The sequence below is a fragment of the Roseateles sp. GW821-FHT09G09 genome, assembly GCF_059415965.1.
Genome location: NZ_JBWKOG010000011.1, coordinates 1 through 163,472, shown reverse-complemented (window position 1 = coordinate 163,472; position 163,472 = coordinate 1). Strand labels below are relative to the sequence as shown.

The window sequence follows — 163,472 nt, the reverse complement described above, 5'->3', positions numbered from 1 at the left end:
TCTTCAAAACCGGCCAACCCTGGAGAAGTGCCGAGGGCGCTTGACACGGTTGCTCTCCCGCAAGCGGGAGAGGGAGTCAGAGGTGCAGTACTTGCGCTGCCGTCCCTCATGCCAGTCTCCGGCAAGCGGGAGAAGAATCAACAAAAGGGTTCAGCACTTCCACCGCCGCTGGCCCTCACCCCCCGCCCTCTCCCGCAAGCGGGAGAGGGAGTCCACCTCCACCGCCGAAGGCGCTGACGAGGCGTTCCCGCAAGAGGAAAAGGGAGCAAGAGGCGCCGGCGCTGCGAGTAGAGCCGGTCGGACTCTCCCGCAAGCGGGAGAGGGAGTTCACTTCCACCGCCGAAGGCGCTGACGAGGCGTTCCTGCAAGAGGAAAAGGGAGCAAGAGGCGCCAGCGCTGCGAGTAGAGCCGGTCGGACTCTCCCGCAAGCGGGAGAGGGAGTTCACTTCCACCGCCGAAGGCGCTGACGAGGCGTTCCTGCAAGAGGAAAAGGGAGCAAGAGGCGCCAGCGCTGCGAGTAGAGCCGGTCGGACTCCCTCTCCCGCTTGCGGGAGAGGGCGGGGGTGAGGGCCAGCGGCCTCGGCAGTCAACCAGATCCCCCATCCTGGCGAGATTCAACAAAGCCCAGCACACGCACACTCGTCCGCCATGGACGACGCCGAGCATCCACATCCAGGCCGCAAGGATGCTGCCCGCTCCCTCAGGCGATCCGGCACCAAAGCCGAGCGCGCGCTATGGCACCGCTTGCGCGATCGACGACTCCTGGGCCACAAGTTCAGGCGACAACATCCGATTGGCGTGTACTTCGCAGACTTCGCATGCGTTGAAGCGGGGCTCGTGATCGAGCTCGATGGCGGGCAACACGGCAGTCCTGTCAATGCGATCTACGACGTTCGACGCACAGCCACCCTGCATGCCCAAGGATTCCATGTCCTGCGCTTCACGAACCGCGAGGCGCTGTTGCAGCTCGAGGAGGTCCTGACGCTCATCCTGCAATGGCTGTCTGTTCGTGCGTGAGGCTGCTGGCCCTCACCCCGACCCTCTCCCGAAAGCGGGAGAGGGGTAAGAGGCTGCAGTACTTGCGCCGCCGTCCCTCACGCCAGTCTCCCGCAAGCGGGAGAAGAATCAACAAGGGGGTTCAGGACTGCCACCGCCGCTGGCCCTCACCCCCCGCCCTCTCCCGCAAGCGGGAGAGGGAGTCCACTTCCACCGCCGAAGGCGCTCTCCCGCAAGCGGGAGAAGGAGTTCACTTCCACCGCCGAAGGCGCTGACGAGGCGTTCCCGCACGAGGAAAAGGGAGCAAGAAGCGCCGGCGCTGCGAGTAGAGCCGGTCGGACTCTCCCGCAAGGGGGAAAGGGAGTTCACTTCCACCGCCGAAGGCGCTGACGAGGCGTTCCTGCGAGAGGAAAAGGGAGCAAGAGGCGCCAGCGCTGCGAGTAGAGCCGGTCGGACCCCCTCTCCCGCTTGCGGGAGAGGGCGGGGGTGAGGGCCAGCGGCCTCGGCAGTCCATAGGAGGGGCATCCGAGCCCAAGAGGCCACCCCAAGTCGAGGACCGCGGGAGCGGTTCCGGAAATCGGACCTGAAAGCTCAGCCTTCCTCCGATGCCCTGACCACTGCGGCGCCTCGACCATGAGGCTTCCATACCCATTGCAGGAGACCCCATGCCACACCGTCCGTCCCAGCCCCCGGGTTTCTCCTGAGTTCCCCTCCAAGCGCCTGTTTCCGGGGTTTCCCGGCTCGCCAGAAGGCTCCGGAAGGTTTCCGGAAGGTCGCGCGAGGCGGCCACGCCTACCGTCTGCGGCACCGATCCCCCCGGGTCGGCCCCCACACGACGACGCCATCCAGGCGCACAGGGAGCTCGCATGAACCTCACCCCACACCGTCCTCAATCCCCGCCCGCGGCCCGGCCGCGCATCGCCGGACCGACCTCCCGGCTCACCCGCGAGCACCGGCTCGAGCGGCTGACCCGCCTGCAGATGACGCTCGCCGAAGCGCACGCCGACGCCGAGCAGCGCGAGCGCGAGCGCGTCGCGCAGCTGCTCCATGACCAGGTGGGCGGCGTGATCGTGCGGCTGCGGCTGGCCTTCGGCGAATGGAGTCACGCCCAGGCCGAGCCGGCCGGCACCGACCCGGCGCTGGCGCAGATGACCGCCCTGCTGGGCGAGCTGTCCCGGACGATCCGGACGCTGACCTTCGCGCTCGCGCCGCCGGACTGGCACGGCGACCTGCAGGCGGCGCTGGAGGCGCTGGCGGCGGAGCTGGGGCTGCTCGGGCCGCTGGCGGTCCATGTGGACGGCAGCGCGATGGCGGCGCCGGGCACGCCCGAAATTCCCGCCGTGCAACGGACGGTGGCCTGCCGCGTGGTGCGGGAGCTCTGCCTGAACGTGCAGAAGCACGCCTCGGCCTCGCGCGTCGAGATCGTGACGAAGGTCGAGACCGGCTGGCTGAGCGTGCGGGTGCGCGACGACGGCCGCGGTTTCGAGACCCGCGGGATCGACGCCGACGCGCGCGGGCTGGGCCTGGGCGGCGCGCGGGCGCAGCTGCAGTCGCTGGGGGGCGCGCTGGTCCTGCGCTCGGAGCCCGGCCGCGGCACCTGCGCCACCTTGCTGATCCCGCTGGATCCCGACGCCCTCCCCAGAGAGTGCGCGTGATCCGGCGTTCCGACTTGCATCCACTTTCAGGGAGATTCCAATGACCCTTCGCATCGTCCTGGCGGACGACCACCAACTCGTGCGCGAAGGCCTGCGCGCGCTCCTGTCCCGCGACGCGGGGCTGGACGTCGTCGGGCTGGCCGAGGACGGGGCCGCCGCCGTCAAGCTCGTCCGCCAACTGCAGCCCGACCTGCTGATCACCGACATCGCCATGCCCGGCCTGAACGGCATCGAGGCGACGCGGCGCGTGCGCGCGCAGCATCCGTCGGTGCAGGCGATCTGCCTGTCGATGCACGGCGACCAGCGCAGCGTGGTCACAGCCTTGCAGGCGGGCGCGTCGGGCTATGTGCTCAAGGATGCGTCGAGCGAGGAGCTGCTGCGCGCCGTGCGCGACGTGGCGGGCGGACGCATCTACCTGAGTCCGGGGCTGATGGGCGGCCTGGTGGATGAGATCCGCACGCGGCACCGGCTGCCGGAGACGGGGACGCCGATCCCGGCCGGTCCGGCGCTGACGGCGCGGGAGCGGGAGATCGTCCAGCTCTTCGCCGAAGACCTGAGCACGCAGGAGATCGCGGACCGGCTCAAGCTGAGCGCGAAGACGGTCGCGACGCATCGCGAGAACGTGACGCGCAAGCTGGGGGTGCGGGGCGTGGCGGGGATGACGCGTTATGCGCTGAGCGAAGGCCTGAGCGAGGGAGCCGTGTCATGCCGCTGATCGTCTATGACTGGCCCAACTGGGTGCTGGGACTCTCGCTGGTGCTGACGTGGGTGGCGCTCGGGCTGGGCGCGCAGGCGCTGTTCCCGCGGCGATGGCGCGAGCGTGCGACGGAGTCGGACAGGAACGTCGCGCTCGCGTCGCTGGGCGTGATCGCGACGATCAACTCGCTGCTGCTGGCGTTCTCGGCGGTGTCGGTGTGGGACTCGTTCAGCGCGGCGGAGCAGGCGGTGAGCCGCGAGGCGACGGCGATGGCGCAACTGGGGCGATCTCTGGCCGTGTATGGGACGCCGGAGTCGAGGCTCTCGCGAGAGCGGCTGCGCGGCTACGGACGCAGCGTCATCGGCAAGGAATGGGCCGCGATGCAGCACGAACAGCCGAGCCAGACAACGCTGGATGCGTTCGACGACTTCTACCGGTCGCTGGGAGATCTGCGTCCGACGACCGGGGCGGAGACGGTGCTGGTCGAGCACATGTGGACCGAGGCGAACGACCTGCTGACGCAAAGGCGCGCCAGGCTGGAGGCGAGCGACGGGAAGGTGCCGGCCACGCTGTGGGTGGTGGTGCTGGTGAGCTCGCTGCTGACGCTGGCGCCGGTGGCGGTGCTGCCGGTGACGGCCTGCAGTCGCAGCGCGATCGTGGTGCTCGCCCTCGCCCTCGGCCTGGTCTTCCACTTCGTCGCCGCGATGGACCGGCCCTTCCTCGGAGCGGAACGCGTGACCTCGGAACCCATCGAGAGCGCGCTCGCCAATATGCAGCGGTGGGATGCGAGGCGCGTGGCGGTGGTGGGGAGGTAGCGGTCGGCTGGATCGGGGCCACCGGTTGGAGAGCTCCCACGCCATGGGTCGCTGCTAGGATCACCTCGCCGTTCAACCGCGACTCTGAGGAGACCACAGTGGCACGTACTTGCACCCACCGGGACAGCATTCGAACGGTGATTCCCAGCGCGCGAGGCTGCGAGGAGTGCCTCAAAACCGGCAGCGAATGGGTGCATCTCCGCATCTGCCGCACCTGTGGGCACGTCGGATGCTGCGATGACTCGCCCCATCGGCATGCGCGAGCCCACTACACCGCGACCCAGCACCCCATCATCGAAGGCTACGATCCGCCAGAGGGATGGGGATGGTGCTTCGTCGACAAGACGATCGTGGACCTGGGCACGGACACGACCCCACAGGATGGCCCGATTCCGAAGTACCTGTAGCTGAAAGGACCCGCCGACTTCAGCACGGGAACGAGGCATTCAACGTCGTCCTTTGGGGTCAGGACTTGCTAGTGGCGGTGGGCGTCGCCATGGACGCCCTTCCGTCAGGCGAGCCGATGGGGCGTGACGGAGCAACGCGTAGGATGCGCGATCCCCTGCTCTCCTGCCACCGCCAAGGCCCGCGCCAACCGTGACCGCCCACCTCGACTTCGACCTGCTGCGCAGCCTCGTCGCCGTCGCCGAGACCGGCGCGCTCAGCAAGGCCGCCGAACGCGTCGGCCGCACGCAGTCGGCGCTGAGCATGCAGATGCAGCGCCTGGAGGACGTCGCCGGGCAGCCGTTGCTGCATCGCACCGCGCGCGGCGTCACGCTGACCGCCGCTGGCGAACGGCTGCTGGCCCACGCCCGCGAGCTGACGCGCCACCACGACGAAGCGCTCGCCGAACTGCGGGGCGGGGACGTCTCCGGCGTGCTGCGCTTCGGTTGCCCCGAGGATTACGCGGTCGTCTTCCTGCCGCATCTGCTGCAGGGTTTCGCCAGCCTGCATCCGCGCGTCCAGCTCGAAGTCGTCTGCGCGCCGACGCCCCGATTGCTTGAGCTGCTGACGCGTCATGCGGTGGACCTCGCCCTCGTGTCGGTGGAGAACGCCGACGACGACAGCGTCATCCGCCGCGAGCCGCTGGTCTGGGTCGCGAAGCGCGGCTCGGGCGTCGCGGGCATGACGCCCTTGCCGTTGGCATTGGGCGCGCAGGACGCGCTGGACCACGTGCTGGCGCGACGGGCGCTCGAGGCCACGGGCCGGGAGTTCCGGCTCGCCTACGCGAGCAGCAGCCTGGCGGGATTGATCGGCATGGCGCGCTCCGGACAGGCCGTGACCGTGCTCACGCGGACGGCGGTGCCCGACGACCTCGAGATCCTCGGCGAGGACGGCGGCCTGCCGCCGTTGCCGGCCATCGGCGTGACGCTCGCCATCGACCGCGAGCGGCCCTCGCCGCTCACTGCCGCCTTCGCGGCGCACGTGCGCAAGGTCCTGCCGGCCGCCTGAACGCCGCCTGAACGCCGCACGAGCGCCGAATGAGCGCCGAATGAGCGCCGAATGAGCGCCGATGGAGCGCCGACTGAGCTCCGAATGGGCGCCGACTGAGCTTGCCAGCGATGCACGCCGCTGATGCCAGCCATCAGCACTACGCGCTACCCGAGCGGCCCGGATCTTCGTAGGCTCATGCCCGTCACGAGTCGAAGGAAGCCGCCATGTCACGCAACGCCGATCCCACGTTCTGGGCCCGTTCCCGCCAGCATCTGATCCGCTACGGCGGCAGCTTCGAGCCGCTCATCATCGAGCGCGCCCGGGGCAACTTCGTCCACGACGCCGATGGACGCGCGATCCTGGACTTCACCTCGGGCCAGATGAGCTCGCTGCTGGGGCATGGGCATCCGGAGATCGCCGCGGTGATCGCCGAGCATGCGGCCAACCTCGACCACCTCTTCAGCGGCATGCTCAGCCGGCCGGTGGTGGACCTGGCGACGAAGCTGGCCGAAGTTGCGCCGGCGGGCCTCGAGCGCAGCCTGCTGCTGAGCACCGGCGCCGAGGCCAACGAGGCCGCGCTGAAGCTGGCCAAGCTCTACACCGGCAAGTACGAAGTGGTCGGCTTCGCGCAGTCGTGGCACGGCATGACCGGCGCGGCGGCGTCGGCCACCTACTGCGCGGGCCGCAAGGGCTACGGCCCCGCGGCGGTCGGGTCCTTCGCGATCCCGGCGCCCAATCCCTACCGGCCGCGCTTCGGCGGCGCCGAGGACTGGCAGGCCGAGCTGGACTACGCCTTCGACCTGATCGATCGCCAGTCCAGCGGCAACCTCGCCGCGTTCATCGCCGAGCCCATCCTGAGCTCCGGCGGCCTGATCGACCTGCCCGTGGGCTACCTGCGCGCGCTGCAGGCGAAGTGCCGCGAGCGCGGCATGCTGCTGATCGTCGACGAGGCGCAGACGGGCGTCGGACGCACCGGGATGATGTTCGCGTGCGACCGCGACGGCGTCGCGCCGGACATCCTGACCCTGTCCAAGACGCTGGGCGCGGGCATTCCGCTGTCCGCGGTGCTGACCACCGCGGAGATCGAGGAGGGCTGCCATGAGCGCGGCTTCCTGTTCTACACGACGCACGTCTCCGACCCGCTGCCCGCCGCGGTGGGCCTCAAGGTGCTTGAGATCGTCGAGCGCGACGGCCTGGTCGAGCGCGCGCGCGTCGCTGGCGCGCTGCTGGAGACCGGGCTGCGCGCGCTGCAACGGGAGTTCGACTGCATCGGCGACGTCCGCGGTCGCGGCCTGCTGCTGGGCGTGGAGATCGTGCGCAGCCAGGCCGGCAAGGAAGCCGCGCCCGAGCTCGGCGCGGCCATCACCCGCGCCTGCATGGCCCACGGCCTGAGCATGAACATCGTGCAGCTGCCGCTGATGGGCGGCGTGTTCCGGATCGCCCCGCCGCTGACGGTCAGCGACGAGGAGATCGACCTGGGGCTGTCGCTGCTGAAGCGGGCGATCGAGGACGTCGTCTGAGGCATCGACGTACTCGGCGCGCCCGGCGTATTCCGCGATGTCGGCGCTCTCGGCGCTCTCAGCGCATCCGGCGTCGCAGTGCCGGCCTCACTGCGCCGTGAGCTTCGCCTTCCAGTGCCGGGCGGCCAACACGTCCTCCATGCCGGCCGGGACGGTCTTGGGCGGCGTGTTGCGGGCGCGACCCTCCATCGTCTTGCCGTCCATGGACACGCGCAAGGTGTAGAACAGGCCGGAGTCGAACCGGACGTAGACCACGCCGTCGCGCGCTTCCCAGGTGCCGTTGGACGTGCTGCGCGAGGTGCTGAGCAGCGACACGCCGTTCGGCTGCAGGAACAGCGTCGAGCCCTTGTCCATCGACCACTTCGTGTTCTCGACGACGAAGCCCGTGTTGGCCGGTCCCGCCGGCGCCTTCACGAATTCGCCGTCCATCGGCCAGAAGGCGCGCGCCACGGGAATCGCCAACTGCCCCTGGAAGTCCGGACGCGCGGCGTCGACCGAGTTGTTGATGCGCATGCCGCGCATCCCCGGGTCGCGCAACACCGCGTGGTAGCCGGCCTCGTCCACGACGTCGGCCTTCAGGAACTTGCTGGTGTAGCGCAGGTAGTTCCCGGTGTTCGCCGATGCCTTGAACTCGAAGGACATCGCGTTGCCGTTGGTATAGACGATCATGCCGCGCGCCTCGCCGCGTTCGGCCAGCACCTGCAGCAGGTTGCGCTGCCAATCCGCCATCGCCGTCTTCGACACGCCGTTCGCGACGATGGTGCCCGTCAGCACTTCGAGCGGATAGATCGGCAGGCGCGACGGGCTGAGCGCCAGGCAGGTCCACCACCCCTTCGCGGAGATCACCATGGACTTGCCGTCGGCCGGGGCGTACTCGCGCGTCTCGTTCCAGTCCTGGCTGATGGGCGTGGCATCGAGCCACGCCTTCACCGCGCCAGGCTGCGATTGCCCCACGCATTTGGCCATGCGCTCGGCGGTATCGGGCGCATCGACGGGCAGGACCTGCTCGAAGCTGTCGGGGATCACGACCTGCGCCTGTGCAGCCGAGGCGCCCAAACCGGCAAGGACGAAGGCCAGCGCCGCGGCGCCGGAACGGTGGAGCGTCAGAAGGCGTGTCATGCGAGCAGTCCGGCTTCCTTGAAGGTGGTCATCAAGGCGTCAGTGAAGTTGTCGACGAAGCTGTTGTCGGGATCGGGAATGTAGATGCCGGCCATGTGCCAGCCGCTGCGGCTGTCGATGTCGCAGACGTAGAGGTTCTTGCGCTGGGCGTCCTGCACCATCACGCGGATCACGATGCCGCAGTTGGCGCCGGTGGCGTCGAAGTCGCCGGACAGCGGGAGCAGCACCAGCGTGTGCGTGGATCCGAAGGTGACGCCGCGCTGCAGCAGGCGGTCGGTGGTCCTGGGCACGCACTGGGCGCTGAACAGCTGGATCAGCTTGCCCATGTAGGTCTTGGCGCGCTCGCTGTCGTAGTTGGACGGGCGCTTCTCGACCGCGTACTGGTTGGCCAGGAAGCGGACCTGGTAGCCGAAGCCCGGGTTGTCCTGCCAGCGCAGCTGGACGTCGGCGAGCTTGAAGTTGGCGGGCTTGACGGGCGCGCGCGAGAGCAGCGTGGAGCCGGCGGGTCGGGCGGTGCTGCAGCCCGCGAGCACGGCGCCCAGCAGGCTGGTCACCGCCAGCGCGCCGCGGCGCGAAATGGAGAAGGACATCTTTTGGTGAGGCAATGAAAAACGCTGCGGCACTGTAGGTGTCGCGCGAGCGCCCTCTCCCGCCAGATCCCCCCTGCGCGGGGGGATCGCCGTGTGAAGACCATCACGGCCGGGGGAGTTTCGCGTCGGGGAGCGCATCCAGTGCGCGCTCCACCACCCCGAGCATCCCCAGTCCTTCGCGCAGCGACTCCTTCACCGCGTTGGCCACGTGCCTGGCCGGATCGCTCTCCGCGCTGTTGTCGGCGAGCATCGCCAGCATCGACGCGCCGCTCACCAGCAGTGCGCGCAGGTTGGCCAGCGCCGAGCCGGTCGTCAGATCCGCGCGCAGGCAAATCGCATCGGAGCCGAGGCGCGGTCCAAAGATCTGCGGCTGGGTCATGCCCCAGCCGTGCTGCAGGTGAATCAGCGTCTGCTGATCGCAGCCCGCCAGCGGATGCCGCGAGCGCAGCGGCTTGTCGGACTCGTCGATGCGTGCTTGTTGGAAACTTGCCATGTCGTACTACCCCGTTCAACGTTGGAAGCCACCGGCTCCGACGTTGAAGGCGACAGGCCTTCGGATCGACCGGAGAGGTGGGCGAGATGTTCAACCACGACAGTCACGTGAGGCCGTCCTCGCGGATAGGCCCATCTCGCCCATGACCGAGTGATCAAGGGCTCGAACGTCGGTCTGAGGACCGGCGCCGAAACTGTGGTGGGTTGAATCACCGAAGCCAATGCTCCGTCCGATCGCGACTTCGATCTCTGATCTATATCAAAGACATCCTGCGATTCGTTCCTCGGAGGGAACGTTGGGGGGAGTGATCCCCCATCGGGGTCAGGCCTTGTCAGCGCGTGCCCGACAGCGACTCCATCGACTCCAACAAGTCCACGCATCCGAGCGGATCGCCCCTCGTCGCGAGCGCGATCGCAAGGTTCGCTTTCGCGACCAGCTCCAGCGGTCGAAGTTTCTGCACGTAGTGCCCATGTGTGATCCGGTCCATGCCCGCGCCGGCGAGTTTGGACACGGTGCGCAGACTCGCCGCAAGCACCACGCTATCCAAGCGCGCACCGTGCAAGATCAGATTGCGCTGGCGATATAGGCGATGGAATGCATCGCCTATCGACTCCCGGATGCCTTGCAGTTCTGGACCCGGATTGGAGAGAAGCTGCTTGAGCCGGGCTGCGGCAGCCTGATCGGCGACAGCAGGGAGCGGTGGCAGACAATCATCCAGGATCAGTTGCGCCATCGCACGCGATCGCTCCCGGTTGACGGTCAGGCCTTGTAGCGCCAAGGTCGATCCCGGATGCTTCCGCTGCGCCTTGTAGGACAGCGCAGTGAGCTCAGCCCGGGGAAAAGAGCAAGTCACGAGCGTGGCCAAGTTGTCCGCCGCGAGCGAACGGTCGCTGGGATCGGCGAGCAATCCCTCGATCGCCGCCCACCCTCCGGCGATCGCCGCCGGCGCCGAACTTCCTTCCATGTGCGCGAGCAACTCCAGCGCGGCGTCCACGCTCTGGTTGGAATCCGTCGAGAACACCCGGTCCTCGCGGAACAACTCCTTGACACCGACACCCCGAGAAGCTTGCGCCATCGCGACCGGCCCGGAACCACCCTTGACCCAGAGCGATGGCACGCGGTGCAGGATCCGGCCGGTAGCGATCAGCGAACGGGCGGCGTACCGATCGGACTCTTCGCGTGCCGCCCTGGCGGCGCCCACGATGTCACGCGCGTTGACCTTCAGAATCTTCGCCACCGGCGCGCGCACGTCAACGACGTCGAAACCGTGGGCGTGCAGCCACGCCGGGACTTGAGGCCCTTGCAACCAGTCGAGCGGCACGCCGTTCGGAAACTCCGGAACACTCGTGAAGGCCAGCAGGACCTCGAAGGTCCGTGGCGGACTGGCGATCATCTGCGCCGACAGCTCCTCACACAAGTCGGCCAAAGAGATGGACTGTGCTCCGCCAAGACGGGTTCGAATCAAGTCGTTGAGATACTGCGGCGCGAAGCCGGCATCCAGGAGGTGCGCGGACACGCTTCGTGCAAAGTGTTCGACCGAATATCGTCCGTCCTCGACTGCCTGACGCCAACGCACCAGATAGTCCCTGGCCACACGGGATGAAAGTTCGCGGATACCGAAATGCGCGGCGCCATCGGCGCGTGGCACCTGCTTGACCTGCTCTCGCAGGAAAGCCTTCTCCGCCTCAGAAAACGCCGGATGCACACCTACCCGTCGTTGAAGCGAGGACGCAATGCGCTTGATCGAAGCTTCGCTGAGATGCCCCTGCCTCATGGCCTCACACGCCTCGAACAGTTCCTCCATCGCGAGCACGACACCGATGTCCCAGAGTGACCGATTCCATGGCATGGTGTCCGAGAGGAGCTCGAGTAGACGCCCCACCGCAACGCGCTCCAGCGGATTGACAGACCTCAGCATGGCGCTTACGATTTTTCGATCGGCCAACACGCTGTTGGTCCACCGTCTAGCGGGGCACGACCCTTGCGGAAGCGGCAGTCTGACTGCTCAATCCAATTGGCTTTAGCCCCCAACTCTGGAAGACCTCGCATTGCGAGGTCTTTTTTTGTTTTCTTCATCGCTCGCTGCCTTGAATCACCGGTGGTCATGCTCCGCCCGATGACGACTTCGATCTCTGATCTATATCAAAGACATCCTGCGATTCGTTCCTCGGAGGGAACGTTGGGGGAGTGATCCCTCGAACGGGCGGACACGCTCAACGATCAACAAGGCAATGCGTTTTCGCATCGATTACGCTCACCCCACTCAGACACCCAAAGGATGAACTCGCCATGTCGATGATCGGCAACTACCTCAAGCTCTCGACCGAGCAGTTGAACGAGTTGATCCAGGATCCGGACTCCGCCGAAGTGTTGGCCTACCCGGAGGACGAGGAAGACGTCACCGACGCGCTCGACATCGACAAGTCCTGGCACCTCATTCATTTCCTCCTGACCGGCAAGGCGTGGGGAGGCGATGGTCCACTCGCGGACGCGGTGCTGGGCGGCGAGGAGCTGCCGGATACCGACGCGGGCTACGGACCGTTCAGGGTGCTCGCGCCTGCAAAAGTCGCAGCCACCGCGACGGCGCTCGCCGGCGTTTCCTCGGAATCCCTTTGGGGCCGCTTCAACGCGAAGAAGGCAGAAGCCGCGGAGATCTACCCCGTGCCGTGGCATGGCGGCGCCGACGACCGCGATTACGTCCTGCACAACTACGAGGCGCTCAAGACCTACTTCCAGGAGGCCGCAGAGTCCGGAAGCGGCATGCTCCTGTGGATCGCCTGAGCGCCCGCGATCGCTCGCAGATTCGGACGCTTCAGGCATGACGCAAGGGATCCCCGTTTCCATCCACATCCACGGCGAAGACCGAACCCGGCAGATCGCCGACTGGACACTCCGGTGGGACGATCGCCAGGCGGCCCTGAAGCTGACCTGCTATTTCCCCTCCGGGAAATACTTCTCCAGTCTGCTCAGCGATTGCCGCGTCAGCCCCACCCGTGAACTGGGCAGGAGCTTGCTCTCGAGAAAGGGCAGTGCCGTCGTCACTGCCATCGACAGGGCCGTGATCCACGGCGAGAAGTACGCCGTTGTCCACTACCCTGACAACGACAGACCCTATGTCTGGAAGCTGGACGGCAACCTCGAGTTCGTCCCGCAGACCGACATGAAGAACGGCGACGTCTTCCGCTACTTCGCCGATGTGGCGGAGGCGCGGGAGGCGCAAGCCGCCTCGGCGCTGCAAGGCCAGATCGCCGCCAACGTCGTGCGTCAACTGTGGAGTCTGCCGCCGCGGCCGGACACCGCCTTGCAGGCCTACTGCACGAGGCAGCCTGCGCCGCGGATGCCGGCGGAGCCCTTGATCTATCCGTTCGGCGTGAACGCCAGCCAGCTCGGCGCGGTTGAACAGGCCTTCACGTCGCAGGTCAGCCTGATCGAGGGCCCGCCGGGCACGGGCAAGACGCAGACGATCCTGAACATCATCGCCAACGTCCTCCTGCGCGGGAAGACGGTCGCCGTGCTGTCCAACAACAACGCGGCCGTCGAGAACGTCTACGAGAAGCTGGGCAAGTCGGGGTTGGACTACCTGATCGCCCGCCTGGGAAGCAAGGAGCATCGGGAGAAGTTCTTCGACCAGTTGCCCGACGTGCCGACGGGCGAGCCGGAGCCCGCGCCCGAGATGGCGCGCATCCAGGACGTCCTGGCGCAGTTGAAAGGTCTCTTGCAGGCGCAGAACACGGCCGCCCAGTTGCAGGCCGACGTGGACGAACTCGTCATCGAACGGCGTCACCTGGCGCAGTGGCAGCAGGAGAACGGGGGCCAGTCCTTGCCCCCGCTCGAGAAGTACGGGCTGTCTCCGGCCAAGGCGACGGACCTGCTGGCCTACCTCTCCCATCTCGCGCAAAGGCGGATCCGGCTTCAGGACCGGATCGCGCTGCTGCTCGATTTCAGAATCTTTCGCACCCGGCCCTTCGGCGACAAGGACAGACGCCGCGCCTTCATCCACGCCCTGCAGCTGCACTACTACGACCAGGCCTTGCGGGAGAAGCAAGCCGCCCTCGCCGCCTGCCGCGCGTCGTTGGAGAACAGCGATTTCCAGGCACTGCTGGATGAGTTGAGGGCCGGGTCGATGCGATACCTGAAATGGCAGCTCCATGCCCGCGTTCAGGACGCGCAAGCCTTCGAGGCAAGGACCTATCGGCAGCACTTCGATGCGTTCGTGCAGCGCTTTCCGATCCTCGGCAGCAGCACGCATTCGATCGTCAATTCCATCGGCCCGGGCGCGATGCTGGATTACGTCATCATCGACGAAGCCTCGCAGCAGGACATCGTCCCTGGCGTCCTGGCGCTGGGCTGCGCGCGGAACCTGGTCATCGTCGGCGATCGCAGACAGCTGCCGCATATTCCCGCGGCGTCGGGCGTTCCCGCTCCCGACGACGACTGGGATTGCGAGACGCACAGCCTGCTCGACTCCTGCCTCGCGGTCTTCAAGGACGCGATGCCCACGACGCTCCTGAAGGAGCACTACCGCTGCCACCCCAGGATCATCCAGTTCTGCAACCAGCAGTTCTACGACAACGCCTTGATCCCGATGACGCGGAACGACGGCGAACACGCCCTGCGCCTGGTGGTCACGGCCAAGGGCAATCACACGCGCCGCAACACCAACCTGCGGGAGCTGGATTCCCTGCTGAAGACACTCGACGATGCGGGCGAAGGTCTCTGGGAAGGCGAAGACGGCCGAGGTTTCATCGCCCCCTACCGCGACCAGGTCGCGCTCTCGGGCACGCGCCTGCCGGCGGATTTCATCAGGGACACCGTCCATAAGTTCCAGGGACGGGAGTGCGACGAGATCGTCTTCTCCACCGTGCTGGACAAGAAGCGCAGCAGTCAGGATCGACTGGATTTCGTCGATGACCCGCGCATGGTCAACGTGGCGGTGTCCCGGGCGAAGCACCGCTTCACCCTGGTGACGGGCGATGAGGTCTTCGCCGCCAACAACGGCCCGATCGCCGCGCTGATCCGCTACGTCTCCTACTACGCGGAGGACACGCAGATCCATCGCGCGCCGGTGGTCTCGGCATTCGACCTGCTGTACCGCGAGTTCGACCAATCGCTGGCGCGACTCGATGCCCGGCTGCGTCCCACCGATTCACGCTTCAAGTCCGAGCAGATCGTGGCGCAACTGCTGCGCGAGGCCATGTGCCAGGCATCCCGTCAGGCCTTGACCTTCCACACCCAGATCGCGCTGGATCAGGTGGCGTCGACGAGCAACCCCGCCCTGACGGATCCGGAGCGCGCATTCATGGCAAATGGCGCCAGCTGCGACTTCGTCCTGTATTTCAAGGTGGGGAAGACGCCATTCGGCGTCATCGAGGTGGACGGCGATTCCCATCGCACGGCCAAGCAGTTCAAGCGGGACGCCCTGAAGGACAGCATCCTCGAGAAGTGCGGCATTCCCCTGCTGCGACTGCGAACCGTCGAAAGTGATATCGAGCAACGCGTCGAGGGCTTTCTGGCGCAGTGGACCCAGCCCCCCGACGCTTGACTCCCTACAGCTCCCGCGCCATCCGCTTGGCCAGCGCGGCGATGGCCTTCTCATCCCGCCGGTAGTACGTCCACCTGCCCGCTCGCTTGACGATGACCAGCCCGACGCTCGCGAGGTCGGCGAGGTACTTCGACGTCGTCGAGAACGCCAGCCCCTGCCCCGCCTGGATCGATGACACGCAGACCCCGTCCACCAGCGGATCGCCCTCATCCTGCGGCGGGAAGCTCCCGGGCGTCTTGAGCTTGCACAGGATCTCCAGGCGCTGCGCGTTGGCCAGCACCTCGAGCACGCGGATCAACGGGACTTCTTCGGACATGGGCTGAATCGAGCAATCGATCGATGAGTGTAAGAGCGCCCGCGCCGCGAATAGCAGCAGGCGCCCCGCCACGCAAGACCTCCTCCATCACCATCGCCGGCAGCAGGGTCGCCGCGCACGGCTCAACATTTCGACGATTTGCGATATGAGAATGGCGTCGTTCCCCAAGCCTTGGTGGAACGGAGCCCCTCTCAACTTTGCGAGTCCCCATGAAAGCCATCATCCTGACCGCCTTTGGCGGTGTCGAGAACCTGCAGCTGCAGGAGGTCCCCGTGCCGGCGGTCGACGCCGGTGAACTGCTCGTGCGCGTGGTCGCCACGTCCATCAATCCGCTGGACTATCAGATCCGCCGCGGCGACTACCCGGACGCCGTGCCCTTGCCCGCCATCATCGGACACGACGTGTCCGGCGTGGTCGAGCGCGTGGGCGCGGGCGTGCGCGACTTCAAGCCTGGCGACGAGGTCTTCTACACGCCGAAGATCTTCGGCCCCAAGGGCGGCAGCTACGCCGAGTTCAACGTCGTCCCGCAGGACCTGGTGACGCACAAGCCGCGCAACCTGACGCACGCGGAGGCGGCGTCCATCACGCTGGTCGGCGGCACCGCCTGGGAAGCGCTGGTCTCACGGGCGCGCCTGCAGCCGGCTGAAACAGTCCTGATCCACGGCGGCGCTGGCGGCGTCGGCTCCATCGCGATCCAGCTGGCCAAGGCGATGGGCGCCCGGGTGCTCACGACGTGCAGCGCCGGACAGGCCGAGTTCGTCCGCTCCCTTGGCGCGGATGAAACGATCGACTACGAGGCCGGCGACTACGGCGACCAGGTGCGCGAGCTGACAGGCAGCCGCGGCGTGAACGTCGTCCTGGACACCATCGGCGGCAAGACGCTCGAACGCTCGCCGCACGTCCTGGCGGACGCGGGACGGGTGGTGTCGATCGTCGACATCGCAACCCCTCAGAACCTGGTGGCGGCCTGGGGCGTGAACGCGGAGTACCACTTCGTCTTCACGAGGCAGAACCGCGGCAAGCTGCTCGCGCTGAAGGAGCTGCTAGAGCGCGGCCGCATCCGGCCGGTCATCGGCGCCAGCTTCCCGCTGTCCGAGATCGGCGCTGCGCACACCGCGCTCGAACAGCGTCGGAATGGCGATCAGCCGCTGCGCGGCAAGGTGGTGATCGAGGTGGGTTGATGCGAGATGCCCGGGCGGTGCGATGTCTTCGCAGTGGACGCCCTCATCGCCCTGCTGCGCTGCTGACTCAGCGCTGCGCGTTCACCGCCGCGATCACGATGCTGGAGATGTCGACGCTGTCCTTGGCGAAGGCCACATGCTCGACGAAGATGACGTCGATCTTGCGCTCCTGCGCCACGGCCTTGATCGCGCGCTCCGCGCGCTCCTTCAAGGCGTCGTGTTCCTGGGCCTTCCGGTACTCGAGGTCGCCCTCGAACTCCCGCTTCGCGCGATCCAGGGCGCGGCCCTGATCCGCGAGTTCCCTGCCCCGACGTGCGCGCTCCACATCGGAGAGCTGAGGGGCGTCCTTGTCCAGCGACGCCGCTGCGGCGCTCAGGCTGACTTCCATGTCCTGGAGGTTCTTCTGGCGCTTGCTGAACTCCTCCTGCAAGCGGCTCTGGGCCGCTTTCCCGGGCGCGCTCTCGTTGATGACCCTCTGCACGTCCACGTACCCGACCTTGAGCTGCTGGGCCTGGGCAGTGGTGACGCCGGCCCACAGCAGTGCTGCGCAGGCCAGGGTCCGTCCGAAACTGTTCTTCATGATCGCCCTCGATGGTGGACGCATTATGCGCACCGGCGCGTGAAGGGGCGATGATGCGCCCTGTCGAAAACCGCCCGCGCGATTCGTCGTCAGTGTGACGACCGTTGCCAAGCCTCCTCAAGGATTTCCGATGAAACCGCTGCTGCTCGCTTCCGCCCTGCTCTCCCTCGCCGTCGCCGCGCAGGCCGCGCCCGCGACCTACGAGATCGACCCGTCGCACACCTACCCGAGCTTCGAGGCCGACCACATGGGCATGTCCCACTGGCGCGGCAAGCTCAACAAGAGCGCCGGCACCATCGTGTACGACAAGGCCACCGGCGCGGGCAGCGTCGACGTGAAGATGGACCTGGCCAGCATCGACTTCGGCCTGGACGCGATGAACGCCTGGGCGACGGGCGACAAGTTCTTCAACGTCGAGAAGAACCCGAGCGCGACCTTCAAGGGCCGTTTCGACGGCGTCAAGGCGGGCGTGCCGACGCAGGTGGTGGGCGAGCTCACGCTGAACGGCAAGACCCGGCCCTTGACCCTGACCGTCCACCAGATCAAGTGCGTGCCGCACCCGATGTTCAAGCGCGACTTCTGCGGCGCCGACGCCTCGGGCAGCTTCAACCGCGAGGAGTTCGGACTGGCTGCGGGGAAGGACTACGGATTCAAGATGGATGTGGATCTCCGCATCCAGGTGGAAGCGATCGCCAAGGAATGACGCGTCCGGCACCCATGTCTGCCTGGCAGCTCGAGGACGCCACCGCCCGCGCGATGGCCAACCGCTACACCTTCTACCAGCCGTCCTTGGAGATCATCTCGAAGGTGGCTGTCGGTGAGGTGGTGAAGCTGATCTTCAGGGGCGAAGGCCATGAGCCCGGAAGCTTCTTCGTCGAGCGCATGTGGGTGCTGCTCGACGAGATCGAGCCGGACGGACACTTCGTCGGACGTCTGGACAACGATCCGCGAGGGATCGCGAACCTGAAGGCGGGTGATCCGGTGCGGTTCGAAGCGCGCCACATCATCAACACGGAACATGACGATCCCGACAACCTCGTCGCGCGATACGCCAAGCGCGCCTTCGTCACCCAGCGCATCCTCGCGGATGGCGTCCCCATCGGTCGTCTCTACCGCGAAGCGCCCGATGAGGAGCAGGACAGCGGGTGGCGCTTCACAGCCGGCGATGAGACGGACGAGTACATGGACGATGCGGACAACAGCCGCTACGTCTCCTTGGGCGCGGTCCTGGCAAAAGACGACTCCGTCATCCATCTGCTGGACGCCCCCGAGGGTGCTTCCTTCTTCCGTGATCCGGAAACGGGTCAGTTCGGACCGGTCTAATGCCGCGACCGCGGACGTCGGGGCAGGCGCGACAACGCCGAATCAACCGGCGCCTTCGGCGGAGCAGCCGACGGCGCCGGACTCATTCGTTGCTGGCGACATCTTCCATGACTGCGACCTGGAGGAACTGGCCTCGATCGAATCCGATCATTTTCGGAGGCCTGGTCGTCTCATCCTCCGAGCTGATCGAACTCGCCAGGAAAGGTCGGCCGGAAGCGCTGTCGGCGCAACGACTTCCCAAATCCGAATAGATCGGCAAAGGCATAGGCCTGGCTCATCCGCGACCGCGGTCCAGCAGGGATCTCAATCGCAAGGCGTCATCGGCGGCCGCGCCGGACGCGGTGTTGTCGAACACGCACCATACGTCGGTGCCCGCCGGCCACCGCGACACCTCCTGCGCGCGAGCCTCGAGCCAGTCGTCCTCATACCGCGACCAGTACATGCGCGGCGAGCCGTGCCAGCGGTAGTACACCGTCGCGCCGCGGCCATCCCCCGCCTCGCCCAGCCAACCGCCCGGTGCGCCAGCGCCAGCGGGTTTCGCGGGATCCGCGGCGACGCGCCCGACGCGTTCCTCGATCAGCAGCCGCTCGGCGGCCGCGGTGAACCAGCTCGGATGCCGTGGCTCGCACAGCACGGCGCCGTCGAATCCGGCATGGATCGAACGGAAGAAGGCCCGCGCCGTCCTCGTGTCCAGGTCGAGCGACGGTGGCAACTGCACCAGCAGCGCGGCCAGCCGATCGCCGAGACCGCCGAGCGACGCGGTGAAGGCCTTGACCTCCGCGCGGGGCACCTTCAACCGTGCGCCGTGCGTCATCGCCTGCGGCAGCTTCACTGAGAAGCGGAAGTCGGCCGGGGTTTCGTTCGCCCAGCGTTCGAATGTGGCCGGCCGGTGCGTGCGCGTGAACGTCGTGTTGATCTCCGCGCAGGCGAGGACGCGCGAGTAACGCGTGAGCTGACTGCCGTCGGCGGGGAAGGACGCGGCGACAGCCTTGGGGATGCTCCAGCCGGCAGTGCCGATGCGAACAGTGGCGGACATGCGAACGGATCCTGGCGAGGTTTGCCGCACCGAGGCAAGCGGCGCACCGCCCCCCGGCCTGCCGACCCGCCGGCTCCCTGGCGGCATGCGCATTGCCAGTCTCCTGTCGTCGGTGTCTTTGCCGACGCGCACAACGTGGAGACCACCATGGCTCAGCAACCCAACGCGCAGAACCCGCAGCAGTCCCAGAGCGGACAAGGCCAGCAGAAGCAGCAGCAACAGCAGCAGCATCAGCAAGGCCAGCAAGGACAGAACCAGCCCGGCGGCCAGCAGCAAGGCTCGGGATCACAAGGCCAGCAGCAATCGCCGCAGCAGGGTCAACCCGGCAGCGGCCGGCAAGGCCAGCTGAACCAGGGCTCGCCGCAGCAGAACCCGCAGACCTCGCAGACCTCGCGCGACACGTCCAACCGCGCGTCCCGCGACGACCAGGATCAGGGCAGCGATTCGTCCCGCGACGATCGCTGACGGCCCGGCCACGCCGACGTCGCAACGCCGACGTCGGCCTTTGCTCAGCCGTTGGCAAGCCGCTTGCCTCGGCTGGGCATGGACGAACTGCTCAACGCGCTTCAATGGCCCGCGATGCTGATCACGCTCATCGCGGCCTGGCTGGTCGGCGGGCGCAGCGCGCGCCGCCGCTCTTGGGGCTTCTGGGTGTTCGTCCTCAGCAATGTGCTCTGGTGCGTCTGGGGCGCCTTCACCCAGTCCTACGCCTTGATCGTCCTGCAGGTCGGCTTGTTCGTGATGAATCTGCGCGGCGTGCGCAAGAACGACAAGGAGGCGGACGACGCCAGCTAGCACCCGCCGCCCGCAGGACTCCAGCTTGCTCTGTCCGTCGCAATTCAAGACCCGCAGGAGCGCACGATGACATCGACACAGCTGACCGCCCTCCCCGATCGGAGCCTTTCGGCTTCGATCATCGGCCTCATCGACCCGGCGGCACCCTGACCCATGCCGATGCCAGCCATCGTCACCGCCACCTCCGCCACCGCCACCGCCAACGCCACCGCCACCGCCACCGAAGAATCGAACGCGGAGCCAGGCCATCGGTTGCGCGCCCTGATCGACGCCGGCCGCGCCGATCTGCCGCTGCCAGCGCGCGGACGCACGCTCGAGCGCTGGTCCGCCCTGGCGGCCATCGCCGCTCAGGACCTCTCGCTTGTGAAGCTTTTCGAGGGCCACACCGACGCGATGGCCATCCTCGCGGAAGCCGGCGATGCCGCCGCGCACGCGCCTCGTTCCGGCGCGCCGTCCTACGGCATGTGGGCGGCGGAACCGCCCGGCGCGCGCGTGGTCTTCCGACCGACGGCGGACGGACGCGTTGCGTTGACCGGCACCAAGGCCTGGTGCTCGGGCGCCGCCACGCTGGATCGCGCGCTGTTGACCGTCTGGCCCGAAGCCGCCGCGAACGGCGGTTCTGACGGAAGCAGCAGCGAAGGCCCCTGGCTCGCCGATGTCGATCTCCGTCAACCCGGCGTGACCATCGACGGCGCGCGCTGGAAGGCCGTCGGCATGGCGGACTCCGCCAGCGCCTCCGTGAGCTTCGAGGCGACGCCCGCGCGCCTGGTCGGCCCGGCAGGGTTCTATCTGTCCCGGCCGGGCTTCTGGCACGGCGGAATCGGCATCGCCTCCTGCTGGCATGGCGCCGCGTGCGCGGTCGCGGAGGCCCTTCATGCACAGGCCCGCGCCGCGGTCGCCGGGGCGGGCACTGGCGTCGCCGCCGGCGCGGCGGGTACTGCCGATCCCGGCTGGCATCGGGCCCTGGCGCTGGGCGAGGTCGATCGGCTGCTGAGCGCCAACGCCGCGCTGCTGCGCGAAGCGGCCGCGTGGGTCGATCGCCATCCCGATCGGGACGCACGCGCGTGGGCGCTGCGCACGCGAGCCGCCAGCGACGAATGTGCCCAGCAGGTGCTGCGCGCCGCCACGCGCGCGATGGGCGCCGGTCCGCTGTGCCATGACGACCGCTTCGCGCGCCTGGCAGCAGATTTGCCAGTGTTCATCCGCCAAAGCCACGGCGACCGGGATCTGGTCGCCCTGGGTCACGAACTCCTTCAACAGGCGGGCACGACATGGACGCTCTGACAGTCGATCGCACCACCGTCGATCTCATCACCCCGGATGTGCGGCAGAAGCTGCCGTCGGGCGGGCCCCTCGCCCGCCGCCGGATCGAAGGCACGGGAACCCCGGAACGGGCCTGGCGGCAATGGATGCCGTTGTGGGACACGCCGCGCGCATCGCTCGACGAACTCGTGCCTCCCGGCGCGCGCGTCGTCGTGGTCGCGCCGCATCCGGACGATGAGGTGGTGGGTTGCGGCGGGCTCCTGTCCTTGCTCGCCGCGCGCCTGCGCGCGGACGCGCCCGATGCGTCGACGCTTGCGCCTTTCGTCACCGTGATCGGCGTCACCGATGGCGACGCCAGCCACCCCGGTTCGACCACCTGGACGCCCCTGTACCTCGCCGCGCAACGGCGGCTGGAACGCCTGAGAGGTCTGCGGCATCTCGGCCTGCGCGTGCCGGTCCACGGGCTCGCCCTGCCCGACGGCCGCGTGCATTGCCACGAGCGGCGGATGATCGACACGCTGTCCCGCCAACTGCAGCCCGGCGACGTGGTGATCACCACGTGGCGCCACGACGGTCATCCGGACCACGAAGCGGTCGGGCGCGCTTGCGCGGAAGCCACGCGCGCCGTCGGCGCCACGCTGCTGGAGATGCCGGTCTGGACCTGGCACTGGGCGCGACCGGGCGATCCGGCCGTGCCCTGGCATCGGCTGCGGCAACTGCCCTTGTCCGGGCGCGCGCTGGAGGACAAGTGGCTCGCGCTGTCGGAGCATCACAGCCAGCTGACCTCGGACGGAGAGCGTCCCCCGGTGCTGTTCCCCGAGGCGGTGGATCGCCTGCTCCGCTCGGTGGAGTTCTTCTTCACGCCCGAGCGTCCGGCATGACCGCGCCCAGCCAACCGCAAGCCGGCACGCTGGCCGATCACTTCGAATCGCTGTTCAGCGACGACGCCGATCCCTGGGGCTATCGCACGCGCTGGTACGAACGGCGCAAGCGCGCGCAGATCCTCGCCAGCCTGCCCGCCGAGCGCTACGCGAGCGCCTTCGAACCCGCATGCGCCAACGGCGAATTGAGCGCCGAACTGGCGACCCGCTGCGACCGCCTGCTCTGCAGCGACGGCAGCACGACGGCTGTCGCGCATGCCCGTCGCCGGTTGGCGGACCTGCCGCATGTCGACGTGGCCTGCGCGCAGATCCCCGCGCAGTGGCCGGAGGGCCGCTTCGACCTGGTCGTCCTGAGCGAGATCGGCTACTACCTCGACGACCACGCGCTCCGCCAGACGATCGATCGCGCGGTGGCAAGCCTCGCGGCCGGCGGGACGCTGCTCGCCAGCCATTGGCGGCATCCCGAAGGCGACTACTTCCGCAGCGGAGACGACGTGCATTGGCTCATGGGCGCCGTCTTCCAGGAGCACTACGGCTGGACCCGGCTGTTGCGGCACGAGGAGGAAGACTTCCTCGTCGAGGTCTGGAGCCTGGACGGCCGGTCGGTGGCCAGGCGCGAAGGACTGCGGCCATGATCGGCGCGGTCGTTCCCGCCCATGACGAGGAAGCCCTGATCGGACGGGCGCTCCAGGCGCTGCGCGTCGCCGCGGCGCATCCGGACCTGCACGGCGAGGAGGTCCGCATCCTGGTCGTCCTCGACGCCTGTCGCGACCGGACGGCCGAGATTGCGCGAGACCTCGGCGCGCAATGCCTGGCCGTCGAGGCCCGCAACGTCGGCTTCGCGCGCGCGGCCGGCGCGCAGGCCCTGATCGAGCAGGGCGCGCGGTGGCTGGCCTTCACGGATGCGGATTCGGTCGTGTCGCCGAGTTGGTTCTCGCGCCAGCTGGCACTGCGGACCGAGGCCGTGTGCGGCGTGGTCGAGGTGGACGACTGGACCGGCTTCACCGCCGAGGAGCGGATCGCCTACGAGCGCGGCTACACCGATGCCGAAGACCACCGCCACATCCACGGCGCCAACCTCGGCGTGAGCGTGAGCGCCTATCAGCAGGCCGGCGGATTCCCGCCGCTGCGCAGTCGCGAGGATGTGGGACTGGTGGAGCGTCTCTGCGCGCTCGGTCTTCGCATCGCCTGGACCAACACGGTGCGCGTGGTCACCAGCGCCCGCCAGGACGCCCGGGCACCGCACGGGTTCGCCGCGCACCTGGGGGCGCTCCGATGCGCCTCGTGCGCCGCTGACGGCACGGGCATGCGTGTTGCCGCGTGAGGATCAGCGGGCGGCAGCGCCCTCTTCGAGCAGTCAGGAGTCCTCCCATGTCCTCATCCGACAAGATCGCCTTTCCGAAGCAGTCGCAGCCATGGCCCGGCCTGGCGCGCGACATGATTCCGCCGCCGGATCACGGCGAGAAGACCTACGTGGGCCACGGCCGCCTGACCGGCCGGCGCGCGCTGATCACCGGGGGTGACAGCGGCATCGGTCGCGCGGCCGCGATCGCCTTCGCCCGCGAAGGCGCAGACGTTGCGATCAACTACCTGCCCGACGAGGAGCCCGACGCGCGCGAGGTGATCGAGCTGATCCGCGAGACGGGCCGCAAGGGGATCGCGCTGCCCGGCGATCTGCGCGAGGAGGCGTTCTGCCAGAAGCTGGTCGCGGACGCCGTGCGCGAGCTCGGCGGTCTGGACATCCTCGTGAACAACGCGGCCCGGCAGCAGAGCCACGAATCGATCCTGGACATCAGCACCGAGCAGTTCGACTGGACCTTCAAGACCAACATCTACGCGCCGTTCTGGTTGTGCAAGGCCGCGATCCCGCATCTGTCGGAGGGCAGCTCGATCATCAACACCGCGTCGGTCAACTCGTACGACCCGGGCGAGAACCTGCTGGACTACGCGACGACCAAGGGCGCGATCCTGATCTTCACGAAGGGCCTGGCGAAGCAGCTCGCCAAGCAGGGCATCCGCGTCAACGCCGTGACTCCTGGCCCGTTCTGGACGCCGCTGCAGGTCTGCGGCGGGCAGACGCAGGAGAAGTTGCAGAAATTCGGCACCGACACGCCGATGGGTCGCGCGGGTCAGCCCGCGGAGCTTGCGGGGGTCTACGTGCTGCTCGCGTCGAACGAGTCGAGCTACGCCACCGGGCAGGTCTACGGCGCCTCGGGCGGACGCGGAGATCCATGAGGGACCGCCGGTCATGGCGGCCCCGGTGACGCGCGTCCATTCATCTTGACGATGCCGACGCGCCCGTCCAGATACAGTCCGGCGTTTGATTGCGGGTGGAACCCCCATGACGCTGACCGGGCGAGTCCTCGTGCTCCTGCTGACCTTCGCTGGCTGTCTGCATGCGCCGACGGCGTCGGCATCGATGCCCTGCCCCGGACCGCCTTGCGATCCGTCTGCGCAGGACAGGCTGGATGCGCTGCAGAAGTGTGAGGTCGCCGCCGACTGGGTCGTCGAGGGCGAGGTGGCGTCGGTGGTCCATGGAACCAAGCAAATCGGCGCCCTCGGGCCCCGCAGGATCGTCCCCAACGCGGACGGTACGTTCTCCGTGCGCCAGGACGTCGAGCAGGTGACGCTGTGGGACGGGGGCCAGGTGGTGCTGACAAGGATCCAGGTCCTCAAGGGCATGGCGCCCGCGACGAAACGCGAGATGACCGTACAGGCGGCGACGCATTGCTGGCTTCAGCAGGCCCGCATCCCCGAAGGTCAGGTCGGACGGCGCATCCGCGTCTACGGGACCGACAATGAATGGACGACCAGCACGGTGAGCAGCAATCAGATCACGCCGGGCATCTTCGCCGCGACCGCGCTCGACGCGCGAGGCGATCCCGTCGCGTTCTACTGAGCGCCGAGGCCAGTCGGCGCGCGGACCTTCAATCGCTCGTCCTTCGCAAGCGAATCACGCGCGACACCTGGTTCAGCGTCAGTCCGCTCCCTGCGATGAACGGCGCGCAGTCCGCCGGCGTGGTCAGCGAATCCGCGACTTCGTAGCGGCCGACGTAACGCCATCGGTTGCTGTCCGCGCGCATGAAGACCGGCACCGCGCCGCCCTGCCGCGCGAAGGTGCGCCCCGCCGCGCGCGAGGCGGCACGCGTGCTGCACAGGACGATGTCGGGCCCTTGGGGATTGCGCTCCGGCTTCAGGCAGGCCGCGACGACCTTGCCGTGATGCGTGGGAAGAAAGGCCTGCTTGTTGCCGCCGCAGGTGGCGTGGATGTCTTCGCGGCTGTAGTCCTTGCCGATGACGAACATGATGAGGTGAACTCCAAGATCTCGCGGCGCAATTGGCCGCATGAGGGAGCCTCACGATAGGCGGCACGGCCTCAAGACGGCATCTCTTCTCGGGCAGCGCACATCAAGACGACATCAGCGCAGATGCGCCGGTCCGATCATCTTCCCGACCGGTTCTCCCCAGCGACGCGGACCGCCCCGTTCGAGATGGCCTCGCCCCGCTACAGTTCGACATCTCATTGAGCCGAAGCTTGCAGCGCGAATGAAAACCGTCGAACTTCTCTTTCTCCGGACGCGCGAACAGTTCCCGCTGATCTCGGCGGCAGCTGACCGCATCCAGAGCAAGCGATGGGACTTCCGGCCCGACGTCGTCGACAACCATGCCTGGTTCGAGGCGCTCGCTGGAGCGCTCAACGCAAACATGTGCGAGCACGTCCCCTACGCTGTTCACGAGCCGCTGTTCCACTTCATGGCGTCGGCCTACGCGCAAGGCTCCGACGCGGTTCGAAGCTGCATCGACACTGCCTTCCTCGAAAATCTCTTCTGGCAGATCGCCTCGGTCATCTGCATCCCCTACTGGGACCCTCTGCCCGTTCAATTGCAGCAGCGTTATCTGGCGTTCCACGGGATCGAACCCGGCGCATGCGCAAGATCGTCAGGTGCGGGACAGGCTTGAAATCATGGCGATGACGAAGCGCGGCCGATTTGCATAAGCAGCAATGCATCTGTAACATAAGCGCTTATACAAACCGCGCGCCGCAGGCGGCGTCGCCGCTACCGGGAGGTCCCCATGTCAGTCGAAGGCATTTCGTACGCGCCACACACGCCCTGGTACCAGTCGTCGCTGCGCTCGCCGATCGTGCGCATCGTCGTCGGCGCCTTCGCCACGGTGGCGCCTGTGGCTCTGACGATGGCGGGCATCCACGCCCTCCTGCCCAAGCCCTACCGCCAACTGTGGCCGCAACTGCTGGCCGCGGTGCTCTGCGTGCTCGCCTATCGCTGGTTCGTCCACGTCCTGGAGAAGCGCCGGATGCATGAGCTGGCCCGGCGCCCCGCCGTGCGGGAGGTCCTGACGGGCGCGCTGATCGGCCTGACGCTAATCAGCGGCATCGTCGGCCTGCTGTGGTCCACCGGCATCCTGAGGATCACTGGCATGACCTGGCACGGCCTGCTGGCGCCGATGGCCGAGATGACGCTTGCTGCCGTGCTGGAGGAACTGCTCTTCCGCGGCGTGCTGCTGCGCATCCTGGTCGGCTGGCTGGGCCTGTGGCCCGCCTTCGCGATCTCGTCGCTGCTGTTCGGCCTGGCGCATCTCCCCACCGAAGGCTTCTCGGCGGTGGCGTTCCTGGCCATCATGGTCGCCGGCGCCCTGCTCTCCGCCGCTTACCTCGTGCATGGCCGGCTCTGGCTGCCGATCGGCCTGCACTTCGGATGGAACTTCGCAACCACGGCGATCTTCGGCCTCTCGTCCTCCGGCAACAAGACGATGGGAGTGCTTCAGACTGCGCTCGACGGGCCGGCATGGCTCACGGGCGGCCGCTTCGGCGTGGAAGCGTCAGCAGTGACCCTGGTCGTGACGGCCATGGCCACGGCGGCGCTGCTGGCGTTGCGCCGCGGCCGGCAGGCCGGGACCGCACCCGGCAGCCCCCGATGGAGGCAGGCATGACGAGAACCCTGGGCACGCAGTTGCGCCACCTGATCGAGCTGCTGGACAGCGCCGTCGAACGCTCCTACGAGAACCTGGACCCCAGCTACCGTCCGCGCTATACGCCGGTGATGCGCGTGCTGATGCAGGACGGCGTCGCCACGATCAGCGAGATCGCCCAGGCCGCGGGCATCAGCCAACCCGCGGTGACGCAGACGGTCGCCCGGATGACGGAGGCCGACCTCGTGTCCGTGACCCCTTCGGAGACGGATGCGCGACAGCGCATCGTGCAACTGACGAAGAAGGGCAAGCGCCTCGCGCCCCGGCTGACGCAGTGCTGGGAAGCGACCGCGCTGGCGGCCAGGAGCCTGGAGGCGGACATGCCGGTGCCCCTCGGACGCGTACTGGAAGACGCCATCCAGGCGCTGGAGAAACAGTCCTACGACGAGCGGATCGCGACGGCCCGGGTGGCGCTCGGGATCCAGAAGTGACGACGGCTGAGATCAAGACGACGGAGGTGAAGGTGGCTTCCCTGTAGGGAAATGGCAGACACGCCCTTCCTGGCCCGCCCTCTCCCGCGGCCTCCCCATCCCTCCGATGATGCGGGAATGAAAACTGCCTGCGCAGCGTCTCGATGAGCTCCACCTTCGAAGGAATGGCGTCCTGCGCGCTCGCCACGGCATTCCAGCCTGTCTTCAGCCTCACCCATGGCCGCTTGGTCGGCCATGAAGCGCTGCTCCGGGCCACCGATGCCGACGGCCGCCCCATCGCGCCTAACCTGCTCTTCGACGGGCTGCCCGACCATCGCGCCCGCGCGGACCTCGACGTCCGCGCCGTCCGGCAGCACCTGCAGGCCTACGCGGCCATGGGCAAGCGCGACGCGCCCGAGTGGCTGCTGCTGAACCTCCATCCGGCCACCCTGCTTGAAACGACCGGCGCGCTCCAGGAGATCGAACGCGCACTGGACGCGAGCGGCATCCGGCCGTCGCGCGTCGTGATCGAGGTGCTCGAGTCCCCGCTGTTCGAGGACGAGCGCGTCTATCCGGCGCTGCAGCAGCTGCGCGCCAAGGGCTGCCTGATCGCGCTCGACGACTTCGGCGCCGGGCATTCGAACTTCGAGCGCGTCTTCGACCTCGCCCCGCACCTCGTCAAGCTGGACCGCCGCGTGCTCCTGCGCGCCAAGCAGGATCCCAAGCCGCTGCGCATCCTCCAGCGCATGGTCTCGCTGCTGCAGGAATGCGGCGCGCTCGTCCTGGTCGAAGGCATCGAGACGCTGGAGGGCGCCCACATCGCCCTGACCTGCGACGCCGATTTCGTCCAGGGCTACTTCTTCGGCCGACCGCAGGCGACGACGCTGTCGGTCCAGGACGGCAGCGAGGCGCTGGACGCCGCGTGGCACAGCTTCGACGAGGCGCAATCCCGCAAGGACGATCGCTGGCGGGAGTCCATGGCCGTTCACTGCGACCGGCTCCGCCAGGCCAGCGTGGCCCTGGCGGCGGGCCGATCGATGAACGAGGCCTGCGCGGACTTCCTGTCCGCGCCCAACGCGTCGATGTGCTACCTGCTCGACGACCAGGGTCGGCAGCTCGCCGACATCGCCTTCCGGGACGACGCGGCCCGGGAGAAGCTGCAGCGCGCCGAGCAGTTCGAGCCCCTGCACAACTGCTCCGGCGCCCGCTGGTCACGGCGCCAGTACTTCCGCCGAGCGGTGAGCTTCCCCGGCACCGTCCAGCTCACGCGCCCCTATCTGACGCTGCAGGGCGGCTGGATGTGCCTGACCGGATCGATCGCGTTTGAACTCGAAGGCCGGACGGCCATCCTCTGCGGCGACCTGCGGGTGCATCTGCCGGCGGAGAATGTGGCATCACGGCAGTGATCGTCGCCGCCCGGAGGACATCGGGGTCAGGCCGTGCCGGCTCCAGGAGCGAGACGCGGCCTCGCTTCGATCAGCTGCTGCTGCCGTTGCGGATCTCCGGATCCGTCGTGGCGATGAGCGTCTCGGCGCCGCCGGACTCGGGGCGACGGAACACGAGCACGACACCGCGCGAGGACTGCGAGTCCACCGGGATGGTCAGCCAGGTCGCGCCGTCCGCGCCGTTGGCGACGAAGGTGTTGGGCAGCCCGCAGGACTTGCGCAGCGTCTTGGCCACCGCGGCGAACAAGGTCACCGTCGGATCAGGCAGGCGGCCGTCCAGCTGTTCGATCGCCTTCGGCGGGACGTCGCGGCAGCGCTCGGTGAACCTGATCTTCTGGGTGCCGCCGGCGGTGTCCAGCGTCGAGCCGACGCGCTTCCAGTCCTGGTCGAAATAGGCGCAGTCCACGATCCTTTCGGGGGACTCGATGATCTGTTCCAGCTGGTCCTTGGGCTTGAGCGGCACGACGTAGTACAGCGTCGCTTCATCGCGTTGGGCTTCGTCGGCGTCGGAGAGGATGTCGGTGGTCATGAGGGTCGCCTGCCTTTCGGGGCTGTGGTTGAGGAACTCGTGAAGATCGCGGCCCGGGTCGGCACGTAGCCGTCCGCCGTGAGCCGCCGCTGCCAGCCGTCGTCCGCGGCGCCCGGCGTCGCGCAGCTGCGCGCGGCCATCCAGCCTTCCAGCAACAGGCCGGCCTGACCGGCATCCACCGCCGGCTGCAATTGATCGCGCCACCGCGCGCAGCGCGCGCGATCAGGCGCCGCGCCGGCGGCCGCGGTCGCGCGCAGCGACAGCAAGGCGCGTCGCGCCTGCAGCTCCAGGCTCTGCCAGTGGCGCGGCCGCAGTCGCAGCAACTCCGCCATCTCGACGTCCGACGCGTCCAGCCGACCCGCGGCCCGCGACCAGTCCCCCGCGCGCGCGGCCAGCTCGGCCTCGGCCATCGCGATGCGCATCACGGTCTCGCGGCGCAGGAAGTCGCGCGCCGGATCGCTGCCCGTCGACGTCTGTTCCGCGACCAGTTGATCGCGCAGCACCGGCAGCTCGCGCTCGATGTTCAGGCCGGCGTCCAGCCGCGTCAGCAGCAGGTTGCCCTCGGCATGCTGGCGGTCCGCGCGCCAGTAGCGGTTGGAGGGATCGTGGCGCTCCGCCTCGCGCAGCCGCGCGACACCCACGGCCATGGTCGCGGCGGCCTCCGCCAGGCGGCCGGACGCCCGCAGCGCGTCGGCGCGCCGCAGGTCCAGCGTGCCCAGGTCGCGCAGGCGCAGCTGTTCATCGGGATGTCCCGCCGCCAGCGCGACGCGCGCCTCGCGCGCGGCGTCGTAGTGCGAGAGCGCTTCCATCGGCCGCCCGCGGACATGCGCCACCAGCCCCAGCCACGTGCGCGAGGTCGCCACCGCGTCGCGCGTCTCGGCGTCCGTCGGCGCATGGGCCAGCGCATCGAGCTTGAGCGCCAGCGATTCGCGGAACCAGCGGTCCGCGTCCTGCCAGGCACCGCGGCGGAAGGCGATCGATCCCAGGCTGTTGAGCGCGTACCCGAGTTCCACCTTCGCCGTCGCGTCGTCCGGCGCGAGCTGCCGCCAACGCTCGCAGGCCTCGCGGTACCGGCCCATCGCGTCGGCGGCGGTGTCGAAGTCGCCGCCGTCGAAAGCGATCTGACCCAGCCAGAACGACGCGGCACCCAGCGTCCGGTAGTAGTCACCCGGGCTCACGTCGGGCACCCGGTCCAGCGGCTCCAGCGCTTCCAGCAGGCGCCGCGCCGCGGTCAGAGCGTCCTCGGCGATGTCGGTACGGCCCTGGCCCCGGCTGCTGTTGACCTCGCCGATCACGACCAGCGCCTTGGCCCGCCGCAGCGTGTCGGCCCCGTCGGCTCGCGCCTCGGCGACGTCACCGGCTCCCAGCAGCTTGAGGCCCTGTTCGCCGATGCGGCTCAGCAGCTCCAGCTTGCCGATCGGCCGCAAGCCGTCGGCCAGTTCGCCGAGCATGAAGGACGCCAGCTGCCGGCTCTGTCGCTCACGGTCCGCGGCCACGCCGGCCTGGCGCGCATAGGCGAAGGCCGCCACCCCCGCGACCACCGCCAGCAGGAAGGCACCCACGGACGCCGCGCCCAGGCCCCATCGCTGGCGGCGCAGCCGCCGCTGCGAACGCTCGATGAAATCGCGCTCCTGATCGCTGAACAGCTGCGGCGCCTCCGCCAGTGCGCGCGCCGCCGTCCACAGCGTCGAGCCGCGCGGCATCAGCAAGGGGCCCGCTTGATCCGCCTCCCGCCATCGCGCGACCCACGGCCGCAGCTCGTCGCGCGCCGCGAGCCCCGCCCGATGCTGCGCCACCCAGGCCGTCACGCGCGGCCAGCGCCGCAGCAGCGCTTCGTGCGCGACGCGGTAGCCGCTCACGCCGCCGCCGGCCAGGTCCGCCACCAGCAGCCGGGCCTCGACGAAGGCGCGCACCAGCGCCTGCTCCTGCGGATCGGTCAGCTCCGAGGCCGCGATCCAGCGGCTGGTCGGCGACGCCTCCTCGCCGCCCAGCGTGACGAGCCGGGGCAGCAGCCGCGGCAGCGCCTCCTGCTGCGCCGGCGGCAGTTCACCGAGCAGCGCCTCGGCGCGGCGCCCGATCGCGCCTTCCAGCCCGCCGAGATCCTCGTAGGCCGACCACGCGAGCACATCGCCCGGCGCGCGGTGCAGGTAGAGCTGCTGCAGCGCGTACTGCAGCAGCGGCAACGCGTCCGGCGCCTGCATCGCGTCGATGCACAGGCGGTCGTCGAGGCGGTTGAGGCCGCTCTCGTCGGCGCCGTAGCTCAGCCCCGCGGCACGCGCGGGCAGGCGGATCATCTGCGCGATCGCGCGCGCGTCCGGCGGCGCCAGGTCCAGATGCGCGCCGCCTTCCTTGCCACGCATCAGCGACGGCCAGCGCGCCAGCGCCGCATAGAAATCGTTGCGGCAGACCGCCAGCACCACCAGGCGCCCGCTGCTCACCAGCTGGTCGAGCATCCCGAGCCAGGCGCCGATGCGCGCGTCGTCATCCTGGAAGATCGCCTCCAGCCGGTCCAGCACCAGCAGCGGCGGGGCCTGCGCGCCGCCGCGCAACGCGCGTGTGGCGTCCAGCCCGATCTCGAGCTGCCGCAGCACCTCGCCCGGCGCGATGCGCAGGTCCGCCGCCAGCGTGTCGATGCTGTAGCCGGACAGCAGGGGCACGCCCAGGCACTCCCAGTCCAGCATCGCGCCGGCCACGCCGGCCCAGGCGTCCAGTCCGCCCAGCGCGCCGAGGTCGACCAGCGCCGCCGCACTGGCACGCAGCAATTCGCCGCCGGCGCCACTGCCGCCGTTGCCGTTGGTGTTTTCGTCGCTGATTTCCGTGCCGCCGCCGACCGACGCGGTGGGCGATCGCGCCAGCACGGGCATGAGCCCGGCCTGCACCAGCGAGGTCTTGCCCGACCCGCTCGGCCCGAGCAGCACCACCAGGGGATGGCCCAGCCGCCATTGCCGCGTCAGGCGCGCGTGCAGCGCAGCCACGGCGTCGTCGCGGCCGAAGAACACGCTGGCATGCGCCGCGTCGAACGGCTCCAGGCCGCGGAACGGCGACAGCCCGCGCCAACCGCCGGCGTGGCTGCGCGGTCCTTCCGCCGACAGCACGCCGATGGGCGCCACCAGCCGGTAGCCCTGCTTGCGGATCGTCTCCAGATAACGCGGCGCGGAGGCGCTGTCGCCCAGCGCGCGCCGCAGCCCGGCCACGACCTTGTGCACCGGGTTGTCGCCGAGCGTCGTGGCCTCCGGCCAGCAGTCCTGCAGCAGCGCCTCGGCCGACACCACCTGGCCCGGATGACGGCACAGCGCGGCCAGCACCGCCATCGGGCGCGGCTCCAGCGTCACGGTCTCGTCATCCCGTCGCAGCCGGCGCGTGGGCACGTCGACGATCCAGTCGCCGAGCAGGAAGCTCAGCGGCTCGCCCGTCCTCATCCCGCGCGCCGTCGGCGATGTCGGCGATGTCGGCGGTGTCGTCGCGGAAGGCGGGCCCTCCTCGATCCTCGGATCCATGTCATCACTCCCTGGCCCGGCCTCTTCGGGCCGTGATGGCGCGCAGTCTAGGAGCGGCAGCCCGCCGCGTCTGTATCTCCACCCCGCAAGTGTTGACAGCTTGACAGGGGACAGCCCGCGCTTGCGCCCGACGCGCCGGCCCCCCACCCCGCCGCGCTGAGCCGAATCTCCGAAAAGCCGGCCCCCAACATCGGCATCCGACGGATGGGCCCCGGGGTGCCGCGCTCCTATCGTTCAACCCATGATTGACGCCGCCCTCCTCCACATCGCCGGCCACCTGAACGCCGTGCTGCGCCGCTCGCACCAGTCGGCGGAGGACCTCGTCGCCGTGACCGCGCTGCATGAGGCGGACGGCGCCCCGGCCGCCGGCGCGGCGCACCGGCTCTGCGCCTTCCTGGTCAACCTGGAGCGCGACGCCGTGCCCGGCATGCCGGCGCACACGCTGGGCAGCGGCGAGCGGATGGCGCGCTACGCACCGCCGGTGCAGCTCAACCTGCTGGTGATGATCGCGGCCAACTACGGCGGCACCACCTATCCGGAAGCGCTCAAGCTGATCGGCAGCACCATCGCCTGCTTCCAGGCCACGCCAGTGCTCGATCCGCAGAACACGCCCGGGCTGGACCCGCGCATCGACAAGCTCACGCTGAACATCGAGCCGCTGGGCCTGCACGACCTGGCCACGCTGTGGGGCGTGCTCGGCGGCCGCTACGTGCCGTCGGTGCTGTACCGCGTGCGCCTCCTGTCCATCGACGCCCGCAAGCCCGACGCGCAACTGCCGTCGGTGCGCACGCCGGCGGTCGGCGTCCACGGCTGAAGGGCGGGCATACATCATGGGTCCCTACTTCCCCTTGCTGCAGGTGGACGTCGCCCACGGCTACTACGCCGACGGCCGCTGCCGCGGCCTGCGCTTCGTCCCCGCCGGCACCACCGCCGAGCGGCTGCGCCGCGCCGACGCGCTGGTGCGGGCCGACGGGGGATCGTTGCGGATCCACGGTCCGGCCGAGGCGATCGACCGCCTGCACGCCGATGCCGAGGACAGCTCCGGCGCCTTCGATGACGGCGGCGCGCTGAGCTGGTGCGTCTTCGCCACCGACGACGATTTCGCCTGCGGTACCGAAGACGCGGCCGACCGACCGCATGAACTGCTGTGGGTCGAGCCGGGTAGCGCCGACAACGCGCTCGAAGCCCGACCCAAGGCACTGGCTGCGCCTGAGCTCACGCCGCTGCTGACGCCGCACGACCGCCGCGTGATCCCATTCGCGCTGCTGCACCTGCCGCTATCGCGTCTGCCACTGTCGCGTCCGCCGGACCCGGGACCGCCGCACGATCCCGCCGCCTGGCCGGTGCGCTATCGCTGGCCGCTGGCGCCGCGCGCCACCGTCTGGAAGTACTGCCTGCTGGGCGACTGGACCGAGCCCGCGCTCGCCGTCGTCGACCTGGCCGGCGAGACCGACTTCAGCCCGCCCGCGCTCGAGCGCCTGGACGACGGCACGCCGATGCTGGCGATCCGGTCCCTGCAGCGCGTGCCGCTGGCGCAGCGCTCGCCGCGCCGCTTCCAGCTGCGCAGCCGCCTCGAAGGCGGCGCCGGCAACCACGACAAGGTGCTGATCCGCCGCCTGCCCACGGCGGCGGCGCAACTGCTCGCCCGCGAAACGATAGCCGGCCGACCGGCGATCGTCTCCGAGATCCACGTGCATCGCTAACCCGCAGAGGAGGCCGCCATGGCTATGAAGACACCCGGTGTCTATATCGTCGAGAAGAATGCGTTTCCGAACTCGGTCGTCGAGGTGGCCACCGCGGTGCCCGCCTTCGTCGGCTACACCCGCCGGGCCGAGAACGGCGGCAAGTCGCTGCTGAACAAGCCCTGGCGCATCAGTTCGATGGCGGAGTACCACACCTACTTCGGCCACGGTCCCGACCCCCACCTGACCATCGCCGAGGCGCCGCCCAACACGCGTTCGGACTTCCGCGGCGACGACAAGGACTACGCCCTGACCCAGGCCGACGGCGCCGACGGCGGCCGCTTCCTGCTGTACCACGGCATGGTGCACTTCTTCCAGAACGGCGGCGGACCCTGCTACGTCGTCTCCGTGGGCAACTACGGCGGCCTGGTCGAGGCGCAGGCGCTCACCGACGGCATCGACACGCTGGTCAAGGAGCAGGAACCGACCATGCTGGTCATCCCCGACGCGGTCCTGCTCAAGCGCGCCGACTGCGTCGCCGTCCAGCAGGCCATGCTGCAGCACTGCGGCGGCCGCATGCGCAACCGCATCGCCATCCTCGACGTCTGGAACGGCTACCTGGACCGCAAGGATCCGGGCGGCGATCCGATCGAGGGCTTCCGCAACGACCTGGGCGTCAATTTCCTGGACTTCGCCGCGGCCTACTACCCGTGGGTCAACACCACCGTCGTGCAGGACAAGGACCTGGACTACACCCGCATCGCCAACCCCGCGCTGCTGGCCCAGCTGCTGCGCAAGGAGCTGTCGCTGCCCGAGGCCGTCGACCCCGCGATGCCGCCGCGCACCGCGCAGCAGACCCAGGCCGTGGCGGACATCGTCAAGACCGACGACGACTGGACCACCTACGTCACCGGCCTGGTCAACGCGTCCACCAAGTCCGACCTCGAGAAGCAGAAGGCGCTGACGCCCGCCGCGCTCGCCGTCGCGGTGGAGACGCACAAGTCGCTGCTGCACAAGAGCCTGGTCTCGATGAGCCCGCTCTACAACACCGTCATGACCGAGGCGCGCAACCGGCTCAACCTGCTGCCCCCCTCGGCCGCGATGGCCGGCGTGTACACGATGGTCGACAACAGCCGCGGCGTCTGGAAGGCGCCCGCCAACGTCAGCCTCAACGGCGTGGTCTCGCCCGAGGTCACCATCTCGCACGAGGACCAGGAAGACCTCAACGTCACCACGCAGGGCAAGTCGATCAACGCGATCCGGTCCTTCATCGGCGAGGGCGTGCTCGTCTGGGGCGCCCGCACGCTGGACGGCAACAGCCTGGACTGGCGCTACATCAACGTGCGCCGCACGATGATCATGCTGGAGGAGTCCTGCCGGCTCGCGTCCAAGGCGATGGTGTTCGAGCCCAACGTGGCCAATACCTGGGTGACCATCAAGAGCATGATCTCCAGCTTCCTCACCGGGATCTGGAAGCGCGGCGGCCTGGCCGGCGCGGTCCCCGACGACGCCTTCAGCGTCCACGTCGGCCTGGGCGAGACGATGACCGCCGAGGACATCCTCGAAGGCATCCTGCGCGTGACCGTCCTGGTCGCCATCAGCCGCCCGGCCGAATTCATCGAGATCACCTTCCAGCAGCAGATGCAGAAGTCGTGACGGCCGCATCACGCACCCTCAATTTTCCGACCTCATAACCCTCGTGGAGGCAGGCAATGGCAGACGACGGATCAGCGCAATCGGCCACGGTGTGGCCCCTCCCCAAGTTCCGCTTCGAAGTGAAGTGGGACTCGGCGGTGATGTCCTTCCAGGAAGTGTCCGGACTGGACGTGGAAGCGCAGCCCATCGAGTACCGGCACGGGGACAGCCCCGCGTTCTCGGTGCTCAAGATGCCGGGCATGAAGAAGTACAGCGACGTCACGATGAAGAAAGGCGTCTTCAAGGGCGACAACAAGTTCTGGGACTGGTTCAACGACATCAAGATGAACACCATCAAGCGCAAGCCGGTGACCATCAGTCTCCTGGACGAGGCCGGCAAGCCGACCATGGTCTGGACCCTGGCCAACGCGTGGCCGACCAAGATCACCAGCACCGACCTGAAGTCCACCGGCAACGAGGTGGCGATCGAGACCATCGTGATCGCGCACGAAGGCCTCGTCATCGCCAACGCCTGATGGCGATCCCGCCCGCTCCCCCGCTGCCGCCCGCGGCGCGACCGTCGGCGCGGGTGACCCGCGCGCCGACGCCGCGACCGGCCGGCGCGACGGGCGCGCCGCCCTCGCAAGGTCCGCAGGGCAAGGCGGCGCAGGCGCTCTACCCGCCCCCGGCCTTCCACTTCGCGGTGACCTTCGGGGCCAACGCCAAGGATGCGGACGGCGCCTTCCGCGAGGTCAACGGCCTGGGGCCGGAGATGGAGACGGAGAGCGTCGCCGAGGGCGGCCAGAACGCCTTCGTGCACCAGCTGCCCAAGGCGGTGAAGCATCCGAAGCTGGTGCTCTCGCGCGGCATCGCGACGATGGAGTCGCGGCTGCTGCTGTGGTGCCAGTCGGTGCTGGAAGGCGGGCTGGCGCAGCCGATCTTCCCCAAGCAGCTGCATGTGTTCCTGCTCGATGAACAGGGCGGCCCGCTGCGGGTGTGGTCGGTGCAGAACGCCTATCCGGTGAAGTGGTCGGTCGAGGCCTTCCAGGCCACCCGCAACGAGGTCGCCATCGAACGCATCGAGCTGGCCTACGCGGGCTCCAACCGGTTGATGTGACACCAGGGGCCACCCTCAGGATCAAGCACCATGAGCATCGAAGTGAGACAACTGCTGATCCGCTCGCAGGTCACGCCCGCGCCGGCGCCGCCCGCGCCCGCGATGACGCAGCGCGACCTGCAGCGGCTGCGCGAGCAGCTGCTCGCCGAATGCCGCGCCTGGCTGGCCGACCGGCTGCGCGCGCAGCGGGAGCGCTGAGATGGCGACGTCCTCTTCCGCTGCTTCCGCTGCCTCGGCATCGTCGGGCTCATCGGGCTCGTCGAGCTCGTCGAGCTCGTCGAGCTCATCGGACACGTCCGCCTCGCCCCAGCTCACCCGGCTGCTGCTGACGCGCTACAACCTCAGCAAGACCGGCACGGTCGAGCTGGACAAGGACGTCACCTTCCAGGCGCAGATCAACCCGTCGGAGTTCAGCCACAGCTTCGGCATCCGCTACGACAAGACCAAGTCGCAGGGCTCGCCCGGCGTGGAGCCGAAGTTCAGCGCCATCGACGACGAGCGCGTCAACTTCTCCATCGTGCTGGACAGCACCGGCGTGGTCCCGGCCGTGCCGGGCCAGCCCACCGACGTGAAGGGCCAGCTCGCCCAGCTCAACAAGGTCGTGTACGAATACATCGACCTGCGCACCGAGCCGCCCTACGTGCGGGTGCTGTGGGGCACGCTCATCTTCTTCGGCCGGCTGGAGTCGCTCAAGACGCAGTACACGCTGTTCAAGCCGGGCGGCGATCCGCTGCGCGCCAAGGTGGACATGAGCTTCGTCGGCGCGATGAGCAAGGAGGAGGAGCGCCGCGTCACCAACCGCGCCAGCACCTCCGACCTGACGCGCACGGTGACGATGAAGAAGAACGACTCGCTGGGCGCGCTGTGCGAGCAGATCTACGGGGACTCCTCATCCTTCATGAAGGTCGCCCGCTACAACGGTCTGACCGACTTCCGCAACATCCCACCCGGGACGGTGCTGAAGTTTCCACCGGTGGGGAAGTGACATGCCCGGCGTCTCACCGCTCCAGGACAGCGTCGGCGTCGTGTCGCTCAGCGTGCTGATCGACGGCGAGCGCCTGCCCGAAAGCGCCGACCTCATGTCGGTGACCGTGCGCCGCGCCGCCAACACCGTGCCCAGCGCGCGGCTGGTGTTCAACGACGGCGACATGCCGGACCGCGAGTTCCCGCTCAGCGACGCGGCCCACTTCAAGCCCGGCGCCGCGCTGACGGTGCAGGCGGGCTACGGGCTGCAGGAAGAGACCATCTTCGAAGGCCTGGTCGTGCGCCACGGCCTGCGGGTCGAGGGCGACAACGACGCGCGCCTGATCGTCGAGTGCCGCGACAAGGCGGTGAAGATGACGGTCGGCCGGCGGAACGTGAACTACATCGACCAGCTCGACAGCGACATCATGAGCACGCTGGCCGGCGCCCACGGCCTGGCCGCCGACGTCGAGGCGACCACGATCACCCATCCCGAGCTGGTGCAGCACTTCTGCAGCGACTGGGACTTCCTGCTGACGCGGGCCGATGCCAACGGCATGCTGGTGTCGGTCAACGACGGCGCGTTGACCGTGGCCACGCCCAAGGCGGCCGGCGAGGCGGCGCTGTCGGTGAGCTACGGCATCGACCTGATCTCGTTCGAGGGCGACGTCGACGCCCGCCACCAGTACGGCAGCGCGATGGCGGTGTCCTGGGATCCGAAGGCGCAGGCCGCGCTGGAAGGCACCGCCGCCGACCCGGCCGCGCTGCCGGTGCAGGGCGACCTGGACACCGGCACCCTGTCCGAGGTCATCGGCCTGGCGAGCTTCCGGCTGCAGGCCGGCGCGCCGCAGTCGCGCGACATGCTGACGCAGTGGGCCAAGGCCCAGCAGCTCAAGTCCGGCCTGGCGCGGCTGCGCGGCCGCCTGAGCTTCCAGGGCAGCGCCAAGGCCAAGGTCGGCGGGCTCATCGAGCTGCAGGGCGTGGGCAAGCGCTTCAGCGGCGCGGTCTACATCACCGGGCTGCGCCACCACATCGAGGACGGCGCCTGGACGACCGAGGCCGACTTCGGGCTCGATCCCGACTGGTTCAGCGCGCGCCCCGACGTGCCCGCGCAACCGGCCGCCGGCCTGCTGCCGCCGGTGCCGGGCCTGCAGGTCGGCGTGGTGATGAAGCTCGACGCCGATCCGGCCGGCGAGCAGCGCATTCAGGTCAAGGTGCCGGTGCTGCAGGCCGAGACCGAAGGCGTCTGGGCGCGGCTGCTGCAGTCGCACGCCAGCAGCGGCTTCGGCGCCTTCTTCCTGCCCGAGGTCGGCGACGAGGTCGTGCTGGGCTACTTCGCCGGCGACCCCTCGCACCCGGTCATCCTGGGCAGCCTCTACAGCAGCAGCCGCACGCCGCCCTACGCGCTGGCGGCGCCCAACGACACCAAGGCCTTCGTCACGCGCTGCAAGCACAAGCTCGAGTTCGACGAGAAGGACAAGGTCATCACCGTCACCACGCCGGGCAACAACCGCATCGTGCTGAGCGACAAGGACAAGTCCATCCTGCTCGAGGACCAGAACGGCAACAAGGTCGAGCTCAGCCCCTCGGGCATCGCGCTGGACAGCCCCAAGGACATCACCGTCACCGCCAAGGGGCAGATCCAGCTGGACGCCGTGGGCGCGGTGTCGATCACGTCCAAGGCCGACGTCAAGACGACCGGCATGAACGTCAGCTGCGAGGCGCAGATGGCCTTCTCCGCCAAGGGCAACGCCGCCGCGGAACTCTCGGCCTCGGGTCAGACCGTGGTCAAGGGCGCGATGGTCATGATCAATTGAGAAAGGACACGCCGTGCCGCCCGCCGCCCGCCTCACCGACCTGCATGTCTGTCCCATGGTCACGCCCGGCCTGCCGCCGATCCCGCACGTGGGCGGTCCGGTCATCGGACCGGGCGTGCCGACGGTGCTGATCGGTTCGCTGCCCGCGGCCGTGCTGGGCGACAACGCGACCTGCGTCGGCCCGCCGGACGCCATCGTCATGGGCTCCGCGACGGTGATGATCGGCGGCCGGCCGGCCGCGCGCGTCGGCGACACCACCGCGCACGGCGGGAACATCGCGATCGGGCTGCCGACCGTGATGATCGGAGGCTGACATGGACGCCGACCACGACTTCCTCGGCACCGGCTGGGCCTTCCCGCCCGCCTTCGACCGGCGCACCCGCGGCGGCGTGATGGTGTCGGGCGTGACCGACGTCGAGGAAAGCCTGCGCATCCTGCTCACCACCGCGCCCGGCGAACGCATCATGCACCCGACCTACGGCTGCGGCCTGCGGCGCATGGTCTTCGAGACGATGAACGACAGCACGCTGACGGAGATCCGCAGCCTGATCCAGCAGGCCATCCTGTTCTTCGAGGCGCGCATCGCGTTGAACGCGATCGACATCGACACCTCCGGGCTGTACGACGGCGTGCTGCGCATCCAGCTCGACTACACGCTGCGCAGCAGCAACAGCCGCCACAACTTCGTGTTCCCGCTCTATGTGCGGGAGGGCGACGTGCTGGGGAGCGAACCCGCATGAGCACCGGCACCGAACAGCGCGAGCGCTTCCCGCAAGCCCTGGCCCCCGGCTACTTCCGCCCGGACGACCTGGACTTCGAGCAGCGCGTCGAGATGACGGCCCAGTTGGCGCGGCATCTGCGCTTCATCGACCTCGACGATCACGACGCGGGCGACTGGAGCACGCTCTTCGCCACCGATCCGACGCTGGTGATGGCGCGCATCGCGGCGGTGGATCCGTGGCCGATGCAGCAGCACTTCGGCCGCGAGGTGGACGCCGCCCCGCTGCCGCACCTGGCGCGCCAGGTGCTCACGCTGGCCGGCTGGCTGGACCTGTGGTGGCGCGCGCTGGCGGGCATCCACGACACCGCGCCCCGCGTGCTGCGCGAGCGCATCCACCTGCTGGTGGACCAGCAGCTGGCGGCGGACCTGCGCTGGGTGGAGCGCCGCTTCCTGTTGGGGGCCGAGGCGGCGGCCGGATCGAATGGTCCCAACAGCAGCAACGGATCCAACGGACCCAACGGCCCCGACGGCCAGCACGGCGCGTCCGCGCCGCGCCCGCCCAGCCCCGTGGAACGCGAGCTCTCGCGCATGTGGCACCGCACGATCGGCGAGGAGCCGACCGTCGACCCCCAGGCCGAGCGCGAGGACCGCGAGCGCCTGCGCGAGCGCTTCTTCGCCTTCCTCAGCGCGGTGGAGGAAGTGCGCCGGCTGGCGCGCGAGCTGCTGCCCGACAGCATCGCCACGGCCAACCACGAGCCTGCGGCGGCGCTGCTGATCGCCTTCCTGAAGGTGTGCGAGACGGCGCAGCGCGAGGTCAACCGCTTCCCCGCCCGCCACACCGCGTTCTACTACCGCGACTGCCTCGGTTTCGACCTCGCGCCGTCGCGCGCGGACAGCGTGCACCTCGCCTGCCAGCGCGACCTGCGCGCCCCCGGCGACGTCTTCCTGCCGCCGGGCACCGCCTTCGACGCGGGCAAGGACGCGGCGGGCCGGCCGGTGCGTTTCGTCAGCGACGGGCCGTTGACGGTCACCGACGCGCGGGTGGAGACGCTGCGCACGCTGCGGCTGGAACGGGACCGGCTGATCGCGCCCGAGCGCGACCTGAACTACGTCACCCGCGCCAAGGTCGCGCAGCCTGTGGCCGACGGCCGCACGGTCTGGCCGCTGTTCGGCGCGGCCGGCGGCGCGGGGGCCGAGGACGCGCGCATCGGGCTGGCGATCGCGTCGCCGCTGCTGTGGCTGCGCGAGGGCGAGCGCGAGATCCGCGTGATCCTGCGCCAGACCTCGTCCGGCGCCGCGCCGGACCTGCGCGGCCTGCGCGACGCGGTGCTGCGCGCCAAGACCGCCGAGACCTTCCGGGAGGCCTTCGGCAATCTGGTGCCGCAGTGGCTGCTGGCCGGGGGCGATGCGGCCGCGCCCGCCCCCGACGACCTCCGCGACACCGACTGGATCTCGATGCGCAACGCCGCGCACCGCCTGCTCGGCGACGGCCTGCCGGCACTGTTCGACGGCTCGGGCTCGCCCAACCGGGCGCTCATCTTCGACCGGCTGCTGCAGGGCGCCTTCCGCCTGAGCCTGAGCACGGCGACCGGCTGGTGGACCGTGGAGAGCCGCCTCGATCGCGCCGCCGGCGCGGGCCTGTCGCTGCTGATCCGGCTGCGCGCCGACGCGCCCGCCATCACCGGCTGCGATCCCGCCGTGCACGGCGCGGAGTGGCCAACGCGCCTGCCGGTGCTGCGCCTGGAGGTCGCGACGCAGGGGCGGCTCTATCCCTACTCGCTGCTGGCGCGGCTGCCGCTGGCGGAGGTCGACCTGCGCGTGGGTGTGCGCAGCGTGCGCGACGTGCGCCTGGCCAACGGCCTGGGCCGGCTCGACCCGTCGAAGGCCTTCGCGCCCTTCGGTCCGCTGCCGGGCCTGTCGTCCTACCTGGTCGTCGGCTCGCCCGAGGCGGCGCGCAAGACGCTGGACCGGATGTCGCTGGACATCGAATGGGGCGGCCTGCCGCTGGAGCCCGGCGGCTTCGACACGCATTACGCCGGCTACGGCGGCCCCGCCGGCAAGGAGCTGCGCCAGGGCCGTTTCACCACTGAGATCGCCTGGCTGCGCGACGGCCAATGGCAGGCCTGCGCGAACCGCTCCGCCCAGCAGCCGCTGTTCGCCGACCCCACCCCGGCCGGCGAGCTGGTCGCGGCGCAGCACATCGAGATCGACCCCGGCTCGGTGCGCAAGCTCAGCCGCGCCACCGAGGAGGACTGGTCGACGATGGCCATCCCGCGCAACGGCCTGTGCCGGCTGCAGCTCAGCGGCCCGCGCGCGGCCTTCGGCCACGCGGCCTATCCGATCGAGCTGGCCGCCACCGTGGCCGCCAACGCCCGCACCAGGCGCCCGAGCCCGCTGCCGAATCCGCCGTACACGCCGATGATCGAGCGCCTCTCGCTGAACTACGAGGCCGCCAGCGTCATCGCGCTGGACCGCGACGACGATCCGCCCGAAGGCGTGGACGGCGAGCGGCTGTTCCACCTCCATCCCTTCGGCCTGCAGACGCTGTATTCGGCGGTCTCGGGCGGCGGGCACGACCTGCTGCCGCGGCTGGGCGCCGACGGCAACCTCTACATCGGCCTGGCCTCCTCCGATCCCGGCGGCGTGCTGACGCTGCTGTTCCAGCTGCGCGAGTCCTCCGCGCGCAGCCTGCTCAACGGCCACCGCCCGCGCGGCGTGTCCTGGGCCACGCTGGCCAACGACGAGTGGCGACCGCTGGCGCCCTCGCGGGTGCTGGGCGACACGACGCACGGCTGCCTGACCTCCGGCATCGTGACGCTGGACCTGCCGCGCGACATGAGCACCGACCACACGGTGATGCCGGCCGGGCTCTACTGGCTGCGGCTGTCGGCGCGCGAGGCCTTCGACACCTTCGCGGGCCTGGTGTCGGTGCGCACGCAAGGGCTGCGGCTGCGGCGGCAGATGCCGGGAGCGGTGAACGGCGGCAAGCCGCCCGCGCCGCCGGAGCCGCTGGCCGACGGCGTCATCGTGCGTCCCTCGGCGACGCTGCCGGGCCTGGCCGCGGTGACGCAGGTCGGGCGGTCCTTCAGCCTGCAGCGCGAGGAGGGCGAGCACGCCATGATCACCCGCGCCGGCGAGCGGCTCCAGCACAAGGGCCGCGCCTCGGTGGGCTGGGACGTGGAGCGGCTGCTGCTCTCGCGCTTCCCCGACGTGATGAAGGTGCGTTGCATCCCGGCGCAGGACGGCAGCGGCGGCGTGACGGCGGTGGTGATCCCGACGCTGCCGCGCAATCTGCCCGCGCTGGCCTGCGCGGCGCCGCGCTTCAACGCGGTCGAATTGGCACGTATGACCGCCGCGCTGGCGGAGATCGGCTCGCCCTTCGCGCGCTTCCAGGTCCGCAATCCCGCCTACGACCGGCTGCAGCTGCGCGCGACGCTCGGCCTGACGCGCGGCGCGCATGAAGGCGCGACGCTGCGCCGCGTCAACGAGGCCATCGTCCATTGCCTGTCGCCGTGGTTCGACGACGGCTACGGGGCGCGCTTCGACTGGCTGGTGCGCAGCGAGGACCTCGAGGCCCGGCTGCGCGCGCTCGACGGCGTGAGCTTCGTGACGCAGCTGTCGCTGATCACCGTGGCCTGCGACGACCGCGACGTCTACACGCTGTCCGACACGGCCCGCGCGCCGGTGGGCGCCCCGCAATCGGGTCGGCCCGGCCAGGACGGCACGCGACCAGCGACCGGCGCGGCCCATGCGCGCGCGCGGCTGCCGTGGAGCATCGCGCTGCCGATGCCGCAGCACATCCTCACCGCGGTCGACCGCTTCCCGGAGACGGTGTCGCCGCGCGCCACCGGCGTCGACCGGCTCGCGGTCGGCAGCACCTTCGTCATTGGAGGTCCGGACCGGCAGGACGCCGGACCCGCCTTCGTCATCGGCAGGAGCGCGCCATGACGACCCGCAATCGCGACACGCTCAAGCAGTTCTTCCAGGAAGGTCGGCTGCCCACGAGCGACCACTTCGGCGACCTGATCGACTCGATGCTCAACATGAGCGACGAGGGCTTCCGCAAGACGCCGGAGAACGGCTTCGAGGTGTCGACGCCGGTCAGCCACGACGCGCTGATCAGCTTCTACCGGGAGCAGAGCGGCCGCGAGGCGATCTGGTCGATGGCCTACGGCGGCGACCGCGACCAGCTGCTGTTCCACCACGGCGACGCGCGCGCCGCCGGCACGCGGGATCCGGTGCTGGCGCTGGACACCGAGGGCCGCGTCGGCATCGGCACGGCCCGGCCGCGCCAGGCGCTGGAGGTGGCGGGCGTGGTCGCGTCGTCGGGGCGGCTCGGCGACCTGCGCCGCGAGGACGACGCCGGCCAGCCGCTCAAGGCCGACGGCGAGTGGCACGACCTGACCGGCCCCTTGAGCGGCTGCCAGGCCTTCGAGGTGATGGCCGGCGTCGGCCAGAAGGACGGCGGACGCTTCGCGATGCTGCATGCGATCGCGATGAACACCTACAACCCGCTGCCGGGTTGGCTGGAGTTCCTCTCGCCGCGCAAGCGCATCCGCAGCCAGCACGCCTGGTACGGCCGCCGCTGCGACCGCATCCAGCTGCGCTGGGCCGGCGGCCACGGGCGGCGCGCCAGCTACCGGCTGCAGATCCGCACGCAATGCGACTACGGCGAGGGCAAGGTCATCCAGGCCTCCGTCTCGCAGCTGTGGTTCGACCCGGAGATGACGGGAGGCACGTTGTGACGGCCAAGCTGTCGCCCACGACCGACGAGGAACGCGACGTCGGCTTCGACGGGCTGCGCGCGCGCGGCATCGGCCTGCTGCAGCAGCTCAGCGGCGGCGTGTGGACCGACCACAACCTGCACGACCCCGGCATCACGATGCTGGAGCAGCTGTGCTTCGGTCTCACCGACGTCGTCTATCGCGCCGGCTTCCCGGTCGCGGACCATCTCACCGGTCCGGACGGCAGCATCGACTACGAGGCCCTGTCGCTGCATCCGCCGGCCGAGGTCTTCCCCTGCCGGCCGACCACGCCGGCGGACTACCGGCGGCACCTGCTCGACGCGACGCCCGGCCTGGATGACGCCACGCTGGTGCCGGAGCCCGGCACGGGGTTGTACCGGCTGCAGCTGCAGCTGTCGCGCGATGCCACGGTGTCGGGCGACGACGCGTCGGAACGCATCGCCGCGGCGCGCGCGGCCTACTTCGAGCGCCGCAACCTCGGCGAGGACCTGCATCCCGACATCGTCCGCATGCGCGACGTGCCCTGCGACCTGCACGCCGACATCGACATCGCCGGCCCGCGCGACGGCGTCGAGATCCTGGCCGAGGTCTACGACCGCTGCGCGCGCCACATCGCGCGCGCAGCGGTCTCGCGCACGCTGGACGAGCTGCTGCGCGAGGGCCATTCGCTGGAACGCATCTACACCGGTCCGGCGCTGCGCAACGGTTTCATCGAGGATGCACCCGCGCCGGAGGCGGGCTACGCCGCCGAGCGGCTGTTCCTGTCGGACCTGACGACGGTGGTGCTGTCGGTGCCCGGCGTGGTCGATGCGCGCGTGGTCGCGCTGCGGGCCGAGGGCCGTGAGGCGACGGCGGGCTCGGTCGAATGGCGCGGCGCGGACTGGGCGCTGTCGCTGCGCCTGCCCGACCGGGACGTGCCGTCGACGATCAGTGTGCGGCGGCGCGGCAACGTCGTGCCGGTGGCCTGGAACGACCTGCGCCGGCGGCTGGAGGACCTGCGCTCGGCCGGGCGCTCCCATCGCGCGCGCGGGCGCACCGAGCAGGCCGCGCGCGCCGCCGAGCTGCTGCCGCGCGGCGTGCACCGGCGCCTGGACGCCTATGTCTCGGTGCAGGACCACCTGCCCGCGATCTACGGCCTCGGCCGCTATGGCGTGCCCTCGTCCGCGCCGCCGCAGCGGCAGGCCCGCGCCAAGCAGCTCAAGGCCTACCTGGTGATGCAGGAGCAGGCCATCGCGCAAGGCCTGGCACAGCTGCAGCATCTGCGCGAGCTGTTCTCGGTCACGCCCGGCGCGCGCCAGGGCCTGTGGACGCAGCTGATCGGCGCCGAGGCCGTGCCGGGGCTCGACCGGCTCTACCTGCATCCGCCGCAGGTCGTGGCGGAGGCGGTGTACCGGCCTTTCGACCGCTCGGCGCGGCGCAAGAACCGGGCGCTGGACCACCTGCTGGCGCTGCACGGCGAGACCTACACGCAGAACTCGATGCGGCAGTTCCTCGGCCACCTCAGCCCCGAGGAGGCCGAGACCCTGCTGCTGGAGAACAAGGCCACCTGGCTGCGCGACATCGTGCAGCTGACGCGCGATCGCGCCGGCGGGTTCGACCCGGGCCGGCCATCGTGGGACGTGGCGGAGAACTGCGGCGGATTGCAGCGCCGGGCCAGCCTGCTGCTGGGTTTCAAGCAATGGCACGACCGGCCGCTGACGCGCGCGCTGCGCGAGCAGCGCTTCACCATCGTCGCGACGCCGGGCGCCGGGCATCAACCGTGGCTGCTCGACGGCCACGACGACGCGGTGCGGCTGGCGCCGTCCGCCGGCCACGCGGTGCAGCCGGCCGACCGCGCGCAGGTGCGCGAGGACCTGCAGCGCATGCCCTGGCTGCGCTTGCCGATCCCGGCCGGGCTGCTGCGCGCCGGGCAGCGCAGTTCGCGCTACCGGTTGATGCCGAGCCCGGGGAATTCCTGGAGCGCAGGTGCGAGCAAGGGCAGCCGCGGCAGCGGTGGCAGCGGCCATGGCGGCGGCGCTTGCCGACTGATCCTCGGCCCCGACGAGGATCAGCGCTGGTGGCTGCTGGGCGAGTTCCCCGACGCCGCCGACGCGCGACGCGGCGCCGCCAGCCTGCGGCTCTTCCTGCGCCATCTGGATCAGGAGAGCGAAGGCATGCACGTCGTCGAGCACGTGCTGCTGCGCCCGCTGCGGCAGGACGCGCTCGCGCATGCGCGACTGGGCTTGTCGAAGGACTTCCACCAACTGCGCGTGACCGTGGTGCTGCCGGGATGGACGCAGCGCACCTCCCAGCCGGCCTTCCGCAACTTCGCGGAGGAGACGCTGCGCATCAGCTGCCCGGCTCACCTGACGCTGCGATGCGTGTGGCTGGACGCCGAGCCGATGCAACGCTTCGAGGACACCTATTCGGCCTGGCTGGAGGCGCGCCTCGCGTGGGCCGGCGCGCCCGACAGCGACCGCGCCAGGACGCTGGCGGACGAGACCGCCTGCCGCGTGATCGAGCGCCTGGGGATAGACGATCCGACGAGGGACAGCAGTCTCGGGGGCAACGGCAACGGCGGCGGTTCCGGCCGCGGACCGCGCGGAGAGGACGACGGCCAGGCGCCGGTCGTGCAAGGCCATGCGTGAGTCCGACCGCCCGTCGCCGCACCTCGTCGAACGCATGACGGTCGACGCGGACTTCGGCGCCTGTCTGGGGTTCGGCCAGGGCGCGAGCCACGGCATGGGCCAGCACGTGGGCCAGGGCATGGGCGCCTCCCCGGGCGAGACCGAGGCGCGCCTGGTCGCCTGCGTCCAGGGCCCGCTGCTGCGCGTGATCGACGAGGTCTTCGACGCCTGCTGCCCGCGCGAGGAACACTGGCGCCTGGACGAGCTGGAGATCGACCTGGGCGAGCTGCCCGCCGCGGAGTGGGAGACCGAGGCGCCGCGCGTGCTGCGCGAACGCCTGCGCCGCGTGCTGGAGGAACTGCGCGGCCCCGGCGCGATCAGCGCGTCCGGCCGCGCGACCGGCCTGCGCGTGCGCACCCGGCCGCAGGCGCGGCGCGACGCCTTGCTGCATTTCCTTCGACATGGTCGGCTGCCGTGGCAGGGTCGCGGCGACGATCCGGTCAGCCTCGCCCGCGATGCCTTGCGCGAGGATGCGGGGGCGCTCGTCGCCGCGTTGCGCGCCGCGCCCGATCGCGCGGCCTTGCTGCAGCGGCTGGCCGCGCAGTTCGACGAGGACCTGCTGGGCACGCTCGTCCATGCCTTCATGCCGGGGGAACCGGCCGCGGCGGCGAAGCTGCTCGACATCGTCGCGCAGGCGCGGCGCGACGGCCGGTCGCCGCGCACGCGCGCTGCCCTGTGGGAATCGGTGCTGGGACAGGCGATGGACCATGCGGTGGCCCCGCGACCGGCCGCGCTGATGCTGCTGCGGGCGCAGGTGCTCGCGGCGCTGGATGCGGGCGCGGCGTTCTCGGGCGGCGGCGATCCGCTGCGCGGCATCGCGCATGCGTGGGCGCCGCTGCTGCGCGAGGACCGCGACTGGCTGCGCGCCACGCTGCAACGTGTCGGCGAGGCGGCCACGGTGCGCGAGCGGCTGGTGCAGGCGCTGCCCGAGCCGCTGCTGCCGCGCCTGCTCAGCCTGTGGATGGCCGAGCCCGCGGCCGAGGCTGTCACCGCGTGGATCGCCGCCGTGGCGGCGGGCGAGACGCCTCGTGCGGCGCCGACCCGCACGGTCTCATCGCCTCCCGATCATGCGACCCAGGAGGCGCGAAGGCGCCAGCTCTGGCAGGCCACGCTCGGCCACGCGGTGCGTCATCCGACGACGAGCTTCGACCCGGCGCGCTACGAGACGGAGGTCCGCGCAGACCTGGAGCGCCACGCGCCGCCCGGTTCTGAACCGCCCGCGCGATGGTTCGACCGCGCCGTGCGCGCGGCCACGTCGGTCCTGGCGGCCGCGCTGAACGTGTTGCGGCTGCCATGGCGCAAGGCCCCTCCCGCGCCGCGCGCTCCCGAGCAGGCGATCGCCGCAGAGGCGCCCGACACGGATCCGCTGACCGAGCAGATCGCCGTCGGCAACGCCGGCCTGGTGCTGGTGTCGCCCTACCTGCCGCGGCTGTTCTCGATGCTCGGCCTCGCCGACGAGCGCGCGTTCATCGGCCCGGAGGCGGCGTCGCGCGCCGCGCTGCTGCTGCAGGCGCTCGCGACCGGCCACGCGGCCGCGCCGGAGTCGGAACTCGTGCTCAACAAGCTGCTCTGCGGCCTGCCGCTGGACGCGCCGCTGCCGCGCGTGATCGATCTCTCCGACGCCGAGCGCGACGCGATCGACGGCCTGATCGGCGCGGTGATCCAGCACTGGCGGATCCTGGGCACGACCTCGATCGACGGCCTGCGCGGCACCTTCCTGCGCCGCGCCGGCCATCTGGCGCGGCGCGACGACGCGTGGCAGCTCGCGGTCGAGCCGGGGCCCTTCGACATGCTGATCGATCAACTGCCGTGGGGCTACGCGACCTTGCGACATCCGTGGATGGAAAGGGTGATTCATGTGGACTGGCGCTGACCCGTCGCCGCGCGCGACGTCCAACGCGCGGGCCTTGGAAGCCGAGTTGCAGTGGCTGGACCACGTGCTGCAGCTGCGGCTGGCCGGACACTTCGGGCAGGACGGCGCGCCGGCGTCGCCGCACGCGGCGGCGGATCGCGGCGAGCTGCCGCTTCCGCCGCCCTTGCCGGCCACACCCGACGACGACCTCACCCGCCTGATCCGGGAAGGCGGGCTCGGTCCGGCCGAGCGGCTGGTGCTCGCGCTCGCGCTGGCGCCGCACCTGCGGCCGCAGCTGATGGACCTGCTCTTCGTCAGCAACCGCAACCTGGACCGCGGCTTCTGCGAGTTCGGCGGCTGGAAGGGCCGGCACCACGGCGGTTTCCTGCCGACGGTGGAGACGGCGGCCTTCCTGCTCGCGGGCGAGGACCTGTCGCGCCGCTTCGCGCTGCGGCAGATGCTGGACGAGACGGCGCCGCTGCGCCGGCTCGGGCTGGTGCGGCTCGCGCATGAGGCGCCCGGCGAGCCCTGGTACGGCTCCGCGCTGCTGGCCGGCGCCGACACGCTGGACCTGCTGTGCACGGGCGAATCGCGCAAGCCCGACTACAGCACGCAGTTCCCCGCCAAGCTCATCGAGACCCAGCTCGGCTGGGACGACCTGGTGCTGGATCCCGACGTGATGGAGGAAGTCGAGGCCATCATCACCTGGGCCCGCCACGGCGACACGCTGATGCGGGACTGGCAGCTCGACAAGGCGCTCAAGCCCGGTTACCGCTGCCTGTTCTTCGGCCCGCCCGGCACCGGCAAGACGCTCACCGCCACGCTGATCGGCGACAAGGTCGGCGCGGACGTCTACCGCATCGACCTGTCGATGGTCGTGTCCAAGTACATCGGCGAGACGGAGAAGAACCTCGCCCAGGTCTTCGACCAGGCGCAGCACCGGCGCTGGATCCTGTTCTTCGACGAGGCGGACGCGCTCTTCGGCAAGCGGACCGCGACATCCAGCAGCAACGACCGCCACGCCAACCAGGAGGTGTCCTACCTGCTGCAACGGGTGGAGGACTTCCCCGGCACGGTCATCCTGGCGAGCAACCTCAAGGGCAACATCGACGACGCCTTCGCGCGGCGTTTCCAGTCGGCGGTGTATTTCCCGATGCCGGACGCCGAGCAGCGCCTGCGGCTGTGGGAAGGCATGGTGCGGCACACCGGGCGGCTGGACGTGGACGTCGACCTGGCCGACTTCGCCGAGCGGCATGAACTGGCCGGCGGCGCCATCGCCAACGTGGTGCGCTTCGGCGCGATCAACGCGATGCAGGCGGGACGCGACCGCATCCTGGCTGCCGACCTGCGCCGCGGCATCGCCAAGGAACTGCGCAAGGAAGGACGCACGGTGTAGCCGCCATGGGAACTCGCGCCTTCCTCCAATCGCTGCGTCGGCGGTGGTCCGTCGACGAATGGGCCGATGACGTCGACGATGCCGACGATCCGCAGCCTGGCACTCCGGCCAACGGGCCGCGCGCCTCGCCGCCCTGCCGCCACTGCGCGCGCGTGCGCTGGTTCGTCGGCGGCACGCTGCTCGCAGCGGCGCTGCTGGTGCTGCACGCGGGCGCGCAGGCGCCGGCGAGATTGCCTGCCTCCGCGCCGGCCGCGGCGCCTTCAGCGAAGGCGTCGGTGCCCCTCGAAGCCGCGGCAGCTTCAGCCGCCTCCGACGCGACGATCTACGTGGCGACGCCGCACCCGCTGCCTCCTCGCCCTGAACAGCCGATCGCGTCGAGCGCCCTGCCCGCGCCGACGCCGTCCGTCCCGCCGGCCTCGAGCGCCGCCTCGGCGGCTGGTCGCGATTCGATGTGGCTGGTCTACCAGACGATCCCGTTGCCGTCGGCTCGACTGAATCGTTCCTACAAGGCACGCGATCTGGTGCGCGGCGGCAAGCCGCCGTATCGCATCGCCATCGACGGCGAGCTGCCGCCGGGCATGTTCGTCGAGGAGGACGGCGCGCTGGCCGGCACGCCGACAAAGGTCGGCAACTTCCGCTTCCTGCTGACCGCGACCGACGCGTCGCGGACCCGGAACCTCGAGCAGGCCATGTACGAGATCCGCGTCATCGATCCCAAGCCCGTGGCGGCCACGCCGGCCGTGCCCGCATCGGCGCCGTCTCCCGCCAGGGCCCGCAAGCCGGACACGTTGAAGACGATCACCGAAGACCAGACCAGCTTCACCGTGCCGGACGATCCGCCGCCGCCGATGACCTACGTGCTCACGCAGGAAAAGCTCGAGGCGATCTTCAAGAACGCGGAGGCCTCGGCGGGCGAGTCGCTGATGACCGCGGCCGCCGCGGGCGAACCCGCGGCCGAAGGTGCGGCCGAGGGCACGGCGCCAGGCCCGAAGGCGCTCGCGGTGAAGCCGCCGGTAATGGGTCCGACGCTCGACCAGTTGCGCGAGATGCTGATGCCCTTGAAGGACGTGGAGCATCCGACGCGGGCGGTGTTCCAGGACTCGCTGCGGGCGCGTCAGTGCGTCTACTTCCTGCGGCACGTCAACGAGCTGGCCCTGGAGCAGAACAAGGCCGCGATCGAGCGCTGCCCGCGCATCGAGGACCTCGCCGAACGCGACCGCGCACCGCTCCAGGAACGGACGGCCGCGCCGACGCCGACGCCTTCAGCCAGCCCGGGCTCGGCGAAGCCGCCGCCGGGTAGCCTGCCGGTCAACACCTTCCTCGACATGCTGATGCCCGCGACGCTGCGCGAGGAGATCACCGACGCCGCCGGCGTCGAGCATCCCGTCTCGCAGGCCAAGGTGCTGAAGCTCGCGCCGGATGGCTGCGGCTGCAGCCTGCCCGACATCGAGAACGACGTCTTCGCCTTCCTCCCCTACTGGATGCACGGCGACGGCGACGCGCCGATCCCGGTGCGCTTCGACAAGTTCACGCGGCTGCAGTACATGGGCGCCATCCTGCGCAACAACGGCGAGTTCCTGCTGCCGACGGGGTACGAGAGCCCCGGCGGCGGCTTCGCGCGGCGCGTGGACCAGTACGGCGTCGGCCTCGACCTGGTGCTGTACCGGCGCGATTTCCACGTGCTGATGCGCCTGGAGGGCGAGGCCCGCGAGCGCATGTTCAAGGCCACCGAGGCCCAGGTCGGCGAGATGCTCGACCTGCGCCACTCCGATCTGCAGGGCGATCTGGAGACGCTGCTGCCGCCGGGCTGGCGCGAGGCGGCCTTCGTCTACGACGGCCTCACCGTCTTCTTCGAGGTCACCGACCGCGAGGCCGCGGCGCCGGAGTTCGAGCGCTTCTACCTCGACTACCTCCAGCGCCTGCTGACGGTGATGCAGAAGCGGCCGTCGCGCGCCTTCCACCTCAACCTGGTGATCCCGCAGCACCTGATGGGCGAGTCGGGCACGGCGTTCCGGTTCCGCAACCTGCTCACGATCATGAAGACGGCGGAGCGCCAGCGGGGCACGGGCGACGCGGGCGACCACAAGGAACGCGGCGCGGCGGCGGCCTCGTACAAGTCGACGCCGGACTACGCCGGCAAGACCGACATCACGGTGCGTTTCCTGACGCCGCTGGGGCTGGCGTCCGACGTGAACAAGATGCAGCTGCGCAACCGCACCGACTTCAACGACGAGCTCACCGGGCCCGACCGCATGGCGGTGCTGGGCAGCATGATGCCGGTGCTGGTGTATCCGGGTGGCAAGAAGGCGGACCTGCCACCGTCGGCGCTCGACGCGCTGGACCGCGACCTGGTCTACATCGGCTGGTCCTTCGGCGGGGTCGCGTTCTGGCCGGTGCCGGTGTCGGACGTGGGCGCCGGCCAGAGCGTGCTGGTGAAGCTCCACGACCGCTTCTGGTCCTTCCTGGACCAGGACACGCGCTTCTGCCAGATCGTGTGCCCGATGCGCATGCCGCTGCGGCTGGCGCTGGAGGCGCTGCTGGTGATCGTCGGCACCACCTTGCTGCTCTACGGCTGGAACTGCCGGGTGCGACGCATGGGCCGCGTGATCCTGATGGTGCTGTGGGCGGGGGCGCTGGTGACGCTGGCGGTGGCCAGCGCGATCTTCTCCTGCGATCCGTCGCTGAATCAGCTGAGGACGGGCAACACCCTGCTGGTGGTGATCATCGGGGTGCTGATCGTGGGCGGGCTGATCGTCACCTTCAAGCCCAGGGTGGAAGCGCCCTGATCCTCCATGACGCCCATTGAAGCCCCCGACCGCGCGGACGGGTCCGCGCCGACCGATCACGACAGGAGCGAGTGATGAAGGATTCGACCCACGACAGCGGCGCGTTCGACCATGCGCCGGCGGCCTCGCCGCTGCAGCGGCGCGAGCAGGAGGGCGGCGAGCTCTCCGCGATGCTGGACGGATCGCCGCGGCAACTGGCGCAGCGACGGCGCATCGATGCGGCCTTCGGGCCGGTCGCGCAGCGCGAGACCGGGCTGGAGGAGGAAGACCTGGGCACCGCGCAGGCGAAGGTCGCGCAACGGGCCACCGGCGAGCTCGACGAGGAGGAGCTCGGCACCGCGCAGGCCAAGGCCGCGCCGGTGCAGCGGCAGGAGAACCGCACGGGCATGCCGGACGGGTTGAAGTCCGGACTGGAATCGCTGTCCGGCTCCGACCTGTCGGACGTGCGCGTGCATCGGAACTCGTCGCAACCGGCGCAGCTGAATGCGCTCGCCTACGCGCAGGGGAACGACATCCACCTCGGACCGGGGCAGGAGCAGCACCTCCCGCATGAGGCCTGGCACGTGGTGCAGCAGCGCGAGGGGCGCGTGCAGCCGACGATGCAGATGCAGGGGGTGGACATCAACGACGACGTCGGGCTCGAGTCGGAAGCGGACCGGATGGGGGACAAGGCGCTGAGCATCGGGCGCGACGCGTAAGCTCAAGCGCGCGCCGCTGGCGAGAACACGCGCAGGCGGTGCCCATCGGGATCGGTCGCCGTGAAGGTGTAGCCGAAATCCATCGTCGTCGGCGTCTGCAGCATGGGCAGGCCGGAGGTCTTCCAGGCTTCGAAGCGCGCGTCGACGGCGGCCGCGTCCTGCACCGCGAAGGCCAGTTCGCTGCCGCCCGCCGGGGTGGCGGCAGGTTCGACGCCCGCCGAGGCCCACAGGCCCAGCATCACCCCGGAATCGAGCGCGAACATCGCGAACGTGGGCGAATTCTCGACGGGCGGCTTGTCGAGCAGACGTGTGTAGAACGCGCTGCTCTCGGCCGGGCTGGCGACGTACAGAAGGATGAAGTTGGGGTGGCTCATGACAGGCTCCTGGCTGGGTTGATGCAGCGGATGCTAGGAACCCGGTCTGTCAATTTCCGTCAGTGGCAGCGATGCCCTCGCGTTCGCGCCAGGCCTTCAGCAAGGCGGCCTTGCGCTGGGGATAGCGCTCCTCGATCAGGACGGGGGCGCTCACGCGGTCGGTGCGGAAGCTGCGGATCTCCTCGCGCAGCTCGCACCAGGCCACCAGCACCTGGACCCGTTCGAAGAAGCCCAGCGCGAAGGGCCAGACCGTGCGCTCGCTGTCCTTGCCCTTGAGGTCGCGGTAGCCGATGCGCAGCTTGTGCTCGAGGCGGATCGCCCGCCGCATCAGCGCCAGCACGTCGCGGTCGGCGCGCGGAGGATCCGACGGGCTCACCAGCAGCGTCGTGCTGTCCATGTCATGGCGCAGGGCCGGCGGCAGCACGGCCGCGATCTTCGCCAGCGCGTCGCGCGCCGCGGCGGACAGCCGCGCATCGTCGCGACTGGCCACCCAGCGCGAGCCGAGCACCAGCGCCTCGACCTCGTCGATGGAGAACATCAGCGGCGGCAGCACGAAACCCTCGCGCAGCACGTAGCCCAGGCCCGGCGCGCCGTCGATGCGCGCGCCCTGCGACTGCAGCGTCGCGATGTCGCGGTAGAGGGTGCGCAGGCTGATGTCCAAGGCGGTCGCCAAGGTCTCCCCGGTGACGGGCCGGCGATGGCGGCGCAAGGTCTGGATCAGGTCGAGCAGACGGGCGGAGCGGGACAAGACAATCCTTTAGAGGAAGGCGGGAGATCGGCGGGAGGATAGGTGCTTTCGCAGACGAGATCGTCCTGCCCCATCCTCCAGATCTGCACGGAAGTGGGCACCAGGAATGGGTCGTCGCGCCCGCCTCTGGCAACGCCTGCCCCCAGGCAAGTCCTGCCCCCATCGGGGCGAAGGGTTTCCCCGATCCTGCATGTGCGGGGCCCTCGCCTAGCATCGGCGCGGCCGGAATCGAACAGCGCGGCAGCGCGGCACCCCGGCGAAAAGACAACCAATGGTGTGAGTTCCAGCAGGGAGGAAGCTCAGGACATGCCGACCGGCCGCCGAATGCGCAGCCGGGTGCGTCAGCGCGTGTCTTGAAGGTCATCCACCCGACGGTGCTCGGGAGGGTCAGCCTTGAAGAACGACACGCACGATTCGGCTTCGGCCATCTTTGGCCGTCTGGTCGCCAGCAGCTCGCGATGGACTGCGCGCGTCGGCCTGATCGCTTTGTCGGCCGTCGCGCTGGGTGCGCAAGCCCAGTCGGGCGCGACGATGGCAGAGGCCATGGCCCACTTCAAGGCCACGCGCGGCAAACCCGCCAAGGTCGCGAAGGCAAGTCCCGGCACTGCACGCACCATGACCGATCCGGGCGGCGGTGAACCGACCGCCGTCGATCCCGCCGATTACTTCCAGAACGGCAAGCTGATCCGCGCGCCCAAGGCGCTGACCGCCCTCGGCAACGATCTCTTCGGCGACCGGGTCAACCTGTATCGCGGCACGTTGGAGTTCGTACAGACGGACGTGAGCCTCGAAGGCAACAGCGCCCTGCCGGTCGCGGTCACACGCAAGCTGACGACGGGCAGCCGCGGCAACCTGGGTCAGGGACTGTTCAGCGAATGGGAGCTCGACATCCCGCGCATGAGCGGGATCTTCAACAAGAACGTCGGCTGGGTGCGCCAGACCGCACCGGGATCGACGACCAATCAGCGCTGTTCCAACTTCGGCGCGCCGCCGGACACGGCCAAGACGGCCAACGGCGTGTATTACCGCGCACGCGAGTACTGGCAAGGCAACTTCCTCAATGTTCCTGGCGGCGGGCAGCAGGAAGTGCTGCTGCGCGATCCCGCGGTCAACACCAACGTCCCTGACGACGGTGCGCCGACACCGTTGGTCACGACGGGGCTCTGGTCGATCCGTTGCCTCGCATCGCTGGCCAGCACCACGGCGTCGACGCCCACGCAGGATCAGGGCGAAGGCTTCCTGGCGATCTCGCCGGACGGCACCCGCTATCGCTTCGACTGGCTGGTCACTCGCGATCAGACCCCGCTGACCAAGGTGTCCAACGCCGCGGGCGCGCACTTGAGCATTGCGCGTCAGGAAGTGCAGATCTTCCCGACGCTGATCACCGACCGCTTCGGAAACACCGTCAGCTACACCTACGACACGACCGACAAGGCGAAGGTGCTCAGCATCCAGAGCAGCGACGGGCGTTCACTCTCGTTCACGTACGAAGCAGGCTCCCATCGCATCAAGACCGTGACCGACGGAACGCGCACCTGGACCTACAACTACGCGCCAGTTGTCATTCCCAATCCGGCGTATGTCTGGACCAGCCTGATGAGCGTCGTCCAGCCGGACGGATCCGCCTGGGACTTCTCGGGGATGCACTTGCCCTTCGGAATCCAGCTGAGTTTCAACGGCATCGTGGACATCGAGATCGAGGCGCCGGAGCAGCAGGAGAACGTGGCGGGCGAATGCGATGCCGGCGCGATCAATGGATTGACGAACCCGGGCGCGTATGGCGAGATGGTCCATCCCTCGGGTGCCAAGGGTCGGTTCTGGCTGACGCCGACGGAGCATGGCCGCAACGGGGTGCCGGACAACTGCATCGGCGACGGCATACCGAACTCGGTCGGCAAGGCGCTGAAGTCGCGCATGAGCACGGTCTTCGCGTTGACGAAGAAGGAGATCTGGGGACCGGGTCTGCCGACGATGACGTGGCTGTACAGCTATGACACGTTCTATCCCGGATGGTTGTCCTGCGCGGTCTGCACCGGCTATCCGGCCACCGTGCTGGTCACCGATCCGGAAGGAGACGTCACGCGCCACACCTTCGGCAACACGTTCCAGGTCAATGAGGGCCAGCCGTTGAAAGTCGAGTCCGGCTGGAACGGCAGTTCCGCGCTGCGGACGGTCGAGACGCGCTACAGCAATGCGTTCCCGAATCCCGTGGGCGTCAGCGAGCAGGACGCCGGCGACGGCGGCACAACCACGCGGCATGTGCCCGTGGACCGGCGCGTCACGACGCAGCAAGGCACGACCTTCACCTACCTCGTCAACAGCTTCGACGGCAAGGCGCGACCGACCAGCGTGACGCGCTCCAGCAGCCTGGGCTACAGCCGCACCGAGATCTCGACCTACAGCGACCAACTGACGAAGTGGGTGCTGAGCCAGCTCGCGACCGTCACGACGGACGGAAAGATCTCGGTCAGCAATGTCTACGACCCAGCGTCCGCGACCCTGACCAGCACGTCGAAGTTCGGCCAGCTTCAACACAGCTACACCTACCGCGCTGATGGCACATTGCAGACTCGCAAGGACGGTCGAAACTACACGACGACCTTCGGGACGTTCAAACGGGGCATTCCGCAACGCGTTGATCTGCCCACAGGGGCCAGCCACAGTGCGGTGGTCAATGACATTGGTCGAATTACCAGCGTCACCGACGAAATGGGCATCGCGACGTCGTACGGCTACGACGCGATCGGCCGCCTGACGAGCATCACGCCGCCCGCGGGCTGGACCCCGACGACGATCTCGTACGTTCAGCCGGCGCAGGGCGAGTTCGGTCTGGACATCGGACATTGGCGCGTCATCGAGACGACCGGCAACTCGACCACCGCGACCTACCTCGACGCGCTCTGGCGGCCGGTGTTCACTCGTGTCTACGACGAGGGCGCGCCCGGCACCACGCTGCGGGACAGCGTCAAGCGCTACGACTCGGACAGCAAGATCACGTACGAGAGCTATCCGAAGCGCTTCATCAGCGCATTCACCGATACGCCGCCCGGAAAGAGGACCTTCTACGACGCGCTTGGCCGTCCCTTCCGCACGGAGGCAGACAGCGAACTCGGCGTGCTGAACTCCTCCACGGAATACCTCTCCGGCTTCCAGATGCGCAACACCAATGCGCGCGGGAAGCAGAGCACGCAGGGCTTCTGGGTCCTCGACAACCCGGACCAGGCGCAACTTGCCAGCATCTCCGTGCCCGCGGGTGCTGGTTTGCCAGCCGGCATGGTCGTGTCGATATCGCGCGACGTCTTCGGCAAACCGACGAGCATCACGCGCTCGGGCAACGGTCAGTCGGTCACCCGCGGGTACGTGTACGACGTGCGCGAGCGGCTGTGCCGGACGAACGAGCCGGAGGTCGGATCGACCGTCCTGGACTACGACGACGCGGGCAACGTGGCTTGGCGCGCGCCCGGCATGGATCTCCCCGATGCGTCCTGCGGCTGGGGCTACGTTCCTGGCGCGAAGAAGATCTGGCACTCCTACGACGAACTCAACCGGCTGAAGGACACGACCTATGGCGACGGCAGCACCAACATCGCACGCACGTACTGGGCCGACGGCAAGCTCAAGACGATCAACACGAGCGACGGCACGGCCTGGTCCTACGACTACAACACGCTGCGCTTGCCGACAACGGAGACGCTGACCTACGGCGGCAAGACGGCGACCGCGACCTGGAGCTACAACGCGAACGGTCATTTGTCAGGCGTGACCTATCCGGCAGGCGGCCCTTCCGTTTCATACAACCCCAATGCGCTGGGCGAAGCCACCCAGGTCGGCGGGTATGCCAGCGGCGTCAGCTATCACCCCAACGGCGCGGTGGCGGGCTACACGCTGGCCAACGGCATCGTGCACACGCAGACGCAGAACATCCGCGGCTTGCCCGAGCGCAACCAGGACGTCGGTGTGACCAACGACCTGTACGCCTATGACGAGAACGGCAACGTCTCGGCGATCGCCGACCAGCAGGAGAACGTGACTACGCGGGCGATGACGTACGACGATCTCGATCGTCTGTGGACCGCGACGGCGCCCAATGTGTGGGGCACGGCGACCTACACGTATGACGCGCTCGACAACATCCGCACCGCAGTCGTCGGCAGCCGCTCGAGCACGATGAGCTACGACGCGCGCAACCGGCTCGACAGCGTGATGACAAACGGCGCGCTGACAAACTATGCCTACGACCCCCAGGGCAATATCACCACCAAAGGTGGCCAGAACTATTGGTTCGACATCGGCAACCGCATGTGGAAGTCGAGCCTGGGCGGCACCTACGTCTACGACGGCCACGGGCGCCGCGTGTTCATCACCTCGACGGATGGCACGAAGCGCATGCAGATGTACACACAGGCTGGCCAGATGCTGTGGGGCGATCGGACGCAGACCGCGCCTGACGTGCCGGCCACGGTCACCGGCTATACCTGCAGCGCAGGAACAGTGTCGGGCTCGCTGTGTATCAGTACCAGCGTCTACAACGCGACAGTCACGGGCTACCAATGCAACCCGGGCGACTCGCTGAGCGGCACGACGTGTACGCACACGACGACCTCGACCTACGGCGCCTCGATCGGCTCGTACGTCTGCAATTCGGGCGACAGCCTGAGCGGCTCGACGTGCAGCCATTCGACCGTCAACACCTATGGCGCGACACCGGTCTATGCCTGCAACGCAGGCGATTCGCTGAGCGGCGCGACGTGCTCGCATACCTCCTCCTCCGCGGCGACGCCGGTCTATACCTGTCCGTCAGGTTGGTCGCTCAGCGGAACGACCTGCACGACGTCCACCTCCACGGGGGCATCAGAGAATCCGAACTGCAATGGCATGGGAGCGCCGGCTATCTTTACCGGCTTCTACGCCTGTCGAGGCGATGCTGCGGCCGAGCAGTTTGGCGATGAGGATCCTGCCGACATATGCATGCAGAACTATGGCGGGTTCGGACTTCAATACGAGACCTACCAACGCAAGACCAACAAGCTGGTTTCCTGTGTGTTCCGGGCGCTCGTCACCTACTCCTGCCCTGGGGGCACAACGCTCAACGGCACGCAGTGCACGGGCTCGACCAGCCAGGCCGCAACGATCGGCAGCTATACCTGCCCTGCGGGCTCGCTGTCAGGGTCGAGCTGCCTCACGACGAGCACCTATGGCGCTTGGGTGTCGAGCTACTTCTGCAATGCGGGCGATGGCCTGAGCGGCAGCACTTGCTCGCACACGACGACCAGCACCTATGGTGCGACGCCGATCTACGTGTGCAATCCCGGCGACTCACTGAGCGGGCAGACCTGCACGAGCGTGAGCGGATCGACGTATGCGGCGTCGCCTTCAGGATATGCCTGCAACGGCGGCGACGCGCTCAGCGGCGCGACCTGCACACACACGACTCAGTCAGCGGCCACGCCGGTCTATGGGTGCAGCGGCGGCACGTTGTCAGGCACGACCTGCGTGGGCGGAACGACGACGTCGACGACGGACTACATCTACCTCGGCAAGAAGCAGATCGCCGAGACGACCAATGGCGTCACCCAATTCGCCCACACCGACGCACTGGGTAGCCCGATCGCGCATACGACGAACCAGTCGCAGTGGTCGATGCTCAACCGCACGCGCTACGAGCCTTATGGCTTCACGGCTCAAGGCACCAAGCCGAGCCCCGCTACCAGCGTCATCGGCTTCACCGGCCACGTGAACGACGCGGATACGGATCTCGTGTACATGCAGCAGCGGTATTACGATCCGATTGCGGGGAGGTTCCTCTCGGTTGATCCCGTCGTCACCGACGCAAACACGGGCAAGGGCTTCGGGTTATACACCTACGTCGAGAACAACCCTTACTCCAAGATTGATCCGGATGGAAGGCGAGACATTTACATCGGGGGAGCAGCTGATAAAGACAACACAAGAATTGTCCAAGATTACGCCGCAGGTCAGCAGAAGCTCAATCCGGGCCGTGATGTCCAATACTTCAGCTACTCGGAGAAAAAGGAGATTACTGCGGCAATCAATGCCCCGCTCAAAGAGGGGGAGCCATTAAATGTAATTGGCCATAGCCTTGGCGGGAGAGAGGCGGTAAATCAAGCCAATAGTACTGGAGCCCAGGTAACCAACTTGGTAACTATTGACCCGGTAGGCAGTGCAGGTAATGGCAATAAGCCAGCCAACGTTGGAACATGGGCAGATGTGACCGCTGCTCCATCGAACCGCAATTCTTCAGACACAGTTGCCAGCGTGGGTAGGACGTTTCTCGGCACGACAGCTACATCGGGTGCCGACTCTTCACAAAAGGTGACCACGAGTCATGGCAATTTCTCGACAATGATGTCGAAAAGTGGTTCTCAACAGAAGATTGACGACTCCTATAAGAAGCCGAAGGACGCCCAATGACTAATATGAGCCAACTGGTCAAGCATTCGCTGGTCGGGATAGCAATAGTTTTACTCGCTGGTTGTGTGATCCGGCCAAATCTGGTCAGTGTGCACGTTAAGAAAGGTGCGGACAAAACGGAAATTGTCGAAGTCGTCTTGCCAGCGAGTGACGCGAAAAGAATCAAGGATCGCGAAATCTACTTTTCTATTGTGGTTGTCGATTGCAAGGACCACGAGAATCGCTTCCCCATTGAGCCATACATCGCCGGAAGTCTTGCTTCAAAATTCGACTTCCCCGTTGCAGGCGAATTTGTTACTACTCAAGGGGCGATGCCCGAGCACATCCTTGCCGGTTTCCAGACGCCATGTGTCGCCTTGCAGGGCGGTAGTTATATCTTTGGCAAGCTGGACTCAACGCCAGTTCCGCTGGTTCGGCTTGAGAAGTAGGTAAAAGACTCGTATCACAATATCGCTGCTCTACATGCAGCAGCGGTATTACGATCCGATGGCTGGTAGATTCGTCAGCATCGATCCAATGGCCATCGACGCCAACTCTGGAGAGGACTTCAGTCGTTACGCGTACGTAAACAACAGTCCCTACACATTCGTGGATCCGGACGGCGAGGAACCAAAAGGATTTCAGGATGACCGCCCGCCGTCGCCGTCGCCATTCCCGACGCCGGCGCCTCTTCCACTGCCTTTGCCGGTTCCGATTCCAGTTCCGATTCCGGTCCCAATGCCCATACCGGTCCCAGTGCCGGCTCCACTGCCCCTTCAGAGGTGATAGGGCGACGTCTCAGCCTCGATATCGATTACTCGCTGGGGCTGAGGCCATTGGCGCTGTTTTTCAGGACCCTGTCGTCGAGCTCCATGCTTGTTGCGCAGAGTGCGGTCGTCGTATTGGAATCCCGGAGAGCCCAATCTCAGAAGGAAGAAAAGGAGGAACCTGCAAGTGGACACACGAAGAACGCTCACAAGAGCACAAAAGACAAGCACCGAAAAGGAGATGAGCGTCGTCTGCGCGATAAGGGTGGAGAAAAGAAAGATGACAGGATTAAGGACTGATGTCGCAAATTCCGAAAATCGTGCAGGTCCAGCGAAGAGCGCCGCTCGACAGCGTAATCGGCATGCTCGTCTGGGAAGGTCAAGACGTGGTTATCGTGTCCGAGATCTCCGACTCACTCGACCCTGACGGCTTTTGCTTTCTACCCAAAGCGGACATCCTTCAAATCGAAGACGACTTCGAACACCGCGATTTCTACGTGGCGGCAGCGTCTATCTGGGGAAATGCCGACCTAGATATGGCGGCACTCGACGGTCAAGGAACCTATGCCGCATTGATGCAGTCAATGTCGCGGAACCAATCCCTAGTCGCTCTTCATCTGGAAATTGCGGATCCCGAAATCGCGTACGTGGGGAGGGTGCGCCGCGTGTTGTCAGACAGGATTGGGTTCACCAATCTATCCCAGTATGGCAATTGGGTATTAAAAACCCAGACTATCAAGATTCAGCAGATCACGAAAATTGAATTGGCGACGCGTTACCTACGGTCCTTGAATGGGGTGATCGCTGCGCGTGGACCCGTTGATTCCGCAGACGCGGAGTAGCAGCGTCATGCTGCGCATGCCGGCTCCGGCGAACAGGAACCGAAAGCAAAGCGATGAGAGTCCACACGCAACTCGCGCTTTCATCCTCCCGTACCTGATGTACATGGATTCAAAGAGGCTGAAAGCATGAGCAAGTTCTCGCCGGCGTGACCGCGCCGTGGTCAGCCCAGTCGTCACCATCCCATCGCCGCCGCTGCCAGCAACCCGACCTTGACCAGCACGCCCGCGCCGATCACCCACTTCGCCCACTTGCTGCTCAGCAAGACCTGCCACCGCGCGTTCATGCCTGGCTCCGATCGAAGATCTGATCCATCCATCCGACGCACTCCTGGCACAGGCGCAGCCGGTTGTTCACTTGCACGTGACCGTCGGCGCCTGACGCCGCATCGAGCAGCACGAACGACTTCCTCGTCGAGCGGATCTGCTCGTGCCACGCCTGCGCCTGCCGCGCGAAGACCTGCGAATCGCCAGCGCCAAGGATCGACAGAAAGGGCAGCGTCACCCGCGTCGGATCGACCACCATGCTCGCGGTCTTCGGCACGAATTCCTCCGGCGTCTTCGCCCCTGCCTTCCACAGCGACACCAGGCGCGAGCGCGTCGCCGCCGGCGTCGGCGCGGCTTTGGAATTGGCCTCCACCGCCGTCTGCGCGGACAGCGCGAAGAGCTCCGCCGGACTCGGGAATGGCGTGCTTGCGATCACCGTCGCGAAGTGTTCAGACAGCCCGGGCGCTCCCGCAGCGCGCGCCACGAAGTAGCCGCCGAGGCTCAGACCGATCAGCGCCATCCGACCCGACTTCGCGCCAAAGCGCTCGACGAGCAGGTCAGTCACGGCCGCGATGGGCTTCTCCGCCTCGGCCTCCCAGTAGAGCCCGTCCTTCATCGTGATGCCCTGCCCCGGCAGATCGGCCATCGCGACTGAGTAGCCACGCATCAGCAGGTTGCGACCCAGCGAAAGGTACAGGTCCTCGAAACAGGTGTCGGCGCCGCCGATCACCAGCACCACGGGGGCGTCCGCGTCCTCGTTCTGCAGGAAGACCCGGCAGCGCCTTGCCTGCATAGGGCACCTGGAAGAACGTGGCCGGCAGGCGCTGCTCGTCGACCGCCTGCGCGAAGGCCTGCTTGTGGCGCGCGACCATGCGGGCGAATTCCTCGCCCGGCGCGGCGAACTGCCACGCGGAGCGGTAGGCCGCGAACGCCTTCATGCGCGCCTCGCCGGCCTCGCGGTGCCAGGTCTTGCGCGACACACCGCAGGCAGGCCTCCAGGCGATGTCGACGGCCGACGCCAACGCGCTGACGCCTCATCGGACGTCCCAGCCCCCTCGTCCGGCCCCCCGCCTTCCCCTCACCGTGGTATCGCTACCACGCCTGGCACTCGCTGACTCGTTTTTGTCATTTCATTTAATGCGAATCACTCTCAACAGCGTTAGAGTGCCGGCCAAAGTCACCTCCACCTTTTCCGGACTACTCGATGAAGCAGCAATTCCTGTTGACCGCGTGCGCCCTGGCGGCGTCCCTGGCGATCGGCGATCTGGCTCACGCCCAGGACGCCACCCTCGGCAAGATCGTCGTGACCGGCAAGCGCGCGAACCGCGTCTCCAAGGGCGCGACCGGCCTGCCGATGGACGTGAAGGACACGCCGCAGACGATCAGCTCGATCGACCAGGAAGACATGGCCGACTTCGGCCTGACCGGCAGCAACGAGGCGCTGGGGCTGGCCACCGGCATCAACGTCGAGCAGTACGAGACCAACCGCGCCACCTTCAACGCCCGCGGCTTCGAGATCCAGCTGACGCAGGTCGACGGCCTGGGGATGACGAACTCCTGGGGAACCGTCGTCGGCCGCGAGGACACCTTCCTGTTCGAGCGCATCGAGCTGATCCGCGGCGCCAACGGCCTGCTGACCGGCGTGGGCAATTCGTCGGGCACGATCAACTACATCCGCAAGCGCCCCAAGAACGAGGACAGCGGCACCGTCGGCGTGATGCTGGGCTCCGACGGCCTCAAGCGCGCGACGCTGGACTACAACAAGGTCCTGACCGACGACGGCGCATGGGCCGGCCGCTTCGTCGTGGCGCATGAGGACAAGGACTCCTACCTGCGCGACCTCAAGGACAAGCGCACCTCGGTCTACGGCGTCGTGGACGGCCAGATCGGCACGAACGGCGTGCTGACCGTCGGCATCACCGCGGTGGACGCCAAGCAGGACTCGCCGATGTGGGGCTCGCTGACGCTGCTGCGCTCGGACGGCTCGCAGGCGGACTTCCCGGTGGGCTCGTCGACCTCGCAGAAGTGGACCTACTGGAACACCAAATCCTACAACGCCTTCGCCGAATACACCCACCAGCTGGGCAAGGACTGGGAAGCCAAGGTCACCTACAACTACCGCCACGGCAACGAGGCGACGCGCCTGCTCTACGCCTACTCCAACACCGGCGTGCTCAATCCCGACGACACCGGCCTGGTGGGCTGGCCCTACCGCAGCCTGGGCAGCTCCGACAACAACGTCCTGGACGCCAACCTGAACGGCAAGTTCGAGCTGTTCGGCCAGACCCACACGCTGCTGGTGGGCGCGAGCCAGTCGCGCCAGAAGACGGCGACCGACAGCTACGACGTGCTGAACCACATGCTGGATCCGCTGCCGGCCTTCCCCTACGGCGACGGCGTCTACACGCAGCCGGACTGGGGCCCGCGCCAGCCGAGCACGCGCGGCGAGCAGACCCTGACCCGCCTGTACGCGGCCACGCGCCTGGGCCTGACGGACAAGCTGCATGCGGTGCTGGGCGTCAACGCGGTCCGCCTGGAACGCAGCGGCGCGTCGATCTACGGCAACGCGGCCACCAACACGCTCTATCCGGACACGAAGAAGACCAGCCCCTACGTCGGCCTGACCTACGACATCACGCCGGACATGACGGGCTACGTGTCCTACTCGGACATCTTCCAGAACCAGGACCAGACCGACATCAAGGGCGAGTACCTCGCGCCGATGAAGGGCGTGAACGCCGAGCTCGGCGTGAAGGCCGAATGGCTGGACAAGGCGCTGCTGACCACGGCCGCGGTGTTCTCCGCCAAGCAGGAGAACCTGGCCACCTACGCCGGCACGATCACCGACCCGGGTCCGCTGAACGGGCAGAGCTGGTATGTCGGCCAGGATGTGAAGTCCAAGGGCTTCGAGCTGGAGGCCACCGGCCGCATCGGCAAGGACACCAAGGTCACCGTGGGCTACACGCGCCTGATCCTGACGGGGCCGGACGGCAAGGACACCTACGAATGGGTGCCGCGCGACACCTTCAACCTCCGTGTCGCCACCCGCATCGCGGCGCTGCCGGCGCTGCGCGTCGGCCTCGGCGGCCGCTGGCAGTCGGAGGTCAGCAAGATCGGCAGCGCCAAGCAAGGCGCGTACGTGAAGGTGAACGCCTTCGCGTCCTACGAGCTGTCCAAGGCCGCGACCCTGCGCGCCAACGTCAACAACCTGTTCGACAAGAAGTACGTCGGCGGCCTGGCCTACGGCGCCATCTACGGCGCGCCGCGCAACTTCGGCGTGTCGCTGGATTACCAGCTCTGATCGGCCCCTCAAGCTCCCGCAAGTGCAAGACCCGGGCAGACGCCCGGGTCTTTTTTTGTCTGCCGCGCAGCCCGGCGCGTTGCCCGACTCAGGGCTGCGGCAGACCGCAGGCACCCATGAATCGTTCGAGTTCCTCGGCATTCGCCGCCCCGACGATCGCGGCGATGTAGCCGTCCGGCCGCACCAGGATCCAGTCGCCCGCCTGCGGCGCGTAGGCCTCGCGGAAGTCGCCGTGCTCGTCCAGGTAGTCCCCGCCATCGCCCGCGTCGCCGATCGCGTGGAGGCGGAGCCCGGCCCGCGCGACGACTTCGCCGCGCGCGTTCAACGAGGCCCGCGAAACGCCCCAAGCCAGCAGCGTCCAGTGCGGTCCCTCGAACAGCTCGAACAGCCGCGTCCCCTGCCCCGCCGCGCCGCGCAGGCGCGCATCGGGCGCGCGGTCGCCGGCCAGCGGGCCGCGCTCACGCACCGGCGCCTCCAGCGCGAGCGAGGACTCCGGATACCCGATGTCGAGCTGGTGCACCTCGCGCCCGCGACGGTTGTCGCCGCGCTTGGCCGCGTCGAGCAGCCGGGTCGACAGCTTCAGCATGCCGGCGGCCACCGGCCGGCGTTCTTCCTCGTAGGTGTCCAGCAGCGCATCCGGCGCGCCGCGCAGCACGGCGCCCAGCTTCCAGCCCAGGTTGTAGGCGTCCTGCACGCTGGTGTTGAGGCCCTGCCCGCCGGTCGGCGGATGGATGTGCGCCGCGTCGCCGACGAGGAACACCCGCCCGACCCGATAACGCTCCGCCAGGCGGGCGTTCATGGTGTACGCGGACGCCCAGGACGCCGCCTCGATGCGGATGTCCTCGCGACCCGCGCGGTCCCTCACCATCGCGTTGAGACCGTCGACGCCGAGGTCGATCTCGCCTTCCAGCGGCACCGGCGCCTGCAGCTGGAACAGCGCCGTCCCCGCCAGCGGGCAGAGCGCGAGCTGCCGTTCCATCGAGCCGTCGTTGAACTGATGCCACGCGTCGCGCGGCAGCCCGGTCAAGCGCACGTCCGCCACCACCGCCCGAACGCCCAGCGTCTTGCCGGGAAAGTCGATGTCCAGCTGCTTGCGCACGTCGCTGCGCCCGCCGTCCGCGCCGACGAGGTACTGCGCGCGGACCCGCTCCTGGTGGCTGGATCCCTCGCCCGGGGTCGCCCCGGTCTGGACGGCCACGCGCGCGGTGACGCCCGACTCGTCCTGCTCGAAGTCCACCAGCGCGCAGCCATGGCGCGGCGCATGGCCGAGCTCCGCCAGCCGCTCGCGCATCGCGGCCTCGGTCAAGAACTGCGGCACCATGAGCGCCATCTGGTGCGGTTCCGCCGGGGTTGGCGGCGAGGTCTGGACCGCGTCCTTGTCGATGAAGCTGCCGTCCGCCGCATGGTGGCGCTGCGGCGGATACGGCCCGCCGGCCGCCACCAGCCGTTCCAGCAGGCCGAGGTCTTCCAGCACTTCCTGCGTGCGCGGCTGGATGCCTTTCCCGCGCGAGCCGTGGAAAGGCTGGGACGCCTGCTCGATCAGTTGAAAATCGACACCCCGACGCGCGAGGTCGATGGCGAGCGTCAAGCCCGCCGCGCCGGCGCCGACGATGAGGACCTGGGTCGTTCCCGGCAGAGGGCCGGGAGCGGCGCCAGGAACGGCGGCGTGGGGAAAGGAATCGTTCATGCGGCTCCAATTGGGTGTATTTTGCACATAACAGGAGGGATGGTATGCCGGCTCGAAAAAATGTGCAAGATGCACATATGTCGACCCAATTGAAGGCCTTGCATGGCGCGCTGATCCGCATCGCGAGCGTGATGAACCGCCCGCGCAACGACGAGCGCCTGATCGAGGAAGCGGGCGTGCCGCTGGACCGGGCGCTGTTCCCGCTGCTCGTGGGCATCGAGCGCCTCGGGCCGATCGGGGTGGTCGACCTGGCCGAGCGCGTGGGTCGCGACTACACGACGGTGAGCCGCCAGGTGGCGAAGCTGGAAAGCCTGAACCTGGTCAGCCGCCAGAAGAGCGCGCAGGACAGCCGCGTGCGCGAGGCCGTCGTCACCGCCGAGGGTCAGGCGATGACGGATCGGATCGACGCTGCGCGCCAGCGCATGGGCCGGGAGATCTTCGGCGAGTGGAGCAAGGAAGAGCTCGACGACCTCGTGCGTCTGATGACGAAGTTCGTCGACGCGCTGGAAGGCGCGACCGAGTCGCGCTGAAACCCGGAAGGCACGACGCCCGCAGGTCTTGCGTCCTGCGGGCGTCTGTCGGCGATCGTTGACTGCCGAGGCCGCTGGCCCTCACCCCCGCCCTCTCCCGCAAGCGGGAGAGGGAGAAAGAGGAGCAGGCGTCGCGAGTGGAGCTACTCGGACCCCCTCTCCCGCTTGCGGGAGAGGGTGGGGGTGAGGGCCAGCGGACGTGGCAGTCAAAGAATGCTTGACACGGTTGCTCTCCCACAAGCGGGAGAGGGAGCAAGCAAGGCCCAGGCGGCTCTCCAGGGAAATTCAGGGGAAGTTCGTCACCGTCGGCGTGAACGACGCGTTGCAGCCGGTCTGCGCGCCGGTGTTGTTGATCACGTGCACGATGCCACCGTTGCCGCCCAGGCAGACCGAGATCATGTTGTGGAAGCGCACGTTGCCGTTGACCGGTGCCTCGATCGCGCGGTCCAGCAGGATGCCGCCGTTGGTGAACACGCTGTAGACACCCAGGCCCCAGGCCTCATGGCTGGTGACGTTGTCCGCCACCTTGTACGAGGCCCAGCCCCGGCCCGTCGGGCTGTTCCAGCCGGCCTGGCTCGGCGGGTCGTACGGGATCTCCGATTGATAGAAGTAGACCCGGCCGCCGTTGCCGTTCCAGACCACCTGGTACTTCTGGAAATGCTCGACGAACAGGCCGTACACGGTCACGTCGTTGCCGTTGACCCAGAGACCGTTCTCCGAAGGGTTCTGCGTCCAGCCCACGCCGGCGCCGTGGTCGGCGCGCCAGAGCCAGGTGTGGTCCACGATGGTGTGGTTCGCGTTCACGCTCAGCGCGATCCGGACCTTGCCCGCGGCCGCGCCGCCGATGCGGAAGAACAGGTCGTGCAGCACCGTCGGATTGGCCGCGTGATTGGCGGCGGCGCCGTTCGGGCCGACCTCGAGCAGCACGCCCGACTCCATCGCACCCGCATCGAAGAACAGGCCGGCGATCGTCAGCCCGTCCACGTCCGCCGTCTGCATCAGCGGCTGGCCGTTGTCGGAGCGCAGCGTCGGGAAACCGATGCCCAGCACCACTGTGTCGGGGTTGTTGACCCGCAGCGGCTGCGTCAGCACATAGGTGCCAGGTGTGAACAGCACATGCTTGCCGGCCGCCAGCTGCGTGTTGATCGCGGCGGCGGTGTCGCCTGGCTTGGCGATGTGGAACTGACCGATCGGGATCGTGCGGCCCGGCGTCGCGCCGCCGTTGTTCCAGGAGATGCCGCTGCTGTTCTGGCGCAGCGCGGGCACGCGCACGGCGTAGCTGCCGTCGGTGTCGATGAAGAGGAAGGGCTTCTCGCGGATCACCGGCGTCTGCGCGACCTTGGTGTAGCGCTGGCCCGCGGTCGGGAAGCTGCCCGCCGGCGCGTTGGGCACGCCGACGAAGACCATGTTCCAGTTGGAGCCCGTCCAGCTGCCCCACTGGCTGTTGCGCGAGATCCATTGCTGCTGGCTGGCGGAGTTCACCTGCCCATCCACCAGCACGTCGGAGAACCAGCCGCCGCTGGACCAGCCGCTGTTCTGGTTGAGCTTGATGTTGCCGCGCACGTGCATGCGCCGGAACGGGATGGCCTGCGAGACCGCCCACTGCATGGTGTTGTTGCCGATCCCCAGGCTGGGCGTGACGGAGAAGTTCTCCGCGCCGCGCCAGAAGTTCTGCGTGGCGTTGTCACCGCCGAGGAAGGCGTTGGCGCGCAGGTCGCCGTTGACGTGGACCTGGTCCGGATGGCTGCCCAGGCCCAGCACCTGCGTGTAGAAGCCCACCGGGATGCGCAGGTTGTTGTAGGTGCCCGGCGTGAGCAGGATGGCGTCGCGGCGCGGCCCGAAGTGGTTGGGCTGCTGCGCGTTGTAGATGCCGTCGATCACGCCCTGCAGGTTGGGCGTGGTCGGGCTGACGATGTGCACGCTGGCGCCGAAGTCCGGCGGCGTCCCGGTGGTCGGTGGATTCGTCGGTGGATTGGTGGGCGGATTCGTGGGCGGCGTCGTCGGCTGGTCGGCGATGACGAACTGCTCCCAGGCCTGCACCGCGTTGCGGTTGGCGACGAGCACGCCGCCGAGGTTGAGGTCGGCCGAGACGTACTGGCCGTTGGCGACCGAGCGCAAGGCCACGGTCCCGTTGGACTGGGGCACCACGACGAACTGCTCCCACGCGTCGGCCGTGCGCCGGTTGGCGATCAGGCGGCCCGTGTCGGGCGCGGCCAGGCCGAAGTCGGCGGAGACGAAGTTCCCGCTGATCCGCGCCCGGAACGACACCGTGCCGTTGGCGTTGTTGACGACGTCGAACTGCTCCCAGCTCTGGGCCGCGCCCGCGGTCGCGGTCAGGTAGGAGCTGCCGGTGGCCGTCGCGCTGACGAAGTTGTTGTTGGCCACCGCGCGCAGCGTGGCGGCATCGGCATCCGCCGACAGCGTCAGCGCGGCGATCCAGCCCGCCGCCAGCAACGCGTGCAGCGGCCACGCCCGTCCTCGATGCCATGCCATGTCGAATCTCCGTCTTGAAAGTGGCGCGAGTCTAGGAAGAAGAAATACCAATCGAATACTCCGACCGTGTCCGGCTGTTTCAGATCCGCAGTCGGAATACCTCCATTCCCCCCGCAATGAAGACTTCGCCCCGCACATTTGTTTTCAAACCTGTCAATTCTTCGCCCTAAAGAGGTAGGAATATTCCTCACGCCCTGCCGGGTCGGATTTGCCGTCCGTCGGATCGCCTTCACTCCCTTACATATCAAGCATCTTCACCGCTTGTCGGCGTGAATGTGCCGTTGAAGTTGGCCCGTCCCATATTCAAGCCACAGGGCCGACATACACGCTGACACCCCGCCAGGTTTTGCAGCCAGCGACACATTCCGACACCGCCTCCGACTACTGATTGTCACAACGCGGGACGAACGCTGTTCCTACATTCCGCCACTGGTTTCATGGTGGTTTTATCTAGAACAACAACCGCGCTCCTCCCGGCGCGAGGACATCAGGAGTGATTGCAATGCGTACTGGACAACTCAAGGCGGTGGCACTGGCCGCCGCGCTGCTGGCCGCGGGATCGCAGGCCGAGGCAGGCACGATCGTCGCGCCCTACTTCTTCACCTGGGGCTTCGGCAGCGGCTCGTACGGCATCAAGACGCTGGGCGAGGCCAAGTCCAAGGCCGGCATCGACGCGGTGACGCTCGCCTTCGGCGTGTCGGGCGGCGGCTGCACGGTCGGCGGCGGTCTCGAAACGACGATCAGCAACCCCAGCTTCCAGGCCGACATCCAGGCCTACATCAAGTCCGGCGGCCGGGTCATCCTGTCCCTCGGCGGCGCCAACGGCACCTACCTGGAATCGACCTGCTCGGTGAACGACCTGGTCGCGCAGCTGCGCCGCCTGATCGACGCCAACGGCACGCGCTCGATCGACTGGGACATCGAAGGCGGCCAGCTCGGCGACACGCGTCTGAACGGCGTGCGCAACGCCGCGATCCTGCAGCTGCAATCGATCTATCCGGACCTCCATACCTCGTTCACGCTGCCGGTCGTTCCCTACGTCAACGCCAACGACACCGGCGGCCTGCAGCGCGAAGCGGTCGAGCTGCTGCGCGCCGCGTCGCAGTCGGGCGTGAAGATCAGCATCGTCAACCTGATGACGATGGACTACGGCAGCTACTACAGCGGCGGCAAGAAGATGGGCGACCTGGCCATCTCCGCCGCGACGCAGACCGTGGCGCAGCTGAAGTCGCTGTATCCGGCCAAGACCGACGCGCAGCTGTGGGCCATGATCGGCATCACGCCGATGATCGGCCAGAACGACGTGGCCTCCGAGACCTTCACGCCGGCGGATGCGGTGACGGTGGCCAACTTCGCCAAGCAGAAGGGCGTGGGCCTGCTGTCCTACTGGGCCGCGCAGCGCGATCGCGTGGGCAACGGCGCGCTCGGCGAATACAGCCGCGCCAACACGCGCGACTACGAATACTGGCAAGCCTTCGCCGCAGCGAAGAGCGGCTCGCCCGCGCCGTCCCCGGCGCCGCAACCGCCCGCTCCCGCGCCGTCGCCCTCGCCCACCCCTGCACCGAGCCCGGGGCCCGCGCCGAGCCCGTCGCCCGCTCCCGCGCCCAACCCCGGCACCTGCGTGGCCTGGGCCGAAGGCAAGACCTTCACCGCCGGCCAGGTGGTCAGCTACCAGGGCAAGACCTACAAGGCGCTGGTGACCCACACCGCGTGGGTCGGCACCGGCTGGAACCCGGCCGCCACGCCGTCCCTGTGGACGCCGACCTCGGCGAGCTGCAGCGGCTCGCCGGCGCCTGCGCCCGCACCGACGCCCGCGCCTTCGCCGTCCCCCGCCCCCTCGCCTTCTCCGGCCCCGTCACCCTCGCCCGCACCCTCGCCCGCTCCATCGCCGAACCCCGCGCCGGCGCCCTCGCCCGGCGGCGCGCTGACGCTGCCCGAAGCACTGAAGGCCACGCAGACGCGCCGCGTCTACGTCGGCTACTACCCGACCTGGAGCGACAACTGGTTCGACGCCACCGGCAAGTCCGCCAACGACGTCTACAAGGCCAGCAAGTTCGCCCGCACGCCGGCCACTTACACCCACGTGATGGTGTCCTTCGCGGATCCGGCCTTCTCGTGGGCAGGGCTGTCGGCCAACACCTTCTCGGGCACCGGCATCAACTTCAACGCGACGCCGCGTGACATCAAGGCCGCGATCGACGTGCTGCACCAGCGCAACCAGAAGGTCATCCTCGCCGTCGGCGGCGCGACCTACAACAACTGGGGCACGCTCGCCGCGGAAGGCGCGGCCGGCAACGGACCGACGATCAACGCGCTGGCGAAGATCCAGACCGAGCTCGGCTTCGACGGCCTGGACGTCGACTAGGAGACCGACGGCGACGTCGACCGCTACGCCAACGTCATCAAGGCGCTGCGCCGCGCGGTGGACATCGCCGGCAACGGCCGCGTGCTGACGCTGGCCGGCTGGTCGACGGGCGCGGACTGCACCGCGGCGACCTCGGCCGACGCGTCCTGCTCGGGCCGGCTGTCGTTCTGGGGCGGCAACGCCGGACGCGAACGCGCGGTGGTGCGCAAGTTCCCGGCCGTGGCCGCCATGCTCGACATGGTCAACGTGATGAGCTACGACGCGCGCTTCGAGAACTACGACGGCGTGACCGCGTACAACGACTACCGCTCGCTGTTCCCGGCCAAGACCATCGTGTCCATCGGCCTGGAGCCCGCGCCCGAAGGCTGGGCCGGCGGCCTGCTGGTCGTCAACGACGGCGACGCGCAGTGCACCGGCTCGCGCAACCTGAAGAGCCAGTACGGCGCCACCCTCAACCAGCCGTACTCGGTGCAGCGCTACACGACGGCGGTGCTGAACGGCGGCGCGGCCAACCGCAATGCGCGGGACGGCGCGATGCTGTGGGCCATCATCAAGACGGGCGGCGGCAACTGCGGCGCCGCGCCGCTGGCAACACCTGGCACCGTCGGACAGAAGGTCGGATCGATGTTCGGCCTGACCGCCGATCCGCTGCTGCAATCGTCCGAGTGGAAGTAAGGCGTCTGGGTCACCGCCCGACCATCACCCCTGCATGCGGGCCCTGGCGATGGCCTGAAATCAGCCGCGCCCGCGCCAGGGGACGAGGCGGCGCTCGACATGCCGCATCAGCAGGTCGAAGGCCCAGGCGACACCGCCGATGACCAGGATGCCCATCACGACGATGTCGGTGCGCAGGAAGTTGGAGGCGTTGAGCACCATCTGCCCGAGTCCCGAGGACGCGGCCACCATCTCGGCCGCGACCAGCGTGGTCCAGCCGAAACCGACCGCGATGCGCATGCCCACGAGGATCTCGGGCAGCGCCGCGGGCAGCGCGACGTGGCGCAGCAGCTGCCAGCGGCTCGCTCCCATCGAGAGGGCCGCCTGCAGTTGCTCGGGCGCGGCGCTGCGCATCCCCGATCGCGCAGCCAGTGCCAGCGGTGCAAAACACGAGAGGTAGATCAGCAGCACCTTGGGTACTTCATCGATGCCGAACCAGATGATGATCAGCGGCAGGTAGGCCAGCGGCGGCAGCGGCCGGTAGAACTCCAATGGCGGATCGAGCAGCCCGCGCGCCCAGCGCGACATCCCCATCGCCAGGCCCAGCGGAATCGCCGTCACGCAGGCGAGGACGAAGGCCCCCATCACGCGCCCCAGGCTGGCGGCGAGGTGCCGCCACAGCGGCAGGTCGTGGGCCTGGCCGGTGAGGTACTCGGCGAACTGCCGGCCCACCGCCTGCGGCGATGGCAGGAACAGCGGCTTGACCCAGCCCGCCGCCGTCACCAGCCACCACAGCAGCAGCAACGCGGCGATCGTGCCGATGCTGATCCATCGCGTGGCGCCCTCCTCCAGGCCGGCGAAACGGCTGACGCGCATCGCGGACGCCGCCTTGGCCGTCCGATCAGGCCGCGGCATGACGCACCTCCGCGCTGGCCTTCGGCGGCTCGTCCAGGATGGCGTCCGGCACGGGGCCTTCGACCGGCGCAATGCGCACCGGGCTTGCGGAGGCAGGTCGTCCTTGCAACTGCGCGAGCACTTCCTCGCGCAGCGCGATGAACTCGCGGCTGGATTTCTCCGCGCGCGCATCGCCGTGCGCCAGGAAGCGGCGCGAGAACGGCAGCGCGTCGAACTCGCGCACGATGCGCCCCGGTCCGGGACTCATCAGCACCAGGCGCGTGGCCATGAAGAGCGCCTCCTCGACCGAGTGCGTGATGAACAGCACCAGTTTGCCGGTGCGTTGCCAGACGCGCAGCAACTGCTCCTGCACCTGCTCGCGCGTGAAGGCGTCGAGCGCGCCGAGCGGCTCGTCCATGAGCAGCAGCGCCGGATCGCTGGCCAGCGCGCGGGCGATGCCGACACGCTGCTGCATGCCGCCGGACAGTTCCCAGATGCGGCGCGCGCCCTGCCCGGCCAGCCCCAGGAGCGAGAGGCAGCGCTCGGCGGCCTCGTGACGGTCGGCCTTGCCGACGCCGCGGATGCGCAGCGGCAAGGCCACGTTGTCGCGCACGTTCAGCCAGGGCAGCAGCGCATGGCGCTGGAACACGACGCCGCGATCCGCGCCCGGACCTTCGACCGGTCGGCCGTCCAGGAGGATCTCGCCGTCGCTCGGCGCCAGGAAGCCGGCCACCGCGTTGAGCAGGCTGGTCTTGCCGCAGCCCGACGCACCGAGCAGCACGACGAACTCGCTGCCGTCGACCCGCAGGTCCACCGGCGCGAGCGCCTGCACCGCGGCACCGTCGGGGCCGGCGTAGCGGATCTCGACTCCGCGCAGTTCAAGCGTCGACATCGTCGGGAGGCTCGGGGAGCGTCAGGCGGGTGGGGAGGATCGGAAGGATCGGACGGTCAACGCGCCGCCAGCGCCTTCTTCACGTACTCGCCGGTGACGAAGGCGCCGTAGTCCGGCTTGAGTTCCTGCACGCGGCCCTGCTCCTTGAGGAAGGCCGCCGTGTTGGCCAGCGCCTTGGCCGCGCCTCCGCCCAGCCATTGCGGCGAGAGCTGCTCCTGCGGCGTGGGGAAGCGGTACAGCGCGATGGCGGCGGGCACGTCCTTGGGGTCGGCCTTGCTCCACTTCGCGATCGCGCGGACTTCCGGCGTCTCCGGCGTCCAGCGCGAACCCTGGGCGCGGTAGGTCGCGTCGGCGCGCGACAGCGCCTGCACCAGCGCGACGACGAAGGCCTCGTGCTTCGCCGCCCATTGCGCGTTGACGACCAGCCCGTCGAAGGTCGGATGGCCTTTTCGGCCGATGCTGCCGGAGGTGGCGATGACCTTGCCGCTGGCCTTGATCCGCGCGAGCGCGGGATCCCAGACGAAGGCGGCGTCGATGTCGCCGCGCTCCCAGGCGGCGGCGACCTCGGGCGGACGCAGGTTGACGATCTGCACGTCCTTCGGGTCGACGCCCTCGAGCTTCAATCCCACCAGCAGCTGGTAATGCGAGGTGCTGACGAAGGGCGTCGCGACCTTCTTGCCCTTCAGGTCCTTCCACGACTGGATGCCGCTGCCGTTGCGGGCCACGAGCGCCTCGGCATCGGCGATGTCGTCGAGGATCCAGAACAGGCGCAGGTCCTGGCCCTGGCTCGCGGCGGCGGCGATCGGGCTGGAGCCGGCCTCGCCGATCTGCACGTCGCCGGAGGCCATCGCGCGGATGACGTCGCCGCCGCCGCCGAACTGTCGCCACCGGATCTTGTAGCCGGTGGTCTTCTCCAGTTCGCCGGATTCGATCAGCGTGCGCAGCGGGACCAGCATGTCCTGGTAGGCGAAGGTCACCTCGCGCGTCTGCGCCCAGGCGCTCGACGACAGCGCCAGCGCGCCGGCCAGCGCTCCCGTGAGCAGGCGGATCCAGGACAGGTTCATCGCATTCCCTTGAAGTCGGAGAGGGCTCGCCCCGTCGATGCATGGCACGGACGGACAAGCTGGAGGTGCCGCGAACGGCGCTGCCCGGCACTCTAGGCAGCGCTGCTCCCGCGTCCAAGGAAGCCGTCCGCATCTGCATATGCGGCATGCGTCCAAGCGGGGATGGCGCGACCGGCGCGCGGATGGTTAGGCTCTCGCCTCTGTCCTGGTCGCCCGTCTGTCGACGGTCTGATCGCTCATCGTGTCGCCCTGCGCGCCCTGCACGCCCTGCCCGGAGCCCCGCCTTGCTGAAGATCCTGTCGTCTGTCGCCCTCATCGTGCTGCTGGCGCTGGTCGCGCTCGCGGCGATCGCCTGGTGGTCGCTGCGCGCGCCCGACCTGCCCGCCGAGCAGCTGGAGCGTGAGTTCCAGACCCCGCATGAACGCTACGTCGAGCTCAGCCCCGGCCTGCGGCTGCACTACCGCGACGAGGGCCCGGCCGAGGCGCCGGTGCTGCTGCTCCTGCATGGCTACGGCGACTCCTACGCGACCTGGGAAGGCTGGGCGCCGGTGCTGCGCGACAGGTGGCGCGTCATCAGCCTGGACCTGCCCGGGCACGGCCTGACGGCCGCACCGGCGGGCTTCGTGCTGGACGGCAACGCGTTCACGACGATCGTGCTGGGCTTCGCCGACAAGATCGGCGTCAACCGCTTCGCCGTGGCGGGCAACTCGATGGGCGGCGGCGTGGCATGGAAGCTCGCGCTGGCGGCGCCCGAGCGGGTACAGGCGCTCGTGCTCGTGTCCGCGGCCGGATGGCCCAGCGAGGCCACCGGCGCGAGTCCTTCCCTTGCTTTCCGCCTGCTGCAATACAAGTGGGGTCGGGACTTGCTGGCCAGCATCGACAACCGGCCGCTGATCAAGCAGGGCCTGACCGCGCAGGTGCATGACAAGGCGCTGATCACCGAGGCGGTGATCGACCGTTGGGCGCGCTACCAGCGCTATCCGGGCCATCGGGACATCCTGATGTCGGCCTCGCCCGCAAGCCATGCGACGGCGACGAAGGCGCTCCTCGCCACGGTGAAGGTGCCCACGCTGGTCCTGCATGGGGACTACGACCCGCTGATCCCGGTCGAGCATTCACGCCGCTTCGCCGCCGCGATCCCGGGCGCGAAGCTGATCGTCTATCCGGACGTCGGGCATCTGCCGCAGCGGGAGATCCCGGAGCGGTCGGCGAAGGATGTGGGGGAGTTCCTGGCGGCGCAGCCGTGAGGTGAGTCGCCGGATGGGCAACAGCGATCGCCGTCTGTGAACGATGCGGGCGCGCGCGGAGACGCGATGACGGCATGCTCCCCTCGCGCGGATCACGTCGAAGGACGCGTCGCTTCCACCAGATCGTGAACGTACTGCTCGATCGTGACCCGTCCCCTCACGGCGGTCTCGGGAAGCTCGAGGTCGTCCAGCGCGGCGCCGGTCATGCGCGCATAGGACTCCGCAGCCGCCTGGGAGAACCCCAAGCCGCGGAACGATGCCACCCATTGCTCGCGCGGCGTGACGACCACGCGGACCTGCCGGTTCATCGCCTTCGCGAATGCCGCGGCCACGTCGTCGGCGCTGTAGCGCGCCGGCCCTTCGACGTGCTGGATGCCGACATCGTCGAGCGAGGACGTCAGGCGGCGCGCGGCGATCTCACCCAGGTCGCGCGGGGCCACCATCGGCAGGCGCAGATCCGCGGGAAACAATGACCTGAGCTCGCCGGTCTCACGCACGCCGTCGAGCTGCGCATCCCAATTGCTCATGTAGAAACCGGCGCGATTGATCGCGGCGGGAATGGACTGGTGCTGCAGCCTTTCCTCCAGCTCCCACAGCACGTTCAAGTCACCCAGGCGCTCGCCCGGGCGGGCGCCGCTGGTCGACTCGGCGACCACCTTCTCCAGGCCGCTGCCCTGCAAGGCGTCGAGGATGCGAGCCACCGTGCGTCGCTCCGTCTTGTCGGTATCCCCGTCGACGGCCGCGGGCGGATTCAGGAGGAACGCCCGCCGCCCCTTCCTGAAGACCGCGCGCAAGCCGTCCGCGTCGTTGACATCGGCGACGGCGACGCTCGCGCCCGTGCGCTGCAGACGCGGCACATGGGCGGGATCGTGCGTCACGGCGACGACGTCCTGCCCCTCGGCCAGCAAGGCGTTCACCACCTCGGAGCCTACATGGCCCCAGGCACCCATGACGATCAGCATCGCGTACTCCTTTCTGGAGACCGACCACCGTGCGGCAGTCCGATGCGATCGGGGCAAACGCGCTGCCCGCTCTCCCGGGTCCGGAGCACCGTCGGATGCCTGGAACGACATCGCCGCCGGCCCCGCGTGACATGCGGAACCCGGCGGCGACAGAAGCACCGCGACCGTCAGGTCGCGCGGCTCGGCAAGCGCAGCGTCAGATCTTCATCGCCGCCAGCAGGCTGTCATGCGCGGCCTTGTTCATGCGGATGTCGAAGGGCAGGAAGGTGAGCCGTTCGACCGCCGTGACGCCGGACGGATTCGACACGTAGTAGCTGCCGCCCAGCAGCGCGCCGTCCTTGGTCAGCGCGCCGGTGTAGACATTGCCGTTCAGCTCGAAGTAGATGCGGTACTGGACCGTCGAGCTCAGCGTCGCCGACTGCGGACGCGGGTTGGTCGCCACCCAGACCGACACGCCGTCGACGGTGCTGACGGTGCCGTTGGCCAGGCGGTAGGTGGTGCCGTCGCTGTTGGACGCGATGCCGGCGGTCATCGCGGCCGTCAGCGTCGTGCCCACGCGGCACGGCGTGACCGCGGCGCCGGTGGTCGCCGTCGTGCAGTCGAAGACGTTGTAGCGGTCGCCCTTGTTCGTCTGCGCAAACTTGAGATAGCTCGAGCCCGCCGCGTACGTGGCCGTCCCGTTCAGGATGTTCGCGTTCGAGAAGAACGAGTTGTGGAAGTGCGCGAAGTCCGCCGGCGTCGAGGCGATGGCGCCGGTCAGCGGCACGGCCTCGTAGTTGCTGCGGATCTCCGAGAACACCACCGTGGTGTTGTCCACGGCGAGCGAATCGACGCGCACGTCGCTGCTGACGTAGGACACCTTGCTCGACGCCCCCGCGACCAGCACGGCGCCGTTCTTGAGCACGCGTGTCGCCGACGACGAGAGGGGCAGCGCCAGCGTGTTCGTGAAGTTGCGGGCCGCGCTCTGCGCGTTGGTCTGCGGACCGTTGGTCAGCGGCGACGCGGGCAGCAGGCCGTAGTCCGAGTACGCGTAGTTGACGCCGCTGGTCTGGCCGCCCGAGTAGTTCAGGTTCCAGTGCAGGAAGTAGCTGCCCGCGTTGGGCGGCAGGATCAGGCTCTCGAAGATCTGCTGGTTGTTGCTCAACTGCAGCGTCAGCTGCGCGATCGAGCTCGTCACGGAACCGGCCGAGTTGGACACCACGACCGTGTACTGCGCGCCGTTGTCGGCGTACGTGACCGCGGGCGTCTGGTACGACGAGGCGGTGGCGCCGGCGATGGCGACGCCGTTCTTCTTCCACTGGTAGGTGACGTCGGTGCCCGCGGCCGTCACCGTGAAGAGCGCGGTGCCGTCGGTGAGCACGCTGGCGTTGGCCGGCTGCGTCGTGATGCCGGGCGAAATGATCGTCGGCGTGGTCGGCGTCGTCGGCGTGATCAGCAGAGGCTTGCTCGAGCCCGTGTCCGCATCGTTGCCGCCACCGCCGCATGCCGCGACCATGACCGACACGGCCGCCACGACGGCAGCGTTCCTGCGCTTCAAAGAAATCATGGGTCCTCCCCCCGTTTGAAAAATCTTGCGTGGCGGTCCATCGATGGGACCGCTCCGGCGTTTTGCGGCCGCGAGTATAGGAGGCGGAGATCGCCCAGCCCGTGACACGAGTGCGAAAAAAGTCATGGCAAGGCACAGCGTTTGCCGTGCCGTTGCATCCACCCACATCGTTGAGGAAAGCCATGAAGACATCCCTGATCAAGAACGTGACGCTGGTCGCCGCCTGTGCCGCCATGACGGTCGGTTGTGCCACCAGCGATGTGAAGAACGCGGGCGTGGGCGCCGTCGGCGGCGCCGTCGTCGGTGCCGTGGCCGGCGGCAGCGCCGTGACGGGCGCCGTGGTCGGCGCGGTCGCAGGCGCCGTCATCGGACGCCTCATGGTCGATGGCAAGGAGCGCGAGGTCTACTCGGACGGCAACGGCGGCCGCTATTGGGTCGACGGCGACGGACGCCGTCACGCCGTCCGCTGAACCACCGAGCCGTCCGGTCCCTCGACCGGGTAGCGCTTTGCCAAGGCTCGCAGGGCTCGATCGAGGTCCGGCGCCGCCGCGAGCAGGGCCTGCGTGTAGGCGTGCCGCGGCGCGGCGAAGACCTGGGCGGTGACGCCCTCCTCCACCACGCGGCCGTGCTGCAGCACGATCACCCGGTCGGTGACCGCGCGCACCACCGCGAGGTCGTGCGTGACGAACAGCGTGGCGACGCCGCGCTCGCGGCACAGCCGCTCGAGCAGCGCCAGCACCTGCGCGCGCAAGGACACGTCCAGCGCCGAGACCGCCTCGTCCAGCACCAGCAGGTCGGGTTCGACCATCAGCGCGCGGGCGATGGCGAGCCGCTGGCGCTGCCCGCCGGAGAACTCGTGCGGGAAACGGCGCAGCGCGGACGCATCGAGTCCCACCTGCTCCAGCAGCGCGACGGCGCGCTCTCGCGCCTGCGCCTCGCCAAGCGCCGGCCGCAGCAGGTGCAAGGGCTCCGCGAGCAGCCGCTCCACGCGCCACCGCGGATCGAAACTGCCGTAAGGGTCCTGGAACACGATCTGCACGCGACGGCGCAGCGCCGTCTCCGCGCCGGTGAACCGCTCACCGGCCAGCCTGACCTCGCCCGAGGCCGGACGCTGCAGGCCGAGCACCGTGCGCAGCAGCGTGGACTTGCCGCTGCCGGACTCGCCCACCAGCCCCACGCGCTCGCCAGGCAGCACGTCGAAACTCACGCGATCGACGGCCCGCACGCGACGACCGGGGCGGAAGAAGCTGCGATCGGCCGCGGGGTACTCGCACACGATCTCTCGCAGCGACAGCAAGGGAACGACGGGCTCACCGCGCCCATCGCGCCCATCGCGCCCGTCGCGCCCGTCGCGCTCGTCGCGCTCGTCGCGCTCGTCGCTTGCACCGGTCTCAACCAGCGGCACCTGTCTTACCCCCTCTCCCGCTTGCGGGAGAGGGTGGGGGTGAGGGCCAGCAGCCTCGGCAGTACTGCCACCCAGCGGTGTCGCCTCACGGTCGAGCGCCAAGCCCAGCCGTGACTGCTCGACCAACGCCCGCGTGTACGGATGCCGCGGCGGATCGAGCAACTGCCGCAACGGGCCTTGCTCCTGCACCTCGCCTTGCCACAGCACGACCAGCCGATCCGCCATCTCCGCGACCACGCCCAGATCGTGCGTGATCAGCAGCAGCCCGCAACCGTCCTCGCGCACCAGGCGCCGGAGCAAGTCCAGGATCTGCGCCTGGCTGCGCACGTCGAGCGCGGTCGTGGGTTCGTCGGCGATGAGCAGGCGCGGCCGGCAGGCCACCGCGATCGCGATGGCGACGCGCTGGCGCTGGCCGCCGGACAGCTCATGCGGATATCGACGCGCATCGACGCCGGCCTCCGCCAGACCGACCCGTGCGAGCAGTCGCTCCACCTCCGCGCGACGTTCCGCCGCGTCGCCGCGACGGTGCAGCCGCAGCGCCTCCTCGATCTGAGCGCCGATCGGCATCAGCGGATTCAGCGCCGTCATCGGCTCCTGGAACACCAGGCCCACGCGCGCGCCCCGCACACGCCGCCAGCCGGCTTCGTCCAGCGTGCCCAGGTCGACCTCCTCCAGCTGCAAGACACCGCGCCGCGACAACGCGTGCGGGAGCAGCCCCATCAAGGCCAGCGCCGTCAGCGACTTCCCGGAGCCGGACTCGCCGACCAAGCCGACGATCTCACCCGCCGCGACGTCCAGTTCGGGCACGAACAGCAGCCGGCGTTCGCCGGCCTGCAGCGCGAGGTCGCGCACGCGCAGCAGCGCCGCGCCGGGCGGGGAAAGCGTTGCCGTCATGGGAAGGTCCTGTCCTGGCGGTCCGGGCGGTCCGCGCTATCCGGGCGATCCGCACGCTCTGGGCGCACCGTCGGCGCCGTCTGCACCGGCGGCGCCATTCTCGTGTTGAGGCGCTCACGCAGCCCGTCGCCCAGCAGCTGGAAGGCGAGCGCCGACACCGCCACCGCCAACCCGGGGAACACCGCCAGCGTCGGCGCCAGCGCCGTGAGCGTCTGCGCCTCGGCCAGCATGCGGCCCCAGCTCGGTTGCGGCGGCTGCGTGCCCAGGCCGAGGTAGGACAGCCCCGTCTCCGCCAGCAGGCCCAGCGCCAGCTGGATGCTCAGCTGCACCAGCAGCAGCCCGGCCAGGTTGGGCAGCACGTGTTCGACCGAGATGCGCCAGGCCCCCTTGCCGGCCACGCGCGCGGCCAGCGTGAACTCGCATTGCCACAGCGGCAGCGCCGCGCCGCGCGTCAGGCGCGCGAAGACCGGGATGTTGAACACGCCCACCGCCAGGATCGCGTTGATCGCGCCGGGGCCGAGCGTGGTGCTCAGCAGCACCGCCAGCAGCAGCGACGGGAACGCGAAGATCAGGTCGTTGCCGCGCATCAGCGATTCGTCCACCCAGCCGCCCCGCGCGGCCGCCCACAAGCCCAGCGGCACGCCGACGCCGGCGCCCAGCGCCACCGCCACGAGCGCCACGCCCAGCGACGTCGCGCCGCCGCGCATCAGTTGCGAAAGCACGTCGCGACCCAGCGCGTCGGTCCCCATCCAGTGCGTCCATGACGGCCCTTGCAGGCGCGCCGGCAGGTCCATCGCGGCAGGATCCCACGGCGTCCACCACAAGGACAGCAGCGCCAGCACCGACAGCACGGCGCTCAAGGCCAGGCCGGTGGCGAGCCGGCCGCCGGGACCGCGGCGGGGGCCTGCCTCCGAACCCCTCGGCGGCGCGGCCAGCGGGCGCGCGCTCATGGCCGGCCTCCCGCGCGCGCCAGCCTCGGATCGGCGGCACGGCCGCTGAGGTCGACGATGAAGGACAGCACCACGACCGTGGCGACCAGCAGCAGCACCACGCTCTGCACCAGCACCAGGTCGCGCTGCGCGACGGCCTGGAACAGCAGCCGGCCGAGACCGGGCAGGAAGAAGACGTTCTCGATGATCACGGACCCCGCCAGCAGGAAGGACAGTTGCAGCCCGAGCAGCGTGAGCAGCGGCAGCGCCGCGTTGGGCAGCGCATGGCGCCACAGCACGCGCCAGTCGCCGGCGCCCTTGGCGCGCGCGGTGCGCAGGAAGTCCTCGCCGCCGAGGTCGAGCAGGCTGCCGCGCAGCACGCGCGCCAGGATGGCCGCCTGCGGCAACGCGAGCGCGATCGCGGGCAGCGTCAGCGCCGCCAGTCCGGCGGACAAGCCCTGACCCCAGCCCTCGAAGCCGCCCGCGGGCACCCAGCGCAGGCCGACGGCGAAGACGAGGCTCAGCAGCAGGCCGAGCCAGAAATTCGGCACCGCCAGCCCGAGCTGGCTGAGCTGGTCGATGACCCGGTCCAGGCGCCCACCCGGCCGCCATGCGGCGACCAGACCCGCAGGCGCCGCGATGGCGACTGCGAGCAGCAGCGCGTACAGCGCCAGCGGCACGCTCAACGGCAGGCGTTCCAGCAGCAGCCCAGCCACCGGCACCTGGTAGGTGATGCTGCGCCCGAAGTCGCCCCGCAGCAGCCCGGCGACCCAGTCCAGGTAGCGGCTCGGCCACGGCGCGTCCAGCCCCAGTTGCTGGCGCAACTGCGCGACCGTCGCTTCGTCCGCCTGCAGGCCGAGGATCTGGCGCGCCGGATCGCCCGGTGCCAGCTGCACGAGCGCGAAGACGACGAAGCTCGCGAGCACCAGGGTCAGCGCCAGGCTGACGCCGCGCGCCGCCAGCCAGCCGGGATCGCAACGGCGTCCGACCCAGGCCAGCCAGGCCGCCGCCAGCGCCGCGCCGACGAGCCCGACGGCCACGAAAGGCCAGCGCGCCAAGGTCGCAGGGTTCGACCTGCCCGCGCCAACGCCAGCGCCCACCGCGCTCTCAGCGCGATCAGCGCCCTCCGCGCCCTCAGCACCCTCACCGACCTTGCCGGCCGCCGCGTCGCCATCGACATACGCGCCCGCCAGCTCCACGCCGCCAATGCCGTTCACGCCGAGTCCGTGCAGGTCCGCGCGACGCACCAGCAATCGCGGGTACTGGAATAGGAAGCCGTTGACCGCGTCCTCGCTGAGCCGCCGCTGGATCGCCTGCAGGCCAGCGCGTTGCCCGACGGGATCGGTGGTCGCGTCCAGCGCGCGCAGCAGCGCCTGATAGGCCGCGCTGCGATAACCGAAGTAGTACCCGTCGCGGCCGTAGATGTCGTAGTCCTGCGGCTCCGCGTGGACGATGACGGTGAGATCGAAGTTGTGGCGCAGGAAGACCTGGTCCAGCCACTGCGCCCATTCCAGGTTCTGGATCTGCACCCGCAGGCCGATCGCCGCGAGCTGGGCCGCGAGGATCTCGCCGCAGCGCCGCGCATAGGAGGTGGGCGGCAGCTTCATCCGCAGCGGCGGGATCGTCGCCGGCGCGATGCCGGCGGCCGCGAGCAGCGCCTGCGCGCGCGCCGGGTCGTGCCGGGACGCCGCGGTCAGATCCACGTAGGCCGCGTTGCGCGGCGGGAAGTGGCTGCCGATCGGCTCGCCGTAGCCGAACATCGCGCCGTCGATGAGCGCCTGCCGGTCGATGGCATGCGAGATCGCGCGCCGCACGGGGAGCTGCGCCAGCAGCGGGTGGCGGTGGTTGAAGGCGAGGATGGTCTCGCCCTCGCTGCTGCCGATCTCCACCGCGAAACGGCGGTCGGCGCGGAACTGCGCCAGGTTCTCCGGCGACGGGAAGTTGGGGAAGAGGTCGATGTCGCCGGCCATCAGCGCCGCGTACGCCGCGGTCGGATCGGCGATGAAGCGGAAGCGCAGGCGCTCCAGGTTCGACGTCCGTGTCGCGTCCCAGTAGTCAGCGTTGCGACGCAGGGTCACCGAGTCCCCGCGCCGCCATTGCTCGAAGCGCCACGGCCCGGTACCGACGGGCCTCGTGCGGTTGTTGTCGGCAGTCGCGGGCGCGACCATCACCAGCGCCGCGCTCGACAGCGCGATCGGCAGCCGGCCCGAGCGCTCCCGCAACCAGATGTCGAGCACGAGCGGACTGCTCGCGGCCACGCGCGTGATCGCGGTGAGCGAGGTGCGTTGCGGGTTGAGCGAGTCCGGCGCGCGGGCGCGGTCGATCGTGAACTTGGCGACGCTGGCGTCGAACGGTGTGCCGTCGTGGAAGCGCACGCCGTCGCGCAGCTGGAAGCGATAGTGCAGGCCGCCATCGAGGACCTCCCAGCTCGCGGCCAGGCGCGGCTTCGGTAGGCCGTCTTCGCCCAGCGTCAGCAGGCCTTCGAAGAGATTGCCGTAGACCAGCTCGCCGATGGGCGCGGCCGCACCAGACGTGGGATCGAGGATCGGCGGCTCCAGCTGCATCGCGATGCGGAGCTCGCGCCCGGCGGGGGCGGCCGCGATCAGGCCGGACAGCGCGACCAGCAGGCTCGCGATCACGAGTTGCGCGATCCGCTTCATTCCCGTTTCCCCATCGTCATGCGCGCCATTCCGATTCGGCGGTCACGCGCGCCGCGCGTTCCTGCGCCGCATCTGCCAGCGTGGGCAGATCGAGCTGCCGATAGAGGACGGCGAGGCGGCGGTTGACCGCGACCTCGTCCGGATCGACGCGCCGCCGCGATTCCAGCGCCTGCTGCGCGTCGACCAGCGCGCCCGCATGCGTGGCGGCATCCACATGCAACAGCGCGAACAGGTCCCGCTGTGCATGGCTGCCCCCGATGTGCACGAGGCCGGGCAATGCCTGGCTCAGCGGATGCCATGCCCGCTCCGGCTCGCCGCGCGCATGCGCGACCAGGCCGACCGCCGCGGGCCAGACGACGTCGGCCCACACGGCACGACGGCCGTGGTCGGCTTCGCGCACGGCGGCCAGCAGCGCGTCGGCCTCCGGCCTCGCGGCCCGCGCGAGGCCGTAGAGATACAGCAGCGTCAGGAAGGGCTCGACGGTGTCGATGCCACGCTCGGCGATGAAGCCGGCCAGCTCCGACCAGCGATGGCCGACCTCCACGCCGCACCACTCCAGCCGCGCCAGCAGCTGGACGGCACCGGCCTGGTCCTGCGAGTAGCTCGTCGACACGCCCCAGACGGCGCCGTCGTACAGCGCCAGCGCCTCGGCGTCTCGGCCCCGCGCGAGGTGGAACAGCGCGAGGTGCCAGGCCAGGTGTGTCGACATGAACGAATTCAAGCCGGTCCAGCCCGGGCGCCAGCCGTCGAGCAGGCGCGTGCCCTCCTCGATCCGCCCTTGCGTCAGCAGCACATGCGCGAGCGCGTGCTGCGCCCACGGCTCGCGCTCGTCCGGACGCAGCGCGAGCGCGCGGCGCGCCGCCGCCTCGGCCTCCGCCAGCAGATGACATTGCTCATAGGCGAAAGCGGCCATGCCATGGGCATAGGCGTTCCCTGTGTGCTGCGGCAGCACGCGCAGGATCGCGCGCAGCATCGCGGGCGAGTCGCCGCGGTTGAACGCGAAGTACTGCCTCAGTTTCACCACCAGCAGATCGCGCGGGAAGCGCTCGATCAACGCGTCGGCCTCGCGCTGCGCGCCGGGAACGTCGCCGTCGACCCAATGGCCGAGCAGCTTCACGTGTCGCGCTCCGCGCTCCGCGGCCAGGCGTGCCGCCGGCGCGCCTGCGCCGTCGGCATCGGCATCGGCATCGGCATCGGCGGTGGCATCGGCGGTGGCGGTGGCGGTGGCGGTGGCATATCCGCTCAACGCCCGCTCGGCGGCCTGCAGGAACGGTCGCGCCTGCGGCGGCCCTTGCGGCGACTCCAGGAACATCCACAACCAGCCCGCGTAGACCTGCGCCAGCACGGCATCCGGATGCGCCTGCGCGGTGGCCAGGATGCCTTCGGCGCGCGTCTCGTACGCGAGCAGACCCCCGATGAAATCGTTGATCCCCGCGCTCACCTCCGCGGACGCGGCGCGGAACGGGTTGCCCAGTTCGTCGTTCAGAAGCATGACCGTCCTCTCAAGAGCTCCCGCCATCCCGCCACCCCGCGACCACGCCGAGCGCCGCAGGCGGGGCTGCACACGGCAGTCGTACTCAGTAGTTGTAGCTCAAGGTCAATGTCACCGTTCTCGGCGCGCCAGCGGCCGCGACATTCAGATCATCCTTCGTGCTCGGCCGGTTGCCGAAGAAGTTGCGCGTCAGGTCGTATTCCTTGTTGAACAGGTTCTGCACGCCGAGCTGCAGCGACCACGGCGAGCTCACCGGCGCCACCTCCACGCGCGCGTTGGCGAGCCAGTAGCTCGGGATGTCGTAGATGTGGCCGCCGTCGACGTTGAGCAGGTTCAGCCACGACGGGTACTTCGCGTGATAGCTGTAGTCGGCCGCGACGCGCCAGTCGAAGTTGGCGGCCGTCCAGGCGTACGCGACGTTGCCGCCATAGCTCAGCTTGGGCAGGAACTGGTCGCGGCCGGACAGGTCGCCCAGCAGCGGCGAATTGAAGCGGTCGAACCTCGCGCGCTTGTAGCCCAGCGCCTGCCCGATCGTCAGCCCAGCCAGCGGGCGCCACAGCAGCTCCACCTCGCCGCCGTCGACCTTGGACTTGTCGATGTTGATGATCTTGCCGACCAGCGCGCCGGTCGCCGTCGTCGTCACGTCCTGAAACTGCTGGTCGCGGTAGTCGTAGTGGAAGACCGCCGTGTTGAGGCGCAGGCTGCGGCTCAGGTCGGCCTTGTAGCCGAGCTCGAAGGCCAGCAGCTTCTCCGGCTGGAACGGTTCCAGCGCCAGCGTGTTGAAGGTGTTGTGCGCGGTGATGCCGCCGGATTTCACGCCGCGGCTGATCGAGCCGTACAGCAATTGCCCCGCCGCTGGCGTGTACTCCAGCGCCAGCTTGCCGGACGTGTTGTCCTTGGACAGCGACTGCGCCGCGCCGTTGACGCCCAGCCCGGGGACGACCGGCGTGGTGTTGGTGCTGAAGTCGTCGATGGCGCGCTTCTCATGCTCCTGACGCAGGCCGACGATCAGCTTCAGGTCGCGGCTCAGCGCCTGGTCCACCTGCCCGAAGACGGCCCACGTCCGACCGGTCTGGTCGTAGCGGGTGCGCGTGATCAGGCCATAGTCGCGGCGGAAGTCGGTGGTCCAGTCCTCGCTGAGCTTCTCGCGCGAGGCGTAGACGCCGCCGACCCAGTTGAAGCTCCCCTGCCCCTTCGACGCGAGCCGCAACTCCTGGCTCAGCGTGGTGGCCTTGTCCTTCCAGAACACGTCCGAGTGGTTGATCTCGGTGCCGTCCCAGTCCGCGAGCTCCTTGCGGTCGAAGCGCTGGTGCGCGGTGATGCTGGTCAGCTGCGTGGCGCCCAGGTCCCAGTTCAGGGTCAGCGCGACGTTGGTGGCGCTGTTGTCCTTGTGCGGCCTGGCGTTGGCCGACTCGCCGACCAGCGCGGCGAAGTCGCTCGCGAAGCCCCAGCCGGTCGCGCGGCGGTCGGTGTCGGCGGCGAAGCCGTAGGTGGGCCGCGCGGTGAAGAGGGAGAGCCCCTGGACATCGGACTTGTCGATGTTGTGGTTGAGGCTGAGCTTGGCGGTGAGGTCGCGTGTCACGTCCCATTCGAGCTGTCCACGCAGCGCGCTGATGTTCTTGTCGCCGAGCTTCTCGCCGGTCGTCCGGTTGCGCTGCCAGCCGCCGTCCTGCTCGGTGGCGACGGAGAGCCGGCCGCGCACCGTGTCGCTGAGCGCGCCGGAGACGTAGCCCTGCGCCGTCTTCGCGCCGTAGGAGCCGATGCCGATGGATCCGCCGAACTCGGTCTGCTTGGTCGGCGCCTTCGACACGAAGTTGATCGCGCCGCCGGTGGTGTTCTTGCCGTAGAGCGTGCCCTGCGGACCGCGCAGCACCTCGACGCGTTCGAGGTCGAAAAGCAGGCCCTGCGTCTGCACCGGGAAGGCGAAGGACACCTCGTCCAGGTAGACGCCGACCGGCGAGGAGTTGTTGCTGCCGTAGTCCTGGAAGCCGATGCCGCGGATGCGGAACTGCGGCTGGCCGCTGCCGAAGGCGGGCTCGATCTCGAGGCTGGGGATCTCGTTCTGCAGCTTGTTGACGCTGGTGATGCCCTTGGCGCGCAGCTCGTCGCCGGACAGCACGCTCACCGCCACGCCCACTTCCTGCGCCGATTCGACGCGCCGCTGCGCGGTCACCTCGACGCGGTCCAGCGTGGCCGCTGAAGCCGCCGCCGCCGCGGCAGGGGCGCTCTGCGCCATCGCCGAGCTGCCCAGCACGACCAGCACCGCGGCGGACACCGCCTTCAATTCAACGCGCGCACCCACCCGCGCACCCACCTGCTTACCAACTCGCATACCGATCCCGATCTTCTTCATTTGTTGATCTGACTTCGGCTGGACCGTGCACATCCGTGGCGGGCGCCGAAGGTGGCCGTTGTATTTCCGGGCCAGCGGCGACTTTAGGAATCGGACGGATTCCGTGCGACGAAGGATTCGGCGCATCGATATGCGCACAAGCGGCCGGGATGGGCGCTGTGCGGCTCGTTTCCCTCTGGGTTAGCGCACATCGGGGCACCGCCATCGAATATCGATACGCCGAAAGGTTTCTCTGCTTTTCCAGGCGTCTGAATAGAGTGGAACGTGAGCCGCAAAGCATTTTGCAGTAATCGCACATATTTACGTCTTATTAACGCCTGAGAATAATGCAAGCCCATTTGAAAGCAGTTTCCCTGGCCGTCGCGACACTGGTCGCCGGCTCGTTCGGCGCGGTCGGCAGTGCCGCGGCGCAGTCCTCGACGGAGGCAGCGAGCACGGCGCTCTCCACCGTGACGGTGCAAGGCACGCGCACCCGTTCGCTGGGCGCTGGCGCGCTCGGTGCCAGGTCTGAACTGGAGACGCCCTTCTCCGTCCGCCAGGTCGACGCGGAGGACCTGGACGCGCGTCAGGTCAAGTCGCTGGGCAAGGTCTTCGCCAACGACGCGTCGGTGATGTCGCTGGGCGACACCTACTCCTTCAACGCGTACTCGATCAACGTGCGCGGCATCCCGCTGGACGATTACAACGGCTACAAGATCAACGGCCTGCCGTTCTTCATGACCACGGTGGAGCTGCCGATCGAGACCTTCGACTCGGTGCAGCTGCTGAAGGGCTCCTCCGGCTTCATGTACGGCTTCGGCGCGCCGGGCGGCATCATCAACTTCGTCACCAAGAAGCCCACGGACAAGCCGCTGCTGAGCTTCGACGTCGGCTACCGCTCCGACGGCGTCTTCAGCGAGCACGTCGACGCGGGCGGCCGCGTCGGCGACGACGGCCGCTACGGCTACCGCCTGAACCTCACGCACGAGCAGGGCGAGACCTACAACGGCGCGCATGTGCAGCGCAATTCAGGCTCGCTGTCGGTGGACACGCGGCTCACCTCGTCGCTGACCTGGACGGCGGATGCGATCTATCAATCGCGGCGCGTGCAGGGCGGCGTGCAGGACTTCTTCCTGGACGACTTTGTCGGCACGCAGGTCCCGAAGGCGCCCAGCGGCCGCAAGGACCTGAACGCGCACGACACGACCTTCTTCAACTCCAACGTGTTCTTCGTGACCACGGGCCTGCAGTGGAAGATCGATCCGACGTGGACCGCGAAGCTGGACCTCAGCCGCAGCCAGGATCGGCGCCGTTATTCGGGCCAGTGGATGGGTCTGCTCAACGAGGCCGGCGACTACACGGTCTACCTGAACAAGGCGCAGGGCGCGGCGACCTACGAGCAAGCGCAGGCGCAGATCGAGGGCAGCTTCTCGACGGCGGGCATCCAGCATCAGGTGACGGCGGGCCTGGCGTGGCAGGGTCTGAACAAGCAGACGGTGCCGAAGTCGCTGTACACGCCGATCGGCGATGAGAACCTCTACCAGCCCATCACGCCGCTGCCGTGGAACGGCAGCTACGACGACTCGCTGCAGTATCACAACTACCACTCGGTGCAGAAGGCGGTCTTCGCCAGCGACACGGTGGCGTTCTCGGACCAGTGGTCGGTGCTGCTGGGGCTGCGTTACTCGGACTACGACCAGACCTCGTACAACACCGCGGGCGCGGTGACGAATCAGTACAAGAAGACACCGGTCACGCCGACGGTGGCGGTGATGTTCCGTCCGCGCGCGGACACGCTGGTGTATGCGAGCTATGTGGAGGCGCTGGAGCAAGGCAGCACGGTGGGCACGACCTACGCGAACGCGGATGAGGTGCTGGCGCCGTTGAAGAGCAAGCAGTACGAGGTGGGCGCGAAACACGACGGGCGGGGCTGGGGCGTGACAGGCGCGCTGTTCGAGATCGACCGCGGCGCGGAGTACGCGAACGCGCAGAACTACTACGTGTCCAACGGGCAGGTGCGGCTGCGCGGAGCGGAGCTGAACGGGTACGTCAATGTGGACACGGGGACGCGCGTGACCGCGAGTGCGGCGTACACGACCGGCACCTACCGCCGGACCGATCCGAGCCTGGAGGGCAACCGGTTGGAAGGCATTCCGAAGTGGCAGGCGTCAGTGGGGGTGACGCAGAAGGTGCCAGGTGTTGAGGGCCTGAGCGCGAACGCGGAAGTGCACTACTTCGACGGCCTGACCGCGGATGCCAACAACAAGTACAGGCTGCCGAGCTACTCGCTGGTGAACCTGGGGGTGGCCTATCAGACCAGCGTCGCCCACCACCCGGTGACGCTGCGCGCGGGCGTGGACAACGTGTTCAATCGGAACTACTGGGGGTTTCTGGCGTCGGGATATACGTTTGTGGGGGCGCCGAGGCCGGTGGGGGTGAACGCGAAGATTGAGCTTTGATCAAAAAAGGCCGCCCGGGGGGCGGCCTTGTCGTTCGAATGCCAATCGAAAACCCTGGAACAACGGCTTCTCAGATCATTTCGCAAGCGGACTGATGCTGATTACTCGAATATTCAGCTCACCATCGTATGTCACCACAACTCTGACACCGTGCTCCTGCAGAGCGTATTCGCTTGAAATCTCATCCGCCTCCTTTGGCGCACCCAGCACCCGATGAACATCGCTCTGGTTTTTCAAGCCATGAAGCCTCAACGGCAAATCGTCCGAGTATGCCGAGAACGTGCGAGTGCCCTGCACATAAATCTGAACTGAAATTACACGTTCATTCTCGAAGAGAAGGTCGACCCCCCTTGATGGAGAGCCTACGTATCGTCGAAATGGCGGATCTTCGCTGATCCGTACTGGCGCAATCGCGTTGAGCACATCGACAACCTGCACGTCACTTGCGGCCTTGCCGACCGCAGAAACCACATCAGCCATCATTTCCGCCCTGATTCAATGAAGAAATCCGTTATACCCCGCTTCGTGGATAAACGGTCAAAAAGTTGTTGATTCATCTGATTCAAACGCTCGAATGAGTTACTCAACGCGGCAGGACTATAACGCAGACCAGACGCATTTCCTAGGTGCACAGCCTGGTCCTTCAACGCTGCTCCGGAAAGATCAAGAGCATCGATGGCGATTTGAGCCTGAGTATTTGCACCAAAATATGTGCGCCCAGCTGCGTGCAGATTCTGTCCAACAATTACCGTATAAGTGCTATCTCGCAGGATCTCTGCTTCTTCAGCAAGGAGTTCGCGCTTCAGAACCGCTTCCACGTTCTGCCGGATTGCGGCATAGGATGGGATATGGTCGCCGGTGAGCATATCGCCAACGACGGCACGCGCCTTGCTTTCGCCGTACGTCATCACTTCGAAGAGTCTCACCGGTCCTTGATTTGCCGCTGCTCGCTCACCCGCAATCTGCGCCAGCGACTGCTTCAGCGACTCCGACAAGGAGGACACGTTGTGCACCCATACCCCGAGCTGACCGACGAAGTAAGTGTGGAACTCGGCGACAGAGAAGTTGTACACCGTCGCGCGCTCGCCCTCGTTGACCACTGAAATGACCTCGACGGCGCTTCCATCCTGACGTGGTGCCAGCTTGTCGCCTGCCCTCAATTCACCGGCGCCACACCAACCAGCTCCTTGAACATAGAACGGGTGTTCCGACGTGGCTGTGATGCTTTCCTGCTGGCCGCTTGCGTCCGAGACGGTGACTCGAACGACCGCCCGGTCTTCATGCACGAACGTCTCTTCGACGAATCGCCACCCTTCGACCTTCGACGTTTCGTGACGCGCAGCCACTAGCTCGCCTGCCGTGATTTGCTCGATGGGTTTAATGCCGTCCCTGGTATGTACGAGTGTCCCGGCGACGAAACATTCCCCGAACAGTCGTTCGGGAGCGTCCGCCAGGCTCGGTACTGCTCGACGCTCAGCGAAACCTACAGCGGCCACGTCGGCACTTGTAAACCCCTCAGCGAACACGGAGCCGACCCGAGCGGATAAGGTTGATCTCGCTGCTGCCACTTCAAAGGCAGCAGCGGCTTCCCCCGAACGAGCCACCAAGCCAGCAAAGGCGCCTCGCGACCCGGCGGCCCCCTTCGGACCCGGCACGAACAACAGGATGCCCCCGAGGCGCGCATCGAACTCCTGGCGCGCTGAAAGAATGTTCCCCGTGAACGGATTGACCGAGAGGCCGTCGTCGCTCAGCAGTTTCCCAATGGTCGAGCCATAGAGGTCGCCGAAGAAGCCTGCTGTCATCTGCCCCGGCAGCGAATCCCGCTTCAAGTCGTCCTTCAATGCGGTGATCTGTCCGGAAGACGTCGGATAGGTTCTCACCGGTCCCACGAAGTTCTCACGGGCCTCTTGCAGAGCGTCGCGCCTGTCGAACGCCCCGCTCAACAGTTGCAAGTCATCCATCCGGATGCCGTCCAAGGTGGTGTCGCTTGGGCGCACCGGCCTGGCTGCCGTCAATTCGCGCGCGTAGGCATCGGCCCTGAGGTTCTGCGCACGGGTCCCATCCCTGACCCTCTGGTCAAAGCGCGCCGCCTCTTCCGCCCAGATCCGCCCAGACACTTCTTCGAAGTTCGACCAGGCACGGGCCTTGTCCTTGATGCCTTGCTGCACTTGCGAGGACCAGTCCAAGACTGCGCCCGGGGACAGGCGCAAGCCGGGGCCACCACCCGGACGCAGGCCGCTGCCATTCATGTGGGCGGGCGAATCCGCCTCGAACATGTCGCGCACCGAGGCTTTCTCTTCTGCGCTGGCGGTCGGGAAGAGGGTCTCCTCGATGGCGTCGTTCATCCCCTGCCCCAACCCCGCCGCGAACGCCTGCGACATCCGCGCGACGGTGGCCGCCGAGTTGTAGCCCATGATCTGGCTGCTGGCCCAGCCGCTTACGGCCGACGCCGTCGCGAGCTTGAAGGTCTGACCGCCGCTCACGCCGTTGAACGTATCGCCGATCGCCTGACCGGCGAGATAACCCGCGCCCGATCCCACGGCGGCTGCGGCGACTTCCTTCCAGCTCCACTTGCCCTGCATCGCCTGCGTGACGCTCGACGTGAGCGCACCGCGTGCGACTGCGGCACTCAGGCTGTTCGGTTGAGACAGCCAGTCCGCCGCGCTCTTCGCGGTCTCGCCCATGGATCCGGACGCCGCCAGATTGGTCCCCTGCACGATGCCTTGCGCGATCGCTCCCGACACCGCCGCCTGCCCCACAGCCTTCCAGCTGAACTTGTCGATCGTATCCGTCGCAAGACCCACCGCCTGACTGGCCACGGAGCCCGCCGCGGCGCCGATCGCAGCGGCCGCGATCGGCCCGGCCGTCTGGCCCAGCAGGCCGATCATGGTCCCCGTCAACGCGCCCGCCGTGACGTAGCTCACCACCACCGCCACCACCACCATCAGGATCAGGCCGAAGGTCCCGCATCCCTTCGCCGCCGGCGGCGGCGGCGGCATGGGCAGCGTCGGATTCACATTCCCGATCGCTTCGCCCGGGTTGTACGGCCGGTACGTCGTCGCGTTGTTGTGGATGTTGGTGACCTTGTTCGGGATCACCAGCACCTGGCCCTCGACCAACGTCTCGCCGCCCTTGAGCCCGTTGACGTCGGCGATCATGTACCACATGGCCGAGTCGCCCCACAGGCTCTGCGCGATCGAGCTCAGCGTGTCGCCCTTGCGCACCGTGTAGCTCGACGCCGTCCCGCCCGGACTGCCCGCGTTGATCGGCTCGTAGTTCTGGTCGAAGTCCACCGTCGTCGTGATCGGCGCTGGCGTCTTGTCCCGCGCCGCGCGCTCCTTCGCGCTCATCGCCAGTTGCGCCAGCTGCTCCACGTAGGAGACGCGTTCCGTCGTCTTGTCGTTCCCGACGTCGCCGACGCGGCGTCCGTCGGCGTAGAAGAACCACCGCGTCTCGGGGATCAGGCTCGTGCGGCCGTAGTCGTACGTGTCCCGCGAGAGCACCAGGCCCTGCGCGTTGGTCACGTACTCGCGCTGCATGTTGCCGACCTTGTCCGTCATCAGCGTCAGGTGACCGTTCTTGTCGTAGCTGAAGGTCGACTTCCCGTCACCCGGCAGACCGGTCTGCGTGCTGACGATCTCCTTCTTGTTCGCGCTGTCCCAGTACTCGTACTTGTAGGTCGTGGTCTGCACCGTGGTCCCGGACGTGAAGACCGTCTTCGCCAGAGCCCCGAAGCCGCCCCGCTCCGTCATCGCCGTGTCGCCCGAGCCGGCGTTGTAGTACCAGTACGAGGTCGTGCCGTTGCCCGACTCCTGATCGGCGATCACTTCCATCAATGTGCGGTTGTCCGCGTCGTAGGTGAAGATCTTCGTCTGTATCAGGCGCGTGCCATCCCAGGCCTGGTATCGGAGCGTTCGACCCGCCGCGTCCAGCCTGCGATGCGCCTGGACCTGCGTCTGGTCGTCCACGTAGGTGTCCTCCAGATAGCCGTCGACGGTGTAGGTGTACCGCTCCTTCCGGGTGCGCCCCTTCTCGTCCGTGAACGTCACCTGCTTGCGCTGACCCAGCGCGTCGTATTCGACGACCTTCCCGTCCGGCCCCATCACGATGCTGCCGCTGGTGCCGCCGATCGAGGTCGCCCGCGTGCCCACGAACGAGCCCATCGTGATCGTGAAGCGGTTCAGGTCGTCGTACTTGTACCAGTAGTGCTTTTCCTCCGACGTGGAACCGGTCGTCGGATCCCAGTAGGTCGAACTGGCCGCGCGCCGGTTGCCGACGGCGTCGTACTCGTAACGCAGGTCGTAGCGCTTGCGCTCGTCCCAGGAGCGTGAGATCCGGTTCAGCTCGTCGTACTGGATCTTCGTGGACTGCATCAGCCCCTTGACCTCCTCCGTCGCCGGCATCAGGCGCGAATAGGCCTCGCGCGTCCGGTTGCCCGTGTTGTCATAGCCGTACTCGGTCAGGGTCCGCTCGGTCAGATCGACGATCCGCGCCAGCAGACCGTTGAGCAGATAGTCGTAGCGGATGTTCTGCAGCCGGTTGTTGGTCTGCGAGACCAGTTGCCCGGCCAGGCTGTAGTGATAGGTGAACTCCCGTCCGTCCAGGTCGCGGTGCCAGGTCGTGCGGCCGAAGTAATCGATCTCGTCGACCGAGCTGCGCAGGTCGGCGCCGGTGGTCGTCCGGCGATAGCCCCCTGCGCGCAGGTCGCCGACACTGAAGATGGGATCCTGGGCGTCGTTCGCCGCCACCACCTGGTAGGCGTAGGTCGTCTCGGCACCGGCCGCGCTGATCGTCTTCACCACGCGTCCGAGGGCGTCGTAGAAGGTCCGGTCGATACCGTTCAGCGCGTTGGTGCGCGACAGGCGCTGCCCCAATCCGTCATAGGTGTAGCTCTCCCCGACGGAGCCCCCCATCCGCTCCACCCCCAATCGCGTCACCAACAGCAGCTGCCCGAGCTTGTCGTAATCCTGCAGAACGACCTGCGACAGTTCGTCGGTCTGCTTGCGCGCGTTGAGGAACACGTCGTAGCCGGTCTCGCGGCTGGAATGATCGGCGTTGTAGCGCTTGGCCACGTCCCCGCCGCCGCCCACGTAGGTCAGGCCGGTCGCATGGCCGTTGGCATCGGTCTGGACCGTGTTGCGGCCCAGGAGGTCGTAACCGAAGCTCGTCGTCGGACGGGTACGACGCACGAAGCCGTTCTCCATCGTCTCGAAGGTCTCGGGATCCACCTTCGAGATCAGCTGGCCCAGCGTGTTGTAGGTGTACTTCGTCGTGACCGCCGCCGCATCGACCGAGAAGGTCCCGAGGCCGCTGTCCGCGTACTGCTTGGTCATCGCCAGGGCGCGCTCCAGCGTGCCGTCGTCGAACTCCTCGGCGATCTCGCCGAAGGCGTTGTAGGTCTGATAGCGGCGGATCTGCGCGGAATCGCGCACCGTCTCGACGGTCTGATCGAACGAGAACGAGCGGCCCAGGCCCTGCAGACCGAAGGTGGCCACGCCGTTCATCGGAGCGATCACGTCACCCACCTCGTCCTTCACCGGACGTCCCTGCGCATCCAGGATCTCCATCGTGAAGGCGTAGGTGGTGGCGGTCTCGATCACGGCGCCGTTCAGCGGGCTCTGCCACGTGTAGACCATCTGCTTGGGCTGATTGGGCCGGGTCTCCGTCAGAACGCCGTCCAGCGTGACGCTCTGTCCGGCGATCGTGAGGCGCATCTTCGTCGCCGCGGTCGTCGAGGGACCGTAGAAGGAGATCGGCGCCAGCGGCGTGCGATCGCGCACGACCGTGCCCATCGTCAACACGCCGTTGGCGGCAAGCTGGAAGTCGCCGTGGCCCTTGCGCGCGATCGCGCCGGTGTTCTGGCGCAGTTCGTACTCGAAGTCGTAGCCTGTCGCCGCATATCCGTCCAGCGACAGCGCCCTCGCCAGCCCGCTGAGGTCTCCCGGCACGTCGCCGGGGGCGGTCAGCCAGTCGGTCCATGGCGAGCCGGCCGGCTGATTGGCCCGCAGGCGCACCTTCATGACATCGGTCGGCACGTCCGCGGTGAAGCCCAGCACCGCAGGCTGCGAGACCGTCGTCACGGTCCCCAGCGTGGTCGTGCCGTCGAGGCCCACTTCGTAGTAGCTCCGGCCGACGAAGGTCTTCCTGGCGGGACCGGAGGCCCAGGCCTCGAAGTCGAATTCGAAGCGTTTGCCCGCGTCGTCGGGAGACACCGCGATCTTGAACTGCCCGGTCGTGCTGCCGCTCACGGTCGGCGTCACCGGCTGTCCCTGCGCGTTGCGGACTTTCAGCGTATCGGCCTTCAATACCCCGCCGTTCGGGAAGTTGACCGTCAGCACGCTGTCGGTGGTCGTCGTCGACGTGACATTGACCGCCACGCTGCCGTCCGCAGCCAAGGTGAGCGTGCCCGTCATCCGGAAGTGACCGTCGACGTACGAGATGCTGGAGGCCCCCGTCACGCCCGCCGCCGCCCAATCGCCCAGGTTCAGGTAGACACCGCCGTTGTCCCAGCGCCGGGCATCGGCGGTCGTGAACGTCGCATTGATCGCGCCGCTGAGCATGATGGTGCCGGTCCGTCCTGCCAGCGCGCCGAGCGATGCGATGGCCGCCAGGCGCGGCGTGGCTCGGTCGATCGTCATCGCGCGGTTGCGCCCGTAAGTCAGCACACCGCTGTAGCGGGCCACCTCGCCCACGCTGTTCCCGCCGCGAATGCCCTTGACGACGAGCCGATAGGACACGTCCCGTGCTGCCCAGGCCGAGAGACCCAGGCCCGTGGCGTTTGCGACGCTCTGCTGAGAGACGCTCACCGAGCTGCCATTGAAGGTGGCCGCGACGGAGGTCCAGCTGCCATTGATGTAGAGCTCGAGCTCGGGGCGGTACCCGTCCACCGCCAGGCCGCTGGGGCCTTGACCGACGCCGAAGTCCCAGTTGAAGTCCGCGAAGACGGGCGGAGGGACGTCCTTCAGCCCACTGACGGCAGGCGCTCCCGAGGGCGTGCCCGTGTAGAAGCCGCGCACATAGGTCGATCCCTGGCGGAGGATGAACTCATAGCTTTGCCCCTGGACGTTGTAGCCGCCCACGGCGTTCAGGTTGATGACGCCGTTGCTGATGCCAAAACCTGCGAAGTCACCCCCGCTGCCGGCGGGGCGCACCCAGAACTCGGCGGTCGTGTTCCCGGCCAGGAGGCGGTCGGCGAAGGCAATCACCGGTTCGGACGTTCCGGAGCGCACGGTGCCGATGATGTCGGGCACCTTGTCCTTGACCTGCAGCTCCTCCTGGGTCTGCGGGATCGTCGTGGCGCCGCCCGGCGTGCTGACGTTGATCTTCTGGGTCACCGAACTGGTCAGGCGACCGCTCGCGTCGAATCGCTTGACCACGATCAGGCTCTCGCCCGCCGGCAGGCCACCGATTGCCTTCAGGGTCGGGACAGTGCCGCCGTTGTACAGCGGTGCGGGCGTCACCGGCAGCTCCGCGCCTGCCAGCGTGTAGGCCTTGACCGTTTCACCGAGGGGATGCTGGACGATCAGCTGATTGAGGCCGGTGCTCTCCCATGTCTGGTCGATGTAGTTCAAGCCGCTGTCGTTCTGACCGATGTCGGTGGTGAGGTGCAGGGTGCCAAACAGCACACGCTGATTGCCCACCAGGGCGGTGACGTAGAAGTAGTCCTCCGTGTGTCCCTCAGCGCCCGAGAATTCGAGCACGGTCGATCCGCCTGCCCCGACCGTTCCCATCAACTTGTTGTCGAACGAGCGCAGGATTTCGTAGGTCAGGTCAGCGACGTGCGGGGACATCTCGAAGGTGACCGGAGCCCTGGGCTTGCCCTGGAAGAAGAGGTTGTCCTGGTACTTGTTCCCATTCCACGTCATCTCCGCGCCGTAGGCGACTTCGGCCCGCGGCACCTCCGAGGGCGGCCGGTCGCTGCCGGCGCCAAGCACCGGCGTGAGGGCGCTGTCCTTCGGCACCAGTTGCACCGAATCCTGGCCCTTGCCGCCGCTCGTCACCGGATTCAGCGGGAAAGGCGCGGCGCCTCCCGTGGCGTCGCCGTAGCGCGTGCCGCTCTGCGGATCCAGCGAGATGGCGCCGTACAACGCCGTCAACTGCTGCGACAGGGCGGCCACGCGTTTCTCGATGCTGACCTGGTATTCCGCCTTGAACTCCACCGTCTTCAACAGCTGGTTGCGCTTGTCGTAGACGCTGAAGGTGTGGTTCAGCCGGGTCAGGTCGGCCGCAGCGTCCTTCACGGTCAAGGTGCGCAGGTCCAGGTCGGCCACCGCGCTGACGATCTTGCGCGTCGCATTGCCGTTGCGGTCGTACAGCGTGATCGTGATCGCACCGCCGTTGCTGTTGTTGCGCTCGACCTTGCCCAGCAGGTTGTACTCGGCGAACTCCTGCCAGTCGTCGCCCAGGCCCTTGCCGGTGATGTCGCCGAAGACGTTGTAGCGCGTGCGACGGATCTCGCCCGTCTGCGCGTGGGCGGCATCGCCGTCGTACTCCGCGGTCGCGCGTCCCAGTGCGTCGTAGGCGTAGCGCTTGACGCGGTCCACCATGACCACCCGCTGCCCGTTCGGCAGTTCCGGTCGATAGGTCGCCATCGACAGCTTGGCCGTTTCACGACCGACGAGTCCCCGCGCGTCCAGCTCGAACAGCGTGTAGTTGCCCAGGGCGTCCGTCATCGCGGTGCGGTCGCCGTTGTCGTTGTAGCTGAACATCGACACCCGATCGTCCGCCGTCACACGGCCGCGCTGGGTCGTGCGCGAGACCAGACCCAGGCTGTTGTAGTCGGTGTCGGTGACCGGGATGACCCAGTTGCCATTGAAGTCGGTGAAGCCCTGGCCGATCCGGCTGGTCTCACGGCCAAGCGCGTCGTACCGGACCTCGGTCGTGCTCCAGAGCAGGGTCTGACCGTCCGCCGCGAACCCCACCAGATCGCTCTGCAGCCTGACGTTGTTGAGGCCGTCGTACTGGAAGGTGCTGACGGCGTCCAAGGTGGCGCCGAGGGCGTTGCCGGTGGCGTTGAGATAACTCGTCGCCACGCCGAGCACGCGCTTCTCCGTCACCCGGCCCAGCGTGTCCAGCTTGAACTTGGTCGTGCGATCGTTCGCGGAAGCGAGGCCCGCGCGCAACTGCGCCGGCTCGCGTTGCGACGCCGGCTGCGTGGTGTCGTCCTGCCGCTTGAACGTACCCGCGCCGAGGGCCGTGGCGTACTTGGTCTCCGTGGTCGCCGTGTCCTGGAAGCTGTCGTACTCCCAGGCAACCGCGTAACGTTCCGCGTCGACGCGCAGCACCTTGCGCCCCAGCTTGTCGTAGTAGGTGTAGACCGACGCGTTGCGGCCGTCGGTCTCCTGCACCACGTTGCCGACCGCGTCATAAACGACGCTCTGCAGCAGCACGGTCGTCGGCAGGGACAAGGGCGCCAGGATCTGGTTGGACGCCGGATCGGCCTCCCAGAAGCGGACGTTCTCGCGCGACTTCGAGACCAGCCGGCCGAGTACGTCGTAGGCCATGACCGTGTTGCGATCGATCGCCGCATTCTCGGCAGGCGCCGACCAGGTCGAACCGTTCACCGTGGTCACGGTGCCGCGCGCGCTCTCGCGCACCACGTTCCCCGCCGCGTCGCGCACGTAGGCCGTGAAGCCGCCGTCCGCCGCGACCTGCGCCGTCTTGTTGCCGGCCGCGTCGTACTGGCTGAACGAGCGCACACCGCCGACGACCTGCGAGGCGTTGACCCAGTTGCCGCGCGAGACCTGCTCGAGCACGCGGCCCAGCGCGTCGTAACGGGTCCATTCGACGGGGATCACGGAAGACGTCGTCTGGCTCGCGCCATCGAACGCGTCGTACCGTTCGCCGATCCGATGGGTCAGTCGACCCATCTTGTCGAACTGGAAGGTGGTGGTCCGTTCCAGCCACTGGTTCGACGCCCCCGCCGGCATCTTTGCCTCGGTGGACTTGATGCGATTCCCGAAGGCGTCGTACTCGTAGACGTTGACGATCGCCTTGTTCTCCACGGTGACCGGCAGCGTCTCCGTGACCACGTTGCCCAGCTTGTCGGTGTTGAACACCGCCGTGCCGCCGACCTTGTTGGTCACCTGCTTGTCGAAGCGGTTGCCGGCGACGTCGTACTGCGTCGACTCGGAGACGTTCGCGGTGTCCGCCTTCGAGGTCGTGCTCAACAGGCGGTCGATCCGGTCGTAGACGTTCCTCGTCAGCGCGTCCTTGGTCGTATTCGGCGTCGTCGCGGGTTCCTGGCCCACCACCGCCCCGACCACCTTGTTGAAGTAGCGCACCACCGTCGCCACCTGGCTGCTGCCGGCGGCCTGGTACGTCGTGCGCGTCGCATACCCCTCCGGATCCACCTGCAGCGTCACCCGGTTGAGCTTGTCGAAGTAGAAGTACCCGACATTGCCCAGCGGGTCGGTCACCTTCACCGCGTTGCCGAAGGCGTCGTACTCGGTGCTGGTCAGCTTGCCCATCGCGTTGAGCGTGGACGTGCGGCGACCCGCCGCGTCGTACTCGTGCGTGGTCGTGTAGGCGGCCAGGAACGCCAGCTTGTCCGGGGCCGGAAGGTCGCCGACGTACTCCGCCTTGCCCAGGCTTACGCGCGCCGCGCGCGCCCAGCTGCTGTTCGACTCGGCCAAGGCCACGCCGCGGGCCTCGGTTTCCGTCGTCATCCGACCGTTCGCGTCGTAGCCGTAGCGTGTGGTCGAGGCCGCATCCGTCCCTTGCGCGACCGTCTTGCTGGTCACATGGCCCGCCTGGTCGTACACATAGCCCGTGGTCGTCGCCTCGGCCAGACCGTAGGCCTGCGTCTGCGACGTCAGGCGGCCGCCGGCGTCGTACGCGTTGCGCGTCTCCACGCTCATCGCATCGACGGTCTTCCAGACGCGTCCGGCCTGGTCCAGCTCGACGCTGCTGACATGGTCGCCCGCAGCATCCGTCGGCACCGCGTCCACCGCCGCCTTCAGCAGGTGGCGGATCGTCGTGGTCTTGAGCCCCTGGTAGCGCGTCTCGGTGACGTAGCCCTCGGCGTCGTACTCGAAGCGCAGACGACCCGCCCCGTCGTAGCCGTAGCTGGTCACCCGGTCCTGCGCGTGCTGCACCGGCGTGCCCAGCGTCGCCGCGTTCCAGATTGCGCCTGCAGTGCGCAGCGCCTGCATCGTGGCGGGTGTCGCCACCCGCGCGAAGGCGGTCTTCTGGCGCAGGTTGCCCGCCTTGTCGTAAGCCAGCACCGTGATGCCGCCCTCGGCATCCACCACCGTCGTCGCGCGGCCGAGGTCGTCGTACAGCGTGCTGGTCACGCGATCGTCGGTACGGTCCGCCGGAGCCGCCGGAGTGCCGACCATCCAGGTCGCGGGGTTCACCGGCGTCGCATACGCGATCTGCTGCTTCACACGGCCCGCGCCGTCGTAGCGGAACTCCACCACCGTGCCCGCGGCATCGACGCTGAACTTGATACGGCCGTCCTTGTCGAACACCCGGCCCGTGACTTCGTCCTTGGCCGGCACTGACACGACCTGCGCCGCCACCGCCGCCCGCGTCGGCGACTTGCCGAGCGCCGTCAGCGCCGAGTCGCTCAACGCCGTGGCGAATCGCGTCACCCGATATTCACGGCCCTCGCCGTCGTACTCCGTGAAGCGCACCGCGCCCTTCGGATCGATCTCATAGACGAGGCGGTTCGCGTCGTCATACACATACAGCGTCGCCTTCTTCGCCCAGTCGGTGCTCGAGGTCAGTCGACCCGCCAGGTCGTAGACGTAAGTCCGGCCCAGGTTCAGGTCGTCCTCATCGGTGCCGTAGGACGTGACCTCCGCCGTGCGGCGGCCCAGCTTGTCGTACTCGTAGCGCGTGACGATGCCGTTCGGGTCCGTGACCGTCAGCGTGCGGCCGTCTGCGTCGAGCACGTAGATCGTCGTCAGCGCCAAGCCCGCCGGATGGTCCGTGTCCTTGGGGTCGACGACGACGGCGACGAGTCGTCCTGCCGCGTCGTAGCGCTGCAGCGTGCGCCGGCCGTCCGCCTCGGTGGTCAGCACCGTCGAGCCTTCGGCGGTGTCCTGATAGTCGTAGACGGTCTTCAGCTTGAGCCCGGCGTCATCGAGCGTGCGCGTCTTGATGCGGTTGAGGTCGTCGTACTCGTACTTCGTCACCGCGCCGTTGGCATCGGTGCTCTCGGCCACGCGGCCGACGCTGTCGTACTTCGTGCTGGTGCCGATGTTGACGCCGTTCAGCGGCATCGTCGTCGACCTGAGCTCGCCGTTCTCGGTGTAGGCATACGTCGTCGCGACGGTATTGCCGTCGACGGCGCTTTCCACCTCGCCATGGCGGTTGCGCGTCACGCGGCTCTTGACGTTTTCAGGCGTCGTGACCTCGACCGTGCGCGCGGCCAGGTCGTAGCGGTAGTTCGTCGTCTGGTTGTTGCCGTCGATCGTCGAGGTGATGCGGCTGAACGCGTCGTAGTTGGTGACGCGCAGCGTGCCGCCACCGTCCACGGTCTGGACGACGCGCCCGATGCGGTCGTAGCCGATGGTCGATTCGATCGTGCGGGCGTCCGTCGTCTTCACCAGGCGACCGAACGCGTCGTAGTCGGTCTTCGTCAACGCATTGAGCGCGCCGGCGCCGGTGTCGTCGGTGCGCTCCTTCAGCAGGCCGCGGCGGTCGTAGATCAGCGACTGCGACACGGTGCCGCCGGTGATCTGGCGCGTGCTCGTCTTCGCCTGACCGAAGGCGTTGTAGCTCGTGGAGGTGCTGTAGCCCAATGCGTCCGTCGCGGTCTTGAGCAGTCCTCGCGCGTCGTAGTCGAAGACCGACTCCGCCTTGGCGTACGCCTGGTTGCCCGGCGTACGCTGCGCCAGCAACTCCTGCACCGCGTTGCGGATGGCCGTGTTTGCAAGCCCCCCGAGCAGCCCGTTGAACGTCGTCGCGCTCAGCCGCCCGCCGTAGGCGATCGTCTTGACCAGTTGCCCGATCCCGTCGTACTGGTTCTCCTGCACCTCACCCAGCGCGTTGATCGTGTGGGTGACCTGACCGTCCTCGTTGTAGAAGAAGATCGTGCGCTGGGTGCGGGTCCCGTCGGAGACGCTCTGGCTCGTCCTGCGACCCGCGCCGTCATAGGTGTAGGTCGTGCCGTACTTCGCCCAGATCGCTTCGATCTCCGACGGCGTCTGCGCCGACTGCAGCTCCACCGCGCCGCGCGCGCTGAGCTCACCGAGGACGCGGCCCGCGCCGTCGTAGCGGACCTTCTGCGTGCGCGCCTCCGCCGTGCCCACGGCCTTGGTGGTGGACACCACGCGACCCGCCGCGTCGTAGACGAAGGCCGTCACCGTGCCGTCCGCATCGACCTGCCTGTCGAGCTGGCCCAGCGTGTTGTAGTGCCACAGCTCGGTACGGTCGCCCCCTATGCCAAAGGTCGCCGAAGGCTGCCACCAGTTGTTGCCGCCGTCGAAGAGCGTGATCTCGCCCGATGTCAGCGCCTTCGCATACCGCTTGCGCACCACCACGTTGCCGCGCTCGTCGTAGGACTGCTCGGTGACGTAGCCCTCCGGGTCGATCTCGCCGATAACGCGGTTCTGTCCGTCATAGACGTAGCGCGTCGTCTGGTCCTTGGGCGAGGCGGTGCCCGGGCGCAACTGCGCCAGCGTGCCGGTCTCGCGCTGGCCCGACGGCGTCGGATCGGCATAGCGCACGCGTGCGCTCAACCGGCCCGCCGGGTCGTAGCGGTTCTCGACGAGGTAGCCCTCGGCATCGAGCTCGCCCAGCAGGCGTCCCTCGGTGGAGTAGAAACGCCGCGTCACACGGTCGTCGACATCGGACTGCGGCACCGCATTGGCCGTCACCGGGCTGGCCGCGAACGCGACCAGGTCGATCGCCTTGGCATAACGCACCGTGCCGACCACGCGGCCGACACCGTCGTAACGGGTCTCCGTGACGAAGCCGGCACCGTCCACCATCTTGATCGGGCGACCCGCCGCGTCGTAGACCGTCCAGGTCTTGATGTCCTTGCCGGGGATCTCCACCGGCCGGACGGCGGCCAGCAACGGCGTCGTCGGCGGCTCGGCCCAGGCCAGGTTGGGCGAGGCGCCGGTCAGCGCCGCCAGCGGCGTCGCGTACACGATGGTCTGGATCGGACGCTGCGCGATGTCGTAGCGGAATTCCGTCACCGTGCCGTTGCCGTCGACCTCCGCGACCTTGTTGGCGCGCTCGTCGTACAGGTACCAGTGGAAGACGCCGGTGGCGTCCTGCGTCTTGTAGAGCAGGCCGCGCGCGTCGTAGTAGTTCGTCGACTTGCCCACCTGGATGCCGCTCTTCGTCTGGGTCACGCCCAGCAGCCGGCCCATCGTGTCGTAGGTGCTGACGGTGACCAGCCCGCCCTGCTCCGTCACCGTGGCGACGTAGCCGCTGCCGTCCTGGTGCAGGTAGGTGGTGTTGATGCCGCCCTGCAGGCGGGTCAGCACGCGGCCCAGGCCGTCGTAGGTGTAGGTGACCGAGTCGTTGGAGCCGTCCGTCATGGTCAGCAGCCGGCCCGCCGCGTCGTACGCGTAGACGACGACGTGCTGCCCGGCGGCCAGCCCGTTGCCGGCGGCGTCCGTGGCCGCGTAGGCGGTCTCGCTGAGCTTGTTGCCGCGCAGGTCGTAGACGGTGTCCACGCGGCTGGTGCGGCTCTTGTCGGCGCTGGCGACCCAGGTGGTGAGCTGTGCTTCGGTGGGCACCTGAGTCTCGGTCAGGCCCGACACGTTGTACGCGCCGCCGAGGTAGGTGATCGTGTTCGTCGGCAGCCGGCCCGCCGTGTAGCGCAGCTCCGTCACCACGCCTTCGGGGCTGATCTTGAAGCGCAGCTTGCCTTCGGCGTCGTAGATGAAGCGCGTCGTGGCGGGCGCGCTCGCGGTCAACGTGCCGTTGCCGTCCGGATCGGGCACGGCGTAGGCCGTCTCCGTGACGATCTGGCGGTTCACGTAGGTGCGACGCACCGTGTTGCCCGCCGGGTCGCGGACCAGCATCAGGTTGTTGTCGCTGTCGTAGTAGAAGGCCGTGATGCCGAGGTCGTAGTCCTTGAAGGTGGCCTGGTTGTCGTTCGACGAGTACTCGAAGAAGATCCGCGTCGCATCGGTGGTGACGCCGTTGTTGGCGCCCTTGGACGGGTGGCTCTGCTTCATGCGGCCCAGGCCGTCGTACCAGAAGTCGGTCGTGAAGCCGCCGGGTTGCGTCACCCGCGTGGCCTTGGCGGCCAGGTTGATGACGTAGTCGGTGATCTGGTTGTCCGCGCCCCAGCTCTGCGAGATCCGCGCCGTGCCTTCGGACATGACCCACTTGAAGGTCTGCGAGGTGCCGTCGCTGTTGGTGATGCTGCGCAGCATCCCGTTGGTCGCGTCGCTGGCCACGACGTAGGTGTAATCGGTGGTGTAGACCTTGCCGTCGGTGATCGAGTTGTCGCCCGGCGACAGGTCCACCGTCACGCGCGACAGCCGGCCGCTGGCGTCGTAGCTGTAGAGCGTCGTGGACACGGCCTTCGAGGTCTCGTCCAACACGCTCACGCGCTGCAGGAAGTTGCCGCTGTACTCGTAGACGATCCGCCCGCCGGTGTTGTTGGAGTCGGACGCCATGCTCGAGAGACGGCCGTTGGCGTCGTACTTGAACACCGCGTTGAGCAGCGTCGGCGAGTTCCAGCTCAGCAGCCGCCCGGTGGCCACGTCGAAGGTCCCGGACTGCGGGCCGTCGCTGAAAGTGGCCTGCGTGAGCCCCGCGTTGAGCGTCAGGTAGGTGTCCCCGCCCGAGCCGGTGGTGCTGACGTAGCGGTTGGTGACCCAGGTGTAGAGCCGCTCGGAGCCGTCCTCGTTGGTGACGGCGACCGTGCTGCCGGCGGCGCCCCACGTGCCGCCGGTGAGCCGCATGGCCTGGCGCACGAAGCCGGCGATCCAGTTGTCGCTGTTGTCGTCGTTGAACGAACCCCGGCTGTTGTAGGTGCGCAGCGCCTGCAGGTCGGTGCCCACCCCGGCCAGCAGACCGTCGCGATCCTGCACGATCAGGTTGCCGGTGTAGCCGTTGATGTAGATCTGCGTGCCGCGCTGACCCAGGCCCGCCTGACCCCACACGCCCTTCTGACCCATCGTCTCCGTGTAGGAGGTGAAGTTCAGACCCAGACCGCTGCCGTTGACGATGCCGACCATGTTGCGTGCTCCGTTGAGTGCTCATGGAGGCGTGCGGGACAACCCGTGAACGCCTCGAACTGAGCAATGCATCCGGAGAAATCGCGGGCGGTTTAGTCGTTGACGGCGGCTATTTGCAAGGAAATGTGGTGCTCCCTGGCGTCAGCGGGCATCGCGCCTCTGAGGCGTCCCTCGGATCGGTGACAGGCCCGATCGGTATCTTCTGCGCCCGGTCGCTAAACCGCGGACGCGGCGACGGGATAAGCTGTCGAGAGTTCCGACGCGCCATCGCGTTTCCTCGGCCTTCGCGGCCGTTTCCGTTGAGCCCACACCGCCGCCATGTCGCAGACCTTCGACACCTTGATCCAGCAAGGCCTCCACGCCAGCGAGTCCGACAACACCGAGCTCGCGCTGCAGCGTTTCCGGGAGGCGGCGCAGGCCGTGCCGGGCAACGGCCTGCCGCATTTCCTCGCCGCGGGCGAACTGGCCCAGACCGGGCGCATGCAGGAGGCCGAGGGCGCGTATGCGACGGCGGTGCTGCTGGCGCCGGACATGGCGATCGCGCGATATCAGCTGGGGCTGCTGCAGTTCGCGACGGACCGGCTGGCGCTGGCCTTGACGACCTGGCAGCCGCTGCTGGCGCTGGGGGAGGACGACTTCATGCGGCGCTTCGCGCAGGGCTTCTTCGCGATGGCCGCGGAAGACGTGCCGGAGGCGCAGGCGCAGTTCCGCGCGGGATTGGCGCTGAACACGGTGAACCCGCCGATGAACCACGACATCGAGCGCGTGCTGGCGAGCCTGGATGAGATCAGCGCGAACCTTGCGGCGAGCGCCGGCCAGGCGGCTGAAGCGTCGGCGCCGGTGGTCGACGCGGTGGGTGAGGCGGAGGCTGATGCGCAGGCGGGCGACGGCTCGGCGCACGTGCTGCTGGCCAACTACCAGCCGGTCGGCAAGCCCAACTGAGCCTGGCGACGATGACGCGCATCGATCGGCCCGACCGCGGCGCGCCGCCGCGTCCTGTGAAGGACGGGGGCGGAGACAAACGCACCGGCAGGTCGGGGAACGCGGCGCCGTCGGGGACGTCCACGGCGGTTCGCGATGGCGGAGGCAGCGGCGGGCAACCGTCGATGGCGGCGCTGGATCGGGTGCTTCAGACGGCGACCGACCGGCCCGGCGACGATCGCGCCATGCTGCGCGCGATCATGGAACCGACGCTGGCCGCGGCGCTGGGACGCGATGCGATCGCGGATCCGGCGTTCTTCGGGTTGGTGGATGCGGTCGTGGACACGCTGCTGGCGTCGCCCGACGCGATGAGGCTGCTGGCGGAGGCGCGGGCGGAGTTGGTGCGCAAGGTCGGTTGAGCGGCGACGCTCCGCCTCGTTGGGTGGAGCGCGGAAGGTGCCAGGTGTTGACAGCGTGAGCGCGATCGCCGAAGTGCATTACTTCGACGGCCTGACCGCGGATGCAAACAACTACAAGTACAGGCTGCCGGGATACTCGCTCGTGGACCCGCGCGTGAGCTGCCAGCCCAGCTTCGCCCATCCGGCCCGCGTGTCGGCACCCCTCGTCAAAGTCCTTGCATCATTTTCCAAAGGTCTTTCAGGTCTTCGACGACTTCGTCTGCACTTTCAAAATCGAGATCGGTCACCGACTCGTACTCCGCCACGCTGATGTCCCACTGCTTGATCGCGGATGCCAAGCTGGCGCGAAAGTCCTGTGCGCTGATCAGGTGCCCCGGATGGTTCAGAGCCCGGAGCAGGTCCGTGCCGGAGCTCGCGTCACGGACCTCATAGTGCCAATAGTTCTCAACGTCCTTCAGGGGTTTCTCATTCAATGCGCTCATTTCGGCTCCGGGCACATCGAAAACAGATCCCATCTTTCACCAGGGTGTTGCCGAACACGGAACGGGTGTTCGTCCGTGAAGTCGATTGCAGCGATTCCAGTCGGATTGGAAGCTGAACCACCCCAAGACCCTGACGAAAGGTAATTCGACCCCAGCGCACCGGCCCCGTTGGCCGAGGGCAAGTGCCGATCACACATTTCGCCGCACAAAGTACTCCCGCCCGGTCCGAGTATCCAACAGGACATCGACACCGTCCTGGTGCCGTAAGAATTGAAGTTCCGGCGGAATGGCGTTCCCGGCCACAAACTGCGCGTTTGCCGTCAGTGAGTCCTTGTAAGCCCATCCCTCGGGAACCACGATCCTGCCAGTGCGTGTCGGCCGAGCACAGCAAACGGCAATTACCTGATCGGGATCGTTGTCCCAGTCAGCTTCCCCGAAATCGAGCCAATCGCAAGGGACCGTCGGCCCATTTCTCTGATCCACGACGGCAATATCGACCGGCGCGCCATCATCGACACGATATATCAGCCCAGCTTCCACAAGTCGCAAGACGTAGGCCTTGGTGTCCGCAGGCGTCATGAAGTGAACGGCGGCGATTTCTCCGTCCGAGCGGAGCGTAGCGTTCGGCAGAGAATTTTTGAATGCACCGATTCCACCGGTCAATTTTTTGGCAATTGATTGGCAACGAACGACAACCGACAGCCCTTCAATAATGACAGCCATTTATTTCTCTCTTGGGAGTCGAACGGATCTGTGCCATTGAATGAATTCCCACTCATTTGGCAGATGACCCAAAAACTCGTAGTACTGAATCCGATCGGCCATCTGGAGCGCTTCCTCATGAAAGAAGAACTCCGCGCCCTGCGCAGACATGTTGAAGCGAGCGCAATATTCGGGGTCGGTAAACTTCCGGTGATAGCTGTTGACGAGGTCGATCGCCACCTCTTCGGAGTGTCCAAACCTCTCCCGCAACTCCGTCAGGATTCTTTGAAAGAGCCAGAGCTCGTCTTCATCCGGCGCACCAATCATCAGTTGTGACGCCATCAATCTTTCACCATGTAGTAATTGAACATTTCAGCTGCCGTCCGAGAGTGGATGCTCGTCTGCACTCGATTTCCCAACGGCAGCACAGCATTCTTTGAATTCACTCGCCCAAACATCGGGCCGACGATCATATCCACGTCACCGATGTCGACGGGAACGCCCCCCTTGTTGGCTCTGACGAATGAAGCCCATTCCGCATCGGCGCCTGCGAAGGTCCTGGTCTTCAACTGATCCAGCTCCCACCTCGGGACACTGAATTCGATCACTTCTTGAGAAGCCTTGCTCATCATCGATGCAGACCTGATGGCCTCCTCCCTGGAAGTGGTCATGTAGAAGCCGACTCCAAAGTCGTTCTTCAACTTGCCCAACGAGGGATCGACGCCGTTGAGACGGATATTGATCGCATGCTCGGGCGAAGTCCCGTGATAGAAAGTTACAAACTCCTCCATGGGTTCCGGAACGAACTTGATGTTCAGATCCAGGGTGCGCTCGAGGTTCACCCAGTTCCGAGCGAGCGTGTTGGCCCCGACGACGATTCGTTCCGACGCCATGGGCACAGCGAAGAAGCCCGCCGTCGTGGCGCCGGAGTAGCCCAGTTCGTACGCATTGCCACGATACAACGCGTTGATCTGCGAAATCACGGGCAGGGAGGTGACGCTCCCCGTGATCGCGAGACCGGCGGTCCCAAAAACGCCGTTCTGCTCGATTGAGTTGAACAGCGCGCTGTCGTTCTGATACCGCTGATTTCCGTCGAACGCAAAGTTCATCGCGCCATACGTGGCATTGCCGACGACGTCTCCAGCCATGAACACCGCTTCCCTGAAAGCGATGAAGGGACTCTTGACGACGTCCAGCGAGCCGTGTGCCCAACCGTTCAGAGCCCGACCGATCGAATTAAAGGTGAAGAAACTTTCGGTCGCGGAGATGCTCTTCATCTCACCGATGCTGCCCGAGCTGCGGTAGAAGTTCAGCGCCGGTCCGGTTGCTTGGGCCGCATCGTCGATCGCACGTTGCGCCGCGCTGGCTTCACGGAAGCTCCACACCGGAGGCGCAGTACGTCTCGCCGCAGCATCGGCGGCGATCATCGCTCCGCCCGCGCGCAGATCGGCGCCGCCAAGATCGGGCAGTTGCAATTCCTGCCCTTGTGCGAGGAAGGTCGACTTGGCGCCATTGGCCTGCGCCAAAGCCAGGGCATATCGCTCGTCGCCATACTCCTGACGGGCGATGCGGGCCCAGGAATCCCCTCCTGCCGCGACACGGGTACGGGGCAGGTTCAATGCTGGCAGCGACTCCAGTTCCGGCAGGTCGATCCGAGCATACTTTTCGATTTGCTCCGCATCGATACGGTCGATACGAGGTTCATCACCTGCGCCCAGGGTCTTGATCACCGGCTCCCCCGCGCTTCCGACAGGATCAGTGATCAAGCCCGCCAGACCTTGACCCAATCCGGATGTGAACGCCTGCGAGAGGCGAGCCTTTGTCTCCGCAGAGTTGTAGCCCATGATCTGGCTGCTGGCCCAGGAGCCGCCGACGGCAGCGCCCGCAGAGGCGGCGATCCGCGTGATGCTGGGATCGACGCCCTTCACCACCTCGGACACGGCCTGACCGGCAAAGTAGCCAGCGCCCGCGCTGACCGTCGCGGCTCCGACCTCGCGCCAGTTCCACTTGCCCTGGATCGCCTGCGTGACTGCGGAGTTGATCCCCGCGCGCATGACGGCATCGGACACCCGCGTCAGCGTGCTCGCATTCGAGGTTGCCGCCGTGGTCCCTGGCGCTGCACCCAAGGCCGAGCCCACGCCCGCCGTGACGCCGGCCGCAAGCGCGGACTGTCCGACCGCCTTCCAGTTGAACTTGTCGACGTTGCCTGTCGCCATGCCCACCAGTTGGCTGGCGATCGATCCGACCGCGGCACCGATCGCAGCGCCCGCGACCATCGCCGCCGTGCCCGCGACCGTGACGCCGGCCGCCGTGCCGCCCGCCATCACCGCCAAGCCGGTGCTGAAGGCACCGGCCCCGGCGCCCGACGTCACCGTGGCCCCGAGAACGCCGGCCGCAGCCCCCGCCGTATAGATCGTCACCACCACCGCCACGACCACCATCAGGATCATGCCGATCCCGCCGCAGCCGCCCTTCTTGGGCGACGGCGGCGGCGGCGGCTCCGGCAGCGTCGGATTCACATTCCCGATCGCCTCACCCGGGTTGTACGGGCGGAAGGTGGTCGAGTTGTTGTGGATGTTGGTGACCTTGTTCGGGATCACCAGCACCTGGCCTTCAACCAGCGCCTCGCCCCCGCTCAACTCGTTGGCCTCCGCCAGCAGGTACCACATCGCCGAGTCGCCCCACACGGCGAAGTCTCGCCGCCCGTGATCGACGCGGCAAGTGCCAAAGGCGGTGCGAAGGCGAACGACGCCTCGGCCCACGTGCTGTCGGCCAACTACCGGAAGGTGGGTAAGCCCCACTGAGTCCGGCGAGGATGACGCGTATCCATCAGCCCGACCGCAGGGCGCCGCCGCGTCCTGTGAAGGACGGGGGCGGAGACAAGCGCACCGGCAGGTCGTGGAAAGCAGCGCCGTCGGGGACGTCAACGGCGGTTCGCGATGGCGGAGCAGCGGCGGACAACCGTCGATTGCGGCGCTGGATCGGGTGCTTCAGACAGCGACCGACCAACTCGGCGACGACCGCGCCATGTTGCGCGCGATCATGGAGCCGACGCTGGCCGCGGCGATAAGGCGCGATGCGATCGCGGATTCGGCGCTCTTCGGGGTGATCGACGCGGTGGTCGACACCTTGCTCGCATCGCCGGATGCGATGAGGCTGCTTGCGGAGGCGCGGGCGGAGCTGGCGTGAAAGGTGAGCTGAGCGGAAAGGTGCTCAATTGCCCACCAGGTCTGCGCAGTTCTGACACGTGAACTCCAAGATGAACCCGCAAGTCCAAGTGCTTCGGTCAACGTTGAGAGAAGATCCGAAAGGTCGCGTGCCTCGTCGAATTTGACCCTTGCCAAGAAATGGAGCGCATTTGAACCGGCATTGCACGCTCGACGCTAGATTCGATATCCTGGAATGCGCGCGTAGAGCTGACCTAGTTCGTGCGTCGCTCCTATCGAACACCATGCCTTAAACCGCAGTCCTGGGGAACGTCATCAAGGAGTTTCTATACTAAGATAATTGATCTTGGAAGAATCATCAAATGTGATGACAAGTTTCGCATTTTCAGCGGATAAAGCGTACTTACTATCGTAAATATCCGATTCCAATGGAACACCAAGAGTTTGATGAATATCATCCTGCGACATTCCATGTCGTAGATTAAACGGAAGTTCTCCGGAAAACGCAGCGAATTCACGAGTGGGCTGCACAAATATCTGCACAGCGATCACTCGATCATTTTCCAAAAGAAAATCAATACCTTCTGCACGCGAAATAATATACTTCCGAAACGGAGGGTCATCCATCATCTCGAGAAGAGAAAATTTCTGAACCGCAGCCTCAACATTGGGCGCATTTCGATGCTGATTCAGGAGCTTTATCAATTCGGACATAGTTCATCGCTTCCAATTCTTTAGAAGTTCCTCAACGGACGACTTATTGGAGAGTTGCTCAAAAAGTGGTCGATTGAGTTCATCCAAGCGGGCAAATGACGCCTCAAGCGTTGTCGTACTGTATCCCAACCGTGGGGCGTTCACCAAATGGACTGCTTGATCCATTGCAGAGGCTCCACTGAGGTTCAATGCGTCCGCAGCAATCTGAGAAGGCGTATTAGCGCCAAAATAGGTCCGCCCAGAGGCATGCAAATCCTGCTTCACGACCACAGTGTAAGTATTGTCGCGCAGGGCCAATGACTCAAAAGGACTCAATTTTCTGCCCAGCGTCGTTTCCACGTTCTGACGAATTGCAGCAAGGGAGGGGATATGGTCGCCAGTAAGTCCGTCACCCACCACTTCGCCTGCCTTACTTTGGCCAAATGTCATCACATCGCCAAACTGTACCGCCACTTTTCCGCCACCGGCGTCAATTGCAACCCTCTCAAGTTCAACTCCTAGAGGATTCGAATAGAGGACGCCTGAGCGGTAAGGTGCGGCGCGAATTGTCCAATCGGGCACGCCCATTGAACGAAGTTCACCCGCCAATCCTCGGACCCCGGACACGCCTTCCAAAGCCACTGGCAAGACTGCGGCCGCCGCAAGCTGCTTAAAGCTGAACCCGTCAGTACCATAGCTTCCACCGGACGCGCGGTAGAGCGCATTGTCGAGGCCCTGATAAGTCGCATCGCCTGCCATGCTGCTCACCACCATCGCGCTACGAGCGCCGATAGCGGTGCGCGCAGTCAGTGCGCCATATGTCCACCCTCCAACGAACCCTCCTGCGACGCCCATAGCGACGGTTGAGAAGAATCGGGTCAACTCCTCCTGACCGGTTTGGTTTCTGGCCCAGACGTTTTGCGGATCGTAAATCCTCGCCAGCTTCACGATCTCACTGGTATCGACCGATCGCCCGCTATTGACGGTCGCCTTCAACTCCTCGAATCGCGCCAGCGTGGCGCTTCGCTGACCGTTGGGTAGCAATGGGGAGTCGCCACCATGAACCGACCACGTCGGCAGGATCTCTTGCCCCTTGGCGTCTGTCAGAACCACGTTGCGAGGGAAGTTGGTCCAGCTTTCCTGCCACACGCCATTGCGATTGACGCCGCTCTCGTAGCCGTAGATGCCGGCTTTGATCGGCTGGTACGGACCTGCGCGATACGCCACTTCCGGCGAAACGAGAGAGGCGCCGCGCGCAGATAACCCGAGATCCAGTCCACGGAGAACTCGATCACCCAGATCCAGACCCGTGACCGGCGTGAAGGCGTCGTCCAGCATCTTCGTGCTGACGGGCCCGACTTGCGGCCCTGCCGCCTCCATGTTGCGAATGCCGTAGGGGTCAAGTGCTTTGCGGCGGCTATCCGTGTCATCGGTAAATGACGTCGACGCTTGGCGTGGACTCTGAGGACTCGACGGCGAAGCGTCGCCGAGCTCGAGACCAATGCCTTGACCCAATCCCGAAATGAACGCCTGCGACAGCCGCGCCCTCGTCTCCGCCGAGTTGTAGCCCATCACCTGGCTGCTCGCCCAGGACCCGGCGACTGCCGCGCCTGCGGAGGCCGCGATCCTCACAGCGCTGGCATCGAGGCCCTGCATCACCGCGCCCACGGCTTGTCCGGCGTAGTAGCCCGCGCTCGCGCTGACCGTCGACGCAGCGACCTCACGCCAGTTCCACTGGCCCTGGATCGCCTGACTCACGGCCGACCCCACGCCCGCCTTCAGCATCGCGCTGCCGGCACCGCCTGCTTGCACGAGGCTCCCGACCTTCGTGCCGTTCAGAATGCCGCCGGTCCCCGCAGCAGCGTTGAGCGCGGAGCCCACGCCAGCGGTGATACCGGCTGAGACGGCCGACTGTCCGACCGCCTTCCAACTGAACTTGTCCACGTTGCCCGTGGCCATGCCGACGACTTGGCTGGCAATGGACCCGACCGCCGCGCCGATCGCGGCGCCGGCTGCGACAGCCACCCCCAGCCCCGCAGACATCGCAAGCCCTGCCGTGGCCGTCAAGGTGACGCCGGCCGCCGAGCCACCACCCAGCACCGCAAGGCCCGTGGAGAACGCGGTGGCCCCCGTCGACGCCGTGGCGCCCAGCAGACCCGCCGCGGCACCCGCCGTATAGATCGTCACCACCACCGCCACGACCACCATCAGGATCATGCCGATCCCGCCGCAGCCGCCCTTCTTGGGCGACGGCGGCGGCGGCGGCTCCGGCAGCGTCGGATTCACATTCCCGATCGCCTCACCCGGGTTGTACGGGCGGAAGGTGGTCGAGTTGTTGTGGATGTTGGTGACCTTGTTCGGGATCACCAGCACCTGCCCGTCTACCAGACGCTCGCGGCCGCTGAGGCCGTTCGCGTCGGCGAGCAGATACCACATGGCGGCATCGCCCCACACGCTCTGCGCGATCGAGCTCAGCGTATCGCCACCGCGCGCCGTATACCGGGACGAAGCCGAGATCGGATAGCTCGCGTTGATCGGCTCGTAGTTCTGGTCGAAGTCGGCGCTGTTGACCGGCGTCGGGTTCTTGCTCCGGGCTCGTCGCTGCTCGGGCGTCTCCGCATCGCGCGCGATCTGCTCTGCGTACGAAACGCGGTCGGACAGCCCGTCGTTGCCGACGTCGCCCACACGCCGTCCATCCGCGTAGTAGTAGCGATGGATGTAGCGCGGCGAGCCGTTCAGGTCCCGACGGATTTCGTCGCGCTGCAGCACCTGCCCCTGCGCGCTCGTCAGGTAATACAGCTCGCGCCCTCCCGCCGCGTCGACGACGGAGCTCAGGTGCCCGTTCTTGTCGTAGCTGAAGGTCGACAGACCAGGATTGCCGGTGGGCTGGGTCGTCCTGATCGTCACCTGCTTGGCCGCGTCCCAGTACGCATACGCATAGGTCGAGACGGTCGACCCGCCGCCGGCCGCCGGCGTGAAGGTCGTGCGCGCGAGAACGCCGCGTCCGTCCACGTTCGCATCATTGGCGTTGTCCGAGCCCGCCAGGAAATAGGCGTACGTCGTCGTGCCGTTTCCGCTTTGCGAATCGGTGACCTTCTCACTGCGCACGCGGTTGTCGGCGTCGAACTCCGTGGTCTTGGTCTCCTGCAGCACGCCGCCCTTCCATTGGCGGTACTGCAGCGTGCGGCCCGTCGCATCCACGCGCCGGCGGCTGACCAGCGCGTTGTCGAGGTAAGCGTCCTCCAGGTAGCCGTCCACGGAATACTCGTAGCGCTCGTTGTGCGTGATCGACGTGTCGGTCTTGTCCTTGTAGCTGACGCCGATGCGCTGGCCCAGGCCGTCATAGCGCACGGCAGTTCCGTCGTTGCCGATGACGATGCCGGTTGACGTGTCCGCCGCCGAGCCGCCCCGCCCCGTCAACGATCCCATCGTCGTCGTGAAGCGGTTCATCGCATCGTACGTGTACCAGAAGTCCGTGCGCTCGGAGACCCGCCCCGTCACGTCCCAGTACGTCGAGATCGCCGCGCGCCGGTTGCCGATGGCGTCGTACTCATAGCGCAGGTCGTAGCTCTTGCTGCCGTCCCAGGTCCGGCTGATGCGGTTGAGCTCGTCGTACTGGATGTTCCCGGACTGGAAGATCGACGCCACGCCGTCGTTCTGCGCATTCAACTTGCCGTACATCTCGTACGTGCGGTTGCCCGCGTCGTCATACGCATACTGCGTGATGGTGTGCTCCACCAGGTCACGCACCTGGCGCAGTTGTCCGCTCAAGGTGTAGTCGTAGCGGATGTCTTGACCGCCCGCCACGGATTGGGACATCAGGCGCCCGGAGAGGCCGTACACGTAGGTCGACTGCCGTCCGCCGAGGTCCTGGTGCCAGGTCGTGCGGCCGAAGTAGTCGATCTTGTCCTGCAGACTGCGTCCGTCCGCGTTCACCGTCGTGCGCCGATACCCGCCGACATCGAGCGCGCCCAGGCCCAGCACCGCGTCGCCGGCACCGCGCGCCACCGGCGTGTACTGATATTGGACCGTCGCGTTGGTGCCCGACACCGTCTGGATCACGCGGCCCAGCGAGTCGTAGAAGGTCTTCTCGATCACACCGGCCGCATCGGTGCGGCGCGTGCGTTGGCCGAGACCGTCGTACTCGTAGCGCTCGTAGAGCGTGTTGTTCACGCTCACCGCGCCGACGAACTCCCCGGTAGTGAAGTTCTGCCTGCGCGTGATGCCCTGGCGCGTGACCGTCAGCAGCTGACCCAGCGCATCGAAGTCCTGCAGCACCACCCCTTGCATTTCGTTGACCAGCTTGCGCGCATCGGCGAAGACGTCGTAGCCCGTCGTGCGCGAGGTCTCGTCCGCGTTGAAGCGCGTCACCACCCGATCGCTGCCGCCTAGATAGGACTGGCGATTCACGCCGCCGTTGGCGTCGGTGATCGACACCGTGCGGCCGACCAGATCGAGCCCGTACGTGGTCGTCGGTCGCGTGCGACGTACGAAACCGTTGGCCAGCGTCTCGAAGGTCTGCGCCTCCAATTTCTCGATCAACTGGCCCTGCGTGTTGTAGCGGAAGCGCGTGCGCACCGCCGACTCATCGACCGTGAACTGGCCCAGCTTGAAGTCCGCGTACTGCTGCGCCATGGCTCGCGCCCGTGCCAGCGTGCTGTCGTCGTACTCCTCGGCGATCTCGCCGAAGGCGTTGTATGTCTGGAAGCGCCGCACCTGTGCGCTCTGGTTGACCTGCTGCACCGACTGCTCAAAGCGGAACGGCTGGTCGCCGCCGTTGGCGGCCACCGTCATCACACCCTGCACCGCCGCGATCGTCTCGCCCACCGCGTCCTTGGCCGGCTGCCCGGTGGCCGTCAGGATCTCCATCGTGTAGGCGTAGCGGCTTTCCGTCTCGATCACCGCGCCGTCGAATGGCTGCGCCCAGACGTACTGCATCTGCTTGCCGTTCCAGGTCCCCGGCAGCTCGATCGTCCGACCGGCGATGGTCAGACGCATCTTGGCGGCCGCAGGATCGTTGGGGCCGTAGAAGGTGATCGGTGCCAGCGGTGTCCGGTCGGACACCACCGTGCCCATGACGACTTTTCCGTCGACGGCCAGCGTGAAGGTGCCATGCCCCTTCTTAAGCATCACCGCGCCGGACTGGTCCTGGACCATGTACTCGAACTCGTAGGCGGCTGGGCCGCCGCTCAGCGGCTTGTAGGCATCGAGCACGAAGTTGCGGTCCACGCCGCCGGCGACCGGCAGCCAGTCGGTGAAGCCGCCGCCCGGTTGACGCAGGCGCAACGACATCCGGTCCGTGGCGGACGTTGCCGTCAGGTTGAGGATGGACTGGCGGTAGACCACCTCGGTAGTCTTGTAGGTCGCCGTGCCGGTGGCACTGACCTCGTACGAGCCCTTGCCGATGTAGGAAAGAGTCTGCGGATTGCCACCGAGCGCCTCGAAGTAGACGTCGTAGTTCTTGCCGAGCTGCCCCGGCTGGATGGGGAATTGGAAGTATCCGCGGTAGATCCTCACCTCGTCGTTAGACATCACCGCGCCGCCGCGCTCCTGGATACGCAAGGTCTGAATGCCGTTCATCCCCGGCACGTCAATGCGCATCTGCGACCATCCGAAGTACGAAGGCGTGATCGGATCCACCGTGATGCGTCCGTCAGGATTGAGCGTCAGGGTGCCGTCGTAGGCGGCGTCGTTGCCGGCGTACCTGAACCGGATCTGGATCGGTCCCGCAGCGTTGACGTACTCGGCCAGGTAAAGGTTGGTCTGGTCCGTGCCCCAGCGCCGGGCGTCGCCGGCTGAGATCGCCACATCGCCCTTGCCGGGAATCGTCAACGTGATCGGACCGCTGAAGTTGCGCACGCCCAGCCGCGCGATGGCCGGATACACCGTCCCCGACGTGACGGCGATGGAAGAAGCCCGTCCATAGCTGACGCTCCCGGCCGAATTGGCGACCAGCCGCTTCAACGGGCCGGTGACGGCGAAGATCTGGTATCGGAACGAGGCCTGCGACTGCACGAAGGGCGAGCTGCCCGTGCCCGCCAGGGTGCCGATCTGGATGCCGGACAGGGTGATGCCGCTGCCGTCGAACGGCACCTCGACACGCGTCCACTGTCCGTTCTTCAAGATCTCGAAGACGACCTCATACGACTGCGGCGCCGGTGCGCTTGAGTCGGACTGGATGTTCGGGTTGAAACGGAAGGACGTGTCGGAAGTCGATGCGTACTTGAGGCTCGTGACGGCGGGCTTCGCGCCGCCGCCACCGGTGTAGGTCCCTGAGAACGTGCCGCGCGACGATACGACGAAGAACTCATACGACGCGTTCGCGCCGTTGATGCCGGCCGAAGCGACATCGAGATAGCCGCCCGAGAACGTGTAGCCGCCGTAGTCGGCGTTGGAATCGGCACGGCGGATGTAGATCGTCCCGCTCGGCATGGCCTCGCCGGCGCCCCGCAACAGGCTCAGGCCAGGCTGGTTGGATCCGGGGATGAGCCGGCCTTCCACGTCGGAGACCGCGATCGCGGTGTACTTGTCAGGTCCGGCCTGCACGACGCCGGCTCCCGGCGTCATGGAGAAGGTCTGCCGGGACGCGTTGATCAACCGGCCTTCCCCGTCGTAGCGGCGGATCTCGACGATGTGGTCGCCGGCGGCCCAGCCGCCGACCAGGAACTGCGAGGTATCCGGGACCGGAGGGACCACCGTGACCAGGCCCGATCGGGTGTATTGCGGGATGCTGTACAACGGCAGCACTTCGTCGCCGTTCGCGGTCTTGCGCACGACCTCGACGCGCGCCGCGCCCTGGTTCTGCACGATGAATCGGTTGGGAAACTCGATGCGGTACGTGGCCTGGATCTGCCACATCCTCGGTGCCTGATTCATCGGCGGCGGGCCGCCGCGGGTCGAATCGAGAATCATCGTAGCCATCTGAACCTGTCTGCCGTCGAGGATGGCAATCAGGTTGTAGCGATTCGTCGCCGATCCATTGTCCTTGCCGGTGGCCCACAACTGGATGGTCTCACCCGGCAGCATCGTGCCGAAGAGCCGATCGTCGGCATCATCGCGGACTTCATAACGGGCATTGCCCGGCAAGGAAGGGGCCGAAAGGGTGAAGGGGATCTGCAGGGTCGGACTCGGCTGCGGTTGAGTCGTCTTTGCGGTGCCCGACCAGTTGAAGACCGTGCTGTATCCCTGTCCGCCCAGACCGATGCCGACGGCTCCCTTGTCGCCACCGACGCTGATCGCGGAGGCGGCCGCGCCGGACGCGGACGACCCGTTCAGTGGTCCGACGCCGTCGGGCGAACTGACCACCGTCTGGCCGAGGCTGCCGGTGGTGCCGCCGTTCGCGCCCTCGTAGGCGCCGCCGCCGATCGGCTGCAGCTGCAGCGCGCCATATAGGCTGGTCAGCGCCTGTGACACCGCGCCGGTGCGCGCGGCGACATCGGTCTGGAAGGTGGCGGCGAGTTCCACCGTCTTGACCAGTTGGTTGCGCCTGTCATGGACGCTGAAGGTGTGCGTCAAGTTGGTGAGGTCGTTCGCAGCCTCGTTGACCGTCTTGCCGCGCAAGTCCAGGTCGGCCACGCCGCTGATGATCTTGCGGGTCGCGTTGCCGTTGCGGTCATACAGGAACACGGCGATTACGCCACCTTCGCTGTTGTTGCGTTCGACCTGGCCGAGCACGTTGTAGTCCGCGAACTCCTGCCAACCTTCGCCGATCCCCTTGCCGACGATGTCGCCGAAGACGTTGTAGCGCGTGCGGCGGATCTCGCCGGTCTGCGGATGCGTGGCGTCGCCGTCGAACTCGGCCGTCGTGCGCGCCATGGCGTCGTAGGCGTAGCGCTTGACGACGTCGACGCGCGTACCGTTCAGTGCGAGCTGGGCCGCCACCGCGGTCGTGCGACCGACCTGGCCCCGGCCATCGAGTTCGATCCGGGTGAAGTTGTCCTTGGCGTCCGTCATGCCGACGCGGTCGCCGTTGCCGTTGTAGTCGAAGCGCGAGACCCGGTCGTCCGCCGTCGTCAGCCCGCGAAGCGTCGTGCGCGACACCAGTCCGAGCCCGTTGTACTCGGTGTCGGTGATCGGCGTGACCCAGCGGTTCTGGAAGTCCGTGAATCCCGGTGCGATGCGCCGCGTCTCGCGGCCGAGGCTGTCGTACTGGACCACCGTCTCGTTCCAGACCTGCGCGGTGCCGTCCGGCGTCAGGCCGACCAGGTCGCGCTGCTTCTTCACGTTGCCCAGGCCGTCGTACTCGAAGGTCGACACCGCGTCCATCGTGACGTTCACGGCGGCGCCGCTCGCGTTCAGGTAGGTGGACGCCACGCCCAACACCCGTTTCTCGGTCACCCGACCCAGCGTGTCCAGCACGAAGCGCGTCGTGCGCGCGTCCGTCAGGCTCAGCCCGGCGCGCAGTTGCGCGGGATCGCGCAGCGACGCCGCCTGCTGCGTATCCGTCTGCACGGCATAGGCCGCCACGCGACCCGCGTACTTCACCTCCGCGGTCGCCGCGTCCTGGAAGCCCTCGTAGTCCCAGCCCACCGCGCACGACTCCTGGTCGATGCGCAGCACCTTGCGGCCGATCTTGTCGTAGTAGCTGTAGACGGAATTGCCGCGGCCGTCGATCTCCTGCACCACGTTGCCGGCGGCGTCATAGACGATGCCCTGCAGGCGCACCGTCGTCGGCGTCGACAGCGGCGCCAGGATGTCGTTCGAATTGGGATTGGCTTCCCAGTACCGGACGTTCTCGCGCGACTTCTCGACCAGGCGGCCGAGCGCGTCGTAGACCATCACGGTGTTGCGATCGATCGCGGCATTGACGCCGGGCGCCGTCCACGTCGAGCCGTTCACGACAGCCGCCGTGCCGCGGGCGCTCTCGCGCACCGCGTGTCCTGCAGCGTCGTACTCGTAGGCGGTGTACGCACCGTCCGCCGCGATCTGTTCGAGCTTGTTGCCCGCCGCGTCGTAGCGGGTCAGCGACCGCGCGCCGCCGACCACCTGCGAATCGCTCACCCAGTTGCCGCGCGAGACCTGCTCGACCACGCGGCCCAGCGCGTCATAGCGCGTCCACTCGACCGGGATCACCGTCGACGTCGTCTGGCTCGAACCGTCGAACGCCTCATAGCCAGTGCCGATGCGATGCGTCAGGCGCCCCGTCTTGTCGTACTTGTAGGACGTCGCGCGGCTGATCCAGCCGCTGCGGTTGTCAGGGTTCACCGCCTCGACGGCGCTGGTCCGGTTGCCGAAGGCGTCGTAGCCGTAGCTGTTGACCACAGCCACGCCGTCCACCGTCACCGGCAACGTTTCCTTGACCGTGTTGCCCAGCTTGTCGGTGTTGAACACCGCCGTGCCGCCGACCTTGTTCCTTACCTGCTTGTCGAAACGGTTGCCGGCGACGTTGTACTGCGTCGACTCGGTGACGCTGCCGCCGTCCACCGCAGCCGCCGAACTCACCAGCCGATCCAGCCGGTCGTAGACGTTGGTCGTCAGCGCATCCTTGGGACCGGTCACCGGATCGGGCATCTGCGCCGTCGTCACGTTCGTGGACTTCGCGAAATAGCGTCGTACCTTCGCGACCTGGTTGCTGCCCGCGCCCCAATAGATCGTGCGCGTCGCATTCCCTTCCGGATCGACCTGCATCGTCACCCGGTTGAGCTTGTCGAAGTAGAAGTACCCGACGTTGCCCAGCGGATCCGTCACCTTCACCGCGTTGCCGAAGGCGTCGTACTGCGTGGATGTCGCGGCGCCCAGCGCATTGATTGTCTTGGTGCGGCGACCCGCCGCGTCGTATTCGTGGGTCGTCGTGAACTTGGCCAGCAGCGACAGCTTGTCTGGCTCCGACAGCTGGAGCAGATCCGCCGGCTTGCCCAATCGCACGCGCTCGCCCTTTGCCCAGTCGCTGGTCGACTCGGCCAGCGCCACGCCGCGTGCCTCGATCTCCGTCGTCATGCGGCCAAAGGCGTCGTAGCCGTAGCGCGTGCTGCTCTCCGCCGCGGTGCCCAGCGCCACGGTCTTGCGGGTCACATGGCCCGCGTCGTCGTAGACATAGCCCGTGGTCGTCGCCTCTGCCAAACCGTAGGCCTGCGTCTGCGCCGTCAGGCGGCCGCCCTTGTCGTAGAAGCTGCGCGTCTCGACATCCATCGCATCGACGGTGCGCAGGACGCGCCCCGCCTTGTCGAGCTCGACGAAACTCGCGCGGTCGTCCGCGCCCAGCGTCGGAATGACATCCAACCCGACTGTCTCCACATGGCGGATCGTCGTGGTCTTCAAACCGTCGTAGCGCGTCTCGGTGACGTAGCCCTCAGCGTCGTACTCGTAGCGCAGCCGGCCCGCCGCGTCGTAGCGGTAGTTGGTGACCCGGTCCTGCACGTGCGTCAGCGGCGCGCCCAGCGTCGCCGCGGTCCAGCCGGCGCCTGCCGTGCGCAGCGCCTGCATCGTGGCGGCCGTCGCCACGCGTGCGAAGGCCGTCTTCTGACGCAGGTTGCCCGCGTTGTCGTAGGCCAGCGTGGTGATGCCGCCCTCGGCGTCCACCACCGTCGTGGCGCGGCCCAGGTCGTCGTACAGCGTGCTCGTCACGCGGTCGTCCGCACTGCCGCCCGGCGCCTGCGGCGTGCCGTCCATCCAGGCCGCCGTGTCCGTCACCGCCGTCGCATACGCGATCTGCTGCTTCACGCGGCCCGCGCCGTCGTAGCGGAACTCCACCACCGTGCCCGCGGCATCAACGCTGAATTTGACGCGGCCGTCCTTGTCGAACACCCGGCCCGTGACTTCGTCCTTGGCCGTCGCGATCACCCGCAGCGCGGTGATCTGCGCCACCGTCGGCTGCGTGCCCAAGGCCGTGAGGTTCGCCGCCGTCAGCGGCGTGGCCAGGCGCGTGACCCGGCGCTCGCGCCCTTCGCCGTCGTACTCCGTGTAGCGCACCGCGCCCGCCGGATCGACCTGGTAGACGAGGCGGTTCGCGTCGTCATACGCGTAGCGCGTTCGCGAAGTACCAGTCCAGTCGGTGCTCGAGGTCAAACGGCCCGCCAAGTCGTAGACGTAGGTCCGGGTCAGCTTCAGATCGTCGGCATTGCCGGCGTCATCGGTGACTTCCGCCGTGCGGCGGCCCAGCTTGTCGTACTCGTAGCGCGTGACGATGTTGTTGGGATCCTTGACCTTGAGCGTGCGGCCGTCCGCGTCCAGCTCGAAGCTCGTCGTCAGCGCCAGACTGAACGGATCCACCGTGCTCGCCACCAGGCGTCCTGCCACGTCGAAGCTTTTGAGCGTCTGACGTCCATCCGCCTCGGTGGTCAGCACCGTCGAGCCGGTGGCGGTGTCTTCGTAGGCGTAGGTCGTCGTGAGCTTCAGACCGTTGGCGCCATCCGGGTCGACGATGCGCGAGGTGACGCGGTTGAGCGCGTCATAACCGTATCGCGTCACCGTGCCGTTGGCATCGGTGCTCTCGGCCACGCGACCCAGGCTGTCGTACTTCGTGCCGGTGCCGATGTTGACGCCGTTCAGCGGCGTCGTGGTCGTCTTGAGCTCGCCGTTCTCGGTGTACGCGTAGGTCGTCGTCACGCCCGCGCCGTCGGTGGCGCTCGCCACTTCGCCATGGCGGTTGCGGGTGACACGGCTCTTGATGTTCTCCGGCGTCGTCACCTCGACGGTGCGCGCGGCGATGTCATAGCGGTAGGTCGTCGTCTGGCCGTTGCCGTCCTTGGTCGTGACCACGCGGCTGAACGCGTCGTAGGTCGTGTAGCGGTCGACCAGCGCGCCGTCGGTGGTCTGCACCACGCGCCCCAGGCGGTCGTAGCCGGTCTTGGTGTAGATGCCGCGGGCATCGATCTGCTCGTAGACGCGGCCGAAAGCGTCCACCCGCGTGCGCGTGATCGCGTTGAGTCCGCCGACGTCGTCGGTCCTCGTGACCAGCACGCCGCGGCGGTCGTACTCGAGCTTCTGCGCCACGGTGGTCCCGCCGACGGTCAACTGCCGCGTGGTGTCCGTTACCTGGCCGAATGCGTCGTAGACGCTCGAGCTGACGTAGCCCAGTGCATCCGTCGTGCTCTTGATCAGTCCTCGTGCGTCGTAGTCGAAGACCGATTCCGCCTTGGCATACGCCTGATTGCCGGGCGTGCGTTGCGCCAGCAGCTCCTGCACCGCGTTGCGGATGGCCGTGTTGACGAGCCCGCCGTTCAGCCCATTGAACGTCGTCGCGTTCAGCCGCCCGCCGTAGGCGATCGTCTTGACCAGCTGTCCGATCCCGTCGTACTGGTTTTCCTGCACTTCGCCCAGCGCGTTGATCGTGTGGGTGAGCTGATCGTCCTCGTTGTAGAAGAAGATCGTGCGCTGCGTGCTGGCGCCATCGGACACGATCTGGCTGGTCTTGCGACCGGCCGCGTCGTAGGTGTAGACCGTGCCGTACTGCGCCCAGATCGCCTCGACCTGCGCCTCCGTCTGGCCGTCGACCAGCAGCGCCGCGCCGCGCGCGCTGAGTTCGCCGGTCACGCGCCCCACGCCGTCGTAGCGCACCTTCTGCGTGCGCACTTCCGCCGTGCCCACGGCTTTGGTCGTCGACACCACGCGACCTGCCGTGTCGTAGGCGAAGGTCGTCACCGTGCCGTCGGCGTCGGTCTGCTGGTCCAACTGATCGAGCGCGTTGTAGCGCCAGAACTCCGTGCGGTCCCCAGCGAACCCGGCGGTCGCCGCCGGGCGCCAGCCACCGGTGCCGGCGTCGAAGAGCGTGATCTGTCCCGAGGTCAGCGGCGTCGCATACCGCGTGCGCTGCGCGACATGGCCGCGCTCGTCGTAGACCTGCTCGGTGACGTAGCCCTCCGCGTCGATCTCGCCGATGACGCGGCTCTGGCCGTCGTAGACGTAGCGCGTCGTCTGGTCCTTGGGCGAAGCGGTGCCCGGGCGCAGCTGCGCCAGCGTGCCGGCCTCGCGCTGGTTCGACGGCGTCGGATCGGCATAGCGCACGCGCGCGCTCAGCCGGCCCGCCGCGTCGTAGCGGTTCTCGACGAGGTATCCCTCGGCATCCAGCTCGCCCAGCAGGCGCCCCTCGGTGGAGTAGAAGCGCCGCGTCACACGGTCGTTGACATCGGACAGCGGCGACGCATTGGCGGTCACCGGGCTGGCCGCGAACGCGACCAGGTCGATCGCGTTGGCGTAACGCACCGTGCCCGTCACGCGCCCGGCCGCGTCGTAGCGGGTCTCCGTCACGAATCCCGCGCCGTCCACGGTCTTGATCGGACGGCCGGAGATGTTGTAGACCGTCCAGCTCTTGATGTCCTTGCCCGGCGTCTCCGCCGGCCGGATGGTCGCCAGCAGCGGCGTCGACGGCGGCTCGGCCCACGCCAGGTTGGGCGAGGCGCCCGTCAGTGCCGCCAGCGGCGCTGCATACACGATGGTCTGGATCGGGCGTTGTGCCACGTCATAGCGGAACTCCGTCACCGTGCCGTTGCCGTCGACCTCGGCGACCTTGTTGGCGCGCTCGTCGTACAGGTACCAGTGGAAGACGCCGGTGGCGTCCTGCGTCTTGTAGAGCAGGCCACGAGCGTCGTAATAGTTCGTCGTCCTGCCCAGCTCCGTGCCGCTCTTCGTCTGGGTCACGCCCAGCAGCCGGCCCATCGCGTCGAAGGTGCTGACGGTGACCACGCCGCTCTGCTCCGTCACCGTGGAGACGTACCCGCCGCTGCCGTCCTGGTGGATGTAGCTCGTCAGGATCCCGCCCTGCTGGCGGGTGAGCACCCGGCCCAGACCATCGTAGGTGTAGGTGACGGTGGCGCCCGAGCCGTCGGTCATCGACAGCAGCCGCCCGGCCGCGTCGTACGCGTAGACGACGACGTGCTGTCCCGCAGCCAGCCCGTTGCCGGCGGCGTCCGTGGCCGCGTAGGCCGTCTCGCGCAGCTTCTCGCCGCGCGCGTCATAGAGGGTGTCGATGCGGCTGGTGCGGCTCTTGTCGGCACTGCCCACCCACGTGTTGAGCTGCGCCTCCGTGGGCACCTGCGTCGCGGTCAGGCCCGACACGTTGTACGCGCCGCCGAGGTAGGTGATCGTGCTCGTGGGCAGCCGGCCGGTGTAACGCAGCTCGGTCACCACGCCTTCGGGGCTGATCTTGAAGTGCAGCTTGCCTTCGGCGTCGTAGATGAAGCGCGTCGTCGCCGGGGCGCCCGGGCCCAGCGTACCGTCGCCGTCGGGATCAGCCACGGCATAGACCGTCTCCGTGACCACCAGCCGGTTCACGTAGGTGCGGCGCACCGTGTTGCCCGCCGGATCGCGGACCATGATCAGGTTGTTGTCAGCGTCGTAGTTGAAGGCCGTGATGCCGCGGTCGTAGTCCGCGAACGTGGCCTGGTTGTCCGTCGCGTAGTACTCGAAGTAGATCCGCGTGGCGTCGGTGGTCACGCCGTTGTTGGCGCCCTTGGACGGATGGCTCTGCTTGAGCCGGCCCAGGCCGTCGTACCAGAAGTCCGTCGTGAAGCCGCCGGGCTGCGTCACCCGCGCAGCCTTGGACGCCAGGTTGATGACGTAGTCCGTGATCTTCCCGTCCGCGCCCCAGCTCTGCGAGATGCGCGCCGTGCCCTCGGACATGACCCACTTGAAGGTCTGCGAGGTGCCGTCGCTGTTGGTGATGCTGCGCAGCATCCCGTTGGTGGCGTCGGCGGCGACGACGTAGGTGTAGTCCGTGGTGTAGACCTTGCCGTCCGAGATGACCCCGTCCTCCGGCGACAGATCCACGGTCACGCGCGACAGCCGGCCATTGCCATCGTAGGCATAGAGCGTGGTGGACACGGCCTTGGCCTGCTCGTTCAGGACGCTGACGCGCTGCAGCAGGTTGCCGCTGTACTCGTAGACGATGCGGCCGCCGGTGCCGTTGGCGTCGGACGCCATGCCCGCGAGGCGGCCGTTGGCGTCGTAGGTGAACACCGCGTTGAGCAGCGTCGGCGAATTCCAGCTCAGCAGCCGGCCTGTGGCCACGTCGAAGGTGCCCGACTGAGGCCCGTTGCTGAACGTCGCTTGCGTCAGATCGCCGTTGAGCGTCAGGTAGGTGTCGCCGCCCGAGCCGGTGGTGCTGACGTAGCGGTTGGTGGACCAGGTGTAGAGCCGCTCGGAGCCGTCCTCGTTGGTGACGGCGACCGTGCTGCCGGCCGCGCCCCACGCGCCGCCGGTGAGCCGCATGGCCTGGCGAACGAAGCCGGCGATCCAGTTGTCGCCGTTGTCGTCATTGAACGAGCCCCGGCTGTTGTAGGTGCGCAGCGCCTGCAGGTCGGTGCCCGGGCCGGCCAGCAGCCCGTCGCGGTCCTGCACGACGAGGTTGCCGGTGTAGCCATTGATGTAGATCTGCGTGCCGCGCTGGCCCAGCCCCGCCTGACCCCACACCCCCGTCTGACCCATCGTCCCCGTGTAGGACGTGAAGTTCAGACCCAGACCGCTGCCGTTGACGATGCCGACCATGTCGCTCAATTCCCTGTAGTTGCCAATTCGCGGACCCAAGGTCGCGCGACTCACAGGCAATACATCCGGCGATTTCCGGCTCGGTTTAGCGCCGACGCCCCCGATTCAGGGGGGACAAGCGCAATGCGGCGACGTCACACCCTGGGTTCGCCAACGAACGCTCCCTCGTCACTATCAAGCGCCGTACCGGCCGACCCGCTGAACGAGCCGCCGGTCCAGCGTCGATCCGTCTCACCGGCGCCGCACGACCCCGAGCAGGCTGGACGCCCGCTGACCGTTGGGCAGCTGCTGCCCATCGAGCAGTCGCGTCGCCAGCGCCATCACTTCCTCACCCTGCAGTTCCGGATGATCCAGCAGCGCCTGCGCGTACTGCGCCGCGAAGCTGCCGGCATCCAGACCCCGCGCGCGCCGCAGCGCGTCCTGCGCCATCGTGCGGCGACCGGTGCGCGCATACACCACGGCCAGCGCGCCATGCGTCTCGGCGAAGTTGCGGTCCACCTCGAGCGCGTGGTCCAGCAGGCGCTCCGCCTCGACCAGGTCGCCCAGCAGCAGTTGCGCCCAGGCCAGGCCGTGCCAGCTGCCGGCGTGGCCCGGCATCAGCTCCGTCGCCCGGGCATAGGCGACGCGCGCGCCCTGCAGGTCCAGCGCCAGCAGGCGCGCCGCCCCGAGCTGGGTCCATGCGCGGCCGTCCGACGGACGCGCCGCGGTGACGCGCTCGTTCAGCTTCAGCGCCTCTTCCGGCTGACCGTCGACCAGCGACAGCGCCGCCGCCGACACCAGCGCCTCGCCCTGCTCCGGCAAGGCCGCCAGCGCGACGCGCGTCAGGCGCGAGCAGGCGGCCACGTCGTTCGCGTCCATCGCGATCAGGCTGGCGACGCCCGCCGCTTCCGGCGCGAGCTGCCCCGCCGCCTCGCGCGCCAGCGCCCAGTCCAAGCCTTCGCTCAGACGGCCGGCATGGTGCTCGACACGCAGCCACGCGGCCTGCGCCGCGTCGGGCAGCGGCGACTGCGCGGCCGCGCCGTCGATGAACGGCGCCAGCGTGCGCGAGGCGTCCGCCACGGCCTCCGGTCCGCCGCGACGCAGGCGCAGTTGCGCGGCCGCCGACGCGGCCAGCATGCGCTCCTCCGTCCCCACGCCGTCGTCGGCGGCCAATGCGTCCCACTGCCGCAGCGCGGTGTCGAAGTCACCATCGGCCAGCGCGGTGCGCGCGGCCAGGAAGCCCCACGGCAGCGCGGGCAGCGCGCCGCGCGCGGCGCGCTCGTCGAGCAGGCGACGCGCCGTGGCGCCGTCGCCCACGTCGCAGGCCACCGCAATCGCGTCCTGACGCAGCAGGTCGTTGCCGGGGTCCTGCTCCAGGTAGCTCAGCAGGCGTTGCAGTCGTTGCACTTGAGGCGAGGTGTCGTTGGTCATCGGGTCGTGTCCGGAAAATCGGATCCAACGGGATCCATGGCATCGGTGGGATCCAGCGGGATCGAACAGGATCAGGCGGAATCAAACGGGATCGAAGGTGTCGAAGGCACGGCGTCGGGGCCACATCATCCGTCCTCCTCCAGCCGTCGCCGCAGCGTGTCGAGCGCGGCGCGGTGCAACTGGGAGATGCGGCCCTTGCTGAGCCCCGTGCGCGCGGCCAGCGCGTCGAACGGATGCCCCTGCAGATAGTGCCATTCGAGCACCCGCCGCTGCGGCTCGGGCAACTGCCGCATCAGCGCGAGCAGACGATCGCGCTGCTGTCGCATCTCCAGCCGCGCGTACGGCATCTGCGCGGCCGGCGCCGGCGCATCGGGACCGGCATCGATCAGGCCCGTGCCCTCCAGCATCAGACCGATCGCCAGTCCCAGGCCCGCCTCGGACAGGCGCTCGAGCGCGCTGCCCTTGGGGAACAGGGAGGGCTTGCGTGCAGCCGTGGTCCCGGCCTCGGTCCCCACGAGCGCATCGAGCTCCGCATTGATGGCGATCGCGACGTCGATCGGGACGTCGATCCCATCGCCCGGCGACGTCGACGGCGGCACCTCTCCGGACTCCGCCTCGCCCGCCTCGGCCGCTTCCCGCAGCAGCGACTTCAGCCGCGCCTGCCGCAGCTCGCGCGTCGTGGCGATCTGGCGCTGGCGCTCGGACATCGAGGCCACGCCGTCCAGCACCGCGCCGCGGATGCGATAGGCGGCGTAGGTCTCGAAGCGCGCCCCGCGCGCGGGGTCGTAGCTGTCGACGGCCTCCGTCAGCGCGACGGAGGCGAACTGGAAGTAGTCGCCGAAGTCGAGCTCGTCGCCCGGCCGGCCGGCGAAGAGCCGCGCCGCCTGCATCCGCGCGTAAGGCAGGAAGTGGCGCACCAGCGCCTCCCGGGCGCGCGCGTCGTCCCGCCGCGTCCGCCACAGCGGTGCCAGGTCCGCGGGCTGCGGCCAGGGCGAGGTCACGATCCCGGTCGACATCGGGGCGTCCGGGTCCCGTCAGTGGAAGGACCCGATCAGCGCCCGCAGCAGCAGGCCCCAGCCGTCGACCAGCACGAACATCAGGATCTTCAGCGGCATCGCGATGGTCACCGGCGGCATCATCATCATGCCCAGCGCCATCAGGATGCTGGACACCAGCAGGTCGATGAGCAGGAAGGGCAGGAACACCACGAAGCCGATCTGGAACGCGGCGCGCAGCTCGGACACCATGAAGGCCGCCGCCAGCTGCGTCATCGGCACGTCCGCCTCGGTCGTGGGCCGGGGGCGCTTGGCCAGGTCGGCCATCATGAAGATGTCGGCCTCGCGCGTCTGCTTCAGCATGAAGCCGCGCAGCGGCTGCAAGCCCTTGTCCAGCGCGACGGTGCCCTCCATCTTGCCGGCCAGGTAGGGCCGCAGCGCGTCGTCGTGCACGCGCTCCAGCACCGGCGACATCGTGAAGCCGGTCAGCAGCAGCGCCATGCCGATCAGCACGACGTTGGGCGGCGTCTCGGGCAGGCCGATCGCGTGGCGCAGCATCGACAGCACGACGATGATGCGCAGGAACGAGGTCAGGCAGACCAGCAGCGCCGGCAAGGCCGCCAGCAGGGTCAGCCCGAGGACGATCTGGACGGGACTGCCGCTCATGCCTGCGGCTCCGCGGCGCCTTCGGGCGCCGTGCGGTCCAGCACCACCGGCGCGGCGCCGCGCGTCGTGCAGACGAGCAGCCGCCGGCCGTCGGCCCATTCGAGGTCGTGGACCACGCTGAACGCGTCCAGCCGCTGTTGCGCGCGCACGCGCGGCGGGACGGCGCGGTCGGTCACGCCGGCGGCCCCACGAGCGGCGGCACGAGCGGCGGCACCAGGCCAGGCCGCACGCCAGCGCGCGGCGACGCCCGGCACGCGGGCCCAGGCCACCACGGCCACCAGCGCCAGCAAGCCCAGCAGCACCAGCCCGGCCACCGGGAATTCCGGCATCACGGAAGAAGAGGACATCGCCATCGCCCGCCTGCCGTCAGCCCGCCGCGCGCAGGTCGGGCGTCTCGGTCAGCTGGATCGCGAAGCTGTCGTCCAGCGCGACCAGGCGGCCGCGCGCGACCACATGGCCGTTGATCACCAGGTCGACGCCCTGCTCCACCGTGCGGTCCAGGCGCAGCACCTCGCCGGGCCGGCAGGCCATCAGGTCGCCGACCGTGACCTGGGCGGTGCCGAGCAGCACGTCCAGCTGCACCGGCAGCGTCTTCAGGCCTTCCAGGCCGGCCAGCGGTTGCGGGGGGCCGCCCGCGGCGCCGGATACGCCGGGTGCGCCAGGGGTCAGGTCTTGCAGGTCGAGGTCGTGGAGAGCGGGTTGCATGGCGGGAAACGCAATCGAAATGGGACGGTCGATGGAGAACGTCGTTGGAGGACGGTCGACATCAGGCGGAGTCGGCGATCGGAGACGCGCAGGAAGCGCAACTGGCGCGATCGCCGTGCGGATCAGGAAGTCGGCGGCGGCGCGGGATCGACGCGCACCGCCCAGTGCGGGCCGCTGCGGCCCAGCCGGGCCTCGGCGGCGAGCGGCAGGCCGCCGGGTTCAGCGAAGGTCAATCCGGCCGGACGCGCCAGCGGATGGGCCAGCGGGATCACGTCGCCGGGCTGCAGGTCCATCAACTGGCCCATCTGCAGCGCCGCCTGGCCCAGGTGCACCCGCACCCGCACCCGCAGGTGCGCGATGGCGCGCGGCAGCGGTGCGAGCACGGGGCCCGGCGATGTCGTGGTCGATGCCGCGGCATCGCCCGCCGACACGGACGGCAGCAGCGCCATCAGTGACGAGGCGGCCACGCGCACCGTCCGTTCGACCGGCTCCGAGGAGGCTGCGTCCCCGGCGCGCACGCATGAGAAGCTCAGGACCAGTTCGCCGAGCTCGGCCGCGGAAGCGGTCTCCGCGATCGCACCGGCAGGCGCCTCGTCGGCGGGCGACACCGCGCCGAGCCAACCGTCGCGCCAGGCGCGCCACGAGGCCTCCACCGACGCAGCGAAAGACGCGGCCAGACTGTCCTCAGCCCAGGCGGTCTCGCCGGACAGGTCCATGGCGGCAGCGATCAGCGCCTGGCGGCCGGACTCGCGCACGAGCGGGCCGCCGAAGCCCCCGGCACCATCGCCCAGACGTCCGGCGACGCGCCAGCCGCCCGACGGATGCGCGCGCGTGGCGCCCTGCACCAGCGGCTCGACGCGCACGTCCGCGCGCGCCAGCGACCACTCCGCGCACCAGGCGCGCCAGGCGGGCAGCAGGCGCAGCGCGAGCGCCTCGCGCTGCGCCGCGGTGAAACGTCGCACGGGCACTGCGGCCGGCAGCCTCAGGAAAGCGCCGGTGCTCATTTGCCCCTCATCGAGAACAGCTGCTGGATCATCTCGTTGGCCGTGGAGACGATCTGCGACGAGGCCTGGTAGCCGCGCTGCATGATGATCAGGTCCGAGAACTCCTTGGACAGGTCGACGTTGGAGAGCTCGATGTAGCCCGCGCGCACCGCGCCGAAGCCGCTTTCCTGCGCATGACCCAGGCGCAGGCCGCCGCGGCCGGCGTCCTCGAACTGGTTGTTGCCGATCTGCAGCACGGCCTCGGGCGACTCGTAGCGCATCAGCGCCAGCTTCTGCCCCTTGGCGGTCTGGCCGTTCGAGTAGGTCAGCACCAGCGTGCCCGTCTCGTCCACGGCGGTCTTGCTCAGCGTGCCCGCCTGGAAGCCGTCCTGCGACGCGAAGGCCAGCGTCGACAGGTTGCCCGACGCGAACGAGGTCACCTCGGTGCTGAAGTCCAGCACCAGCGGCAGCGCGGTCGCCTGGCCCGAGGGGGTGTAGGTGATGTTCACCTTGGACGCGTCCGCGATCGGCGAGCCGTCCTTGAAACCGATCTCGCCGGTGCCGATCTCCACGGTGCCGTCCAGCACCGAGACGCTCCAGTAGCCGACCTTGTCCGGGCTCTTGCTGGTGAGCTTGACGGTGAGCGGGTGCGTGCCGCCCTGCGCGTCCAGCACGTTGACGTTGGAGATGGTCTGGTCGGTGGCCGAGCTCGACAGGTTGCCGCGGAAGGCCACGCGCTTGCTCGCGGCCGGCGCGCTGACCCGCAGCTTGTCGAGCACGACGTCGGCCAGGCCGCCCTCGCCGTCCAGCGCCTGCACGCGCGACTGGTCGTTGCGGTTGATCAGGCGGCCCTCGAGGTCGAAGTCGAACTGCCCGGCGCGCGTGTAGCGGATCTCCCCGTCGGTGTTGCGCAGCACGAAGAGCCCGCTGCCGTCGACGGCCATGTCCATGCCGTTCTCGGTCTGGCGCAGTTCGCCGGCCTTCAGGTTGAGGTAGCTGCCGAAGGCGTTCACGCCGGTGCCCGCGCGCTCGCCCTCGCCGCCGGCGGGCGCGTGTCCGCTGTACATCAGGTCGCCGAACTGCAGCGTCGAGCCCTTGTAGCCCGGCGTGTTCATGTTGGCGGTGTTGTTGCCGATGAGCTTGATGCCCTTGGAGAAGCTGTCCAGGCCGGACATGCCGATGAAGATGGAGTCGAGCATGACGAGTCCTTCGCGGGTCAGGTGGTGGTGCGCACGGCGGTGATCTGGTCCAGCGACAGGTTCGGCGTGACCGTCCCGTTGCTGTCCCGGACCGAGATGCTGGGTTGCGGGCCGGACAGCGACAACGCGACCACCGTGCCCGACAGCGTGCCGGTCTCGGTGGTGACGTCGACGGTGCGGCCGATCAGGCCGACAGACTGCAGCGAGGCCTGCGTGCTCAGCAGCGCGTCCATCTTGGTGTTGAGCTGCTGGCTCTGCTCCAGCGCCGTGAACTGCGCCATCTGCGCCATGAACTGCTGGTTGTCCATGGGCTTGAGCGGATCCTGGAAGCTCAGTTGCGAGATCAGGATCTTGAGGAAGTCCTGCAGCCCGATGGACGAATTGCCGGACAGTGCCGAACCGGTCCCGGTGACCGCGCCGATGGTTGCCATGTCAATGTGCCCCTGCGTTGGAATCGATGAAGGCCGGCGTGGACGCCGGCAGCTCGGCCGGCGCGGAGGCCGGCCGGTCGGACGCCGCGCCGTCGCGGGCGAGCACCTGACCGTTGATGTGGACGGTGCCGACGGACTCGCCGCGGCGCCGCGTGTCGTCGCGCCAGTGCGCGACCACCGCCGCGGCCTGCTCCGCCGCGCCGTGGTCGACGCCCAGCCAGGCGTTGAGCCGGCCGTCGATGCCACGCTCGACGTGCAGGCGCACAGGCTGCTGCTCGCCCTCCGCGGCTGCGGCTGCGGCGCGATCAGCGGCTGCGGCGCGATCGGTGACTGGGCGACCGGTCGCGGTCGCCCCACGGGGGGATGCCGACGCCATCGCCGCTTCAGCGGCACGACCGGCGCCCCGCGAGCCGTCCGCCGCCGTGATCGGGGCGACTGCCGCGTGGTCATCCAGCGGGACGGCCGGCGACTGCGCCGTGGTGCCGACGCCCTTCGCCAGCGCGCCGGACGTCATGTCGAGCTGCGGCGATGCGGCAAGCGCCGCGGCGTCGCCGGTTGGCGATAGGCTCGTGGGCGTCTGTGATGCGAGCGGCTCCACGCCGTAGGGACGCAGCGGACGTTCACCGGTGGCGGGCGTCGCGGTGCCCATCGGCCCCATGCCGCCCGACACCGACGGCGTGCCCGCGGTCGACGCGGTCGTGCCGGCTGCGGCGTCGATCGCCGAGGCGGCCACGCCTGGCGCGGTCGCGTCGCACTGCCAGCTGTCTCGGCGCGCACGCTCCATCTCCATCAGCCAGGCCTGTGCGCCGCCTTCGCCGCCGACCGGTCGGCCGCCATCGCGGGCCGCTTCACGGTTCGCGTCGCGGTTCGCGAGCGCCAGGATCGGGTCATCGATCCGCATGGTCATCCTCCCGCACCGCGCGCGCGGCGAGCCACTGCGCGCGGGTCATCACGTGATCGTCGAGCGCGCGCCAGTGCGCCTGCGTCTGCTCGACGGCATGCAGTTCCAGCGCCTGCGCGTGGACGCGCTCCAGACCCTGGATCTCCTGGCGCAACTCGACGCAGCGCCGCTCGCGCGCGTCGCGCGCCTCGCGCCGCTGGTCGCGGGCGGCCTCGCGGGTCCGGCGCTCGGCCAGCAGATGGACGACGCGGTTGGCGTGCAAGGCATGCACTTCGCCGCCGTGTCCGCGCAACTGGTCCGCCGACATGGCGCGCACCGTCGCCTCGATCGCCGCGGCCGTCGCGTCCAGCGCGGTCTGCGCCTCGTCGAGCGCCGCCTGCGCCAGCGCCAGTTCGCGCTCGGCGCGGGCCAGGCGCCATTCGGCCCGTTCGCGCAGGCGCGAGGCCGGGTGGGAGAAGCCGCGCAGGTCCACGGTCATACCGCGTCCTCCGGTCCGAACTGGTCGGCGAGTCCCGCCAGCGCCCGCAGCGCGTCCTCGCGCGACACGGGCTCGCGGTCCTGGCGCAGGAAGCGCAGCAGCGCCGGCTCGGCCGCGATCGCGCGGTCCAGCGCGGCGTGGCTGCCCTTCTCGTAGGCGCCGATCTCCATCATCGAGCGGTTGCGGGCCAGCAGCGCCATGCCCGCGCGCACGCGGTGCACCAGCCGGCGTTCGCCGGCGTCGAGCAGGTCGCCCAGCAGGCGGCTGCTGCTCTTGAGCACGTCCACCGCCGGGTAGTGGCCCTGATGGGCGAGCTCGCGCGTCAGCACGATGTGGCCGTCCAGCGTCGCGCGCAGGCAGTCCGAGATCGGCTCGTTGAAATCGTCACCCTCCACCAGCACGGTCAGCAGGCCGGTGATCGATCCGCCGCCGCCGTGCGTGCCCAGGCGCTCGCACAACGCGGGCAGTTCGCTGAACACCGAGGGCGTGTAGCCGCGCGCGGTCGGCGGCTCGCCGGCGGACAGGCCGATCTCGCGCCGTGCCATCGCCAGGCGGGTGATCGAGTCCATCGTCAGCAGCACGTCGGCGCCCTGCGCCCGCAGCCCTTCGGCGATGGCGACCGCCAGGTAGGCCGCGCGCACCCGCATCGGCGCGGGCTGGTCCGAGGTGGCGACGACCACGACGCTGCGCGCCAGGCCGTCCGCGCCGAGCTGGTCCTCGATGAACTCGCGCACCTCGCGACCGCGTTCCCCGATCAGCGCGATGACGTTGTAGTCGGCGCGCGCGTGGCGCGCCATCATGCCCAACAGCGTGCTCTTGCCGACGCCGCTGCCGGCGAAGATGCCCACGCGCTGGCCGTGGCCCAGCGGCAGCATCGCGTCGAGCGCGCGCACGCCGGTCGACAGGGTGCGCGCGATGCGCGGCCGCGCCATGGCGTCCGGCGCCGCTGCGCGCAGCGGTCGCGCGCCGTGGCTGCGCGGGAGCGGGAAACCGTCCAGCGGCTCACCCAGGCCATCGATCACGCGGCCCAGCAAGGCCGGACCCACCTCGGCGACGTTGCGGCGCGGCGCGGCGCGCACCCGAGCGCCGGCCTGCATGCCGTGCGCGTCGCCGAAAGGCATCAGCGTCAGGTCGCGACCGCGAACGGCGACGACCTCGGCCAGCGCCTGCACGCGGCCGTCCTCGTGCAGCACCTCGCACAGGTCGCCCATCGCGAGCGCCGGGCCCGCGCTGGTGACGGTCAAGCCGCTGACGCCGCGCAGCCGGCCGAACGGCCGGGCCATCGTCGCCTGCCGCGTCGCGTCGAACAGCGCGTCCATCGACGTCATGCCGCGTCCTCCGGCGTGCCAGGCCCCTTGCCTTGGGAAGGAGCCGGGGACATGCGGTCCGCGCTGCGGTCCGACTTGCGGTCCGCCGCCTGGTCCTGTATCGACAACGCGCGGGTCCAGGCCTGGCCCAGCGCGCGCAGCTGCGTGTCCAGGCCGATGTCGAGCCCGCCGTCCTCGTCCTCGATCAGCGCGCCCATCGGCCGCACCGACGGATCGGCGACCGCCTCGACGCGCGTCATCAGCGCCTGCAGACGGTCTTCCGGCACTGCGAGCTTCAATGCGGCGAAGTCCTCCGGCGACAAGCGCAGCGTCGGACGCTCCGAGCCCGCCCAACGGTCGAGCGCGGCCTCGATCAACGGCAGCAGGCTGTCCGTCACCGCGCCCGAACGCCCGACGACGCGGCACAGCGCCTCGAACGCCAGGCCGGCGGCCTGCGCGGCGACGCGCTCGCGATGCGCGCGCTGCTCGTCGTCGGAGCGTTGCAGGGCTTGTTCGAGCGCTGCGATCGCGGCTTCCGCCGAGGCCTGCCGCTCAGCGGTGTGCTTCTCAGCCTCGACGGCCAGCGCCTCGCGGTCGCGCGCCAGTTCCTGCTGCGCGTCCTTGCGCCCGCTCGCGAGTCCCTGCTGGTAGCCGGCGCGCTCCGCCTCGGCAAGCGCCGCGGCGACCTGCGCCTCGAGCTCGACGGTCTGCGCCGACTGCATCTCATCGGAGAAGCTTGCGCCAGTGCTACCCTGCTGCGCAACGCCAGGCGTGATCGACGCAGACGCCGCCGCGCCGGTGACCGCGGTCGCCATCCCCGCTGCCGATGCAGCTGAGGATGCAGCAGCAGACGCGCCCGGCACGACCGGCTTGGCGGCCAAGGTCTGCGCATGCGCCTGCGCGACCTGCGCGTGGTACGGCAGGCCGCGGACGACGGTCGTCAACCGCAGTCCCTTCAGGACCTGCGGTGTCGGCTTGGCCGCGTTGTGGCGGCTCATCGAGCGCTCCGCCCCGCACGCCAGCGCGACAGCAGGCGGCTCAAGGTCGAGGCACCGTGCGGAGAGCCCGCTTGTCTCGATGCGCCCGACGAAGAGCCGGACTTCGTGGCCGGCACCGGATGCAACGCCTCCAGGCGCTGCGCCAGCAGATCCAGCAGCCGGTGGTCAGCGGCCGTGGCACCAATGTCGGTTTCCGCGCGCAGCCGCATCGCTTCGACGACGTCCTGCCGCAAGGCCGGCTGCAGATGTCGCACGGCTTCCGCGCGCCACGCCCAGTCCCGCACGGTCAACAGGCGCGCGAGCAGCGCCACCGGCTCGCCCGACAGCGTGCGGACCAGCGCCGGCACGCCTTGAGCGCTCACCCAACGGTCGATGGCGACCATCGCAGCGGTGGCCAGGACATCGTCCGACGCGTCCACCTGATTCGTCGAACGGCCGACGGACACCGCTTCAGCACCAGCACCAGCACCAGCACCAGCACCAGCACCAGCACCAGCACCAGCACCAGCACCAGCACCAGCACCAGCACCAGCGCCGACTGCGGCGGTCGCGCTGCCGGCAGCGGCCATCGCACGAGGCTGCGACGAGGTCTCCGCCACGCCGTGAGCCGGCGTCTGTTGCAGTGCCGCCTCGACGATCGCGCGCTCGCGCGGCAGGCCCATCTCGGTCAGTTCAGCCAGCAGGGCTTCGACGGTGTCGCGCTGCTGCGCCGGCAACTGCGCGATCGCCCACCGGCGATCGGCCGGCGCCAGCGCGTGGATCAGCGCCGCCGCCTGCCGCAGTCCGGCGTCGCCCGCGCCCCGCGCCAGCGCCGCCTGGAAGCTCTGGTCGCTCATCGCGCCGCTCCCTCCGCGCCGCGCGCGGCGTCGGCCGGCGCATTGCCGTCAGTCCATTGACGCAACTGCGCCAGGACACGTTCGCGTTCGCCGTCATTCAGAGGACGTGGTTCGGCGGCACGGGCGCCGGAGGACATGCGCCCCACCAGCACCGCGCCGATCAGCGCGATCAGGCCAGCCAGCACCCACAGCACGATGCGCTGCGCATCCGGGCGCGCAGCCGGGGCGACGTCCTGGGACGTCGCGACGCCGGTCGTGTCGAAGCTGCCGGTGACGCCGCCGTTCGTGCCGTTGGCGCCGTTCGCGCCGTTCGCGCCGTTCGCCGCGCTTGCGGCCATCGATCCGGCCGCACCGGCACCCGCGACGCCGCCACGCGGATCCGCGCCCAGCATGTCCAGCGACTGCACCGTGATCACGTCGCCGCGATCGGCGACCGCGCCCACCGCCGCCGACAGCGCGGCGCGCAGGCGTTCCACCTGCGCGGCATCGAGCCGCTGGCGCACCACCGCCAGCACCTGCAGGCGCTGGATCGCTCCCGGCCGCTTGACGACCTGCTCGACGCGCTTGCCGAGCTGGTATTCGGTGTCGCGCGTCGACCGGCCCGGCGACTGCGCGCCGTCGCGCACGCCGGTGGTGGCCGGCGCTTCGGTGAGCGTCTCGCGCTCGCGCAGCACCGAGCCCTGCGGCACTTCCCCGCCGGTGCCGGCGCCCAGCACCTCTTCCGACGTCACCCGCACCTGGTCCAGATCCAGCGTGACGGAGACGCTGCTGACGAACTGCTCCGCCCCGTAGGCCTGCGACAGCACCTGCGACACCTTGCGCTCCAGTTGGCGTTCCACGTCCTGCTGCAGCTCCGCGCGGCCCGCGCCGTCACCGTCCGCCCCGGCCGAGCGGCTCAGCACGACGCCGCGCTGGCTCAGCACCGTCACGTCGTCGACGGCGATGCCCGGCACCGCCGCGGCCACCAGCCGCTGCACGCCGGCGACCTGGTCCGCCTTCAGCGTGCGGCCGTGGCGCACGCCGACGGTCACCGAGGCCTTCGCGCGCTGCGGCTCGCGCTTGAGCAGCCCATCCTCCGCGAACACCAGGTGCACGCGCGCCGTCTCGATCTCCTCGAGCGACAGGATGGTGCGCGTGATCTCGCCCTGCAGCGCGCGCTGGTAGTTCACCTTCTGGGCGAATTCGGTCATGCCGAAGTCGTTGGTGTTGAACAGCTCGAAGCCCACCGCGCCGTGCAGCGGCAGGTCGCGCGCCATCAGCTTCATGCGCAGCTTGTGCACCTGCGCCTTGTCGACCAGGATGGCCTGCCCGTCCTCGGAGACCTGGTACGGCACCTTCATCTTCTCGAGCTCGGCCGTCATCGCGGCGGCGTCCTGCGGCGCCAGCGCGTTGAAGAGCACGTCGCGCTCGGTCTTCAGCAGCAGCACGCCGGCGACGACGACCGCCAGCACGATGACCACCGCGCCCACGGTCAGGCCCGCGCGGCGGCGTCCGTCCAGCTTGTTCCACAACTCCCGCATCTCGTCCCTCGATCCTCGTGGCGGCCGGGGCTCGTGGCACCGGTCCGCATCCTGCTCCGCCGGGCCGCCGGATCGGCGCCCTCTGCTCTTCGTTTCCGTCCTCGCGCGTCCTTGCCCGCCATCACCCGCCATCACCCGCCATCACGGGCCATCACGGGCCGTCACGGGCCACCGGCGCGACGCCAACGCGTCATGCGCTCCAGAAGGCCTCACACCTGCATGCGCATCACGTCCTGGTAGGACTCCAGCAGCCGGTTGCGCACCTGCAGGAAGAGCTGGAACGAGATCCGGCTTTCTTCCATCTTCATCATGACCTGATGGAGGTTGACGGGCTGGCCCTCGGCCAGCGCGCGCATCGACGACTGCGCCTGCGTCCAGTCCGACTGCACGCCCTGCAGGCCGTCGCTGACCAGCTTGCCGAAGTCGGCGCCGCCGACGGTGCCCGGCGCACCGGCCGCTGCCGTCGCGGCGTTGGCGCCGGCGCCCTGCGCGGCGGTCGTCGCGGCCCAGGCCACGGGCCGAAGCTCGGTCAGCGCCGACAGCGCCATGCCCGGTTCGATGAAGGGGATCGCCTGCGTCATGTCAGCCTCCGTTGCCGATGTCCAGCGCGCGCAGCGCCATCGTGCGGCCGGTGTTGAGCGCGGCGACATTGGCCTCGTAGGCCCGCGACGCGCTCATCATCAGCATCATTTCAGCCGCGTTGTCGACGGCCGGGTAGTACACCTTGCCCGCGGCGTCGGCCATCGGGTGGGCGGGGTCCTGCACCGCGCGGGCCTCGGCCCCCACGGGCTCGATCTGGTAGGCCGGACCGGTCAGGCCCTGGCGCACCATCGCGTCGAAGCCCACGCCGCCGACCGCCTGCGACGCGGCCAGCGCCGTCACGCGCAGCGGCTGGAAACCGCCGCGCGCGCTGCCGCTCACGGTGTTGGCGTTGGCCAGGTTGGCCGCCGAGATCTCATAGCGCAGGCGCTCCAGATCCATGCCGGCGGCGCTGATGGCGAAACTCGCTTGGATGTCCATGTGGGGTCCTTCGTGTTCTTCGTGTGCTTCGTGCTTCGTGCGGGTGGTGCTGGTCGTGCTTGTCGCGTTCCTGGCGTCAGGCGCGTTCTGGCGTCAGCGGCGTTGCGAGTTCAGCGCTTGCCTTCGGTCACCGCGCTCTGCAGCACGCCGTAATGGCGCGACAGCGCCTTGAGCAGGGCCTGGTACTGCAGGCTGTTGGCGGCCATGTCCACGGCCTCCTGGTCCAGCCGGACCGGCATGGGCTCGCCGCCGGGGCCGAGCGCAGGGACGACCTCGGGCGCGGCGGGCACGCCGGTGCTCGAGAGCGCATCCATCTGCGCCTCGAAGCTCACGGTCTGGCGCGCATAGCCGGCGGCGCCGGCGTTGGCGATGTTGGCGGCGATCACGCGGTGGCGCAGTTCCGCCGCGTCGAGGGCGGCGCCGACCAGCGCGGTGGAGAGGGCTTCGATCTGCATGGGGAAGTCTTTCGGAAGTCGGTCGTCAGGACGTGGTCAGGGTGCGGTCACTGCACGATGAGGTCGGCGTGCAATGCACCCGCGGCCTTGACGGCGCGCAGCACGGAGATCACGTCGCGCGTGCCGATGCGCATGCGGGTGAGCGCCTGCACGAGGTCGGCGACGGTGTTGTCGGCGGTCACGTAGGCGGCGCGTTCGTTGTCGCCGACGTCCAGCCGGCTGTTGGTCACCAGCGCCGTGCGCACGCCGCCGCCCGGCCGGCCGATCACCAGCGGCTGAGACACCGAGGTCTCGGCCGAGACCGACACGCGCAGCTCGCCGTGCGACACCGCGACCGCGGAGATGCGCACGTCGCCGCCGGCCACCACGGTGCCGGTGCGTTCGTTGATGACGACGCGCGCGCGGCGGTCGGGGTGCACGGTGACGTTCTCGATCTGCGCGAGGAAGGCCACCGGGCGCGCCTGGTAGGCGTCGGGGATCTGGATCTCCACGCCGCCGGCGTCGCGCGGTTCGGCCAGCGTGACGCCGAAGCGCGCGTTGATCGCGTCCGCCATGCGCGACGAGGTCGTGTAGTCGGGCTCGTTGAGCACGAAGGTGACCGTGGCACGCGCGGCCTGCGCCGGCAGGCCGGTCTCGACGGTCGCCCCGCCGGGGATCGCGCCCACGGTGGGATGGTTCTTCTGCACCACGTTGCCGTTGGCGTCGTAGCGGTAGCCGCCCACCGCCAGCGGTCCCTGCGACAGCGCATAGATGCGGCCGTTGGGCGCCTTCAGCGCCGTCAGCAGCAGCGTGCCGCCGACGAGGCTGCGCGCGTCGCCGATGGAGGTCACCGTGACGTCGATCGTGTCGCCGGGCTTGGCGAAGGGCGGCAGCTGCGCGGTCACCATCACGGCGGCGACGTTGCGGCTCTGCACCTGGTCGGGCGTGACGCTCAGGTTGAACTGCGACAGCGCGTTGGACAGCGCCTGGCGCGTCGCGCGGTTGGACGGACCGTCGCCGGTGCCGGCCAGGCCGGTCACCAGGCCCTGGCCGATCAGCGCGTTCTCGCGCCAGCCCTGCACCTTGCCCAGGTCCTTGAGCCGCAAGGCGTCGTCGGGGGACGGCACGGACGCGGGCGCCGCCGCCAGCGTGGGCGCGCAGGAGAGCGCCGCAGCGAAGGCCATGGCGATGGCCGCAGCCGTCATCGATCGGATCACAGACATCACGGGCCTCATCACAGTCCGAACCACGAGCGCACGCGCTGCCACCACGGCACGCGCTGGCTGTCGGTGAGCGCGCCGGCGCCGTCGTAGTCGATGGTCGCGTCGGCGATCCGGCTCGAGAGCACGACGTTGCCGTCGGTGATGTCCTGCGGACGCACCTGGCCGGTCACGCGGATCTGCTGCTTCTCCTGGTTGATCACCAGCGACTGCTCGCCGCTGACGCGCAGGTCGCCGTTGGGCAGCACCTCGGTCACGGTGACCGACATCTGCGTCACCAGCTTGCCGGCACGCGAGGTGCGTCCGCCGCCGTCGAAGTCGCCGGTCGTGGCGACGCCGACGTCGCGGCGGAAGTTGCTCGAGTCGCGGAACAGCTCGAAGCCCGCCGAGTTCTTGCGATGGCTGCCCGAATCGGCGCTGGCCACGGCGCTGGCGTTCTCGACCACCTGGACCGTCAGCACGTCGCCGACGCGGAAGGCCTTGTTGTCGGCGGTCAGTGGACGGTAGCTGGCCTCCTCGTAGAGGCTCTGCGCGGCGGCGGGCGTCGCGGCGGCGAAGGCCAGCAGCAGCGCGCCGATCATTGCCACGGCGCCCGAGGCCGAGCGCGCGGCCCGGCCGGCGTTGGCCACGGTGCCGAAGAGCGCGGTGCCGATGGGCGCGGCGCTGGCGGCCTTCAGGCCGCGCGCGCCACGTGTCGTGTCGTTCGTCATTTCACCTCCACTTGACCGTCGCCCGCCACGCGGGCCATCACGGTGTCGCGCCGGCCCGGCAGGCGCACGCGCACCCACGAGCCGGCTTGTCCATCCTGCAGCGCGGTCGCCGCCAGTTGCAGCGTCACGCGGCCCGCGGACGCGCTGGCGACGATGCGTTCGCCGCCGCTCACGTCCGGCACCGGCGCCATGCGCGTGCGCAGCAGCGGCGCGCCCGCGGCGATGCGGCCGCGCGCACGCCAGCCGTCCGGCCAGGGCGCGGTCGCGTCGATCGGCTCGGACCAGCCGGCCACGTCGACCGCGCGTCGTTCGAAGTCGTCCGCCGACAGTGGCTCGCCCGGCTGCACGGTGCGGGTCGCGATCCAGGCCTCGACCACGCGATGCATGCGGGCCTGCCAGGCGTCGCTGCGGACCAGACGGCCCTCGCGATACGCCTCCAGGCGCAGCAGCGCGAGGGCGGGCACGCCACCGCCCTGCCCCGGCGGCAGCGACGCGCGATAAGCGAAGCCCGCCTCGCCCGCCGGCAACGCGGCGAGCGCGGCGTCGTCGAGCGCGGGCGGGCTCCGGCCATCGCGCGCATACACGTCCATCGCAGCGGCGACGGCCTCGCCGGGCGTCGCGTGCATCGCGACGTCGGCCCATTTCAGGCGGGCGCTCAAGGGACCGGTCCAGTGCCAGCGCGCGGCGCCGCACTCGCGCAGGCGCGCCTCGACCCACAGCCGGCCGAGCACCACGGTGCGCGCGCCGACGGGTCGCGGCGCGTCGGCGCAGGACGCCCACTCGCCGCTCACGGGCGACACCAGCAGGTCGTTGACGGCCACCGTCGTCGAGGCCGGATCCACCCGGGCCTCGTCGCGCAGACGCAGCGTGCGGCTCGCATCAGCCCACGCCGGAGCGCCGATCGCGCACGCGCCCACTGCGATCACGTAGCTCGCAGCGATGGCGCGCAACGCGACACCACGCCGAGCGGACGAGCCGCTGGCGTCGCGCGTCGACCGGGCCGCCAACGTGAGCATCGCCTGGCGCATCGAGGGGAAAGCCGCGTTGAGCGTCATTGCCGTGCCATCACTTGCGCAGGTTGTTCACCATCGCCAGCATCTCGTCGGAGGCCTGCAGCACCTTGGCATTGGCCTCGTAGGCGCGCTGGGCCAGCATCAGGCCGACGACCTCGTCGCCGAGCTTCACGTTGGACGCTTCCTGGAAGCCCTGGCGGAACACGCCGAAGCCCTGCTCCGCCGCGCGGCCGGAGATCGGCTCGCCGCTGCGGGCGGTGGCGCGGTACAGGCGGTCGCCGAGGGCCTCCAGGCCGTCCTCGTCGTTGAAGCGCACCAGCGCCATCTGGCCGACCACCTGATCGCGGCCCTGCACGTCGCGCGCAGCCACGGTGCCGTCGCTGGCGACGACGAAGTCCTTCGCGCCGGCCGGCAGCACGAGCGCGGACTTGAGCGGATAGCCTTCGGCGGTGGTGATCTGGCCGTCGGTCCCAACGCGCAGATGCCCGCCGCGGCTGAAGGCCGTGCCGCCGTCGGGCAGCAGGACCTCGAGGTAGCCCGCGCCGGCGATCATGAGGTCGGCCGGATCGTCGCTGCGGCGCACGTCGCCAGCGTCCATCACCAGCGACACGCCGTTCACCGACACGCCCAGTCCGCGCGAGGCGGCGGTGGCCACGGTGTCGCTGCCCGCCTGGGGCTCCGCGCCGCGGCTCACCAGGTCGACGAAGCTGACCTTGGACCGCTTGAATCCGGGCGTGGCCATGTTGGCCATGTTGTTGGAAATCGTCTCGACCTGGCGCTGCTGCGCCTGCATGCCGGTGGCGGCGATCTGCAAGGCTTCGATCATGGGGCTGTCTCCTGGAATCCGTTCACAGGTCGGCGAGCTTGCGCACCGCCAGACCCATCATGTCGTCGTACATCTGCGTGGCGCGGGTCATCGACTCGAAGTGCCGCACGGCGCCCATCAGCTGCACCATCTCCTGGGCGGTGTCGACGTTGGAGCCTTCGACGAAACCCTGGCGCACGCCGGCGGCGCCTTCGGCCGCGGCGGAGAGGCGGCCCTCGGTGACGAAGAGTCCGCCGCCCAGCGCCTGCATGCGCGTGCCCGCGTCGGGCACCAGCACGCGCAGCTGGCCGACGACGCGATCCTCCTGGCGCACCGTGCCGTCGGCGGCGACGTCGACCTCGCCGGGCGCCAGCGTCAGCGCGCCGGTGGTGCCCATGAGGGCGTTGCCGGCGGCGTCGACCAGCTCGCCGCGATCGTCGATGCGGAAGCTGGCCTGCCGCGTGTAGGCCGGGCCTTGCGGCGTGCGGACCTCGTAGAAGCCGGGCCCCGACAGCGCCAGGTCGAGCGCGCGGCCGGTGCGGCTCATCGGGCCGGGCTTGAGGTCGCGTCGCGCGTCGACGGTGACCTCGTCCGTGACCGGCGCGGCCATGCCGTCGGCCACCTGCTGGCCGAACGGCGCCGCGGCCGCTTCCAGCCGCTCGACGACCAGCTCGCGCTTGTAGCCGGGCGTCAGCATGTTGGCCATGTTGGCGCTGACGCGCTCCAGGCGGTAGGCGTCGCGCTGCATCGCGGACAGGGTGGTGAGCATCAGGTCGTTCATCGGGACAGTCCTGGAAGCGGAATGGACGTCATCAGCGCCACCAGCGTCGGCCGCGCTGACTCCCTCTCCCGCTTGCGGGAGAGGGCGGGGGTGAGGGCCGGGGTCGTCGTCATGGCGGACATGTTCAAGCGCCCGCGGTGGCCGCAGGCGGCGCGCCGACCACGGCGAAGGATTTCAGTTCGATGGTGCTGGGCACCTCGGCCATCGACAGCACGCGCAGATGCGGCAGCACGCGTTCGGTCATCAGGCGCAGCTGGCGGCGCAGGTCCGGCGCGCACAGCAGCACCGGCAGCGTGTTGCTCTTCATCATCCGTTCGGCGGCGGTGGCCAAGCGCCCCAGCAGCCGCTCGGTCAGTGCCGGATCGAGCGCCGGCGGCGCGCCGTCGCTGCCGCGCAGCGCGCCCAGCAACTGCCCTTCCACCAGCGGGTCCAGCGTCAGCACCTGCAGCGCCGTGCCGTCGCCGACCAGGCCCTGGCAGATCGCTGCGCCCAGGCGCTGGCGCACGCGCTCGCACAGCGTGCCGGTGTCCTTGCCCAGGCGCGCGGCGTCCGACAACGCCTCGAGGATGGCCTCGAGGTTGCGGATGCTGACCTTCTCGCGCAGCAACGCCTGCAGCACGCGCTGGATGTCGCTGACGGAAAGCAGCGTGGGGACGAGTTCCTCGACCAACGTCGGCTGGGTCTGCCGCACGCGCTGCAGCAGGCGCTCGGTCTCAGCGCGCGTGAGCAGCGTCGAGGACTCGCGGCGCAGCACCTCGGTGACGTGGGTCAGCAGCACGGTCTCGGCGTCGACCAGCGTGTAGCGGGCTGCCTGCGCGGTCTCACGATGCTGCGGCGCGATCCAGACGGCGGGCAGGCCGTAGCTGGGATCGCGCGTGACCTCGCCGGGCACGCCGCGGGTGTCGCCGGTCGGGTGGATGGCGAGCCAGCGGTCGGCATGCGCCTCGCCGCGGCCGACCATCACGCCGTCGACGTGGATCTCGTAATGCTCGGGACCGCGGCGGCAGGTGTCGCGCACGGCGATGGTCGGGAGGATCAGGCCGAACTCCTGCGCGTGCAGGCGGCGGAAGGTCTCGAGCCGTTCCTGGAACGGCGCGCCGGCCTTGCCCGCCAGCGTCGACCAGCGGCTGCCGACGCGCAACTCCACCGGCTCGAAGGCCAGCGACGCGTAAGGGTCGCCCGTCCTGCCGCCCGCGCCGGCGCCGGCCGCACCGGGCGCGCCGCTCGTGTCGGCCTGCGCGCCGGCCGGCGAGGCGGCGTCGCCGTCGAGCAGCGCGGCGCGTTGTTTCGCGCGGCGGGAGAACCAGGCCGCGACGGCGAGCAGCACCGCCAGCACCGCCAGCGGCGCGGCGGGGATGCCGGGCAGCAGCAGCATCAGGAACAGCGTGATGGCGACCAGCAGCAGCGCCTTCGGATGGGAGCCGATCTGGCGGAAGACCTCGACGCTGAGGTTGGTGTCGGACGCGGAGCGCGTCACGATGATGCCGGTGCCCACGGCGATGACGAGCGCCGGGACCTGGGTCACGATGCCGTCGCCGATGGTCAGCAGCGTGTAGGTCTGCAGCGCCTGCGACCAGGACATGCCCATCTGCATGACGCCGACGATCATGCCGCCGACGATGTTGATCAGCAGGATGATGATGCCGGCGACGGCGTCGCCCTTGACGAACTTGCTCGCGCCGTCCATCGAGCCGTAGAAGCCGGCCTCGCGCTCGAGGTTCTTGCGACGGCGCTGGGCTTCGGCCTGGTCGATGAAGCCCATGTTGAGGTCGGCGTCGATGCTCATCTGCTGGCCGGGCATGCTGTCCAGCGTGAAGCGGGCGGCGACCTCGGACACGCGTTGCGCGCCGCTGGTCACGACGACGTACTGCACCACGATCAGGATGAAGAAGACGATCAGCCCGATGACGTAGTTGCCGCCCACGACGTAGGAGCCGATGGCCGCGATGACGCGGCCGGCGTCCGCGTCCGACAGGATCAGGCGCGTGGCCGCGACGTTGAGCGACAGCCGGAACAGCGTGGCGATCAGCAGCAGCGACGGGAAGGTCGAGAACTCGACCGGCCGCTGCATGTAGAAGGTCAGCAGCAGGATCAGGAAGGCGAAGCCGAGATTGCCCAGGATGAGCACGTCCAGCAGGCCCGACGGGATGGGCGCGAAGAGGACGATGAGGATGCCGGCGACCAGCGCGACGAGCGCGAGGTCGCTGTGGCGGCCCAGGCCCCCGGAAGAACCGGAAGTGGCGGGTGCGGTGGCGCTCATGCGCGGGCGCCCTGCGAGGAAGCGGCGCCCGCGGGCTGACGCGCCCGACGGGTGTTGATGACCCAGATCATGATCTTGGCGACGGCGGCGTAATGGGCGGCGGGGACGGGTTGATCGGGGCGCATCTCGGCGTGCAGCGCGCGGGCCAGCGAGGGCATGGCGACCACGGGGATGCCGTGGCGGGCGGCGATGGCGCGCATCACCTTGGCGACGACGCCTGTCCCCTTGGCCAGCAGGACCGGGGCGGTCATCACGCCATGCTCGTAGCGCAGCGCGACGGCGTAATGCGTCGGGTTGGTGAGCAGCACCGAGGCGTCGCGGGTGCGGGCGATGGAGGCGCTGCGTTGCAGCAGTTCGCGCTGGAGCTCGCGGATGCGGCGGCGGATGCGGGGATCGCCTTCGCGGTTCTTGTGCTCGTCCTTCATCTCGCGATGGCTCATGCGCATCTTCTTCGCGAACTCGCGGCGCGTGTAGCCGAGGTCCAGCAGCGCGATCACGAACATCGTCAGCGCGAGCTTCCAGCCGACGGAGGCCAGGTCGGCGTGCAGCATCTTCAGGAAGGCCAGGCCGGAGAGGCCGGCGATCTCGTGGAACTGCGGCACCAGGGCCGCGAGCGCGAAGTAGACGACGAGCGACATCACGGCCAGCTTGACGAGGGCGCGGAAGGTCTCGAACAGCGTGCGCAGCGAGAAGATGCGCTTGAAGCCGGTGACGGGGTTCAGGCGCTGCCAGTCGGGCTTGACGGGGGTGGTGCTCCAGACGGCGCCCACCTGCACGAGGTTGGCGAGCATCGCCGCGACCATGATGAGCAGCAGCACGGGCAGCATCAGCGCGGCGCCGTGACGGGCGGCCTCGACGACGGCGGGCCAGTAGACGGGGTCGGCGCGGCCGGCGCGGGTGGCGGTGGCCAGCAGCAGGCGGTCGAAGCGGAACTGGTCGGTCAGCGCCTGGAAGCCGCCGGCGTGGAAGTACAGCATCGCGGCGCCGAAGACGAGCGCGGACACCAGGTCGGCGCTCTTGGCGACCTGGCCCTTCTTGCGCGCCTCGTCCAGCTTGTGCTGGGTGGCGGGCTGGTTGCGATCGAGGTCCTGCTCGGCCATCAGTGCAGCACTCCGGACCACAGGTCGAAGCCGAGCTGGAAGGCGCGGGCGACGAGCGCGTCGGCGGAGCCGATCCACAGCGCGAGCGCGGCGGTGCCGGCGACGACCTTGAGCGGGATGCCGAGCGCGAACATGTTCATCTGCGGCAGGTTGCGGGCGATGACGCCGAGCGCGAACTCGATGAGCATGAGCACGACCACGACGGGGGCGGCCATGGCGAAGCCCAGCGAGAACATGCCGCCGAAGGCGGTGACGGCGGCGGCGACGGCGGCGCCCGGGAGCCAGGCCTGGCCGACGGGGATGAGGTCCAGGCCGCGGGCGAAGCCGATCAGGAAGCTGGCGAAGGCGGTGCCGGAGAAGAAGGCGACGAGGGCCAGCTGCCGGAAGATGCCGGTGAGCACAGGCATCTGCTGGCGGGTGACCGGGTCGAGGACCTGGCCCATGCCGAAGCCGATCTGGATGTCGAGCAGGCGGCCGGCGGTGGTGAAGACGGCGAAGCCGATGTTGATGCCCAGCGAGAGGACGGCGCCGAGGCCGAATTCCGAGAGGCCGGCGCCGGCGAGGCGCCAGGGGTCGGCGAGCAGGTGCTCGGCGCCGGGCACGGGGGTGCGGGCGAGGCAGACGGCGAGCACGAGGCAGAGCGCGGCGCGCAGGGTGCCGGGGAGCGCGGCGCCGATGGGCGACACGACCAGCAGCAGGCCGCTGAGGCGGGCGAGCGTGAGCAGCACGGCGAGGCCGGCCTCACCGGTCGCCCCGGTGATGAGGGTGGAGAGCTCGAGCACGATCCGGCTTCAGAACATCGAAGGGATGCCGGACCAGAGCTGGGTCATGTAGCCCGCGAGCCGCTTGAGGATCCAAGGGCCGAAGACGATGAGGGCGATGGCGGCGGTGACGAGCTTGGGGACGAAGGCCAGGGACATTTCCTGGATCTGGGTCACCACCTGGAAAACGCTGACCAGCAGGCCGACGAGCATCGTCAGGCCGAGCACGGGCAGACAAACCAACAAGCCAGTCCACAGAAGATCCGAGATCATCTGCAGCGCAACATCGGCGCTCATGAAACCACTCCCGATTACCACCGACGCGTGTCGTCGGCCCCTCGTCATGCGAAGGCGGTACATAGCCGCCTGAAAAATGTGTCGCGATCTTAAGCAGATTTTTCAGTTCAGACACATGACAGAAGTAGTAACAGGGCTTTGCTTTCCCCTCAGAAAGGGTCGGGTCTCCTCTGGTAGAGGGCTGGGATCACCCAGATGGGGGGTTGAGCAACAACAGGGGGTCGCGCTGACGACGTCCGTTCGACAGGCGGGCTGGTAAGCGTTGTCAGACGGGGTAAAGCCATGTGGATGAGCGCTTCCAAGTCGAAGGTTCGAGGCGCCCTCTTCCGTTGACCCTGAATGCTCAATCGTCGGCGTCACCGCCTGGCGGGTTGGCTTTGTCGTTGCCGGCACCATAGCGATCGCGCCCGCCAAGACGCGCGAGCCGCCAAGCACCGACAGGATTTGCAGCAGGCAGTGGACGCAGGGCCGACGCTCACGCGCCGGCATACAGCCGCCGCGCCAGCGGCCCGTGCTCGGCGATCACGGCCTCGATTTGCGCGGCATCGCGCGCGTCCAGCGAATCGCGCAGCTCGCGCCATTTGCGCTGCTCGGCCTCGATCCCGGCCAGCCGGCCGGGGTCAGGTTTTGCGGCATCCCGCTCCCGCGCCGCCGCCTCGGCCCCATGCGCGATCAACGCGCCCAGCACGTCCTGCGCCACTTCCAGGCGCAGGCCTCGAGTGAACATCGTGGGCATGGCGAGGCTCCGGTGGGTGGCGACGGCCTCCGCTTCGAGTCAGCGGCCGGTGGGGTCAAGTCTTGTCTGCGCCTACTAGTGCCACGAGTTGCCCCATCATCTCGCTGTGATCCACGGATCCCAGGTTGGAGACAATTCCGTAACCACCCTCGCGTCGATACATGTCGCACATCTCGTGCACCCCTTCACTGACCCATGCTGGGAATTGCTTGAGCAGGTCGGGATCGTGGTACCTGACCATGCAGTCAGCGACAGAGAACACGAGAGTGGACCGCAGGAATTCAATGTTCTCGCCGTGCAAGATCGCTTTCAGTTCGTCGACTTCTGTCTGTGGTGTGGTCATGTCACGGCTTTCCATTCTTCAGGCGCAATTGCTGGAGCCAGTAGTCGCCCTCTTGCACGGCCTCCCAGTGCAGATTCCCTACGCGGTCCGAGCGAACCAGATTCTCGTACTGCTTGACGGAGATGGGTCTCGCTGCCAAGGACTTGAGCGCCTGAGTCTCGTGGATTTCGTGCGACAAGATCTGAACCAGCGCCTCGTCGCTGTCGAAGACAGATTCACGAACATACACGGGAATCCTGTTGGAGCCATCGGCCATGCGGCTTGCAATATTGCCATTGAAGCTGACCGACGGAGCATCTCGTCGGACGTTGCCGTAGGTCGCATCAAACTCGAAGCCCAACTCCTTAGATCGGCGTACGTACTCGCCCTCTGTCAATTTCACAAACCGGTACTCGGCCAACGTCTCGGCATCATGACCCACGCTGCGCAGCAACTGCACGGCCTCATCAGGCGTACGCGTGATCGAGGTGCCGTACAACTCCAAGTTGCTCAATGGCTTGAGGTCGTGCAGGAACTTTCCTTCAGCAAACGCCGCGCCGCCAAGCGTCTTGAACCCGGTACTTAGCCGGCTCAATGGAACGAACGGCGCGAGTACCTCCAGCGTGGTGCCAAACGCTGGCGTGTCGTATCTCGCACGGAAGTCGGAGAAAGATATGGGCTCGTCCCCGTTAGAGCGTGCCCAGGCTCGACGGGCGTAGCCGACCGGGCTGATCGTGTCAGCAATATCAAGCACGTCCACGCCAAGATTCCAGACGGCTCGCCCAGCGTCCTTGAGAGAGCTGGTCAACGTCTTGTTGTCCTTCACCGTCGGTGCGTACTCGCCAGTCCCATGCCAATAGTCCGAGGCCTTCTGCGCAAGACGTGCTCGCACCGCCGCGCTGGCAGCGATCTGGTCCTTTGAAGGTGACATCGGCCTTCCGTTGGCTGCTGGGCCAAGCGGGTTATCCAATGCATCCAGCCCCTCTTGCGCGGCTGCGGCATTGAGCGGCCCCATGCCAATTTCCATTGCTCGTCGCTGCGCAGTGGTCAATCCACTGCTCTCTGTGCCGCCCAAGCGAGCACCCATACCGCCAAGGCCATACAGCGCTTCCTTGCGCGCTGAAACGATGTCGTCCTCGAGATCCGACCCGTTGCGATAGTTGTAGTTGAAGCTTGGCTGGTAGGCATCGCTTTCGCGGTCCATCTCATTGCGATAGTTAGCACTCGTCGGGTCGCGGTCGGATGCCGATGCCAGGCTGTCCCCAATTGCATTGCCAAACGCATCCCCGATCACTTGCGCGTAGTTAATCTTCCCCTTCCCCATCATCGCCATGCTTACGGTCTGCGAGACCATGCCGCGGACCAGACCGTTGGCAACCCGGATGCCATCTGTGGTGATACCCATCTCGTTGTACGAAGCAGCGAGCGAGTCATTCAGGTTATGGGACAGGCCGGCGGCAGCCGCAGAAATAGCCACCGACTTCCAGCTGAAGCCATCTTGCAGCCCGGTGACGACGCCAATGCCTTGAGTGATGGCGTTCGCAGCCGCTGCTTTTGCTGCGGCTTCCATTGCGCCCGAAGCGGCCGAGAACTGCGAAGCTACTGCCCCACCGATCGCAGATAGTCCGACCTGCTTCCAGCTGATGCCGTTCTGCATGCCGAGCGCCACGGCAGTCACCTGTCCCGCGAGCGCTCCTGCGCCGGCGGCGACAGCTGAAGCCCCGAGTTCGCCGACGGCTTCCACGAGTGCCGGGTTCTTCGTTAGGACCGCCACCACGATCGTCACGATGATCACGGCGATCACGCCCAGCGCGCCGCAGCCCTTGTCGACTGGCGGAGGTGGCGGAAGGACCAGCGGGGCCGATGTATCCCCGATCAGCGCTTCCGGCCGGTAGACCGCGCCGCTCGACGATGAGTTGAGCGAGCGCACCACGTTCGGAATCGTGATGGACTGACCCGGGCTCAAAGCAGTGCTGCCGTCCGGCAAGGCATTGGCTTCCGCGATCCGGTACCAGAGCGCGTCATCCCCGTAGAAGCGCTGCGCCAGGCTGCGCATCGTGTCGCCGGCTTGCACGGTGTATGTCAACACGCTGCCCTTGCGCGGGTCGGTGGCGTATCCCAGTCCCGACACGTCCATCCCCACCGAGATCCCCTCACGGTGGTAGGACGTATGACCGTACTCCCAGTCGTATTCCTCGGCTTCCTCCTGCGTCTCCGAGATCGACCCGACACGGCTATCGTTCACATACAGCTGAGTCTCCTGATAGGCGTAGTTCGGATAGGCGCGTTCCGGCGCCGCCGGCTTGGTCCCGAGCGACCCGGCGCTTCCCCCCGATTGGCCGCTCAGCGGGTTCCAGGTCTTCATCGAAGCGTCCTGGTTGGACTGCCCGCTCCACGCCTGACCAGTGCTCACGTAGCTGGTCACGATGTGACCCGCCGTATCCGTCACGTACCACCGGTAGTCCGAGGTGCCGCGCTGCACCTGCAGCACATTGCCGTTGGCATCGTAGGACTGGTACGACTGGCTCGGCACCAGCGCCGTCGCCTTCTGCTGTTCGTTCCAGGTCGTGCCGATCAGGCTCTGTCCGCGCTCCTTGTAGCCATCCTGCAGGTAGTAGGTGTAGCTGGTCGTCGTGAACGAGCTCTTGTAGGTCGGCCGGACCTGGTAGTAGTCGCCGCTGCCGCTCTTGACCGCGTACCCGGTGGTCTGCACCTGCGACAGGTTGCCGGCCGTGTCGTAGCTCATCGTCTGATCGGACAGGATGTACTGGCCGGTCGCCGTGGTCTTCGAAGTTTGCAGCCCCTGCAGGTAGGTCTTGGAGGAGGCCGCCTGCCCATTGGCGTTGAAGGTCGTGGTCGTGGTCGTGAGGCGGACGGGATCACCGCCGCCGAACGGGATCTCCCATCCGGATTCGATCTGGCGTCCATCCGAGAAGTACTCCGTCTGCGACGACACCCTGGCAGCCGACGGCGCGTATGACGCACCGGTCAAGGTGCGCGACGACTCCTTCGTGAGGCGGTCCGCGAAGTCATATTCGTACTCCAGCTGCCAGCCTGCCGGCGTACTGTTCGATTGCTTGCGCGTCGCCAGCCGACGGCGGCCAGCGCCGTCGTAGGCGTAGACGTTCCCGGCATCGATCTCGGAGATCACGCTGTTGACCAGCGAGCCCTCGCTGATCACCACGCGATTCATGCCGTCGTAGGTGAACCATTGGTCGAAGTTGCGGGGGGCGTCGTCCGAAACTCCGCCGTAGCGGGAGTCGTTCTCGTGGTACGACACCGACCCCGACACGCGGCGGCGATTGCCGACCGCGTCGTAAGAGACGTTAAACGAGTACGCGTCCGTGAACAGCGAATAGCCTCGCTCCACCGCGGAGGACAGACGCCCTTGCGTGTCGTAGGTCGAGGTCACGTTGCGATACGTGATCCGGCCTTCCTTGAAGATCTCGCGCGTGCGATTGCCTTCAGCGTCGTAGTCGTAGCGGGTGCTCGAACCGCGGTAGTTGTCGGTGACCTGTCGCAATTGCCCGTTGGCGGCGTACTCGTAGCTCAAACTCTGACCGCGTGTGCTGGTCTGAGTCTTGAGCGCACCCGTCAGATCGTAGCCATAGCTGTAGCTCGCGCCGCCGATATCGATGTGACTCGTCAGCTGGTTCGCGGCGTTGTAGACCCAGGTCGCCACCTGGCCGTTGGCATCGGTCTCCCTGACCTTGTTGTTGGCGGCGTCATACGAGTAGCTCGTCCGCTGTCCCTGCGGCTTCGCGCTCATCGTCAGATTGCCGCGGCCGTCGTACCAATACAGCGTCGTCTGGTTGGCGATCGAAGTTTCTTCGCCGCTGGTCTCACTGATCTTTCGGCCGAGTTCGTCGTATTTGGCCCGTACCAGTTGATAGGTCGGTCCGCCGTTGACCATGACCTTCCGGTTGACCTCACGATCCGCCGGGTCGTACTCATAGCTGTAGCCGCGCCCGACGCCGTCGTTGCGCCAGACCAGTCGTCCCAGTCCGTCGTACTGGTAGGTCTCGACGCTGCGATCACCGCGGTACTCGGCATCCATCAGCCCCGCGTTGTTGAACACCCAGCTCGTGTAGCTGCCGTTGCCGTCGATGGCGCCGACCTGACGCCCCGAGCCGTCGAAGAACGCCTGGCTCAGAATGGCCGCGCTGCTCGACACACCGTTGGCGTTCACGCTGACGACGTTGTGAACGTAGGTTGCGATGGCGTGGTTGCTCGCGTCGTAGCGGTAGGACTGGCGCAGCACATCGTTGCGCGTCACCGAGAGAACGTTGCCCCAGGCATCGAGCGTCTGCGTCGTCACCAACTGCGTATTCGAGCGTCCCTCGTCGTGCGCGACCGAGGTTCCTCGTTGGGCTACCGCACGGCCCAAACGGTCGTATCCAGTCGTGGTTCGGCGCATGTCGCCGTCGACGTCCGTCGCGCTCAGATTGGCCAGATTGACGGTGTCGCTCGTGAAGCTGCTGGTGACGTTGCCCTGAAGGTCGTACCAGTAGATCGTGGTCACGCCCTTCACGGTGCTCTTCCACATGCGACCACCAGCGTCGTACCAGTTCCTCTCGGTGGTTGCACCATCCCGCAAGCGCGCTGTGATCTCCCCGAAATTGTTGTAGACGACCTCCTCGGCGGTATACGTCAGCGCGTCGCCTGACGCCCGCTGCATCAACGTCGACGTACGGGTCTGCCGCCCGGTCTTGTCGTAGCTGAAGAACTGCACTGCGTTTCGATGGACGTTGAGTGACGCCCAGGTCGTTGGGGCCGAATCCTGCAACGCCCACTCGGTGAACGGTTGCCACTGCTTGACCACCTGTCCACGCGCATCGCGCGAATAGAAGGTCTCCGCGCCGGTTGCGTCCCGCGCCCAGGTCAATCGGCTGAGCTTGTCGTAGGCCTGGAGCGCCGTCTGGTCGATGTTGCTCGTTCCGGGAATGACGCCGTCGGTCGTCCGTGTGCCGAGTCGCGTGATGATCAGCGCATTGCCGTAGGCATCGCGGCCATAGACCACCGCCCTGCCCGCTTCATCGATGGTGCCTGTGGTGCGTCCCAGGGCGTCGAAGAAAGTACTGGTCGTCTCGGCGTAGCCGATTTGCGCGCCGTTGCCGATGACGACCTTGCTACTGCGCGTCTGACGTCCAAGCGCATCGTTGGTGAACGTCGTCACCACGTCCACGACTTGAAGCGCCAGCGAGCGGTCGCCCCACCGGATTCCGATCTGCGTGCCTTGCTGTGTCTCGCTCGTCCGGACCCCGCGACGATCGAACGTGGTCGCCGTCACACGGTCATAGCCGCCGGCAGGATCACCGCCATCGACGGCGCGGCTTGACACCGGCTGCGCGTTGACGTCGCCGGCCGGGTCGATGGCCCGCGCATAGTGCGTGACCTTCACCTCATCGCCGAACGCGTTGCGCTCGTGCTGAGTCACGTAGCCCTCGGCGTTGACTTCGCGGACGACCTGCCCCTGCTGGTCGTAGACATAACGCGTGCGGGCGTAGCGATAGCTGGACCGATCCAGCAGTTCGGCGCGCTGGACAACTTCGCCAAAGGCGTTGTAGCCGTATTCGACAAGTCCGACCCAGTTTCCCCAGGCATTGAGCGTCGAGTCGTAGCTGAAGGCAGCCCCTGTGAGATCCGAGCGGCTGACCTTGTCATAGCTCGCCACGATGCGCCCCAGCCTGTCGAAGTAGCTCGACGAACTGCGCGGCGTTCCCGCGTTGGTGATCGCGGCGACTGCAGCGTCGATGGCCGCCGCACTGAGGCCGAGGCTGTCGGAGAACGCCGCGGTCTCGCTCAGGCGCGTGAATCCGCTGTACTCGCCAACCACCGCGGAGTAGTAGTGCGTGGTCACGCCGTGGTTGCCATCGACCTCGTTGATCAGCCGTCCCAGCTTGTCGTAGGTCTTGTAGCTGAGGGCACCGCCGACATCGCGGTTGATGACGGCTTGGCCAAAGACGTCGTAAACCGTCTGCGAGTAGGTCTCGAGAAGCACCTCCGTGCGCGAGATCGTCCCGTTGGCGCCATTGACACTCGCGTTGTCGGCGCCAGCTTCATAGGTTCCCACGGCCTCGTATCGGACGACCGTCTGGCGCCCCAGCGCGTCATACTCGTAGCGCGTCGTGCGCTGCTCCGGACGTCCGACGGCTTCAGTCCGCGAAGCCAGCTGTCCGAACGCGTTGTAGCTCATGCTCGTCTTCACGCTCTCCTGGCTGTTCGGGCGTTGCTGCATGTCGCTGACGTTGCCCAGAACCACTTGCGGCGAGGTCTCGAGGGTGAGGCGCCCGGCCGCGTCGTAGGCGTAGTCGAAGACCGAACCCGCCTGATTGATGTAGCGCGTCTTGTTGCCGAACGCGTCGTACTCATAGGACTCGATGAAACCTTCGCCGTCGGTGCTGGACTTCACTCGACCGGCCGCGTCGTAGCTCAGGCTGCGCGTGCGGTCCTGGCTGGTCCGCACCAGGCGTGCGGCGATCTGATCGCTGGAGGCAACCGAGGGAAGGTCTTGCAACGCCAGCGTCGTGGCGTAGTCAGTCGTGGCTACGACGAGACCGAACTCGTCATACCGACGCTCGCTCACGCTGAAGTACTTGGCTCCGCTGTCGCTGCGTTGCGAGGTCGCGGTGAAACGCAGACGCCTCTCGGCGTCGTAAGTGAAGATGGTCTCGCGCGCATTGGCGAGACTGACGGGCAGCAGCGCCTGGACCGAAGACGGCGACGTGCCATCGGTGATCGCCGCCGGGTTGATGGCCGTGTCGTAGGCGATGGTCCGGGCGACCTCGCCGAACGTGCCGTAGATCGTCTCGACAACGCCACCCAGCGCATCGATGGTGAAACGAGTTCGACCGAGATCGTCCAGCACGTAGCGCGTGCTGCGATCGAGGCTCGTCTGGTTGGACGCGCCCGCGTAGAACGCGTCGAGCGTCGCGAGGTCCGCTGCGCCGCTGTAACGGCGGCCGTAGCGGATCGCCTCGATGAGTCCGCCCTCGGCGTCGAAACGCTGGCGGGTCACACCGCCGATGGCATCGAGGGTGTAGACGGGGCGGCCGGCTGCATCATAGACGTAGCGAGTCGTTCGATCCCGCACTGGATCCAGCAGCGTCGGCAGCAGCTTCGCAAGCGCCGCCTGGCTCCCCGCACCGACCGACTCCGTCGTCGCCAGCGACCAGCCCGGCTCGGCCCACCAGCGATCCGCGACGCCCGGTTGATCGAAGTCCTCCGAGA

Annotated in this window: 117 protein-coding genes; 55 read left to right on the top strand and 62 right to left on the bottom strand. The window is 68.3% G+C overall.

Features of this window, described 5'->3' with window-relative positions; all coding sequences use genetic code 11:
- Nucleotides 1-648: 648 nt before the first annotated feature.
- The 7 genes from AC07O8_RS24880 (at nucleotide 649) to AC07O8_RS24850 (ending at nucleotide 7,117) form a co-directional block, all read left to right on the top strand.
- Nucleotides 649-1,017 carry an endonuclease domain-containing protein gene (locus AC07O8_RS24880; RefSeq protein WP_495050609.1) on the top strand — a complete coding sequence of 123 codons (369 nt, stop codon included), beginning with the start codon at nucleotides 649-651 and terminating at the stop codon, nucleotides 1,015-1,017.
- 845 nt (nucleotides 1,018-1,862) lie between these two features.
- Nucleotides 1,863-2,651 (top strand): sensor histidine kinase, encoded by a 789-nt coding sequence (locus tag AC07O8_RS24875; RefSeq protein ID WP_495050608.1) that lies wholly within the window; start codon nucleotides 1,863-1,865, stop codon nucleotides 2,649-2,651.
- A 40-nt stretch (nucleotides 2,652-2,691) separates the two neighbouring features.
- On the top strand, nucleotides 2,692-3,366 hold the full coding sequence (locus tag AC07O8_RS24870; protein WP_495050607.1) for a response regulator: 675 nt from the start codon (nucleotides 2,692-2,694) through the stop codon (nucleotides 3,364-3,366).
- Nucleotides 3,357-4,163 carry a bestrophin-like domain gene (locus AC07O8_RS24865; RefSeq protein ID WP_495050606.1) on the top strand — a complete coding sequence of 269 codons (807 nt, stop codon included), beginning with the start codon at nucleotides 3,357-3,359 and terminating at the stop codon, nucleotides 4,161-4,163. Before AC07O8_RS24870 ends, AC07O8_RS24865 begins: the two co-directional genes overlap by 10 nt.
- A complete protein-coding gene (locus AC07O8_RS24860) occupies nucleotides 4,127-4,570 on the top strand; it encodes a UBP-type zinc finger domain-containing protein (RefSeq protein WP_495050605.1) in 444 nt (147 codons plus the stop codon). Before AC07O8_RS24865 ends, AC07O8_RS24860 begins: the two co-directional genes overlap by 37 nt.
- A gap of 190 nt (nucleotides 4,571-4,760) precedes the next feature.
- Nucleotides 4,761-5,615 carry a LysR substrate-binding domain-containing protein gene (locus AC07O8_RS24855; RefSeq protein ID WP_495050604.1) on the top strand — a complete coding sequence of 285 codons (855 nt, stop codon included), beginning with the start codon at nucleotides 4,761-4,763 and terminating at the stop codon, nucleotides 5,613-5,615.
- Nucleotides 5,616-5,821: 206 nt separating this feature from the next.
- A complete protein-coding gene (locus tag AC07O8_RS24850; protein WP_495050603.1) occupies nucleotides 5,822-7,117 on the top strand; it encodes an aspartate aminotransferase family protein in 1,296 nt (431 codons plus the stop codon).
- Between the two features lie 87 nt (nucleotides 7,118-7,204).
- Here AC07O8_RS24850 and AC07O8_RS24845 read toward each other — a convergent pair whose 3' ends face one another.
- From AC07O8_RS24845 to AC07O8_RS24830, 4 genes are all read right to left on the bottom strand, one after another.
- Nucleotides 7,205-8,236 (bottom strand): hypothetical protein, encoded by a 1,032-nt coding sequence (locus AC07O8_RS24845; protein WP_495050602.1) that lies wholly within the window; start codon nucleotides 8,234-8,236, stop codon nucleotides 7,205-7,207.
- Entirely contained in the window at nucleotides 8,233-8,826 is a 594-nt protein-coding gene (locus tag AC07O8_RS24840) for a hypothetical protein (protein ID WP_495050601.1), read from the bottom strand. Before AC07O8_RS24840 ends, AC07O8_RS24845 begins: the two co-directional genes overlap by 4 nt.
- 103 nt (nucleotides 8,827-8,929) lie before the next feature.
- Nucleotides 8,930-9,319, bottom strand: a complete 390-nt coding sequence (locus AC07O8_RS24835) for a hypothetical protein (protein ID WP_495050600.1) — start codon at nucleotides 9,317-9,319, stop codon at nucleotides 8,930-8,932.
- A 331-nt stretch (nucleotides 9,320-9,650) separates the two neighbouring features.
- Nucleotides 9,651-11,267 (bottom strand): integrase, encoded by a 1,617-nt coding sequence (locus tag AC07O8_RS24830; RefSeq protein WP_495050599.1) that lies wholly within the window; start codon nucleotides 11,265-11,267, stop codon nucleotides 9,651-9,653.
- Between the two features lie 341 nt (nucleotides 11,268-11,608).
- On the opposite strand from AC07O8_RS24830, the gene AC07O8_RS24825 reads away from it, so the two are divergent.
- Nucleotides 11,609-12,100 carry a YfbM family protein gene (locus tag AC07O8_RS24825; protein ID WP_495050598.1) on the top strand — a complete coding sequence of 164 codons (492 nt, stop codon included), beginning with the start codon at nucleotides 11,609-11,611 and terminating at the stop codon, nucleotides 12,098-12,100.
- 37 nt (nucleotides 12,101-12,137) lie between these two features.
- Nucleotides 12,138-14,861 (top strand): AAA domain-containing protein, encoded by a 2,724-nt coding sequence (locus AC07O8_RS24820; protein ID WP_495050597.1) that lies wholly within the window; start codon nucleotides 12,138-12,140, stop codon nucleotides 14,859-14,861.
- A 4-nt stretch (nucleotides 14,862-14,865) separates the two neighbouring features.
- Here the strand turns inward: AC07O8_RS24820 and AC07O8_RS24815 are convergent, their stop codons facing one another.
- On the bottom strand, nucleotides 14,866-15,177 hold the full coding sequence (locus AC07O8_RS24815) for an ArsR/SmtB family transcription factor (protein ID WP_495050596.1): 312 nt from the start codon (nucleotides 15,175-15,177) through the stop codon (nucleotides 14,866-14,868).
- A gap of 209 nt (nucleotides 15,178-15,386) precedes the next feature.
- Between AC07O8_RS24815 and AC07O8_RS24810 the strand changes: the two genes are divergently transcribed.
- Complete coding sequence (locus AC07O8_RS24810) at nucleotides 15,387-16,358, top strand: zinc-dependent alcohol dehydrogenase family protein (protein WP_495050595.1); 972 nt, start codon at nucleotides 15,387-15,389, stop codon at nucleotides 16,356-16,358.
- A 67-nt stretch (nucleotides 16,359-16,425) separates the two neighbouring features.
- Here AC07O8_RS24810 and AC07O8_RS24805 read toward each other — a convergent pair whose 3' ends face one another.
- Nucleotides 16,426-16,938 carry an OmpH/Skp family outer membrane protein gene (locus AC07O8_RS24805; RefSeq protein WP_495050594.1) on the bottom strand — a complete coding sequence of 171 codons (513 nt, stop codon included), beginning with the start codon at nucleotides 16,936-16,938 and terminating at the stop codon, nucleotides 16,426-16,428.
- Between the two features lie 130 nt (nucleotides 16,939-17,068).
- On the opposite strand from AC07O8_RS24805, the gene AC07O8_RS24800 reads away from it, so the two are divergent.
- Entirely contained in the window at nucleotides 17,069-17,641 is a 573-nt protein-coding gene (locus AC07O8_RS24800) for a YceI family protein (protein WP_495050593.1), read from the top strand.
- A gap of 53 nt (nucleotides 17,642-17,694) precedes the next feature.
- Nucleotides 17,695-18,261 carry an immunity protein Imm33 domain-containing protein gene (locus AC07O8_RS24795; RefSeq protein WP_495050592.1) on the top strand — a complete coding sequence of 189 codons (567 nt, stop codon included), beginning with the start codon at nucleotides 17,695-17,697 and terminating at the stop codon, nucleotides 18,259-18,261.
- 274 nt (nucleotides 18,262-18,535) lie between these two features.
- Here the strand turns inward: AC07O8_RS24795 and AC07O8_RS24790 are convergent, their stop codons facing one another.
- Nucleotides 18,536-19,297, bottom strand: a complete 762-nt coding sequence (locus AC07O8_RS24790) for a DUF72 domain-containing protein (RefSeq protein WP_495050591.1) — start codon at nucleotides 19,295-19,297, stop codon at nucleotides 18,536-18,538.
- A gap of 147 nt (nucleotides 19,298-19,444) precedes the next feature.
- On the opposite strand from AC07O8_RS24790, the gene AC07O8_RS24785 reads away from it, so the two are divergent.
- The 8 genes from AC07O8_RS24785 (at nucleotide 19,445) to AC07O8_RS24750 (ending at nucleotide 25,135) form a co-directional block, all read left to right on the top strand.
- Nucleotides 19,445-19,762, top strand: a complete 318-nt coding sequence (locus AC07O8_RS24785; protein ID WP_495050590.1) for a hypothetical protein — start codon at nucleotides 19,445-19,447, stop codon at nucleotides 19,760-19,762.
- Nucleotides 19,763-19,840: 78 nt separating this feature from the next.
- Nucleotides 19,841-20,092, top strand: a complete 252-nt coding sequence (locus AC07O8_RS24780; protein WP_495050589.1) for a hypothetical protein — start codon at nucleotides 19,841-19,843, stop codon at nucleotides 20,090-20,092.
- 159 nt (nucleotides 20,093-20,251) lie between these two features.
- Complete coding sequence (locus AC07O8_RS24775) at nucleotides 20,252-21,376, top strand: acyl-CoA dehydrogenase family protein (protein WP_495050588.1); 1,125 nt, start codon at nucleotides 20,252-20,254, stop codon at nucleotides 21,374-21,376.
- Nucleotides 21,364-22,236 carry a PIG-L deacetylase family protein gene (locus AC07O8_RS24770; protein WP_495050587.1) on the top strand — a complete coding sequence of 291 codons (873 nt, stop codon included), beginning with the start codon at nucleotides 21,364-21,366 and terminating at the stop codon, nucleotides 22,234-22,236. The genes AC07O8_RS24775 and AC07O8_RS24770 overlap by 13 nt, the downstream gene beginning before the upstream one ends.
- The gene (locus AC07O8_RS24765) at nucleotides 22,233-22,871 is read left to right on the top strand and encodes a class I SAM-dependent DNA methyltransferase (protein WP_495050586.1); all 639 of its coding nucleotides are present in this window, start codon (nucleotides 22,233-22,235) and stop codon (nucleotides 22,869-22,871) included. The genes AC07O8_RS24770 and AC07O8_RS24765 overlap by 4 nt, the downstream gene beginning before the upstream one ends.
- A complete protein-coding gene (locus AC07O8_RS24760; RefSeq protein WP_495050585.1) occupies nucleotides 22,868-23,560 on the top strand; it encodes a glycosyltransferase family 2 protein in 693 nt (230 codons plus the stop codon). The genes AC07O8_RS24765 and AC07O8_RS24760 overlap by 4 nt, the downstream gene beginning before the upstream one ends.
- The gene (locus AC07O8_RS24755; RefSeq protein ID WP_495050584.1) at nucleotides 23,557-24,471 is read left to right on the top strand and encodes an SDR family oxidoreductase; all 915 of its coding nucleotides are present in this window, start codon (nucleotides 23,557-23,559) and stop codon (nucleotides 24,469-24,471) included. The genes AC07O8_RS24760 and AC07O8_RS24755 overlap by 4 nt, the downstream gene beginning before the upstream one ends.
- A gap of 106 nt (nucleotides 24,472-24,577) precedes the next feature.
- Nucleotides 24,578-25,135 carry a hypothetical protein gene (locus AC07O8_RS24750; RefSeq protein ID WP_495050583.1) on the top strand — a complete coding sequence of 186 codons (558 nt, stop codon included), beginning with the start codon at nucleotides 24,578-24,580 and terminating at the stop codon, nucleotides 25,133-25,135.
- A 28-nt stretch (nucleotides 25,136-25,163) separates the two neighbouring features.
- On the opposite strand, the gene AC07O8_RS24745 is transcribed toward AC07O8_RS24750, so the two are convergent.
- On the bottom strand, nucleotides 25,164-25,541 hold the full coding sequence (locus AC07O8_RS24745; protein ID WP_495050582.1) for a DUF6697 family protein: 378 nt from the start codon (nucleotides 25,539-25,541) through the stop codon (nucleotides 25,164-25,166).
- Nucleotides 25,542-25,782: 241 nt separating this feature from the next.
- Here AC07O8_RS24745 and AC07O8_RS24740 point away from each other — a divergent pair, with 241 nt between their 5' ends.
- The 4 genes from AC07O8_RS24740 (at nucleotide 25,783) to AC07O8_RS24725 (ending at nucleotide 29,041) form a co-directional block, all read left to right on the top strand.
- Nucleotides 25,783-26,196 carry a DUF7674 family protein gene (locus tag AC07O8_RS24740; RefSeq protein WP_495050581.1) on the top strand — a complete coding sequence of 138 codons (414 nt, stop codon included), beginning with the start codon at nucleotides 25,783-25,785 and terminating at the stop codon, nucleotides 26,194-26,196.
- A 114-nt stretch (nucleotides 26,197-26,310) separates the two neighbouring features.
- Complete coding sequence (locus AC07O8_RS24735; protein ID WP_495050580.1) at nucleotides 26,311-27,186, top strand: CPBP family intramembrane glutamic endopeptidase; 876 nt, start codon at nucleotides 26,311-26,313, stop codon at nucleotides 27,184-27,186.
- Nucleotides 27,183-27,656: a MarR family winged helix-turn-helix transcriptional regulator gene (locus AC07O8_RS24730; protein ID WP_495050579.1), complete on the top strand. Its 474-nt coding sequence runs from the start codon at nucleotides 27,183-27,185 to the stop codon at nucleotides 27,654-27,656. The genes AC07O8_RS24735 and AC07O8_RS24730 overlap by 4 nt, the downstream gene beginning before the upstream one ends.
- 143 nt (nucleotides 27,657-27,799) lie before the next feature.
- Nucleotides 27,800-29,041 carry an EAL domain-containing protein gene (locus AC07O8_RS24725; protein ID WP_495050578.1) on the top strand — a complete coding sequence of 414 codons (1,242 nt, stop codon included), beginning with the start codon at nucleotides 27,800-27,802 and terminating at the stop codon, nucleotides 29,039-29,041.
- A gap of 70 nt (nucleotides 29,042-29,111) precedes the next feature.
- Here AC07O8_RS24725 and AC07O8_RS24720 read toward each other — a convergent pair whose 3' ends face one another.
- Nucleotides 29,112-29,609 (bottom strand): hypothetical protein, encoded by a 498-nt coding sequence (locus AC07O8_RS24720; RefSeq protein WP_495050577.1) that lies wholly within the window; start codon nucleotides 29,607-29,609, stop codon nucleotides 29,112-29,114.
- Entirely contained in the window at nucleotides 29,606-33,106 is a 3,501-nt protein-coding gene (locus AC07O8_RS24715) for an nSTAND1 domain-containing NTPase (RefSeq protein ID WP_495050576.1), read from the bottom strand. Before AC07O8_RS24715 ends, AC07O8_RS24720 begins: the two co-directional genes overlap by 4 nt.
- A gap of 241 nt (nucleotides 33,107-33,347) precedes the next feature.
- On the opposite strand from AC07O8_RS24715, the gene AC07O8_RS24710 reads away from it, so the two are divergent.
- The 17 genes from AC07O8_RS24710 to AC07O8_RS24630 all read left to right on the top strand — a co-directional run bounded on the left by AC07O8_RS24710 (nucleotide 33,348) and on the right by AC07O8_RS24630 (nucleotide 55,184).
- Complete coding sequence (locus AC07O8_RS24710; protein ID WP_495050575.1) at nucleotides 33,348-33,920, top strand: Pvc16 family protein; 573 nt, start codon at nucleotides 33,348-33,350, stop codon at nucleotides 33,918-33,920.
- A gap of 16 nt (nucleotides 33,921-33,936) precedes the next feature.
- The gene (locus tag AC07O8_RS24705) at nucleotides 33,937-34,809 is read left to right on the top strand and encodes a hypothetical protein (protein ID WP_495050574.1); all 873 of its coding nucleotides are present in this window, start codon (nucleotides 33,937-33,939) and stop codon (nucleotides 34,807-34,809) included.
- An 18-nt stretch (nucleotides 34,810-34,827) separates the two neighbouring features.
- Entirely contained in the window at nucleotides 34,828-36,444 is a 1,617-nt protein-coding gene (locus tag AC07O8_RS24700; protein ID WP_495050573.1) for a phage tail sheath family protein, read from the top strand.
- A gap of 89 nt (nucleotides 36,445-36,533) precedes the next feature.
- Complete coding sequence (locus tag AC07O8_RS24695; protein WP_495050572.1) at nucleotides 36,534-36,959, top strand: phage tail protein; 426 nt, start codon at nucleotides 36,534-36,536, stop codon at nucleotides 36,957-36,959.
- Nucleotides 36,959-37,540 (top strand): phage tail protein, encoded by a 582-nt coding sequence (locus AC07O8_RS24690; protein WP_495050571.1) that lies wholly within the window; start codon nucleotides 36,959-36,961, stop codon nucleotides 37,538-37,540. Before AC07O8_RS24695 ends, AC07O8_RS24690 begins: the two co-directional genes overlap by 1 nt.
- A 30-nt stretch (nucleotides 37,541-37,570) precedes the next feature.
- The gene (locus AC07O8_RS24685; RefSeq protein ID WP_331613743.1) at nucleotides 37,571-37,738 is read left to right on the top strand and encodes a DUF5908 family protein; all 168 of its coding nucleotides are present in this window, start codon (nucleotides 37,571-37,573) and stop codon (nucleotides 37,736-37,738) included.
- A gap of 1 nt (nucleotide 37,739) precedes the next feature.
- On the top strand, nucleotides 37,740-38,525 hold the full coding sequence (locus tag AC07O8_RS24680) for a CIS tube protein (RefSeq protein WP_495050570.1): 786 nt from the start codon (nucleotides 37,740-37,742) through the stop codon (nucleotides 38,523-38,525).
- Nucleotide 38,526: 1 nt separating this feature from the next.
- Entirely contained in the window at nucleotides 38,527-40,320 is a 1,794-nt protein-coding gene (vgrG, locus tag AC07O8_RS24675) for a type VI secretion system tip protein VgrG (RefSeq protein ID WP_495050569.1), read from the top strand.
- Nucleotides 40,321-40,333: 13 nt separating this feature from the next.
- Nucleotides 40,334-40,633, top strand: a complete 300-nt coding sequence (locus tag AC07O8_RS24670; protein WP_495050568.1) for a PAAR domain-containing protein — start codon at nucleotides 40,334-40,336, stop codon at nucleotides 40,631-40,633.
- Between the two features lies 1 nt (nucleotide 40,634).
- The gene (locus tag AC07O8_RS24665; RefSeq protein ID WP_297526294.1) at nucleotides 40,635-41,060 is read left to right on the top strand and encodes a GPW/gp25 family protein; all 426 of its coding nucleotides are present in this window, start codon (nucleotides 40,635-40,637) and stop codon (nucleotides 41,058-41,060) included.
- Nucleotides 41,057-44,989 carry a baseplate J/gp47 family protein gene (locus AC07O8_RS24660; protein ID WP_495050567.1) on the top strand — a complete coding sequence of 1,311 codons (3,933 nt, stop codon included), beginning with the start codon at nucleotides 41,057-41,059 and terminating at the stop codon, nucleotides 44,987-44,989. The genes AC07O8_RS24665 and AC07O8_RS24660 overlap by 4 nt, the downstream gene beginning before the upstream one ends.
- On the top strand, nucleotides 44,986-45,786 hold the full coding sequence (locus AC07O8_RS24655) for a hypothetical protein (protein ID WP_495050566.1): 801 nt from the start codon (nucleotides 44,986-44,988) through the stop codon (nucleotides 45,784-45,786). The genes AC07O8_RS24660 and AC07O8_RS24655 overlap by 4 nt, the downstream gene beginning before the upstream one ends.
- Nucleotides 45,783-48,413 carry a baseplate wedge protein gene (locus AC07O8_RS24650; RefSeq protein ID WP_495050565.1) on the top strand — a complete coding sequence of 877 codons (2,631 nt, stop codon included), beginning with the start codon at nucleotides 45,783-45,785 and terminating at the stop codon, nucleotides 48,411-48,413. The genes AC07O8_RS24655 and AC07O8_RS24650 overlap by 4 nt, the downstream gene beginning before the upstream one ends.
- Nucleotides 48,406-50,325, top strand: coding sequence for a contractile injection system tape measure protein (locus AC07O8_RS24645; RefSeq protein WP_495050564.1), 1,920 nt, complete (start codon nucleotides 48,406-48,408; stop codon nucleotides 50,323-50,325). The genes AC07O8_RS24650 and AC07O8_RS24645 overlap by 8 nt, the downstream gene beginning before the upstream one ends.
- Nucleotides 50,309-51,700, top strand: coding sequence for an ATP-binding protein (locus AC07O8_RS24640; protein ID WP_297526299.1), 1,392 nt, complete (start codon nucleotides 50,309-50,311; stop codon nucleotides 51,698-51,700). The genes AC07O8_RS24645 and AC07O8_RS24640 overlap by 17 nt, the downstream gene beginning before the upstream one ends.
- Before the next feature lie 5 nt (nucleotides 51,701-51,705).
- A complete protein-coding gene (locus tag AC07O8_RS24635) occupies nucleotides 51,706-54,486 on the top strand; it encodes a putative Ig domain-containing protein (RefSeq protein WP_495050563.1) in 2,781 nt (926 codons plus the stop codon).
- Nucleotides 54,487-54,560: 74 nt separating this feature from the next.
- Nucleotides 54,561-55,184: an eCIS core domain-containing protein gene (locus tag AC07O8_RS24630; protein ID WP_495050562.1), complete on the top strand. Its 624-nt coding sequence runs from the start codon at nucleotides 54,561-54,563 to the stop codon at nucleotides 55,182-55,184.
- A 2-nt stretch (nucleotides 55,185-55,186) separates the two neighbouring features.
- Here AC07O8_RS24630 and AC07O8_RS24625 read toward each other — a convergent pair whose 3' ends face one another.
- Together AC07O8_RS24625 and AC07O8_RS24620 are read right to left on the bottom strand one after the other, a co-directional pair.
- Nucleotides 55,187-55,558 (bottom strand): VOC family protein, encoded by a 372-nt coding sequence (locus AC07O8_RS24625; protein WP_495050561.1) that lies wholly within the window; start codon nucleotides 55,556-55,558, stop codon nucleotides 55,187-55,189.
- A gap of 49 nt (nucleotides 55,559-55,607) precedes the next feature.
- Nucleotides 55,608-56,306 (bottom strand): helix-turn-helix transcriptional regulator, encoded by a 699-nt coding sequence (locus tag AC07O8_RS24620; RefSeq protein WP_495050560.1) that lies wholly within the window; start codon nucleotides 56,304-56,306, stop codon nucleotides 55,608-55,610.
- A 393-nt stretch (nucleotides 56,307-56,699) separates the two neighbouring features.
- Between AC07O8_RS24620 and AC07O8_RS24615 the strand changes: the two genes are divergently transcribed.
- From AC07O8_RS24615 to AC07O8_RS24600, 4 genes are all read left to right on the top strand, one after another.
- A complete protein-coding gene (locus tag AC07O8_RS24615; RefSeq protein WP_495050559.1) occupies nucleotides 56,700-62,738 on the top strand; it encodes an RHS repeat-associated core domain-containing protein in 6,039 nt (2,012 codons plus the stop codon).
- Between the two features lie 5 nt (nucleotides 62,739-62,743).
- A complete protein-coding gene (locus tag AC07O8_RS24610) occupies nucleotides 62,744-63,166 on the top strand; it encodes a hypothetical protein (RefSeq protein ID WP_495050558.1) in 423 nt (140 codons plus the stop codon).
- A gap of 34 nt (nucleotides 63,167-63,200) precedes the next feature.
- The gene (locus AC07O8_RS24605; RefSeq protein ID WP_495050557.1) at nucleotides 63,201-63,503 is read left to right on the top strand and encodes an RHS repeat-associated core domain-containing protein; all 303 of its coding nucleotides are present in this window, start codon (nucleotides 63,201-63,203) and stop codon (nucleotides 63,501-63,503) included.
- A 280-nt stretch (nucleotides 63,504-63,783) separates the two neighbouring features.
- Nucleotides 63,784-64,326 (top strand): hypothetical protein, encoded by a 543-nt coding sequence (locus tag AC07O8_RS24600; RefSeq protein ID WP_495050556.1) that lies wholly within the window; start codon nucleotides 63,784-63,786, stop codon nucleotides 64,324-64,326.
- Between the two features lie 280 nt (nucleotides 64,327-64,606).
- Here the strand turns inward: AC07O8_RS24600 and AC07O8_RS24595 are convergent, their stop codons facing one another.
- Nucleotides 64,607-65,383 carry an alpha/beta hydrolase family protein gene (locus AC07O8_RS24595; protein WP_495050555.1) on the bottom strand — a complete coding sequence of 259 codons (777 nt, stop codon included), beginning with the start codon at nucleotides 65,381-65,383 and terminating at the stop codon, nucleotides 64,607-64,609.
- A 411-nt stretch (nucleotides 65,384-65,794) separates the two neighbouring features.
- On the opposite strand from AC07O8_RS24595, the gene AC07O8_RS24590 reads away from it, so the two are divergent.
- Nucleotides 65,795-67,891, top strand: a complete 2,097-nt coding sequence (locus AC07O8_RS24590; protein ID WP_495050554.1) for a TonB-dependent siderophore receptor — start codon at nucleotides 65,795-65,797, stop codon at nucleotides 67,889-67,891.
- 88 nt (nucleotides 67,892-67,979) lie between these two features.
- Here AC07O8_RS24590 and AC07O8_RS24585 read toward each other — a convergent pair whose 3' ends face one another.
- The gene (locus AC07O8_RS24585; protein WP_495050553.1) at nucleotides 67,980-69,578 is read right to left on the bottom strand and encodes an FAD-dependent oxidoreductase; all 1,599 of its coding nucleotides are present in this window, start codon (nucleotides 69,576-69,578) and stop codon (nucleotides 67,980-67,982) included.
- Nucleotides 69,579-69,655: 77 nt separating this feature from the next.
- On the opposite strand from AC07O8_RS24585, the gene AC07O8_RS24580 reads away from it, so the two are divergent.
- The gene (locus AC07O8_RS24580; protein WP_495050552.1) at nucleotides 69,656-70,108 is read left to right on the top strand and encodes a MarR family winged helix-turn-helix transcriptional regulator; all 453 of its coding nucleotides are present in this window, start codon (nucleotides 69,656-69,658) and stop codon (nucleotides 70,106-70,108) included.
- Nucleotides 70,109-70,393: 285 nt separating this feature from the next.
- Here the strand turns inward: AC07O8_RS24580 and AC07O8_RS24575 are convergent, their stop codons facing one another.
- Nucleotides 70,394-72,601, bottom strand: coding sequence for a pectate lyase-like domain-containing protein (locus AC07O8_RS24575; protein WP_495050551.1), 2,208 nt, complete (start codon nucleotides 72,599-72,601; stop codon nucleotides 70,394-70,396).
- Between the two features lie 502 nt (nucleotides 72,602-73,103).
- On the opposite strand from AC07O8_RS24575, the gene AC07O8_RS24570 reads away from it, so the two are divergent.
- Both AC07O8_RS24570 and AC07O8_RS24565 read left to right on the top strand, forming a co-directional pair.
- A complete protein-coding gene (locus AC07O8_RS24570) occupies nucleotides 73,104-74,966 on the top strand; it encodes a carbohydrate-binding protein (protein ID WP_495050550.1) in 1,863 nt (620 codons plus the stop codon).
- 57 nt (nucleotides 74,967-75,023) lie between these two features.
- Nucleotides 75,024-75,641, top strand: coding sequence for a hypothetical protein (locus tag AC07O8_RS24565; protein WP_495050549.1), 618 nt, complete (start codon nucleotides 75,024-75,026; stop codon nucleotides 75,639-75,641).
- Between the two features lie 60 nt (nucleotides 75,642-75,701).
- Here AC07O8_RS24565 and AC07O8_RS24560 read toward each other — a convergent pair whose 3' ends face one another.
- Genes AC07O8_RS24560 through tauA form a run of 3 tightly spaced genes read right to left on the bottom strand, consistent with a single transcriptional unit; the run spans nucleotide 75,702 to nucleotide 78,470 of the window.
- The gene (locus AC07O8_RS24560; protein WP_495050548.1) at nucleotides 75,702-76,535 is read right to left on the bottom strand and encodes an ABC transporter permease subunit; all 834 of its coding nucleotides are present in this window, start codon (nucleotides 76,533-76,535) and stop codon (nucleotides 75,702-75,704) included.
- On the bottom strand, nucleotides 76,522-77,406 hold the full coding sequence (locus AC07O8_RS24555) for a taurine ABC transporter ATP-binding protein (RefSeq protein ID WP_495050547.1): 885 nt from the start codon (nucleotides 77,404-77,406) through the stop codon (nucleotides 76,522-76,524). The genes AC07O8_RS24560 and AC07O8_RS24555 overlap by 14 nt, the downstream gene beginning before the upstream one ends.
- A 56-nt stretch (nucleotides 77,407-77,462) precedes the next feature.
- A complete protein-coding gene (gene tauA / locus AC07O8_RS24550) occupies nucleotides 77,463-78,470 on the bottom strand; it encodes a taurine ABC transporter substrate-binding protein (RefSeq protein WP_495050546.1) in 1,008 nt (335 codons plus the stop codon).
- A gap of 284 nt (nucleotides 78,471-78,754) precedes the next feature.
- On the opposite strand from tauA, the gene AC07O8_RS24545 reads away from it, so the two are divergent.
- Nucleotides 78,755-79,717, top strand: a complete 963-nt coding sequence (locus tag AC07O8_RS24545; RefSeq protein WP_495050545.1) for an alpha/beta fold hydrolase — start codon at nucleotides 78,755-78,757, stop codon at nucleotides 79,715-79,717.
- Nucleotides 79,718-79,809: 92 nt separating this feature from the next.
- Here AC07O8_RS24545 and AC07O8_RS24540 read toward each other — a convergent pair whose 3' ends face one another.
- A complete protein-coding gene (locus AC07O8_RS24540) occupies nucleotides 79,810-80,679 on the bottom strand; it encodes an NmrA family NAD(P)-binding protein (protein ID WP_495050544.1) in 870 nt (289 codons plus the stop codon).
- A gap of 196 nt (nucleotides 80,680-80,875) precedes the next feature.
- Nucleotides 80,876-82,225: an immunoglobulin domain-containing protein gene (locus tag AC07O8_RS24535; protein WP_495050543.1), complete on the bottom strand. Its 1,350-nt coding sequence runs from the start codon at nucleotides 82,223-82,225 to the stop codon at nucleotides 80,876-80,878.
- A gap of 182 nt (nucleotides 82,226-82,407) precedes the next feature.
- Between AC07O8_RS24535 and AC07O8_RS24530 the strand changes: the two genes are divergently transcribed.
- The gene (locus AC07O8_RS24530) at nucleotides 82,408-82,695 is read left to right on the top strand and encodes a YMGG-like glycine zipper-containing protein (protein WP_495050542.1); all 288 of its coding nucleotides are present in this window, start codon (nucleotides 82,408-82,410) and stop codon (nucleotides 82,693-82,695) included.
- On the opposite strand, the gene AC07O8_RS24525 is transcribed toward AC07O8_RS24530, so the two are convergent.
- From AC07O8_RS24525 to AC07O8_RS24505, 5 genes are all read right to left on the bottom strand, one after another.
- Nucleotides 82,680-84,524, bottom strand: coding sequence for a dipeptide ABC transporter ATP-binding protein (locus tag AC07O8_RS24525; protein ID WP_495050541.1), 1,845 nt, complete (start codon nucleotides 84,522-84,524; stop codon nucleotides 82,680-82,682). The genes AC07O8_RS24530 and AC07O8_RS24525 overlap by 16 nt on opposite strands.
- Nucleotides 84,521-85,474, bottom strand: a complete 954-nt coding sequence (locus tag AC07O8_RS24520; protein ID WP_495050540.1) for an ABC transporter permease — start codon at nucleotides 85,472-85,474, stop codon at nucleotides 84,521-84,523. The genes AC07O8_RS24525 and AC07O8_RS24520 overlap by 4 nt, the downstream gene beginning before the upstream one ends.
- Nucleotides 85,471-88,113 carry an ABC transporter substrate-binding protein gene (locus AC07O8_RS24515; protein WP_495050539.1) on the bottom strand — a complete coding sequence of 881 codons (2,643 nt, stop codon included), beginning with the start codon at nucleotides 88,111-88,113 and terminating at the stop codon, nucleotides 85,471-85,473. The genes AC07O8_RS24520 and AC07O8_RS24515 overlap by 4 nt, the downstream gene beginning before the upstream one ends.
- Nucleotides 88,114-88,129: 16 nt before the next feature.
- On the bottom strand, nucleotides 88,130-89,605 hold the full coding sequence (locus AC07O8_RS24510) for a tetratricopeptide repeat protein (protein WP_495050538.1): 1,476 nt from the start codon (nucleotides 89,603-89,605) through the stop codon (nucleotides 88,130-88,132).
- Between the two features lie 85 nt (nucleotides 89,606-89,690).
- Nucleotides 89,691-91,937 carry a TonB-dependent receptor gene (locus AC07O8_RS24505; RefSeq protein ID WP_495050537.1) on the bottom strand — a complete coding sequence of 749 codons (2,247 nt, stop codon included), beginning with the start codon at nucleotides 91,935-91,937 and terminating at the stop codon, nucleotides 89,691-89,693.
- A 359-nt stretch (nucleotides 91,938-92,296) separates the two neighbouring features.
- Between AC07O8_RS24505 and AC07O8_RS24500 the strand changes: the two genes are divergently transcribed.
- Nucleotides 92,297-94,396 carry a TonB-dependent siderophore receptor gene (locus tag AC07O8_RS24500; RefSeq protein WP_495050536.1) on the top strand — a complete coding sequence of 700 codons (2,100 nt, stop codon included), beginning with the start codon at nucleotides 92,297-92,299 and terminating at the stop codon, nucleotides 94,394-94,396.
- A gap of 75 nt (nucleotides 94,397-94,471) precedes the next feature.
- Here AC07O8_RS24500 and AC07O8_RS24495 read toward each other — a convergent pair whose 3' ends face one another.
- Together AC07O8_RS24495 and AC07O8_RS24490 are read right to left on the bottom strand one after the other, a co-directional pair.
- A complete protein-coding gene (locus AC07O8_RS24495; protein ID WP_495050535.1) occupies nucleotides 94,472-94,876 on the bottom strand; it encodes a DUF6392 family protein in 405 nt (134 codons plus the stop codon).
- Nucleotides 94,876-110,550 carry a polymorphic toxin-type HINT domain-containing protein gene (locus AC07O8_RS24490; protein WP_495050534.1) on the bottom strand — a complete coding sequence of 5,225 codons (15,675 nt, stop codon included), beginning with the start codon at nucleotides 110,548-110,550 and terminating at the stop codon, nucleotides 94,876-94,878. The genes AC07O8_RS24495 and AC07O8_RS24490 overlap by 1 nt, the downstream gene beginning before the upstream one ends.
- Before the next feature lie 318 nt (nucleotides 110,551-110,868).
- Between AC07O8_RS24490 and AC07O8_RS24485 the strand changes: the two genes are divergently transcribed.
- Both AC07O8_RS24485 and AC07O8_RS24480 read left to right on the top strand, forming a co-directional pair.
- Entirely contained in the window at nucleotides 110,869-111,492 is a 624-nt protein-coding gene (locus AC07O8_RS24485) for a hypothetical protein (RefSeq protein WP_495050533.1), read from the top strand.
- Between the two features lie 11 nt (nucleotides 111,493-111,503).
- The gene (locus tag AC07O8_RS24480; protein ID WP_495050532.1) at nucleotides 111,504-111,890 is read left to right on the top strand and encodes a hypothetical protein; all 387 of its coding nucleotides are present in this window, start codon (nucleotides 111,504-111,506) and stop codon (nucleotides 111,888-111,890) included.
- 206 nt (nucleotides 111,891-112,096) lie between these two features.
- Here the strand turns inward: AC07O8_RS24480 and AC07O8_RS24475 are convergent, their stop codons facing one another.
- The 4 genes from AC07O8_RS24475 to AC07O8_RS24460 all read right to left on the bottom strand — a co-directional run bounded on the left by AC07O8_RS24475 (nucleotide 112,097) and on the right by AC07O8_RS24460 (nucleotide 115,743).
- Nucleotides 112,097-112,372 (bottom strand): hypothetical protein, encoded by a 276-nt coding sequence (locus AC07O8_RS24475; protein ID WP_495050531.1) that lies wholly within the window; start codon nucleotides 112,370-112,372, stop codon nucleotides 112,097-112,099.
- A gap of 189 nt (nucleotides 112,373-112,561) precedes the next feature.
- The gene (locus tag AC07O8_RS24470) at nucleotides 112,562-113,095 is read right to left on the bottom strand and encodes a hypothetical protein (protein ID WP_495050530.1); all 534 of its coding nucleotides are present in this window, start codon (nucleotides 113,093-113,095) and stop codon (nucleotides 112,562-112,564) included.
- Nucleotides 113,096-113,416 carry a hypothetical protein gene (locus tag AC07O8_RS24465; protein ID WP_495050529.1) on the bottom strand — a complete coding sequence of 107 codons (321 nt, stop codon included), beginning with the start codon at nucleotides 113,414-113,416 and terminating at the stop codon, nucleotides 113,096-113,098.
- Nucleotides 113,416-115,743: a DUF3990 domain-containing protein gene (locus tag AC07O8_RS24460; protein WP_495050528.1), complete on the bottom strand. Its 2,328-nt coding sequence runs from the start codon at nucleotides 115,741-115,743 to the stop codon at nucleotides 113,416-113,418. Before AC07O8_RS24460 ends, AC07O8_RS24465 begins: the two co-directional genes overlap by 1 nt.
- 229 nt (nucleotides 115,744-115,972) lie before the next feature.
- On the opposite strand from AC07O8_RS24460, the gene AC07O8_RS24455 reads away from it, so the two are divergent.
- A complete protein-coding gene (locus tag AC07O8_RS24455; protein ID WP_495050527.1) occupies nucleotides 115,973-116,263 on the top strand; it encodes a hypothetical protein in 291 nt (96 codons plus the stop codon).
- Between the two features lie 293 nt (nucleotides 116,264-116,556).
- On the opposite strand, the gene AC07O8_RS24450 is transcribed toward AC07O8_RS24455, so the two are convergent.
- From AC07O8_RS24450 to AC07O8_RS24300, 31 genes are all read right to left on the bottom strand, one after another.
- Entirely contained in the window at nucleotides 116,557-116,955 is a 399-nt protein-coding gene (locus AC07O8_RS24450; protein WP_495050526.1) for a DUF6392 family protein, read from the bottom strand.
- Nucleotides 116,956-116,958: 3 nt separating this feature from the next.
- Complete coding sequence (locus AC07O8_RS24445; protein ID WP_495050525.1) at nucleotides 116,959-132,354, bottom strand: hypothetical protein; 15,396 nt, start codon at nucleotides 132,352-132,354, stop codon at nucleotides 116,959-116,961.
- 231 nt (nucleotides 132,355-132,585) lie between these two features.
- On the bottom strand, nucleotides 132,586-133,764 hold the full coding sequence (locus AC07O8_RS24440; protein WP_495050524.1) for a tetratricopeptide repeat protein: 1,179 nt from the start codon (nucleotides 133,762-133,764) through the stop codon (nucleotides 132,586-132,588).
- A gap of 125 nt (nucleotides 133,765-133,889) precedes the next feature.
- Nucleotides 133,890-134,780 (bottom strand): sigma-70 family RNA polymerase sigma factor, encoded by an 891-nt coding sequence (locus AC07O8_RS24435; RefSeq protein WP_495050523.1) that lies wholly within the window; start codon nucleotides 134,778-134,780, stop codon nucleotides 133,890-133,892.
- Nucleotides 134,781-134,798: 18 nt separating this feature from the next.
- The gene (fliP, locus tag AC07O8_RS24430; RefSeq protein WP_495050522.1) at nucleotides 134,799-135,425 is read right to left on the bottom strand and encodes a flagellar type III secretion system pore protein FliP; all 627 of its coding nucleotides are present in this window, start codon (nucleotides 135,423-135,425) and stop codon (nucleotides 134,799-134,801) included.
- Nucleotides 135,422-135,772 carry a hypothetical protein gene (locus AC07O8_RS24425; protein WP_495050521.1) on the bottom strand — a complete coding sequence of 117 codons (351 nt, stop codon included), beginning with the start codon at nucleotides 135,770-135,772 and terminating at the stop codon, nucleotides 135,422-135,424. Before AC07O8_RS24425 ends, fliP begins: the two co-directional genes overlap by 4 nt.
- 19 nt (nucleotides 135,773-135,791) lie before the next feature.
- The gene (locus AC07O8_RS24420; protein WP_495050520.1) at nucleotides 135,792-136,130 is read right to left on the bottom strand and encodes a FliM/FliN family flagellar motor switch protein; all 339 of its coding nucleotides are present in this window, start codon (nucleotides 136,128-136,130) and stop codon (nucleotides 135,792-135,794) included.
- Between the two features lie 122 nt (nucleotides 136,131-136,252).
- Nucleotides 136,253-137,134, bottom strand: coding sequence for a FliM/FliN family flagellar motor switch protein (locus tag AC07O8_RS24415; RefSeq protein ID WP_495050519.1), 882 nt, complete (start codon nucleotides 137,132-137,134; stop codon nucleotides 136,253-136,255).
- Entirely contained in the window at nucleotides 137,131-138,312 is a 1,182-nt protein-coding gene (locus AC07O8_RS24410) for a flagellar hook protein FlgE (protein WP_495050518.1), read from the bottom strand. Before AC07O8_RS24410 ends, AC07O8_RS24415 begins: the two co-directional genes overlap by 4 nt.
- Nucleotides 138,313-138,329: 17 nt before the next feature.
- The gene (locus tag AC07O8_RS24405) at nucleotides 138,330-138,743 is read right to left on the bottom strand and encodes a flagellar hook assembly protein FlgD (RefSeq protein WP_495050517.1); all 414 of its coding nucleotides are present in this window, start codon (nucleotides 138,741-138,743) and stop codon (nucleotides 138,330-138,332) included.
- Nucleotide 138,744: 1 nt separating this feature from the next.
- Complete coding sequence (locus AC07O8_RS24400) at nucleotides 138,745-139,644, bottom strand: hypothetical protein (RefSeq protein ID WP_495050516.1); 900 nt, start codon at nucleotides 139,642-139,644, stop codon at nucleotides 138,745-138,747.
- Nucleotides 139,631-140,122, bottom strand: coding sequence for a hypothetical protein (locus AC07O8_RS24395; RefSeq protein ID WP_495050515.1), 492 nt, complete (start codon nucleotides 140,120-140,122; stop codon nucleotides 139,631-139,633). Before AC07O8_RS24395 ends, AC07O8_RS24400 begins: the two co-directional genes overlap by 14 nt.
- Nucleotides 140,119-141,450, bottom strand: coding sequence for a FliI/YscN family ATPase (locus AC07O8_RS24390; RefSeq protein WP_495050514.1), 1,332 nt, complete (start codon nucleotides 141,448-141,450; stop codon nucleotides 140,119-140,121). The genes AC07O8_RS24395 and AC07O8_RS24390 overlap by 4 nt, the downstream gene beginning before the upstream one ends.
- Nucleotides 141,447-142,427: a FliH/SctL family protein gene (locus AC07O8_RS24385; RefSeq protein ID WP_495050513.1), complete on the bottom strand. Its 981-nt coding sequence runs from the start codon at nucleotides 142,425-142,427 to the stop codon at nucleotides 141,447-141,449. Before AC07O8_RS24385 ends, AC07O8_RS24390 begins: the two co-directional genes overlap by 4 nt.
- Nucleotides 142,424-143,263: a hypothetical protein gene (locus tag AC07O8_RS24380; RefSeq protein ID WP_495050512.1), complete on the bottom strand. Its 840-nt coding sequence runs from the start codon at nucleotides 143,261-143,263 to the stop codon at nucleotides 142,424-142,426. The genes AC07O8_RS24385 and AC07O8_RS24380 overlap by 4 nt, the downstream gene beginning before the upstream one ends.
- Nucleotides 143,260-144,783: a flagellar basal-body MS-ring/collar protein FliF gene (gene fliF / locus AC07O8_RS24375; protein ID WP_495050511.1), complete on the bottom strand. Its 1,524-nt coding sequence runs from the start codon at nucleotides 144,781-144,783 to the stop codon at nucleotides 143,260-143,262. The genes AC07O8_RS24380 and fliF overlap by 4 nt, the downstream gene beginning before the upstream one ends.
- 209 nt (nucleotides 144,784-144,992) lie before the next feature.
- Entirely contained in the window at nucleotides 144,993-145,364 is a 372-nt protein-coding gene (gene fliE / locus AC07O8_RS24370) for a flagellar hook-basal body complex protein FliE (RefSeq protein WP_495050510.1), read from the bottom strand.
- Nucleotide 145,365: 1 nt separating this feature from the next.
- Nucleotides 145,366-145,803 (bottom strand): flagellar basal body rod protein FlgC, encoded by a 438-nt coding sequence (locus tag AC07O8_RS24365; protein WP_431256736.1) that lies wholly within the window; start codon nucleotides 145,801-145,803, stop codon nucleotides 145,366-145,368.
- A gap of 110 nt (nucleotides 145,804-145,913) precedes the next feature.
- Nucleotides 145,914-146,258, bottom strand: coding sequence for a flagellar basal body protein (locus tag AC07O8_RS24360; protein ID WP_495050509.1), 345 nt, complete (start codon nucleotides 146,256-146,258; stop codon nucleotides 145,914-145,916).
- 47 nt (nucleotides 146,259-146,305) lie between these two features.
- Nucleotides 146,306-147,460 (bottom strand): flagellar basal body P-ring protein FlgI, encoded by a 1,155-nt coding sequence (locus tag AC07O8_RS24355; protein ID WP_495050508.1) that lies wholly within the window; start codon nucleotides 147,458-147,460, stop codon nucleotides 146,306-146,308.
- Nucleotides 147,461-147,471: 11 nt separating this feature from the next.
- Entirely contained in the window at nucleotides 147,472-148,167 is a 696-nt protein-coding gene (locus AC07O8_RS24350; RefSeq protein ID WP_495050507.1) for a flagellar basal body L-ring protein FlgH, read from the bottom strand.
- Entirely contained in the window at nucleotides 148,164-149,222 is a 1,059-nt protein-coding gene (gene flgA / locus AC07O8_RS24345; protein ID WP_495050506.1) for a flagellar basal body P-ring formation chaperone FlgA, read from the bottom strand. Before flgA ends, AC07O8_RS24350 begins: the two co-directional genes overlap by 4 nt.
- A 10-nt stretch (nucleotides 149,223-149,232) precedes the next feature.
- Nucleotides 149,233-150,006: a flagellar hook-basal body protein gene (locus AC07O8_RS24340; RefSeq protein WP_331615837.1), complete on the bottom strand. Its 774-nt coding sequence runs from the start codon at nucleotides 150,004-150,006 to the stop codon at nucleotides 149,233-149,235.
- A 22-nt stretch (nucleotides 150,007-150,028) separates the two neighbouring features.
- A complete protein-coding gene (locus tag AC07O8_RS24335) occupies nucleotides 150,029-150,766 on the bottom strand; it encodes a flagellar hook-basal body protein (RefSeq protein WP_495050505.1) in 738 nt (245 codons plus the stop codon).
- Nucleotides 150,767-150,890: 124 nt separating this feature from the next.
- Nucleotides 150,891-153,026, bottom strand: coding sequence for a flagellar biosynthesis protein FlhA (locus AC07O8_RS24330; protein ID WP_495050504.1), 2,136 nt, complete (start codon nucleotides 153,024-153,026; stop codon nucleotides 150,891-150,893).
- Nucleotides 153,023-154,126: an EscU/YscU/HrcU family type III secretion system export apparatus switch protein gene (locus AC07O8_RS24325; RefSeq protein ID WP_495050503.1), complete on the bottom strand. Its 1,104-nt coding sequence runs from the start codon at nucleotides 154,124-154,126 to the stop codon at nucleotides 153,023-153,025. Before AC07O8_RS24325 ends, AC07O8_RS24330 begins: the two co-directional genes overlap by 4 nt.
- On the bottom strand, nucleotides 154,126-154,908 hold the full coding sequence (locus AC07O8_RS24320) for a flagellar biosynthetic protein FliR (protein WP_495050502.1): 783 nt from the start codon (nucleotides 154,906-154,908) through the stop codon (nucleotides 154,126-154,128). Before AC07O8_RS24320 ends, AC07O8_RS24325 begins: the two co-directional genes overlap by 1 nt.
- 9 nt (nucleotides 154,909-154,917) lie before the next feature.
- Nucleotides 154,918-155,184, bottom strand: coding sequence for a flagellar biosynthetic protein FliQ (locus tag AC07O8_RS24315; RefSeq protein ID WP_495050501.1), 267 nt, complete (start codon nucleotides 155,182-155,184; stop codon nucleotides 154,918-154,920).
- Nucleotides 155,185-155,659: 475 nt separating this feature from the next.
- Nucleotides 155,660-155,920 carry a hypothetical protein gene (locus AC07O8_RS24310; RefSeq protein ID WP_495050500.1) on the bottom strand — a complete coding sequence of 87 codons (261 nt, stop codon included), beginning with the start codon at nucleotides 155,918-155,920 and terminating at the stop codon, nucleotides 155,660-155,662.
- Nucleotides 155,921-155,975: 55 nt separating this feature from the next.
- Nucleotides 155,976-156,263 carry a hypothetical protein gene (locus AC07O8_RS24305; RefSeq protein WP_495050499.1) on the bottom strand — a complete coding sequence of 96 codons (288 nt, stop codon included), beginning with the start codon at nucleotides 156,261-156,263 and terminating at the stop codon, nucleotides 155,976-155,978.
- Between the two features lies 1 nt (nucleotide 156,264).
- Nucleotides 156,265-163,335, bottom strand: a complete 7,071-nt coding sequence (locus tag AC07O8_RS24300; RefSeq protein ID WP_495050498.1) for a LysM peptidoglycan-binding domain-containing protein — start codon at nucleotides 163,333-163,335, stop codon at nucleotides 156,265-156,267.
- Nucleotides 163,336-163,472: the final 137 nt, after the last annotated feature.

Bases quoted from the DNA above. Each gene is read 5' to 3' on its own strand.
- AC07O8_RS24335 (WP_495050505.1), bottom strand. From the start codon at position 150,766: ATGAACGACCTGATGCTCACCACCCTGTCCGCGATGCAGCGCGACGCC.
- AC07O8_RS24365 (WP_431256736.1), bottom strand. From the start codon at position 145,803: ATGGACATCCAAGCGAGTTTCGCCATCAGCGCCGCCGGCATGGATCTG.
- AC07O8_RS24800 (WP_495050593.1), top strand. From the start codon at position 17,069: ATGAAACCGCTGCTGCTCGCTTCCGCCCTGCTCTCCCTCGCCGTCGCC.
- AC07O8_RS24305 (WP_495050499.1), bottom strand. From the start codon at position 156,263: ATGACCACACCACAGACAGAAGTCGACGAACTGAAAGCGATCTTGCAC.
- AC07O8_RS24460 (WP_495050528.1), bottom strand. From the start codon at position 115,743: ATGTGGTACCTGCTGGCGGAGGCCAACGAGTTGAGCGGGGGCGAGGCG.
- flgA (WP_495050506.1), bottom strand. From the start codon at position 149,222: ATGACGCTCAACGCGGCTTTCCCCTCGATGCGCCAGGCGATGCTCACG.
- AC07O8_RS24610 (WP_495050558.1), top strand. From the start codon at position 62,744: ATGAGCCAACTGGTCAAGCATTCGCTGGTCGGGATAGCAATAGTTTTA.
- AC07O8_RS24310 (WP_495050500.1), bottom strand. From the start codon at position 155,920: ATGCCCACGATGTTCACTCGAGGCCTGCGCCTGGAAGTGGCGCAGGAC.
- AC07O8_RS24575 (WP_495050551.1), bottom strand. From the start codon at position 72,601: ATGGCATGGCATCGAGGACGGGCGTGGCCGCTGCACGCGTTGCTGGCG.
- AC07O8_RS24710 (WP_495050575.1), top strand. From the start codon at position 33,348: ATGATTGACGCCGCCCTCCTCCACATCGCCGGCCACCTGAACGCCGTG.
- AC07O8_RS24445 (WP_495050525.1), bottom strand. From the start codon at position 132,354: ATGGTCGGCATCGTCAACGGCAGCGGTCTGGGTCTGAACTTCACGTCC.
- AC07O8_RS24510 (WP_495050538.1), bottom strand. From the start codon at position 89,605: ATGCTTCTGAACGACGAACTGGGCAACCCGTTCCGCGCCGCGTCCGCG.
- AC07O8_RS24415 (WP_495050519.1), bottom strand. From the start codon at position 137,134: ATGAGCACCGGCGCTTTCCTGAGGCTGCCGGCCGCAGTGCCCGTGCGA.
- AC07O8_RS24640 (WP_297526299.1), top strand. From the start codon at position 50,309: ATGTGGACTGGCGCTGACCCGTCGCCGCGCGCGACGTCCAACGCGCGG.
- AC07O8_RS24605 (WP_495050557.1), top strand. From the start codon at position 63,201: ATGCAGCAGCGGTATTACGATCCGATGGCTGGTAGATTCGTCAGCATC.
- AC07O8_RS24515 (WP_495050539.1), bottom strand. From the start codon at position 88,113: ATGAAGCGGATCGCGCAACTCGTGATCGCGAGCCTGCTGGTCGCGCTG.
- AC07O8_RS24730 (WP_495050579.1), top strand. From the start codon at position 27,183: ATGACGAGAACCCTGGGCACGCAGTTGCGCCACCTGATCGAGCTGCTG.
- AC07O8_RS24690 (WP_495050571.1), top strand. From the start codon at position 36,959: ATGGCGATCCCGCCCGCTCCCCCGCTGCCGCCCGCGGCGCGACCGTCG.
- AC07O8_RS24570 (WP_495050550.1), top strand. From the start codon at position 73,104: ATGCGTACTGGACAACTCAAGGCGGTGGCACTGGCCGCCGCGCTGCTG.
- AC07O8_RS24410 (WP_495050518.1), bottom strand. From the start codon at position 138,312: ATGCTCGACTCCATCTTCATCGGCATGTCCGGCCTGGACAGCTTCTCC.
- AC07O8_RS24875 (WP_495050608.1), top strand. From the start codon at position 1,863: ATGAACCTCACCCCACACCGTCCTCAATCCCCGCCCGCGGCCCGGCCG.
- AC07O8_RS24700 (WP_495050573.1), top strand. From the start codon at position 34,828: ATGGCTATGAAGACACCCGGTGTCTATATCGTCGAGAAGAATGCGTTT.
- AC07O8_RS24585 (WP_495050553.1), bottom strand. From the start codon at position 69,578: ATGAACGATTCCTTTCCCCACGCCGCCGTTCCTGGCGCCGCTCCCGGC.
- AC07O8_RS24360 (WP_495050509.1), bottom strand. From the start codon at position 146,258: ATGCAGATCGAAGCCCTCTCCACCGCGCTGGTCGGCGCCGCCCTCGAC.
- AC07O8_RS24425 (WP_495050521.1), bottom strand. From the start codon at position 135,772: ATGTCCTCTTCTTCCGTGATGCCGGAATTCCCGGTGGCCGGGCTGGTG.
- AC07O8_RS24805 (WP_495050594.1), bottom strand. From the start codon at position 16,938: ATGAAGAACAGTTTCGGACGGACCCTGGCCTGCGCAGCACTGCTGTGG.
- AC07O8_RS24540 (WP_495050544.1), bottom strand. From the start codon at position 80,679: ATGCTGATCGTCATGGGTGCCTGGGGCCATGTAGGCTCCGAGGTGGTG.
- AC07O8_RS24580 (WP_495050552.1), top strand. From the start codon at position 69,656: ATGTCGACCCAATTGAAGGCCTTGCATGGCGCGCTGATCCGCATCGCG.
- AC07O8_RS24815 (WP_495050596.1), bottom strand. From the start codon at position 15,177: ATGTCCGAAGAAGTCCCGTTGATCCGCGTGCTCGAGGTGCTGGCCAAC.
- AC07O8_RS24385 (WP_495050513.1), bottom strand. From the start codon at position 142,427: ATGAGCCGCCACAACGCGGCCAAGCCGACACCGCAGGTCCTGAAGGGA.
- AC07O8_RS24405 (WP_495050517.1), bottom strand. From the start codon at position 138,743: ATGGCAACCATCGGCGCGGTCACCGGGACCGGTTCGGCACTGTCCGGC.
- AC07O8_RS24765 (WP_495050586.1), top strand. From the start codon at position 22,233: ATGACCGCGCCCAGCCAACCGCAAGCCGGCACGCTGGCCGATCACTTC.
- AC07O8_RS24725 (WP_495050578.1), top strand. From the start codon at position 27,800: ATGAGCTCCACCTTCGAAGGAATGGCGTCCTGCGCGCTCGCCACGGCA.
- AC07O8_RS24715 (WP_495050576.1), bottom strand. From the start codon at position 33,106: ATGGATCCGAGGATCGAGGAGGGCCCGCCTTCCGCGACGACACCGCCG.
- tauA (WP_495050546.1), bottom strand. From the start codon at position 78,470: ATGAACCTGTCCTGGATCCGCCTGCTCACGGGAGCGCTGGCCGGCGCG.
- AC07O8_RS24600 (WP_495050556.1), top strand. From the start codon at position 63,784: ATGTCGCAAATTCCGAAAATCGTGCAGGTCCAGCGAAGAGCGCCGCTC.
- AC07O8_RS24390 (WP_495050514.1), bottom strand. From the start codon at position 141,450: ATGACGTCGATGGACGCGCTGTTCGACGCGACGCGGCAGGCGACGATG.
- AC07O8_RS24630 (WP_495050562.1), top strand. From the start codon at position 54,561: ATGAAGGATTCGACCCACGACAGCGGCGCGTTCGACCATGCGCCGGCG.
- AC07O8_RS24720 (WP_495050577.1), bottom strand. From the start codon at position 29,609: ATGACCACCGACATCCTCTCCGACGCCGACGAAGCCCAACGCGATGAA.
- fliP (WP_495050522.1), bottom strand. From the start codon at position 135,425: ATGAGCGGCAGTCCCGTCCAGATCGTCCTCGGGCTGACCCTGCTGGCG.
- AC07O8_RS24340 (WP_331615837.1), bottom strand. From the start codon at position 150,006: ATGATCGAAGCCTTGCAGATCGCCGCCACCGGCATGCAGGCGCAGCAG.
- AC07O8_RS24850 (WP_495050603.1), top strand. From the start codon at position 5,822: ATGTCACGCAACGCCGATCCCACGTTCTGGGCCCGTTCCCGCCAGCAT.
- AC07O8_RS24555 (WP_495050547.1), bottom strand. From the start codon at position 77,406: ATGTCGACGCTTGAACTGCGCGGAGTCGAGATCCGCTACGCCGGCCCC.
- AC07O8_RS24655 (WP_495050566.1), top strand. From the start codon at position 44,986: ATGACGACCCGCAATCGCGACACGCTCAAGCAGTTCTTCCAGGAAGGT.
- AC07O8_RS24745 (WP_495050582.1), bottom strand. From the start codon at position 25,541: ATGTTCGTCATCGGCAAGGACTACAGCCGCGAAGACATCCACGCCACC.
- AC07O8_RS24525 (WP_495050541.1), bottom strand. From the start codon at position 84,524: ATGACGGCAACGCTTTCCCCGCCCGGCGCGGCGCTGCTGCGCGTGCGC.
- AC07O8_RS24685 (WP_331613743.1), top strand. From the start codon at position 37,571: ATGAGCATCGAAGTGAGACAACTGCTGATCCGCTCGCAGGTCACGCCC.
- AC07O8_RS24330 (WP_495050504.1), bottom strand. From the start codon at position 153,026: ATGAGCGCCACCGCACCCGCCACTTCCGGTTCTTCCGGGGGCCTGGGC.
- AC07O8_RS24325 (WP_495050503.1), bottom strand. From the start codon at position 154,126: ATGGCCGAGCAGGACCTCGATCGCAACCAGCCCGCCACCCAGCACAAG.
- AC07O8_RS24480 (WP_495050532.1), top strand. From the start codon at position 111,504: ATGACGCGCATCGATCGGCCCGACCGCGGCGCGCCGCCGCGTCCTGTG.
- AC07O8_RS24495 (WP_495050535.1), bottom strand. From the start codon at position 94,876: ATGGCTGATGTGGTTTCTGCGGTCGGCAAGGCCGCAAGTGACGTGCAG.
- AC07O8_RS24810 (WP_495050595.1), top strand. From the start codon at position 15,387: ATGAAAGCCATCATCCTGACCGCCTTTGGCGGTGTCGAGAACCTGCAG.
- AC07O8_RS24880 (WP_495050609.1), top strand. From the start codon at position 649: ATGGACGACGCCGAGCATCCACATCCAGGCCGCAAGGATGCTGCCCGC.
- AC07O8_RS24625 (WP_495050561.1), bottom strand. From the start codon at position 55,558: ATGAGCCACCCCAACTTCATCCTTCTGTACGTCGCCAGCCCGGCCGAG.
- AC07O8_RS24560 (WP_495050548.1), bottom strand. From the start codon at position 76,535: ATGCCGCGGCCTGATCGGACGGCCAAGGCGGCGTCCGCGATGCGCGTC.
- AC07O8_RS24870 (WP_495050607.1), top strand. From the start codon at position 2,692: ATGACCCTTCGCATCGTCCTGGCGGACGACCACCAACTCGTGCGCGAA.
- AC07O8_RS24865 (WP_495050606.1), top strand. From the start codon at position 3,357: ATGCCGCTGATCGTCTATGACTGGCCCAACTGGGTGCTGGGACTCTCG.
- AC07O8_RS24705 (WP_495050574.1), top strand. From the start codon at position 33,937: ATGGGTCCCTACTTCCCCTTGCTGCAGGTGGACGTCGCCCACGGCTAC.
- AC07O8_RS24680 (WP_495050570.1), top strand. From the start codon at position 37,740: ATGGCGACGTCCTCTTCCGCTGCTTCCGCTGCCTCGGCATCGTCGGGC.
- AC07O8_RS24450 (WP_495050526.1), bottom strand. From the start codon at position 116,955: ATGTCCGAATTGATAAAGCTCCTGAATCAGCATCGAAATGCGCCCAAT.
- AC07O8_RS24775 (WP_495050588.1), top strand. From the start codon at position 20,252: ATGCCAGCCATCGTCACCGCCACCTCCGCCACCGCCACCGCCAACGCC.
- AC07O8_RS24380 (WP_495050512.1), bottom strand. From the start codon at position 143,263: ATGAGCGACCAGAGCTTCCAGGCGGCGCTGGCGCGGGGCGCGGGCGAC.
- AC07O8_RS24435 (WP_495050523.1), bottom strand. From the start codon at position 134,780: ATGTCGACCGGGATCGTGACCTCGCCCTGGCCGCAGCCCGCGGACCTG.
- AC07O8_RS24750 (WP_495050583.1), top strand. From the start codon at position 24,578: ATGACGCTGACCGGGCGAGTCCTCGTGCTCCTGCTGACCTTCGCTGGC.
- AC07O8_RS24475 (WP_495050531.1), bottom strand. From the start codon at position 112,372: ATGAGCGCATTGAATGAGAAACCCCTGAAGGACGTTGAGAACTATTGG.
- AC07O8_RS24470 (WP_495050530.1), bottom strand. From the start codon at position 113,095: ATGGCTGTCATTATTGAAGGGCTGTCGGTTGTCGTTCGTTGCCAATCA.
- AC07O8_RS24395 (WP_495050515.1), bottom strand. From the start codon at position 140,122: ATGACCGTGGACCTGCGCGGCTTCTCCCACCCGGCCTCGCGCCTGCGC.
- AC07O8_RS24785 (WP_495050590.1), top strand. From the start codon at position 19,445: ATGGCTCAGCAACCCAACGCGCAGAACCCGCAGCAGTCCCAGAGCGGA.
- AC07O8_RS24520 (WP_495050540.1), bottom strand. From the start codon at position 85,474: ATGAGCGCGCGCCCGCTGGCCGCGCCGCCGAGGGGTTCGGAGGCAGGC.
- AC07O8_RS24355 (WP_495050508.1), bottom strand. From the start codon at position 147,460: ATGTCTGTGATCCGATCGATGACGGCTGCGGCCATCGCCATGGCCTTC.
- AC07O8_RS24770 (WP_495050587.1), top strand. From the start codon at position 21,364: ATGGACGCTCTGACAGTCGATCGCACCACCGTCGATCTCATCACCCCG.
- AC07O8_RS24665 (WP_297526294.1), top strand. From the start codon at position 40,635: ATGGACGCCGACCACGACTTCCTCGGCACCGGCTGGGCCTTCCCGCCC.
- AC07O8_RS24595 (WP_495050555.1), bottom strand. From the start codon at position 65,383: ATGCAGGCAAGGCGCTGCCGGGTCTTCCTGCAGAACGAGGACGCGGAC.
- AC07O8_RS24590 (WP_495050554.1), top strand. From the start codon at position 65,795: ATGAAGCAGCAATTCCTGTTGACCGCGTGCGCCCTGGCGGCGTCCCTG.
- AC07O8_RS24735 (WP_495050580.1), top strand. From the start codon at position 26,311: ATGTCAGTCGAAGGCATTTCGTACGCGCCACACACGCCCTGGTACCAG.
- AC07O8_RS24635 (WP_495050563.1), top strand. From the start codon at position 51,706: ATGGGAACTCGCGCCTTCCTCCAATCGCTGCGTCGGCGGTGGTCCGTC.
- AC07O8_RS24645 (WP_495050564.1), top strand. From the start codon at position 48,406: ATGCGTGAGTCCGACCGCCCGTCGCCGCACCTCGTCGAACGCATGACG.
- AC07O8_RS24350 (WP_495050507.1), bottom strand. From the start codon at position 148,167: ATGACGAACGACACGACACGTGGCGCGCGCGGCCTGAAGGCCGCCAGC.
- vgrG (WP_495050569.1), top strand. From the start codon at position 38,527: ATGCCCGGCGTCTCACCGCTCCAGGACAGCGTCGGCGTCGTGTCGCTC.
- AC07O8_RS24485 (WP_495050533.1), top strand. From the start codon at position 110,869: ATGTCGCAGACCTTCGACACCTTGATCCAGCAAGGCCTCCACGCCAGC.
- AC07O8_RS24530 (WP_495050542.1), top strand. From the start codon at position 82,408: ATGAAGACATCCCTGATCAAGAACGTGACGCTGGTCGCCGCCTGTGCC.
- AC07O8_RS24825 (WP_495050598.1), top strand. From the start codon at position 11,609: ATGTCGATGATCGGCAACTACCTCAAGCTCTCGACCGAGCAGTTGAAC.
- AC07O8_RS24840 (WP_495050601.1), bottom strand. From the start codon at position 8,826: ATGTCCTTCTCCATTTCGCGCCGCGGCGCGCTGGCGGTGACCAGCCTG.
- AC07O8_RS24795 (WP_495050592.1), top strand. From the start codon at position 17,695: ATGGCCAACCGCTACACCTTCTACCAGCCGTCCTTGGAGATCATCTCG.
- AC07O8_RS24790 (WP_495050591.1), bottom strand. From the start codon at position 19,297: ATGTCCGCCACTGTTCGCATCGGCACTGCCGGCTGGAGCATCCCCAAG.
- AC07O8_RS24740 (WP_495050581.1), top strand. From the start codon at position 25,783: ATGAAAACCGTCGAACTTCTCTTTCTCCGGACGCGCGAACAGTTCCCG.
- AC07O8_RS24440 (WP_495050524.1), bottom strand. From the start codon at position 133,764: ATGACCAACGACACCTCGCCTCAAGTGCAACGACTGCAACGCCTGCTG.
- AC07O8_RS24835 (WP_495050600.1), bottom strand. From the start codon at position 9,319: ATGGCAAGTTTCCAACAAGCACGCATCGACGAGTCCGACAAGCCGCTG.
- fliE (WP_495050510.1), bottom strand. From the start codon at position 145,364: ATGACGCAGGCGATCCCCTTCATCGAACCGGGCATGGCGCTGTCGGCG.
- AC07O8_RS24845 (WP_495050602.1), bottom strand. From the start codon at position 8,236: ATGACACGCCTTCTGACGCTCCACCGTTCCGGCGCCGCGGCGCTGGCC.
- AC07O8_RS24315 (WP_495050501.1), bottom strand. From the start codon at position 155,184: ATGAGCGCCGATGTTGCGCTGCAGATGATCTCGGATCTTCTGTGGACT.
- AC07O8_RS24660 (WP_495050567.1), top strand. From the start codon at position 41,057: ATGAGCACCGGCACCGAACAGCGCGAGCGCTTCCCGCAAGCCCTGGCC.
- AC07O8_RS24505 (WP_495050537.1), bottom strand. From the start codon at position 91,937: ATGCGAGTTGGTAAGCAGGTGGGTGCGCGGGTGGGTGCGCGCGTTGAA.
- AC07O8_RS24420 (WP_495050520.1), bottom strand. From the start codon at position 136,130: ATGCAACCCGCTCTCCACGACCTCGACCTGCAAGACCTGACCCCTGGC.
- AC07O8_RS24465 (WP_495050529.1), bottom strand. From the start codon at position 113,416: ATGGCGTCACAACTGATGATTGGTGCGCCGGATGAAGACGAGCTCTGG.
- AC07O8_RS24535 (WP_495050543.1), bottom strand. From the start codon at position 82,225: ATGATTTCTTTGAAGCGCAGGAACGCTGCCGTCGTGGCGGCCGTGTCG.
- AC07O8_RS24490 (WP_495050534.1), bottom strand. From the start codon at position 110,550: ATGGTCGGCATCGTCAACGGCAGCGGTCTGGGTCTGAACTTCACCTCC.
- AC07O8_RS24780 (WP_495050589.1), top strand. From the start codon at position 19,841: ATGGACGAACTGCTCAACGCGCTTCAATGGCCCGCGATGCTGATCACG.
- AC07O8_RS24400 (WP_495050516.1), bottom strand. From the start codon at position 139,644: ATGCGGATCGATGACCCGATCCTGGCGCTCGCGAACCGCGACGCGAAC.
- fliF (WP_495050511.1), bottom strand. From the start codon at position 144,783: ATGCGGGAGTTGTGGAACAAGCTGGACGGACGCCGCCGCGCGGGCCTG.
- AC07O8_RS24760 (WP_495050585.1), top strand. From the start codon at position 22,868: ATGATCGGCGCGGTCGTTCCCGCCCATGACGAGGAAGCCCTGATCGGA.
- AC07O8_RS24820 (WP_495050597.1), top strand. From the start codon at position 12,138: ATGACGCAAGGGATCCCCGTTTCCATCCACATCCACGGCGAAGACCGA.